The following is a 230,686-nucleotide window of genomic DNA, read 5'->3' as shown; positions in this document are numbered from 1 at the left end:
ATGTATCTGTAACTGTTGTTTTGTTTAGGGCAACTTTATCCATATAAACTTTTACGTTTTTAATGGAATGTCTGGATCTAGCGCCTCCTGTAGAAGCGGAAAATCCAAAATATCCTACCGTCATTGCTGCCGCTGCACCAGAGGGCGCAAAAGATTGATTACAGATTACTGTTCCGTCAAGTACGATCTTCACAATCCAGTTTGCGGGATTTGCGGGATCTACCTGGCTGCTAACTTCCACATGCTTATACGTTGTTCCTTGAAACGGTTGAGTTGCATTAAGATCTGCCGAATGAAAAGAACTTCCCGGAGTGTTAAAAAATTCTACGTTATTGGTATCGGTAGTATTTTGTACCAATCCATAGGCGACATGAACTTTGCTCATACCCGAACTTCCTGTAGAGTTGTTAAACGTATCAAAACCAACAATGAAACCAACCGCATTTTGAGAAACTCCGATTCCGGAACCTAATACACTTGCTATAGGCGGGTTTGCCAGATACCAAAATGCAATACCATCCCCATTATAGGTTTGGTCAGAATCCATTCTGAAGTCAAATTCTACCCTCCATTTGTCACAATATTTTAAGTTGATGGGGTCATTTAGCCGGATAGAACCAGATTGGTTATTAGTGTCAGGAGTCAGTTGTACAAAATCAGTATTTACAACAGCGGGAGAGACGAGTGTCCAACCAGTAGTATTTACCGGATTTCCTGCTAGCTGATAGGTCTGGGAGAGGAGGTTTCCGGAAATACAAAATAAGATTATCGTTAAATAAGATAATAAAATTTTATTCATGTAAGAGGAGATTTAGTTAAACGTGTAAATATATTAAATCTTGCTGATATAATGTATATTTTCTGTTAATCTTCTCGTAAATGCTATTTATTTATCAATAAATCATAAAAATGAAAAGGAAAAATGAACTCGTTTTTATTTGTAATTGTTTTAATTAAAAACTAAAAAAGACTGTTATTATCAAGATTTTCAAAGTAAGTGTCGATTTCAAGGGAGCTTGAGTTGGCAGCGGCCACAGCGAGTTTGTCACATAGTTCATTTTCAAAATGGCCTGCATGACCTTTTATCCAATGCATTTTGGGCTGGTGAAGGTTATAGAGTTCAACAAATTTCTTCCAAAGATCCGGATTTTTCACGTTTTTCCAGCCTCTTTTTATCCATCCCGATATCCAGTTTTGGTTCACTGCATCGGCTACATATTTGCTGTCGGTATATATATGGATATCATTTTCCGGAGATTTTAATTTTTCGAGAGCGGTAATGACAGCCAAAAGTTCCATTCTGTTATTGGTTGTTTTTCTAAAGCCTTTAGAGAATGTTTTCTGATACTTTTTTTCCGGTACACGCATAAGAATTCCATATCCTCCTTTTCCGGGATTTCCGCTACAAGCTCCGTCGGTATATATTTCGATTCTCAAATCTTATAATCTAAATCTTAAAAAGGAAAATCATCATCATCGTCAAAATCATTCATGGAAGATCCTGAAACCTGAGAATTATTCGGCAGATCAAACGCTGCACCTGGCTGAATTGTTGTCTTAATTTTATCAAAACCGCTTGGTTCATTTTGTCCAAAACCGGAAGGATACCCTCCGCTTCCGCCATCAAAAGCAGCTTCGATGTCTCCGAATTTAGCAAAATGCTTCAGGAAAGATAGTCTTACATCTGCAGTTGCCCCGTTTCTGTGCTTTGCAATGATAAGCTCTGCCTGGTTTTCTGTTGAGGTTTCCTGTCCTTCTTCATCGTTATCCCAAACCGTAATTTTATAATATTCCGGTCTGAAGATGAAAGATACAATATCTGCATCCTGTTCAATCGCTCCGGATTCCCTCAAATCCGAAAGCTGGGGTCTTTTGCCAGGACGGGTTTCCACACTTCGCGATAGCTGTGAAAGTGCAATTACCGGAACATTTAATTCTTTTGCAATAGCTTTTAATGAACGAGAAATCATGGAAATTTCCTGTTCACGGTTTCCTGTTCCTTTTCCGCCGCCTCCTGCTGTCATCAGCTGAAGGTAGTCGACCATGATCAATCTTACCCCGTGCTGCATTACCAGTCTTCGGCATTTTGCACGGAAGTCAAAGATAGAAAGGGAAGGTGTTTCATCAATATACAGAGGGGCGTTTTCAAGCTCAGATACATTGGAGAACAGTCTTTGCCATTCTTCATCATCTAAGGTTCCTTTTCTTAGTTTTTCTGAAGAAATTCTTGTTTCAGAGGCGATCATTCTGGTGATAAGCTGTACTGAAGCCATCTCCAGAGAGAACAGTGCCATAGGAATTTTATGTCCCACTGCAATATTTCTTGCCATTGAAAGAAGGAAGGCGGTTTTCCCCATTGCGGGACGTGCTGCAATAATAATAAGGTCGGAATTTTGCCATCCTCCGGTTTCCTTATCTACATCACGAAATCCTGAAGGAACACCTGAAAGACCCTGCTTGTCTTTTAGTGACTTAATGGTGTCGATTGCCTGCTTTACCAATGAGTTGGCTGTATCGAATCCTTTTTTGATGGTCCCGTTTGTAATTTCAAAAAAAGATTGCTCTGCTTTGTCCAGAAGTTCAAAAACATCTGTTGACTCTCTGTATGAAGATTCAATAACGTTCGCTGAAACGTTAATTAAACTTCTTAAAATATATTTTTCAAGAATAACCCGGACATGATATTCAATATGGGCGGAAGAGCTTACTCCCATCGTAAGATCAATAATGTAATGGTCTCCTCCTGCCTGATTCAGTTTTTCCTCTTTTTTGAGATCCTGAATAATGGTCATTAAGTCAACCGGCTGGTTGCCTTCATAAAGTTTTAAAATGGTAGAAAAAATTACCTGATGTCTCGGATCATAAAATACTTCTGGAGTAAGCAGGTCAATCGAGTGGTCAAGCCCTTTTTTATCAATCAAAAAAGTACCTATAACCAATTTTTCAAAATCTACTGCATTAGGAGGCATTTTTCCATCTGCAATTGACAGCTCTTTCGCAAAGTTTCCGTGGGTAAGAGATGATAATGTTTCTTTCTGCGCCATAATATGCAAAGATAGTTTTTTTGAAAAGTAATAAAAAAATAGTAATTAAGATTTTAATGTTGATAAGTTTAAATTATTAGTACTGAAAGGCTTTTTTTTGGTGCATAAAAAAATCACTCCCGGTAGAAGTGATTTTTTTATTAAAAATTTAATTATTTATTCTCTGTTTTTTACCAATACCCATCCGCTGTATTTGGTCTGTGTATTGTTTTTGTCATTTTCATTCCAAGAGATAGAATACCAGTAAGTTCCTGTAAGGATTTTCTTTCCTGATGCTGTTCCGTCCCATTTGTAATCTCTGATTTTGCCTGCTTCGTACAGCTTGTTTCCATATCTGTCATAAACAATGAATACTAAGTTTTTCTTATATGCCAATGCGCTGTAGTCGATATAATCATTCACGTTATCTCCGTTTGGCGTAATGGCATTCAGAAGATTCGGAACAGTTACCTGAACTTCTATTGGATCACAATTATAAGAATCTTTAACATATACTTTATTTTCTCCCCTTGGGAGTCCTGTGAATACGTTAGTATCCTGCCATTTAATACCATCTAATGAATATTTATAAGGAGGGGTACCCCCATTCACATTTACTGTAATTGTATTGTTCTTAATATCCAGACTAGTGATAACAGGTTGCTCTGCAGAATATACATTTACTTTTTGAAGTGTAAAACATGTTCCTGTTTGCAATTTTACCCAATATTCACCTACAGGTACTCCTTGTATAGATTGAGTTGTCGCTCCGGTGCTCCATTCATAGCTTGTAAATCCGGGACCAGCGTCTAATGTAGTTCTGTCATCAATACAGATTGTTTTATCTGCTAATACGGAGGATTTTACAGGAGGTAATACTTTAAGAGTTATTTTCGCAATAGAATAACAGTTGTTAGAGTTAAATACTTTTGCGTATACTTCGCCATTTGTAGAAACATATGCTGAAGAATTTAATATTTCATTCGTTCCTGCTGTTGCATTAGCTAAAGTGGTGTAGTACTTTATAGTTGTGCCAGGTTGGGAATTTACATTTGCTGATTTTAAGTTGAAGGATCCTGTAGAAATATTTGTTTCTATATAGCAGGTTTCAATAGTTGCAGGGTTTACAATAACAGTCGGGTAAAATTGTAGAGTTATCTGTCCATTACCAGTACATCCTTTATCTGTCATTACTTTTACGAAAATTGTTTTCGGAACAGTAGAGGTATAAGCTGCAGGATTTGGAATTGCATTAGTGCCCGCATTCAGATCAGCAAGAGTCGTGTAATATGTTTTTGTAATATTAGTTCCAGAGTAGACATTGGCTGATGTTAAATCGAAAATGCCGGAACCTGTAACGTTGTTGTTACACGTCATTACTGTAGCGTTATTTACAGGTAAAGGTGGTAAAAACTGTAATGTGATTTCAGCAGTAGCGCTACAGCCGTCAGAAGTAATTACTTTTACATATACTTTTTTTTCATTCGAAGAATAGCTGGCTGGATTTGTAATTTCGTTTGTTCCTGCATTTAAATTCGCAAGAGTCGGATAATATTTTTTAGTTGCAGTACCAGAGTATACAGCCGCAGATGTAAGATCAAATGTTCCGATTCCCGTGTTGTTATAATTACATGCAGTTACCGTTGCATTGCTTGCCGTAATATTCCCTTGTCGGAACTTGAATTTTCCTGTTTGGAAACATCCGTTAATAGGATTGGTAGGGTTTGCCGGATCGGTATATTTTATTCTGTAATAATAAATGCTTACCGCATCAACCATTATAGGTGTTGTGATTGGGTTTTGTCCGGTTATTGCATCATTTCCTGTATAATGATAAGTAACTGTAAAATTTGGATTACCATTTATAATACCTGCACTAAGCGTACTAAAGTCGAAAGTTGTTGGTAGAACGCATTTTAAAATTTCATTGGGAGCAGTTGGATCTGTTGCATTTGGAATTCCAGGTGTTATAAAAGGATGAGGCGTTAATGTAGGATCATTGAATGCAGAAGTTAATGTTGCAGTTCCGCCCCAGGTTAATGAAAATCCTAATGAGTTGTGGCTGTAGTTATCTACCAGTAAAACGTAAGTTTCACCAGCTACTACATTTATAGGAGGGTTATAACCTGTATTCGGTGCATTCGGTGGATTGCTTGAAAGACCTGTCGGATAAGGCCAGGTTCCTGTTTTCCCGGCATAATTACAAGTGACAGGTGTGCCTAAATTTCCACAGGTATAACCACTGCCTCCTCCCCATACGGCCCAGTCATAATCTGCCTGGTTAGCTGGGTCGGTTGTTGGTAAGTTAGGATTTGTGTTTGGGGTGATTTCAAATGTTAGTGTTCCCGATGTTGCTATGGTAAAAGAATACCAAACGGAATAATGTTCTCCGGATTTAAGGCAAAGATCAGCCGGAGCTGGATTGGGAATATCTGAAACATTTCCCGGCCCTGAAGGGTCATAGGAAAGATTGGAGTTTCCACAAACCGGTATTGCCGAAACACAATCTGACTGTGAATAATATATTTGGTAAAGGAATAAAATGGAAAAGAGTAGTAGTTTTTTCATTTTAAATTTTTTTTGATAATAAAATTAAAAAAGTAATGACAAATGTAAAAATATTTTATCAAATAAGAGAGAGTTTTGTTAAAAATACTTAAAATACTAAATTTTAGGTCGGTTTAAATAAACTGTCCTTAAAATGATAATTAATATTGCATCTTTCTTAGTTTGGAATTTGTACTTCCTACCAGCAGTGCAATCAGAATGGTCATGCTTCCTCCAAAAACTACAGACTTTACTACACCAAGAAGCTTTGCCATAAGACCACTCTCAAACTGTCCCATTTCATTGCTGGACATGATGAAAATAGAATTTACACTAAGCACTCTTCCCCGAATATGATCAGGTGTTTTTAACTGTACTATGGTCCCTCTGATTACTACAGAAATTCCATCAAGCATTCCGCTTGCTACTAGGAACAGGAATGATAGCCAGTAAAGTTTGGATAACCCAAATCCTATGATACATAATCCAAATCCAGCAACAACTGCTAACAGAATTTTTCCTTGGTTTTTTCTCAGCGGAACAATGGATAAAATGGTGATAATGCACATTGATCCTATGTCGGAAGCTGCATTTAAAAGTCCAAATCCTTCAGCACCTACCTTAAGGATGTCTGTAGCAAACACAGGGATCATAGCAACAGCACCTCCAAAAAGAACAGCAAACATATCAAGGCATAAAGCACCTAAAATTTCTCTGGTTTTAAAAATATAAGAAATACCCTCCCTCATGCTTTCTATGACATTTACAGATTCTTTTTTGTATTCAGAATATTGTTTTTTAAGCTGCCAGAAAAATAAAGAAGCCAGGATAATAAGTCCAATAATAACGAATAGGGTCCACTTTATACCAAAAAAGCCGATCAAAAATCCTCCGCATGCATGTCCGCATACCGAAGAGATAAGAAAGGTAGCCTGGTTTAAGGTGATCGCATGTGGAAGGCTTTCCTTTTGAACGATCTTAGGAATCATGGAAGGAACAATAGGACCAATAAAAGCTCTTGCAATTCCTGTGAAAAAAATAACGGTATAAATAAAATAAGTAATCTGATGGCCGTTGAAATGCATTCTTACATTGAGAAAAGCGGGAATTAATAAAAGCCCAATTAAAAAAACATAAGCATAATTACAGATCAGCAGGAGTTTTTTCTTTTCATTCATATCGATTACATGTCCTGCATACAGGGCGCAACTTACTGCCGGAATTACTTCTGAAAGACCGATTAGCCCTATAGAAAAAGGATCTTTTGTAAGCTGGTACACCCACCAGCCTAATAAAGTAGCAAGCATCCTGAACGCTAAAACAATAAAAAATCTTCCGGCAAGAAGATTTCTGAATTCGGTATTTTGTAAAGTTTTTAGGGGTGTAAAAGAAACCATGCACAAAAATAGGCCTAAATATTCATTCAGGCCTATTTCTTTATTATAAATCCAAATGATAAATCAAATACCACTTGAAAGATAAAATCTATTTAGTTATCTGCTCTTGAAGCACTGATTACCAAAGCAGCAACTCCTGCAGCTCCGATTACTACTGCTCCGGCTGCTGTTCTTGCTTTTCTGATATCTCTTACAGCGGCAACATTAGCCTTAGGAATGATCACTTCTGTACTGTCTTTTTTTCCTGCCGTACCAATAAGGTTGTTGCCATCTACATTACGAAAAAGTATTTTTTGATTTTTTGATCCGTCTTTCATCATTACGGTATACATTCTTCCTGCTTCAAGGTTAGAATAATTGTTTTTGGCAATATCATCTGTGTACTTTGTAGTCGCACAAGATGAAATTACAAATAAAGACGTCAATAAAGATGATTTTAAAAGTACAGATGCTTTCATTATATTTTTTAGTTTTTCAAATTTATAATTTTTTTCGAATATACGTTTTCGGAATTGAAAAAATGTGTTTAAAGTTTATAAATTTCCAATAAATCTGCAATTTTTCTGTCATTGGCAAGTCTTGGAATTTTATTTTGTCCGCCAAGTTTACCTTGTGACTTTGCATATTCAGTAAACGCATTTTTGGTAAGTTTTGATATATGCAGCTTCTGAAGAATATTTCCGGAAACTAAATCATTATAATAGGTATTTCGCTTTCTGAGCTGATCATCCAGTTCGTTTTTAAATGCTTCAAGATTTTCAGGCTCTTTTTCAAATTCAATAAACCATTCGTGATAGGGAAGTCCTTCTGTAGGGTTTACCTGTGGCGCAAGGTGAAATTCGGTAATCTGCGCCGAGAATTTTTCTAAAGTTGCCTTTATAGCTTCTTCTACCTCAAATGCAATGACGTGTTCTCCAAAAGCTGAGGTGAAATGTTTGGTTCTTCCACTTACCAGAATTCTGTGAGGATTTTTATTAATAAATCTTACTACATCGCCAATCGAATATGCCCACAAACCTGAATTTGTTGTTAAAATCAATGCGTAATCTTTATTAAGTTCAATCTCTTTTAAAGTCAATCTTTTAGCATTGGGTTTTCCATATTCTTCCAGTGGAATAAATTCATAGAAAATTCCGTGATTAGTTAAGAGAAGCAATCCTTCTGTAGTATAATCATCCTGAAATGCGAAAAAACCTTCCGAGGCCGGAAATGTCTGGACAATATCGACTTTTCCTCCAAGTAATTCTTCCATTTTATCACGGTAAGGTTCATAATTTACACCTCCCGTTACAATAAGCTGAAGATGGGGAAAAATTTGTTTGATTTTTTTACCATGCTTTTCAGTCAATTTTTCAAAATACATAATCAGCCAGGGTGGAATTCCGGAGATCAGCGTCATGTTTTCTTTTTCCGTTTCCTCAACAATCTTATCCACTTTCGCCTCCCAGTCTTCCATAACGTTGGTTTCCCAGCTTGGAAGTCTGTTTTTCTGCAAGTAATTTGGAATATGATGGGCAACAATTCCTGAAAGCCGGCCGGTTTTTATTCCGAAGTTTTCCTCCAATTCTGGGCTTCCCTGTAAAAAGATCATTTTTCCTTTTACAAAATCGGCATTGTTTTTTTTAGCGATATAATGAAAAAGGGCACTTTGAGCTCCTTTAATTTGGAATGGCATTCCGTCTTTCGAAATAGGGATATATTTTGAGCCGGACGTTGTTCCCGAAGTTTTTGCAAAATATTCGGGGGTGTCTGTCCATAAGATATTGGCCTGTCCTTTCTTTACTCTCTCGATATAGGGTTTAAGATCTTCATAATCAGCGACAGGAACTTTTTCCTGAAAGTCTTTTACAGAGGTGATGTTTTCAAAATCATGCTCTCTTCCAAAAAGAGTTTTTTTGGCTGTATTCACGAGAGATAAAAGCAGATCTTCTTGGTCTTTCTCTGCATTTTTCTTGAATTCTTCAGCTTTTTGAACGTGCTTTTTAGCCCAAATCAATGCCGCATTTTTCTTTAGGAAATTTAACATGGTTCAAATTTATAAATAACTAAAGAATTTGCAGACATTTTGAAAAAATAAGCAATAAAAAAACCGATGAATGAGTGTACATCGGTTCTTCGAAATTTGATTATGAAAATAACAACTATATGTTGAGTTTATTTGTTTTCTTTATACCTTTTGTCTGGAGTTCCGTCCGCTTTAAGGTGTTTGTTTTCCTTATATCTTTTATCCGGAGTGCCGTCTTTTTTCATTTTTACGGCTGCAGGTGCAGTAGCAGGTTTTGCTGCTTTTACTTCTTTAGTCGCCGTTTTGGTTGTAGTTTTAGCTACATGGTGAGTTGTGGTAGATGTTGCTGGAGCGGTTTGTTGAGCAGTTGCAAGTCCAAGTCCTAAAGCTAATGACATTGCGGTAAAAAATTTTTTCATAATGATGATTTTGTTTGTTTTTCTTATCCAAAGTTATGCAAAAAGCGGGCTGAAAAAATAGATTTTATAAACTTAACTAAAGTTTATTACAGATTAAAAAAATCTTAATCCAGTAAACGTGCAGTTGGAGTAATTTTGAAATTGCTGAAAAATAAAACCCGTGTCGCCTATACAGGCGACACGGGTCAAACATATGAATAGTTGGTTTATCGTGTACAATTTGCGGTCCAGGTTTTACCATCTTTCATAAATAGAATCTTCAATTCGTTATTGTCAATTCTAATATATGATGTTGCACTGGATCCGATCATAACAAGGGTATGGTCACCTTTCTGCTCAAACTCAATACCATTGAGATCGGGGATGCTGTCTGAAAAAGCGAAATTATATTTTGTTCCGCTTGCAATTTTTGTTACAAAAACACTTCCGTTATTGGTACTGATATTGGTAGATCCTCCGTCATTATAAGAAATACTACCTTTGTAAGTACCCGCGAAGAAGTCATTATTTACAGGATCATCATCATCACTGCATGATGAAATTGCCGTGACAGCAAAAAACAATAGCATAAAAGCTCCTAGGATTTTGATTAAATTTTTCATAATACTATTTCTTTAAGGTTTGGTAAGTGTAAAACCCCAAATCGTGTGCCGTGTAAGAATAATTTAATATTTTTTAACATCATTTAAAATTTTTAATAAAACGTTATGATTTGCGTATCTTTTATTGAAAAGGATTGTTTTTTAGATAATATCCAACTCTTTTGTGAAAAATATTTATCCTTATCTTTGTGAAGATCAAACGGTTTCGGAAAACTCCCGAAATCGCTTTTGTCGTTTATACCATATTATTTTATGCAGTTAAAAACCATCAGCGAAAAATTTCTTCCCGATTTGCTTAAAAATGAATTTGGAAAGGAGATTTTTATTCAGTTAGAAAATAACCAACATATTTCTGTAAAAGGAAACGCGGGATCTTCGGTTTCAATTTTTGTAGCTGAACTTTTCCTTACTCATAAAAAACATATTTTGTATTTAGTAGATGATAAGGAAGACGCTTTGTATGCCAATACAGAAATGGAAGATCTGTTGGGAAAAGATAAGGTTTTGTACTTTCCTGCAACACTTCTTGAACCGTATCAGATTGAAAAGACGCAAAATGCCAATTTGGTATTGAGAACGGAAGTAATCAATAAAATTACTTCCAGTAAAGCTCCGAAAGTGATTGTAGCTTATTCGGGAGCTTTGTCTGAAAAGGTCTTAAAGAAGGAAGATTTTAAGGCAATTTCACATCATATTAAAGTAGGTGACCAGCTTGATTTTGATTTTGTAGATGAACTGTTGAACCACTATAACTTCCAGCAGGCAGATTTTGTTTCTGAGCCTGGAGAATTTTCCGTGAGAGGAGGAATTGTTGATGTGTTTTCGTTCTCGAATGAAAAGCCGTATCGTATCACTTTCTTTGGAAATGAGGTGGAAAGCATAAAAACGTTTGATATAGAAACCCAGCTTTCAGTAGAAAAGGTGAATGATTTTCAATTGGTTTCCAACATGAATTTTACGGTGACAGGAAGCAGGGTTTCACTACTTCAGTTATTGCCAAAAGAAAGCTTCGTGATTTCTAAAAACGGGGTTATCGGAATGCAGAAGCTGAAAACATTCTACGAAAAATCGTTGGTAAAATATGATACTTTAAATAAAGATATTGCTCACAGAACACCTCAGGAATTATTCATTTCTGATCAGGAATTTTTATTTGATTATAAAAAGTTTAAAACAGTTGATTTCGGAAGTGCTTCTATTGAAGGACTGATCGAATTAACGGAAATGAAAATCGACCAGACCGCACAGCCAACTTTCCATAAAAATTTCGAATTATTAATTGAAGATCTTGAAGAAAAGCAGAATGCAGGTTTTGATACCTGGATTTCTTTTTCAACAGAAAAGCAGAAAGAAAGATTAGAATCTATTTTTGAGGAACTGGAGCATCAGCTTCCTTTTAAAAGTTTTAAATCTGAACTTCATGAAGGTTTTGTAGATAATGATCATAAAATTTTAGTCTATACGGATCACCAGATTTTCGATCGATACCAAAGATATAAGGCAAAAAATACATTCGCTAAATCGGAGCAGTTGACACTGAAAGATCTGATGTCGTTGAAAATAGGAGATTATATTGCACATATTGATCACGGAATTGGAAAATTCATGGGATTGGTAAAAGTCAATAATGATGGCAAAATTCAGGAATGCTTTAAGCTGACCTATAAAAACGGAGATTTATTGTACGTAAGTATTCATTCACTTCATAAAATTTCAAAATATAACGGACCCGACGGAAAAGAAATTGTTTTAAGTAAATTAGGTTCTCCTACCTGGAAGTCTTTAAAACAAAAAACAAAGGCACGGGTAAAACAACTTGCATTTGACCTGATAAAATTATATGCCCAAAGAAAATCCGCGAAGGGTTTTGCCTATACTCCTGATTCTTATCTGCAAAATGAACTGGAGGCGAGTTTCCTTTATGAAGATACGCCAGACCAGGAAAAGGCTACCATTGATGTGAAGAAAGATATGGAAGCCGATACGGTGATGGATCGTCTTGTATGTGGAGATGTTGGTTTCGGTAAAACGGAAGTGGCAATTCGTGCAGCGTTCAAAGCAGCAACAGACGGAAAACAGGTTGCGGTATTGGTGCCGACAACTATTTTGGCTTTCCAGCATTACAGAAGTTTTAAAGAAAGGTTAAAAGATTTTCCGGTGAATGTGGCCTATATCAATCGTTTCAGAACGGCAAAACAAAAATCTGAAACGCTGGAAGCTTTAAAAGAAGGAAAAGTTGATATTATTATAGGGACGCATCAATTGGCAAGCAGCTCAGTGAAATTTAAAGATTTAGGGCTGTTAATCATTGATGAGGAACATAAATTCGGGGTTTCCGTAAAAGACAAACTGAAAACGCTGAAAGCTGATGTTGATACTTTAACACTTACAGCAACGCCGATTCCGAGAACATTGCAGTTTTCTTTAATGGCTGCAAGAGATTTATCTGTTATTAAAACGCCACCACCAAACAGACAGCCTGTAGACACCCAGTTGATAGGATTTAATGAAGAAATTCTTCGCGATGCCGTTTCGTATGAATTACAGCGCGACGGTCAGGTTTATTTTATCAATAACAGAATAGAAAACCTTAAAGATATTGCAGGATTGATTCAAAGACTGGTTCCGGATGCGAGAGTAATTACCGGTCACGGACAAATGGAAGGGAAACAATTGGAAAAGAACGTGCTGGATTTTATGGATGGGAAATATGACGTTCTGGTTTCTACAACCATTGTGGAAAGTGGGGTAGATGTGCCAAATGCGAACACGATTTTCATTAATGATGCTCAACGTTTCGGAATGGCAGATCTTCACCAGATGAGAGGTCGTGTAGGGCGTAGCAACAGAAAAGCTTTCTGTTATTTGATTACGCCTCCTTATGATATGATGACTTCGGATGCGAGAAAACGTCTTGAAGCAATTGAACAGTTTTCTGATTTGGGAAGTGGTTTTCAGATCGCCATGAAAGATTTGGAAATCCGTGGAGCCGGAGATTTATTAGGTGCAGAACAAAGTGGGTTTATTAATGAAATGGGATTTGAAACCTATCAGAAATTAATGCAGGAAGCTTTAGAGGAGTTAAAAGACGATCAGGAATTTGAAAATCTTTTTGAAAACGAAGAAGACAGAAATAAGCTATTTAAATCTACAAAGGATGTAAATATTGATACGGATCTGGAATTGATGCTGCCGGATTGGTATATCTCAAATACAGAAGAGAGATTATTGCTTTATCAGAAGCTTGCCGAAATAGACAGTGAAGAAAATCTATTAAAGTTTGAGTCTGAATTGATAGACCGTTTCGGAAACCTGCCAAAAGAAGCTGTCAATTTATTGAAAAGTGTGAGTTTAAAATGGTTGGCTGCGGAAATCGGCTTTGAAAAAATTGTTATGAAGAATGGAGTGTTCCTAGGGTATTTCCCTAGCAATCCGCAGGATAAATTTTACCAGACGGATAAATTCAGACATATCATTACTTATCTTACTCAAAATCCTGCAGAGGCGCAGTTGAAAGAGAAAACAGGGAAAGAAGGAAACAATCTTATGATGAGGAAGGATAAAGTGAGAAATGTGGATGAGGTTAATCTTTTATTAAAAGCCATTTTGAAAGTATAGAAAAATACTAATTACCTTGTTTTAAGGTTTTTATTGTTGTCGTTTTTGTGAGAAAATAAATAAAAATGTAATTTTTATGCAAAAAAAAATTATATTTGTGGAAAAATAAATAATCCTTTTAAGAAATGAAGCGACTTTTCTACTTTATTTTACTTGTAGCAGGTATTTCCTCTATCCATTCATGTAAAGATTTAGCTGATGAAAATGGAGATCCTCTTGTAGACCTTAATACAAATACTGGCCTAAATGGAGCCAGAGCATTACATCAGGAGATCACGGATTTTGCTACCGTTGCTGATTATCATTATACGGGACTACTTTTAACTAAAGTGAATAATGGCGCATCCATTACTGATATTGCATATAGTGGTGACAGAATAAGTAAAATCACTTTTGACGGGTTCTTAGATTTGGATAACAACGGGACTCTTGATCCGGGTAAAGTTACTTATACGCAGTTGTTCACTTATGGCGCTTCCGGTAGATTAGAATCAATTACGGAAAACAGAAATATTTATAAATTGACAGGAACTCCTCCAGCTCAGGTTTTAGATAAGCAAACGAAATCAGTATATACTCTGAAATATAATGCATCTACAGCAAAACTTGAAACGATTACAATGAAAACAGGTTTAGAGGTATCAGGAACTCCTTTTGAATATACTGCATATTCTGAAGCTAAGTATACTTATTTAGGTGACAACATATCTAAAGTTGAAAAGGGGTTTGGAACGATTACAGCAGGTGTGAATGATCCTATAATGGTTAAATATGAATTCGGATTCTTGAACTATGATGATAGAATAAGTCCGTATACTTTATTGCCTACTGCATATAAAATTTCATATATATTATCTACATCGCTTAATGATAGCAGATGCCTTATGTTGTCTCCAAACAACCCGTCCAGAGTATCTTTTACAGATCTGAATGTACCGGTTCCTGCTCCAGTAGTTACCTCTACAAACTTCACATATGATCAGCAGACTTATTTGACGAAAGGGTATGGTAGATATTATATTTATAAGCCTTTGTAAAATAAAAAAATAACGATATTTAAAAAGCTCAATTCTCTTCAGGATTGAGTTTTTTATTTTATATCTCTTAATTTTGTAAAAATTTTTAAATGAAATATTTAATTGTCGGACTTGGAAACAAAGGGTCTGAATATGAAAATACACGTCATAATATAGGATTTAAGGTTGTTGAAAAAATTGCGGAAACTCTTGAAGTTCCATTCAATACGAGTAATTTTGGATGGCTGGCTGACGGGAAATATAAAGGAAGGAGAGTTCTGCTTTTAAAACCTGATACCTATATGAATCTTTCAGGAAATGCCGTGAGGTACTGGATGCAGAAAGAAAACATTCCTTTGGAGAACGTTCTCATTGTAACGGATGATCTGGCTCTTCCTTTTGGAACTTTAAGGTTGAAAGGTAAAGGATCTGATGCGGGACATAATGGATTAAAGAACATCATCGAAGTACTGCAGACACAAAATTATGCCAGACTTCGTTTTGGAATTTCAGCAGAATTTTCTGAAGGAAAGCAAGTAGATTATGTATTAGGAACCTGGAACGAATCTGAAGCTGAAAAACTTCCGGAGAGGATTGAAAAGTTCGCTAAAGCCTGTCTTTCATTTGTTTTTGCGGGAATCAACAATACAATGTCAGCTTTTAATGGAAAATAAAATTTCGGCGGGGAGCAAAGCTCCCCGCCGAAATTTTTTAAAGTATTTTTATAAATTATAACCAGGTTACGGCGCCGGTTTCTACATCGTAATTTGCCCCTACGATTTTAATCTTACCTTCTTTTTCAAGGTTTTTCAACGGAGAGCTTTGTTTACGAATATCCTCAATAGCACTTCTTACATTTTGTTGATTTAATCTTTCCAGAAGCGAACTGTTTTTTGAAGATCTTTCTTCTCCCTCTTCAATTACTTCTTTAATGATCGGGTCAAAATGATTGATCAGGTGGTTAAGATTATCCATTCCTAATCCTTCGATCTGTGCAGCGTCTAATCCTCCTTTTAAGGCGCCACATTTAGTGTGTCCCAAAACAACAATAAGCTTAGAACCAGCTACATTGCAGCCAAACTCCATGGAACCTAAAATATCCTGATTAACGAAATTACCGGCAATTCTGATACTGAAAATATCTCCCAATCCCTGGTCAAAGATAAGCTCTGCAGAAGTACGGCTATCGATACAGCTTAAAACAACAGCGAAAGGCCATTGTCCTTCACGGGTTGCATTTACTTGCTCCAAAAGGTCTCTGTTGGCTTTTAAATTATTGACGAATCTTTGATTTCCTTCCTTTAAAAATTCTAATGCTTTTTCAGGAGTAATTGTTGACTGGGTTTCGTATGTATGTGCTTTCATATGATAGAATGTAATATTTAAAATTTAAAAATAATAATTTGTGAGCTACATTGCTCTTGTGTGTGTAATTAAAACATGAGAATCCTCGCTGCTCTCATAATCTTTATATGATGTTTTAAAGCCTAAAAGCTCAACATTGATGTCTTCTTCCTTGGCTCGGATATTCGCAAAATCCTGGATCATTTCCAGAACATCAGTGGCGATATATGAAGTTCCTCGTGCATCAATAATCACATTAGACTTAGGTTTAATATTTTTTAATGTCTTCTTAATAGCTGCTTTGTTTAAAAAAGATACTTCCTCTGCTAATTTAATATTGATTCCGTCTGCATCATTCAGCTTTTCCCGGCTCAAATAGTATGCTCTTTTCATGTTTCCCTGAAGAATATAGAAAATTGAAATGGCCAAACCTATTCCTACCCCCTTCAAAAGATCTGTGGCAACTACGGCAATTACGGTTGCAACAAAAGGAATGAACTGGAATTTTCCTAAATGCCAGAAATGCTTAAATGTAGCAGGCTTTGCAAGTTTATATCCTACTAAAATTAACACCGCTGCTAATGTCGCTAATGGAATTAAATTCAGAATCATAGGAATTGAAAGTACACAAATTAACAATAAAACTCCATGAATAATTGCTGAAATTTTTGAAGTTGCACCTGCGTTGGCATTGGCAGAACTTCTTACCACAACAGAAGTCATTGGAAGTCCTCCGATAAGCGAACTGACTAAATTTCCAATACCCTGAGCTTTCAATTCAAGGTTGGTATCCGTAATTCTTCTTTGTTTATCCAATCGGTCTGATGCTTCAATACAAAGTAGGGTTTCGATAGAAGCAACGATAGCAATGGTAGCCCCTACAATCCATACCTTAGGATTTGAAAATCCTCCGAAATCGGGCATTGTGACAAGGTTTTTAATATCCTCAAATGATTGCGGAACAGGCAGTACAACCAGATGCTTAGGGCTGATTGCCAGTGAACTTCCTGTCATTTTGAAAGCTTCGTTCAACAAAATACCTGTAACAACGGCAACTAAAGCTCCGGGAAGCATTTTCATTCTCTTTAAAACAGGTATTTTATCCCAGGCCAAAAGAATGGCAATTGAAACCAGCGTCACAATAATGGCGCCGGGATGAATAGCTCCAAATAATTCAGTGAAATAATTCAGATTTAAACCATTGTCAAAAATAGATTCATGTCCTTCATAATCCTTATCAAATCCCAATGCATGTGGAATTTGTTTTAAGATAATGATGATTCCTATGGCAGCAAGCATTCCTTCGATCACGTTATTGGGAAAGTAATTGGAGATACTTCCTGCTCTCACAAACCCTAAAACCAACTGAATGAGACCTGCAATGATTCCTGCGCAAAGAAATAATTCAAATGCACCTAGATCAGTAATTGCAGTTAAAACAATTGCCGTTAAACCTGCTGCAGGACCGGATACGGAAATATTGGAATTACTCAGGGATCCAACCACTAATCCGCCCACAATTCCGGCAATAATTCCTGATAAGGGTGGAGCACCGGATGCTAAGGCAATTCCTAAACATAAAGGAAGTGCCACTAAAAATACAACGAGTCCTGAAGGGAAATTCTCCTTTATTCCTCCTATTAAAGATGTGTTTTTCATGATATGAAAATGTATAGCTATAGCTGATTAGCTGTGATTAATCAGTTATAAAAGTTTGGAAATTTAATTTTTGAAGTACATATCGATTCAATACCCAAAACAGGTATGAAGACAATAAAAAACGTATTAGATAAAAATTAGGCTTCCGGAGGCGGAGAAAATATAGTAAGAAGTGGTGAAAGATGAAAATCATCATCAATCAGTACGAATGATTTACCTTTTAAATCAGGTTCAAAAAATCTTAGATAATCAAAGACGTCCAAAGGTTTTGGAAGTGCTTTTTCGTAAACTACAAAGGAAGATGAGGAAGAATGAGGCTCTTCTTCATTCACTATGACGTTGGTTTGGAGCAGGTCCCAATTAAAAACTGCAGCAATACTCGGTAGTGCTGTAAAGTTTAAAAAGACCATTAATGTAATAATACTCCAAAGTTTCATTTCATTGTTTTTTAGAAAAATATTACTTTTTCTTTCGGCTCATCACCCAGTCCGAATCCGTAAGATTATAGATTTTTTGAATGTCTTTTAAGATTTTTTCAAAATCAATCTCCAAATCAATAATTTTTCCGGTTCTAAGGTCAAAAACCCAGCCGTGAACAATAGGATATTCTTCCAAGATATATCTTTCCTGTACACAGGCCATCTTAATCACGTTGATGCACTGTTCCTGAACATTAAGTTCTACAAGCCTGTCATAACGTTTCTTTTCATCTTCAATAGAATCCAGCTCTGCTTGGTGCAATCTGTACACATCACGTATGGTTCTCAGCCAAGGATTCATTAGTCCTAAATCCTGAGGTGACATTGCTGCTTTTACACCTCCGCAGTTATAATGTCCGCACACAATAATATGATTCACTTTAAGATGCTCTACTGCGTATTGAATAACCGCTGTAGAACTCATATCCAACGTATTGACAACATTGGCAATATTTCTGGTCACAAATACTTCCCCCGGTTTCATTCCCATTACTTCCTCTGCAGTCACTCTACTGTCCGAACATCCAATATAAAGGAACTCCGGATTCTGAGTTTTTGCAAGCTCATGAAAGAACTCAGGGTTTTCTGCAACTTTAGATTCTACCCATTTTCTGTTGTTTTCGAAAATAACGTCGTAGGATTGTGACATAAAATAAAATTTAAAAGTGAATAATTATTTATTTCGTTTAAATTATTTTCAAATTCAATAGATTGAATCAATAATCATGCAAAAATATAATTTTTGTAGATAAAGCAAGTGGTTTTAACAAAGTTTAATATTAAAATATGCTTAAAATCATATTAAATTCAGGATAAACCATGTGTTTTACAATACCTTTTATGTTTAAAATAATCAGAAACGTAGGATAAAATTACGATAAAAATTTAAAAACTAATTAAAATGGGATGAGATAAGTTATGCGTTTAAGTAAAATATAATAAGAAATTCTGCTATATTGTATAATTGATATAGCCCTCTGTAGCTCTTTCATTAGGATAAATCTGGGCCGGATTTCCGCTTACAACAGAATCGGAAGGAACATTAAAATTTACATACGAATTGGGAGCTATCAGAACATTATTTCCAATTTTTATATTCCCGACAATTACGGCATTTGGGCCAATCCAGACTTCATTGCCTATTTCAGGGGAGCCTTCATTTTTGCCTCTGTTTTGCTGTCCGATAGTGACACCTTGTGCAATATTGCAGTTTCTGCCAATTATGGTTTTAGGATTAATCACCAGACTTCCCCAATGTCCCAAATAAAAACCTTCTCCGATCTGAGTTTCCGGATAAATCTGAAACCCATACTTGATTTGGAAATGCCTTAAAACCAGTCTCCAGAAAAATCCTATAACAGGAACTTTCCCCAATTGCTGATTTTTTCTCAAAATGTAGATGAAATGCAGGTTAGGATTGATGCATTTTGCCCATATTTTAAAAGTGGAAAGCCATTTTCCGCTCTCACGATAAAAATCTTTCTGTATGGTTGAATAGTTTGACATGAGATCAAAGATAAAAGAAAAATGATTTATAAACTGTCGATAATATTCATTATGGAATCTACAGAGTTCTGTAAGCCGAAAGGCATTACATATTCTTTCAAATTTTCCGAATAGGTAGTAAAGTATTCAGGACTTTCTAATGCCTTTTTCATTCCGTTATAGATGCCTTCTTCTGAATTTTCAACAATTAATCCAATTTCTCCGTCATTCAGCATTTCGGCTGCTCCGGAAACTTCTGTGGCAATTATTTTCTTTTTCAGGGTAATCGCTTCAAAAAGAACTGTAGGAAAACCTTCATATCTCGAACTTAAAATGTAAAAATCCGAATGTTTAAAATAGGGATACGGATTATCTGTAAACCCAAGCATTGTAGCGGTATTATCAACATCTAATTCTGACTTTAATTTTTTGATATTTTCAAAATCATAACCGTCACCCACAATGAGAATTTTATGTTGGAAACCTTCATCAAGAAGTCTTTTGTGTACTTTCAGTAATCTGTCAAAACCTTTTTGCGGGAAAACGGTTCCTACTGAAATAAACGTAGGACAAGTTATGTCAAAGTTGTAATTAAGAACAGGTTTCTCAGCTTTGGCTAAAATTTCTTCAGTATCTAAAGGATTATATATTTTTTCTACTTTCTGTCTTTCTGCTTCACTTTGTGCCAGATTGAGAAATGTTGCTTTAATTTTTTCTGAAATCACCATGATTTTATCAAAGCCAAAAAACTTTCTGATTTCATCATTCGTGTAGCCTTTTACCTCCGAAAGATCATTGTGTATCCAAACTATTTTTTTAGAATTTTTTAATGGTGAATTTAAAATCTCATCGCGCATTCCGTGAATGGCGGCAAATTCAATATCATATTTTTTATTCTTCAGTATTCCCTGATAGAGCAGTCCAGGAAAAGTTTTTAAAAGTTTTTGATACACCACCCGATAGATTTTCTGAGGCATATCCTGAATTCGGTTCGTGGTGATCATCTCGCCTTTGTTTAGGTATAAGATATTAACCCAAGAAGGAACTTCGCTGAGATATTTTCCGGAATATAAATTAAGAAGAAGATCTATTTCGTATTTGGCTTCCGGAAGATTTTTAAGAAAAGTAATCAATACTTTTTCAGCTCCACCATGTCGCAGAGAGCCGATCCGGATCAGTATTTTTTTCTTTTCTGTCATTTATTTTACCGGTTTGTAAGTGTGAGGAAGGTGCTTCTTTATGTAAGCTTCCAATTGAGGACGTACAAGTTCAAGCTCTCTTGGGTACATCACGTTATTGGCTAATAATTTATCGCCATATTCTTCTATGGTACAGATAAACTTTGCCGGAACGCCCGCAAAAACACTTCCTTTAGGCATTGATGAGGTTAGAATGGAACCTGCTCCCAAAACACAATTGTCCTGCATTTCTACTCCCGGCATAATAATCGTGTCAGCTCCAATCAGGCATTGCTTACCAATTTTTATTCTTCCGAAGGTTCTTACATCTTTATATTTTTCAAAAAAGTGAAGGGCATTTTGTCCACCATCATGATTCACAAATCTTACATTGTTGGAGAAAGTAGTTTCATCACCGATTTCAATCAGAAAAGGTTCGGTTCCGAATTCGGGGACCTCTACAAAGCGTACGTTTTTTCCTACTTTTAACCCTTTAGCAATGCAGACCTTCAGATAAACGTTTTGTATCATCCGATGATAAGAGGTGTGAATTTTAAGAATCAGGCGGTAAATAAAAAGCATTTTTTATTTTTTTACTAAGTTAGTAATGATATTTTCAACCGCATCAAAAATCTTTTGATTGTCAAATTGTTTTTCGATATTCTTCAGATTTTCTTTAATTGTTGAAACATATTCCGGTTCTGTAAGAAATCTCTTCATGGCTTCATACATTTCTTCCGTTTCATAATTGATGAGGTGCCCGGTTTTTTCGTGAGTTATCATTTCAGGAATTCCTCCTACATTGGTTGAAATGATGGGCTTTTGAAGAATTAATGAATCGGCGATAATTAATGGCCAGCTTTCAGATTCGGAAGGGAGAATGAAAAAATCAGCATTTTTTACATAAGGATACGGATTGAGCAATGAACCTAATAATTGAAAACTTTCGGTAACGCCTAATTCCTGTGCCTGCTTTTTCAGATTTTCTTTTTCTTCACCATCACCAATGACGATAATATGATGATCAAATCCATCTTTCAGTAGTTTTGCATGAGCTTCCATGAGTTTATGAAATCCTTTTCTGCTGTGTAACCTTGCCACGGAAACAAAAACGGGTTTTTCAGGGAATTCGGGATGAAAGGCTTTTGCTTTTTCTTTCAGCTCTTCAATCGGGATCGCGTTTAGGATCACCTGGTTTTCCGGAAGTTTAAGGTCAGGATAGGTTTCCACTAATATATCCCGGGTTTGCTGAGAACCAAAAATAAAATAATCAAACTGTGGAATCTGTTTTAAAATATCAGGAACTAAAGGCTGAAGCTTTGACAGCGTAATATCGGAATGAAACCAGCCAATCTTTTTTGAGTTTTTATTGACAGAATTTAAAACCGATGAAAAAGCCGCATAGGTTGGAGCAATTTCAACATCAAATTTCTCATTCAGAAGCTGATCTGCTATTTTAGGATTATTCTGAGCTCTTTGAAGTCTGTATTTTCTTTTCGCAAGCTGAATTTTTTGTATCAATGGATTTTTAGAAAGGTCTTCTTTTCCATTTTCTAGATATACTTTTCGTACATGACTCGGAAACTCATCACGTAATTCTCCCTGGTTGATATTCAAACAAACGGTCATCTCAAATTTTTCCTGATCGAGATTGTTCAACATACTCAGGATCACTTTTTCTACCCCTCCCATTTCCATTGAACGGTGTCTGAAAAGCACTTTTATTTTTTCTTTTTTCATCTTAGCTGAATAATTGTTGAACGAATATTCTGAGTTTTTTTTGTAGGCGGTAAGAAATTGAATTCTGGTATTCCAGAAGATCAAAAATTTCTTTTGCATTATGATATTCTGCCGGAATTGTTTTACCGTGAAGAGATTGTAAGCCTCTTCTTTTCATCGTATTGAAAATTACTTTGGCAAATGATTCTTTTGCTTTTTCTTTTGAGGAGGACTGAGAAATTCCCTGAGAATGTTGGCGGTATTTATACATTCGGACGGGCAAATATTTGGCGTTTCCATGCTCCAGAAGCTTTAAATATAAATCCTGATCCACCGCACTTTTTAATGAAGGATCAATACCTTCTGTTTTTAGATACGCTTCTCTTTTGAATGCAAAAAAATGATGGACCTGTATCGGAGAATTGAAAAAGTCCTTCCTATTATCTATTTGCCTTATCTTAGCATAATCTTCTGTAATATTTAAATTTTCATCACAAAATGTTAATTTGGAATAGGTGGCTATGTATTTACTTTTTTCCAGATAGGTTACTGAATCCTTGAGAGCATTAGAAAATAAGGCGTCATCAGGATCTAAGAAACCACAATATTTCCCTGCAGCATATTCCATGCATTTTCTTTTCGTAAAGCCGCAGCCTTCGTTTTGTGAGTTAATAAATAGCTTAAACCTTGAGTCACCATCTATTAAATTCTTAATCAGCTCTAATGAGTTATCCGTGGAAGCGTCATCCACAATGATGACCTCCCAGTCTTTAAAACTTTGAGCAATAATGGAATCATAACAGCTTTTGAAATATTTCCCGTTATTGTAATTGGCTATAAGGATTGAGAATTTCATTCGGAGACTAATAGTTTGATGAAAAGATTAATTCAAAAATATAATTATTCTTTAAAATAGGCAATTGAATGAAAATCTTTATTTTTGTTCTCTTAAAGCAGACACAGTGAGCGAAATAACAAGGGTTCTAAAAACGTTTATAGGCTATTTAAAAAGACCTGATCTTTATCCGGAACTTGGGAGGAAGATTCTGAAAAATACGATCAACAGGAATAATGCTTTCAAAGGAAAGGAAAAAACAAATTCCTGGGCTGCTTCAAAAGCTGTTTCTCAGAAAGAGGCAATTCATAAGCTTTTCGAAGTAAATTCCGAATCATTCAACCATGAATTTCAAGATGTTTTGAAACAGGCAGGAGAAAAAGAAAAGGAATGTCCTATCAAAATGGGTGGAGCAGGAGCTTTGGAACTGATCTATTATGCCTGCGAGTTTTCAAATGCTCAGCATGTGGTGGAAACAGGTGTTGCTTACGGCTGGTCTTCATTGGCTGCTTTACTTTCTTTAAGAAAAAGAAACGGAACACTTTACAGTTCAGATATGCCTTACCTTGGTCAGAATGGCGATCAGTATGTAGGCTACGTAGTTCCTGAAAACCTTAAATCTAACTGGAAACTTTTCCGTTTTGCCGATAAAGAATCTCTGCCTAAAATCTTTGCCGAAACTTCTGGTTTTGACGTGGTTCACTATGATTCTGATAAAAGCTATGACGGAAGAATATGGGCTTATCAGGAGCTTTACCGTAATTTAAGAAAAGGGGGTGTTTTCATGAGTGATGATATTGGTGACAACTCTGCTTATCAGGATTTCTGTGAAAAGAATGAGATAAATACTACCGTGGTGGAGTTTGAAGGAAAATATGTGGGTGTTTTTATAAAATAAGATCAGGTTTTTGAAAATTACTCAGATTACTTTTACGCGATTTGTTGCCGCATTGGCAATTGTAATTTCGCATTTCAATAAAGATGTATTTCTCTATAAGATACCCTATCTCTCTGAAGTCTTTCTGAGAGCGAATGTGGGCGTAAGTTATTTTTTCATCCTTTCCGGTTTTATTATGATCGTTGCATATCATAAAAAAGAAAAAATTGGTTACGGAGATTATTACCGGAACAGATTTGCAAGAATTTATCCTTTGTATGTAGTGGGTTTACTGCTTCTTTGGTTTACGCGTGAAGAAAAATTTCTGTTTACGGATATTCTTCTATATCTTTTAGGGTTACAGAGCTGGATTCCGGGTAAAGCAATGGTTCTGAACTTTCCGGGCTGGTCGATCTCTGTTGAATTTTTGTTTTATCTGCTGTTTCCTTTTCTTTATAATTATTTATATTCAAAAAAGAATAAAAGCATCTGGGTGATTACTATTCTTATCTGGATTGTCACACAGATTTTTTCGAATTTATATATGAAATCGGGCTTTTACAAAGGTCCACATACGGAAAGCCATGATTTTATTACCTATTTCCCGTTACTTCATATCAATGAGTTTCTGATAGGAAATCTTGCAGGATTATTTTTCATTAAAAATCATAAACAAAAAGATTTCGATTTTTCAATAAGTCTCATTTTTATAGGGATTTTATTATGTTTAATATTTGTTACTTTATATTTCCATAACGGATTAATGGGGGTGTTGTTTATTCCTCTCATTCTTTTGATTTCGAGAAATAATGGACTTTTAACAAAGGTATTTTCTTTAAAGCCTTTAGAATATCTAGGAGAGATAAGCTATGCGATTTATATTACGCATATTCCTGTTCTGTATATTCTGAGGCAATTGGTTTGGAAAAAGTACATTTTTGATATTGATGTCCTGTTTGGAATTTACATGGTTGCTCTGCTTTTAAGCTCAGCGTTGTTTTATAAGTTGATAGAAAGTCCGGCGAGAGAATTTTTACGGAAGTTCGAAAAGGCTTCCTGAACTTCATAGAATTTATGATCAGATTAAAGATTTTATATTGATAAAATTCTAAATTTCTGCCAGGCTTTTTCTTTTTATTGTATTTTTATACTGCGATATTTTATATTTTTAGACAGATTCTAAATCTTTTTTATGAAAAAAGTTTACATCATTATTTCAACTTACAATGAAGAGGGCAATGTAGGAATATTGGCCCAGTCTCTGGAAGAAAATTTGAAGGTTATTCAAAATTGTTCTTATGAGTTGGTTTTCGTAAATGATGGATCAAAAGATCAGACTCTTGTAAAATTATTGGATCTTCAAAAAATATATCAAAATATTACGATTATTAATCAGTCCAAAAATTTTGGACATGAACTGGCAATGACAGCCGGAATGAACTATGCTGCTGAACAGAATTTGCAAGAGGATTATGCTGTTCTTTTTATGGATGCAGATATGCAGCACCCTCCGGAAGTAGCAGCAGAACTGATACAGCTTTGGCTAGCAGGAGACTCTTTAATCCTTACCAGACGTACAGATAATCTGGATAAAGGATTTCGGTATAAAATGATGGGAAATCTGTATTACTGGATTCTGAATGGCATTTCAGATGTTAAAATACCCAGAAATATGCCCGATTTCAGATTGTTGGATAAGAAGTATGTTCTTTGGATGAGCAGCCTGAATGAACACGACCGAATGTTTAGGGGAATGCTTTCTCTTATAGGATTGACGAATGCAAAGATTATAGATTTTGAAGCCCCGAAAAGATTTGCCGGGAAATCGAATTATAATTTTTTCAACCTTTATAAATTGGCCATAGACAGTGTTATCCAGTTTTCTGTGAAGCCGTTGAGAATTGCTTCGTTTATAGGGTTTCTGGGATGTGTGTTTTCATTTATATTTTTAACGATTTCAGTGTATATCAATTTTACCAATAACGAGCCCAGAACGGGTTTTCTTACACTCCTTTGCATTACTGTTTTTTTTAGTTCTTTAACTATCTTATTTTTGGGAGTAATAGGGGAATATATAGGAAGAATTCATATTCAGGTAAAAAACAGGCCATTGTATTTTAATGATGTAATTAAAAAGAAATGACAAAGAATATTTTACCACAGATAGTTTATATTTTCATCAATATAGCCTGTTTATTCTGTCTTTTTTATTACCCGAGAACCAGGGATGAGTTTTATTATCTGTTTGATATGGCAATTCCACAGCGATTTGAGGAATGTTTTAATTCTTACCTGCATATCAACCCAAGAATTGGTCAGTGGATTACCAATTTCATTTCGAGAAGCATTTTCCTGAAATTGATGTATGGGTTGGTAACGTTCAACAGTTTTTTCTACATGCTGTATCTTTTAATATTCAGAAAACCTCCGAGCTTTAAAGATTCCGACAGTATGAGAAGAGTATTGCTCATCGTTTTTATCTTTGTAGTTCTCATCAAGTTCTTTGGAGAAATGTTTTTTTATACTCCTTTTGGAGGTAACTACACTTTCATCATGCCATTTTATTTATGGTATATCTATGTGATGATGGAGTATTTTGTGTATGGCAATAATATTTTAAAAGGTAAAAAATCCTTTTTATTTCTGATATTGACTTTTCTTTTAGGAATTTTTACCGGAATGGGGAATGAACACATTCCACCGGTCTTGATTAGCTTTACTTTTTTAGGATTTTTATATAAAGTTTTAAAGAAAAAAGAATGGCCTTCAATAGAAATTACTGTTTATTACGTGTCTTTAATTATTGGATATATGCTGTTGTATTTTGCACCGGCCAATGCAGAAAGATATTCTAAATTAGAGAGCGGGAGTTCTATATTCCACCTTACGCAATATATACAACAGTTTAAGGCTGTACTGATGATGTACAGATATTATCTTCCGGAACTTTCGGTGGCAACTCTGATAAGTATTTTCTTTTTTCTTTTTTATAAAAAACTAAATATAGTAAGAAAGGAGAAAATCAGACTTCTGTTATTTTTTGCGATGGGAATTATTACACTTCCGATTGTAGCCTATTCTCCTATGATCGGTTTAAGGCTGATATTCTTTACTAATACACTGTGGATCATTTGTATTGGCTATCTTTTATTTTCTTTATTGGAAAGAGTTAAAAATAAAAAAACAGAAAGCATACTTTCATCTTTTTCGTCTCTCTGTCTTGTTTTATTCTTTTCTGCAGGTTGTTTTATTTGTTATAATGCCCATGAAAATGCTGAAACTTTATTTAATGAAATTGATTTGAAAAGCAAAAAAACGGATACGGTTGTTTTGGAGCAAGGATTTGACTATTTCTCCGACACATTTAATCATTTTAACATGAATAGACGGTTTCTCCTGGAAAACGGATCTGATTATATCGATAATGACCCACTAAAGGACACCAGACCTGAAATGATTATAAAAACGAAGTTCCACCTAAAAGAATTGTCGAAGAAAAATGAAAAGTAAGCTCATTATTAATGCAGATGATTTGGGTTTCACAAAAGGAGTTAACGAAGCCATAAAAAAAGCCCATTTGGAAGGATTTCTAAGTCACGCCAGCTTAATGGCCAATGAAGCCTATTTTGAGGATGCCATAGAAAATGTTATCCAGAAATGTCCGAATCTAAAGATTGGTGTTCATGTGAATCTCACTTGCGGAAAAGCTTTGCACAAGGATAATATCTTAGCAAAAAATGGCGGTTTTAAAAATAGTTTTGTGAATTTGTTATTCCGGTTTAAGTCCAAAAAAGTCTTAATCCACATTGAAAAAGAAATTGAACATCAGATTTTAGCTATTCGGAATAAGGGCATTACAATTTCTCATATTGACGGCCACGAACATATTCATATCATTCCATCCATTAATAAAATTGTTCGGAAACTGGCAGGAAAATATCATATTCCGAGAATCAGGGAAATCAATGAAGATTTTGGAGAAAGTTTTAAGTATAATGGCAAAACGGCAAGTAAAGCCAACTATATTAAGCTTTTTTTACTTAGGTTTTTAAGTTGGTTTAATTCTGATACTAAAAAAGTGAAGTTTTACAGCATCTTGAATACCTGCGAAATAAATGCTGAGAATCTATTTTCCTACCTGGAGAATTCTCATGACGAAGAAGTGGAAATAATGCTTCATCCAAGCCTTATAGAGCTTGACAGAAATGAAAAAGACCTGGATTCCCGTTTTATCGATTTTCTAAATTCTCCCTACAGAACACAGGAGTTTAAACTTTGTTTTAATCCAAAATTTAAAGAATATTTATAGAAGTGAAAGCTGATTTTAATCTCTATTGCTCAGAACAACCGTAAAACGGGTTTTAGGGATTGATAAATTCAGTATAGAGATGTTAAGATTATTCTTTTTAGCATAATTGATAAAAAAATCTTTGTCAAATTGCAAGAGTGGTGCTTTATCCTTTTTCAGGTAATCGGAAAATAATGTTTTCAAAATAAAAGAAACATAACTGATGATAAAGCCGTTTTTAAGAGCTCCCATAAAAACATAAAAAGTATCTTTGATAATGCTGCTGTTTTTCGGAATTACATCACCAAATGTAGCATGGATCTTTCCCGAACTGAAGATCATGTCCAGGAAATTTTCTACCGCTTTTTCATCGGAAAAATATTGCAGAACACTTAAGCATACTATTTTGTTCACTTTTTTTTCAGAAATAACATGTTGAATCGTTGAAAAATTATTGGAATCCTCTATAAGATAAAAGCTGAAGTTGGGGTATGTATTAAACTTTTCTTTACAAAACCGGATATAGTTTTTCGAAATGTCTATTCCTGCAAAGTTGTTCTTATAAGAAGTACATTTTTCTAAAAAATAACCGGGACCGCATCCGTAATCCAGCAGAACATCATTTTGCTCAAGAGGGAAAATCCTGATATAGTTTTTTTGAAAATAAGCAGTAGTATGCTGCATAATATTGTCAAAGCCGTCTTGTTTTTTGTTCCAGAATTCTGCCCAGTTATTTTCCATATATTTTAAAATAAATTATTTCTAAAATTAATATTATAAAGACCTGATCTGATGCTTTTGTAGTCGGTAATTAGATATTTTAAGATCATTCCCCATTTTTTTCCGACAGAAGAATTGGCTATTTCCCAACTTCTATGCGTTCTTTTAATGTGTATTTTAATGTCTTTAGGAATTGCTGGCTCACTTTCTGCCCATTTATTGACTTCTTTCCAAAGCATGACCCTGGTTATCGAAGGCTTTTTTTTGTTGGAATCAACCTGCGTGATTCTGTTACTTTCATGCACGCCTCTTATGGCAATAGCTTTATCCAAAATTCCGGGATGAAATCTAAGATAATAGGAGCTTCTTAATAAGAATTCTGTGTCTTGGTGTAGTCTTAGATGAGTTTTAAAAACAGGCTGTATTTTTTCAAGCAGCGGCTTTCTTCTAATGGTAAGACCGTCAATACTGAAAAGCCCAAAGCTTCCCTTCATATTAAGCAGTCCCGGAAATACATCTTCAGGATCATGTTTTTTATAAACCGTCGTTAAACGATCGCCAAAAAGCGGTTCATACTGCTCTTTTGCTTTTTCGGAATAATAATGTACTCCCAAAGCACCGTAAACCGCATCGACTTCCTGATTCTCAAACAGCTTTTTTTCAGCATCGAATCTATTGGGAAGATAATAATCATCTGCATCAAGAAAAGCTATAAAATCTCCGGTCGCTTTTTCAATACCCAGGTTTCTGCTTGCTCCGGCTCCGTGATTTTCTTTGTCAGGATGCTGGAAGAGCTTTACTCTTTCATATTTGTTTTCCAGATTTCGGCAAACTTCAATAGCATTATCCGGAGATTTATCCTCAACAAGAATCACTTCAAAAACCTCATCAAACTGTAAAGTAGACTCTACAGCTTGTGTAACATAGTTTTCGGCATTATAAACAGGAATGATTACGGAGATTTTCATTTTATTCTATATCTGTAAATATGTAGTTTATTTATGTTGTTGAGTTCATTAATGCATGAAAGCGGTATCTTGTTTTTAATAATTCAGGATACTTCATACAGTTGATAAAATAGGAAAAGTATTTATTAAAGCCCTTTTTATTGGCAATTGTAAAGCTGAGGTAATTTAAATGTATTCTTTTCGAATATTCAGGCTTAAGCTTTACAATAGTACTCCATTCATACAGTGACTGTTGGAGAAGGAGATTGTTTTGATAAAACTTTTTCGAATAAGGTTTTATTTTGGTAATCCTGTTGTCGTCATGCACTCCCCGTATTGCTATGGCTTTATCAATAATTCCAGATTTTAAATGACATAAGTAAGCCAGCTTTATAATAAAATCCGAATCCTGGTGTACACGAAGTTTTTCGTTGAACTTCAAATCATGTTTTTGAAGAGCTGATTTTCTTATGGTTAATGTGTTCAAATGGAAAAATGTTCCGAAAGTTTTAGCTGTTAAACCTAAAAGACCTTTAAAAACTTCTTCTCCTTCAGCATGATAATTAACGGTAGTAAGCGTTGTATTTTTAAATTTATCCTGAAATTCTTCTTTTCCTTTTTCACTTAAATATTCTACATCAATTGCGCCGAAAACTCCTTCAATATCGGAATCATTAAATAGGATTTTCTCAGCATCAAATCTATTGGGAAGATAATAATCATCAGCATCCAAAAAGGAAATAAACTCACTTTGGGCTTTTTGAAGGCCTAGATTTCTGGTGGCACCGGCTCCATGGTTTCCTTTGTCATGATGCTGATACAGTTTTATACGGGAATCTTCGGTGATAAGTTTTTTGCAGATCGAAAGAGACTCATCTGTAGATGCATCTTCTATTAACAGGATTTCTCTTACTTCCTCGAACTGTAGGGCAGATTGTACAGATTTTTCTAAAAACTGTGCTGCATTGTAAACAGGAATAATGACTGATACGTTAAGCGCCATCTTATAAGAATTTAGAATGATGATTTGCCCATAAAGCCAATTGCAGCAGATTCCAGTGTTTTTGGCCTTTGTCCAGAAACTTTTGTGCCGCCTTAAAATCGATATAATCAAAAATCTTTTGATTTTTGTCTTTTAATAATTCATCAGAGAATTTGAGTAAGCTTTCTTCTTTAAACCAGTTTCCTATTCCAAGTCCAAAACCTTGTTTGTTCCTGTTTCTGATGGTTTCCGTCCAGTAAGATTTCATCGATTCTCTTAAAATGATTTTATCGTTCTCAGAATTTATTTTAAGCTGATCCGGAAGTTGAATACAGAATTCTGCAAAGTCAATATCTAAAAACGGAGTTCTGACTTCCAAAGAATTGGCCATTGCCATACGATCCGATTTTACCAACATATTTCCCGGGACAAACTTTTCTAAATCGGTACGCATAATGTCATTCAGAGAATTTTTATCCGCTTTAAAGCTGTAAGGCTGCTGATAATCCTGAGTGATTCCTAAAGAAGCTCTTTCATTGTTGTCAAAGAAATTTCTGACTTCATTCTGATGAAAATCCAAAATGGAACTATATTGAATATTTTTTTGTGAAATGTAAGAGATTTGCCGGATGTTCTGATACAATTTTAACCCAAACCGAGCTAAAAGGCTTTGATAGCCGAAATGTTTTTTCATTTCATACTCCACCTTGTAAAAACTATAGCCGCCAAACAATTCATCACCTACATCTCCGGAAAGGACCACTTTCAGGTTTTTTCTTGCACTTTTACAGATCTCAAAATGCGGAACACTAGAACGGTCAGCAAAAGGCTCATCTAAGAAAGGAATGATTTTCTGAATTCCTGAAACCAGATCTTCTTTCTTTTCGTGAATTTCGATATGTTTTGTATGGTATTTTTCTGCAATTTCTTTGGCATATTTAAGCTCACTGTCTTCATGATCATACCCGAAGCTGATGGTGGTTTGATGAGGTAAAAACTCATTTACCATAGCCACAACAGAGGAAGAATCCAGACCTCCGCTCAGAAAGCTTCCGACTTCAACATCAGCAATAAGCTGCTTTTCAATAGCGGATTTCAATAGGTAAGTAAATTCTTCTTTAGCTTCTGAAAGACTTAAAACACGGTCTTTTTTCGGAAGACTGTAGTATCTTGAAACATTGATTTCTCCTTCTTTCCAAATTAACTGATGGGCAGGAGGGAGTGAAAATATATTGCTGTAAATACTCTGATATGTACTTACATAACCATATTGAAGATAGTGGGAGAGTGCTTCCTGATTGAGTTTAGGCTCTACAAGCCCACTTGCAAGAATGGCTTTGATTTCGGAGGCAAAAATAAATTCTCCATTTCTTCCATGAGCATAATAAAATGGTTTTTCGCCAAATCGGTCTCGAGCACAGAAAAGTTGTTGCCTTTCATCGTCCCAAATAGCAAAAGCAAACATTCCAGGAAGGTCATGAATCAGATGCTCCTTTTTTCTTTGATACATGGCGAGAATCACTTCCGTATCGGATCCTCCTTGGTAAGAATATTCACCATATTGTTTTTTGATGGACTGATAACCGTAAATTTCACCATTTAAAACAATACATTCATTTTTTGAATTAGAAAACATCGGCTGTTTACCATTTTCCGAAAGGTCAATGATGGATAACCTTCGATGGCCTAAAGCAATATTTTCAAAATATTCATGATGGGCAGAATCCGGACCGCGATGCGCAATAGCATCCGTCATTTTCTGAATGGCTTCAGAGTAGTTTTTTGCATTTTGGGTAACGATTCCGGCTATTCCACACATATTTTTATTTCTTCTTTAAACAATCTGTTTTCTCACAATAAAACAGATTATCATTCTTTTATAGGTTATAAATGATCATTCTTTGGTTTGTTGTATATCAAATTTAAGTATTTAGAAAAGTCAAACCAATTTGTTGTACCTGATTTCTGATTTCTGAGAGTTTTTTCTCTTCTTTTGAAATTTTCCGGTATTTCTCTAATAATATTCTATATTCGGATGTATTTCCTGTTAATAGGTTTTTGAGAATGCTTTTCCGTAAAGATTTTTTTTCAAAAACGATAGCATTGGGAAGATTAGGATTGATCATTTTAGTCTCAATACTAAGGTTCTCATACTTTTTAGGATCTACTTTTTTCAGATCCTGTTTCCCATCATGTACCACTTTACTTTCGGGGATAAGAAGGATTTTCTTTTGATGAAAATGAACTCTGTTTACATATTCTGTATCTTCCCCATAATGGAAAAAGTAAGGGTTGAATCCTCCCACTGTTTCAATTGTACTTCTGGGAATAAGCCAATGAGCGGCATTCACGAAATTCATTTCGTAAAAGGGCTTTAACTTTTGAAAATACAGATCAGAAATTAATCGGTTTTTTTCAAAGTTATGGGCAATATATTTATCTAAAAAAATATCGAGAAGTTGTTCGCTCCCATCCAGATGCATAGGACTTAAAATACCTATTTCTTTCTGATTGGGGTGAGTTTCATAGGCTTTCAGTAATTTCTCAATGCTATCGGGATAAATCCAGGCGTCCTGATTCATCAGGTAGAAAAAGTCCGCTCCGTTTTTATACGCCTTTTCTATTCCGATATTATTAGCCTTTCCGAATCCCAAATTTTTTTCGGATTGGATGAAATCTATCTCAGGAAAATGAGTCTGAATGAAATGTTGAGTTCCGTCTGTTGAGCCATTATCAATAACGATACATTTAACCGGTACAGAAGATGATTTAAGACTGCTAAAACATTTTTCTGCCCATTTCATGGCATTATAGGTGGCGATGATAACGAAGACTTTAGACATAGTTTATAAATATTTTTTTACTAATTCTGTCAAATACTCGTTAGGTTCTTTTCCTTTAAAATAATCTGTTGCTTCTTCACAAAATTCAACCATATAGAAATCGCCGTCATTGATTTCTTTATAGGAAGATTTTTTGCCGATCTCTCCTTCTAATGCAGAAACAATTTCTTCGGGCTTGTAATAATAAGGATAAGAAAAGTTTAAGATTTTATTATACTTTTTACTATGTAGGCCTGAAATAAAGGTGTTGAGATCCTCAATTCCTAAAATCAACCGTCTTGCTTCCGTATGAATTTCAAAACTGTCGTTCTGAAGAATTTTATTTTTAAAAAAATTAAACAGCGTATTAGGATTTCCACCTTTGCCTATTAAATTTCCTATTCTTATGATTAAATAATCATTGGAATGATCAGCAATATATTTCTCCATCGCTTTTTTGTGAAGTACATATTGGCTTTTCTGTTTCGACTGATCCGAAATACTTAAAGTTGAAAAGTAGAAAAAGCGAAGGTGAGGATATGACGTTAAAGCATTTTGAAGTAAGGTAAATTCTCTTTGAAATTCGGAATCTTTTGTTTCCAATGAATTTGAGACACCTGAAGCAAAAAACAGAACTTCATCCGAGTCTATATTTTGTAAAGATTTTGCTATGAGACCATTTCCTATAATCATTGTGTTTTTTTATTAATGTCAGATGAAAATCTGATGTAATTGAAATATTTCTTTAAAATTAAAACCTTATCTTGAAATGTAAGATATTTAAAGGGAAAAAATTTGAAAGAAAAAAGAATGTTTTCTGAATTTATGGGATAATGAGTAAAATATTGATGCAGAAAAGAAAGAAAAGTTTTTTTTTCTGTTTCTGAATTTTTTGGATGCGGGAATTTGCTTTCTATTTTTTCTTTAATTTTAATATTAGCATCCAACCATTTTTTATCACGGTTGCCTTTTGAAAAATGTTGAACAAGAATATCATTCACTACATAATTCTGAAATTTTTTTGCTGCTCTCAGGCTGAAATCAAGATCATAGCCGTGAAATCCTTTTATATTTTCATTGAACTTAATTGTATTGAAGTTTTTTTTAGTAATCGCCATAAAAACTCCGTCAATAGCATATACTTTTGTTTTTTGCTGATGAACAGATTGTAAGTGTTCTATTATTGTTTTTTCTTTATCACTTTGTAAGATATTTACAGCATTATATTCTTTTGAAACTGTCCAACTCGAAGGAGCAACAGGAACATATGATGATCCTGCAACGCCAATAATGCCAACTTCTGGATTGTTTAAATGATGTATTAGCTTTTCTCCCCAATTTTCGGTATGAAAAATAATGTCTTCATGAATGAACAATAGAATTTCATATTTCGATTTTTCGGCTCCTGAATTATAAGCTTCTGTAATGCTCATCAAATTAGGATTCCAGATCCTGATAATTTCAAAATCTTCAATACCAATAGTTTCGTGCACGCTTTTTGAAAACCTGCTGAAATCATTTTCCTGATACGACGAAACTATTATTGAAATCATAGAATTTATAGCTTTTCTATTAATTTGTATAGGAATCTGGTGAAGATATTTTTTGAAATTTCACCTTCCAGTCTTTGTAGTTTTGTAATTTTCTTTTGTTGTATAGTAAAGTTTGTAATAGGATTTTTATCAAATAATAAATATTTGTCTAGGTGTTTTGTGTATATATTTTTTTCTGTTACCAATTGATTGTCCGCAGATTTTAAAAACTCGGTATCTCTCGATATTTTTTTTCTTCGATAATAGAAACCGGTATAATCTAATTGCAAAACTTTTGAGTCAGGTTGTAAAATGGAAAGCCAAAAATCCCAATCCTCCATTCCAAGGACAAAAGAGGTATCATATCCTCCAACATCAAGCCAAGATTGCTTTCTAAAGAATGCTGAGCAGAAAATATGGTTTATCCATAGCATTTCTGAGTAAGAATATTTCCGGAGATTCCAGGGTCCGTTTTCTGTTCCAAATAAATTAGCTTTACAATAAATAATGGTAAAATTATTTTCAAAATATTTTGCTGCTCGTGAAAGATATTCTGTTCCGATTTTATCATCACCATCAAGAGGCAGAATCCATTCACCTTGAGCTCTTTCAATTCCAAAATTTCTGGCGGATGAGACACCTTCGTTTTCTTTCTTTAAGTATTTAAAACGGGCATCTTTTTCAATCCATTTTTTTGCAGTTTCTTCTGTATTGTCTGGAGAACCATCATCTATAATAATGCATTCCCAATCCTGATAAGATTGCTCCAGAATAGAACGCAGACATTCATCCAGATATTGCGCTTGGTTGTAGCATGGAACAATAATAGAAACTCTAATAGTGAACATACAATAAGCTTGTTTTAACGTTTAAAAAAATTAAACATTCTATTAATAAATAAGTATCTTTTACTATTTAATATTCTTTTATAATGATCGATCTGAGACTGAAGCTTTCTGTTATTTATTAAAAGATTTAAAAAGTCTTTTTAAAGAAATGAAGCTTAACCAAAAATCCCAATCTTCATATCCAAGATGCATGGTTTCGTCAAATCCGCCAATCAATTTCCAGTCATTTTTTTTGAAAAAAGTCGTGCAGAAAATTTGATTTTCAAAAAGAATAAGGAAGGGATTGAATTCGGGAAGATTCATGTTTTCAGTACTGCTTCCAAAGAACTGGCCATCACAATAAATAAGATCTGCATTGTGGAAGTTGTTGGACGCCAATTCTAGATACTGATTTCCAATTTTATCATCCCCGTCAAGAGGTAAGATCCATTCTCCGTTTGCATTTTCAATTCCAAAGTTTCTTGCTGACGAAACGCCTCCATTTTCTTTTTTTAAGTATTTAAAACGGGAATCTTTCTCAATCCATTTTTGAGCAGTTTCTTCGGTGTTATCTGGAGAACCATCATCTACAACAATGCATTCCCAATCCGTATAAGATTGCTCCAGAACAGAGAGAAGGCATTCATCCAGATACTGCGCCTGGTTGTAACATGGAACTATGATGGAAATTTTAGGCATTCTTTTTATAAATATAATAGGTTTTTTTTAGAGCTTTCAAAAAAGCAGTAAATTTCAAATGTTTAAGATAATAAAAAATTACAGGATAATAAAAACTGAACCCTTTCTGATAACTTTGATATATGTACTGATTAATTATTTTATTGATGAAGTCAAACGAAAAGAAATTAGAATATTTTGTGATAATAATGCTTTTCATTTGATGTAATGCTTTTTCTTTTAATTCATCATAATTATTAGATCCCGAAATAGATTTAGTACTTATTCTTACTTTAACTTTTGTGTCTTTTATGTAAATAATATTGTGCTTATTGGCAAATGCTAAAATAGCGAGATCGTCGCTTCCCCATGCAAGTGGCAGCTTCTCAAATTTATGTTTTTTGTAAATAGCCATTTTAAAAATATTTTCAGAAAGACTGCTTTTTATTTCATCGTGATATTTTTGTAAAAAAAAATCTTGTGGGGTAATTTCTGAAAAAGGATACTCAAAGTCTTTAATAAGCTGATTATCTTCATCAATCCACTGGTGAGAAAATTTTACGACCGAAGCACTCTTTTCTTCAATATAGGGGAGTTTTTTGTAAAATTCTTCAACAAAGTTATCTGCAATTACATCATCATCTCCCAAAATCTGAAACCATTCTTCTTGTACATTGTCTAAAATTCTCTCCCATTGCAATGCTAAATTTTTTCCACCCAGATTTTCTGTATAGTCAAAATAATGATAAGAGAAATCTGAGGCATATTTTTCTATAATGGGCAAGGGATTATCGGGACTAGCATCGTTTCCAATATATAAAACAAAATTTCTGTTGTTTTGAACAGCAACAGACTTTATAGTTTCTTCAAAGAAATCTATTTTGTAGTAGGGAATTATGATGGCGAGCTTTTTCATTAAAGAATATTTTTATATTTCAGCATTCTTTCTTCAATGATATGCCATGAGCAATAAGCAAGAATGTAAGTGATGAGTAAACTTATAACCATTAAACTGGAGGAATTCAGATGGAAAAAAAACATCAATATTTGCTGGACTATAAATCCGTAAATATAAACTCCATAGGAAATATCCCCTAGTTTTTCAGTGATTGAGTGGGTATGTAATGTACCAATGAACAAAACGATTATAGGTAATATGAACGGAGATACAATGGGGTAAAAATTAAAGATAAGTGAAACTATTAATGCTAAACATAAAAGAATTCTTATGTAAAGTGTATTGTACTTTTTTAAATTAATACAAGTTAAAATACTTCCTGAAAGAAAGAACATTGCTAAACGATAGAGTTGCTGAGCGTCTAAATAAATATGTGAGGCCAAAAACGCCTTTAAAAAATAAGGTTTAAATTGAAATAATAGATAGGAAACAATAAATGTTAAAATTATAATTGTGAGTGCCTTATTCGATTTTCTTAAGGGATACAACAAAAGCAAAAAAAGATACATGGTAAATTCGTAGCTCAATGACCACAAACTGCCATTAATTGCTTTGGGATATATATTTTTTTCAAATACTCCGGGAATATCATATTGAACTTTGTATAACGAAAGGCAATTAGGAGCATAAGTCCAATAGAGTTTTTCATGGAATATATTTTTACCGGTATAAACGAAAGGTACAACAAGCAATGTGAAAAGCATTAATATAAATAGGGCTGGATAAAGCCTTAGTAATCTCTTCCATAAATAATTTAACCAGCTATTGCTTCTTTTTAAACTTATAAAAATGAGGTAGCCACTCATAATAAAAAAAGAATCTACTGAAAGTGCTCCGAAAGTTAGTTGTCCTTTAGTTAAGTCTGAAAGAATTTCCTTTTCTCCTGTTAATGGAAATGAGTGTGATACGATGACCAGACTGGCAAAAATCAGTCTGAGAATATCAAAATTATTCTTACGGTGTAAAGTAGTAAGCAATGAATAATAGGCTTTTGATGTTTTTTAAATAATTTCCGAACTTGTTTTTTTCCTCAGTACCAGAGTTTGATATCCTTCATGACATTGATTCATATCATATTGACCAGCAAATTTTTCGAAACTCTTTCCTTTTGTTATTTTTAAATTTTCTTTGGAAATTCTATTTAGAATTCTATTTTTTATATTGTATTCTTTTCGCTTACTCTCTTCTTGGATTATGACTTCCTGAATCATTATTTCTACAATATCAAATCTGTCTTTAAATAAATTTTGAAAATCATAAAAGTTCCATTCAATTACATGAAAAGGATTTTTAGGAGCAGAAGTGGTTGTTTTAGTAATTGGAGTTGAGATAAGTAGTGTTCCGTTATCAGATAAGTTTCGGTATAGATTTTCAATAAAATCTAAATAATTGGGAATATGTTCTACAGTTTCAAAACTTACGATAACATCAAACAGGTGGTCATGGATGAATTTTGTTGCATCAGCAACAAACCTTTTTAAGTTTTGGCGGGCATATCTGTGGTTTCCATATCGTATAGCATCTTCACTTAAATCAACCCCTATAACAGATTCCGCTCCCTTTTCTGCCATTAAAAATGTACCATATCCACAACCACAAGCTATATCCAAAACTTTTTTTTGGGAAGTATATTGCAGGGCATACAAATAACGGTTTAGATGTTCGTCTTCATACCTTTTAAGCATAAAGCCATATACCCATCTTTCAGCTTTGCCATAAACCAATAAGTCAGAAAGGTTTCTGAGCTCGAAATTTGTACAAAATAATTCTTCTTCTAGATTATTTTCTTTCATTTGTCCAATTTTGATTCACTATAAAATACCCCTGAGAATAATCAGGCTTTTCTATAGTGTAATTATCTTTTACATTCACTTGTAAGCCTTTATCATAATAATCGAATACCTGAGAACGGTCACCAATATAAATTTCGCAAGTATATTTTCCGGATTTTAAAGGGAAATTTTCAATTTCACAATAAATTATATTTTCGCCTGTTTCTAAATCGAAATTCTTCTGAAAGTGTGCAGAAAACGGAGTGAATAAACGGTTGCCTAAATCATCATTAAAACCAATTCCAATATTTATATTCTTTATATTTTTATGCGAATGAATGTGGAATTCTAAAATTCCATTTTGAGTAGTTTGTAAATTACTTTCTCTGTCATTTTTAGCATAACTTTTAAAGCCCTTCAAATAAATTTCCTTATTTGAATTCGGAATTATTTCTTCACTTTCAGCATTGTGAGTATAAATGCTTATAACATCATTAATTTCTGCCGAATGCTTTAATAAACCCTTTTCTAAAAGAATACCTTTGTTGCATAATTTTTTTATTGCCAGCATATTATGACTTACAAATAAAATAGTTCTTCCTTCACCTTTACTTACGTCACCCATCTTTCCAAGACATTTTTTCTGAAATTCGGCATCACCAACCGCCAACACCTCGTCTACAATAAGAATTTCAGATTCTAAATGAGCCGCAACCGCAAATGCTAAGCGGACATACATTCCCGATGAATATCTTTTTACAGGTGTATCAATATATCTTTCTACTCCGGAAAAGTCTACAATTTCATCAAATTTTCGGGTAATTTCTTTGCGGGTCATTCCTAGGATCGCTCCGTTCAAAAAAACATTTTCCCGGCCTGTCATTTCAGGATGAAAGCCAGTTCCGACTTCCAAAAGAGACGCAATTCTTCCGTTGGTATATATCTTTCCAGTAGTAGGCTTAGTTACTTTACTTAATAATTTTAGGAGTGTTGATTTTCCGGCGCCGTTTCTTCCGATAATTCCTACCGCATCTCCCTGCTCAATCTCGAAATTAATATCCCGTAAGGACCAAACATAATCTGAGCTGCCCTTTACAGATCTGTCATTGGTTTCGCCTATCTTTAGGTAAGGGTCTTCTTTGCCCCTTATTGTATGCCAAAACCGATTAAGGTCATGAGAAAGAGTCCCGGTTCCTACCTGGCCAAGACGATATTGCTTTGATATGTTTTCTGCTTTTAAAGCTAGCATTTATATTTACTTCTATAGTGTTAAAAACTTCAAATTGTCTTCATTAAACAGTGTCCATGAATGTTTTTTCAACTTTATTAAAGATGACAAGACCTATCATAAAGATAACAAAAATTATAATGGTGCTGAGTCCCAACATCAACGGAGAGAAATCTCCAACCCCGATCCAAGAATATTTAAAACATTCGAAAATACCTGTAAGAGGATTATAATATGATATTTTTTTGAATATTCCTGTCAGTGATGAAGCTGGGTAAATGACTGGGGTTGCATACATGTACAGGCTTACACCAAATCCTAAAATCATATTGAGGTCTTTATATTTCGTGGTAAGAGATGAAAATATCATTCCTGTTCCTAAAGCAAATACAGCCATTAAAAAAATAAGGAAAGGAGTAATTAAAATCCACCACCAATGAGGATGTATTTCTTCCTTCGATAAATAATAACCCCATACAATTACAAATAAAAACATTTGTACTCCGAAGCGCATAAGATTGGATATGACGATAGAAATAGGAGTAACGAGTCTTGGAAAATACACTTTACCAAAAATTCCTGCATTTCCTGCAAAAGTGTATGAAGTTCCCGTTAAAGCAGAGGAAAAATAATTCCAAAGAGTTACCCCTGCCAGATAGAATAAAAGAGGAGGAGAGCCATCTGTAGGAAGTTTTGCGATTCTTCCAAAGACAATTAAATAAACAATAGTGGTTAAAATAGGGTTAATAAAAAACCAGATAGGTCCTAAGATTGTTTGCTTGAAACTTGAGACAAAATCTCTTTTCACAAACATATATACAAGATCTTTATATTTCCAGACTTCCTTTAATTTTAAATCAAATAAAGAATGTTTATCTTCTATTGTTTCCGTCCACTTTTGTGGTTGATCCATCTGTGTGTTTTTTAATGATTCAATACTTTGTTACAACAAATAAAAAAGCAAGAACTAAGGTATTAATATTTGTTGGGATAACAATAAAACTACCGATCTATAGTCGATAGTTTAACAATATTTTAAATTGTAAGTTACTTTTTTATTAAGTTTTTAAGATATTCTCCATATCCGCTTTTGCCATATTTAGTAGCGGTTTCAAGGAGCTTTTCATCGTTGATGAATTTGTTTCTCCATGCAATTTCTTCAATGCATCCAATCTTAAAGCCTTGTCTTTTCTCAATGACACTTACAAATTCTGAAGCATCATGAAGTGAGTCAAAAGTCCCTGTATCCAGCCAGGCTGTTCCTCTGTCCAGAACTCCTACTTCAAGTTTTCCTTTTTGAAGATAGACATTGTTGATATCTGTAATCTCCAGCTCTCCTCTGGCAGATGGTTTAATATTTTTTGCAATTTCAACTACGTCATTATCGTAAAAATATAATCCCGGAACAGCGTAATTGGATTTTGGCTGTAATGGTTTTTCTTCAATGGAAACTGCTTTAAAATCTTCATCAAATTCAACAACACCGTATCTTTCAGGGTCTGAAACGTGGTAGGCAAAAACAACACCACCATCGGGATTCGTTTTATTTTTTAACAAAGTTCCCATTTCTGATCCGTAGAAAATATTATCACCTAAAACCAGTGCAGCTGGATCATTCCCAATGAATTGATCTCCTAGGATGAAGGCTTGAGCAAGACCATCCGGACTGGGCTGAACGACATATTCTATATTGCATCCGATTTGTGAACCGTCTCCTAAAAGCTTGATAAATCCTGCCTGATCATGTGGCGTTGTGATGATCAAAATATCTTTAATTCCTGCCAAAAGCAATGTAGAGAGCGGATAATAAATCATGGGCTTATCATAAACCGGCATCAGTTGCTTGCTTACGGCGATGGTAAGAGGATATAATCTCGTTCCTGAGCCACCTGCTAAAATAATTCCTTTCATCTGATCTTTTGTGATTTTGAATTAGTTATATTGTTTTTCGTAATAATTTTGATAATCTCCGCTCGTTACATTTTCCAGCCATTCCTGATTTTCTAAGAACCAGTCGATTGTTTTTCCTAATCCTTCTTCGAAGGTCACGGACGGTTTCCATCCCAGATCTTTATTCAGTTTGGTAGCATCGATGGCATAGCGTTTATCGTGTCCAGGTCTGTCTTTTACATAAGTAATTAACTTTTCAGAATAACCAGCCGGTTTGCCTAGTTTTTCATCCATCTGTTTGATGAGTTCTTTCACCAAGTCAATGTTTTGCCATTCGTTGAATCCTCCGATATTGTAAGTTTCCCCGGTTTTCGCCTCATTAAAAATCTGATGGATTGCTTTGGCGTGATCGATGACAAATAACCAGTCTCTTGTATATTTTCCGTCTCCGTATATTGGAAGCGGTTTTTCATTAATGATATTTGAAATACAGAGAGGAATCAGTTTTTCAGGGAAATGATTCGGGCCGTAATTATTGGAACAGTTAGAAATGATAAACGGCATTCCATATGTGTTTCCATAGGCTCTTACCAAATGATCTGAAGCAGCCTTGGATGCAGAATAAGGAGATTGTGGATCGTAAGGTGTAGTTTCTAAGAAAAAGCCTGTTTCTCCCAGACTTCCATATACTTCATCTGTTGAAACGTGATAGAAAAGGTTTGTTCTTTTTTCATCAGGAAATCTTCCGTGAGTGTGCTCGGGATTCAATGTCCAAAATTCTTTACAAAGATTCAGTAGATTTGCTGTTCCGTTTACATTGGTATTAATAAATGCCATCGGATCTGTGATGCTTCTGTCTACATGACTTTCGGCAGCTAAGTGAACCACTGCATCAGGATTGTATTTTTCGAAGATCGCTCTTAATTCTTCTGGTTTGGTGATATCTGCTTTTTCGAAAACATAGTTGGGCTCGTTCTCGATATCTTTCAGATTTTCAAGGTTTCCGGCATAGGTAAGTGCATCAAGATTAATAATCGTTGTTTCAGGATTATTCTTTACAAATTCTCTTACTACGTGAGAGCCAATGAATCCGGCTCCGCCGGTAATAATGATATTTTTCATTTTGATATTTTCAAAAAGGAATTTAAGGTCAAAGATATTAAAAGTATTACCAAAATAAGAAAAGGGCAATACCAAATAAAAAAATCTATATGTTTATGAATGTGTGCATGTTGTTGAAATAAAATAAACCAACTGAAGGGTGCTAAAATAGAAAACCATGTCGTAAAAACCAGTTTTCTGTCAATTCTTTTCAGGGATAAATAAACTGAACATATAATTCCTGTCAATAGAATCACAGCAAAAGGTATTTTTATAAATGTAAGATCTTCGTTAACGAAAGAGTTGCCTAAATAGCGTGTAATAATATCTAAGTGAAACTTCTTGAGCATAATTAAATGATGCTGGTTGGGTTCATAGAAATATTCACTGCTTGATCTTCTTGTAAAAGCATCTTTAAGATGGTAAATTCCGTTTTGAACACTTCCGGTAAGAAGATAAAACTGGTAGAGTAAAAAGCTTATGTTAAGTAATAATGGAATCGTTAAAATGATAAAATGTCTCCAAATGAAATTCCAGTAAAATGAAATTTTGTTTTCAAAATGGTAATAAATATATGGGATTGAAGAGCTGATCAAGAAAACGGTAATAAATTCAAACCCGGTAAACCAAAATTTTAAAAAGAAAAGGAATGAAAGAGTGAAAATATATTTTTTAAAGCTCGGATTTTTCTTCTTTTCGAAAAACAGTAGGCTATATACAAAAGGAAGAAAATATACCCAGTTGCACCACCAGCTGCTTTTTCCATATAAAAACAGCCAGTAATTAGGCAAAAGAAGTAAAAATGTAATAACTGAGACTCTAAAATTAAATCTTTGGCTAATCCAATAAAGAAATAAAGAGAGTAAAATACTTAGTGAAAGAGAATTAAATATTCTGAAAAGATCAAGATTTATGGCATTGTCAAGTCCGAAAGCTCTATCAAATAAGCTGTACAGAATTGCCTGGCCTCCAATTTGTGTTTTGTACGGATCATAAGCTGTTTTCTCAGGAATTTCGTTTCTGATATACTTTTCATAAACCTGTTTTCCAACGACTGATCTTCCGCTTCCGCTTCCTTTGAAATAATAGGTTCCGGTAAATCCTCCGTCATCCATGATCTTTCCGTGTTCGGAATTCATGATTTTTCCAATCACAAGAGTCTCTGATTCTTCAAGTTTACTATACTCAAATTTTTCTTCAGGAATCAGGTGAAATGTATTGAACTGAGTGTTCAAAAAGAAAAGTATTGTAAAAAATGAAAACCAGAACGCCTTTTTCATGTTAGTTGGTGTTATTATACCGCACTTTGAAATTCTTTTTATCAATAATACTGATGTTATCCAAAATCAGCCCGGTGGCAAGAGAAAGTATGGAAACGATAATAAGCATGATTGAAAAAATTAACGTAGGGACCTTATAAACATATTGATATTCAAAATATTCCCTGATCGGAATAATCATAAATAGAATTCCTAAAACAAAAAGAATAATAGAAACCATTCCAAAAAATAAAAGAGGTTTATAAAGTCTTACAAGATTGAAAAAAAGCTTGATAACTTTAAATCCGTCTGTAAAAGTATTCAGCTTTGAAACGCTTCCTTCCGGCCTGTCGCGGTAATTAATAGAATACTCTTCAATGGTAAGTCCATAATGCAGTGCATAGATGGAAAGATCGGTTTCCAGCTCAAACCCTTTAATAGAGCTTGCGTAATTTTTGACAAATTTTCTTGAAAAAATTCTGTAGCCGGAAAGAATATCTTTTAATTCCGAGCCAAAGAAAATATTGATGAGGTTTCGAACCAGATTATTTCCGAAATTGTGAAAAGCTCTTTTGTTTTCTTTTTTATAACTCTTGTTGGAAAGCCGGTCTCCGACAAGCATGTCGCATTTGTTTTCAATAAACTGATTGACCATATCACGAATGCATTCCACAGGATAAGTATCATCGCCGTCTATCATAATATAAAGATCGGCATCAATTTCCCTGAACATTCTGAAAACAACATTGGCTTTTCCCTGTTTTTTTTCATTTCCAACAATAGCGCCTGCTTTTGTAGCGATTTCTACAGTGGTGTCCTTTGAATTGTTGTCGTAAACAAATATTTCGGCTTCCGGAATATAATGCTGAAAGTCCTTAACCACTTTTTCAATGGTTAAAGCTTCATTGTAGCAGGGAACAAGAACTGCTATTTTAGGATTCATTTGTGTTGGTAATTTATTGGTTTAAAGTTGCTGTGAGATCAACGACTAAGATTTTATCGTTTTTCTTCCTATACTTTTATAATAAAATCCATTCTGTGCAGGAACCTCCAATGGATACATATTTCTTCCGTCGAAAATAACCTTATTTTTCATTTTCTCACCCATCAGTTTAAAATTGGGGTTTTTAAACTCCGGCCATTCTGTCGCAATGAATAATGCATCTGCATTTTCAAGAGCTTCGTACATGGTTTTTGCATATTCAATTTTATTGCCTAATACTTTCTGTACATTTTTTTCAGCAATAGAATCGTAGGCAACAATTTTTGCCCCCTTTTTTAGCAATAATTCAATATTGTCTAACGAAGAAGCTTCTCTGATGTCATCTGTATTCGCTTTAAAAGCAAGACCCCATAAAGCAATGGTTTTACCCTCAATATTTCCGCCAAAATATTTTTCGATTTCGGAAACTAAAATTACTTTCTGTGAAATGTTAACATTTTCTGTCGCTTCAAGAATCTGAAAACTAAAATCCTCTTCTTTTCCGGATTTAATTAATGCTTTTACATCTTTTGGAAAACAGCTGCCTCCATAACCTATTCCAGGGAATAGGAATCTGTGTCCAATTCTGTCATCGCTTCCCATTCCGAGACGAACTTTATCAACATCGGCACCTACTTTTTCACAATAATTGGCAATTTCATTCATAAAAGTAATTTTTACTGCTAAAAATGAATTCGCTGCGTATTTTGTAAGCTCCGATGATTTTTCATCCATGAATATAATTGGAATTCCGGTGTTGGTAAAGGGCTGGTAAATTTTTGCCATGATTTCTTTGGCCTTTTCTGAGCTGGATCCCACGACTACTCTGGCAGGATTCATCGAATCTTCAACAGCAAAGCCTTCGCGTAAAAATTCAGGATTAGAAACAACATCAAAAGGAAGATTGGTTTTTGAGGCAATAACATTTCTTACTCTATCTGCAGTTCCTACAGGAACCGTACTTTTATTTACGATTACTTTGTATTCGGTCATCATCTCGCCAATAGAATTGGCAACCTGTAATACGTAAGACAGATCTGCAGAGCCATCTCCGCCGGGAGGAGTAGGTAAAGCAAGATAAATGACTTCACTTTTATCTAAAGCCTCTTTTAAATCGGTCGTGAAAAACAGACGTTCTGCCTGTATATTTCTCAGGAACATTTCCTCAAGGTTCGGTTCATAGATGGGAACGATACCATTTTTCATTCCCTCCACTTTTTTTTCATCAATATCAACACAGTAAACCGAATTTCCCAATTCTGCAAGTGTAGTCCCTGTTACCAGACCTACATATCCTGTTCCTACTATTGTAATATTCAAAGTATATGTTTTTAATAATTCATGACAAAAATACTAAAAATACTTTCACAGTTTCCGATAATTACGATATGCTTTTTGGTTCGTTAGTGAGAAAACTTATCCATCTGATTACTAGACTAATTTGTATTTTTAGTAAAAATGTCTTATATTTGCAGAAGATTTACGGAAAAAACAATGGGAAGGCTTCTAACGAAAGCCTTTTTTCGTACAGTAAATCATAAAAATATTATGGAGTTTAGAAAAAGAATTGAAGAATTATTGAACGATTTCCTTGAGACCAGAAAGGATTTGTTTCTGATAGATTTAAAAATTTCTGCAGGAGATGATATTACGGTGATTTTGGATGGAGATAATGGAGTTTCTCTTCAGGATTGTCTGGATGCAAGTCGCGCCATAGAATTCAATATGGATCGGGAGGAGCATGATTTTAGCTTGCAGGTAATGTCTGCCGGTTTGAGCGAACCGTTGGTGACACCACGACAGTTTACAAAAAATATCGGAAGAGAGATTGAAGTGCTATTAAATGACTCTTCTAAAATTGAAGGTGAACTGGCAAAAGTGGACGAAGAAAAAATCACTTTGGTATTGCGTTATCGTAAACCAAAAGATATTGGTAAAGGAAAGGTAGATGTAGAGGAGGAAAAAGAAATTCCTTACTCTGAGATTAAGAAAGCTTTAGTAGTAATTAAATTTTAATAAGAAAAAAAGATAAATGGATAATATAGCGTTGATTGAATCCTTTGGTGATTTTAAAGACGAAAAAGGGATCAGTAAGATCGATCTGATGGCAATTATTGAAGATTCTCTTAAGACTCTTTTGAGAAAAAGATATGATTCTGATGATCATTTTGATGTGATTGTAAACCCTGATAAAGGAGATTTTCAGATATTTTTGAACAAAACGATTGTTGAAGATGAAATGTCTGAAGATGATGATCTTGAAATCGAGATCTCTGAGGCAAAGAAAATTGACCCGACTTTTGAAGTAGGTGAAGATTTTACAATGGAAATTCCTGTAGCGCAGTTGGGAAGAAGAAATATTCTTACTCTAAAGCAGATTTTAGCGACAAAACTTCAGGAGCATAACAATGCAATGCTTTATGAGCAATTCAGAGATAAGATTGGGGAGATTGTGGTAGGAGAAATTCACCATATCCGTCACAAGCACGTAATTCTTTTGGATGATGAAGGAAATGAATTTATCCTTCCTAAAGAAAATCAAATCCCTTCTGATTTCTTTAAAAAAGGTGAAAACATCAGAGCTATTGTAGAAACAGTAGATTTTAAAGGGTCAAAACCGCAGATTATTATTTCCAGAACTGCACCAAAATTCCTGGAGAAATTATTGGAGCTGGAAATTCCTGAAATCCAGGACGGAACAATCATGCTGAAAAAAGTAGTGAGAATTCCTGGAGAAAAGGCAAAAATTGCAGTGGATGCTTATGATGACAGAATCGATCCGGTAGGAGCATGTGTGGGTGTGAAAGGATCAAGAATTCATGGGGTTGTAAGAGAGTTGAAAAATGAGAACATCGATGTAATCCAGTGGTCTAAAAACCCTGAGATTTTGGTGAAAAGAGCTTTAGGAAATGTTACCATCAATAAAATTGACATCAATGAGGAGGCAAATTATGCGTTAGTTTATACTCCTGTTGAAGAGATTTCTAAAGTAATTGGAAAACAAGGTCAGAATATCAGACTGGCTTCTTGGTTGTCAGGATACGAAATCGATGTATACAGAGAGTCTAGTGAAGATGACGATGTTGAATTGAAAGAATTTAATGACGATATCGAGCAGTGGATTTTGGATGAATTTAAGAAAGTGGGTCTTACAACTGCTAAATCGGTGTTGGATAAAGATACTGAGAGTCTTCTGAATATGGTAGATCTTGAAGAAGAAACAATTGAAGATGTGAAGCGTATTCTTAGAGAAGAATTCGAAGATTAAGATTTTATAATAAATTTTAATAAACAGTAAAAAAGAAATACTTTAATTTTAAGAATTAAAAAACAGTAAAAATAATAAATGCCAAAAATTAGATTAAATAAAGCGGTTAAGGAATTCAACATTTCGATGTCCAGATTAGTAGAGTTTTTACAATCGAAGGGTATTGAGGTTGAAAGCAATCCTAACGCTCAATTGGAAGAAGCGGCATATTCTGCATTGGAGGCTGAGTTTGCCAAAGACGGTGAACAGCGTAAGGCTTCCCATGAGGTGGTGATCACTAAAGTTCCGGAAGAGAAGCTGGAAATTGAAGAGAAGAAAACCCCTGAAGTAATAAGAGCTAAAGCTAACAAACCAGAAACTAAAATTTTAGGTAAAATAGATCTAGAGCCTACGAAACCTGAAGTGGAAGAAGCTCCGGTTGCTCCTGTAGCACCAGTGGAAGAAAAGAAACAAGAAGCTGTTGTTGAAGAGCCGGAAGTGAAAGCTGCTCCTGAAAAACAAGAGTTTAAAGTTTTAGATAAAATCGATTTATCACAAATTGAATCTAGAAACAGACCGGTAAAAAAAGATAAGCCAAAAGTGGAGGAGAAAAAAGTAGAAGAAAAAGCTATTGAAGAAAAACCGGTTGCTGAGGTAAAGGAAACTCCTAAGCCTGTTGTAAAAGAAGCTCCGAAAAAAGTTGTTGAGGTGAAAGAAGAACCGAAAGCAGCTGAAGAAGAAAATCAGGAGCCTCAAAAAATTGAAACGGTTTACCAAAAACTGGATGGACCTAAAATTGTTGGTGAAAAAATCGACTTAACTCAATTTGCACCAAAAACTGGTCCTGGAGCTAAGAAGAAAAGAAAAAGAATTGAAAAACCTGGTGGGAACAATAACCAGCAAGGTGGTAACAATCAGCAAGGCGGTAATAATAACAACCAGGGAGGAGGTCAAGGAAACCGTCCTCATGGGAATAATAATCAAGGAAACCGTCCTCAAGGGCAAGGTGGTCAGGGAAATCGTCCACAAGGTCAGGGAGGTCAAGGTGGAAACCGTTTTGGAAACAATAATCAAGGAAACCGTCCGCAAGGTCAAGGAGGACAGGGTGGAAACAGAGGAGGATTTAACAGAGGAGGACAAAACAACAGACCTGGTCAAAGAACTATGCCTGTTGAATTGACAGATGAACAAGTTAAAAACCAAATCAAGGAAACTCTTGAAAAACTAACCAATAAAGGAGGAAAATCTAAATCTGCTAAACACAGAAAAGATAAAAGAAACTTCCGTAGAGAACAGGATGAGCGTCAGCAAGAGCTTGATGCACAAGACAGAACATTGAAAGTTACGGAATTCATCACGGTTGGTGAATTGGCGAGCTTAATGAATGTTTCTCCGACAGAAGTAATTTCTGCTTGTTTCTCTTTAGGAGTTATGGTTACCATGAACCAGAGACTTGAAGCGGATACTTTATTATTAGTAGCAGATGAATTTGGATATAAAATTGAATTCTCAGATGCAGATCTTGAAGATACAGACTCAGAGGAAGATATTGATACTGAAGAAAGCTTATTACCTAGAGCACCTATCGTTACGGTAATGGGACACGTTGACCACGGTAAGACTTCATTACTTGACTACATCAGAAAAACCAACGTAATTGCAGGTGAATCCGGAGGTATTACCCAGCACATCGGAGCGTACAATGTGAAACTGGAGAACGGACAAAGAATTACATTCTTAGATACACCAGGTCACGAAGCCTTTACGGCGATGAGAGCGAGAGGAGCACAGGTTACCGATATTGCAATTATCGTAATTGCTGCCGATGATGATGTGATGCCTCAAACTAAAGAAGCTATTTCTCACGCACAGGCTGCAGGTGTTCCGATGATTATTGCTATTAACAAAGTAGATAAGCCAAATGCAAATCCGGATAATATCCGTCAGCAGCTTTCAGGGATGAATATCTTAGTGGAAGAATGGGGAGGGAATGTTCAGGCTCAGGAAATTTCTGCTAAATTCGGTAACAATGTAGATATATTACTGGAAAAAGTTTTACTTCAGGCTGAAATGCTAGAATTGAAAGCTAATCCGGATCGTGCTGCCAACGGAGTTGTTATTGAAGCTTCATTGGATAAAGGAAGAGGGTATGTTGCAACAATGTTGGTTCAAACCGGAACGTTAAGAGTAGGAGATTATGTTGTGGCTGGAAAAAATCACGGTAAAGTAAAAGCCTTGCTTGATGAAAGAGGGAAAAATCTTGCGGAAGCAGGTCCTTCTATTCCGGCAACCATTTTAGGATTGGACGGAGCTCCAACTGCTGGGGATAAATTCCGTGTTTACGCTGATGAAAGTGAAGGTAAAGCAATCGCAAATAAGAGAGAACAGCTTCAGAGAGAACTTTCGATCAGAACGAAGAAGCATACTACGCTTGAAGAATTAGGTAGACGTATTGCTTTAGGTGAATTTAAAGAATTGAATATTATCCTTAAAGGAGACGTGGACGGTTCTGTAGAAGCCCTTTCTGATCAGTTGCAAAGACTTTCAACAGAAGAAATCAGCGTGAATATTCTACACTCAGGTGTTGGACAGATTACGGAATCTGATATCAACCTTGCTGCAGCGTCAGATGCGATCATCATCGGATTTAACGTAAGAGCAGGAGCGAATGCTAAAGAACTTGCAGATCGTGAAGAAATTGAAATCAGAACATATTCTGTAATCTATAAAGCTATCGATGAAGTAAAAGAAGCGATGGAAGGAATGCTTTCTCCTGAAATTCAGGAGCAGGTAATCGGTAATGTTGAAATCCGTGAGGTATTCAAGATTTCTAAAGTGGGAACTATTGCAGGATGTATGGTTCTTACAGGAAAAGTTACCAGAAATTCTAAAGTTCGTTTATTGAGAGACGGTATTGTGAAGTTTGACGGAGAGCTGGAAAGTTTGAAACGTTTCAAAGATGACGTAAAAGAAGTGACCAAAGGATACGAATGTGGATTGAACCTGAAAGGATATAATGATATCGAACAAGGGGATATTCTTGAGGTGTATGAAGAGGTTGCAGTGAAGAAAAAACTGAAATAATTCACTATAAATAAATGGAAACCACTTTCTTAGAAAGTGGTTTTTTTATTTATAGTGTTTAATTTATATTGATTCTAAATAATAATTTAATTTTTAAAAATTTTATGTTAAAAGTTTTTTCAGGTAGTTATATTTTACATTTTATAGAATGATTAAACGTAATTATTATTGATTTTCGTTTTTTTATGTGTAAATACGGTCTAATGTGTAAAAGAATCTCTAAAATATCTCTTCTGAAAACTTGTGAATGTTAATATTTATTAACATATTTGCCCATTAAAATATATTAAAATTTGTTAATATGAATGTTAAACTACGTGTATTAAGTGCAGGAGCTCTGTTTTTCTTAGGACAAGCTGCTTTTGCGCAAACAACTAAGAAGGATACAGCTACTAAAGAAACTCAGATTGAGGAAGTAGTCATGATGGGACTTGGGCAGAAAAAAGCTGTTAAAGAAGTTACAGGATCTATCGGTACTGTAAAGGCTGACAAAATTAATGACTTACCTGTGTCCTCACCTGAAAAGGCTTTGATGGGTAGAGTTGCTGGGGTTCAGGCAGGAACTGCATCTGGACAGCCAGGAGGTTTTGTCACCTTGAGAATTCGAGGATATACTTCTATTAATGGTAATAACAGTCCAATATTTATCGTTGACGGTGTTAGAGTTGCTTCTGGAGATTTGACTACTCAAAACACTACAGGGAATATCTTAGCAAACTTAAATTCTGATGATATTGAGTCAATGACAGTATTAAAGGATGCGGTTTCTACGGCAATCTATGGTGCTGATGCTGGTGCTGGGGTTGTAATTATTACAACAAAATCAGGTAAAGCTGGAAAGCCTAGATTTAGTTTTTCAAGTAACATGGGTACTAACAAAATGGCTGTTAAGATGCCGGATGCAATCAGTAAGGAAAATTGGTTGAAACTGGCTTCTCAGACCATGTATAATTATACTCCTTTCGGGTTTTCATCCGTTGATGAAGCTTATAACTCAATTGTAGATCCAAACGAAGATTTCTTAGGTATTGCTCCTTATATGGGATATAATACTGATTGGGCAAAAGAATTACAAAGATCAGCAACACAGACTGAAACAAACTTCAATATGTCTGGGGGTACTGACAAATTTAAATATTATAACTCACTAGGTTACTTTAACCAGGAGAGTATGTATAAAGGAAGTGATTTCAGAAGAGCTAATATCGGTTTGAAATTTGAATATAAACCAACTGATCGTTTGACAATCAATACTGACTTTCAGTTTTCCAATAGTATAATGCATACATTACCAGATTCTGGCGCATTTGCTAACCCATTAATTGCTCAGTACTTTAACCTTCCAACAGATCCTATTAGAAATCCTGACGGATCATGGTACTATGGTATTGAAGGTAGCCTACCATCCGGTAACTTCAACTCTGCTGCATTGCAGGAAATCAATTTTAACAAAGCAAACACAACTCGTTTCTTTGGGAACTTTAATGTTGGATATAAAATACTTAAGAACTTAAACTATAAGTTTACATTTGCTCCTGAATATATCAATATTGAAGAAGATGTATATTGGTCTCCACTTCACGGAGATGGATATAGCGTTGAAGGTCAGCTAACGTCAAGTGCGAGCAGATATTTCAACTACAATATTATTAATATGTTGGAATACAGTTTCCAGTTAGGAGAAAAGAACAGGTTTAATGTTGCTGCTTTCCAGGAAGCTTATAAGTCTAATACAAGATATTTAGCTGGGACTTCAAACGTAGTTGCAGGTCTTGGATCTTCATTTGAAATGCTAGATAGTTTTGTTAAACCTATTGGTAATAACGGTTCTTATGGGCAGAGTACAAGATCAGGATATGGAGCTAACGTAAGTTATCGTTATGATGGGTTCTTAAATGTTGACGGGATGTTCAGAAGAGATGCGTTATCTCAATTCTATCCAGGGTATAAAGGTGCAAACTTTTACTCTGTAGGGGTAGGTGTTGATTTAGCAGAACTATTCTTGTCTGGTAACAAGTATATCAACACATTTAGATTAAAAGGATCTTATGGTGAGGTTGGTAACAGAATTACAGCAAGTCCATATGCCGTTTATTCTTATGGGTTAAATTATAACAACCACGCAGGTGCTTCTATGGGAGGCTTCTTTAATCCTGATTTAAAATGGGAGGTTGTAAATCCTCTTAACGTAGGATTAGACTTGGGATTCTTTAACAATGATTTGACGCTTACGGCTGAATACTTCAACAAGACGACTAAGGATATGATTCTTACTGTACCACTTTCATTATCTCAAGGTTTATCAGGATATTCTGAAAACGTAGGGGAAATGAAGAATAAAGGATTTGAATTCAGTGCTAATGCAAATATCTTGAAGCCTGAAAATCCAAAAGGATTTGCTTTAAGCATGGATGCGAATTTCTCTATTCTAGACAATAAAGTTAGTAAACTTTACGGTGGAAAAGAAATCCTGAGTGGTTCTACACTTGTTCGTGAGGGAGAAACAATGAACAGCTGGTTTATGAGAAAATGGGCTGGAGTTGATCCAACCAATGGAGATCCGCTATGGTATCTAAACGGGGTAGACGGAGAAACAACAAATGACTATAATAAAGCGCAAAGAGCTATTCAAGGAAATAGAATTGCTAAATATTATGGTGGAGTTGGGCTTAGAATGTCTTACCAAAACTTTGAATTAACTGCACAGGGAACATATAGTTTCGGAGGTAAGCTTTACGATAACTGGGCTATTTATACTCAAAGTGATGGTCAGTATAACTTGTTCTATTCTGGTTATGGTTCACAGATGGATTATTGGACTCCTGACAATCCGAATGCAGCAAATCCAAAACCTATCTACCAAGGTAACAAATTATCTAACAGGACTTCAACAAGATTCTTATACAAAGCTGATTATTTAAGATTAAGTAATATTAGATTAGCTTATACATTTGATAAAAATTTCTTGGAAGGTTCTAGAATAAACAAAGTGACTGTATATGTGATGGGTAATAATATCTGGACTCATAAGTATGATAAAAACTTAAGATATGACCCGGATATGTCGCTGGTTGGAACTACGGATTTAAATCTTCCTCCTATGAAAACATACCTAGTTGGATTTAATGTTGAATTTTAAAATATAAAAATTTAAAAAATGAAAAAATATATAACACGAGCGGCGTTAGTTTTACTTGGAACTTTTTCTTTGGTTTCTTGTGGAGATGAATTCCTAGAAACAAATTTTAGTAACACTGAAGAGCAGGCTCCAATTACTACGATAGAAAAGCTACAGGCTTTTGTCTATGGTGATTATGCTACGATGAGAGATGTAAATTACTATGGTAATTATTTCGTTACAACTTCCGAAGTAAGAAGTGATGAGATGTATTCTAATAATAGAAGTGGTTACCATACGACTACAATGAACTATACAATGGTATCTTCTGATACTCAGGCATCAGGAGCGTGGTCTGCAATGTATACAGTTGTTGCAAAAGCAAATACTATTATTAATACAACGGATAATCTTTCTTGGGGACAATCTCAAGATCCAACCGAAATTAGTGAAAAAGTAAAGCATCTTAAAGGTCAGGCATATGCATTAAGAGCACAGGCTTTCTTTGATTTGTTAAGATTATTCGGTCAGAAATATACACAAAATCCAGCTCAGTTAGGTGTTGTATTGCCATTGGAATATAATCCAAGTGCTAATATGCCTAGAGCTAGTATAGCTCAAACTGAAGCTCAAATTGAAGCAGATTTTGATAAGGCTTATCAGTATTTAAATGGTAATTCATATAACCAATATGGCGATAAAACTGTTTTGAATGACTATTCAGTACAGGCTTTAATGTCCAGATATTATCTTTACAAAGGAAATTATGCTAAAGTAAGATCTTTGGTAGCTAATATTGTTAATTCAGCAAAATGGTCTCCGGTAAATGCGGATTCTTTTATTTCTAGTTTTGCACTTAATAATGCTTCTCCTAACTCTATGTTTGAATTAGCTGTTGGTACCTCTGTTACAATTGCTCCTTCAATGAATGATTTGCTTAGTCCTTCAGGTGCTTATAAGAATATGCCTGTTAAAACTGCAATTTATAACAGTTATTCTATTCTTCCTACCGATGTGAGAAGAGCTGCTATTACAACATCTACTGCTGTTGCAGGAAGATTTATTGCTGCAAAATATCCATCTGCTGCAGGGGATACTAACATCAGAATGGTAAGATATGAAGAGGTTTTACTTAATGGAATTGAAGCTGAATTAAATGGCGGTAGTCAAACAACAGCTCAGGGGTACTTCACAACACTTTTGACAAACAGATTAAAAGATGTTAAAGATCCTAATGGTAATATAACGCAATCTATTGCTGCCCAGATTACAGCTTATGGACCTGTTGATATGAACAAACTTAAAGCTGAAAGAGCTAAAGAATTAATTGGTGAAGGATTTAGATATTGGGATTTACTAAGATGGGGTACTACTATCACTAAAAACACTACAACAGGTGGAGCTGGTGCTCCAGCTACACTGAACTTGTTAGCTTTCCCTATTCCTCAGGCAGAAACTAACGTTGCTGGTTCATTAATTGTATCTAACCCTGGTTACGATAACTAATTATAAGACTTTATAATATTATAATTAAACCCCACATTATTGTGGGGTTTTTTATTCCCCATTATTTCTTATTTTTGCTTCACAAAAGCAATAAATGAAATACATATTTCTTATCATACTCTTTCTGGGGGTTACAGCTCAGGCCCAAATAGTCAATACTAAAGATAAAAGCTCAACTCTTAAAAAAGAAGGGGACTCTGTGATTGTAGATTCGGGGAAAAAAGATTCGTTGAAGATATTCAAGCCTACCATTAATGATTATCTATATCAAAAGCAATATGGTGAAAAGAAGATTTTTGATACGGTATTGACCGTTGATAAAACAAATATTTTTTCACAGTACAATAACAGGGATAACTTTGGAAAGGCTCAGCTTGCAAATATAGGATCTGGATTCAATCCGTTGTCATATGAGGTAAATGCTGAACAAAATCTTGCCTTACTTCCCACAAATAAATCCTATGGAATTTTAGGAGTTGAAGATATTCACTATTATGACGTGAAAACACCGACTGCAACATTTGTTTATCATAATGCAATGAAAAATGGAGCAGCTTTAAAATCTACTTATACTCAAAATATAGGCAAGAGATTTAATTTTGCATTAGAATATATGGGGCTTCGTTCTCAAGGGCTTTATAGAAATTCTTTGGCGGCAAATAACAATACGTTGTTTTCAGGGCATTATGTTTCTAAAAAAGGAAACTATGAATTGTTTGCTCACTATCTGCACCAGAATGTGAACAATCAGGAAAACGGTGGAATTGCGATTGACAGTGTTTTTCAAAACGGAGACAGCAATTCAAGCAACAGACAGAATGTTCAGGTTAATCTGGGAACCTCAAGCTCTCAATTCTCCTATAGAAGATATTACTTGACTCATCAGTTAACACCTTTCAATTCGGAAAAATTTCCGTTTAAAATAAGGCATACTCTTTCTCATGAAGGGAATAAATATTACTACGGACAGACAAGCTTAGAATCTTATTGGTATAGCCTTCCTGCAGAAATTGTGACCGGAGCGCCGTATGTTTCAAAAAAATATTCGGATAACTTTAGTAATACGTTCAGTTTGGTTTTTGATAATGAAAAATTCAAGCTTGATGCGGGAGTCCGGTATCAGATGTTAAAGTTTGGAGCTTCAGAAATTTCGCTGACAGACTTGGTGATTCCCAATGAACTTAAAGAGAACAGGATTGGAGCCGTTGGAAATTTACAGATTAAATTGTTAGATAAAATCCAGTTGAATTCATTCCTTGAATTTTCTAACGGAAGCCAGTTCGGAACTTATCTTAAAACAACAAATAATTTGAAATTTGAACCGGTAAAAGATTACTTTGTCAATGCTAAAGTAAATTTTCAGAGTGTATATCCTTCTTTCAATTATCTGATGAATACTTCTGTGTATAAAAAATTCAATTATTATCTCCAGGATGCTAAAAATCAAACCGTGACGGAGATTGGAGGGAATATTAATTTGAAATGGTTTAAAACAGAATTATTTGTTAATTATTTCAGAATAGATAATTACACCTATTTTGACAGCAGCGCAAAGCCGCAGCAAAGCAATAGCTCATTGAATATTTCTCAGATCGGAGGGGATGCTACTTTTAGCTATGGTAAATTTCATTTGAATACAAGATTGCAGTTCCAAAATGCATTGACTAATAAAGACCTTTTACCTATGCCAAGTTTTATTGGAAGAGCTAATTTGTTTTATCAGGCAAAAGCATTTAAGAATGCTGCGGAAGTTCAGATGGGGATAAAAGCCTATTATTTTTCAAAATTCGCATCAAGAGAATATTTTCCGATACTTAATGAATATATCTTACCTACGGCAAATTCTTTTTCAATCGGTGGACAACCTATGATTGATGCCTACTTTAATATGAAGGTTAAAAAAATGTTCTTTTTCATAGAAGGACAGCAGGTAGGGACACTCCTTTCACACAACAAAGCATATGCATTTCCGCACTATCCGACCTATGATTTTAGGTTAAATATTGGAATCGTGTGGTACTTGTTCAACTAAAATTTATATCCAAGTTGAAAACTATTAATAAAATATCATTTCAAGATATACAAAGCATTCCTCAGTTAGTAAAAGACTTTTTGAATCAAAAAATTGAGGGATTTGAAGAAAATACATTTTCTATAGATCATTTTAGAAATCAGATTCATGTAAAGCAGGATGCGTTTTCTTCAGAACAAAGAATTATTTTATTTAATGCTTTAGAAAATCAGCTTTCAGATGTTGTGCTTTCCTCAAAACAGAAAAAACATTTGGAAAGCTTAAAGCAGCCCAATACATTTACGATTACGACGGGGCATCAATTGAACCTTTTTTCAGGACCTGCGTTTTTTGTATATAAAATTTTACAAACGGTTAAAACCTGTACATACTTAAAAGAAAATTTTCCTGATTTTAATTTCGTTCCTATATATTGGATGGCTTCGGAAGATCACGATTTTGCAGAGATCAACCATTTTAAGACTGAAGCCAATTATTATGAAACCAACGAAAAATCTGGAGGTGCTGTAGGAAGAATTCATATTCACGATACCCATTTTATTTCCGAATTTGAAAAAGAATTCAAAGATTCTATTTTTGGGACAGAGTTGATTTTAATGCTGAAAGAATCTTATAAATCAGGAAATACATTAACGGAGGCTATCAGAATCTTGGTAAACAGATTGTTCTCTGAATTCGGATTATTAATTATAGATGGAGATTCAAAAGAGCTTAAAAACCAGATTAAAGGTATTTTTAAAGATGAGCTGCTAAATTTTAGTTTGCATAAAATATCCAAGGAAAAAGTTGACTTTCTTACCGGGAAATATGGAAAAGTGCAGGTAAACCCTCGTGAGATCAATCTCTTCTATCTTTCAGAAACAAGAGATAGAATTGATTTTGACGGAAGTAACTATTTCATTGTAGATAAAAATATCTCGTTTACAGAAGAAGAAATCTTAAATGAATTGGAAAATTCACCTGAAAAATTCAGCCCGAATGCTTTGATGCGTCCGGTGTATCAGGAATGTGTTTTACCCAATCTGGCTTATATTGGAGGAAATGCAGAAATCATGTATTGGCTCGAACTGAAAGATTATTTCAAAAAAATCAATATACCTTTCCCTATTCTGATTCCGAGAAATTCAATGTTGTTTTTAAAGGAAAAAACTTTAGGGAAAATTCAGAAGCTGAATCTTAGAATAGAAGATTTTTTTGAGAATTTTACCACCATTATCAATCATAAAATAGTTGAGGATAATAGCATCTTAAAACTTTTAGACGAAAAAGAAAGTCTATTAATGAGCAATTTTTCTGAACTGAAAGCTGTGGCTGAAACCACCGAAAAATCTTTTGGAAATATGGTGAAAGCCGAAGAAGTAAGACAGCTGAAATCATTTGCCCGAATGAAGAAGCGCCTACTTCACGCAGAAAAAATTAAACAAAGCGAATTGCTGGAAAGATTGGAAAATCTGTTTCTGGATGTGCATCCTTCCAAGAATTGGCAGGAAAGAGTGTATAACTTTAGTGTATTTTTTGCTGACTTCGGGTATTCATGGCTTGAAACTTGTTTAGAAGAAATGGTGGTTCAGGAATCCAAATTGATTATTGTTGCCATTTAATTTTAAAGAAGTATTTTTGTAAATATAACGATCTATTATGATAAAGAGGTTTTTTATTTTATCCAGTATATGTATGGTTTTGGGAGCATCTGCTCAGAAATCACACACCGTTGTAAAAGGTGATACTCCTTACAATATTGCTAAAAAATACGGGCTCACTGTTGATGAATTACTTAAACTGAATCCTAAATTTAAAGAAGGGAAACTGGCAATTGGTGATGTTTTAACGGTAAAATCCGGAACAACTTCAGCTTCTAAAACAACTGTTGCTGAAAAGCCAAAAACAAATACTTCTTCTCAATCCGGGAAAATTATTTTACAGCCTAAACAAACGATTTACGGAATCACAAAACAATATCATATTTCCGAAACTGATCTTAGAGCACTTAATCCCGATCTTGATTCCCATATGAAGATTGGGGATGAAATCACTTTACCTCTTGCAAACATCAAAAAATACGGAGGAAGTGAGTCGCAAGTTGCAGTGGCTGCTCCTAAAGCTGTTGAAAAATCTGACGATTCCAATACCATTGCAGACGGGGAATATGTTATACAAGCAAAAGATAATTATTACAGAGTTTCAAAACAATTCAATATTTCTCAAAAAGAATTATTTGCTTTAAACCCTGGATTAGAAGAAAGAGGACTGAAACCTGGAGAAAAAATTATTGTTAAAAAAACAAATACAGCTATAACTTCTGAACCTGTTAGCTCAAAAGAAAAAATGGATTCAGAAAGTGCAACTGTTGCAACTTCAGAAGCTGTTGCGGGCGATGATTTTGTTACTTATACTGTTCAGCAGGGCGATACTGTCTTTTCTATTGTCAATAAGTTTGGAATTTCTATTGACGAATTGATCGCTTTGAATCCCGATTTATCACATGGATTAAAAGCAGGAATGGTTTTAAAAATTAAAAAACAGGATCCTGCTTATGTAAAGAAAAACGGCGATGCTTTAAGCGTTGTTTTGATGCTTCCTTTCGGATATAGTACAAATGAAACCCAGTACAGATCTATGGCAATGGACTTCCTTACAGGAGCGAAATTGGCTATTGAAAGAAATGCAAGAAACGGTCAGAAGCTGGAAATTAAAATTGTAGATTCCGGTAACGAAGGAACTTTTAAAAATTCTCTAACACAGATAAATCCTGATAATACAGATTTGATTATTGGCCCATTCTTCAAATCAAATGTTGTAGACGTTTTAGACTTTACAAAAAATCAGAAAATTCCGATTGTTGCTCCTTTTGCCAACTCTCCGGAATTATATAACTATAGCAACCTGATTATTGTAGAAACAAATGATCAAACCTATGCCGATAAAATTGTGGATGAAGTAAGAGCTTCTTACTCTGACCAAAAAATTTACATCGTGGCAGACAGTAAAAAAACGAATGCAAACTATATCAAGAGCGGTTTAGAAAAAGCGCTTAAGAAACCAAATGTAATTATCGTTAATTCTGCTTCCGAAATTCAGTTAGATCAGAATATGATGACGGGGCAGTCTGCTCCTGTGATTGCTGTTTTGGCTAATGATAGCAATGATGTGGGAGAAGCTTTTGCCAATAAAGTGATTTCTCTTTCCAAAGATGTACAGGGAATAAAAGCGTTCAGTATGTATTATGCTCCTGTTTTTGAGAAAAAAGTAGATGAGCTTAGTCAGGCAAACTTAGTTTACCTTATGGATAGAAAAATCAATGCAGAAGGTAGTTTTGAAAAAGAAATTTTAGCAGCATACAAAAGCAAATATTGTAAGACACCTCCAAAATATGCAGTAATAGGATTTGATGTGGTGAACGATATGTTGACAAGAGAAAATAGAAAAGGAGAGATCTTCAGACAAATGAATAAAGTACAAACCCAGCTGGCTACCAAATTTGAGTTTGTAAAATCAAAAGCCAATGGAGCTTATGTAAATACTGGGTACAGAGTTATTAGGTTAGTTCCTTAAATGATTTAATTCACTTAAAGGTTATTCTTAATTATACTTATATTTGCAAAATATTTTAAATCAATACATGAAAGCACTTGTATTTCCTGGGCAGGGTTCTCAGTTCGTAGGAATGGGAAAAGAATTGTATGATTCTCGAAAAGACATTAAGGACTTGATGGAATCTGCCAATGAAATTTTAGGGTTCGACATTCTTTCTATTATGTTTAATGGAACAGATGAAGACCTTAAAAAAACTGAGGTTACTCAACCTTCAATTTTTATACACTCAGTAGCTGCACTTAAAGCAGTAAATGGTCTTGGAGCTGAAATGGTTGCAGGGCATTCTTTAGGGGAATTTTCAGCATTGGTTGCCAATGGAGTTTTATCTTTTGACGATGGTCTGAAATTGGTTTCTGAAAGAGCAAAAGCGATGCAGGCAGCTTGTGATGCGAATCCAAGTTCTATGGCTGCCATTTTAGGGTTGGAAGATGCTAAAGTTGAAGAAATCTGCGCACAGATCAGCGGGATTGTAGTTCCTGCCAATTACAACTGTCCCGGACAATTGGTAATTTCCGGTGAAACAACAGCTGTTGAAGAAGCTTGCGTAAAATTAAAAGAAGCAGGAGCAAAAAGAGCATTGTTGTTACCTGTAAACGGAGCATTCCATTCTCCATTGATGCAACCCGCACAAGAAAGATTGGCTGCTGCTATTGAACAGACAAAATTCAGAAAAGCTACTATTCCTGTGTATCAGAATATTACGACTACTTCAGTTTCTGATCCGGATGAAATTAAGAAAAATCTGATTGCTCAATTAACGGGTCCTGTAAAATGGACGCAGTCAGTTCAGAATATGATTAAAGACGGTGCAACTAATTTCGTAGAAGTTGGACCGGGGAAAACGTTACAAGGGTTGATCAAGAAGATTGATGGTTCTGTGGACGTAGCTTCTGCAATCTAATCTAATAAAAAAATCATGGGCGAGATATTTTCACCAGGGAAGCTAATGCTGACTTCAGAATATTTCGCGATGGACGGAGCTCTTGTCTTAGCGGTACCTACCAAGCTGGGACAAGAGTTTTCTTTTGAAGAAAAAAATGATGAAAACTCCCTTATATTCTGGGAAGCTTATCATCAAAATAAACTTTGGTTAAAAGCTGTCATAGATTACCAAAACTGGCAGATCCTGGAAACCAATATTCCTTCAAGTGCTGAATTTATTTTAAAAACATTAAAAAATGTTCAGTCGCTTTCTACTATTAAATTCAAAAATAACTTTACCTACCATTTAAAGACCAACCTTCAGTTCCCTGCAGATTACGGTTTGGGTAGCAGCTCTACTTTAATGACTAATCTTGCGGAATGGGCACAGATTGATCCTTTCTATTTAAATAAGATAAGCTTGGGAGGTAGCGGTTATGATATTGCGGTAGCAAAAGAGAAATCTGCCGTTATTTTTCAGAGTGTTCCTGAGGTTAAATATGAAAAGGTGAACTTTGATCCCCCTTTCAAAAATGAACTAATTTTTATCCACTTAAATCAGAAGCAGGATAGCCGTGAAGGAATCAATCTTTACAAGTCAAAAACAAAGTCCCAAAAATTGGTCGATGAATTTTCGGATCTTACAAGAAATATTTTACTATGTAGCGAATTGGAAAATTTTTCAGAACTAATGTTGATTCATGAGCAAAGAATTTCCAATTTTCTTGAAATTCCGACAGTTAAAGAGAGGTTGTTCGTTGATTGTCCGATATTTATAAAAAGTTTAGGCGCTTGGGGTGGAGATTTTGTAATGAGCTCAAAATTTGAGGGCTTTAAGGACTATTTTTGGGGAAAAGGTTTTCACACAATTTTTGAGTATTCCGATTTAATCGATTGATAAACAGTTTTTTATAAACTTGTTTTTTTATTTGCCATTCTGACTTATATCATTATATTTAGACCACTTTTAACAATTAATTAATATTAATTTTGTTAAACCAAAAAAAAAATAGAAAAATATAAGTAAAATGAAAAACGCTAAAATCATCCAAGATTTAGAAAAATTAGGGATTAAAGGAGACTATCAAGTACTATATAATCCTTCGTATGAAGAATTATATCAGGCTGAAGTTTCTCCTGAAAATCAAGGGTTTGAAAAAGCAGAGCTTACGGAATCTGGTGCGGTATCGGTAAAAACAGGAATTTTCACGGGTCGTTCACCTAAAGATAGATATATAGTTCAGGATGATGTTACAAGAGAAACAATTTTCTGGGATGGTAAAGTTAACTTACCAACCACGCCGGAAATCTTTAAATCTTGTAAAGATTTAGTACTGAACCAACTTTCAGATGCAAAAAAGATCTATGTAGTAGATGCTTTCTGTGGAACAAACGCAGATACGAGATTAAAAGTAAGGTTCATTGTTGAAGTAGCGTGGCAGGCACATTTTGTTACTAACATGTTTATCCGTCCTTCTCATTACGAACTGGAAAACTTTGGAGAGCCGGATTTCACTGTAATCAACGGTTCTAAAACTACCAATCCAAACTGGGAAGCTCAGGGATTGAATTCCGAAAACTTTGTGATGTTCAACCTTACTGAAAAACTTCAGATCATTGGAGGGACTTGGTACGGCGGAGAAATGAAGAAAGGAATGTTTGCGATGATGAACTATTATCTTCCGTTAAAAGGTATGGCCTCTATGCACTGTTCTGCGAACGTAGGAGAAGAAGGAGATGTTGCTCTTTTCTTCGGACTTTCAGGAACAGGAAAAACTACTTTATCCGCAGATCCGAAAAGATACTTAATCGGTGATGATGAGCATGGTTGGGATAACAATGGAGTATTCAACTATGAAGGAGGCTGCTATGCAAAAGTAATCGATCTTTCTGCCGAAAAAGAGCCGGATATTTTCGCTGCCATCAAGAGAGATGCTCTATTGGAAAACGTTGTGGTAAATAATGGGGTCGCTGATTATACAGACGGATCTATTACTGAAAATACAAGGGTTTCTTATCCGATTTATCATATCAATAAAATTGTGTTGCCTTCAAAAGCAGGGCATGCAAAAAAGATTGTTTATCTTTCTGCAGACGCATTTGGGGTATTGCCTCCGGTTTCTGTTTTAAATGAAGATCAGGCTCAATATCACTTCCTTTGCGGATATACCTCAAAATTAGCAGGAACAGAAAGAGGAATTACTGAACCGGAACCATCTTTCTCTCCGGCATTTGGTGAAGCATTTTTAACATTACATCCGACAATGTATTCAAAAACGTTGATCGGAAAAATGAAAGAGCATGGCGCAAAAGCTTATCTGGTAAATACAGGATGGAATGGTACTGGAAAGAGAATTTCTTTAAAAGATACAAGGGCGATTATTGATTCAATTATTGATGGTTCTATAGAAAATGCTCCTAAAGCAATGGTTCCTATTATGAATCTTGAAATTCCTACAACATTACCAAACGTTTCTGAAGGTATCTTGGATCCGAGAGATACTTATAGCAATGTTTCTGAATGGGAAGAAAAAGCAAAAGACCTGGCTGCAAGATATATCAAGAACTTTGAGCAGTACTGTAATACGGAAGAAGGTAAAAAACTGATTCCTTCAGGACCTCAGCTACAAGAACAAACAACAAACTAAAAATAGAAATCCTCATCATTTGATGAGGATTTTTTATTTTATACTCCCGCAGATTTCACAGATTTTCGCAGATGATTGTGCATAATCTTTTAGTTTTAAAATAAATATGCATAGAGATCTGTGAAAATCTGTGAAATCCGTGGGGATTATTTCAAACTCAAAATAGCTTATATAAACTTCCATTTTCTACTCCCTTCTTCAGATTAAAATATAATTATTTTCAAACATCTGCGTCATCTGTGAGATCAGCGGGAGAACATTATTTATTTCAAGCTCAAAACAGCCAGCCTGTAACCATTCATTCCGAATCCCGACAAAACAGCATCCGTATTCGCTGCTGTCACTGACTTCTGACGAAACTCTTCTCTTTTGTAAATATTGCTAATGTGAACTTCCACTTTCTGCTTCTGAATATTCTTTAGACAATCCGCAATTGCATAAGAATAATGGGTAAAAGCTCCTGGATTGATCACCAATGCATCAAAATCATCCACTTGAAGTCTATTGATAATTTCTCCTTCAATATTCGACTGGTAATACGATATTTCATGAAAAGGAAATTCGGGTTTCAAATTTTCTAAATAATCCTCCATTGAAGTTGTTCCGTAGATTTCCGGTTCCCTTGTGCCTAATAGATTGAGATTAGGTCCATTGACAATTAAAACTTTCATCTTATAAAATTAAAAAGTTTTTTGAATTAATCGTATGTCAGTACGAGTGTTTTTCGAAATGAAATGAAGAAAAATGTATCGGGAACTATCTTAAAATTCAAAAGTCTGGTCAAAATGGATAGAAAATCTTATTCAAAATCCTAATTGAAGTATAATTTTATTCATTGCATTATTTTTAATGATATTTCTCATATTTATAAATTTAACATTTATTATAACTCTCTATTTTTGTTGGTTTTAAAATAAAATTAAGTTAATTTTTATAAAATTTATATTTAAATTTTTAAAGTCTACTTGTTTTGTAGACTTTTTGTTTTTAGATTTGCAACGGCTTATAAAGAAAGATGGAGGGAACTGACCCTGTGAAATCTTAACAACCTGCATCGTGCAAGGTGTTACATTCAGCCTTGAAAAAGGAAAGATGAGCAAAGTGTTAATCATGATTATTGATGCTGTTTGCTATCTTTTTTATAAAAGGCTAATATTTAATAAACAGCAAATAAAGTTAATTATGATTAATAAAAATTTAATGATTCCTAAGGTTTGGATTCCGCCAGTTGCTGCATTCTTTTTGGGAGTGGTCAATGTGAATGGGCAAGAAGCAAAAAAAGATACACTTCATGAGAAAGAGATTGATGAAGTAGTGGTAGTGGCTTATGGAAAAGCCAAGAAAACCAGTTATACAGGTTCGGTAGCAACGATTTCTAGTGAAAAAATTAATAACAGACCTGTTACCAACATCACAAAAGCATTGGAAGGGCAGGTTCCGGGACTTCAGGCGGTAAGCGCTTCAGGACAGCCGGGTTCTACAGCTTCTATCAGGATTCGTGGAATTGGTTCTATCAGCGCATCGAGTAATCCATTATTTGTGGTGGATGGAATTCCTTTTGACGGGAATATCAACTCGATCAGTCCCAATGACATCGAATCCATCAGTGTGCTGAAAGATGCCACGGCAAGTTCATTGTATGGTTCCAGAGGAGCAAACGGGGTGATTATCGTTACCACAAAATCCGGAAAAAGAGGTGAAGCGAGAGTAAACTTTAATATAAGCCAGGGTTTCTCAAGCAGAGCAGTGAAGGATTATGAGCAGGTAACCACCGACCAATACTTTCAGTTGTATTGGGAAGCCCTGAGAAACGGATACACATCAAGCCAGGTTTCTTCTCAACAGGCTGCACAAATGGCAACAGATAATTTGGTAAATGCTTTAGGAATCAATCCTTACGGAGCAAATTATGTAAAACCAGTAGGAACTGACGGGAAACTTTTGCCGGGTGCAACAGCTTTATGGAATGACAACTGGAAAGATATTTTGCAAAGAACGGCTTCCAGAAATCAGGTTGATCTGGATTTCAGCGGAGGAAATGAGAAGAGCAATTATTTTTTCTCTTTAGGATATTTGGATGATAAAGGAATTGCCATTGAGTCTGGTTTCAGAAAATACAGTACAAGATTAAAGATCAATTCTGAAGTCAAAAAATGGCTGAATGTAGGAGCAAATTTAGCGTACACAAACAGTCTTCAGGAAGCTCCACCTTCATCAGATTCGAGAACGGATAATGTGATCAATGCGGCGAGAGTTATACCATCTTTTTATCCTTACTACGAAAGAAATGCAGATGGTAGCTATAAATTGGACTCCAGCGGAAATTATATTTATGATTTCGGAAAATACAGGCCTACAAGTGCATTACAAAATGAAAATGCTGCAGCAACATTACCTTTGGATAAAAATGAGAACAGAGAAGATAACTTCTCAGGGAAAGGTTTTGCAGAATTCACTTTCCTGCCTGAATTGAAATTTAAATCCAGCTTTTCGGTTGATCTGGTTAATTATAATGGCCATTATTATACCAATCCGTTATTAGGAGAGGGAACTGAAATCGGGGGGTCTGTTACAAAAACCAATTCGAGAACGCTGTCTTACACAACAAGTAATATTTTAACCTACGATAAAAAATTCGGACAGCATCACATCAATATTTTGGGTGGTCAGGAATTTTACCATTACGAATATCAGACGATTTCAGGAAGCCGAAGCCAGTTTTCATTGCCGTATTATTATGAACCTGATGCTGCAGCTTTGCTGGGAAGCTTCTCAGGAAATAGTGACAAATTAGGACTGTTAAGTTTCTTAGGGAAAGCCGAATATGATTTTAAAAATAAATATTTTGTTTCGGGATCGGTAAGAGCAGACGGCTCTTCAAGATTCTCTCCGGAAAACAGATGGGGGACATTCTGGTCTGTAGGAGGATCATGGAAGGCGTCGAATGAAGATTTTATTAAAAATTTAAATGTCTTTAATCAACTGACACTTCGTGCAAGCTACGGAGGGCAGGGAAATGATAAGCTGAGTACTTATTATGCTTACCAGAGTTTATATGCTTTTTACAATAATTTAGGAGAGGGCGGAACGGTAGCAAGCAAGCTGCCAACTCCGGATCTGAAATGGGAAACCAACCTGAATTTGAATGCAGGTATTGAATTTTCTGTTCTGAATAACAGAATTAAAGGTAATGTAGAATATTTCCAGAGAAAAAGTAAAGATCTTCTGTTTGGAATGCCTTTGGCGCCGTCATTAGGTTTTAGTGAGTATCAGGCGAATATTGGAGAGCTGAAAAATACAGGTTTTGAATTTTCATTATTCACAACACCCATTAAAACAAAGGATTTTGAGTGGAATGTGGATGTGAATTTAAGCACTCTTAAAAATGAAATCACAAAACTTCCTAAAGGTTCTATTGTAAGCGGGACAAAACTATTGCAGGTAGGTGGCTCTGTTTATGATTTCTTCATTCCTGAATGGGCAGGAGTAGATCCGAATAATGGAAAGCCGCTTTGGAAAACCATTACAACAGATGCCAGCGGAAATACGGTAGAAGGAACCACTTCAGAATATGCAAAAGCTACAAAAACGCTGCAGGGTTCGTCTCTTCCGAAAATAATGGGAGGGATTACCACGAGTCTGGGGTACAAAAACTTTGATTTTTCAACCTTAGTATCATTTGCTATCGGAGGAAAAATTTTAGACACGGATTATACGATGCTGATGCATAATGGAAGTTCGGCAGGTAGAGCCTGGAGTGCAGAAATACTGAATAGATGGACGCCCGAAAACCGTTACACCGATGTCCCGGCTTTAAGTACAACAACGAATAACTGGACTTCAACATCTTCAAGATTCTTATACTCGGGGACGTATGCTAGAGTGAAAAATGTGAGCTTAGGCTATACACTTCCATCGGATTATTTTGAAAAAATAGGTTTGAAGAAATTCAGAGTTTATGTTCAGGCAGAAAACCTTTTAACATTCTATAAACATAAAGGAATGGATCCTGAACAGACCTTAGACGGAACAACCTATTACAGATATCCAGCAATGAGGACGATCACTTTTGGTGTACAGGCGACTCTTTAACATTTAAAATGAAAAACAATGAAAAAATTAAAATATATATCTTTTGCATTAATCTCAGCATGGTCTTTAATCAGTTGTGAAAGTGATCTCGAAACCGCTCCGACCAATCAGGCTAATGAAGAGGAAGTTTTCAAAACAGCAGAAAGTGCGGAAACGGTAATCAATGGAACCTGGGCGAAATTTAATGACGATGGGACAACTTACGCGAATATCGGGTACTCCACAGTGTTGAGAACAAGTGATGCTATGGGAAGTGATGTGGCGGTTTTAACCAATAAATATGGATTTCCCGGAGCGTATGCTTTTACAGATTTGGTGAATAACACGGGAAGCAGGCCACTTTTTATCTGGAGTCTGCTGTATTCTACCATCAATAATATGAACAATGTTCTTGCAAGAATCGATGGAGTAGAGGGGAGCCAGGAGAAAAAAAATCAGGTGAAAGGTCAGGCTAAAGCATTGCGAGCATTTTGTTATTTAAATCTGGCGAGTTTTTATCAATTCAGTTATTTGAAAGATAAAACGGCGTTAACGGTTCCAATTTACACAGAACCGACAACAACAGGTTCAGTAGGAAAGAAAAAAGCGAGCCTTGAAGAGATCTATACTTTAATTAAAAGTGATTTGACGGATGCCGATCAGTTGCTTCAAAATTATTCAAGAAACAACAAGGATAAAATTGATAGATCAGTTGTCAATGGCTTATTGGCAAGAGCTTATTTGAATACCGGAGACTGGACGAAAGCTGCAGCTTCTGCAAAAATAGCGAGAAATGGATATGCTTTGATGACGGCGGAAAAATATAAAGATGGGTTCAATGATATCAGTAATGGAGAATGGATCTGGGGACACGGTCAGACACAGGAACAGTCAGGTGAAAGCTATGCTTTTCACTTTTTAGATGTGTCGTCTTCGGGAAGTTATTATTATAGCTTTATGGCGGATCCTTATTTTAAAGATCTGTTTGATACCAATGATATCCGTTATTCACTGTTTTCATGGGATGGAAATCCAGGAAGAGAAGGATTGCTGCGATATGCGAAGTTTAAATTTAAAGCCAATTTAATTGCGGATATCGTTTACATGAGAGCTGCTGAAATGTATTTAATTGAGGCCGAAGCTGAAGCGAGAAACGGAAATGTTACAAATGCTGTAACCGTTTTAAATCAATTGAAATCAGCAAGAAACGCCAATCAATATTCTGGTTCTTTAGCACAAAACGAGGTGATCAAAGAAGTATTGATTGAAAGACGAAAAGAGTTGTTTGGTGAAGGATTCTCATTATCAGACATTATAAGAACGCAGGGAACTGTAGTGAGAAAACCGTTTACCAATTCTAGCGGACAGGCGATTCAGGTACAGATCACGACTCCGGCTGGTGTTGTAAAAACCGTTAACGGAAGAGGACATACGATTTTTGCATTCCCTGATCAGTCTCCGTTTGTAGCCGACAGCAAATATTATTTATTCTCTATTCCGCAGAAAGAGATTGAGAATAATCCGAATTTATAGTTTTAGTTTTTTAAATTTTTAAAAGAAAGTCACTGCTTTATGGAGTGGCTTTTTTATTGTATGTCTAAATATTGAGAATGAGATTGTAGAATGTAGGCTTAGTTTGTATTTGCAATAGTATTGCAACAATCTTAGAAATATTTTTGTAGACTTGAATGATTTTTGATAGATGCAAACAGAAGCAGCCAATGATGAAAACATTGAAAAAACAGCTAACTTTGAGAAGAACCTTAAATCCTGAAGAATGAAAACACACATCGAAGATAAATTGATTAACAAAAATACCAAACCTACAAGTATGAGGATTTTGGTATACGATTTTCTAAGTTCTCAGGAAGCTGCCTTATCATTGTCTGAAATCGAAAGCCACTTCGATCATGCGGACCGGACTACCATTTACAGGACATTAAAAACTTTTGAAGAAAAAGGAATTGTTCATAGTATTCAGGAGAATACAACAACAAAATATAAGCTTTGCCATGACGGATGTGACGAAACTACACATAAAGATTGGCATCTGCATTTCTACTGCAAAATCTGTAAACAGATCACCTGTAAAGAAGATATCTCGTTTCCGGAAAATATTCAGACGAATTTCAGAATAGATGAAATAAGACTTTTTGCGAAAGGAATTTGTGAAACTTGTCTCGAAAGTTTGCAATAGCATTGCATTCAGTTTGCTCCTAATTTTGATTAAAATTTTTAAGTTATGGAAGAATGCTGTAGCACAAAACCAAAAAAAGAACATAATCACAATCATGAAGGTCATGATCATGGTCATTCTCATGATACGGGAGACCAATCAGTATTTCAGATGTTTCTGCCGGCGATAATCTCCTTTGTTTTATTATTAGTAGGTATTGCTTTAGACAATTATATAAAACAGGATTGGTTTGTTGGCTGGATTCGTTTAGTATGGTATTTAGTTGCTTACATTCCTGTTGGATTGCCTGTTTTAAAAGAAGCCTATGAAAGCATCACAAAAGGCGATGTTTTTTCTGAATTTTTCTTAATGGGAATCGCAACAGTAGGAGCTTTTGCCATTGGTGAATATCCCGAAGGTGTTGCAGTAATGCTCTTCTATTCGGTAGGTGAAGTTTTCCAGGCAATGGCAGTAACGAGAGCAAAAAGCAATATCAAATCCTTGCTCGATCAGCGCCCTGATGAAGTAACCGTTTTAAAAGATGGTAAACCTGAAACTGTAAAAGCCGAAAACGTAAATATTGGTGAAATAATTCAGTTAAAATCGGGGGAGAAACTGGGATTGGATGGAGAGCTGTTATCTGAAACAGCTTCATTTAATACGGCTTCATTAACGGGTGAAAGTAAACCGGATACCAAAACCAAAGGAGAAACTGTTCTAGCGGGAATGATTAATTTAAATACAGTCAGCCTGGTGAAAGTTACCACGGCTTACAAAGACAGTAAGTTGAGCAAGATTTTGGAATTGGTTCAGAATGCAACGGCTCAGAAAGCTCCAACAGAATTATTCATCAGAAAATTTGCGAAAATTTATACACCGATTGTTGTTTTTCTCGCTATCGGGATTACGCTATTGCCGTACTTTTTTGTTGAAGACTATCAATTCAAAACCTGGCTATACAGAGCATTGATATTCCTGGTGATTTCCTGTCCCTGTGCATTGGTGATTTCCATTCCATTAGGGTATTTCGGAGGAATAGGAGCGGGAAGTCGTAATGGAATCTTATTCAAAGGAAGTAACTTCTTGGACGTTCTGGCGAATGTTCAGAATGTAGTGATGGACAAAACCGGTACGATGACGGAAGGCGTTTTCAAAGTCCAGGAAGTTGATTTTAATAATGAATTTAATAAAGATGAAATTTTAAAATTCGTCAATGCTTTAGAAAGTAAAAGTTCGCATCCCGTTGCCACCGCAATCCATGAGTATGTCGGAGAAATTGATCACTCCATTTCATTGGAAAATGTGGAAGAAATTGCAGGACATGGATTAAAAGCAATCATAAGCGGAAAGGAATTACTTGTAGGTAATTTCAAGTTGATGGATAAGTTCGGAATCAGTTACCATGTCAAACCTGAAAATATTGTCTATACTTTAATTGCTGTAGCCTATGATAAAAAGTTTGTCGGTTATTTAACAATTGCAGATACTATTAAAGTTGACGCACAATTAACCATCGATAAATTAAAATCATTAAACGTAACAACGACAATGCTGAGCGGAGATAAACCGTCTGTTGTGAAGTATGTTGCCGATACTTTAGGAATTCAGAATGCTTACGGAGACCTGCTTCCTGAAGACAAGGTGAATAAAGTAAAAGAAATCAAAGCAAAAAATCAGACCGTAGCCTTTGTAGGAGATGGAGTAAATGATGCACCTGTTGTTGCTTTAAGCGATGTAGGAATTGCCATGGGCGGATTGGGAAGCGATGCGACGATTGAAACCGCAGATGTCGTAATTCAGGATGACAGACCCAGTAAAATTCCAATGGCAATCAATATAGGAAAGCAAACTAAAAAAATAGTTTGGCAGAATATTATCTTGGCGTTTGCAGTTAAAGCAATTGTTCTTGCGTTGGGAGCAGGAGGATTGGCAACGATGTGGGAAGCGGTTTTTGCAGATGTTGGAGTTGCATTGTTGGCTATTTTAAATGCGGTAAGAATTCAGCGGATGAAATTTTAAATTAATCAATCTTCAGTAAATTAAAAATAATTTAAAGACTTGTGTAATCTGTGGGAAAAGGATCCTAAAATTTATCCCCCGCAGATCACACAGATGTCACAGATGATTGCACATGTTTTTTTATTAGGATTAGAATATAAGAATCTGCGTAATCAGCCCAATTTACGGGGAGATAAAATTTAAATACATTTTTAGCATCCATTTAAATCAATCTCCTGCAGACTCCATGAATTTCACAGATGAAAATAAATAGGTCTATGTAATCTGAGCGATCTGTGGGAAAAGCATCCTAAAATTTATCTGCCACAGATCACACAGATGTCACAGATGATTGCACTTGCTTTTTATTACAATTAGAATATAAAAATCTGCGTAATCAGCCCAATTTGCGGGAGATAAAATTTAAATACATTTAGCATCCGTTTAAATCAATCTCCTGCAGACTCCATGAATTTCACAGATGAAAATAAATAGGTCTATGTAATCTGAGCGATCTGTGGGAAAAGGATCCTAAAATTTATCCCTCGCAGATCACACAGATGTCACAGATGATTGCACATGTTTTTTTATTAGGATTAGAATATAAGAATCTGCGTAATCAGCCCAATTTACGGGGAGATAAAATTTAAATACATTTTTAGCATCCGTTTAAATCAATCTCCCGCAGACTCCGTGAATTTCACAGATGAAAATAAATAGGTCTGTGTAATCTGAGCGATCTGTGGGAAATGAAATAAGAATGACTTTCATCATAAATCAACCGTAAAAACAAATTTCAGTAGTATATTTGTAGAAGAGAATTGATTGTTGAAGTTTTTCATTTCCATATTTATTATTTTCACGATTGCGATACGTCCTGTGTTGCCTTTGGTTAATTATGCGGTTAATTATGATTACATCGTGAAAAACCTTTGTGAAAAAAGAAATATTCCCCAGTCTACCTGTAAAGGAAAATGTTATGTTGAAAAAGAATTGGCAAAGACAGAAAAACAGTCTAATAATAACCAGAATATAAAAATTACCGGCTTAGATGTTTTTCTTTCTCAAGACATTCTTTCCTTTTCAGGTAAAAATCAATTTGATATTCCTATAAAAAATCCATCTTCGGATTATAACAAATCTCACACTTCAGAATATTTCGCAAGCATATTCCATCCTCCCTTGTCTTAGATTTTTTTAAACTAAATTTTTAGTTAGCTTAAATCATTGATCTTATCAAGTTTCAAGAAGTTAAGAATGTCTTTACGTAAAATAGAATGCTTAAAGAATCATGTACTTGTCTTCTTCAAAATTCATTCAGCTCATATTAATTTTAGTTTAAAAGTCAATTATTTTATTCAATACCACTATTAATTTCAATTTAATTTAAAATGAAATCAAAAATTATTTTGACGGCATTATTGTCCGTTTCATTAATGGCATGTGCTCAGGAAACCCCTAAAGTAAAGCATAAAAAAGCCAATACCGCTGCGAAATCAAATGTAAAAAAGATCAAATTTGCCAACGCAGTAGATCCTATTTGTCATATGCCGACGGAGCCTGATATGAAAGATACGGCAGTATATAAAAATAAAACGTACGGTTTTTGCAGTTCACTATGCAAAGACGAATTCAAAAAAAATCCTGAAAAGTATGCCCAAAAATAAAAACCCAAACAATACAAAAAGCAAAGTGATCATTCCGATTGCGGTTTTTGCGTTGCTTTTTCTGGGAATCGGTGTAGGAATGGGCTACTTTAAAAAGAACCTTTATACGGTAATGAAGGTTCCTGATTTCCAATTAACGGACCAGGATAATAAAAAAATAACCAACAAAGATATGCTTGGAAAAGTGTATTTGGTAGAATTTTTTTTCAGCAGATGTACTACAATCTGTCCGGTAATGAATACTAACATGAGAGCAATTGAGGACGAGATCAACAACCCAGATTTCGGAATTATTTCAATAAGCATTGATCCCGAAAATGATACCCCTCAATCACTGAAAGAACATGCTCAAAGAATTGGCGTAAAGTCTCCGAACTGGCATTTTTTAACGGGTAATAGAGATTATATAGGAAAATTGGCAGATCAGTTCAATATTTACGTTGGGGACAAAGAAGATGAAAGCGAAAGTCTCAATCACAGCGGAATGATTGCTCTTGTAGATAAAGAAGGGAATATCCGCTGCAGGTACAATAAAGACAATATGCCGATCCTTTATTATTCTGGGCTAAACTATGAAGATCCGGAAGGAAAAACGGCAAAACTGATGGGGAAATATCATCCTGACCGGGAGATATTAATTGAAGACATTAAGAAATTATTAAAATAATTATTGTTTAACCACTAAAAAACAAAACATTATGAAAATTTTAAAAATTGCTGCCTTAAGCGCAGTTTTCGCGGCGCAGTTTGCATTAGCCCAGTTCAAACAGACGCCTTTGCCGTATGCTTACAATGCACTGGAGGGTAATATTGATGCACAGACTATGGAAATTCATTATTCAAAACATGCAGCAGCCTATGTTGCGAATCTGAATAAAGCCATTGCAGGAACGCCACAGGAGAAACAAACCTTATTTCAGATTTTATCGAATGTATCAAAATTGCCAGCTGCAGTGAGAAATAATGCAGGAGGTCATTACAACCACGAATTGTTCTGGACGGTTTTAACGCCTGAAAAAAATACACAGCCATCTTCAAAACTGGCAAAAGCGATTAATGATGCTTTCGGAAGTATGGATGCCTTCAAGGAAAAGATGAGTAAAGCGGGAGCAGACCGTTTCGGTTCAGGATGGGCTTGGTTATCGGTGGATAAAAACGGGAAATTATTCGTGTCCTCGACACCTAATCAGGACAATCCCCTAATGGATGTTGTGGAAGAAAAAGGAACTCCTATTTTCGGTATTGATGTTTGGGAGCATGCTTATTATCTGAAATATCAGAATAAGAGAGCTGATTATTTAGCTGCGATCTGGAACGTAACCAACTGGAAGGAAATCAGCAGAAGATACGAAGAAGCGATCAGCAAAAAATAATGATTGAATGAACTTAGTTTGCAGCATATTTCTCACTTTGTTTGTGGTATTCAGGCCTCTGGTTCCACTGGTGGAATATGCTGTGAATTTTGAGTATATCTCCGAAGTGTTGTGTATCAATAAGAGCAATCCGGAGCTTCATTGTAACGGAAAATGTTACCTGAGCAAGGAAATAGCCAAAACAAATGATACCGATTCTTCCCCTTTAAATAAAACAAAGAATTCAGGCCAAAAACTACTGGATATCTACGTTCTCCCTGAAATTACTGAAATTACAGCAGCAGAAAAAAAAATCTTTTCAAATTCTAATTTCCTTTATAAAACAGCGTACTCTTTCCTGTTTTTAAAACATATTTTCAGACCACCCGTTTTTTAAGTTATTTTTCAAATCTTGTTTTACTGCAAGAGTTTCCATATTTATTTTTTTTAAAATTAAACGTGTAGTTGTCATTCCATAGAATCTCGGCAAATATTTCATGTTGTAATTTTAAATAACTCCCCTTAGATTTCTACGAAATGACAAAGAGGTGCTTATTCTGTGTCAACTTTTGCAGTTTAAAAAATGAATGTTCTACCGTTCAATCAATAATCAATTAAAAATTTCAACTTAAAAAATCAACAATGAAAATTTATAAATTTTTGTCATTATCTTTTATTGCCTTTACTTTTTTTACTTTTATCTCCTGTCGTAGCAACGATGAAGATGATTCATCAGCAGAAGCAAAGGGAAACCTTCAGCTCAAATTTGAGAACGGTTTTACGAATCTGGGCGATATTGTTTTGAATCAGACCACACAAACATCTTCACAGGGACAGAAGCATCAGTTCTCCAACATAAAATATGTGATCAGTAACATCAGTCTGATTGATGAAAACGGAAATGAATTTAAATATCACGAGAATAATCCTGATAAAGGTGCTTTCATCATCGACCAGGCCGATGCAATTGCAGGCATTGTCTATGTTAATCTCAATGAAATCCCGAAGAACAATTATAAAAAAATAAAATTAGGTTTGGGAATCAGTCAGAATGCCTATCTGTTGGGACAGGACGGGCAAGCGGAATTCTGGAATAAGGCCAAACAAAAAGGAATGTCTTGGTCCTGGGCGGCAGGTTATGTTTTTGTAAAGCTCGAGGGGAAATACGGGATCAATTCTCCCGACACAGAGTTCATGAATCATACCGGAAATATGGGGAATGTAACGGCCAATGGTACTCCGGATCTTTACCGGGAGATTACTTTGAATCTTCCGACAACAGCAAGAGTGACAAATCAAATTACACCTTCTATTCATATTCTGGCAGATTTTAATCAGTATTTAAGTGGAGAAACGCCGTTGTTTTTAAATTCTACCAATGATATGATGATGGGCTCAAGCCAACATTTGGTAAATGTAACGGATAACCTGACGAAAATGTTTAAAGTAGACCATGTTCACAATGATTAAGATATTTCAAACCGGGTTATTATCCTTATTTTTTTTAAGTTTTGTATCATGTTCTGATGAGGTGATAGAACCGTTGGAAAAAGATGAGGTTTACAGTCTTTCATTCCCGTCATACTTTCCGGAAATGACTTTTGATACCTCCGGAAATCCGGTCACAAAAAACGGCATGAAGTTGGGACGAAAATTATTTTATGAAGGAAGACTTTCGCGCAACAATACCATTTCATGCGGGTTCTGTCATATCCAGGAAAATGCGTTTACCCATCACGGTCATACTGTAAGTCATGGAGTGGACGACAGAATCGGAATCCGGAATGCACCACCCATTCAGAATATGGCTTTTCTAAAGCGATATATGTGGGACGGAGTGGTCCATAATCTGGATGAACAGCCGATTATTCCCATTGCCAATGAAGACGAAATGGATAGCTCGATGCCTGAAGTAGTTTCGAAGTTAAGTTCAGATGCTAAGTACAAGAAACTGTTCAAAGCAGCTTATGGAGATGAGAATATTACAGGAGAAAGAGTACTGAAAGCATTATCCCAGTTTATGGTAACCTTGATTTCCGCGGATTCTAAATATGACAGGGTAAAGCAAGGAAAAGAAAATTTTTCTTCAGAAGAAACACAAGGCATGAGCTTATTTCAGCAAAAATGCGCGTCTTGTCATAGCGGAGCATTATTTACGGATGAAAGTTTCAGGAATACAGGAATGTATTACAATGTGCAGTTTAAAGATGCAGGAAGATATCGGGTGACACTTGATCAAAACGACTGGATGAAATTTCGGGTGCCAAGTTTGCGAAATGTAGAATATACAGCGCCTTATATGCACGATGGAAGATTTTACACATTGGAAGCGGTACTTAATTTCTATTCAGATAACGTAGAAAACAGTCCGAATCTTGATCCGCAACTGAAGCAAAACGGACATCTAGGAATTGCGATGAAACCTCAGGAAAAACAACTGATTATTGCTTTTCTGAAAACACTTTCCGATAAAAATTTTATCACGAATCCAAAATTTGCAGAATAAAATGAAGAAGATTTTTTTAATCATAGGTCTGATTTTGTTGAATGGATTTCAGGCTAAAACAATCCATGATAGCCTTTTTATTCCCAAGTATTTTAATTCGGTTGTTTTAGATGATTGTGATGCTTGCGGATGTGCCGCAGGAAACGGCTCTTCCGGTTTTGAATCTTTACTGAATCCTCAGTTTATCGGGATTAAATATTTTGCCCAGCATTATAAAGCGAGGGAAAACCTATTTGTAAAGGACTTAATTCAGGATCAGTATTTTAATACTATACAGCTTTGGGGTAAAATTCCTTTGACGAAAAAACTAAGTGTGTATGCAAGTTTACCATTTCATTTCCATGAAAAGAAAACTATGCAGGGAGATATCAATATCAATGGAATCGGAGATTTGAACCTGATGGGAATTTATCAGTTTTTGAATTCAAAAGATAATATCCATCAGCTGAATGGAGGATTTGGATTGAAACTTCCGCTGGGGAAATTTGATGAAAAGGGTATTACAGGTGTCAATCCAAGCTTTCAGTTAGGAACAGGAAGCTGGGATTATCAGATGGTGCTGAACTATAAATTTCAGAAAAATAAAGTCGCTGTTTTGTTGAATACGGATTACACGGTAAAAACTGAAAATAAAAAATATTACCGCTTCGGAAGCCAGTGGAATTATGCGGCAACAGGCTTTTATCAGCTTTTAGGGAACGATACAATGATCTTCTCCGGAAAAGTAGGTCTACAGGGTGAAGTGTATGGCTGTAATAAGCAGTTTGATGAGGTTTTGCCCAATACAGCGGGAAGTGCCCTGTATGGGAAATTGGGGTTTGAGGCATCCTATAAAAAATTCAGTCTGGGAAGTGAGCTGATGCTTCCTGCCTATTCACATTTGGCGGGAGGTGATATTGAAGCTAAATCCCGTTTCAGTATTTTCCTGAATTTCGGGATTTAACTGAAATATTTTAAAAGAAACACTTGTTGTTAACCTCCACCGAAAAAGGTGGAGGTTTTTTTATTTTTTTAGATTAGGCAGAAATGCGGTGATGATTCCCATTAATGGTAAAAATGCGCAGATTTTAAATACATATTCAATACTGGTATCGTCTGCAACTGCTCCCAATACAGCCGAACCGATTCCGCCCATTCCAAACATAAATCCAAAGAACAATCCTGCAACCAGTCCTATTTTATTAGGCAAAAGATCCGTCGCAAATACCAAGATTGCAGAAAATGCAGAAGCAATAATTAATCCGATGATAACGGCAAAAGCGATGGTCCAGAATAAGGAAAGATAAGGCAGGCAAAGCGTAAACGGAGCCGCTCCCAAAATTGATATCCAAATAATTTTCTTTCTTCCGTATTTATCTCCTAATTTTCCTCCTAAAATAGTGCCTACAGCAACTGCTGCGAGAAACATGAATAAATACAACTGAGAGTCCTTTACAGAAATATGAAATTTATCAATCAGGAAGAATGTAAAATAATTGGTCATCGACGCCAGATAAATGTATTTAGAAAATACCAGCGCTAATAAGATGGTAATTGAAAAAATAATTTTTTTACGGGAAAGATTGATATGGATAATATCGTTTGGATGCTTGGATGACTTTTTAAAACTCAATCTTTCTGCATACCAGTTTCCGATTCTCCATAGAACAATGATTCCGATAAACGCTGCAATAGCAAAAAGACCTACATAGCCTTTACCTAACGGAAGGATAATCAATGCAACCAATAGAGGCCCAATAGCACTCCCCGAATTTCCGCCAACCTGAAAGATAGATTGTGCCAAACCTTTCTGTCCTCCGGAAGCTAATTGAGCTACTCTTGAAGCTTCAGGGTGAAAAACGGATGATCCCATTCCGATTAACCCGACCGCGATCAGGATCACATAATACTGATGAGCTGCTGCCAACAATAATAAACCTGCCATTGATAATCCCATTCCGATAGCCAGAGATCTTGGATTAGGCTTTTTATCGGTATAAATTCCGACGAACGGTTGTAAAATGGAAGCTGTAAGTTGAAATACCAGTGTGATGATTCCAATCTGGGCAAAAGATAAATTAAATTCACCTTTCACGATGGGATAGAGTGAAGGAATGGTAGATTGGATCAGATCATTTAAAAAATGAGAGAAACTGATCATAAATAAAATCGGATAGACAATTTTGTTGGGGTCGATGTTTTTTGTTGTGATATTTTCCATAATAATTTTAATTCATCTGGTCATCTGATGAATTTTGTTAAAAGTTTAATTTTTAATAAATCCGATCAACGATTTGTTGAGCAATAAATGCTGCTTCCTCTGCATTTTGAGTTTCTATAGCTAAATAAAGACGTTCATGAATAGCTTGGGAAATAATAAAAGAGGATGTGTCATTATGCCTAATTTCAAAAGATCTTAAAATATGGGAACTTGTTATTTTATAAATTTCCTTTAAAAGACTGTTTCCACAGGCTTCAGCAATTGCAATGTGGAAATTGGTATCTGCCTGATAACATTCCAGTGCTTTTTTTTCTTCTGCCAATGCATTTCTTTGATTCAGATAGAATTTGATTTTTTCCAACTGTTCTTCATCACGATATAATGCTGCCTTGGCTGCAATTTTAGCATCCAGTAAAGAGCGTACCTCCTGTACATCTTCAATCTGCGCCTTATCCATCTGAGATTCCAAGGATTCATGAATGGTATTGGAAATGACAAAAGTTCCCACTCCCTGCTGTACATCCAATACTCCTTTAATCGAAAGTATTTTGATGGCTTCTCGAATGCTTGATCTTCCCACTCCGTAGATTTTCATAAGTTCAGGCTCGGTAGGCAGTTTCTCACCAACAGCATACTCATTGCTGACGATTCCTTCAATCAATCGGTCTGCTACTTCCTGGGCTAATGTTTTTCTTTGGATCTGCATATTTTACACATCATATCATCTGATGAATTACAAAGATATACATTTAAATTTACTTTATCAGAAATAAAATGATATTATTTTCAATAATTAAAAAGATAAAATTGGTAAATAAAAAAGAGATTCAAAAATGAATCTCTTTTAAGTAGCCCGTAGGGGAATCGAACCCCTCTTACCAGAATGAAAATCTGAGGTCCTAACCGATAGACGAACGGGCCATCTAGTTTCTGCAAATGCAGGGTTAGCTTTTTGTTTTTATAAGTTGCAACTCTTATTTAATTACCAGGTTAGAGTAGTAATTAAATTTTGTAGCCCGTAGGGGAATCGAACCCCTCTTACCAGAATGAAAATCTGAGGTCCTAACCGATAGACGAACGGGCCAACTATACTTATTAAGCTAGTTTATTAACGTGCTTAGTTAATTTGCTTTTCAAGTTAGCTGCTTTGTTTTTGTGGATAATGTTTTTCTTAGCTAATTTATCCAACAAAGAGATAACCTTTGGCAATTGTTCTGCAGCAGCAGCTTTGTCCTCTTCATTTCTCAATACTTTCATTGCTGTTCTAGCAGTCTTGTGGTAGTATCTGTTACGAAGTTTTCTTGCTTCGTTCTGTCTAATTCTCTTTAATGCTGATTTATGATTTGCCATATCGTTCAAATGTGAGTGCAAAAGTATAAACTTTTTTTTTATCTACCAAATTTATTTTTTAAAAATTTTAAAAATTTTGGTTTTTTTAATTTATCCTCTCGCGAGTTAATATTATCTTTTATTTGTAGCCTATAGGGGAATCGAACCCCTGTTGCAAGAATGAAAATCTTGAGTCCTAACCACTAGACGAATAGGCCAAATTTTGAGGTTGCAAAAGTATAAATAAACTTTTAAACTTCAAAATTATTTTTTGACCTATTTGTAAACTTTCTGAATAACAGTATTTTTAATTCCCTTCTTCTCAAGATCTTTTTGGAGGTCTATTGCTCCTTCTAAAGAATCTGCCTTTCCATAGGTGTAGTAGAAGGTTCCATTCGTTTTGGTTCTGTCTACATCTTTAAGGGACTGAAGAATGAAAGAGTTGCTGCTCAGTTTATCCGGACCTGCATATAATTCAATTGTATAATACCCGGTACTCAATTTCTGGTTAGGCATAAACCCGACTGCATATGCGTTTTTAAATCCTGCATCTTTTGCGGTTCTAAGATTGATATCTCTTGTTGAGGCCATATTCGTAACACTGTAGTAATATTTGTAGACTCCTCCTTCTTTTATGGTCAGAATATAATTAAGTCCTTTTAAAGCAGGGTCTCCGTCATTATATTTTACAGATGAGGTGATTAGAAGTATTCTGAAATCGTTTTTCAAAGCAACTTCGGCAGGTTTTTCCGGCTCAGGTTTTTTCACAATGGTACCTGAAGAAGTTTTTCGGTCTACCGCCTTTTTATAATCAATAATAGCTTTATAAATATTTTCAGCAGTCTCTTGTCGTCCTTGTTCGGAATTTAGAAAGGCTGCATCATCATAATTGTTGACAAAACCGGTTTCAATTAAAATAGAAGGCATGGCGCTTCTTCTTAAGATGTGGAGGTTTTCCTGTTTTACTCCACGGGAAAATCTTCCCGTTTTAGCAAAATTATCTTCCACAAAGGTTCCTAAAATAAGACTGTTTTCAAGATATTTGCTCTGCTGTAATTTTAAGGCAATCAATGATTCTGGTGAAGAGGGATCATAAGAGGAGAATGTTTCTTTATCTTTTTCATCAAGGTAAATCACATTATTTTCCTGTTTTGCTACCTCCAGGTTTTCTCTGTTTTGGGCAGGTCCCTGTACAAAGGTTTCGGTCCCTCTTGCGGTAGCTGTTTTACTCGGAGAAGAGTTGACGTGTACGGAAATAAATAAATCCGCTTTACTTCTGTTGGCGATATTGGTTCTGTCCGTTAAAGAAGGATATTCGTCAATCTTACGGGTGTATATGACTTTAAAGTCTTTATTTTTTTCGAGCATGGCTCCCAGTTTAAGAACGATGCCGAGTGTAACGTCTTTTTCTTGTACAAGCCCTATATCAGAGTAGTTTCTGTTGGCTCCTATATCTCCTCCGCCATGACCTGCGTCTAAGACTACGGTGAATTTTTTTTGAGCAAAGGAAAAGTTGAAAAGGAGTATCGCAAGAAATGATAAAATTATTTTAAAATTTTGTTTGTACATCTTACAGTTTTAAAAATTATATTAATTTTGGACCTTAATTATATAACATAAAATTGGCCAAAACCGTCTCCAAAAATATATTACAAATTTTAATTATCCTAATTTTTAACAATTTTTTAGCACAGAAAACGCCTGAAAAATTGCCTAAAAGTGCGGTTAATGATACTATTATCCAAAAGGATACCATTGCTGTAAAAAAAGAATCTTTAGAAGATGTTCTGAGAACAAAAGCTGATGAAGAGCGAAATGATGTTCAGAAGAAAATGACGTATCTGTTGAAAAATGCCCAGGTGAAATACCAGGATATGCAGATAGATGCTGATTATATCTCGATAGATCACGACAGAAGCTTGATTTATGCAAGAGGAAAACAGGATGCTTCCGGAAAGATTATAGAAAATGTAATCACCAATCAGGGGGGTAAAAAGTATGAGACAACAGAATTCAGCTATAATACCAAAACCAGGCAGGCTATTGCGTATAATGCACGAACGGAAGAAAGTGAAGGGGTTATCATAGCACAGAAAACAAAGAAATACAGTGATACTGTATTTGCAATGAAGAACGGTGATTACACTACGGATACTTATTTTATTCAAAAGAAAGATACTTTGCCCGATTATAAAATGAGGGCTTCCAATATTAAATTAATTAAGACAAAAAACAATTCCCAGATTGTAACAGGCCCCATCAGGATGTATATTGAGGAGATTCCGACTCCACTCATCATGCCTTTTGCAATCCTTCCTTTTTCCTCTAAAAGAGCTGCCGGAATTCTAATTCCAAGTTTTGGAGAGCGACAGGATGTAGGATTCTTTTTAAATGGGATCGGGTATTATCAGCCTATTGGTGAACATTTTGACCTCAAAGTTCTAGCAGATATTTATACAAAAGGAAGCTGGAACTTACGTCCCGAAATGCATTATTTAAAAAAATACAGATATTCTGGTAGCTTTTCGGCGGACATAGGAAAGACTATTAGAGGAATAAAAGGACTTGAAAATTATACCGAAACAGGAACTTATAGGATTGCATGGACTCATACACAGGATACAAAAGCTAATCCGTTTTTAACATTCTCTGCTTCTGTTAATGCAACCAGCCAGACATTCTATAATAATACGGTAAACAATAGTTATATTTTGGATCAGAGTGTGTTGCAGACACAACAGAACTCTACATTAACGCTTACCAAAAGGTTCCTAACATTGCCTATTACAATTACAGGAACTGCCTCTTACTCACAGAACTTCGCAACCGGGCTTTCAGATTTGAGACTTCCTCAGATGAATGTGGCAGTAAACCAATTTTATCTGTTCAAGTCAAAAACAGGAACAAGAAGCGGACTTCTTGAAAATATTACCGTGAATACAAGTTTGAATCTTAATAATTATGTTCAGACCAATAGCGGAGAATTGTTTAAAAAAGCAATGTGGGATAAAATGCAGACCGGAATAAAGAATAATATTACACTGGGAACAAATACTACAGTTGCAAAATATTTTACTTTTAGTTTAGGGGCGAATATTGACAATGCTTTAACCACTAAAACATTAACGAAGTATTATGATCCTGTTGAAATGGAAGTGGTAAATAAAATGAATAATAAAATTGCAGGATATTCCACTTTTTCTACCACTGCAAGTATTCAGACCACATTGTACGGTCAGGCAAACTTTAAAAAAGGATCGACTATTGAAGCCATCAGACACGTGGTGACACCAAGCATTGGGTTTACTTATTCCCCTGATTTTGGAGATACAAAATTCGGGTACTATAAAAATTATTATACGGCAAATGGGGCGCTTACACCTTATTCTATTTTTGAAAATAACGGAATTATAGGATCTCCAACTACAGGAATGGTAGGAGCGCTTAATTTTAATATTGGAAACAATATTGAAATGAAAGTAAAATCAAAAAGTGATTCCACCGGATTGAAAAAAGTAAAAATCTTTGAATCACTAAGCCTTGCCGGGAATTATAATTTTGCGGCAAAAGATCATCCTTGGTCTATAATGACAATCAACGGGCAATCGTCTTTTTTCAATAACAAGCTTACTGTAAATACAAGTTTATCATTAGACCCCTATAGAATTATATTTGAACCGGGAGCAGAAACCGGGATAAGAACCGAAGACTTTGGTCATTTTAGTTTACAGGGCTTTAATGTGCAGATGTCTTATCCTTTAAGCAGTGAAATTTTTGGTGAAAAAGTAGACTATCCTAAAAAATATCCTGCAAAAGGAGATATCCGAAATGAAGTTTATTATTTTGATGACGATAATTATGCTCATTTTGATCAGGCCTGGACACTGAATATCAGTACAAACTACCAATATTCAAAAGGTTTGTCCAGAACTCCTAACAGAATGGCTTCTCTGGGGCTGGATGGAAGCATTAAATTAACACCGTATTGGAATATTACCGGAAGTACGCATTATGATTTGGTGACGAAAGATTTGGCTTTAACGCGTATTGGTTTTTCAAGGGATCAGAGAAGTTTTACCATCAATTTTAACTGGGTTCCTTTTGGACGCTATAAGGTATACGACTTCTTTATCGGGATAAAAGCGAACATTTTAAGTGACGCATTGAAGTATAAAGACAGAAGCTTTACGCAGCCAAATGCACCTTTCTAAGATAGAAGTGATATTGGAGGAAAGAAATGGAATATAAATTTTATATTTGCATCCAAAATAAATTCTAATGAAAAAAATAATCAACACAGTTAATGCACCTGCAGCTATCGGACCTTATTCACAAGCTAATTTGGCAAACGGAGTTTTGTATATTTCCGGACAGATTCCTGTAGATCCTGCAACTGGTAAATTGGTGGAAGGAATTGAAAAAGAAACGCACCAGGTAATGAAAAACCTTGAAGCTATTCTTACAGAGGCTGGAATGACATTTAAAAACGTTGTAAAGGCAACAATCTTCCTTAAAAATATGGATGATTTTGCAGTAATGAATGATATTTATGCTTCTTATTTAGATGCTGATAGCTATCCTGCCCGTGAGACGGTTCAGGTTTCTTGTCTGCCAAAGAATGTTGATATCGAAATTTCTATGATTGCACATCAGGATTAAGCAGTAATTCATGAACTTTTTAAGAAATACATTGGCGGTTATTGTAGGGCTCGGTATTGCGGGGCTTATTATTACTCTTGGGATAAGAGTGTTTCCACAATGGGTTACTTTTGAAGCTTTTGCTCCGTTTGAGCATTGGCAAAGATTTCTTCAGAGCATGCAGAATGATAAAGCTTTCTTCGGATTCCTTTTGTTTATTTCCGGCTTAGGAACTACAGTAGGAGGAGTGGCAACGGCAATTATCGTTAAATATGCTAAAGTGGCTTATGCTATTCTTATTGGTTTCATCATGCTGTTTATAGCAATGTTGGATGTTATCATTTTTCCATATCATCCTACATTTTATAAGATCTCTATTTTCCTTACCTTTTTTCCATTTTCCTGGATCGGAGGAAAAATTGTTGAAGTGCTGTATGAACGTAGTAAGAAAAAAAGAATCGCTGAGAAAATGAATAAATCATAAATAATAAAAAACGCTGCAATCTGCAGCGTTTTTTGTATGAAGTTTAAGTTTAGCTTTTAATTAAGGCATTTTGAAACCTCTTGTGTAGATCTGCCCGTAAGCATCCACAAATTTCACCTGTACATTTCCTGAATATTTATCAAGGATTTTCTCAACATCTTTCTGTGAATTTACCGGTTTTCCGTTCACTTCGATTACAATATAATTGTCTACAATTCCGATTTTGGCAATTTCGCCTCCTTCTGTTACATTGGTCGCGATAACTCCGCTGTTTAATCCGTAATCAGTTTTAAATCTCTCATCCAAAGGCTTGAATTCTGCTCCGATTCTTTCTGTAACACTAAGATCGGCCTTGGTTCTTGTAGAAGTTCCTCCTTTTTGATCTCTAAGGGTAGCTGTTGTTACATTTTCTTTGCCATTTCTTAGATAAGTAACCTGTACTTTATCTCCAGGTCTTTTGCTTCCGATGGCAGCAGAAAGATCGGCAAAGTCTGTAATAGCATAAGAGTCTATTTTAGTGATAATATCTCCTTTTTTGATACCTGCATCTTCGGCACCGCTATTTTCACCGAAACCGGTAACATACATTCCAGATCCGGCTTTTATATTAGTCTTTTGATCTTTATTGTAAGCCGCAACTAATTGATCATTTGAAAGGTCTATCGTTGTTACTCCAAGGAATCCTCTTTGTACAATACCGAATTTTTTAATGTCTTCAACGATTTTTCTGGCCAGGTTTGAAGGAACAGCAAATCCGTATCCCTGATAATAACCTGTTGTAGACTGAATCGCTGAGTTAATACCGATCAGGTCTCCATTCGTATTTACCAAAGCTCCTCCGGAGTTTCCTGGATTAATTGCCGCATCCGTCTGAATAAAGCTTTCAATAGGGTTGGCTGCTTTTCCTTGTGAACTTAAGATCCCGATCCCTCTTCCCTTAGCAGAAACAATACCTGCGGTAACTGTAGAATTTAATCCAAGCGGGTTTCCTACAGCGAGTACCCATTGCCCAACATCAATATTGTCCGAATTTGCAAAATTTAAATAAGGTAATCCCTTTTCTTCAATTTTTAATAGAGAAATGTCCGTATTCGGATCGGTTCCTACCAAGGTTGCTATATAAGATTTTTTATTGCTCAAAACCACTTCAAGCTTATTCGCTCCGGCTACAACGTGGTTGTTTGAAATAATATAACCATCCGGCGAAATGATTACTCCTGATCCCATTCCCGATGGCATATTGTCAGGAGCCTGTTGTTGCTGTCTTTGCTGACCTCTTCCGTTTTGTGGACCAAAGAAAAAATCAAAAAGATCTTGTTCTGAAGCTCTGCTCGTTGATCTTGATTGATAGTTTTTAATGGTAACTACTGCAGGAACTGTTGTTTTCGCTGCTTTCACAAAATCTTCACCTACGGCTGCAGAATTCATTCCTGCAAAAGAAACATTTGACGCTGATTTTGTAAAATATGATTGGTCTCCGTTGTTGGAATCATGATTAAAATATTGCAATGCTCCAACGGTAGTAGCTCCGGACATAACGCCTACTACTGCAAATGGTAATAGTTTTTTTAAAGTACTCTTCATTGTATATCTTTCTTAATTATTTATGTTATTTATCTTTTCGTTTTATTGTAAACAAATTTAATGCTAAATAGGTATGCAATCGGTATTAAATGTTTCACTTTTAACTAAAATTTAACTACAATAACATTATTTTAGATGTTATGTGGTAATTATTTGTCACTATTAACTAATCTTAAAATTTTATTAAATGACAATATGACATAGTGTAAGATTAACAGACAGCTATAAAAGTTAAATTCTGTATTTTAAACTATAAATTTCATTCCAAAAGGGTAATAAGCAGCCTACTTATACTATTGATATTAATCACTTGTCAATCAGGATTCAGTTAAAATTAAATGATTACCTTTGCAAAAATTTTTCTCACTTAAAACGTTTATAGCATGCAACTGTACAACACCTTAAGCGCAGAAGAAAGAGCTCAACTAATTGATGAAGCTGGTAAGGAACGTCTTACATTGTCTTTCTATGCGTATGCCAAAATTGAAGATCCAAAAAAATTTCGCGACGATTTATTTATAGCCTGGAATGCGCTTGATGCATTGGGACGTATTTATGTTGCTCATGAAGGAATTAATGCTCAGATGAGCGTTCCTGCGGACAATTTTGAAGCATTTCGTGATACGCTGGAAGCATATGACTTTATGAAAGGCATTCGATTGAATGTAGCAGTGGAGCAGGATAATCATTCCTTTTTAAAACTAACCATCAAAGTTAGAAACAAGATCGTTGCAGATGGTCTGAATGATGAAACTTTCGATGTTACCAATAAGGGAGTTCACTTAAAAGCCCGTGAATTTAACGAGATGCTGGAAGACCCGAACACGATTGTAGTGGATTTCAGAAATCACTATGAAAGTGAAGTGGGGCATTTCGAAGGGGCTATCACTCCGGATGTAGAGAACTTCAGAGAAAGTTTACCGATTATTAATGATCAGCTACAGGATTTTAAGGAAGATAAAAACCTGTTGATGTATTGTACCGGGGGAATCCGTTGTGAAAAAGCGAGTGCTTATTTCAAACATCAGGGCTTTAAAAATGTTTTCCAGTTGGAAGGCGGAATTATTGAATACACCCGTCAGATAAAAGAAGAGGGAATTGAAAGTAAGTTTATTGGTAAAAACTTTGTATTCGACCACCGTTTGGGAGAAAGAATTACAGATGATATTATCGCTCAGTGTCATCAATGCGGAAAGCCTTGTGATAACCATACCAATTGTGCCAACGACGCCTGTCATTTATTATTTATTCAATGTGATGAGTGTAAAGCGGCGATGGAAAATACTTGTTCTACCGAATGTCTTGAGACGATTCACTTACCTTGGGAAGAACAGGTCAAATTAAGAAAAGGATTACAGGTTGGTAACAAAGTGTTCAGAAAAGGAAAATCTGAAGCTTTGAAATTTAAAAATTCAGGAGATTTATCAACCCAAACCTTAGCAAAAGCAAAACCTGAAACAAAAGATATCCGTCAGAAAATAAAAGTTAAAAAGACTTTAATCGGAAAAGCTGAACATTATTATTCAAAATCAAAAATTGCACAGTTTTTAATTGAGAATAAAGAACTTTCTGTAGGAGATAAAGTTTTAATTTCCGGACCAACAACGGGTGATCAGGAAATTACCATTACTCAGATTTTTGTAAACGGTGACTTTAGTGATTCTGCAAAAGCAGGAGATCAGATTACTTTTGAGCTTCCTTTCAGAGTTCGTTTGTCTGATAAATTATATAAAATTACGCAGCCGTCTGAAAATGCATAACCATTATGTTAAAAGCTGAGCTTAGAAAAAAATATATGCAAAAAAGAAAAGCCTTGTCAACTGATGAGGCTTTCTTGTTATCTAAAAAGATTTTTGAAAATTTCATTGGTTATTTTAAGCCTGAAAAAGGAGAAAAAGTGCATCTCTTTATTCCTATTTTAGAAAAAAAAGAAATTAATACGCAAATATTCATTGATTACTTTTTAAAACAGAATATTCGTGTCTTTGTACCTAAGGTTGTTGCTGATCAATTAATTCATATTGAAATTTTTGAAGATACCATCTTTGAAAACAGCCATTGGGGAATTCCTGAACCTGTTTCCAATGAAGATTCGGGGGAGGCTTTCTTTCATTATGTAATTACTCCGCTTTTATATTGTGATACAAAAGGAAATAGAGTGGGGTATGGAAAAGGTTTTTATGATAACTTTTTTGAAAATATTTCCGAAGACGTAAAAAAAATCGGAGTTAATTACTTTAACCCCGATGAAAATATCGATGATGTCTGGGAAAATGATATTCCGCTCGACTACTTGGTAACTCCGACTGATGTACTGTCTTTTGGTAAAGGTTTAGAATAGAAATTTAAGAAATAAAACTTAAATTCTTTTTTAAACTTTACGGGTGCAGACTGTAAGATATATTGTGCGTTTTTCTCAAAAACCCCGATAGATTTATTTTTGTTATCAAAATATTCAACACTGAATTTTGCGAAATCTAAGGTGTCTTTTTTATGAACATCTTTATATACTTCCAGATTGTTTACTTTTACTGTTTTGACTTTTAAGCTGTCAAGTTCACGGAATAATCTTTTGAACGTAAGACTGTCCGGTTTATTGAAGTAGCTTTGCATTTGAGAATAGATAACAGTATCAATTTCCGTGTCTTTGTTTCCTGAGAGATAAAGTGTCGAAAGATCCAGTAATTCCTGGACTTTTTGTTTGGTAATGAAGTTAATCGCCTGTGCGCTGTCCATTTGTACAGCAGGATAAGTTTTTTTGTTGTTGCTGTTTCTTAATTTATCTAAATCGCTTACTTCAGCGCTTTTTTTGTTACATGATGCTAAACCGAAAAGCATTACTGCCAAGACTAAAAGATTATTTATTATTTTCATCTGTATTAGCAATTTTAAATTTAATAGATACTATTTTTCCTTTTTCTCTTTTCATCTCAATAACGCTTAGGTTTTTAAGAGAAGTCGTAGGGGTGGTTACCAGAGTAATATATTTTTGTTTGTCTAAAGTTTCGATACCATAGGTGGCGTTGTCGTAAACCTGATAGATGATAGCGTTGTCACTGATCAGATTATCCAGTTGTTTACGTTTCTGTTTCAGTAGTTCAGGATTCCCGTTGGCGTCTTTTATTGAGAAATAATTGACAGCCATTTTATAATCATCAGGTTTTAATTCAATCATTTCCTCTTCAGGTGCATTTTCAAGACTCCTGTTTATTTCAAGATCTTCATAAAAAGGTGCACTTATCTGGAGCTTTAGGTTCTTATCTTTAGTAGAATAACGAAAACATTCACCGGGTTTAATTTTATAAAGAATAGGAGATTCATTTTCTTTGATAACCTTTATCTCAATCGTATTCATCACCGAAACGGCGCGGTCTGCATCCGTAAAACAATAGGTGTAAGTTTTTTGAAAAATGACATCCTTGAATCCAAGTAATCCTGTAATAAGAATCAAAATTGAAGTAATGATGGCCCAAGCATTCTTTTTGAAGAAGTTTTTCTTAGGTTTCTGAGTCTCAGAATCAGCAATATTAGATTTCTGAGTGTTTTTATTAATTGTTTGATTTTCAGTATTGTTTTTTTGTAAAATGGTGTTTTCCTGAGGGGTAAACTCTGTTTTCTCCGTCAGGTTTTCGGTTTTCGGTAAATTTATGGACGCGGATACTGTTTTTTCTAATTCTTTAGCTTCCTCTTCGGTTAATTTCTCATCATCTGTAAGTAATTCTCCGGCAAAAAGGTGTTGCTTTTTAAAATCATACCAGGATTCGTAACCCGTATAAACACTCAGTAAATTGAGCATATCAATTCGTGGAAGTTTGGTGACCGGTGAAGTTTTGAAGTAGGTATAAAAAGACTTTTCGCTGATGTTGCCTTTTGCTTTTTTACGAAGATCTTCCTGGAAATAGATGATATCAATACCCTTCCATTTTGAAATATCCTCAAAAGAAGGGGTGTGTTGTTCCAAATATTGAGCCTGTACGTCCTTTTTTAGCTGCTCAAAATGCAATAGATCTAAATCTGTCAATTTTAGTTTAAATGATTAAGTTGTTGAAATTCAGTTGTGTTTATTTGTAAAATTGTTTTACAAAAGTATTACAATTATTTTTCATACACAAATTTTCTAACTGCTCTACCTTTGTCTCGTTCAAATAACAGAACAGAAAAGAGTTTTATAAAACAATATTAACAAAATTAAATTTAATTTATTATGAAAAAGTCATTATTCGTAGCTGCTATCGCTGCTATTTCTTTGGTTGCTTGTAAAAAAGGTGAAGCTACAACTACTACTACAGATTCTACAGCTGTAACTACAGATTCTACTGCAGTTGCTCCTACTACAGATTCTACAGCAGTTGCTCCTACTACTGATTCTACAGCTGCTAAAGCTGATACTACAGCAGTTAAGACTACTACAACTACTGAAGTTAAAAAAGAAGAAGTTAAGAAATAATTCTAACTTATCTTACAATAAAAGAACCGCCTCATTTTTGAAGCGGTTTTTTTATGTCTTAAATTAAAAAGATAATCTTTAGATCATCTTTTGTCTCAATGCTTCATAACAGGTAATTGCTACGGCATTGCTCAGATTTAAAGAGTCAATACTTCCGCTCATTGGAATAAGGGTATTTTGCCCTTTATTCAGCCAGAAATCACTTAACCCTGAATGTTCAGTTCCGAAAACAATAGCAGACTTCTGTGTGAAATCTCTTTGAGGTAAATTTTCGGCGGTTTCGTCCATAATGGTTGTATAAATGTTGAATTGATTTTTTTTCAGGAAATCCAGTGTTTCCTGATTTTCCGACTGAAATACATTCATGCCGAACAAACAGCCTACACTTGAACGAATAACGTTAGGATTATAAAAATCGGTTTTCCCATCAGAAACAATAAGAGCGTCTATTCCAAATGCTTCACAGCTTCTTAATATGGCTCCTAAATTTCCGGGTTTTTCTATTCCTTCTACGATAATTATGGTTGAATTTTCTTTGGGTTTAAATGCTTGCAGATTCTCATTTTTGGTTTTATAAATACCTATAATTCCTTCAGAGCTTCCCCTGTATGCTATTTTTTCATAGACTTTTTCACTTACCAAATGAATTTTTCCCAGGGGAGTTTTGCCTTTGAAGATACTTTCACAGATATAGAACTCTACAGGCTCGAAATCATACTTCTGAGCTCTTTCGTTTTCCTGATCACCTTCTACGACAAAAACATTCGATTTCTTTCTGTGACGATTGTCAGTGATAAGTTTTGTAAGATTTTTTATTTTTTCGTTTTGAAAGCTTTCTATCATATTGTTAAGATTCTAATGGGGGTTGGGAATTGTCAATCAGGCTTTGAGGAAGTTCTTTTTTATTTTTAATTCCCAATGATTTTAATTTTTGAGTCTGGATAATCAGGTTGTCATTTCCAGTATATAGCTGCTTAAATGCATCATTATAGACATTTTTTGCCTGGTCTATATTTTTACCGACTTTTTCAAGATTTTCTACAAAACTGGAGAATTTATCATAAAGTTTAGCACCGCGTTCTGCAATCTCAATAGAGTTTCTGTTTTGGTATTCCCTTTTCCAGAGATCTGCAATAAGTTTCAGAGAGGTGATAAGATTGCTTGGATTGAGAAGTAAAATTCTTCTTTCGTAAGCAAAATTCCATAAGTTTTGATCTGCCTGCATGGCTGCAATATAAGCGGGCTCACTGGGAATGAACATCATCACAAAATCTAAAGACTTTCCATAATCATCATATGCTTTCTGGCTTAGCTGTGTGATGTGGTTTTTAATGGAACTGAGATGCTGATTGATTTTTATCTGGTAGATTTCTGCATCGGTCTCATCTACCAATTCCGTAAAGGCAGTTAAAGAAACTTTTGAATCAATAATGACATTTCTTTCGTCCGGATATTTTACGACTGCATCGGGGCGCATTTTTTTACCTGAAAATTCAGAAAAAAGAGCTTTGTTATCTTCATCGCGAAGCTCATGTTCAAGAAAATATTCGCGGCCTTTTACCAGTCCTGATTTTTCTAAAATACTTTCCAATATCATTTCGCCCCAGTTTCCCTGAGTTTTGCTTTCTCCTTTTAATGCTTTTGTCAGTCTTTTTGCATCTTCAGAAATTTGCTGGTTCAGTAAGGCTAATTCTTTTACTTTTTCAGCCAGTGAGAAACGTTCTTTATTCTCTTTTTCATAGGCTTCATTTACCTTATTCTTGAGATCATTAATTTTTTCCTGAAACGGTTCAAGGATAGTTTTTAGATTGGTTTGATTCAAAGAAGTAAACTTTTCACTTTTTTCTTCTAGAATTTTATTCGCTAAATTTTCAAACTGAAGTTTTCCTTCTTCCTGAATTTTTGAAATTTCTTCTTTCTGAGTTTCCAGAGAAGTTTTGAGGTTTTGGTTTACTGCGGAAAGCTCTGCGTTTTTAGCAATAAGATCCTGCTTTTCATCCAAAAGTTTTTCAATCTGATGAGTCTGATTGAAAAGCGTTAATTTTTGGTCTTCGAATTGAGATTGAATGGAAGTGTATTCTGCAGATATTTTTGCAAATTCATTTTTGAGATCGTCTAAAAGATCGCTCTGAACTAAGTAAGAATCTTTTTCTTTTGATAGCTGAGTTTGAAGATCCTGAACTTTTTCATTTACATTTTCCAGATCAGAGATCATTTTAATGTTTTGACGGGAAAGTTCATCATAAGAAGTTCTGGAAACTCTGGATGATTTCACCATGAAATAAAGGATGAGACCTCCTGAAATTCCTCCAACAATAAATCCGATGATCAAATAACTCATTTCCATTTGTCAAAATTACAAAAACGAAAGTGGATTTCTTTTATGGAAAACCGTAAAATTTACCAAAACTTCCACCGCTTTTTCTTCGGTTTATTTTCAATAATTCCTACTGGATATTGCTGATTGTTTATCATCATTAGTTTAAATATCAGATCATCATTTTTATTGAGACTGAAATTTTGATGCGGCTGAACAATGAGAGTGGAAATTCCTGTTTTGCTCTCATTGTTGTAGCTTTCTACTCTTGCCCAAATGAGTTCCGGGCTGTTATTGTTATCAATTAAAAGGATCTGGATGTCATCGGGAAAACCGGGAGTCCTGAATTTATCGTAAGCTTTTTCTGTTCTGAAAAGCTCAAGATCTTTTCTTTGGTAATCTTTAAGATAACCGGGAATTTCAGTTTCTAATGATTTTATATATTCCGTATTTGCAATTTCAAAATTCATCTGTGAAAATTGTTCGAATCTTAAAATAGCTCTTGATCGGTCGGCAACAAAATCCTTTGTTGCAATAAAATCTTCATTATTTTCTGTGAATAGTTTTAATATTTCCAGAGTAATTCCCTGCTCGTGATCGATATAGGTGTAGCCTATAAGATTTTCACCTTCGTAGCCTTGTAATAAAGCAGAAAGCAAAGGATTTTGTTTAAACTTTTTAATGATTAGGAATTGATCCCAGATTGAGTTTGGAGTTTCAGGCATTTGTTTTTTTATTGAACATTTTTAATTAAACATTTTTCGTAGAAGCTAGGATTTCGATGTTTTTTACCACATCGCTGCTTTCGCACTTTTTTAATTCTTTAAGTAAAGCAGGCGTAAGAATTTTTGGATTTAAAATTTGTGTGGCTACTTTTGCTGCGGCATAATCTACAATTCCAATAACCGAATCTCTTAGAAAATTAGGAGTATTTGATGCAATGACTGCTGTTGCCCAGGAAGTTTCTCTGGCTCTGGATATGGCAAAGTCTAAAACGGTATTGTCTTTTCCGCTTGAAATTTTGTCGATCAGTTCTATGGGATAACATATTCTATTTAATGAATCCTGAACTTTTTGGTTGATGGAAGCGATAACGTTATTGATATTTTCAAAGTCCGTTTTTAAAGGATTTATTTTTCTGTAAGGCATAATAGAAGCTGCGGATATTCCCAGATCTAAATTGATGTGTGCATTCATTCCTAAGAAAATATGCTGTAAAATAAGAAGCTCTTTATTTTTTGCAGCTTCAAAAGCTAAATACCAGGCGTTAGTACATTTTTTACCTTTCTGATAATTCTCCCACGCTTCAAGATATCTTTGAGCAAAAGCAATGTCCAGCAAGGTCATTCTTGGGTTATCTTCAAATTTTTTCTGTTGAATTCCTTTTAAAACCTGAGCGGTCATAATTCTATAAGTGCACGCAAAATATCCGGCCGGGCTTTTGTTTTCTTTACACCAGATAATGATTTCGTCTAATTTTTTCAGAACTTCTTCGATGGTTTTCATGGTATTTAGTTTTGTAATGAAGTGAATCAGAATCCGCTTTTTTCATAGATTTCACGGGGAGATTTTGTAAAAACATCCTTCCATGAGTCTTTTCCGTTTTTTAAAACATACTGTTCAATAATCTTATAGCCTATATAATATCCTATAGCTCCGGGTAGTTTTTCGTTTAGTTTTGTTTCTCTGCTTCGGAGAACATCAATAATATCTTTGTCTTCGGAGAATTTATTTTTTTCAAAGAAATCTTTTATGTTTTGAAAGTTTTGTTCGCATGCTTTCAATTCTGAATCTGTATATCCAAGATGTTGTGCAAGAGAGTATTTTTTCTTCCAGTATTTTTGATTCATCCAAACAGCAAAGCCTTCTCCTATTATAGGCTCAAGCGCAGTTTTGTCAATATGTTTGTTTGTTGTCATCATAATCTGATGAGTGATTTCATGTGGTAAAATCAATTCTACTTTTTCTATTGAGGTGTTGTTTTCGTGAGACAGATCAATAACCATGGCATATTTCCCTAAACCACCTAAATCTGTCCATGCCGGACCGAATAATATATACCATGTTCCTTTGGCGTCATATCCGGTTAGTTTCTTCATTTCTTTAGAAAACTTCTGCAATGAACTGGAGATTTGTTTTCCATTTATCTTTTCACTTTTCTGTTGCCATGCCTTGATTTGAGATTCATTTTCATTGTGCCATTTAACCACTTTGTCAGAATTTCCCAGATATCCGTTCCATAGTTCCTGATAGGGAGAATAGATGGAGTCGGAATAAATTTTTTTCTTTTGAATGGAGTCTGAATTCCTGTATTTCTGTATAATTCGCAACTGTACGGATGAAACATCTACAGCATTGATTTTATTTTGAGCAAAAAAAACTCCGAATACGAGAAGTGAAAGAATGGAAATTAGTTTTTTCATTTTAAAGTTTTACGGATTCTCCTTTGAAATTTCCTTATGATGTTCCAAATACATTGGAAGTGCAGCAGAACCGTACCATGGAAAAATTTCATAACTGAAAACTCCTGCCTGAACTGCGGGATCGGTTTTTACCCATTGCTCAGCTTCTTCCTTTGATTTGGTGTTGAAGATGAACATTCCGCGAAAGTTCTGCATATTCTGTTCTAAAAATGGTCCTGCAACAATTATTTTTCCTTCATCTGCTAATTTTCCAATATTAGCTAAATGTCCTTTCATCAATTCTCCCATCTTATTTTTGTCATCTATTTTGGTTGTTCCGGTTGTTAACATTACAATGGTATAAGCTTTCATTCCGTATTTGTCGGCACCAAGTTCTGAGGCAAGTTTTTCATTAAACGCAGGCTTTGAATTGTTAATGGGTGCTGAATTTCCAGGTTTGCCAGGCTCTCCATCTTTGCCTTTTGTTATTATGCAAGATGAAAGTATGTTAAAAACAAGTATTGATAATAAAATTTTTTTCATCATTAATTTTTTATTCTTAAAAATTCTTTTGCCAATTCGATCATTTTTGGATCTCCGGTATATTTTCCGTGTTCGTCAGAAAGTTTTACGGTTGGAATCCAGTCGTGATTAGGAGCCTGAACTCCTATAAGTTTCATAACAATATTCATGGGTTTTAAACCGACATCATTGGTCAGATTTGTGCCGATTCCGAATGAAATTCCAATTTTTCCTCTGCAGTAATTGGTGATTTCCTCTACCTTTTCCAGATTTAAAGCATCAGAAAAAATAATATACTTGAATAATGGATTGATTCCGTGTTTTTGATAATGGGCAATGGTTTTGTCGGCAAATTCCAATGGATCTCCACTGTCATGACGAACACCGTCGAAAAGTTTAGCAAATTTTTTATCAAATTGCTGGAAAAAAACATCTGTTGTATAAGTGTCTGAAAGCGCAACTCCCAAATCGCCTCTGTAGACATCTACCCAATGTTCCAGAGCTAATTCGTTGGCCATTTTAAAACCGTATTCTGCAGCATGGAACATGAACCATTCGTGAGCGTGTGTTCCGATTGGTTTTACTCCATATTTCATTGCGAAATGAACATTTGAACTTCCGATAAAAGTTGAATCCTTCTTTTGTGTTAAAGCTTCCATTACCAGGTTCTGTACTTTATAAGAATGTCTTCTTCTTGTTCCGAATTCTGCGAAATTCACACCTAATTTTCCTAACCCATCAGCTTTTTCCAGGGTTTTGCTCATTACAACTTCATTGGAGTCTCTTTCCATATGATTCATTTCGTAATGGAGCTCACTGATCAAAGCTAACAATGGAACTTCCCACAGTATGGTTCTGTACCAAAGGCCTTCTACGGTTACGGAAAGATCACTTCCTGTCTGGATTATTTTTACCTCGGAAGGGTCGTAATGATATCCTTCAAGAAAATCCAGGTATGGGAGATCAATATAAGGGCAGGTTCTTGCCATAAATCTTTTTTCATCTTTTGTAAGCTTAAGTTCGGCCATTTTATTTACTGCTTCCCTTAATGCAATATCAAAACCTTCTGGAAACTGATGTTTTCCTCTGTTGATGAATTCATATTTTACGATGGAACTTGGGAATAATTTTACCACAGCGTTTTGCATGGTTATTTTGTAGAAATCGTTATCCAATATGGAATTGAGTCGTACGTCGTGCATTATTGTGTATTTTATACGCAAATTTAGTCATTAAAAATAAAATCACCTAAATGTAAGGTGATTTTTTTAATCTATAAGGATAAATTTATGCTTATTTGCCAAGATAAGAGTTGTACATCCAAACTTCTTTTTCCTGCTCTGTGATATAGTCGCTCATTTGAGAGTTAGTACCTTCATCTCCTGCTTTTTCAGTAATGTCTAAAAGCTCTCTTTGAAGATCGATAACCACTTTGAAAGAATTTAAGATGATCTCCACGCTTTTAGTTCCGTCGCTTACTTCCTGGCTTTCCTTAATGGTTGCAACTTTTAAATACTCAGAATAGTTGTGTGCGGGTGTTGCTCCTAATGTCAGGATTCTTTCGGCGATTTCATCTATTTTAAGAACCAGGCTATTATAAAGTTCTTCGAATTTTGGATGAAGGGTGAAGAACTGTTCACCTTTAATGTTCCAGTGAGAACCTCTTGTGTTTTGGTAAAAAACAGAATAGTTTGCTAAAAGGACATTTAGTTTTTCAGCAATTTTCTTGCAATCGGCTTCTTTTAATCCAATAATACTTGCGTTTTTCATAGGTTTATTATTTATATATCGCAAAGGTAGAAAATACCGTGCCGAACTGCTGTTAAATATAATAGATGCTCGCTATTGCTGATTTTCTTAAAATAGTTTGGATAAGTTTCCTTATTATTGCCCAAAATGACGTATCAGGTATGCTTAAATATAAAATTTTAGCGGTTTTTATTGTTGTTATTTATTTTTTTCAGCCATTTTTTATTGCAAATGGAGGAATTGGAGCGGATAGTCTGTCTTATTTTGGGATTGCGGCAGATTTGCCTTTTCCGGAAACTAATTTGTTTCCGTTGGGTTACCCGGTTTTATTAAGAGTGGTTTATGGATTCTGTAATGATTATTTCCTGTCTTCAAGAATTTTGAGCCTCTTTTTTATAGGGGGTATTTTAGGTTTTTCTTATTGGAAGGAATTTTACTTCCGGGAGACGGTTTTATTATTTACTGGTAAAACGCTCTTTTTTGTTTTTATTCAGACCATGTCAGAAGGTCCTTTTATTTTCTTTATGTATTTCCTGTTTTATTTTTTACATGAAATCTTTATGAAAGAGGAGCGTAAATATATGAATGCATTGTATGCTTCGTTAATGCTGATCTGTATGTTTGTAACGAGATACTCAGGGATATATATATTATTAGGGTTTATTGTTTCATTTGGGATAATATTTAACAGGATCAAAAACGCAAACTACTTTAAACCTTTATTATTTTGTATTTCGATGTCTGGCTTTGGCGTAGTAGTGTATTTACTTTTTAATTATTTGTATTTCGGAAGTATGGTGGGGGAGAATGAAAGAGGTTTACCTTCAAGTGGTTTTTCTATATATACTATAAGGAATATTTTAGGATTGTTCAATTTGGTGAATCCTTTTGTGGGACTGAAGCCGGCTTCTATTAGTTTGCCAAGCATGATTTTCCAGTTTATGATTTTAATATTGGATATTGCCGTAGCTGTTTATTTTTTTAAATATTATAAAAAAGCAAAAGAGGGAAAGTTGAATTTTTTCCATATTATATTATGGACTACTGCTTTGGTGTATGGGGTATCTTTGTGGATGTCTGGCTGGTTTCAGCAGATTGAGGAAATGAATGTGAGAATGATGGCAGCCTCAAATATTTGTCTGTTCTTTTCTTTTCTGATCTTATATTTTAAAAATTCGGATTCGGATAAATGGCTTTGGCGGATAGCTTGTCTATTTTTTGTATTTCATACGTTGTATAATTTAAAAGATCCGGGGAATTTTTTAAGAAATAGAAATATTATAAAACCGCAGATGTCCAAATTTATAGGTAAAAAGTATTTATATAATGATGAAGAGAATTTGGTTACCATTACCACTTATGATTTTCCTGTTATCCATCAATCATTTAAATATAAGCATACAAATAGTCAGAAAGGAAGTCTAAAAGAAAATATAGCAGGTTCTCTGAATCCTAAAATAAAATGGTTGCTGAACGATACGGTTCAGGATAAATCAAAAGTTTTGTATACGTCGCAATTGAAGCTTAAATGATTGTTTTGAAATTACTTTCTTACCAAACACTCTGCCCGTGGCTGTATTTTAATTAAAAATTAATATTGGCTATAATTTCTGCATAACTGCTTGTTAATTAAAAAAATATTACTATTTTTGCACCCTAAAATAAAAAGCAATTAAATGCCTACTATTCAACAATTAGTAAGAAAAGGAAGAGCCACGCTTGCCAAGAAGAGCAAATCGGCTGCCCTTGATTCTTGTCCACAAAGACGTGGTGTATGTACGAGAGTATATACTACTACACCGAAGAAACCTAACTCTGCACTTAGAAAAGTTGCAAGGGTAAGACTTTCTAACGGTAAAGAAGTTAACGCCTACATCCCGGGCGAAGGACATAATCTTCAAGAGCACTCGATAGTATTGGTAAGAGGCGGAAGGGTGAAAGACCTACCGGGAGTACGTTACCACATCGTAAGAGGTGCATTAGACACTGCAGGTGTAAATGGAAGAACACAGAGAAGATCTAAGTATGGAGCTAAGAGACCTAAACCAGGTCAAGCTGCAGCTGCACCAGCAAAAGGAAAGAAAAAATAATCATTAAATAAGGAATAAGACAATGAGAAAGACGAAAGCGAAAAAAAGACCGTTGTTACCAGATCCGAAATTTAATGATCAATTGGTAACTAGATTCGTAAATAACCTAATGCTTGACGGTAAAAAGTCAATCGCATTCAAAATTTTCTATGATGCATTGGATATCGTAGAAACTAAAAAAGGAGATAACGAAAAAACTGCACTAGAAATCTGGAAAGATGCATTGACTAATGTAATGCCTCACGTAGAAGTACGTTCTAGAAGAGTAGGTGGAGCTAACTTCCAAATCCCTATGCCAATCAGAGCTGATAGAAAAATTTCTATGGCAATGAAATGGTTAATCAAATATTCTAAAGCTAGAAATGATAAGTCTATGGCTTTGAAATTAGCTAACGAGGTTGTAGCTGCTTCAAGAGAAGAAGGTGCAGCTTTCAAAAAGAAAACTGATACTCACAAAATGGCGGAAGCTAACAAGGCTTTCTCGCACTTCAAATTCTAATCTGAAATGGGAAGAGATCTTAAATTTACAAGAAATATTGGTATTGCTGCTCACATCGATGCAGGTAAGACTACCACTACAGAAAGGATTTTATTCTATACAGGTGTAAACCACAAAATTGGAGAAGTTCACGATGGTGCTTCTACAATGGACTGGATGGAACAGGAAGCAGAAAGAGGTATTACCATTACTTCTGCTGCAACTACTTGTAACTGGAATTTCCCAACAGATCAAGGTAAGAAATTACCTGAAACAAAACCTTACCACTTCAACATCATCGATACACCGGGACACGTTGACTTCACAGTAGAAGTAAACAGATCTTTGAGAGTATTGGATGGATTGGTATTCCTTTTCTCTGCAGTAGACGGAGTAGAGCCTCAGTCTGAAACAAACTGGAGACTTGCTGACAACTACAAAGTGGCTAGAATGGGATTCGTAAACAAAATGGACAGACAAGGCGCTGACTTCTTGAACGTTGTAAAACAAGTAAAAGAAATGTTAGGATCTAATGCAGTTCCAATCGTTTTACCAATCGGTGCTGAAGAAGATTTCAAAGGAGTTGTAGACTTAATTAAAAACAGAGCGATCATCTGGGATGAAGCTGGACAAGGTGCTACTTATGAAGTAGTTCCAATTCCTGAAGACATGAAAGATGAAGTTCTTGAATATAGAGAGAAATTAGTAGAAGCTGTAGCTGATTATGATGAGACTTTGATGGAGAAATTCTTCGAAGATCCGGATTCAATTTCTGAAGAAGAAATCAACGAAGCACTTAGAAAAGCTACTATTGATCTTTCTATCATCCCAATGACTTGTGGTTCTTCTTTCAAAAACAAAGGAGTACAGTTTATGCTTGATGCTGTTTGTAAATATCTTCCTTCTCCACTAGATAAGGATAATATCAAAGGAACAGACCCAAGAACTGATGCTGATATCGAAAGAAAACCATCTGTTGAAGAGCCTTTCTCTGCATTAGCTTTCAAAATTGCTACTGACCCATTCGTAGGTAGATTAGCATTCTTCAGAGCTTATTCAGGAAGATTGGATGCAGGTTCTTATGTTTTGAACACAAGATCTGGTAACAAAGAAAGAATCTCAAGAATCTATCAGATGCACGCTAACAAACAAAATCCGGTTGAATTTATTGAAGCTGGAGATATTGGTGCTGCTGTAGGATTTAAAGATATCAAAACAGGAGATACGTTATCTGATGAAAAGAACCCAATCGTTCTTGAATCTATGATCTTCCCGGATCCGGTAATCGGTATCGCTGTTGAGCCTAAAACTAAAGCTGACCAGGATAAAATGGGTAACGCTCTAGCTAAATTAGCTGAAGAAGATCCAACATTCCAGGTTAAAACTGACGAGGCTTCAGGACAAACTATTATCTCTGGTATGGGTGAGCTTCACTTGGATATCATCGTAGACCGTATGAGAAGAGAGTTCAAAGTAGAAGTTAACCAAGGTCAACCGCAAGTAGAGTACAAAGAAGCTCTTACACAAAAAGCTAACCACAGAGAGGTTTACAAAAAGCAATCTGGAGGTAGAGGTAAGTTCGCGGATATCGTATTCGAAATCGGTCCTGCTGACGAAGGTAAAACAGGTCTTGAATTCATCAACGAAATTAAAGGTGGTAACATTCCTAAAGAATTTATCCCTTCAGTTGAAAAAGGATTCAGAGAAGCTATGAAGAACGGTCCTTTGGCTGGATTTGAGGTTGAATCTATGAAGATTACATTGAAAGATGGATCTTATCACCAGGTTGACTCGGATCAGTTATCTTTCGAACTTGCTGCGAAGTTAGGTTTCAAAGAATCTGGTAGAGCTGCTAAAGCAGTTATTATGGAACCAATCATGAAGCTTGAAGTAGTAACTCCTGAAGAGTATATGGGTGATATCGTAGGTGACCTTAACAGAAGAAGAGGTACTGTAAACGGTATGGACGACAGAAACAACGCTAAAGTTATTAAAGCTTTCGTTCCGCTTTCTGAAATGTTTGGTTATGTAACTTCTCTTAGAACGTTATCTTCAGGTAGAGCAACATCTTCTATGGAATTCGAGAAATACGAAGCTGCTCCTACGAACGTTGCTGAAGAAGTAATCGCTAAGGCTAAAGGTTAATATTAAATTAGATTAAAATGTCACAAAGAATCAGAATAAAACTTAAATCTTACGATTACAACTTGGTAGATAAATCTGCAGAGAAAATCGTAAAAACGGTAAAGGCTACTGGTGCTGTTGTAAACGGACCAATTCCATTGCCAACTAACAAGAGAATCTTCACAGTGTTGAGATCTCCACACGTAAACAAGAAAGCAAGAGAACAGTTCCAATTATCTGCTCACAAGAGATTGATGGATATCTACTCTTCTTCTTCTAAAACTGTGGATGCTCTAATGAAGCTAGAACTTCCTTCAGGTGTAGATGTAGAAATTAAAGTGTGATAATTGCATACTTTGCAATGATTATAAAGAATCCGTTCCTTTTTGGAACGGATTTTTTTGCCTTATAACAGGTATTCTAAATTCAATACTATTATGCATTGCAAGGTTCTTTTTATTTTGTATATTTACTGAAAATATTACTATGAAAAGAATACTTTTATTATTAATAATGATGAGTTTTTGCATCAATGCACAGACCCAGAGATTTATTTATGAATTACAATTTAAGATGGATTCCACCCAGAGCCGGTATGAGAAGATTAACTATGTTTTAGACGTCAACCCCAAAGATGTTAAATTTTATGAATATAATTATTTAAGATCAGACTCAATTAATAAAACAACGGGGAGGTATGACCATCAATATGGTGGCTGGTTTCCTTCTTTGAAGAGAGAAAGAAATTCAAATAAAAACCAAAATTATGAACTGATTGGTCACGATATGTTTTCATTTCCATCTGAGGATAAAATTTCATGGAACCTAACCAATGAAACCAAAAAGTTTGGAGAGAATACACTGCAAAAAGCGACGGCAAATTTTGGAGGAAGAAGCTGGGTGGCGTGGTTTAATAAAGAGGTTAATATTTCGGAAGGTCCATACAAGTTTCGTGGGCTTCCGGGACTGATTTTTCGGCTTGAAGATTCAGGATCTAATTTTATTTTTACATTAATTAAAAACAATAATTTGAAGGAGACTTACGATACCGTTGGGTTTGTGGAAACGTATTACGGAACAAAACCTCTGGAGGTATCTGAAAAAGTAAGAAACCGGAAAAAAATGGACTTTTACAACGACCCTCTTCAAGATATGAGAAAAGATTTTAAAGAAAATATGCAGGGTGAAATGTTTGTAATGGGTACAAAAATTACCAAAGCAGAACAATTCAATGAACTTACGAAGAAACTTCAGGAAATGCTTCGTAAAAGCAATAATCCTATCGAAAGGGATAAAGCAATGAAATACGAATGACGGCCAATTATTAAAACTAAACTCTGCCAATTTCGGCGGAGTTTTTGATGCTGATAATTTGTTAAACTGATGCAAATGGCTAAATTACACAAGAGTATTTTTGAAAAATTTTCAGATTGGGCAACAAAATTTACGGGGAGTCCTTATGCTTTCATAGGAGCCACTGCTCTTGTGATCGGGTGGGCAGTTACAGGTCCCGTTTTTGATTATTCAGAAACATGGCAGCTCGTCATCAATACAGGAACTACTATTATCACTTTTCTGATGGTATTTTTAATTCAAAAATCACAAAATAAGGATTCGAAAGCTATTCAGATAAAGCTCAATGAGCTCATTGCAGCACATGAAAAAGCAAGTAATCGGATTGTAGATATTGAAGACCTTACAGAAAAAGAGCTTGACCAGCTCCACTGTTATTATGAAAAACTGGCGGTCTTTGCTAAAGAAGACGCAGATATTCATACTTCACATTCGATAGATGCAGCACAAAGGAACCAGGATTATAAGCACGAATTCTTCAAAAAGAAACATGAAGAATGGCTGGAAAAGAAAAATAAAAAGGAATCAATTTGATTCCTTTTTATTTTAAATTTATTTCATAAAATAACCGAAGTAAGAACAGCTGCCTATGAGGTTTTTAGCAGTTTCCGTATTGGCATACTGTGTTTTCAGTAAAGCAAAATAGGTTCTGTATTTTTGGTTTTTAATATTGTCCATCTCTTTTTGATGTGCATCTGTTTTTTCAGACCATTTAGGATCTGAATAATCAATATTCGCCTGGTTTTTGGCTTCATACTGGTAATATTTTCCTTGTTCGGCACTTGCCATCTGGAAGAGTATTCTTGCCTTCTCTTCTTTATTAGTCGAAAGGTTTAATGCCTTTTTGTAATAATTAATGGCTAAATCAAAATTATCAGGTTCAATGAACGATTTGTCTAAGAAATTTTTATAATAATACTGATACGGGTTTTCCAGTTCTGTCCGCCAGAAATCATACTTTCCTCCGTTGCTGTTATCAATATCCATGACAAAAATTTGTCTGTAATATCCCAAAATGGATGTGTTGTACAGAAGATTTCCGATCAGCTGATTGGCTTTAGCAGATTTTTCATCTTTTCCATTTCCTATTTTTTTAAGCTGAATTAAAGCATCGGCAAGCTGAAGTTTATTCATCTTAAGCTTGATGAATGGAAATGCGGTATAATTTTCATTTTCCATACTCTGATCATCCGGACTTCCAAAACTCTCCCATACATTGTGCCCGAAAACATAATCAGGAATATTATTAAAGCCATCATAATTTGTCCCGGTATAAACAAGCTTTTCATATTTTCCTGTTGACGGATTATACTTTTCGTAGTCTTCTCTTGGAATTCCGGCGAAATTTTGTGCTTTCTGATAGTAAGATTTCGCTTTCTCAAAATCTGCAGTCCTCATAGCTCTGTCACCGTAAATGATAGCGAAAAATGCTTCAATATTACCTACATTATCCATGTTCTTAGCAATGATCTGTTGTTCAAACTGAGTTTTATTCGGTTTTCTGTAGAAATCTTCTACACTTTTTACCAGACTTGAGTTCGGATTGTACTGAAGATCGGAAAGCTTATTGTTCATCAGGAATGATTTCCCATCTTCACCCTGAAGGAAATACCGGTTAGCTAAAACATCCTTGAGAAAATCTGCAGTTGATGGAACAGAACCATAATAGTCGTAATCATCCGTATTTGTACTATCTTTTTTGATTTCTTTTTCCACAAAATATTCTGCATAATCTTTCATGAGGTGATCTTCATATTCTGCATCTATTTTAGGCTGCGAAACGATATCGTTCAGTACTTTCATTCTTTTGATCTGTTCAAGATATTCCGGATTGCCGGTTTTAATATCTTCTAAAATTTCGGTACTTTCCTTATAGTCCTTTTTCAAAAATTTAAGATAGGCATCTGCAATCTGCCAATATTCATCGTCAGATTTCTCTTTGGTTTTAGCGGTAAATTTTTCAAGGTCATCCAGATAGTCTTTGGTCTTTTCATCATACCAATAGTTGTTTTTAGAAAAGACAGGAATTCTGTTGGGGTTTTCAAGTAACTCATCATCACTTTGGTCAGCCTTGTTTTCATCTTTACTCTTGTCAGATTTTTTTGAGCCTCCGAAAAGATTCTTAAAAAAGCGTACAATTTTTTGCCAGATAGAAAGCTTCTCTTCTTTTTTTACTATGGTTGTTTCAGATGAAGTTTTATCGCTTGTGTTTTTCTGAACGGCAGTATTGTTGTTGTCAGAATAATAGTAAATCGGAAGATAGCTTCTTTCAAGTTCATTGATGCTTCTTACAGCCATCACTTTCAGTATTTCAGAATTCGGATCAATTTCAAACATTTTCTCCATGATCGGAATTGGGTTGTTGAAGTCTTCATATCCTAAAAGAAAGTAAGCCATGTTTTTCTCCTCGTTGGTTCCGGCTCTTTTCATAATATTATTAAATGAAGCCGTGTCCGAAAGTTTCATGGAGACAAAAGCGGATTCTTTACGGCTTTTGCTGTTCATGAACACCTGAAAGAAATTCCAGTTGGCATCAGAATTCATTTCCAATCCTCTTTGTGCACCTGCAAGCTGATCAAGTGCCATAAAGTAAGGAGTGCCTTTCAGTTTAACGGGCTGAACATACTTTTTGAAAGCCTGTGTTGCAGCATCATAATTCCTTGTATAATGATTGAAGCGGACAATCTGATATCCGTATCGTTGTTTGATTTCAGGATTTCTTGCGGCGTTGTATAAAGAAGCTAATGCTGCAATTGTTTTGTTGTAATCAAGATTTGTAGCGTTTTTATCATTGCCGCCTCCACTGTAATAAAACGAATTTTCATTTTCTACAAAGTTGATTCGCATATAAGGCTCCAGATATTTAGCCTCAATCAAATAATCAATTCCTTCTTTATACTTTTGATAAAATCCAACACCCAGTTTTTTTAAGAGAGGATTATTGGGTGCTCCTTTCTTTAAATCATTAAGATCATTTAGGCTGATCTTATGAACAAGATAATCTGTTTCCGAATAGGAAATCTGGTTGTTGAAGAATTTTTTCCAGGATTCAATATTTTCATCAGGGATCATGCCTTGTTTGTATTGGTCATAAAATCGCGTAGAATAGCTAAGTAGAAAAGGCAGATAAGATTTATCCTTGATAATACTCTGTGTGAACAGGTTAAAATACTCATAATCCGGATCAGACCATGCGCAGGCGTTTGTCTTGGTATAAAAAAGAGCCAAAACGGAGAGTGAAAGAATATACTTTTTCATATTAATGTGGTGTTTTTTTTAGTATTGATTTTAAAATTTAAAATCCTTATTAAGTACAAATTTACTATCTAATTGATAATATATAATATTAAAATTATGGATTTTGTTTTCAAGGAACTGAACGACGTCTCTTAGCTGGTCGTCAGAGATTTCTTCAATTTTTATGGTAAAGCCTTTGTTTAAGTAGTGGCCAAAATAAAATCCGTCTTTCAGAACTTCTGCTGTATTTTCAGAAATCCTTCTAAAGTTTGGATTTTCCAGGTCTTTTTTAGATAAAGCATTAATGAGTTTATGTTTCTCCAGGTGATTGGTAACAATTCCCCATGAATAAATTGGCAGGGCAACTTCTATTTTCCTGATAGGGTATTCATCAATTTTTGAAAGATAGCTTTTCAAAATATTGACATCCAGAATTGAATTCTTATCAGAGTTTTCCAATGGTGAAGAAGTGGAGTAACACATAAGGTACACTTTTTCTACGGGAGGAATTCCTGTCTGGGCTTTATCTTTTACCTGATGAAGCCGAAGTGTGCAGGTGATTTCTTTTCCGGATATTTTTTTTAATTCCTTTAAGAATTTAAAATAGTCATTCTGTGTTCCGGCGGTCCAGTCACAATCAATCTGGATCTCACTGTTGGTTTTTAAATGGTATTCAGAGGTTTTCTTTTGAATTAGATTGTTGATGTTTTCCGCAAGAAACTTAATGTCCTGATCCGTAATATTAAGTAAAGTACGGTTCGTTATAAAAACAGTCGGAACAATCTGTTTGTCAGTTTGGAAATTTTGATCTTTTGTAATCACTCCAACAGGTTGAAATTTTCCGTCCACTTTATCAATATCGAAAAATCTCGTATATAAATAAGGAATACTTGCTTTGCTAAGAATATTTTTCTCTGTATGATTTAAAGCTAAATTCGTTTTCCAGTAATAGAAGCTGTAAGGATGAGTTTCTCTCTTTGAGCATGAAACAGCACAAAGAAAAACGAGTAAAAATTTCAGAACCTTCATTATTGATATAAAATCCCTTCGCAATTGCAGTTTGTTTCAGTTATTTCAGAAATAGGACAACAGTCGTCAGATTTTTTTACTTTCCCGTTTTCGTCGGTAAGGTAGATCTTTTCCTTATCAAATCTGACATAAAAAATCTCATTATAGGTTTTGAAATGAACTTTCATAACTTTCGGATCGTACTTTCCCGCATTGATCTCTTCTTTTGTCTCCGTTCCGTCCGCCTGATTGATCTGTACAAAACCAAAATACACGTCACCGTTATTTTTTACATGTAAATAATAAGCCGGAGTTCCCGATCCGCTTGCGCCTTCAATATTAAAATCTCTTTTTCCCGTAAACGGTGCTTTAGACTGGGAAAAAGATAAAAAGCTAATGCATAGCATAAATAAACTGATGACTTTTTTCATGGTTTAAATTTTCTCAAAATTAAGACTATCTCAGCAAAAATTACACCATAAAATTATCGTAATTGCTTTATTGAAGGCTATTTCATATTCATAAAATAAAAACCACCTCCAAAAGGAGATGGCCTGTAATTACTAACAAATTAATTTTTAAAAGACTGTTGCTGCTAATTGGATTTTGGCAAACTTATTCACAGGATTTCACATCACCATCCTTGAATCGGAAAAGTATTTTACATTAAAAATGAATTGTTTTTATACCTTCCAGAAAAATCTTTCTTTATTTTTCCTTTCTGCTCCGAGCCGTAAGTAGAATTTAATAGCTCCTGTATTAAAGCTTGGGGTTTGCCATTGGATTATTGGGCAGTCTTCTTCTTTTGAAAAAGCTCTTATTAATTCCATTATTTGTTTTCCTGTTCCGTTTCCTCTTGCGTTCTCTTTCAGGAATAGGCAGTCAACATACATATAATAGCCAGCATCCCAGGTTGAAAATTGTTTGAAAAACGTTGCATATCCTATTATTTCAGTATCGGATTCAGCAATGAGACATTTTATATTAGAATCCGGATTAAGAATATGTTTAGAAAGCAGTTCTTTCTTATTGTCTTCCTTAAAGTAACTTCTTTCATATTGGGCGTGGGTTTTACATAATTCGATAATAGAGGTGAGGTCTCTTTCTTCGGCAAATCTTATTCTCATATTTCTTATAGGCGATTTAGCAGGCACATACGAATTTGGAGCCGCTGGTAGGGCTGGTTCCTTCTGTAGCATAGCCATCAAACTTCCACCATTCAATGCCACCCATTAATTCCAGGACCTTAAATCCTAATTTTGTCATTTTCAAGGCTCCTTTTGTAGAAGCATTACAGCCGATTCCGTCACAATAGCATACATATATTTTTGATTTGTCAAGATGCTGTGTGCTCTCTTCTGTTATTTCCCGATGAGGAAGATTAATGGCGGATGGAATATGCTCTTTATTATAGCCATTTGGTTTTCGGGTGTCTACTGCTACATGGTCAGTGCTGTTTTGAAATGCCTCATATAAGTCTGAAGGATCCATTTCATATATTAATTTTTTCTGGTAGAATTCAATTTGTTCTTGCATGATTTTAAATTGTTTATGATGCAAAACTATGCTTAAGGTTCTTTTTTTTCTAAGATTGAAATTGAATGCTATGCAGTTTTATATGAAATATTTTCAGACATTATTTTTAGTTATATTATTAACTTTGCACCATGGAAATCAAGTTTTTAAAGCTTATTAAAACAATTGCAGAAGAAGGAAGCATTGCCGGCTCTTCTGAAAAACTATTTTTGACGCAATCTGCATTAAGTCATCAGCTTAAAGATCTTGAGATCCAGCTTGGTTTTAAGGTGTTTTACAGGACACGGAACAAATGGGAATTAACTGAAGAGGGGAATGTTCTTTATAAAACTGCATGTACAGTAATAGATAGTATTGGGAATGGTCTGAATGCAATTCAACAGATAAGGGCCGGAGCGGCGGGTACAATAAAAATCAGTACAGAATGCTACTCATTTTATCAGGGATTGCCGTTATTTATTCAGAAAATGAAAGTACTGTATCCTGAAATTGACGTGGATCTGGTATTGGAAGCAACTCACAAGCCTGTTGAGAAAGTGATATCTAATGAAATTGATATTGCCGTTGTTACTTCAAAACCTTCCGGTAATAAAGAATTAGTAAGCGTTGAGATCTTTGAAGATGAAATTCTTGCCATTATACACCAGGAAAATCTTCTGAATAACTTAGAGTATCTTACTGCTGCTGATTTTCTGGATGTTCATTTAATTATTCATTCTTTTCCATTAAAAACAGTCTCTTTGTATGAGGGTTTTCTGAACCCTAACGGAATAATGCCGGCGAAAATTTCTGCAGTTCCCCTAACGGAAGTTGCTTTGGAAATGGTGCAGGCCAACATAGGAATTACCTGTATGCCGAAGTGGGCGTTAAGGTCTTTCAGATTATCTGATGAACTCAAGTTTAAAAAGATCGGAAGTGATGGTTTGAAAAGAAGGCATTATCTCGTCGTTAGGAAATCGGATATTGGAAAAAAATATGTTAATGATTTTCTTTTGAACTTCAAAGAATATTTTCAAAATTTCGGATAGTTTTTTTCTCCGAAATCGCTAAATGATTAAAAATCAAAATATTTTGCTGTAAATATTTGTGGGTTTCAAAATTATTCATAAATTTGCACACTCATTTTAGGGGCGTAGTATGCCTATATCAAACGTAGAAATTACTTCAGACTTCCTAAAAATGGTGATAAATAAAGGATAAATTTTATTATAACATAAACAATGTCAGGTATTATTGGTAAAAAAATCGGTATGACATCTTTGTTTAACGAAGAAGGAAAAAACATTCCTTGTACAGTTATTCAAGCTGGTCCATGCTCGGTTTTACAGGTCAGAACCTTAGAAGTTGACGGTTATGCAGCTGTTCAATTAGGTTTCGATGACAAGAGTGAGAAGAACGTTGGTAAAGCGTTAGCTGGTCATTTCAAAAAGGCTGGTTCTGCTCCTAAAGCTAAATTAGTTGAATTCCACGATGGATTCACAGATGCTAAAGTAGGAGAGGAAGTGAAAGTTGATCTATTCATCGAAGGTGAATATGTAGACGTAACAGGAACTTCTAAAGGTAAAGGTTTCCAAGGTGTTGTTAAAAGACACGGATTTGGAGGTGTAATGCAGGCAACTCATGGTCAGCACAACAGACTTAGAGCTCCAGGTTCTATCGGTGCTGGATCTGACCCTTCAAGAGTATTCAAAGGGATGAGAATGGCTGGAAGAATGGGAGGTAAGCAGGTAACTGTTCAAAACCTTCAAGTATTAAAAGTGGATCAAGAACAAAATCTTTTAGTAGTAAAAGGTGCTGTTCCGGGAGCTAAAAATTCTTATGTAATTATCAGAAAATGGAACTAGTAGTATTAAATACATCAGGAAAAGAGACCGGAAGAAAAGTAACTCTAGACGAAACAGTATTCGGAATTGAGCCAAATCAGCACGCGGTTTACTTAGAAGTTAAACAGTACCTTGCTGCACAAAGACAAGGGACTCATAAAGCAAAAGAAAGAAGCGAAATCACTGCTTCTACTAAAAAACTTAAGAAGCAAAAAGGATCTGGTTCTGCTAGATATGGTGATATTAAATCTCCAGTTTTCAGAGGTGGAGGTAGAGTATTCGGACCAAAACCAAGAGACTACAGATTCAAATTGAACAAAGCTCTTAAGAGATTAGCTAAAAAATCTGTTTTATCTCAGAAAATGAGAGATAACAGCATTAAAGTTTTAGAAGATATGAGCTTTGAAGCTCCTAAGACTAAAGATTTCATCAATGTATTGAACGCATTGGAACTTAACGGTAAAAAATCTTTATTCGTTCTTCCTGAAGCTAACAAGAATGTATATTTATCTTCAAGAAACTTACCTAAAGCTAAAGTAATGAACTTCAACGAAATCAGTTCTTACGATTTAGTAAACGCTGGTGAGATCATTTTCTTCGAAGGCGCAGTTGAAAAATTCCAGGAAAATTTAAAGAAATAAATCATGTCAGTTATTATTAAACCAGTTATTTCAGAAAAGGCTAATTACCTTACAGATTTAAGAGGTTCTTATTCTTTCTTAGTAAACACTAAGGCGAATAAAATCGAGATCAAAAAGGCTGTTGAAGCAGCTTACGGTGTAAAAGTAGCAGACGTTAACACAATGATTTATGCTCCGAAGGTTTCTTCAAAATACACTAAAAAAGGTCTTCAAGTAGGAAAGACAAACAAATTGAAAAAAGCGGTAATCAAACTTGCTGAAGGTGAGGTTATCGATATTTTTGCTGTAAATTAATTATTAATTATAAATAATAGTAATGTCTGTTAGAAAATTAAAACCTATCACCCCGGGACAGAGATTCAGAATTGTAAACAATTTTGAGGAAATTACTACTAACAAACCAGAGAAATCTCTAACAGTTGGTATTAAAAAGTCAGGTGGACGTAACCAAACAGGTAAAATGACCATGCGTTACACCGGAGGTGGACACAAAAAGAAATACAGAATTATTGACTTCAAAAGAAACAAAGCAAACGTTGAAGCAACTGTAAAATCTGTAGAATACGATCCAAACAGAACTGCATTTATCGCTTTATTAGAGTACGCAGACGGAGAAAAGAGATATATCATCGCTCCAAACGGTATTAAAGTAGACCAAAAAGTAGTTTCAGGTGAAAGCGTTGAGCCAAATGTAGGAAACGCAATGAAATTGAAAAATATTCCATTGGGTACTGTAATTTCTTGTGTTGAAATGAAGCCTGGTCAAGGTGCTATTTTAGCAAGAAGTGCTGGTTCTTCAGCTCAATTAACTTCAAGAGACGGAAAATATGCAATCATCAAATTGCCTTCAGGAGAATCTAGAATGATCCTTACTGAATGTATGGCAATGATTGGTTCAGTTTCTAACTCTGATCACCAATTAACTGTATCAGGTAAAGCTGGTAGAAGCAGATGGTTAGGTAGAAGACCAAGAACAAGAGCGGTAGTAATGAACCCAGTAGATCACCCAATGGGTGGTGGTGAAGGACGTTCTTCTGGAGGTCACCCAAGATCTAGAAACGGTAAACCATCTAAAGGTTACAAAACTAGAAAGAAAAACAAAGTGTCTAACCGTTACATCGTATCTAAAAGAAAATAATTATGGCAAGATCACTTAAAAAAGGACCGTTCATTCATCATACTTTAGATAAGAAGGTTCAGGCAAATATAGAGTCTGGTAAGAAGACAGTTATCAAAACTTGGTCTAGAGCATCTATGATCTCTCCGGACTTCGTAGGACAAACTATTGCTGTACACAACGGGAAATCTTTTATCCCTGTTTACGTTACAGAAAACATGGTTGGTCACAAGTTAGGCGAATTTTCTCCAACAAGATCTTTCAGAGGTCATGGTGGTAACAAAAACAAAGGAAGCAGATAATCATGGGATCAAGAAAACAAGATAGCGCAATCGCAAGAAAAGAAGCAAACAAGGACGTTGTTAAAGCTTCATTAAATAACTGCCCATCTTCTCCAAGAAAAATGAGATTAGTTGCTGATATCATTAGAGGAGAGCAGGTAGATAAAGCTCTTTATATCCTTAAATATTCTAAAAAAGAAGCATCTAACAAGTTAGAGAAATTGCTTCTTTCTGCTATGGCAAACTGGCAGACTAAAAACGAAGGTGCTGACATCGAGGAAGCAAACCTTATCGTTAAAGAAATATTCGTGGATAGTGCACGACAATTGAAGAGACTGAGACCAGCTCCACAAGGTAGAGGGTACAGAATCAGAAAAAGATCTAACCACGTTACATTAATCTTAGGTAATAAAGAAAATTAATCAAGGTATGGGACAGAAGACAAATCCAATTGGTAACAGATTAGGTATCATCAGAGGATGGGATTCTAACTGGTTTGGTGGAAACGATTATGGAGACAGAATCGCTGAAGACTACAAAATCAGAAGATACCTTGAAGCTAGATTATCTAAAGGTGGTATTTCAAAAATTTATATTGAAAGAACACTTAAATTAGTAACAGTTACAATCACAACTGCAAGACCGGGACTTATCATCGGTAAAGGAGGTCAGGAAGTTGATAAATTGAAAGAAGAATTGAAGAAACTTACTGGTAAGGATATTCAAATCAACATTTTCGAAATCAAAAGACCTGAACTAGATGCAGTATTAGTTGCTGATAGTATCGCTAAGCAAATTGAAAACAGAATCTCTTACAGAAGAGCTGTTAAAATGGCAATGGCTGGTACAATGAGAATGGGTGCAGAAGGGATCAAAGTTCAAATCTCTGGTAGATTGAATGGTGCTGAAATGGCAAGATCAGAATCTTTCAAAGAAGGAAGAATTCCATTGTCAACTTTCAGAGCAGATATCGATTATCATATCGGTGAAGCATTAACTCAGTACGGTAAGTTAGGAGTTAAAGTTTGGATCATGAAAGGAGAAGTTTACGGTAAAAGAGAACTTTCTCCACTAGTGGGACAACAGAAGAAAGGTCCAGCAGGAGGAGGAAACAGAGAGAGAGGAGACAGAGAGAACAGAAAACCAAGAAGAAACAATAATAATTAAAAATTTTAGATTGCAAATTTTGAATTTTAAATTGCCGTTACTTTTTTAAAATCTAAAATCTAAAATCTAAAATCTAAAATTTAGAAAATTATGTTACAACCAAAAAGAACCAAATTCCGTAGAGTTCATAAGATGAAGATGAAGGGGATTGCTCAAAGAGGTAATCAACTAGCTTATGGAACTTTCGGAATCAAAGCAACAGAAGGTGCTTGGATCACTGCAAGACAAATTGAAGCTGCGCGTATCGCTGCTACAAGATATATGAAGAGAGAAGGTCAGCTATGGATCAAAATCTTCCCGGATAAACCAATTACTAAAAAACCAGCTGAAGTAAGGATGGGTAAAGGTAAAGGTGCTGTGGAATATTGGGTAGCTGTAGTAAAACCAGGTAAAATTATGTTCGAAATCGGAGGTGTTCCTTACGAAGTAGCGAAAGAAGCACTTAGACTTGCCGCACAGAAATTACCAGTAGTTACTAAATTCGTAGTTGCTAACGATTTTGTTAAACCTCTATAATCTTTGAATACAATGAAAAAAGCTGATATTAAAAATTTAAGCGCGGGTGATATTCAAACTCAATTGACTGAAGCAAAAGTTCAATATCAAAAATTGAAATTGGCTCACAAAATCAGCCCAATTGAAAACCCGATTCAAATCAGAGATTTGAGAAAGACAATCGCAAGATTAAACACAGAGTTAACTAACAAACAATAATTTCATTTTACAATGGATAGAAATTTAAGAAAAGAAAGAATCGGAGTGGTTTCCAGCAATAAAATGGAAAAGACCATTGTTGTTAGTGAAACGATGAGAATCAAGCACCCGATGTACGGTAAATTCGTATTGAAAACGAAAAAATATACTGCACACGACGAGAACAACGAATGTAACGAAGGAGATACAGTTTTAATCCAAGAAACTAGACCTTTGAGCAAGAATAAGAGATGGAGATTAGTAAGAATCATTGAAAAAGCTAAGTAATAATGTTACAAACAGAATCAAGATTAAAAGTTGCTGATAACACAGGTGCTAAAGAAGTATTGGTTATCAGAGTTCTGGGAGGAACCAGAAGAAGATATGCTTCAGTTGGTGATAAAATCGTTGTTACTATCAAAGATTCTACACCATCAGGAAACGCTAAAAAAGGTCAGGTATCTAAAGCTGTAGTAGTAAGAACTAAAAAAGCGGTTAGAAGAAAAGATGGTTCATACATCAAATTCGAAGACAATGCTTGTGTATTACTAAACGCAGCGGGAGAAATGAGAGGAACTCGTGTTTTCGGACCAGTTGCTCGTGAGTTGAGAGACAAAGAATATATGAAAATCATTTCATTAGCTCCTGAAGTACTTTAATATTTAAAATTGTAAAAAAATGTCAAAGTTAAAAATAAAAAGAGGAGATAACGTAATCGTAACTACAGGTAAGAAAGGTCTTAAAGGTAGTACAGGTGAAGTTATTGAAGTGATCAAAAAAGAAGGAAGAGACCCTAGAGTAGTTGTTGCAGGACTTAACATCATCAAAAAGCACGTTAAGCCTTCAGCTTCAAATCCTCAAGGAGGAATCGTTGAAAGAGAAGCTTCTATTCATATCTCAAACGTAGCTTTAGTTGGAAAAGACGGAAAAGCTATCAAAGTAGGTTACAAAATCGAAGGAGATAAGAAAGTAAGAATCAACAAAAAAACGGGTGAAACTTTATAATTTTAAATAACACATGGAATATATAGCAAGACCCAAAAAAGCATATAAAGAAACGATTGTTCCAGCAATGATGGAAGAATTCGGATACAAATCAGTAATGCAGGTACCAAGACTTGAGAAAATCATTTTATCTCAAGGTTTAGGAGACGCTACTGCTGATAAAAAGATCATCGATTATGCTGTTGAAGAATTAACGAACATCACTGGTCAAAAGGCTGTTGGTACTATCTCTAAGAAAGACGAAGCTGCTTTCAAATTGAGAAAAGGGATGCCTGTAGGTGCTAAAGTTACGCTTAGAGCTGATAAAATGTATGAGTTCTTAGATAGATTAACTTCTTCTGCATTGCCTCGTATTAGAGATTTCTCTGGTATTAAAGCTGACGGATTTGATGGTAGAGGTAACTATAACTTAGGTATCACTGAGCAAATCATCTTCCCTGAGATCGTAATCGACAAAGTGAAAAAAATCCAAGGGATGGACATCACTTTCGTTACTACTGCGAAAACAGATAAAGAAGCTAAAGCATTATTAACTCACTTCGGTTTACCATTTAAAAAGAACTAAGAAATGGCTAAAGAATCAATGAAAGCGCGTGAGCGCAAAAGAGAAGCACTAGTTGCTAAATACGCTGCTAAAAGACAAGCTCTTAAAGAAGCTGGTGATTACGAAGGACTTCAAAAATTGCCTAAAAATGCTTCTCCTGTAAGATTGCACAACAGATGTAAACTAACAGGTAGACCAAGAGGATACATGAGAACGTTCGGTATTTCCAGAGTAACTTTCAGAGAAATGGCAAACAACGGTCTTATCCCGGGAGTTAAAAAAGCTAGTTGGTAATAATTACTAATTAAAAAATCGGGACAATTAAGTTGTCTAGATACTAAAGATACAAAATATCAGACCGAAGATTTCTGAAGTCTGATATTTTACTCTTCAAGTCTTTACAATACTGATTGTTCTTTAACCAATAATTTAAAAGAAAAATGGTAACAGATCCAATTTCAGATTTCCTAACAAGAGTAAGGAACGCACAAAGCGCAGGCCACAAAGTGGTGGAAATTCCTGCATCGAAAATCAAAAAGGAGATTACTAAGATCTTATTTGATCAAGGGTATATCTTAAACTACAAGTTTGAAGATAACGCTGTTCAAGGAACGATCAAAATCGCTTTGAAGTACGATAAGCAAACTAACAAACCAGCTATCAAGTCTATCCAAAGAGCTTCTAGACCTGGTTTGAGACAGTACAAAGGTTCAGCTGAACTTCCAAGAGTACTAAACGGTTTGGGTATTTCTATCATCTCTACTTCTAAAGGAGTAATGACTGACAAGAAAGCTAGAGAAGAAAAAGTAGGTGGTGAAGTAATCTGCTATGTTTATTAATTTTTAATCAAAGGAAAATGTCAAGAATTGGTAAAGCAATTATAACAATTCCAGCAGGAGTTACAATCACTGAAAACAACGGTGTAGTAACTGTAAAAGGTCCTAAAGGAGAACTTTCTCAGGAGCTTACAGCAGGAATTACTATAGAACAAAAAGATGGCGAACTTAACGTTAACAGACCATCTGATGCTAAACAACACAAAGCGCTTCACGGTTTATACAGAGCGTTAATCAACAACATGATTGTTGGTGTTTCTCAAGGTTTCGAAAAGAAACTGGAATTAGTAGGGGTAGGATACAGAGCTTCACACGCAGGTCAAAAACTTGAGTTAGCTTTAGGATTCTCTCACGGTATCGTACTAGAGCTTCCAACCGAAGTAAAAGTAGATACATTGACTGAAAAAGGTAAAAACCCAATTATTACTTTAACGTCTCACGACAACCAACTTCTAGGGATGGTAGCTGCAAAGATCCGTTCTTTCAGAAAGCCTGAACCATACAAAGGTAAAGGGGTAAGATTCGTAGGAGAAATTGTTAGACGTAAAGCTGGTAAATCTGCTTAATAAATTATAAGTATTATGGCATTAAGTAAATTAGAAAAAAGAATAAGAATCAAAAGAAGAGTAAGAGGAAAAATCTCTGGATCTTCTGAATTGCCAAGATTATCTGTATACAAAAGTAATAAGGAAATTTACGCTCAGTTAATCGACGACAACAGTGGAAAAACTTTAGCTTCTGCTTCTTCTAGAGAGAAAGGTGTTGACGCTAACGGAACTAAGACTGAAGTTTCTGCTGCTGTAGGTAAAGCTATTGCTGCTAAAGCTATCGCTGCAGGAATCGAAAATATTGTATTTGATAGAAACGGATTCGTATATCACGGAAGAGTTAAGGCTCTAGCTGATGGTGCGAGAGAAGGTGGACTTAAATTCTAATCATTAAAATTTCGGAAATATGTTAGGACTAGATAATATAGAAAGAGTAAAACCGGGAGGATTAGAACTTAAAGATCGTCTCGTAGCTGTTAACAGAGTAACAAAAGTAACTAAAGGAGGTAGAGCTTTCGGATTCTCTGCTATCGTAGTTGTAGGTAACGAAGATGGAGTTATCGGTTACGGATTAGGAAAATCTAAAGAGGTTGCTTCTGCAATTGCTAAAGCAGTTGAAGACGCTAAGAAAAACCTTGTGAAAGTTCCTGTAATGAACCACACCATTCCTCACCAAACTACTGCTAGATACGGAGGTGCAGATATCTTCTTAAGACCTGCTTCTCACGGTACAGGGCTTATCGCCGGTGGTGCGGTAAGAGCGGTATTGGAGTCTGCTGGTATTCACGATATCCTTTCAAAATCTAAAGGATCTTCTAACCCTCACAACGTGGTGAAAGCTACTTTCAAAGCGTTATTGGACATCAGAAGACCTGAAGAAATCGCTAGAATGAGAGGAGTTTCTCTAACTAAAGTGTTTAACGGTTAATATATAAAACAATGGCAACAATTAAAGTAAAGCAAGTAAGAAGCGCTATTGGAAGAACAAAAACCCAAAAGAGAACGCTTGAAGCATTAGGATTTAAGAAACTTCACCAAGTTGTAGAACACGAAGCTACTCCTTCTATCTTAGGAATGATAGCTGCAGTTAGTCACTTACTTGAGGTTCAGAAATAATTAAAAAATTCAAAGATTAAAAGATTAAAATTTTCTTCCTATTTTAGTCGGAATTTTTTAATCTTTAAATTATTTAATCTTTAAATCAATAAAAAAATGAATTTAAACAATATAAAGCCAGCTGCAGGATCTACTTTCAATTCAAAAAGAATTGGTAGAGGTCAGGGTACTGGAAAAGGAGGTACTTCTACAAAAGGTCACAAAGGACAGAAATCAAGAGCTGGTTATTCTCAGAAGATCGGTTTTGAAGGAGGTCAGATGCCTTTACAAAGAAGATTACCGAAATTCGGATTCAAAAACGTAAACAGAAAAGAGTTTAGAGGAATTAACCTTGATACAATCCAGACTTTAATCGAGAATAAATCTATCACTGGAGATATTACAAGAGAAGTTATGATTGAGAACGGTCTAATTACTAAAAACGAATTAGTGAAAATTATGGGTAGAGGAGAGTTGAAATCTGCGGTTTCTATCTCTGCTGACAAGTTCACTAAATCTGCTGAAGAGCTTATCGCTAAAGCAGGTGGAAAAGCAATTACCTTATAATAATTACTAATGAAAGAATTTATACAAACATTAAAAAATATTTGGAGCTTAAAGGAACTTAGAGATAAAATTATCTTCACTTTAGGTATTATCCTTGTGTATAGATTCGCATCTTATATCTCTTTACCTGCAATTAACCTTGCAGAAGTAGGAGATCTCTTAGAGCATTATAAAAGTCAGGGCGGTAACAAGCAAGGAGCAGGTCTCCTTGGCTTGCTTTCGTCGTTTACGGGGGGAGCTTTTAGCCACGCTTCCGTAATGGCGTTAGGGATCATGCCTTATATTTCTGCTTCTATTATTGTTCAGTTGATGGGGATGGCTATTCCTTATCTTCAGAAGCTTCAGAAAGATGGAGAGTCAGGTAGAAATACATTGAATCAGATTACCAGATGGTTAACTATTGGTGTTTGTCTTGTACAGGCGCCTTCCTATTTAACTTCTATCACTCAATTATTTTTACCATATGCTCAGTTCTCTTCTGCATATTATGTAGAGCCAAATTCTATCATGTTCTGGTTACCAAGTATTGTTATTTTGGTAGCTGGTTCAGTATTCGCAATGTGGTTGGGTGAGAAAATCACCGACAAAGGTATCGGAAACGGTATTTCTATCCTTATTATGGTAGGGATCCTTTCAAGATTACCAGAAGCATTCGTACAGGAAATGGCCGTGCAGAACGGAAAAGGAGGAATGGGATCTATCATGATCCTTATTGAAGTAATTTTCTGGATGTTGGTTGTTCTTTTAGCAGTGGTATTATCCGTTGCTGTTAGAAAAATCCCTATCCAGTATGTAAGCAGAGCTCAAGCAAGAGGAGGTGTAAACAGAAATCTTATGCAAGGAGCAAGACAGTGGATTCCATTGAAAGTTAATGCTGCCGGTGTAATGCCGATTATCTTTGCTCAGGCATTGATGTTCGTACCTGGTTTATTAACGAAAGTAGATGAGTCTAATACTTTTCTTGCAGGTTTCAAGAATGTTTTTAGCTGGCAGTACAATGTATTGTTCGCGCTATTAATTATTATCTTCTCATTCTTCTATACTGCGATTACAATTCCGGTAAACCAGATGGCTGATGATTTGAAGAGAAATGGAGGTTTAGTACCGAAAGTAAGACCCGGGAAAGAGACCGCTGATTATTTAGATGATATTTTATCAAAAATTACCTTGCCTGGTGCAATATTTTTATCTATCTTTGCAGTCCTTCCGGCAATTGTACACGGAAGCTTTGTTCAGACAGATGCGTTCGCCCTATTTTTCGGGGGAACATCACTATTGATTATGGTTGGAGTAATTTTAGATACTGTTCAACAGATTAATACATATCTGCTGAACCATCATTATGATGGCTTAATGCAGTCTAAATTATCAAGAACGACTGGATATTAATTTATGGCAAAACAAAAACATATTGAACAAGACGGCGTTATAACGGAAGCACTTTCGAACGCTCAGTTCCGTGTAGAGCTAGAGAATGGGCATGTGCTTATTGCTCATATTTCTGGTAAAATGCGTATGCATTATATTAAACTTCTGCCTGGTGATAAGGTGAAATTAGAAATGTCTCCCTATGATTTAACAAAAGGGAGAATCACATTTAGATATTAAAACAATCTGCCAAATGGAGCGTGCGTTCCATTTGGCTGTTGTTAAAAAATAAATACTATCAAAATGAAAGTAAGAGCATCAATTAAAAAAAGAAGCGCTGATTGCAAAATCGTACGCAGAAAAGGTGTACTGTTTGTAATCAACAAGAAAAACCCAAAATTTAAACAAAGACAAGGCTAAAATTAAATTATGGCGAGAATTTCAGGTATTGATTTACCAAAAAACAAAAGAGGCGTTATCGGTTTAACTTACATCTATGGAATCGGAAGAAGTACTTCTTCAGAAATCCTTAAAGCTGCCGGTATCAGCGAAGACAAGAAAGTCAACGAATGGAATGACGATGAATTGGCTGCAATCAGAACATACATCTCTGAAAACGTAAAAGTAGAAGGAGAATTGAGATCTGAAGTGCAATTGAACATCAAGAGATTGATGGACATAGGATGCCAACGAGGAATACGTCACAGACTTGGATTACCTTTAAGAGGCCAGAGAACGAAAAACAACTCTAGAACCCGTAAAGGAAAGAGAAAAACTGTTGCTAACAAGAAAAAAGCTAGTAAATAATCGTTAGGAATTATGGCAAAACAAACTAAAGTAGTTAAAAAAAGAAAAGTAAAAGTTGAAGCTATTGGTGAAGCGCACATTCAGGCTTCTTTCAATAACATCATCATTTCTTTAACAAATAAAAACGGAGAGGTTATCTCTTGGGCTTCTGCCGGTAAAATGGGATTCAGAGGTTCTAAAAAGAATACTCCATTTGCTGCTCAAATGGCAGCTGAAAATTGCTCTGCTGTAGCTCACGAAGCTGGTTTAAGAAGAGTAAAGGTGTTTGTGAAAGGTCCAGGTGCAGGTAGAGAATCTGCAATCAGAACTATTCACAATTCAGGAATTGAAGTTAGCGAAATCATTGATGTGACTCCTATGCCACACAACGGATGTAGACCACCAAAAAGAAGAAGAGTTTAATTTTTAGAATTTACCCATTATGGCAAGATATATTGGACCTAAAACTAAGATTGCTAGAAAGTTTGGTGCTGCAATCTACGGAGATGACAAAAACTTCGAGAAAAGAAAAAACCAACCGCCAGGACAACACGGTCCTAACAAAAGAAGAGGTGCTAAAAAATCAGAATATGCAGTTCAGTTAGCTGAAAAACAAAAAGCTAAATATACTTACGGTATTTTAGAAAGACAGTTTGCTAACCTATTTGACAAAGCACACAGAAGTAAAGGTGTAACAGGTGAAGTTCTATTACAACTTTGCGAATCAAGATTGGATAACGTAGTATACAGATTAGGTTTTGCTAAAACCAGATCTGCTGCTAGACAATTAGTTTCTCACAGACACATTACTGTAAACGGAGAGCTAGTTAACATCCCTTCTTATTTGCTAAAAGCTGGTGATGTAATCGCTGTAAGAGAAAAATCTAAATCTCTTGAAGTGGTTTCTAATGCATTAGCTTCTAAAGCAAATTATGAGTGGTTACAATTCAACGATGAGAAAAAAGAAGGTACTTTCGTATCTGCTCCTGAAAGAATCCAGATTCCGGAAGACATCAAGGAACAGCTTATCGTCGAACTTTACTCTAAATAATTTTTTAATCAAATTTTTGCTCAACCCAATAATATGGCAATTTTACAATTCATAAAACCCGATAAAGTAATTTTACTTAACTCTGATGAATTTAAAGGTCAATTCGAATTCAGACCTCTAGAACCAGGTTTCGGGCTTACAATCGGTAATGCTTTGAGAAGAGTGTTGCTTTCTTCTCTGGAAGGATATGCTATTTCATCTATCAAAATAGAAGGTGTAGAGCACGAATTTTCAACTATTCCGGGAGTAATCGAAGATGTTACCGAAATTATTCTTAACCTTAAGCAGGTAAGATTAAAAGCTGCGGCAGAAAACCAAGCTAACGAGCAGGTAGTTGCTAAAGTTTCGGGGCAAACGGTGATCACTGCTGGAGATTTAGGTAAAGCGATGAGCGGATTTGAGGTGCTAAACCCAGATCTAGTTATTTGCAACCTAAATTCTGATGTTACTTTCGAAATTACTTTCAATATTGAAAAAGGTAGAGGATATGTTCCTTCAGAACAAAATAAGTCAAACAATGCACCTGTAGGTACTATTGCTATCGACTCTATTTTCACGCCAATTAAGAAAGTACAATACAGCATTGAAAATTATCGTGTAGAGCAAAAAACAGACTACGAAAAACTTGTATTAGATATAGAAACTGACGGATCTATCAGTCCTCAGAATGCTTTAACAGAAGCTTCTAAGATATTAATTTATCACTTCATGTTATTCTCTGATGAGAGAATCACTTTGGAGACTGAAGCGGTGAAAGCATCTATCCAATATGACGAGGAAACTCTTCATACAAGACAACTACTTAAGTCTAAATTAGCAGATATGGATCTTTCCGTAAGAGCCCTAAACTGTCTGAAAGCAGCTGAAGTAGAAACTCTTGGGGAATTGGTTTCTTACAGTAAGTCTGATTTGATGAAATTCAGAAATTTTGGTAAAAAATCTTTGACAGAACTAGAAGAATTAGTGCATTCAAAAGGTCTTAACTTCGGTTTCGACGTTGCAAAATATAAATTAGACGCTGATAATTAATTAATAATGAGACACGGTAAAAAATTCAATCACTTAGGAAGAACAGCTTCTCACAGAAGCGCTTTACTTTCTAATATGGCTTGTTCTCTAATTGAGCATAAAAGAATCAACACTACTGTAGCTAAAGCTAAAGCTTTAAGAGTATATGTTGAGCCTCTATTAACAAAAGCAAAAGAAGATACTACACACAACAGAAGAATTGTTTTTTCATATCTTCAAAATAAAGAAGCAGTTGCTGAATTGTTCAGAACTGTAGCTCCTAAAATCGCTGAGAGAAACGGTGGTTATACAAGAATCATCAAAACAGGATTCAGACCAGGTGATGCTGCTGATACTGCTCTTATCGAATTAGTAGACTTCAATGAGCTTTACAACCCTAATGCTGAAGAGAAAAAGACTACAAGAAGAAGCAGAAGATCTACAACAGCTAAAAAAGAAGCTGTAGTTGCTGAAGCTCCTGTAGTAGAAGAAAAAGCTGCTGAACCAACGGCTGAAGCTGGTGATTCTACAGAGGAAAAAACTGAAGAATAATATTTCATTCAGATATAAATAAAAACCGTTCAGATTTCTGAACGGTTTTTTTATACTTTAGATTTTGGTTTTTACCAGCTCAATGATATTATTGCCCTGATCCAAAATAAGACTGTCTTTCTTTACGGTTGCCTTCATATCCATTTTCTCGTAAATAGTTTCAGTTCCTTTAGATTCAACCTGATTCAGAATGAAAGTTTTATTGTTGTTTCGGATGCTCATCGTTTTTTCCTTGTAATTAAAAACAACTTTTACCAAAGTTCCGTCAGTAGCCTTATAAACATAATCCGTTTTTATACTTTTCTTTCCGTTGATGTCTGTATTGTAAGTAATGGTTGAATCAACTTTTCCATTGTCGGCCAAAATAGTTGAATCTCCGGCTTTTAGTACATTTTTATTTCCACTTTCACTCTTTTTACAGCTTATTACTGATAAGGTAATAGCCGAAATCGCTATGAGTAACCCTTTTTTCATGATATTTATTTTTAATGTATTGATAATTAATTTACTTTTTATAAGAAGATAATTTTGTTAAATGTAAGAAAAACAAAAAACAAACCAATGGCCTTCATTCAAACTTTAAAATTACCAAACATGTAAATGTTTTGATCATAAAAACCTTTTTTAAAGTTCATAAAAGTTTTTTTTAGAAGTAAAAACGAAGAATTATTACAATCTTAAAATTAACTAAAATTTAACTCGGAATAAACATATAAATTACCTCTCTATTGCTTTAAAAAGTTAAAAATTGATTAAATTTGTCTGAACTATAAAATAAACAAAAATGAGTTACATTTCTTACATAGAAGCGAGACAAATTTTGGATTCAAGAGGTAATCCTACAGTTGAAGTAGATGTATTTACAGAAAGTGGTGCGATGGGTCGTGCTGCGGTACCTTCTGGAGCATCTACCGGAGAACATGAAGCAGTTGAATTGCGTGATGGTGGTTCAGAATGGATGGGGAAAGGTGTCTCTAAAGCTGTAGAGAATGTAAGAGAAGTAATTGCTCCTGAATTGGTAGGTCTTCCTGTTTTTGATCAGAACCTTATCGATCAGATCATGATTGACCTTGACGGAACTAAGAACAAAGGAAACCTTGGGGCAAACGCTATTTTAGGAGTTTCTTTGGCTGCTGCAAAAGCTGCTGCGACAGAACTAAGATTACCATTATACAAATACGTAGGAGGAGTAAATGCCAACACGCTTCCGGTTCCGATGATGAACGTAATCAACGGAGGTTCTCATTCAGATGCTCCGATTGCTTTCCAGGAATTTATGGTAATGCCGGTAAAAGCAGATTCTTTCTCTCATGCTTTGAGAAAAGGAACTGAAATTTTCCATAATCTTAAATCTATTCTTCATTCAAGAGGTTTGTCTACTGCGGTAGGTGACGAGGGAGGATTCGCTCCTACATTCACAGGAACTGAAGATGCTTTGGATACTTTGCTTCAGGCAATTGAAAAAGCGGGCTATAAGCCGGGTGATGATGTGATGATCGCTTTAGATTGTGCGGCTTCGGAATTTTACAAAGACGGAGTTTACGATTATAGAAAATTCCAGACTCCGGATGCGGCTCAGTTTTCAAGCAGTGAGCAGGTTTCTTATCTGACAGAACTGGTAAATAAATATCCGATCATTTCTATCGAAGATGGGATGCAGGAAAATGACTGGGACGGATGGAAAATGCTAACAGATAAAATCGGTGACAGAGTACAGTTGGTTGGTGATGATTTATTTGTAACCAATGTAGAGAGATTATCAAGAGGAGTAAAAGAAGGAATTGCCAACTCAATCCTTGTAAAAGTAAACCAGATCGGTTCTCTTTCTGAAACGATGGCTGCAGTCCAGATGGCCCAACACAACAAATTTACATCAGTAATGTCTCACAGATCTGGTGAAACTGAAGATTCTACAATTGCTGATCTGGCAGTGGCAATGAACTGCGGACAAATCAAAACCGGTTCTGCTTCAAGATCAGATAGAATGGCAAAATATAACCAGCTATTAAGAATCGAAGAAGCTTTAGGTGAAACTGCGATTTTCCCAGGATTAGAAGCATTTAAAGTAAAAAGATAATTGAATTTATAAATAACGGCGAGCGAAATTTTTTGTTTGCCGTATTTTATAATAAGTAGTATATTTAAAAAAAAAATAAATAATGTCAGACAACAAAGTAATATTGAATTACGACGGTAATTCATATGAATATCCAATCGTAGATAGTACGATCGGAGACAGAGGAATAGATATTTCAAAATTAAGAGACCAGACGGGTCTTATCACTTTAGACTTAGGGTACAAAAATACAGGAGCAACAATTAGTGATATCACTTACCTTGACGGAGATAAAGGTGAATTGTTCTACAGAGGATATCCTATTGAGCAGGTTGCTGAGAAGTCAAACTTCACGGAAGTAATGTATTTGTTATTACACGGTGAATTACCAACTCAGAACCAATTCAGCGCATTCGAAAACAATATCAAAAAATATAACTTCGTAGCAGAGGAGATGAAAAAAATCATCGATGCTTTCCCTCGTTCTGCTCACCCTATGGGAGTTTTATCTTCTTTAACGTCTGCTTTGACGGCTTTCAATCCTAAAGCTGTGAATGTAAATTCAAAAGAAGAGATGGATCATGCTGCGGAATTGATGATTGCTAAATTCTCCCACCTTTGTGCTTGGACTTACAGAAAAACTTTAGGCCTTCCAATTAACCACGGAGATAACAGCTTAAACTACGTAGAAAACTTCTACAAAATGGCATTCAGAATGCCAAACCAGGAATTCGAAATCGATCCGGTAGTAGTGGGAGCTTTAGATAAATTATTGATCCTTCACGCAGATCACGAACAAAACTGTTCTACATCTACAGTAAGAATGGTAGGTTCTGCTCATACAGGTCTTTTCGCTTCTATTTCTGCAGGGGTTTCTGCGCTTTGGGGACCACTTCACGGTGGAGCAAACCAAGCAGTTATCGAAATGCTTGAATTGATCGAAAAAGATGGCGGAGATGTTAACAAATGGGTAGCGAAAGCTAAAGATAAAAATGATAGCTTCCGTTTGATGGGATTCGGACATAGAGTATACAAGAACTTCGACCCAAGAGCAAAAATTATCAAAAAAGCTGCTGATGATATCCTTAATGCATTAGGAATCCAGGATAAAGCTCTTGATATTGCAATGCAGTTAGAAAAAGTAGCGCTGGAAGATGAGTACTTCGTAGAAAGAAAACTATATCCAAACGTAGATTTCTATTCTGGAATTATTTACAGAGCATTAGGAATTCCTACAGAAATGTTTACTGTAATGTTTGCATTAGGAAGACTTCCGGGATGGATTTCTCAGTGGAAAGAAATGAGATTGAAAGGAGACCCGATCGGAAGACCAAGACAGGTTTACCAAGGCGCTCAACAAAGAAACTACATCGATATTGCAAACAGATAATTATTGTTTATATCATAAAAAATCTCAAAGCTTGCTTTGGGATTTTTTTATTTAATGATCTGCAAATATTTCTTAGAAAAATATATATGTTACTGAAATTGAATTCAATAATTTATTAATTTTACTTTTATGAAATTATTGGCGTGATCAAAGCCGAATGATTGAATAACAGATATGATAAAAAACTGTGGCATCATTTGATTCACCATAAAAAATAAATTATTATGACTTTCGGACAACAGATGTTATTTTTCTTCAGCGCAGTAGGAGCATTCAACGGACTGTTGCTGGGCATTTATCTGCTGTTTGTTAAGAAACTGAAATACCTCCCGGATTTTTTCCTTGGACTTCTTTTGCTGATGCTGAGCACCAGAGTTGGCATTGCTGTATGCATTTACTTTTACCCTGATCTGCCAAGGATTATTCCGCATTTGGGACTCTCTGCCTTATTTTTCACAGGTCCGGCACTCTATTATTATGTGAAATCTTCCTTTCAACAGGAGCAGTTTGATTGGAAGAACTGTCAGAAATGGTTTGGAATACTGATCATCATTTTAGGAGCAGTCGGTTTATTATATCTGCTTTTTCCTGTTACATGGGAACATTATTTCGGAACCTTTATTTATACTGTCTGGTCCATATTTGTATTCCTTACGGTATATCAGTACTACAACTTTTCCAGGCAGAATCTTAAAAATCCAAACCAATTTGTTCTTCCGGTTCTGATCAGTAATATCATCATCTTTCTGACCTATCAGCTGATCTCAACAGGTTGGGTGCAGATCTACTGCGCGGGAGGAAGTCTTGTATTTTCATTTGTGCTGTATGCCAACTTTTTAATTTTATTTAATAAAAAATATCAGCAGCTTCCGGCAAAAGAAACTGAAAGATACCCCAATAAAAAGATTTCTGAAGAAAAGGCAGACAGCTTTTCGTCCAGATTAGAGCGTCTTATGAATACTGAAGAGCTTTATAAAAATCCCAATCTGAAATTAAGTGATGTGGCATCCAGAATGAATATCTCTGCCCATCAGCTTTCCCAGCTGCTGAATGATAATCTTGGTAAAAGTTTTTCTACCTATATCAATGAATACCGTATTAATGAAGCCTGTGAAAAGATAGAAAATGGCTCCTATTTAAAAATTGAAGAGATAGGATATGAAGTAGGTTTTAATTCCAAATCGACTTTCTTTTCTACGTTCAAGAAAATTAAAAATACAACGCCTCTTTTGTATAAACAGTCTCAAACCCTTACTGAATCGAGGTTTCAGAGTTCAAATTTATAATTCAGTACTGCGGAATTTTAATTTTAAAACCGTTATTCTGCCCCAAGCCGATACATTTGATGTCATAAAATTTAAAATCTATGATCTTCAAATTATGGTTCTTGCTGCTTCTGCTGTTCCTGTCAATTTTTGGAAAAGCTCAGGAAGCTGTCAAAGGAAAAACCGCGGATTCTCTGGCTGAGGCAAAAACTTCAACAACGAATATTTCAGAAGTCATTATTCAGTCAGCTCCACGAAAAATGAAACTGAATGAAGGCAATCTTGTACTGTCTGTTGCCGGAAATAAAGACTTTAAAACTTCCACGCATCTCCTTGATGTTTTAAGAAAAACACCTGGGGTTACAGTAGATCAGGAAGATGGAATTTTTATTGGAGGCAGAATCACTCCCGCTGTTTTTATTGATGGGAAACCCGTTGTTATGAGCAATCAGGAGCTGCAGGTCTATTTGCGGTCTTTATCTCCCGAAATGGTAGAATCTGTTGAAGTGAATACCAATCCATCTTCTAAATATGATGCAGAATTTAAAGGAATTATTGATATCAAACTAAAAAAGAATGTCAGCCTGGGCTTGAAAGCAAGCTATAATGGTAATATTTATGTTAATAAATTCAACTATAGAGAAAATGCTCTCAATATATCTTATCATACAGGGAAAGTGACATACAATCTGCAGACGGGTTATAATGAAGGGATTTCGACCTATCGTTATCATGCTTTGCAACGATTGGCCAATACCAATATCATGCGTACCCAAACCTATCAGGAAGATGCCGGAAAAGTTTACAATTTTCAGGTGGGCGCAGATTTTAAGCTGAATGATAAAAACCAGCTTGGTATTAATCTGAGAGGTAATTTCCGGAATAATGACAGAATACGCAACGGATCACTTTATACAACTGATAAAACCGAAACCCAGTTGGTACTGAATACTGCCAGTGAAAATCCCACAGATTATTCTCAGGATAACTATGGGATGACAGTGGATTATTCTTTTCAGAATAAGGGTTTTAAGCTTGCTTTTTTAGGGAATTATCTTTCAGTCAAAAATAAACAGAATGATGATTTTGTCAATAGAGACCGGACTGATACTGAGGTTTTATCATACTGGAAATCTGATCTGGTGAACAAAATCGGCATTTATACGGCACAGATCGATGCATCTCAGAAGATAAAAGAGATCGATATTGAAGCAGGACTTAAATACAGCCATTCAGATACGAATAACAATATCAGGTATGATACATTATCTGTTGGTAATCAGTTCGTTTTTGATCCTTCGAGAAGCAATATATTCTCATACAAAGAAAAGATCTGGGCAGGTTATCTTGCATACAGGCAAAAGATAGGAGACTTTCAGATCAATGCAGGATTGAGATTTGAAAACACAAACAGTATTTCCAACGCCATTACTGTGGATTCTGTGGTTTCCAGAAACTATCTGAAGTGGCTGCCGTCTTTAAGCGCTAGCTATACTTTTAATAAATCCAGTGAATTTTCTCTTTCCTATAGTAAAAAAATAACGAGACCAGCATTTTCGCAGCTTAATCCGTTCAGATTTTATTTCAGTCCGTTAAATTACTGGATAGGGAATCCATACCTGTTGCCTTCCTTTACCAGTCAGATTAAAGCAACGTATCGGTATAAAAATTGGGTCACAAGCTTTACAGTCGGAAAAGAAAAAGATGTTATGACACGGTATCCCCTGTACAATCCGAAAACAAATGTATTGGAATATTTGGGAACGAATCTTCCCTACAGGAACTTTGCTATGCTGGAAACAAGCTTTCCGGTACGAATTACAAAATGGTGGAATATCACCAGTCAGATTGCAGGATATTATAATTACGAATTTAGACCTTATCTGAACGAGGTTTTTGCATTGAGCATTTATAATTACGAAATGAGGATCAATCAGGTATTTTCGCTTCCAAAAGGATTTACTGTAAATGTATTTGGTGCTTATGAATCCAAAACAGGAAACAGTCTTTATATTATTAAACCACGATACACTGTAGATGTATCATTGCAAAAGGCATGGTTTGATAATAAACTGAACACAAAAATCGGTTTTAATAATCTTTTCGACTCTTATGATCAGCGATTGGAATTCCGCCATAAACAGATTATGGATAACCGTTTTACACACTGGTGGGACAGCAGCAGGCTGGTATTTTCACTCAGTTATAACATAGGAAGTTCAAAATATCAGGTCAAAGAAACCCAGAAGACGGAAGAAGAAAACAGAGCAAGATAAGCAAACCCGCTTTTCAAGTCGGTTTTCGTTTTTATTATGGACATACACATCTTTCACATGCCCAGATATAACAGTTTCCTGCATCACCCATTCACAGTATTTCTACTTAATTTTTGTGCGTTTTTCAGTACGGATTTTTTTGTCTTCATGATTGGGGTTATTCAACTGTTAATCGTTTATGTTACTAATATGTGATTGCCATTAATTAAATTTTGATGTTAAATAATTAACAAACAATATATTGTTAATAAAATTATCTAAAGAAACGAGGTATTCAAGCAAATAAATGATTTAGTCTGCGGATGAACTTAAGTAAAAATCTGCAATAAGAAGATTTTGCAGAATAATACTTAATTACCAGCCTAAAAACCGTACAAAAGTTTCCCAGATAGAGACCTTTACTTATATTTGTAGCATTGCATAAATCTTTATGAGACTAAATATAAAAAATGAAACGGGGAGGCTGAAATCTGTGGTTTTAGGGCAACCCAATTCAATGGGAGCTGTTCCTACGCTGGAAGAAAGCTATGATGCTAAATCTTATTACACGATAGAACATAATATGTATCCGAAGGAAGCTGACATTATTAATGAAATGAATGCTTTTGAAGCGGTGCTGAAAAAATATGATGTAGAAGTTCTGCGCCCGGAAATTATAAAAGATTATAATCAGGTTTTTGCCAGAGATGTGGCGTTTGTGATTGATGATAAAATGATCATTTCAAATGTAATCGCAGACAGAGCAGATGAGCAGGAAGCTTATAAAAAAGTTTTTGAAAAAGTAGCCTGGAGAAAAATTATCAATCTTCCGGAAACTGCTCATATCGAAGGAGGCGATGTTATTGTCTGGGATGACTTCCTTTTTATAGGAACGTGCTTCAGTGAAGATTACAGAAGCTATAAAACAGCCAGAACCAACGAATATGCTATTGAAATTCTTAAGGAATATTTTCCTAAGAAAAGAATTATCGATCTTGAACTAAAAAAGAATGATAAAGTCCCGTATGAGGGGATTTTACATCTGGATTGTACTTTCAATCCTGTTGGGAAAGATAAATGTATTATTTATAAAGACGGTTTTGTGGACGAAAGTGATTATAATTTAATCATCGACATTTTTGGGGAAGAAAACTGTTTCCATGTTACGGCGGAAGAAATGTTTGAAATGTTTCCGAATATTTTTTCCATCTCACCGGAGATTGTTGTTTCGGACAAAGCATTCACAAGAATGAATAATCATCTCAGAGACGAATGGGGAATGACAGTTGAAGAGATTCCTTACCGAGAAATTTCTAAAATGGGAGGTTTGTTGAGGTGTTCCACAATGCCGCTTGTCAGAGAGTGATCTGAATCTTAAAATTTTATTGTGGGATAGTTTGAAAATTTTTTAATTTTTCAATCTTTAAATTAAACAAAATGCAGACAACAGATACAGTATTAATGATAGAACCGATTGCATTCGGTTATAATGCAGAAACGGCAAAAAATAATTATTTTCAGGTTGAGCAAACGGGTTCTGATATTCAGTCCAAAGCATTAGCTGAATTTAATACTTTTGTCGGAAAACTAAGATCTAAAGGAATTAATGTTATTACCATAAAAGACACATTAGATCCTCATACTCCGGATTCTATTTTCCCTAATAACTGGGTGAGTTTCCATAAAGACGGGAAAGTGGTTTTATATCCGATGTTCGCTTCAAACAGAAGAGTTGAGAGAAGAGAGGATATTATTGAGAGTATTCAGGAGGGATTTGAAGTGACTGAAATTGACGACTGGTCATTTCCGGAAACCCAAGGACACTTTCTGGAAGGAACCGGAAGTATGATTTTCGATCACGATAATAAAATTGCATACGGGTCGGTTTCTTTACGGTTAGATGAAAATCTATTCAGAGAATTTTGTGAAAAATATGGTTTTACACCGGTCGTTTTCCATTCATATCAAACGGTTGGAGAAGAAAGACTTCCTATTTATCATACCAATGTCATGATGTGTGTAGCGGATCAATTTGTTGTCATTTGTTTAGATTGTATTGATAATAAGGTAGAAAGAGAAAAAGTAGTCGAAACGATTAAAAATTCAGGGAAAGAAATCATTGAGATTTCGGAAGCACAAATGCAGCAATTTGCAGGAAATATGCTTCAGGTTCAAAATAAAGACGGCAAAAAGTTTTTGGTAATGAGCCAGACTGCCTACCAATCATTAAATCCAGGTCAGATTTCTGCAATAGAAAAATATTGCGAAATTATCTACTCAGACCTGAATACAATAGAAGTAAACGGAGGAGGCAGTGCGCGATGTATGCTTGCTGAAGTTTTCTTACCGAAAAAATAATTTATTTTAAGGATGTAGACTAAACTTCCGGTTGCTAATTCAGCCGGAAGTTTTTTTATTAATATGAGCTCTGAAAATGCTTCAAAAAATTAGGCTAAATTTGCAATAATGAAATAGGCTATTATGATAAAAAAATTAATGATAAGTTTAGGAGTCTTCATTGCGATATGCTCTTATTCCCAACAAAAAACATTCTGTAATCCTATCAATATAGATTACGGATATACTCCTTTCGAAGTTTTTTCAAAACAGGGAAAACACCGTGCTACCGCAGACCCGGTCATTATAAATTTTAAAAATAAGCTGTTTCTTTTCTCAACCAATCAGGAAGGGTATTGGTACAGTGATGATATGCTTGACTGGAAGTTTGTGAAAAGAAAATTTCTTAGAGATAATAAATATATCCATGATTTGAACGCTCCTGCAGTTTGGGCAATGAAAGATACCTTATATGTTTTTGGTTCTACCTGGGAACAGGATTTTCCTATCTGGAAAAGTACAAATCCAACAAAAGATGATTGGAAAATAGCCGTAGATACTTTGAAAGTCGGAGCTTGGGATCCTGCTTTTCATTATGATGAAGATAAAAATAAGTTATACTTATATTGGGGTTCAAGTAATGAGTGGCCATTATTAGGGACTGAAGTTAAAACCAAGACCTTGCAGTCGGAAGGTTTTGTAAAACCTATTTTAAGATTAAAACCGGAAGATCACGGTTGGGAAAGGTTCGGAGAATATAATGACAATGTTTTCTTACAGCCTTTTGTAGAGGGAGCCTGGATGACAAAGCATAATGGTAAATATTATATGCAGTATGGTGCTCCTGCAACAGAGTTCAGCGGATATTCGGATGGAGTTTACGTCAGCAACAAACCTTTGGAAGGATTTGAATATCAACAGCACAATCCATTTTCGTATAAGCCCGGAGGTTTTGCAAGAGGAGCGGGACATGGTGCAACGTTTGAGGATAACTACAAGAATTGGTGGCACGTTTCAACAATTTTTATTTCCACTAAAAATAATTTTGAAAGACGTTTGGGAATCTGGCCTGCAGGATTTGATAAAGATGATGTCATGTATTGCAATACCGCTTACGGGGATTATCCGACCTATCTTCCGCAATATGCGCAAGGAAAGGACTTTTCAAAAGGTTTATTTGCAGGCTGGATGTTGCTGAATTATAATAAACCGGTTCAGGTTTCATCAACACTGGGAGGATATCATTCTAATTATGCGGTGGATGAAGATATTAAAACATACTGGAGTGCAAAAACAGGAAATGCCGGTGAATGGTTCCAAACTGATCTAGGTGAGGTTTCTACCATTAATGCTATTCAGATCAATTATGCAGATCAGGATGTTGAATTTTTAGGGAAAACCTTAGGTAAAATGCATCAGTATAAAATCTATGGTTCGAATGATGGTAAAAAATGGAATGTTATTGTAGATAAAAGTAAAAATACTAAAGATGTTCCTCACGATTATGTAGAACTGGAAAAACCTGCAAAAGCAAGATTCCTGAAAATGGAAAATCTGAAAATGCCAACAGGAAAATTTGCATTGAGCGGTTTCAGAGTATTCGGAAAAGGAGCGGGAACTGTTCCTCCAAAAGTTCAAAATTTTGTTCCTCTGAGAGCTGATCCTAAAAAATATGGTGAGAGAAGAAGTATCTGGATGAAATGGCAGCAGAATTCCGATGCGGACGGATATGTAATTTATTGGGGAAAATCTCCAGGTAAGTTATACGGAAGTATCATGGTGTATGGGAAAAACGAATATTTCTTTACCGGAGCAGACAGAACGGATGCTTATTATTTCCAGATCGAAGCTTTTAACGCGAATGGCGTTTCAGAAAGAACGGAAGTTTTTAAATCGGAATAAATTAAAAATACAAGCGCTTTGAAATAATCAAAGCGTTTTTGTTTTATTGACTTGTTTTAGAAATTGATAAATTGAGTTGATTACAAAAGGAGAATTGCTCTCATTACTCCAATCCAAATGACCACCGGAAAACTCATAAGAACGGTTATAAACGTTATTTGTATTCAGAACGGAATCTAAAATTTTCTTTTGAGAAAGAGGGATAACCTGATCTCGATTCCCATAAAAAGAAATAGTAGGAGGTGAGGTTTCATTGATCCAAAAAACAGGATTGGGAATATCCAGATTAGTAATATCTGTCGGGGTAGGCTTTGTTAAATCGATCATATGCTTTTGAACAAAAGAATAATCGGTGTAATTGGCAAAATTAGGATCACGTAAATCTGCCGGTCCTACAATATTTATGATAGCTTTTACTTTCGTTCTGTATTTACTGTCGAAAAGCCTGTTATAACCATATAGTAACGATAAATGTGCACCCGCGCTATTTCCAAGCAAAATAAACTGTGGACTAAATTTTTTTACTGATGTTTTTTTAACCAAAAAATCTAAAACGCTGTCAATATCATTGGTTTGATTGGGAAGAATAAAGCTCGTATTATCTGCCAATCTGTAATTAATATTAGCGAAAGCATAATCAGGAAATTTTTCCATCATGGAAAGAGCAAAATAATTAAGATTTGATTTGTCCCCTGCTTTCCAGCCACCTCCATGAATAAGAACAAAAATACCTTTTATTGGACCTCTGTTTTTGGGAAGATAGAAGTCTAGCTTTTGCTCAGAATTATTTCCATATGAAAGATTCTTTTCTACAGTAAAAGAAACATTCTTTCCGAGCTTGATGGTTTCTTCTTTTTTGCAGTTAAGGAAAATTAACAAGAGAAATAAGAACAACAGGTAGTTTTTCATAATTATAAATATAACAAAACCCACTGAGAGATCAGCGGGCCATTGTACAAAATAAATATATATGAAGATGATTGTGTATTAACGTGTTCTGCTTTTGATATCATCCGAAGCTCCTTCAATAGTTCTTACCTTCTTCACTTTCTGGTTTCCGAAGTTGTATACAATACTGAAAGTCATTCCGAAATTATATCTGTTCTGATGAATATAATTATAGTTTCCGTTGCTTTGGTAGTCTTCGATTTCAACAACATTTGTTTTTAGAATATCATTTACATTTAAAGCGAAGGTCCATTCGTTCCAGATTTTTTTTAGGCTCATATCAAGACTCATCAGGTTCTTCAACACCCCAAGTTCTATCTGTTGTTTGTCCACGAAGAAATAATTGACTCCTAAAAACCATGTTTTGTTTTTGTCTAAACGTATGGTGTTATTGGTTTGAATAACAATACTTGTGGAATTTCTCTTATTAGTATAAACCAGTTGGTTCCCGTCTTTATCCCAAAAAGAATCACCAGTTGTAGGATCTATTGCTAAAGTTCCGTCGTTAATATTATGCTGAACTCCAATATTAAAATTGGTAGTCAAATATTGTTTAAAGAATGACTTCTGAACACCTAACATTGCAGACATCTCTTGTTTATCACCAAAATTGGTTCTGATATATCGAAGTACACTTTTTTTACTAACAGTACCGTCCTGAGATTTTGCAAAGCCTTGAAGTGGAACCTGTGTAATAACATCCTTAAATAATGAGTGGTTTAAAATCAGGAAATATGAATTTTTATACATATAGGTCAATTCCTGGTTATAGGTAGAAGAGGCTTTTACAAAAGGGTCGTTTTGTGTATAATTGGTTTCTGTAAGAATATTTCTGACAGGATTAAGTTCCCAAAAGCTAGGTCTTCTCATTCTGCTTGAAAATGCATAAGAAATATTGTTCTTATCATTAATAGCATAGTTCAGACTAAGATAAGGTAGAAGATTATTATAATTTCGCTCAATTCTTCTAAGGTCTACGCTGGGAGCATTATCTGAAGTTCCCAAACTATTGGTGATCTCATATCTTGTTCCTATTTTCCCGGAGAACTTATCAGAAAATTTCTTTTCTAAAGTAAGGTATAAACCATAAATGCTTTCATCATAAATAAAGTGATTTGGAGTTGGCGTTACACCATTATCATCATAGGTAAAGTTCTTGGTGTCATTATCGGTTTTTGTTTTGTTATAGTTTCCTCCCAATGAAACTGTAAAATCATTTTTAAATTTTTTGATATAATCTACAGTTCCGGAAAAGTTGTTAATGACCTGTGGTAAATCCTGTATTACCCTTTGATCCAGAACAGTATAGTTTCCGAAAGGATCTTGTGACCAGGTTCCATTATCTGTAAACTGAAATCTTTTATAATTAAGATAGGCCGCATTCAAATTTAACTTACTTCCCAAAGAATCGGTCTTAAGCTCATAATTTAAATTCAATGAATTATTATAAGACCTTGCATTTTCTTTGTTTCTTGAATTGGTATAGTTGGTTTCAAATTTTTGTGTATCCGGATTATAAGCCCGAACAGTATTGAAAAGATCAACCGTAGAATTATAACTTCTGTTTGCCCAAGAATTCCATGTCAGAGCTATATTGCTTTTATCTGTCAGTTGATAATCGATATTCAAATAACCTCCTAAGTTTTTATTTGGGTCATTAATATCACCTACTGACTCGTTAGAATATTCACTGTTTCCATTTCTTAAAGTGTAGGTTTGAGCCTCAATATTTTCTCCACCATTTAAATTGGCGCTGATTCCTAACTTATCTTTTCTATAATTTACAGAGAAGCTCGCAGAACTTGCATTGTATTTGTTTTGAGAATTCGCCATTCTCATATTTCCGCTGGTTCCGTCACTCATTTTCTTTTTCAGGATAATGTTAATGATACCATCAGAAGACTCTACTTGATATTCACTTCCGGGAACAGTAATTACTTCAATTTTCTGGATATTTTCTGCAGGAGTATTCTTTAAAAACTGTGTTAAAGACTCTGCGTCCATATTGGTTTTTCTGCCATTGATGTAGACCAGCGCATTGTTTTTTCCCGCAATCTTTAATGTTTTATCATCTGTTGTAGATAGAAGTGGAGTTTGTTTTAAAAGATCAAAAGTTGTATTTCCTTTGGCTACAGGAGATGCGGCAACATCGTAAACAAAACGGTCGCTTTGTTTTTTAAATACCTGCTTTTTTAAAGTAACGGCTTCAATATTTTGTGTTTTTGCAGTATCCTGCTTTTTTTGTTGAGCGAAGGCTAATCCGCTGAAGAATATGGCTGCGATGAGAATTGGCGTTTTCATAATTTTATTTTTAAGAGTGTTTTATGTTTAATAGCTTGTATTTGTTATTATTTAACATTGCAAAGATATATAATAAATTAAGTATTATGCAATACAAAGTACTAAAAATATTTTTGAAATAATTTTAACTACTTGATTTACAGTTGTTAAAATTTAAATGTTAATTTTTAAACTTTTTGATTATCTACATAATAAGACAACTGTAGCCTAGATTTTGTTACAGCAGATTAGAAAATATTTAAATAATAAAAATGAATATGAAAATAATATAAAGTTTCACTTAAAAATCAATATTTTAGACTGAATTTTTTAATTAATAACATATGAGGAAATTTTATTTTTTATTTTTAATGTTATCGTTGGTATTTTCATGTAAAGATGAGTCTTTCGTGGAAACGGGTAACGAAAATTTAAATCCCCAATCAAACTATAATTTTGGAAGTACAACACAAAAAGACTTTCAAGGTGTCATTTTAGATACAAATGGAACTCCTATTTATGGAGCAACAGTGCAAATTGGGACAACTTCGGTTGCGACTAATTACAAAGGTTTTTTTATCTTAAAAAATGCTTCTGTCCAAGAAAATTTTGCCCACATTAAAGTAACGAAAGCAGGTTTTATAAATGCTTCACGAGTTTTAGTTCCTTCTAATGGGATGAATCGTGTAAACATTATGATGATTCCGGAAACGCTTACTTCTACGGTTTCTTCTGGAGCGACATCAACGGTTTCTCTTGCTGACGGCACAAAAGTAAAATTTGATGGTAGCTTTAAAGACGCCAACGGTAATGCTTATTCAGGAAGTGTAAGTGTTTCTCTTTATCATTTAGCGCCTTCTAATCCCTATTTAAATGAATTAATGCCGGGTTCGTTTTTGGCAACGAGTTCAAACGGAAGTGCAAGAATAATGGAAACTTTTGGAATGTTGCACGTACAATTAACGGGAAGTGCAGGTCAAAATCTTCAAATTGCGACTGGACACACTGCTGAAATTACCATGCCGATAGATGCGTCACAGTCATCAACATCGCCTAGTACAATTCCTTTATGGTCTTACAACGAAAACACTGGAATGTGGAATGAAGAAGGTTCTGTAACAAAAGTTGGAAACACTTATGTAGGAACAGTAAGCCATTTTTCTTGGTGGAATTGCGATATACAGCTTCCTCAAGCAACATTAAAAGTTACAGTAAAAAACAATACAGGGCAACCTTTGGCTAATGCTAAAGTTACTCTTAAAAGAAATTCGCAAACTTACGAGGTTGCAGGTATTACAGACAATAATGGAGTAGTGACAGGTATTATCCCAGCTGGTGAAAGTTTAGTTTTAAAAGTGTATGATAACTGTAATTCGATTGTTTATACCTCTACTGTTGCACCAGTTACGGCGGCTAATCTTTATGTCTTACCAGATATTGTGGTAACACCTTCGGGAACAAATTATATTATCCAGGGAAATCTTAAAACCTGTACAAATGCAGATGTAACAGATGGATTTGTAACACTAAAAGCTGTGAATGGAACATATTTTCAGTATGTTTCAGTGCCAGTGAGTAGTACCGGTACCTTCAGCGCCAATATTTATTCATGTAATTCAGGACAACAGTTTGTTTTAGAAGCTTTTGATACGGCAAACATGCGATCTACGGGAGAAATAAATGTTACACCAACAGCAGCGACAACTAATTTGGGAAATATAACTGTTTGTACTGGGATAAGTGAATTTATTATATATAAAGTAGATAATCAGTCATCTAAAAATCTGCTACCTCCAATAGGTGCAGAATATTCTTCAAGTACAAATACTATGGTGGTTACCTGTTATCCTCCAAATTCAGCATTAGGAGGCTTTCAAATGGTAGTTCCAAATATATTGGGTATGGGAACTTATAATACATTCAATTATCTAGATGTGATAGGAAGTGGCTCGTCACCAAATGGAATCCCATCTTTAGGAAGTACTTTAACATTACAAATAAGTAATCTTGGAGCAATAGGACAATATATTGATTTTACAATCAATGGAACCTACACCAATTCTACAGGAAATCATACGCTTTCTGTAACAGGACACGTTATCAGAGATAATTAAAAGTTATCAGAACATTTATAAAAAAGGACCGAAAGAGTCCTTTTTTTATTTATTCTCTGTCGAAGCGAGCTAATTTTTTATCAATCCAAATCGTGGCAAAAGGGAAAAAAGCAGAGATCAATGAAAACACAAAATCTTCATCATCCCAAGCAAATATTTTTCTCATAGATGGCAAAAAGATAAGATATATTGTGAAAAACAATCCATGAATACTGCCAATCGTACTGATATAAACAATGGGAATGATGCCATGGGGATCAACACGAATCCAGATCATGGCCGTAAAAAGAAAGAACCATGATAATGCTTCGGCTAAACAAATTCGTCTAAACCATTTAATAACTTGTTCTTGGCTATATTTTGCGAAAATTTTTTCGAGAAAATCCATTACAATTTGTCTAACTTCTATTTATAAAAACTACTGCCATCCAGATATTCAAAAACTTCAGGCGGAAGCATCGGTCTTACATTTTTGTTTTCTTTGATCATATTTCGGATTTCGGTAGCAGAAAGCTCTATAATAGGGGCTTTGATCAAAGATATATTTTCATGGTTTTGATATTCTGAGGCTTTTGCTTCACCTTCAGAAACTCTTGGATATACGATGATATGGTAGTTTTTGATCAGATAATCTGCATTCTTCCATTTGTGAAGACTCTTTAAATTATCTTCTCCCATAATCAGGCTGAAGGAATACTTAGGATATTTTTCATTAAGATAGGCCAAAGTATCGATCGTATAGCTTGGTTTTGGAAGAGAAAACTCAACATTCGAAGCTTTAATATTGGGATAGTTTTTAAGCGCCAGTTCTACCATATCAAGTCTGTTATGATCATTCAACAGCGTCTTTTTGTCTTTAAACGGATTTTGAGGACTTACCACAAACCAGACTTCATTCATATCTGAATTCTCTAAAATATAATTGGCAAGAATCAGATGACCGATGTGAATAGGATTAAAAGAGCCAAAGAAAAGACCAATTTTTTTCATAGTGAGCACAATGAATGATTAATTATCTCTGAACTTTACGTCTTTAATATTTAAATAATGAGTCACATTTCCTTTCCAGTGGTTTTCTTCTAATGTAAAGGCAATATCAAAGCTTTTATTCTTAAATTCCTCAGCAAATTGCCCTAGTTTAAAACCTACGCACTCTATATTTCTGTTAGTAGATTCCTGTCTGATATAAAACTTAAGATGATTATTATCTTTTCCCATTGTTTTTACATAACCGGAGAGTTTCTGGTTAGTCATGGAAAATATAGGTTTCATATTATGAGGACCAAAAGGAGCCAGTTTCCTATGAAAATTGATGAATTCACGGTTGATATCTTCAATCTGAATTTCCGTATCAATACTGATAGAAGGTTCTTTCTGATGCTCCTTGATTTTTTCTGAAACTACTTTTTCAAATTTTTCCTTGAAAGCTTCAAATTTGTCTTTTTCCATCGAAAGGCCTGCTGCAGCATGATGTCCTCCGAATTTTAAAAAATATTCTGAGCACATATCCAGCGCTTCATGTACGTCAAAATCTGAAACGGATCTTGCGGAGGCTACCATTTCCCCATTATTACCGTCAGTAAAAACCAGAGTTGGCTTATAATATGTTTCGATCAGTCGGGAAGCTACAATTCCGATTACCCCTTTGTTCCATTCAGGATGATAAACAATAGTGCTGTGTTTTGTCTGCTGTTGGGATTCTATGATCTGATTAAGCGCAGAAAGAGTAGAGTTCATATCAAGTTCCCTTCTTTCATCATTGAGGTTCATAATATCACTTACTATCTGATGAGCATGTTTTAAATTATCTGATACCATAAGCTCTACAGCAGCCTTACCATGAGAAATTCTTCCGGCAGCATTTATTTTAGGAGCAATTTCAAAAACAATATTTGAAATTTCAAAGTGAGATAATTTATCTTCAGGAATTAATAATCTTAAACCTAAATTTCTAGTTTTTCGCAAAACTTTAAGTCCCATTTTGGCTAAAACCCGGTTTTCACCTGTCATAGAAACAATATCTGCAGCGATAGAAATTGCTAACAAATCGGTTAATTCAAACAGTTCTGTTTCAGGAATTTTATAGATAGTATTCAAACCTTGGCAAAGTTTGAAACCAACTCCACAACCTGAAAGTTCTTTGAAAGGATAACGACAGTCGCTTCTTTTTGGATCTAGAACAGCAACGGCATTCGGAATTTCTTCTCCCGGTAAATGGTGATCACAAATGATAAAATCAATATCCAGGTTCTGAGCATAGCTTATCATATCCAAGGCTTTGATTCCACAATCAAGAGCAATGATTAAAGAAAAACCATTTTCTTTAGCAAAGTCAATACCTTCAGTTGAAATTCCATATCCTTCAGAATTTCTGTCGGGAATATAATAGTCTAAATATTTTTTCTCAACAATTTTGCTGAGGTAAAGATACATCAGTGCTACAGCCGTAGTTCCGTCTACGTCGTAATCACCATATACTAATATTTTTTCACCATTTTCAATAGCGGTAGCAATACGCTCAACTGCTTTTTGCATATCGGCCATTAAAAATGGATTGTGAATGTCGTTAAGATTCGGTTTGAAGAATTCTCGGGCCTTTTGATAATTGTCAATACCTCTCAAAACGAGAAGCTTAGATTCAAAAGTTCCAAAACCAAGTGACGAACTTAATCTGTCTACAATATCTTCATCCGGTTCAGGCTTGTAAATCCATTTTTGACTCATCTTACAAAAATAGGGAAAAAAGTTTTAAAAGCCTAAGATAAAAAAATACATTCAAATCGTAGTTTTAAAATTTTAACATTCAAATTATCTTAAAAATAACTACCTTCGCGGTCCAAATTTAAAAACAATTATGAAAAAAACTGTACTCTGCCTGATGTTCATTGGGGCAATGCACTCGGTTAATGCGCAAAAAATCAATTTAGGAAAAGCTGCAGGGGTTATTTCTAACGGAGCAAAAGCTCTTACTTTTACAAACGAAGATGCTATTAAATTATCCAAAGAATCTGTTGAATGGATGGATAAAAATAATAAGGTAGCAGGTCCAAAAGATCCTTATACAATCAGGCTAAATAAGCTTTTCGGAAAGCATAAAAGTCAGGATGGGCTTAATCTGAATTATAAAGTTTATTTGGTGAAAGATATTAATGCTTTTGCGTGTGCAGACGGAAGTGTACGTGTATTTTCATCGTTAATGGATATTATGACGGATGAAGAGTTATTAGCTGTAATCGGTCATGAAATCGGTCATGTGAAAAATCAGGATACAAAAGATGCTATGAAATCTGCCTACTTAAAAGCGGCAGCTTTAGATGCTGCTTCTTCAGCTTCAAACACTGTGGCAACCCTGAATGACGGGCAGATCGGAAAAATGGCTAATGCTTTCCTTGATGCTTCTCACAGCAAAAAACAAGAATCCGAAGCAGATACATATTCCTACAATTTCATGAAAACGAATAAATATAATGTAGTAGGAGCTTACACGGCGTTTAAAAAATTGGCTTTGCTTTCTGAAGGTGGAGAGGCGCAAACAGGATTTGAGAAAATGTTTAACTCTCACCCCGATAGCAATAAAAGAGCTGAAGCGGTAAAAAAGCGTGCTGAAAAAGATGGGCTTTGGAAAGATCCAGGAACAGTTTCTTTACCTAAAACTAAACTGACGAAATAGTCTTATATCAATAATTGAAAAATAAAAATCTCCAAATTAATTTGGAGATTTTTATTTTTCAATTAATTTCTAGGAATCTGGCAAAGCTTAATTTTTGAAAAATTCATATTTATTCAAAAAAGAAGCTTCGGAATCAATTTTTCCATTGGTGTCATGAGTCATCTTTGTCGGAATATTATATTCATCAAGATCATATTTTTCCAATGTTTTTTCATTGTTGTTTTCGGTAAAACTATCGTCAGAAATTAAGGTTTTTCCAAAATATTTTCTTTTTTGTTTAAAGTGAAATTCAGTGTTAATAGTTTCAATAATTGTGAATAGGTTTTCTTTAAATTCATTTGTTGTTTGAGTTGTATTTTTCTCATCATCATATTCTTTAGTTACTTTTTTATTACCATTATATTCAATGAAATAAGAATTGGAGTAATTAACTGAATTTCGATCAAAAGCTGTTTTGGAAATCAGTTGGTTTAAAGAATTAAAATTATAAACAATATAAAAATTTTGATCTGGTTCCTGATTTTTAAAGTAGGTAGTTACTTGTTTTTTATTAAAGTCATATTTATAAATTAATGAGTTATAATTTATGTTTTTGTCAACCTTAATTACATTTTTATCTGCATCAAAATCATTAATTGCAATTAAATTTTCGATATACCTCCAAGGATTATTGTTGTTGCCACATGCTGGTAACCCTCTTGTTTTTACTAGAATCAAGTTTCCTTCAGAATCGTAATCGTATTCATTTTCGCTTGATCCTGTATTAGAATTTAAAACAATTGTTTTTGTTAATTGGTTTTTATTATTGTAGAAATTACGCTCAATAATTGTTAGAAATTTTCCGTTCCAGGTTTCGCTTACAAATTGTCTATAATATTTGAAGATGAGATTTCCCTGATGGTCGTATTCTAAAATATTTAAAAGTTCATTATTTTGTTTCTGTTCAAACCTTTTCAGCCCTTTCGGTAAAGTCTCCTGAGTAAAATTTACATTAAAGGGAAGATTATAGGAATTTGAAGTCATCATTACATCATCATATTCGGGCATATTGAACTTAATTTTTTCCTGACAAGAAAACAAGGAAAATATAAATATAAAATAGAAGGCTTTCATTTTTTTTCTTTAAAAATAAAAATTCCTCAAATTAATTTGAGGAATTTTTATTTAATATGACTTAAGATATTAAGAATACACCTTTTCTCTCAGTTCTTTTACTTTTTTATCAGCAAGATATTCGTCGTAAGTCATTTCTCTGTCGATAATTCCGTTTGGTGTCAATTCGATGATTCTGTTACAGACCGTTGAAAGCATTTCGTGGTCATGAGAAGCCAGTAAAATGTTTCCTTTGAAATTAGACAATGAGTTGTTCAATGTTGTGATACTTTCAAGGTCTAAGTGGTTCGTAGGCTCATCCAATAAAAGAACGTTCGCTTTCTGAAGCATCATTCTGCTGAACATACATCTCATTTTTTCACCCCCGGAAAGTACTTTACAAGATTTTAGCGCTTCATCGCCAGAGAAAAGCATTCTTCCTAAGAATCCTCGTACAAATTCTTCGTGACGCTCTTCATCATTTTTCGTGAATTGTCTCAACCAGTCAACCAGGCTTAAATCTTCCTGGAAGAAGTTGGTGTTGTCTAAAGGCATGTGAGATTGAGTAGTGGTAACTCCCCAAGCAACACTTCCTTTGTCTGCTTCAACGTTTCCTGCTAAAATTTCAAAGAATTCTGTAATGGCCAATGAATTTTTAGACAAAACAGCTACTTTATCACCTTTTCTAAGGTTTAGATCAATATTTGAGAACAATAATTCTCCGTCTTTTGTTTTTTCAAGACCTTTAACATCCAAAATCTGATCTCCAGCTTCTCTTTCCATTTCGAAAATAATTGCCGGATATCTTCTTGAAGATGGTTTAATGTCATCGATGTTCAATTTATCAATCATTTTCTTTCTTGCAGTTGCCTGTTTAGCTTTTGCAACGTTCGAACTAAATCTTGCGATGAAGTCTTGAAGCTCTTTTTTCTTTTCTTCTGCTTTTTTGTTAGCCTGAGCTCTTTGTCTTGTCGCTAACTGAGAAGCCTGATACCAGAAAGAGTAGTTACCTGTGTAGAGATTAAGTTTAGCATAATCCAAGTCACCGATGTGCGTACAAACTGTGTCTAAGAAGTGACGGTCGTGAGATACAACGATTACTGTGTTTTCGTAGTCTGCCAGGAAATCTTCTAACCAGGAAATCGTATCGATGTCAAGGTCGTTTGTAGGTTCGTCCAAAATAAGTACATCTGGATTTCCGAAAAGTGCCTGAGCTAATAGGACTTTTACTTTATCCTTGTTTTCAAGCTCACTCATCATCTGCCAGTGCATATCTTCAGTAATTCCTACGTTTGAAAGCATGGTCTGTGCGTCAGATTCTGCAGTCCAGCCACCCATTTCATCATAGATTACTCCTAGTTCTCCGGCTTTAATTCCGTCTTCGTCAGAGAAGTCCTCTTTCGCATAAAGCGCGTCCATCTCTTCTTTTATCTCGAATAATTTCTTGTTACCTCTCAAAACAGCCTCAAGTACCGTGTATTGGTCATAAGCAAAGTGATCCTGCTCAAGAACAGACATCCTTTTTCCAGGTTCCAAAGATACGTGTCCTGTTGTTGGGTCCTGCTTTCCTGTTAATATTTTAAGGAATGTGGACTTTCCTGCACCATTTGCTCCGATAATCCCGTAGCAATTTCCTTTCGTAAACATAATGTTTACCTCGTCAAAAAGAACTCTTTTCCCGAATTGTAAAGATAAGTTAGATACTGTTAACATATAGTTTTGTAAATTTGGCGCAAAAATACGAAAAGAATTTGGGTATTTTGTAATAATGTAATAGTCAAGTTTTTAAATATACGGTATTTTTTATATATTTCATCAATTAAATTTAATATATATGCTGAGTTTAGAGTATGGCCTGATGATTGATTGGTGTAGCGATATTAAATTTTATAATTTCTTATAAGAATTTTTAAAAATGAAGATTGAAAAAACAGTCAATATAGTAAATAGAAGAGCTAGATTCGAGTATGAAATTCTTGAAGAATATGAAGCGGGAATGGTTTTAACAGGTACAGAAATAAAATCTTTACGCTCATCCAAAGCTTCCATCGCAGAATCATTCTGTCAGTTTATTGACAGGGAATTGTACATTATTAATATGATGATCGATGAGTATAAATTGGGAACTTTTTATAATCATAAAACAAAAAGGGAACGGAAATTGCTCTTGCACAAAAAAGAATTGCAAAAGCTTGAGAAAAAATTAAAGGATGCAGGAAATACAATAATTCCTTTAAAGTTATATATCAACGACAAGGGAAAAGCAAAGATCTTAATTGCTTTAGGCAGAGGGAAAAAACTGTTTGATAAAAGGGAAAGCATAAAAGATAGAGAAAATAAACGAAACCTGGATAGAATATTAAAGAAAAGTTAAAAATCATCTAAAAAACTTTGTATATAAAGAAAAATTATATTTATTTTGCATTATCAATTATTTAATCATTTAATTCTATGAAAAATCTAAAATTAGGAATTTCAGCATTGGCGCTTACTGTTGCTTCTACTGTGTTCGCTCAGACGACCAACAATCCTTGGTTGATCGGAGTTGGTGCTCACGCGGAGAACCATTTGGCACAAAGAGGTAACTTCAGTAATACGTTCTCTGCTAATAATTTGACGAAGACAATGTTCAATATGAACAACTTCTCTATTACTCCACCATTGTCTAAGCTTACTGTAGCTAGAAACATTGGTAAAGGTTTAGTTATCGACTGGCAGACTTCTGTAGGAAATGTTGAGAACAAGAGATTTAACATGGGTAAAGAATTCATGTTGATGACAGGTCTTGGTTTCCAGGCTAAAGCAGCAGGTCTTTTATGGAATGAAGAATCTTGGTTCGATCCATATTTAAGAGTAGGTGCTAACTATTTGAGACACGACTATACTTCTCTTACTTTCCCAAGAACAGATGCTAACGGAGAAGTTATTTCAAACGGAGATAATGGTAACGAGAATGGTAAAGCTAATCACTTTACAGTTTCTACAGGTGCAGGTGTTAATTTCTGGGTAACTAAAAACTTCGGTTTAGGGGTACAAGGAGATTACGTTTCAACTCCTGGAGATAAAGCAAATTATGCTAACTTCTGGCAAGCTTCAGCATCTTTGAACTTTAGATTTGGTAACAGAGATAGAGATAAAGATGGTATCTTAGATAAAGATGATCTTTGTCCAGATACACCAGGTTTACCAGAATTCCAAGGATGTCCTGATACAGATGGTGATGGTATTCCAGATAAAGACGATCAGTGTCCAGATGTTGCTGGTCCGGTAGAAAATAACGGTTGTCCTTGGCCAGATACAGATGGTGATGGTATTATCGACAAAGATGATGCTTGTCCTACAGTAGCAGGTCCTGCTGAAAACAACGGTTGTCCTTGGCCAGATACAGATGGTGACGGTATCTTAGATAAAGATGATGCTTGTCCTACAGTTCCTGGATTACCAGAATACAATGGTTGTCCTAAACCAGCTGAACCACCAGTAGTTAAAATCAACGAGACATTGAAAGATATCTTATTTGATTTCAACAAAGCTACAATCAGACCAGAATCAAGCGGTAAGTTAGATACAGCTGCTAGAATTATTAAAGAAGCTGATGAGGCTAATTTCCTAGTAGTGGGTATGACAGATGCTAAAGGTTCCGCTGCTTATAACTTGAACTTATCTAGACAAAGAGCTGCTGCTGTAGTTTCTGCTTTAGAAGCTAGAGGTATCAATCCTAACACTCTTAAGTCTATCGGTATCGGTTCTCAAGAGGCTACAGTTCCTGCAACTGCTTCAGATGCGGAAAGACAAGCTGATAGAAAAGTTATTGTAAGAGCAATCTCTGGTGCAGATTGGGAAACTTATAAGAAAAATGATATCGTTGTAGCTACTAAGCCGGCTAAAAAAGCTGTTAAAAAAGCTCCAGCTAAGAAAAAGAAAAAATAATTTATTTTTCTGAATAATAAATACCTCCAATTTTTTGGGGGTATTTTTTTTTCGTTGACTTTTAATTAATTTTGTGGAAAATTTAAAATAAAAATGGGAAGAGCGTTTGAATATAGAAAAGCTTCTAAAATGGCCAGATGGGATAAAATGGCTAAAACATTTTCTAAAATAGGTAAAGATATTGCTTTGGCAGTTAAAGCTGGTGGAGCTGATCCTGAATCGAATCCTGCACTGAGAAGATGCATTCAGAATGCGAAAGGAGCTAATATGCCAAAAGATAATGTGGAAAGAGCTATTAAGAAAGCAAGTGGTGCAGATGCGGAAAACTATGAAGAAATTACTTATGAAGGATACGGACAGGGTGGTGTCGCTTTTTTCGTAGAATGTACTACAAACAATACGACGAGAACAGTTGCGAATGTAAGAGCTATTTTCAATAAGTTTGACGGAAACCTTGGGAAAAATGGAGAACTAGCATTTATTTTTGACAGAAAAGGAATTTTCACAATCGATTTGTCTCAAATTAAAATGGATTGGGACGATTTTGAAATGGAAATGATTGACGGTGGAGCAGAAGATGTGGAGAAAGATGAAGAAGAAGTAATGATTACTACGGCATTCGAAGATTTCGGATCTTTATCTCATAAATTGGATGAACTGGGGATAGAAGCAAAAAGCGCAGAACTGCAAAGAATTCCAAATAATACGAAAGAAGTAAACGAAGAGCAGTTCAAGGCAAATATGAAAATGCTTGAGCGTTTCGAAGATGATGATGACGTACAAAACGTATATCACAACATGGAAATTACAGAAGAGTTAATGAACTCTCTATAAAAAATAATATAGCATTCATATACAGTTAATTTTCAATTAGTTTCTTTGCATAAAATCATCTATGAAGAGAAACATTGAATTGGTTGTCATTTCGGATGTTCATTTGGGGACTTATGGATGTAAGGCTAAAGAATTATTAAAATATCTGAATTCTATTCAGCCTAAAACTTTAGTTTTGAATGGAGATATCATTGATATTTGGCAGTTCAAAAAGTCTTACTTTCCTAAACCTCATTTAAAGGTCATCAAGAAAATCCTTTCTTTGGCTACAAAAAATACTGAAGTATTCTATATTACCGGAAATCACGACGAAATGTTCCGGAAATTTACAGATTTCGAATTGGGAAAATTAAAAGTCTGTAATAAAATCTGCTTAGATATCAATAACAAAAAAACCTGGATCTTTCACGGAGATGTCTTTGATGCATCGGTGCAGCATTCCAAATGGATTGCAAAACTGGGCGGAAAAGGGTACGATTTGCTGATTGTAATCAATAATATCGTAAATTGGTTTTTAGAGAAAATGGGTAAAGAAAAATATTCGTTTTCCAAAAAAATTAAAAATAACGTAAAAAAAGCAGTTAAATACATTGGAGATTTTGAATTAACGGCTTCTGAACTGGCTATAGACAACCATTATGATTATGTAGTTTGTGGTCATATTCATCAGCCTCAGATTCGTGAAGTAGTCACTAAAAAAGGCTCATGTACTTATCTTAATTCCGGAGACTGGATAGAAAATCTTTCTGCTTTGGAGTATAACGATAATGAATGGAAGATCTTTTACTACGAAGAGCACAAGCATTTGCTTGCAGATGACGAAACAGAAGAAATTCAGGATATTCCTAATGAAGAGCTTTTGAAACTTGTAACCAATTTTTCTCAATGAAAATATTATATGCCTTTCAGGGAACCGGAAACGGACATGTAGCAAGAGCACAGGAGATTGTTCCTATCTTAAAAAAATATGCGCAGGTTGATACTTTGATCAGTGGACATCAGTCACAATTAAAGGCCGATTTTGATGTTAATTTCCAACATAAAGGTATTTCGTTGCTATATGATAAAACGGGCGGTTTATCCTATAAAAAAACGTTTTTTGATAATGACTTTTTTAAAGCGATAAAAACGATCAGAGAAATTGAACTGTCACAATATGATTTAATCATCAATGACTATGAACCTTTAACAGGTTGGGCTTGTAAACTGAGAAAACTTCCTATGATTGAACTTAGTCATCAGGCTTCTATGTTGTTCAAAGAAACCCCTAAACCTGAAAAGAAGGATTTTCTTGGAGAAATGGTGTTGAAATATTATGTTCCAAGCGACCGAAGAATAGGATTTCATTTTGAAAACTATCATCCACAAATTAAAAAGCCGGTTATCAGAAGGAAAATAAGAAATCTTAATCCGGATAAGAAAGGGTTCTATTTAGTCTATCTTCCCAGCTTTTCAGACGAAAATATTATTAAAGTTTTAAAACAGATTCCTGTAGAATGGAAGGTTTTTTCCAAATATACTCAGCTTCAGTTTAGAGAAAATAATGTTGAGGTTTTCCCGATTGATGAAATTCAGTATTTACAATCTTTTGAAAACTGTGACGGAATTCTTTGCAATGCAGGTTTTGAAAGTCCAGCTGAAGCTCTTTTTATGGACAAGAAATTATTCGTTATCCCTATTCATAATCAATATGAACAGGAATGTAATGCTTGTGCACTGGACAAAATGGGAATTCCTAATTCAAAAGTTTTACAGCTTGGAGAAATAGAAAAATGGGTGAATGACGATCAACACCTGAAAGTAAATTATCTTGATAATATCGAAGAGATTTTAGTGAACGAGGTTTTAGTTCTTTAAAAAAATATCTTCAACATCGTTCATTCTCATCATTACGGATCTTGCATAAGAGCAATGGGGATACACTTTCCAGTTATTTTCTCTTGCAAATTTAATCGCTTCCTCTACTAGAAACTTTCCCATTCCACGACCTTCAAATTCAGGATGAACCAGAACAAAAGAAATGATAAATCTGCTTTCTTCCGGGAAAATAGTGTAGGTTAATCTTCCGATTTCTTTAATCTCATTATTTAAAGTAATGACTCCGCCGTTTCCTGATTTATTGTTTTCGAATCTCATAATCTAAGTTTTAATGATAGGTAAAAGTACAAAAACCACACCGACGATGTTTTGATGTAGATCAAGAAAGAAGATGAATAGTGAATTGTTAATCGATTTTGCTTGCCAATTTTAAAATTGGATTAAATTTTCACAGTTCACTTGCGAAGCAAAGTTCACAATTGACTAACTATCTTTTCCGGTATAATAATTATAATCCTTAATAATAATTCCGATAAACTGTCTTTCGGTCATCTTTGGATCTGTTTCCAGTTTGAGAATGCTTTTGATTTTTTCAGAAAGTTTATTAATAATGTGTCTGTCGTCTATTCTTAACGCTTTTTGATAGTTGTCTTTAATGATTCTCATATCATTGTCACTTAAAGCAATCACCTGTGGAAAAGAAGGAATATAATCTTCCTGGATATTTTCCAGAATGGTGTGGGAAATATTGATGCTGTTTTTAAGCGAAATAACTGCCGTTCCTGAGGCAATATCCCCTAAACGCTGATTGTTTTTGGAAATAACCATAGAAATAATGCCAATTACTCCGACAAATAAAGTATCAACAATTCTGAATACCCAACGTATCATATAATCTCCAAAACTTGCCTGGTAACCATCAATTTTTACGACTCTTATTTTTAAGGCTCTTTTTCCGGGAGTCTGTCCTTCCATAAGGCTTTCCAATACCAACGGGTAAATATATACAGGAAAAGTAATGGCGATATAAATTGCCATTTGAGACCATTGATCAAGACCATCCAATAAGTAGCCTAAATCCAAAACGTTGAAAAATAAATAAAAGATAACGATCACATAAGCAATTTTTATTAACAGGTCGATGATAAATGCAAGCATCCTTTCGCCCACGCTCGCAACATTAAAATTAATATTGACATTTTGTGAGGTATTAATCGCAATTTGAGACATATTTTTTATTATTTTAGCCTTACAATTATGAGAGAAGTTTATTTCATTAAACAAAATAAAGAAAAATGGTTGGGAATTGAGCAGGTTATTCAGGGGAAAATTAAAAAAAATCCTGACGACCTTTCTTCGCTGTATATTAATCTCATCAATGATCTTTCTTTTGCACAGACTTATTATCCTAAAAGTAATACTACAGTTTACTTAAATCATCTTTCTTCTCAGATTTACCAGAAAATTTATAAAACGAAAAGAGTAGAAGAAAACCGTATTATGTATTTCTTCAAAACAGAAGTTCCTCTTTTGGTCTTTCAATACAGAAGATATCTTTTGTATGCTTTTCTCTTTTTTATTCTTTTTACTGCGATGGGAGTGGTTTCAGCTATTTATGATAAAGACTTTGCCAATATTATTTTGGGAGAAGATTATGTCAATATGACTATCGAGAATATAAAGAAAGGAAATGCGGTAGGAGTTTATCAGAGTGGCTCTACATGGGGAAGCACTATCGGAATTATCTTCAATAATATCGGAGTAGGAGCAAAGCTTTATTTGTACGGAATTTTTGGAGGAGTAGGGACTTTGTTTGCTTTGTTATCGAACAGTATCATGTTGGGTTCTTTTCAGTATTTCTTTTCAGAATACGGAGCTTTACAGGATAGTGCGAGAGGGATCTGGCTTCATGGAGTCTTTGAGATTTTCTCTATGGTGGTTGAAGCGATGTGTGGCCTGATTTTAGGAGCCTCCATTCTGTTCCCGAAAACGCTTTCAAGATTTAATTCCTGTAAAATAGGGTTCAGAGATTCTTTTAAAATATTTCTAAGCACAGTTCCTTTCACGATATGTGCCGGAATTATTGAGGGATATGTAACCAGACATGCTTTAAAGATGCCCTTGATTTTAAATATCATCATCATTTTCGGATCATTGGCAATTATAGGAGGGTATTATTTCGTTTACCCGTATATTGTAAATAAAAAAATTAATAAACACATACATGATGCAGTTTTATAAAAAAAGAGATTTCGGAACATTTATAAGTGACAGTTTTTCTTTCTTTAAGCTTTATGGTAAAAATTATTTTAAAAATTACATTTTACTGAACGGTCTGCTTCTTATCTTAATGGTAGTTGTTTTTATTTTCGGTTTTAAAGAGCTTTTTGGCCAGGCTTTAGGGTCTAATATCAGCGGACAGAGTTATTATTTCGAAAATTATTTTCAGAATAATTTCGGGATGTTTTTTGTGACCGGAATTATTACGTTTATACTGTTTATGATCCTTATGATTATCAATTATCTTTATCCTGTCTTTTATCTGAAAAGATTGGCGGCTGGTGAACATAAGATCAGAACCGATGATATTTTGGGGGATTTTAAAAATAATTTCAAGAAAATAATCATCTTGTGTTTAGGGATGACTTTTATTGTTACTCCTTTATCCTTTATCGTTATGGGAATTTCCTATGTGTTGGTTTTTCTTATTATAGGTATTTTTATCATGCTTTTTGTAGGACCTACCTTGTTTAATGTAGTTACATTTTTAATGTATGATTATTTTAATTCATCGAGAGGTTTCTTTGAAAGTCTAAGCTATTCGATAAGAGCGCAGTTTTCATATCCTAATGCAAGAGAAGGCTCTCCTTATTGGAAATATTGGGGAAGCACCATTATTATCTCGCTTATTTTGTACATCATTTCTATGATCTTTACAGCGATTCCGATGGTTATATTTTTTGCTACCTTATCTACTACAGCTCCGGATGGAAACTTTGAGCAGGATCCTTTTAGTGGCGGATTTGGAGTGGTATTTTTTATAGTTTACGGCATATCGTTACTGGTTTCATTTTTTACTTCAAATATGCTGTATGTGAATGCAGGATTGATGTATTATGACAGCAGAACAGATCTTCATCAGAAAGTAGAATTGGCAGAAATTGATACGATCGGAATTAATGAATAAACTCATTCTTTTTTTTCTTTTTATTACGACAGGCTTTTCTTTTGCACAGGAAAGCAAACCGCCGACTGCAGTTGATGTAGTGGTGGATTCTTTAAGTGAAGAACATTATAAAGGAATGAATCGTGCAGATTCCGTACTGTTGAAGAAACCGATTACGGAAAATACAGTATATCCAAAGAAAATTAAAGAAAATATCCGTTCGAGATATAAAGGAAATGAATTTGATTATTCTGTATCAAAACCAAGAGAGTCTTTCTGGGAAAAGTTTCAGAGGAAGATCATCAGATTGATAGAAAGTATTTTTGGAAAAACGAGCTTAAGCAGTTCTGCAAAATTTACAGATATTTTAATTCGTTTGTTTGCCATTGTTTTGGTGGGTTTTCTATTGTATTTTATTATTAAATATTTATTGGGGAAAGACGGCAGTTTTATTTTCGGCAGAAAAAATAAGAAGCTGGATATTGCTGAGAAAGAACTTCATGAAAACATTCATGAGATCAATTTTCCGGAAAGTATTGCCCAATTTGAAAACAATGGAGAATACCGTTCTGCCATTCGATATCAGTTTCTATATATTTTAAAAAAGTTAAGTGACAGAAAAATTATCGTCTGGAACCCTGAAAAGACCAATAAAGATTACGTAACAGAACTAAAAGAGCCCAATCTGAAAAATGAGTTTTCAAAACTGTCTTATATCTTCGATTATGTATGGTATGGCGAATTCGGGATTGATAAGGAAGATTATTTGAGATTTAAGCAGCAATATCAATCTTTCAAACTGTAATAATTTTAGAAAAAAATGAACAAGACTTTCAAAATATATGCTTTGGTATTCATCATTATTATGGTGATATTGGCATTGCTTGAAGTAAACAAAAAAGAAGTTACAGATTGGCGTAAGAATTTTGATGTAGAGGAAAAATCTCCTTTCGGATTATTCGTCTTCAGCCATGAAAGTAAAGACCTCTTTAAAGGAAAACTGAAGAAGGTTGATGTTTCGGCTTATGAATACTATAATGAGAATAAAAATAAACCCGCTCACAATATTCTCATCATTGAAAGCGAAATCGATATGGAATCCTGGAAAAAGATTATGGATCAGGTTTCCAGAGGTTCAGATGCTATGATCATTGTAAGTCAGCTTCCGAAACAGATTTCAGACAGTATAGGTTATTATGACTCTCAGATTTCTTTTGAAGAAGAAAATTATTTAAAACTTACCGATAAAAAATATCAGGGAGATTTTGTCCATTTAGACAAATTCCCTTCAGGAAGAGGATTTTCCTATATAAAACCTGGAGTTGAGGTTCTGGGTAAGACGGTAGAGAAAAATAACTCTGATCAGGCAAATTTCATTAAAGCAAAATTCGGGAAAGGTACTTTTTATGTGCATTGTGAACCATTATTCCTTACCAATTATTATCTGTTGAAAAAAGGAAATGTAAAATATTTCCAGGATGTATTTTCTTATCTTCAGGATAGAGATACGCTTTGGTTTGTAGAAAGCAATACAAAAGAGTCTCGGTTCTTCATGAGATTTATTCTGTCCAAACCTGCTCTGAAATATGCTTGGTGGGTATTCTTAGGAGGCTTGGTATTATTTATATTTTTTAATGCGAAAAGAAAACAAAGAGTAGTCCCCATCATAGAGCCTTTGAAAAATACATCTGCAGAATTTGTAAAAAGCATCGGTAATTTATATCTTCAGGAAGGGGATTTTCATGATATGATGGCGAAAAAAGCCCAGTATTTTTTAAATAAAGTGAGGCTTGACCTTTTAATTGATACCCAGAACCTGGATGAAGACTTTGCGAAAAAGCTCCATTTAAAAACCGGGAAATCGACAGAAATGATTGAAGAAGCAATAAAGCTTATCAAAAAAGGACAGGATCCTTATTCCAGTGTGATGAAGGAGGATCTTGTGAGAATGAATAAGCTGTTGGATGAAATCATTAAAATATAACAATCTAATTATTTGATCATGTAGTTGTCATTCAAGGCGAAGAATCTTATTGCTAAACGGCTATATTATCAGATTGAAAAAACATAATAGTATGGATAATTTTGAAAACCCAAATTTAGACAATCAGGCTGCTGTAGATCTTGAAAAAAAAGAAGGGGATTTTCAGTCTCGTATAGACATGATCGAACTTCGTACAAGTTTAGAGAAAGTAAAAACCGAAATCGCTAAAGTGATTGTCGGTCAGGAAGACATGATAGAGCATCTTTTGGCTGCTCTTTTGTCGAACGGACATGTTCTTATAGAAGGTGTTCCGGGAGTGGCAAAAACCATCACGGCAAAACTACTGGCAAAAACCATTGACGTAGATTTCAGCCGAATTCAGTTTACTCCCGATCTGATGCCTTCAGATATTTTGGGAACCTCTGTTTTCAGTATGAAAAATTCAGAATTTGAATTTAAAAAAGGCCCAATTTTCTCCAACTTTGTTCTGATTGATGAGATCAACAGATCACCGGCGAAAACGCAGTCGGCTCTTTTTGAAGTAATGGAAGAAAGGCAGATCACCATGGACGGAACCCGTTATACGATGGATGAACCTTTTTTAGTTGTTGCTACTCAAAACCCTATTGAACATGAAGGGACATACAGACTTCCTGAAGCTCAGCTGGACCGTTTTCTTTTTAAGATCAATGTAAGATATCCGAATCTTGAACAGGAAATTGCGATCATAAAAAATCAGCATGAAAGTAAAAAAGAAGATAAGACAGATGTTGTAGAACGCGTCATTACGGCTCAACAGCTTAAAAATTATCAACAGTTGGTCAAAGAAATCATCGTAGAATCTCAGTTGATAGAATATATTGCTAAAATCATCATCAATACCAGAGAAAACCAGTTTTTATATCTGGGAGCTTCTCCAAGAGCGAGTTTAGCATTGCTGACGGCTTCAAAGGCTTTTGCTGCATTGAGAGGAAGAGATTTCGTAACTCCGGAAGATATCAAAGAAGCGAGTTATGCAGTATTAAGACACAGAGTCATTGTCTCTCCGGAAAGAGAAATGGAAGGTTTAACCGCTGATGAAATCATCCGACAAATTTTAGAAGGAATAGAGATTCCTAGATAGGTAGCAGGTAAAAGGGTGTAGATTATAGTTCTGCAATTCGACGTTTAAAAATTTCATGTATGGCTAATTTTAAAGAGCTTTTAGTTTGGCAAAAATCTATTGATTTTGTAACTGAAATTTATAGGACAACTGAAACTTTTCCAAAAGATGAAACGTTTGGCTTAAAATCTCAAATTAGAAGAGCTTCTGTTTCGATTCCGTCGAATATTGCGGAAGGAAATTCTAGGAGAAGTAAACTAGATTATTTACAGTTTTTGAGAATTTCAAGAGGAAGCTGTGCTGAAGTTGAAACTCAATTAATTATTTCAAGAAATCTTCATTTTTTAAATGAAACAAACTATTTAAAACTAAACGAAGGTATAATTGAAATTTCAAAAATGCTAAACGGATTAATTAATTCTTTAAAATAACCAAAAGCTTTAACAGTCACAAGCCTGCAACCTAAAAATCTAAAATCTGCAACCTTCAAAAGAATGAAAAACCTATACATCAATACACGCTTTTTCTTTGCACTCATCGGAGTGGGGATTATCTATGTTTTTGCATTTTTCTTTCCTTTTCTGATGATTGTTGCGCATGCTTTATTGTTGATCAGTTTTCTGGCGGTGATGGTAGATTATTTGCTTGTTTTTAACAGAAAGGAAGGAGTTTTATCACAGAGAATATTACCAGAGAAACTATCCAACGGCGATGAAAATCCGGTGAAAGTTGATATTAAAAACAATTACAGATTTAAGATTCATGTAAAAGTAATTGATGAGATTCCTTTTCAGTTTCAGAAAAGAGATTTCATGATCGAAAAAAGTATTGAAGAAGGCAGAAATTCATTTTTTCAATATGTTTTAGAACCTAAAGAAAGAGGAGAATACAGCTTTGGTGCCTTAAATATTTTTGTTTCTTCCCCTTTAGGGTTGGTTGCTAAGAGATTTACCTTTCAGAAAGATGCCATGTTGCCTTCTTATCCTTCATTTATTCACTTAAGAAAATATGAATTGATGGCGCTTCAAAACGAATTTTTATTGGGAGGAATCAAAAAAATACGAAAACTGGGACACACCATGGAATTTGAACAGATCAAGGAATATGTTCCCGGAGATGATGTAAGAACCATCAACTGGAAAGCAACCTCTAAAGCCAATCGATTGATGGTGAATCAGTTCCAGGATGAAAAAGCACAACGTATTTTTATGTTGATCGATAAAGGAAGAACGATGAAAATGCCATTTAACGGATTAAGCCTTTTGGATTATTCTATCAATGCAACGATGGCCTTATCTCATATCATTCTGAAAAAAGGAGACCGGGCAGGAATGATGACTTTTTCTAAAAAAACCGAAAACAGAGTAGCTGCAGATAATAAATCCGGACAATTAAAGAAAATTTCTGAAGCTTTATACAATGTTAAGACAGATTTCTTTGAAAGTGATTTCAACAGATTGTATCAGGATGTAAAATTTTCTCTCAATCAAAGAAGTTTAGTTTTGCTATTTACCAATTTTGAAACATTAGACGGACTGAACAGGCAGTTAAAATATCTTCGTGGAATTGCTAAAAACCATTTGCTGGTTGTCGTTTTCTTTAAAAATTCTGAGATACAGACGTTGATGCATAAGAATCCTGAAAATATGCAGGAGATCTATGATGAAATTGTAGCAGAGAAATTTGAGTTTGAGAAGAAATTAATCATTCAGGAGCTTCGAAAATATGGGATTTATTCAGTGTATACACTTCCTGAAAACTTAAATATCGATGTGATCAATAAGTATCTTGAGATAAAAGCGAGAGGGATTTTATAACTTTGAAGATTCGGGTTCTTTAAACTACTCACATTTTGATTTTTACTAAAATGCATTGAGATGAGAATTTCATTAATGATATTGTGTTTTTATTCAATGCTTTGCTGTAATGGTAAATTGAAAAATGAAGATGATTTTGTGATATTTAAAGTAAATCCGAAACTTGAAAATGTCTCACTGTATTGGAAAGATGATGACGGAACCATTCTTAAAAGTATTAAGAATTTAAAAAATAAAGTAGAACAGGATAACAAGAGATTAATGTTTGCCATGAATGGCGGAATGTTTGAAATGAACAATTCTCCAAAAGGACTTTATATTGAAAATTTTAAAATTCTAAATAAACTCGACACATTATCAGGAAAGGGTAATTTCTACCTCAATCCTAATGGAGTATTTTATCTCACAAAAAATAACGATGCTGAATTAATTGAGACGAAAGCTTTCAAGTATCATTCAAATATTAAATACGCGACTCAATCTGGACCGATGCTGCTGTTTAACGGAGAAATAAATCCGATTTTTCAGGAAAACTCCCAAAATGTTAATGTAAGAAATGGAGTAGGGATCTTAAAGGATGGAAATATAGTTTTTATTATGTCTAAAAAAGAAGTTAATTTTTATAATTTTGCTTCTATATTTAAAGAACTAGGCTGTATAAAAGCTTTGTATCTTGATGGTTTTGTATCAAGAATTTATTATCCAGACAAAAAATGGATTCAAAAAGACGGTGATTTTGGAGTCATGATTGGAGTAACTGAACTGAAAAAATAAATTTAAAATGAAAATAACACTTAACAGAATCAACGACGATTTTTTATTTGAATGCACCAACTCACAAGGGAATTCAATTTTACTGGATAATACTTCTCAGCCTGGAGCAAAAGGAGTTTCTCCTATGGAAAGTGTTTTGATGGCCGTTGCAGGATGTAGCGGAATTGACGTAGTTTCTATCCTGAAAAAACAGAGACAGGAAATTACCGGTTTTAAAGCTGAGGTAGAAGGAGAACGTATTCCTGTTGAAGACGCAAAACCATTCAAAGCGATTAAGGTGAAATTTCTATTAGAAGGAAATATCGATCCTAAAAAAGCACAGAAAGCAGCTCAGTTATCTTTTGAAAAATACTGTTCTGTTTCTAAAACACTAGAGCCTACTGTAGAAATAGGGTACGAAGTTTTTGTAAACGGAGAGCAAGTTACTCACTAGAATACTATTACGAATATTTTAGGGTATGAGAATTTGAACGTTGTTTTCGATTCTAATACCCTAATTTTTTAAATTTATTTACATTAATCTCGGTTTCATTAGTTTTGCAACCGTTGCAGTCCATCCTGTCTGATGCGATGCACCGACTCCGCGACCATTGTCACCATGAAAATATTCAAAAAAGGTGATATAATCTCTAAAGTTTTCGTCAAAATTAAACTTAGCATTTCCACCATTGAAAGGACGTTGCCCGCTACCATCCTTTAAGAAAATAGAACATAATCTGTGGCTTATATTCTGGGCAACTTCATCAAGATTCCGTTTATCACCACTTCCGGTCGGAAGTTCTACTTTCAGACTGTTTCCGTAATAATAATGAAAACGCTGTAGACTTTCCACAATCAGGAAATTGATAGGAAACCAAATCGGACCTCTCCAATTGCTGTTTCCACCAAACATTCGGCTGTCACTTTCTGCGGGCGTATAATACACGACATTTTCAACGCCATGAACTGAGAAAACAAAGGGATTTTCTTCATACACTTTTGACATGGCACGAATTCCATAGGGACTTAAAAATTCCTTTTCATCAAGCATCCTTGTTAAAACCTTTGTTAATCTGTTTTTACGGAGGATACTCATGAGGTGTTTTCTTCCTTGCCCTTCTTCATCCCAGTGAGAAACAAGTTTGGTTAGTTCAGGTTTATTTTTTAGGATCCAATCCATTCTTGCAGTGAAGTTGGGCATATTTTCCAATAATTTATGATCAACAATTTCTACCGCAAACAAAGGAATCAATCCCACAATACTTCTTAATCTTAAGGAAACACTGTCGCCGTTACCAAGCTGAAGAACATCATAGAAAAATCCGTCTTCTTCATTCCAGAGACCTTTTGTTCCTTCACCCAGATTTTCCATCGCTTCTGCAATATAAAGATAATGCTCAAAGAACTTAATAGCCATATCTTCATACACCTGATAATACTGAGCCAGCTCCATAGCAATTCGCATCATGTTTAAGGCATACATTGCCATCCAGCTTGTTCCGTCGGCTTGCTCCAAATGTTGGCCATCCTTTAAAACCATATTACGGTCAAAAGCACCGATATTATCCAGGCCAAGGAATCCGCCTCCGAAAATGTTTTTACCGTTTTTATCTTTTCGGTTGACCCACCATGTGAAATTTAGAAGCAACTTTTGGAAAACCTTTTCTAAAAATAAAAGATCTGGTTTTCCATTTTGCTTTTCATCAATTTTAAAAACGCGGAAACAAGACCACGCGTGAACGGGAGGATTTACATCACTTAAATTCCATTCATAAGCAGGAAGCTGTCCGTTCGGATGCATGTACCATTCCTTCGTCAACAAAAGAAGCTGCCCCTTTGCAAATTCAGCATCAATAATGGAAAAAGGAACACAGTGAAATGCCAGATCCCAAGTTGCATACCATGGATATTCCCACTTATCGGGCATAGAAATAATGTCCTTATTATGCATATGATTCCATTCCGTATTTCTTACATAATTGCTGAAATCTCTTGGTGCATCAAAATTAGGATCGCCTTTCAGCCATTTCCCGACATTGTAGTGATAAAACTGTTTATTCCAAAGCAAGCCTGCAAAAGCCTGTCTCTGTACATTTCTTTCATCATCATTGGCGACATCGCTCTGAATTTCATCATAAAATTCATTGGCTTCATCCATTCTCTGATCGAAGATTTGATCGAACTGGTCAAACGGTTCATCCAGATTATGTGGTGAAAGTCTGAAATCAAAAGTTCTAGAAGCTCCCGCCTCAATTGTTTCATCGAGTAAGAATGAAGCTTTTGTCCCTGTTTTTTCGGGATTTATAGTATTGCTTCCGTAAATGATATAATCATTGATCCCGTCTTTGAAATAAGTATTTCCGGGGTAAGGTGTTCCGTATAGTTTCGGATTGTTGGTTTCGTTTTCACAAAAAACGCTTTGCGCATTATCATTTCTTGAATAAAACTTTTTGATGGAAATGCTGTCATGATTGATACTGATACTTCCGTCATTCGCTGCATTTAATTGAGCTTTATAGGTGTTATATCCCCATTTCCAGTTATTTCTGAACCATACTGTTGGTGCAATCACGATAGGCGCGCTGATCTCACTTCTGTTACAAACCGTGATTCTGATTAAAATGTCGTTATGATCCGCCTTGGCATATTCAATAAAGATGTCGAAGTATTCATCCTTATCGAAAATTCCGGTATCAATAATTTCGTATTCAGGTTCCTTTTTACTTCTCTTAGCATTCTCTGAACGGATTTTATCATACGGAAAGGCATTCATAGGATATTTATACACCATCTTCATATAGCTGTGTGTAGGTGTATTATCCAGGTAATAAAAAATTTCTTTGATATCTTCCCCGTGATTTCCTTCAGGATTGCTCAATCCGAAGAGACGTTCTTTTACGATTCGGTCTTTCTTATTCCAGAAAGAAAAGGCAAAACATAAAAGCTGCTTTACATCGGAGATTCCCGCGATCCCTTCCTCTCCCCAACGGTACGCATAGCTTTCTGCAGCGTCATGATTGGCGAAATTCCATGCATCACCGTTGGAGCTGTAGTCTTCACGTACATTTCCCCATTGTCGGTTGCTTACATATGGACCCCAGTTTTTCCAGTTGGTATCTTTTAATCTTTGTTTTTCAGCAATCATACTCAGCATTTTTCAATACGAAGGTAGTTTTTTTGAGAAAAAATTCCAACATCCTGAATCTGAATAAAATTTAATATTCACAGCTAAGCCTTTATTTAATAAGGTTTCCAAGCTTTAAAATAATTTATTTTAATATATAAAAGAAATGTTATACCTTTGCACCATTCGTTCATTCAAATATTGAAAATGTTATCAAGAAAGGTTGAGGGATTAGACCCTGTGAAACCTTAGCAACCCTTTGTGAAAGCAAAGAAGGTGCTACGTTCTACCAAATTTATTTTTGGACAGATAACTTACTGAAGTTCTTTCAGCCATTTCCTGTGGCATTTTCAATTGTATTAAAATATAATAGAATTGAAAGCAGAACTTAAACATATTAATTTTTCGTATCGTACAGATTCCCAAAAGGAATATAATATCCCGTTGAGCTATCAGCTTTTCGGGAAAGACTTGTTTTCAGCATCGATCATTTTAGTTAACCATGCCTTAACCGGAAATTCCAATGTTTCAGGTGAGAACGGATGGTGGAAACAATTGATTGGAGAGGATCAGGTCATTGATACGAATGCCTATACAGTTCTGTGTTTCAATATTCCCGGAAACGGTTATGATGATTTTTTTATTGATGAATATGAAGATTTCACACCCTCAGATATTGCCAATATCTTTTTACAGGGTCTTGAAATATTAAATATTAAAAGTGTACACGCCATTATTGGAGGTTCTTTAGGGGGAGGAATCGGTTGGGAAATGTTAGTGAAAAAACCACATTTGGCCGAAATCTTTATTCCTATTGCCTGCGATTTTAAAACTCACGACTGGCTTCATGCGCAATGTCTGGTTCAGAAATTCTTATTAAATCAGAATGATGAACCTTTACAGAAAGCCAGAATCCATGCGATGCTTTGTTACAGAACGCCAGAATCTTTAAATGACAGATTTCAAAACAAATATAATCAGGAAAAACAGCGATTAGAGTCAGAAGACTGGCTCATTTATCATGGAAATTCATTAAACGAAAGGTTTAGTTTAAAGTCATACAAGCTGATGAACCATTTACTGATGAATATCAATGCTGATGAAAAAAAACTGGAAAAAATAGAGGCACGAATGCACCTGATCTCAGTAGATACGGACCTGTTTTTTCCGGCATCAGAGATTCGAATGTGCTTTGAAAAGCTGAAATCAAAAAAAGGAAATGTTTTCTATCACGAGATACAATCAATTCATGGGCATGATGCCTTTTTAATGGAGTACAAACAACTAAATAATATAATAAAACCTATTCTGAAAATATGACAACATCAGATATTATAAACATCTATCAAAACAAAGCATTGGTAAATTTTGAAGGAAAGGACTTTCTTGGACAGATTGGAGTGGATTCCAGAATTTTCCGAGTGCTGAATGATGCGGGGATAAGTGTAGGAGTGATTTCTCAACAGGCGATTGAGAACGGAATTTCTGTTTTGGTAGATGAAAATGATGCGGAAGATGCAGTACGTGTTCTTACTGAAGAATTTAAAAATGAAAAGGCAAAAGGAGCTGTAAGTAATATCTACAATATTAATAATGTAGCAGTGATCGGATTTGTATCTGAAAATTACAATAAAATCCTTTCCGAGCTTCAAAGAAACAAAATCTTCCCATTGCTGTTGAACCAAATTGCATCTGCAGGAAGAGTAAATATAGTGGTGACCGATAACCAGACTGAGATTGCCAAAAATATCGTGGAGACTGAAATCTATGGAAAACCGAAAGTGGTACATCTAGCTTTGATCGGACACGGAAATGTAGGTGGGACTTTGGTAGAACAGATCCTGGATTCTTCACATGATATTTTAACGAGAAAAAGATTACAGTTGAAAATCATTGCGATTGCCAATTCTAAAAAAATGGCTTTAAACAAAGGCGGTTTTGGAAGTGACTGGAGACAGAAAGTGAATTACTCTCAAACTGAATCTAGTGTAGAAGGTTTGATCAACTATGCAAAAGAACATCATCTTGAAAATTTAGTGATGGTAGATAACACGGCGAGTAAAGATTTTGTAAAGCATTATGATGTTTTTGTGGATAATGGTTTCGACATTGTTTCATCCAATAAAATCTATAATACACTTCCGATTGCAAATTATAGAAGTTTAAGAAAAGCATTAGAGAAAAATAAAAAACAGTATCTGTACGAAACCAATGTTGGAGCTGGTTTACCATTGATTGATACGATAAAATTACTACATCTTTCAGGTGAAAATATTACAAGAATTAAAGGAGTTTTCTCCGGAACATTGAGCTATGTTTTCAATAACTTTTCTTTGAGAAACGATAAATTTTCAACCATTATCAACGAAGCTTTGGAAAAAGGATATACAGAGCCGGACCCAAGAGAAGACTTATCAGGAAATGATGTAGCGAGAAAATTATTGATTCTGGCAAGAGAGCTGGATCTTATCAATGAATTTGAAGATATCAATATTCAGAATTTAGTGCCTGAAAGTCTGCTTTCAGTTTCAAAATCGGAATTCCTTTCCAGATTGGAAGAACTGGATGAAGAATATAAGAAAATTAAAGACAATCAGGAGCCGGGACACGTGTTAAGATTTGTTGGAGACTTACATGGAGACTTACAAAAAGAAAAAGGAGAACTTGATGTGAAATTAGTTTCCGTTCCTGCAACTTCCGCATTAGGACAATTAAAAGGTTCGGATTCAATCTTCGAAATTTATACGGAAAGCTATGGCGAAAACCCAATTGTCATCATGGGAGCCGGAGCCGGAGCAAAAGTTACGGCAAGAGGAGTTTTCGGAGATATTTTAAGACTAAGTGAAAAAAAATAAATTAATATAACAATTTAATAATGTAGAGGTTGGGTAGTATTGATTATTATTGTCATGCTGAGCTTGTCGAAGCATCTCATTATTATATTGCTAAACTCATACATTACTACAATTTAAAACTTTATGGAAAATTTTGAAACCTTCGCGATAAGAACGCAAACTGAAAGAACTCAGTTTGATGAACATTCAACGCCTCTATATTTGACATCCAGCTTTATTTTTCAGGACGCAGAAGATATGAGAGCGAGTTTTGCAGAAGAAAAACAGAAGAATCTTTACAGCCGGTTTTCAAACCCGAATGTAACGGAATTCACAGATAAAATTGCCAAAATGGAAGGAGCCGAATCCGGTTATGCTTTTGCAACAGGAATGGCTGCGATTTATTCAACTTTCGCTACTTTGTTAAATGCAGGAGATCATATCGTAAGCTGTCAGTCGGTTTTCGGTTCTACCCATACGTTGTTCACCAAATATTTCCCGAAATGGAATATTGAAACCACTTATTTTAAAGCAGAAGATTCCGAAAATGTAGAAAAATATATTCAACCGAATACTAAAATTTTATATCTGGAAACACCTACTAATCCTGCAATTGAGGTGTTGGATTTAGAATTTTTCGGACAAATTGCAAAGAAGCATAATTTAATTTTCATAGTAGATAACTGTTTTGCAACACCGTATTTGCAACAGCCGATCAAATACGGAGCAGACATCGTAGTGCATTCCGCAACAAAGTTGATTGACGGTCAGGGCCGTGTTTTGGGTGGAGTAGCAGTGGGCAGAGAAGATCTGATTCGTGAAATTTATCTTTTTGCAAGAAATACTGGACCGGCAATGTCGCCTTTCAATGCCTGGGTGTTATCTAAAAGTTTGGAAACTTTAGCCATCCGTGTTGAAAAACATTGTGAAAATGCTTTAAAAGTGGCTGAATTTTTAGAAAACCATCCGAATGTAGAACTGGTAAAATATCCTTTCCTGCCTTCTCATCCAAGTTATGAAATTGCTAAAAAGCAAATGAAATTAGGTGGAAATATTGTAGCATTCGAAATCAAAGGAGGAATTGAAGGTGGAAGAAACTTTTTAGATAAGATTAAAATGTGTTCACTTTCTGCAAATCTTGGCGATACAAGAACAATTGTTACGCATCCGGCTTCTACAACCCATTCAAAATTATCTGATGACGAAAGAAATGAAGTTGGAATTACAGCCGGATTGGTTCGTTGCTCAGTAGGTCTGGAAAATGTAGATGATGTTATAGCAGACTTAAAACAAGCACTGGACTAATTCGATAGGAACGGGCTTTAGCCCGTTCAAAATAAGAAAATACAAAATTGGCTTTAGCCGAAACATACAATGAAAAATTCAGAACAATTATACAAAGCATTATCCGAAAGAATTTTAATTCTCGACGGAGCGATGGGAACGATGCTTCAGCGATATAAATTCGAAGAAGAAGACTATCGTGGCGAACGTTTCAAAGATTGGGCACATCCGGTAAAAGGAAACAATGATTTGTTGTCATTAACGCAGCCTCAGGCGATTGAAGAAGTTCACAGAAAATACTTGGAAGCAGGAGCAGATATTCTGGAAACCAATACCTTTTCAGGAACAACGATTGCAATGGCAGATTACCACATGGAAGATTTAGTGTATGAATTGAACTATGAATCTGCAAAAATTGCAAGAAAAGTTTGTGATGAATTCACAGCCCAAAATCCTGATAAACCAAGATTTGTGGCGGGTTCTATTGGTCCGACTAACAGAACGGCAAGCTTAAGTCCGGATGTAAATGATCCTGGTTACAGAGCAATCACGTTTGAAGAACTGAGAGTGGCTTACAAACAGCAGTGTGAAGCTTTATTAGACGGCGGTTCAGATATTCTTTTGGTTGAAACCATTTTTGACACCTTAAATGCAAAGGCAGCGTTGTTTGCTATCGATGAAATTCAGGATGAGAGAGGAATAAAAATTCCGATCATGGTTTCAGGAACGATTACTGATGCTTCAGGGAGAACGTTGAGCGGGCAAACCGCAGAAGCATTTTTAATATCCGTTTCACATTTGAATTTATTAAGCGTAGGCTTTAACTGTGCTTTGGGAGCTAATCAATTGACACCTTACCTGGAAACATTGGCTCACAATTCAGAATTTCATGTTTCGGCATATCCGAATGCAGGTCTTCCAAACGCTTTTGGAAAATATGATGAAACACCTGAAGATATGGCAAGTCAGGTAAAGGAATATGTGGAGAAAGGATTGATCAATATTATCGGAGGTTGTTGTGGAACAACACCGGATCACATCAAAGCGATTGCAGATCTGGTAGCACAATATCCGCCAAGAAAATTGAAAGAATTTGTATGATTTAATAGAATTTTTTCATTGAATTGATAGAAAAAGGAACGGTTTTTAATATTATCTTTAATTACATCACAAAATTTACGATAATGGAAAAGCCGATTTACCTTAAAGATTCAGAGGATGCAAAACTGTTTAATGAATTAAGAAAAAAAGTGAACCAGCGAGTAGAAGCCATTCCCGGAAACAGGGATCTTTATATTCAGATCAAAGCCATTATTTTGCCTTTGGTCTATTTTGGCTTATATGTGTTTGCCCTTTTTAATGTCGATAGACCTTGGATCTATGTTTTGAGTTTTGTGTTGATGGGGATTTCTTTGGTGTTGATTTATTTGAATTTAATTCACGAAGCTGCTCACAATAATATTTACAAAAGCAAAAGATTGAACAATCTTGTTTTGCAGATTTTTGATTTTGTGGGGGCAAATTCCTACATCTGGAAAAAAAGACATATTGCAAGTCATCATGCTTATCCGAATGTTGATGGTTGGGACACTGACATCGAACAAAGCGGACTTTTGTTAATTGTTCCATGGATCAAAGCAAAAGGAGTTCAGAAATACCAGCATTTCTTTTTCTTTTTAGTCTATCCTTTATATCTGTTCAATTGGATGTTTATTCGGGATTTCAGAGACTTTTTTGATAATGAAAGAGTCATTCTGAAAACTCAGGGAGCCATTCCAGTAAAAGAAAAAATTAAAATGGTCGCTTATAAACTGTTTTACTTTTTCTATCAGATTGCAGTCCCGGTTTTATTTTTTAAAGTATCCATCGGTTTGGCTTTGGGAGCCTGGTTTTTACAGGTGATTTCGGCAAGTATTTTTGCCCTTTTTGTACTGTTGCCTTTACATCCGCTTCCAGATAATGCTTTTCCGAAATTGGATGAAAAAAACGGACTGCCTTTCAGCTGGCTTCATCATCAGTTTGAAGTTACCAATGATTTAAAAGAAAACAACTGGTTCGTAAGAAATGTGCTGGGGAATTTCAACTTTCACGTTGCCCATCACCTTTTCCCGAATTACAGCTATTTATATTATAATGAAATTACAGAGGAGATCGAAGAATTTGCTAGAGAACATAACTTGTCTTATAAGCGATTTCCGATTATGACCGCTTTGGGCAAACATGTGGATTTGCTAAAGCAGAATGCGAATAACGCATATTTTATTTTAGAAGAATAATTTGATGAAATATTTAAGATTATCGGGGCTTGAGCCTTTGATTATTACACCGGAAAGTAATTTTATCAATGTTGGGGAAAGAACCAATGTTGCCGGTTCAAAGAAATTTTTAAGATTAATAAAAGAAGAAAAATTCGGGGAAGCGCTGGATATTGCACGTCATCAGGTTGAAGGCGGTGCGCAGATTCTTGATGTCAATTTCGATGATGGGTTGATCGATGGAAAAGCTTCCATGATTAAATTTTTAAATTTAATTGCCTCCGAGCCGGATATTGCAAGAATCCCAATTATGGTAGATTCTTCGAAATGGGAAATTTTAGAAGCCGGATTACAGGTTGCCCAAGGTAAATGTGTTGTAAATTCTATCAGCTTAAAGGGCGGTGAAGAAGAATTTATCAAACAGGCTAAAGCGATCAAAAGATATGGTGCCGCAGTAATTGTTATGGCATTTGATGAGGTTGGACAAGCGGACACATACGAGCGTAGAATAGAGATTTCAAAACGTTCTTACGATATTTTAGTCAATCAGCTGAATTTCCCAGCAGAAGACATCATTTTTGATTTAAATATTTTTCCGGTTGCAACGGGAATGGATGAGCACAGAAGAAATGCAATCGATTTTATTGAGGCGACAAGATGGGTTCGCCAAAATTTGCCTTATGCGTCTGTAAGTGGAGGAGTTTCCAATGTTTCGTTTTCATTTCGTGGAAATGATACGGTGAGAGAAGCGATGCATTCAGTTTTCCTGTATCACGCAATTCAGGCGGGAATGAATATGGGAATCGTAAACCCTGCAATGCTAGAGGTCTATGATGAAATTAATAAAGAACTTCTCGAGCTTGTCGAAGATGTAATACTTGATAAAAGAGAAGATGCTACAGAACGACTTTTGGATTATTCCGAAAAGCATAAATCGGTTAAAAAAGAAAAAGTTGAGGATTTAGAATGGAGAAATCATCCTTTGCAGGAGAGAATTACACATGCTTTGGTAAAAGGAATCGATCGTTTTATTGAAGAAGACGTTGAGGAAGCGCGACAACAGGCAGAAAAACCATTACATGTTATAGAAATTAACTTAATGACGGGAATGGGTGTTGTCGGAGATCTGTTTGGAAACGGGAAAATGTTCTTGCCACAGGTTGTAAAATCAGCAAGGGTAATGAAAAAAGCAGTGGCTTATTTACAGCCGTTCATTGAAGCGGAAAAAGATGGTTCAAAACCAGCCAACGGAAAAATTCTGATGGCAACGGTAAAAGGAGACGTTCATGATATCGGAAAAAATATTGTGAGCGTTGTTTTGGGTTGTAACAACTACGAAATTGTTGACCTTGGAGTAATGGTTCCTGCCGAAAAAATTATCCAGACGGCAATTGAGGAAAAAGTGGATGTTATCGGACTCAGCGGATTGATTACGCCAAGTTTGGACGAAATGGTCTATATCGCTTCAGAATTGGAAAGACAAAATTTAGATTTTCCTTTATTAATCGGTGGTGCAACAACTTCAAAAGCACATACTGCGGTGAAAATCGATTTAAAATATAAAAATGCAGTTGTTCACGTGAATGATGCTTCAAGAGCGGTAAACGTGGTAAGTTCATTGTTGGGGGATAGAAATAAGGAATATGTTGAGGATTTGAAAAATGACTATTCGGAATTCAGGAAAAAGTTTCTTAACAGACAAGTGGAAAAAGACTATGTTTCTATTGAAGAAGCCAGACAGAATAAGTTTAAAATCGATTGGGAAAATGAAGAAATTTTCACTCCAAATCAATTGGGAATTACGGTTATCGAAAATCAGGATTTAAGAGAATTGTTACCTTTCATCGACTGGTCGCCGTTTTTCAGAAGTTGGGATCTGCACGGAAAGTATCCGGATATCCTGGAAGATGAGGTTGTCGGAGTTCAGGCAAAAGAATTGTTCAAAGATGCGAAGGTTATTTTAAAGAGGATTTTAGATGAAAAATTATTAACTGCGAAAGCTATTTTCGGAATCTTTAAAGCCAATTCTACCGAAAACGATGATATTCTGATCTTCGATGAAAATAATGAACAGAAAGTAAAATTCATCACATTAAGACAGCAGGCTCAACGTTCGAAAGGCAAAGATTACCTGGCTTTAAGCGACTTCATTGCACCTCAAAGTTCAGGAAAGACTGATTATATGGGAGCTTTTTGTGTAACGACGGGTTTCGGAACCGATGAATTGGCAGAAGAATATGAAAAAGCGCATGACGATTATAACGCGATCATGGTAAAAGCTTTAGCAGACCGTTTTGCAGAAGCCTATGCCGAATTTTTACATAAAAAAGTAAGAACTGAATATTGGGGATATGCCAATCAGGAAAATTTAACCAATGAAGAATTAATCGCTGAAAAATATAAAGGAATCCGTCCTGCTCCGGGATATCCTGCGTGTCCGGATCATTTGGAAAAACATGCGATCTGGGATTTGTTAAAAGTTGAAGAAAATATCGGAGTGTATTTGACGGAAAGCCTAGCGATGTTTCCGACCGCTTCGGTTTCCGGTTATTATTTCGGAAGTCCGCATGCGAAGTATTTCGGTTTGGGAAAAATAGCGGAAGACCAGTTAAAAGATTATTCTGAGAGAAAAGGAATTTCTTTGCGGGAAGCGAAGAAATGGCTGTCACCCAACTTAGCAGACGGAATTTAGTTTTAGTTTCGGCGGCGGCTTTGCCGCCGCCGAAACCTAACTACAAAATATTCAAAAACAGACTATAATTAAATAATGAAGATTACAGAACACATAAAAAACGCAAACGGAAAAACTTTATTCTCCCTTGAAGTGGTTCCTCCACAGAAAGGAATAGGAATCGAAGATTTATATACCAATATCGATCCTTTAATGGAATTTCAACCTCCATTTATTGATGTGACAACTTCCAGAGAAGAATATATTTACATTGACAAAGGAAATGGTTTAATGGAGCGCCGTATTACAAGAATGCGTCCCGGAACATTGGGGATTTGTGCTGCAATTCAACATAAATATAATGTAGATACAGTTCCGCACCTGCTTTGCGGAGGTTTTACCAAAGAGGAAACAGAATATCTTCTGGTAGACTGTATGTATTTGGGAATTGATAATGTAATGGCTTTACGTGGTGATGCAATGAAAGGGCATCAATATTTTGAACCCACCCAGGGCGGTCATGCAAGCGCAATGGACCTGGTTCATCAGATCAATGATTTGGGGAGAGGAAAATATCTTCATAACCAAGATGAAGTTTGTGATGAACACAATAAATTCTGCATTGGAGTTGCGGGCTATCCTGAAAAACATATGGAAGCGCCTTCTATGAATTATGATTTAAAATGGCTAAAACAAAAAGTAGATGCAGGTGCAGATTATATTGTCACCCAAATGTTTTTTGATAATAAAAAATACATCGAGTTTGTAACAAAAGCTCGTGAAATGGGAATTACAGTTCCTATTATCCCTGGAATCAAGCCGATTGCGACAAAAAAACATTTAAAGGTTTTACCTCAAATCTTTAAAATTGATTTACCTGAAGAATTGATTAATGAAGTGGAGAAAGCAAAGAATAATGAAGCCGTGAAGCAAATCGGAATTGAGTGGGCAATTAATCAGTGTAGAGAATTATTAGACTTCGGTGTCCCTGTTTTACATTTTTACTCAATGGGCAAAAGTGATAATATTAAAAAAGTGGCGGGAGAATTGTTTTAAAACTCCCGGACTTAATAATTTTAATCTTGTTTATAGTTTCGGCGGCACCTTTGGTGCCGCCGAAACTATAACTTACAATATTGGATGTCTCTCAAATTCCTTATCCCGATCAAACAAATAACGATAAGTCGCCAATTTTCTTGTTACAGTTGTATCTAAATTCTCCGCAATCTTTATCATCTTAGGGTTGAAATCACCAATCCACTGCATCTCTGTGACCTTAAAATCAGTATACCTTCTCAGATGTTGTGTTCCTTCCCAGATCATATATCCTTCAATTCCTTTCTTTTGCCATTCAGGAACAACACCAAAAACAATACCTACCATTTTTTCATTTTTCTTAAATCTTTTAATCCAAAGAAACTTAAGTTTTTCCCAGATTCCGAATTTTCCATTTAAATACTTCAGCCATTGATTGGTATCCGGAAGGTTCATCCACATAGCAATCGGTTTTTCTTTTTCGTATACAAACCAGGAAATATGTTCATTAATGATAGGCCTCATCATGTTGAACATTTTCAATGTTTTTGTTACATCTAAACATTTTCCTTCACCATGTGCTGCCCAGGCTTTATTATAAATTTCAGTAAAATCTTTGGAAAACTTTTCCAGATTATTTTTCGTCATTGGTCTTGCAGAAATATCGGGATTCTTGCTGTGTTTTGCATGCATTACGGTGAAGACTCTTGAAACTTCGGCGAAAATAGGTCTTGAAAAACATAACTGCTCAAAGTAGGTTTTAAAACCGTAGTTTTCAAAAAGATCTTTATAATAAGGAAAGTTATAATTCATGCAGAACAACGGCTCACTATATCCTTCAATAACAAGTCCCCAAAATTTATCACGTTCTCCAAAATTGATGGGACCGTCCATAGCTTCCATTCCTCTTTGCTGAAGCCAATTTTTACAATGGTCAAAAATAAAATTTGCAGTTTCCTGATCATTAATGCAGTCAAAAAATCCCAATCCGCCGGTGGGTTGCTTCTGCAGATAAGTGTCATTAATGAAAACTGCAACTTTTCCTACGGTCTCATTGTGTTGATTCTTAAAGAGAAACCTTGCACATTCACCATTGTTAAAGAATTTGTTTTTTTCAGGATTGAAAATGTCTTCGATATCGATGTTTCTGGGTCTGATGTAGTTTTGGTCGTGTTGATAAAGTCTTGCCGGGAATTCTAAAAATTCCTTCTTTTGAGCTTTAGTTTGTACTTCTTCAACAATAATCATAGTATAAAATGCGAGTGTTGGTGAAAGATAATGTTTTTCGGGCAAAATAAATATGACCAACAGATTTTATCCGTATTTTTGTGCAAATTAAATAAAAATGGTTGATTTTACTGATAACGACGATGATATTTTCACTGGAAAAGAACATACGCCTATAAGGAAAGATGCTTTTGATAAATCACCAGAAGAAAAAGTAGAAAAAATTACAGAGCTTTTTGGAGAAATCATGGAAACATTAGGTCTGGATATGACCGATGATTCATTGAAAGATTCTCCGAAAAGGGTTGCGAAGATGTATGTAAATGAGATTTTTGGGGGACTTCTTCCTGAAAACAAACCAGGAATTTCTACATTTTCAAACAAATACAAATACCGCCAGATGTTGGTGGAGAAAGACATTACGGTATATTCATTCTGCGAACATCATTTTTTGCCAATTATCGGAAGGGCGCATGTAGCTTATATTTCAAACGGAGAAGTGATCGGGCTTTCAAAAATCAACAGAATTGTTGATTATTATGCAAAAAGACCACAGGTTCAGGAAAGGTTGACGATGCAGATTGTAGATGCTCTAAAGGAAGCTTTAGGAACAAAAGATGTTGCATGTATTATTGATGCAAAACATCTTTGTGTAAATTGCAGAGGGATTAAAGATACAGCGAGTTCTACCATTACAGCAGAATTGAGTGGTATTTTCAGAACCAACCCGATTACAAGACAAGAGTTCTTACATTATGTAGGAAGCCATGCGAAATTGGATTATTAATTAAGGGCATTATGAACTATCAGATTCTTAAGAGTATCGTAAATGAAGAGCTTCAGAGATTCGTAAATATTTCAGAAGAAGAATGGACGGCTAAAATTTCTCCTGACAAATGGTCTAAAAAAGAAATTTTAGGTCATCTTTGTGATAGTGCTTTATCAAATATCAGAAGATTTGTAATTACTCAGTATAAAGAAAATGAGAATATTGTCTATGATCAGAATTTTTGGGTGAAAGCACAGAATTATCAGAATGTTAAGACTTTAGATATTATTAATCTTTGGAAATTTTTAAATCCACAGATTGTAAACGTTGTTGAAAATATTCCTAATGAAGATCTGCAAAGAACTTGTGATATGACCAAGACGGAAACTAAAATATTCACATTGGAGTTTGTTATTAATGATTATATTGATCACTTACAACATCATTTAAAAGCAATTTAATAATGATAAAATTTAAAAAAGTTTCAGATAAGATTTTTGTAACAACGATTATTTGTTGTTGCTGGAAATGCTGTAGGTAAAAGACTTGGATCTTTTAATTATTAAAACTTTAAACTAAATTTATAAATCATTAAATCTTTTAATTTAAATCAATGCAACTAAAAATATACAACTCGCTTACAGGCGAAAAAGAAATATTTAAACCCATTTTAGAAGGAAATGTCGGAATGTATGTTTGTGGACCTACCGTTTACAGTAACGTTCATTTGGGAAATGTAAGAACTTTCCTTTCCTTCGACTTTATTTACAGGAGCTTAATGCACCTTGGGTATAAAGTGAGATATGTAAGAAATATCACCGATGCAGGTCACCTTACCGATGATGGAGACGTAAATAACGACAGATTCGTTAAACAGACCCGTCTTGAAAAACTGGAACCTATGGAAATCGTACAAAAATATACCGTAGATTTTCATAAAGTTTTGGATCTGTTCAATTTATTACCACCGAATATCGAACCTACAGCAACAGGACATATTGTTGAGCAAATTGAATTAACGCAAAAATTAATTGAAAGAGGATTCGCTTACGAAAGCAATGGTTCTGTGTATTTCGACGTATTAGAATATAACAGAAGAGGTTTGAATTACGGTGAACTTTCAAAAAGAAATATTGAAGAGCTTTTTGCCAATACCCGTGACTTGGACGGACAGGGTGAAAAGAAAAATCCACAGGATTTTGCATTATGGAAAAAAGCTTCTCCGGCACATATCATGAGATGGAATTCGCCTTGGGGAGAGGGTTTTCCGGGATGGCATCTTGAATGTACTGCAATGAGTACAAAATATTTAGGGGAAACTTTCGATATTCACGGAGGAGGAATGGATTTGAAATTCCCCCATCACGAATGTGAAATTGCCCAGGGAAAAGCTTGCAATGATACAGCACCGGTAAATTACTGGATGCATGCGAATATGTTGACAATGAATTCTCAACGTATGAGTAAATCCACAGGAAATTATATTTTACCGATGCAGTTGGTTACCGGTGAAAATGATTTCTTTGAAAAGCCTTTCCATCCTTCGATTGTGCGTTTTTGCTTCCTGCAGGCTCATTACAGAAGTGTTTTGGATATTTCTAACGATGCGATGTTAGCAAGCGAAAAAGGATTTATCAGATTAATGGAAGCCATTAAAGTATTGAATTCAATCACTCCAAATGATGAGAAACAGTCGGGTTTCAGTTTTGAAGAATGGAAAAATAAAGCATATGATGCTTTAACAGATGATTTTAACTCTCCTGTTCTGATTGCTCACCTATTTGAAGCAGTAAAATATATTTTTGCTCTAAATGATGGTAAGGAAACTATTTCAACTAAAGATTTAAAGGAGCTGAAATCTACTTTGAATGCTCTTGTGTTTGATGTCTTAGGATTGCAGGCGATCGAAGAAAATAATAATGAGAAACTTGATCAGACATTGCAGGTTTTAATTGAATTAAGAAATCAGGCAAGAAAATCAAAGAATTTTGAACTTTCGGACCAGATCAGAGATAGATTGCTTGCTGAGGGAATTGAACTCAAGGACGGAAGAGACGGAACTTCTTATGTTCTGAATTAAAGTTTAAAAATTTTAACTATATCTCTCGCAGATTTTACAGATTACGCAGATCATGATCATCTGCCAAATCCGCAAAATCTGCGAGAGTTTTTTTTGGGCTATTGTTTATTCTGAACGGAGCGTAGTGAATAATCTGTAAGTTTAAATATGTCAGAATAGGGGTTAAATAAATTGTTTTAAACCTTAAATTTTTTTCAAAACCAATCTATAAATTATGTAACTTAGTCATACTAAAATGATTAAAGATAAAATTTATATACTATGAAAAAACATTTATTCCCTTTATTTTTATTACTGATAGGTGCTAATGCTTATGCCCAACAGGACTTTTTTGCACTTGTCGGAAAAGATTCGCCAAACATTGTTTTTAACGATTTTCGTGCAATTGATGCTACAAACGGAATTTCAGGAGAACAAATTTTTACAGAAACTTCTACTGCCAAAGTCTTTTCACAAGGAAGAAACGGAGTAGTGACTGAAGACAAAAGTACATATAACAGTTCCCAGACAGCTTCAATTGCGACATTAGCATACGATGCTTTCAATAATAATCTGGTATATATGCCAATGTTTTCTTCTAATATTTATGTTTTAAATACCAAAACTAAGGAAATTACATTAGTGGAAAATAATATTGCTAGAGTTACTTCGTGTGATATCAATTCCCATATTACGAGAATGGCAACTGGCTATGACGGAAATATTTATGCAATCAATAATTCGGGAACCCAGTTTTTGCAAATCAGCAGAAAAGGAAATCAATATGCAGTTAATGACCTGGGAATCATTAAAGACGATGTTTCTAATGGTAAGAATTCTTTCACTATGTTGGAAACCGGATTTGGAGGAGATATGATTGCGGATGCGGAGAACAATTTTTATGTTTTTTCGGCTTCAGGGAATGTATTCAAAGTTTCTACTAAAGAGTTAAAAGCAACATTTGTAGGTAAAATTTCAGGAATTCCTGAGAATTATTCAGTGAATGGTGCTGCTGTCAACTCACAGGGAAAGGTGGTTATTGCAAGTGCAAAAGGAGCTGCTTTATATGAAGTTGATTTGAAAAGTTTACAGGCAAAACAGATTGCGGGAGAACAAAATCTGCATGTTTATGATCTGGCAAGTAAATACTTTGCAAATGACAGAATAGCTGCAGGTAATATACTGGCAAATCTTGATATTTACCCGACCCGTGTAGATGAGCAGTACATCACTGTGAATGTTAATGATAAATCAGTAAGAGGAACTCTTACAATGACCGTTTTTGATTTGTCAGGAAAAGCTGTGATGAAGCAGAATTTACCGGTAAAAGAAGGTTCTTTGAATCAGCAGGTTTATCTTAAAAACCTGGTGAGTGGAGCATATTTGGTCAATATTATCAATGAATCAGGAAAAGTATTATTAAATAAGAAAATTTTAGTTGCAGAATAATCTTTAACTTTGTTAAAACTTAAAAACCTTTTCAAGCATTTTGAGAAGGTTTTTTTAATGAATATTTGATATTCAAGAAGTTTTATTTTTAGAGATTATAATGTACTTTTATAAAAAAATGTAAATGAAGCTATACTTTAATGTAGGTTACAGCGTAAAAGGTGGAGAAAAACTCCAGATTACAATTAATGAAGGCGGAGCTGTATCTAAGACTCATACTATGTTTTATACAGAAAACGATTTGTGGAAATGTGAAGTTGATTATTTTTCCAAGTCGGTTTCTTATCAATATCAGCTTGTGGATGAACGGGGGAATCTTCTGAGAACAGAATTTGTTCAGCATCATCTTAATTTTCCCCATAACTATAAAGAATTTATAATTTTTGATGAGTGGAATAATAAAAACTTTCCAGAAAACTATCTGAATAATAAAATTCTTTACAATAAACTCAATCAGTTTTCGCCGGAGAAAATTTCGGTTTTAAAAAAGCATACTCATCTATTTAGAATAGAAGCACCTATTTACAATCCGGATTGGAAAATCGTATTGTTCGGAAGCACGGCTTCTTTAGGAAACTGGGATTATGATAAAGTGATTCATCTGTCCCAAACAGACTTTGGAATTTGGGAAGCTTCGGTTGAAATTCCTGAGAACGAGTACATACAGTTTAAATATTGTATTTATGATATAAAAGAGGGGAGAGTGATTGATGTAGAAACAGGAGAAAACAGATTCACTGTTCCTAATCAGTCCAGGGAAATTCTGCAGATCGTTTCGAATCACTACTTTAAATTCAAGGCTTATCAAATGTACCATGATGCAGGCGTTGCGGTTCCTGTTTTTTCATTGAGAACCGAAGATGGTTTTGGAGTAGGAGAGTTTCACGATATCAAAAAGTTGGCGGACTGGACTAAAGAAACACATTTGGGAATCATCCAGATTTTACCTATCAACGATACAACCGCCAATTATTCTTGGACGGATTCTTATCCTTATGCAGCCGTTTCTGTATATGCCCTACATCCGCAATATATCTCTTTAGAAAATCTTGATTTTGAATTGCCTAAAGATTTAGTTGAAGAGTATATGGCAGAGAAAGAATCTTTAAATTCATTAGAATTAATTGATTACGAGAAAATGATTTCTGCAAAATGGAAATATTTGAAGGCGGTTTTTAATGAAGATAAAGAGAAAATTTATAAGGATAAAGGCTTTAAAAAGTTCATTAAGGACAATGAAAGCTGGCTTCTTCCATACTCGGCATTTTGTGTATTGAGAGATAAATATAAAACACCGAATTTTAATGAATGGAAGACACATAAAAAATATATTGCCGGAAAAATAACGCCATTTTTTAGTCCAAAAAGTAAAGATTACGACACATCGATGCTTCATGCGTGGGTGCAATATCAGCTTCATAAACAGCTAAAAGATGCAATCGATTATACCCATAGTTTAGGAATTTCGGTAAAAGGAGATCTACCGATCGGGATTTATCGATACTCTGTAGAAGCATGGACGGAGCCGGAACTTTTTGGAATGGATTTCCAGGCCGGAGCACCACCTGATCAGTTTACGGCACTGGGACAAAACTGGGAGTTCCCTACGTATAACTGGGAAGCGATGAAAGCAGATAATTATACCTGGTGGAAAAACAGATTCAAAGCATTGGAACAATATTTTGATGCAATGAGAATTGATCATATCCTTGGCTTTTTCAGGATATGGAGAATGCCGGTTTCTGCTACGCAGGGGATTTTAGGATATTTTTATCCTGCTGTTCCGGTTACAATAGAAGAATTTAAAGCACGAGGGATTCCTTTTAGTTTCGATCGTTATTGTAAGCCATTTATTAATAACCAGATTCTTTGGGATTATTTCGGTGAAAACAGCAGTAAAGCACTTGAGTTTATCAATAATAATCATGACGGAACGTATTCATTTAAAGAAGAATTTGATACGCAGAGAAAATTAACTGATTTCTTTAAGAAAAATCCTCAAGGTATAATTGAAGATCAATTAATTGCTCTTTGTGCGAATGTATTGTTCTTAGAAGAAGAAAGAGATGGGCAAAAAGTATATCATCCTAGATTTAATGTATATGGCACAGATTCTTATAAATACTTAAGTGATGGGGAAAAGCAATCTATTTATGATTTATACCACGATTATTTTTTCAGAAGACAGGATCATCTTTGGTATGAAAAAGCAATGGAAAAGCTTCCGATGATACTGAACGCCACTAAAATGCTGATTTGCGGAGAAGATTTAGGATTGGTTCCTGCCTGCGTACCTGTGGTGATGGATGAGCTGGGCATTATTGCACTGAAAATTCAACGGATGCCTGCAGAGAATATTCCTTTTTATAATCCTCAATATGCTAATTATCTGAATGTGGTTACTGCTTCTTCACATGATAGCTCTACATTAAGACAGTGGTGGAAAGAAGACCCTGCCTTGGTTCAGAAATATTTTAACCAGCAATTAGTTCAATACGGAAAAGCGCCTGAAGAATTGGATGCGTCTTTGGCGGAGATCATTATGAAACAACATTTATATAATGATGCTATACTGGCTATTTTCCCTATTCAGGAATTTTTGGCAACAGATCCTGAGCTTACCCATCCGAAAATAGACAATGAAAGAATCAATAATCCTGCGGTATTTCCTCATTACTGGCGCTATAGAATGCATTTAAACCTTGAAGATTTAAAGCAAAAAAAATCTTTTAATGAGAAAATCGCAAATTGGGTAAAAGATAGTGGGAGGTCGTAAATTTAACATTTGATTATCAATAAGTTAATGATAAATTAAAAGAAGTTTTATCGAAAGATTTAACTTCTTTTTTGTATTCATATCCAAAAGATAGAATAAAGATATTCTGTTATATTAACCAATTAACAACTATTTGAAATGAAAAAAATATTAATAGGTTTTGCCATGAGTTTTGCGACACTGTCGTTTGCTCAGCAATATCCAAATAATGGATGGGGAGATGATGACGGATACTATCAGGATGATGGATACTATAGTGATCAGGATGATCAAAATTATTTCCCTGATGATTATTATTACAACTATCCACAAGATTATTATCCACAGGATTATTACCAAAGCAATTATAATGATTACAGGAACAGTATCGTAAGTATCAACTGGAATGTCTTTTTTGCTCAGAACAGATTATCCCGTTGGCAAATTGATCAGGTGTTGAGACTGAATAATTTATATATAAGTTTTTCTGCCTGGAATAATTTTTACAGATATAATCCAGACAGATGGTATTATGACAGATTCTATGCATTAGAAAGAATTTTAGGTCCTAGAGTTTTTGTGGTTTTCCGAAATGATTATTACAGAGGATACAGTCCAGTAGTGTATTTCCAAAATTACAGAAGAACACATTATGCTTCGATCTGCAGACCAATGCCGCGCTATAGAAATGTAAATATTAATATTTACAGAGTGGATAGAGCTAAATTCAGAAGAATGGATAATCCAACCATTAATATTGTAAGAAGTCAAAGACCGAATAACGGATTCAGAGGTCCCGTGAGAGATGGGAACAATGGAGGGGGATTCCGAAATCAGGCAGAAATCAGAAATAATAATCCGGGTTTCAGAAATGAAAATAACGGAATAAGAAATAACGGCGGTTTCAGAGGCAATAATGATAATGGAGGAATAAGAAATAATGATGGTTTCCGCGGTGAAAGAGCCGATAATAATGGAAATGGGGGAGGCTTCAGAGGAGGCGAAATGAGAAGAGAAAACGCTCCAAGAAGAGAAAATAATGGTGGTGGTTTCAGAAATGAAGGCGGATTCAAAAGAAATGAAAATGCAGCACCGAGAGAACAAAACCGAGGTCATGAAAATCGAGGAAACGGAGGTTTCCGAAATGGATTTGCGAAAAATTAAATTTTCATATATTTATATTTAAGTGGTGTGAGGGCAGATTTTAGGATCTGCTCTTTTTTTTATTTTTATAATTTGTTATTTAATAGTAAAAATTAACATTATTTATGAATGTTTCAATTTAACTTTGATTTTAACTAATAATCAAACAGATATAAAAAGAATAATTAAATATTTTAAAAGATGAAAAAATTAGTTTTAGCAGTAGCATTTATTGGAATGGGAAGTTTTGCAATGGCACAACAGACCACTACAACCCCACAAGACAGAGAAGCAAAAAGAGCAGAATTTCAGCAAAAAAGAGCACAAATGAAAAAAGAACATTTAGATCAAATGCAAAAGGATTTGAATTTAAATGCGTCTCAGGTAGCTCAAATTAAAACTTTGCATGAAAAAAGAAAAGCGGAAATGAAAGCTGAATTTGATAAAAACAAAGAAGCAAGACAGGCTAAAATGGACGAAATGAAAGCCAAAAGAGCACAAATGGATTCAGATATGAAGAAAATCTTAACTCCGGACCAGTATGACAAATGGCAGGCTGACAGAAAAGCTAAAATGGAGCAAAGAAAAGTAGCGATGAAGGAAAGAGGAATGAAAGATAGAAAAATGATGAAAAAGCCGATGACTACGGCCGCTCCCGAAGCGAATTAATAGTTTATAATTTTGATTTTTTAATGTTAGAAGGGCGGATGTATTTCCGTCCTTTTTCTATTAATTTTAATTAAAATTTTTGATTTCGGGCTTTTATTCCCTAATTTTGAATATAAATTTATTACTTATGGTTAGCGAGAAAATTGCAAAATTAATTAACGAACAAATAGCTCACGAACAATACGCTGCACAATATTATCTTTCCATGTCTGCATGGTTTTCAGGTAAGGATCTGGATGGTATTGCAAACTATTTCAGAGTTCAGAGCAAAGAAGAATTAATGCATGCCGATAAAATGTTTGATTATTTAAATGATGTAGGCGGAGAGATTATTATCGGGGAAATTGCGAAACCACCTCATGAGTTTGAAAACGCTACAGATATTTTTGAAAAAGCATTGGCTCATGAGAAAACGGTAACAAAAAGTATTTTTAATATTGTGAAAAATGCTAATAAAGAAGGCGATTTTGCTACCACTTCATTCTTACAGTGGTTCATCAACGAGCAGGTAGAAGAGGAAGCAAGTGCATCACAATTGGTGACTAAAATCAAAATGGTATGCGATAATCCTTCCGCATTATATCTTTTTGATCAGGAATTGGCACAGAGAGTATTTACTCCGGATGCAACAGCTTAATTTGATTTCTTTTAAGGATAAAGGTTTCGGCGGCATCGAAGATGCCGCCGAAACCTTTTATATTTGAATTATGATGTTACGAAAGTTTATTTATTTCTCCCAGATTTTGTCTCTATGTGTATTGTCTCTTATATTTGGAATTCTATTTTTTACTCTTAGAACTAATTTAACAATAAATTTTGTATCAATAATTTCGGTTATCTGTAATGCATTTTCAGTTGGAGTTTTAATTAAATTCAAATTGTTTGATACAAAGACTGTAAATCTCCTTTTTTTAACTACCAGTATTTTCTTTATGCTATTTATAGCCTATTTTACATGTATAAATAATATGCTTATTGATAACTAAATATCTTATAAATAAATCAACTGTGTCTTCAAAACCCTTCTTCCCAAGCTTTCCAGAATTCGTTTATAGTTCTCAATCTGTTTCTCATTCTTCTCGGTTTCTTCTCCTGTTTTAAAATCCACAATAATATAACCTTCCTCGCTTTTCAGTATTCGGTCGGGACGATACATTCTGCTTTCTCCATTTTCAGAAATCATAATATCCTTTTCGTTGATAACTTCCCATTTTTCATCAAAAAACTCGGAATAAGTTCTAACGATTTGTTGTAAGGTATTCTGAATCTCATCTTTTTCTTCATTTGTAATTTGACCTTCCAGTACATAGCTTTCCAATACTTTGTTGATGTCTTTTTCTGTATTGATTTTCGATAATAATTCATGCACAAAAAGACCGATTCTCACCTTCTCATTTCTTACCTGATAATTTTTTGAAGGGGTTGCAATTTTAATTGACGTATTTTTTTCGTTGATGTTTTTTAAGTTACTGATGTTTTTAGTCTCAAATTTTGATGTTTTATCCTTCGTGTGTTTTTTCAGCATTTCAGGACAAGTTTCATATAGATCAAATTCATCAAGATTTTCAACGTTTTTGGATTGCAAAAACTCTAAAAGTTCAAGGTTATTAGATGTTTTATTGGCTTTTTGAATATAAAAAAACAGCTGTTCTACAGGTCGGGTTGTTGCAACATACTGTAAACACAATCGGTCAACGAAATTTTTGTAAGCATTCTGTTTGTTGAATTTTTCGATTTCTTCATCATAAACTTCAAGATTCTTACTGAATTGGTTGATGTTTACGGATTTCAACGCGGAGCTGTCACTGGTTTCAAACCAGTTGGAAAACTCAGCATCACGATTTTTATTCATCATCGGAATAAAAACAATCGGGAACTCCAAACCTTTTGCTTTATGGATCGTCATAATCTGAATGGCATCAATATTTTCCGAAGCCTGAATGGTATAGGTTGAAGCTTCTTCATCCCAATATTTTAAAAATTCTTTTGTACTTGCCCCTGCATTTTGGGTGAAATTAAAAAGCATTTCCAGAAAATTTAACAAGAAATCAGTTTCTTTATTTTCAACCGAAAATTCGTTGATGTAATATTCTACAAAATTGTATAGATTAAATCTTGGAAAATTGTCCTGTCTTAGCTGCAAAGAATATTTATTCTGGATAAACTGTAAAATTTCTTCGTGGGTTTCCATCTCCAGAATTTCTTTCATTTCCAGTGTAAAATCAGGCATATGAATCCTTCCCAGTTTATTCAGATGATACATCATCATGATCAAATTGGGTTTATTCTTAGGATTGGTTTCCCATTTCAGAAACTCAATGACTGCTTTTAGAGTATTGGATAATTCCAGAGTAAGACCTTTATCGGAAATTGTTTTAATATTGGTTTCTTCACCTTTATAATTGACTTTGAGATTTCCTAATTTTTGAGAATAACTGAAAATATCAAAATTTCCCCGACAAAGAATCGTAATGTCGGAGAATTTAAAACCATTATTCAGACTTTCCTGGATATCTTTCTGCATTTTTGCAGAAGTATCGTTGTAGAAATCTTCGTTGGTGAGGTTTTCTATTAAATTCACTTTTACACGACCGTCAATTCCTGATTTTGGATTTTGCTTTCCGTCTGTCCCGAAAATATTTTTATGCTCTTCATTCAGTTCTCTGGAGTGGAATTCGTACAATTCATTATTGAACTGAACAATGTTTTTTGCACTTCGCCAGTTATCTTTCAGGACTAAGAGCTCGGCTTCTTTAGGAGCGATTTCCTTTTTGTTGATAATATCCAGCATCAATTTACTTTCCCCACCACGAAAACGGTAAATACTCTGTTTAGGATCGCCAACTAAAGTAAATGAGGTGTTTTCCGTAGAAACAGAATGATCCCTTAACGGAATAAAGTTCTGCCACTGAAGCTCAGATGTATCCTGAAACTCATCAAAAAAATAATGTTGAAACTGTGAACCTACTTTTTCATAAATAAATGCTGATGGCTCATTTCTCAGATTCTCATTAATCAGAATATTGAATTTTGAAAGCAAAACCAGATCATTTTCTTCCTCAATCTTTTTCAACTCATCCTGGATGTCTTTGTTGACCTTTAAAGGAAGAAGAGCCGATAAAATTTTCTCTTTTTTCTGGGTTTCAATATATAAAAGAATCAATTGCATTCTGTTTTCAAGCAATTGCTCCAGAATTTCAAAAATTTCAGCTTCTTTATGTTTTGATTTTGCCGAAGCACCTTTTCTGTAATTGTTCACTACAGATTCTTCCGCAGTTGTGGGGAATGGGAAACCCGTTCTTTTCTGACTATAAAAATCTAAAACTTTAGTAAAAAATCCACCGATTCCGTTCTTTCCCTGTGCGAAATCTTCGATCTCAATATTTCTTGATTTAAAAAGATCTATGGATTGGGTAGCAAGTTCTGCAGCCTGCTTTTTATTTAAGATAATTTCTTTTCGGAGGGTATTCTTAATGTTTTCATAATTCGTATTGTCAAAATCTTTGTTGTTTTTAAGATGTTCATAATGAATGTCTTTTACAAATTCTTTGGCCGAATCATAAAGGTTTTTATTCAGATTGATTCTTTCGTTGTTTTCCAGACTGTAATCTACATAATCCATAAACGAACTAGAAATTGCGTCATTTTCTCCGATCTGATCAAGCATTTTATCAACTGCTTCTATCAAAAACGGCTCAGCTTCAATTTCAAGATTGAAATTTTTTGCCAGCCCTAATTCGTAGGAAAAGCTTCTTACCAGACGGGAATTAAAACGGTCAATCGTTCCGATATTTAAAGTGGAGTAATTGTGAAGGATATAATCCAGTAATTTTTTTGCTCTGAGATGCAATTCATCAATGGTAATTTTCAGACCTTCCTCCTCAAACGCTTTCTGAATATTTTTTAAGTCGCCATTTTCAGCAAAATTATCTGCAGAGAAATTTCCCAGCCACGACAAAATTCTTTCCTTCATTTCATTGGCTGCCTTATTGGTAAAGGTCAACGCCAAAATATTCCTGATCGACTGCTGCTGATTAGGATATCGAAGACAGATCATCAGAAGCCGCTGAACAAGGGCATATGTTTTCCCTGAACCTGCTGAAGCGTTGATAACTGTATAAGAATTTTGCATTTTCTGAGTAAAATTGAATCTGCAATTTAGTTAAATATGACTTAAATTTTAACAATTTTCCCGGGCTATTTTAACAGTTTCCAATTTAAAAACTCTAAAATAACTCTAAAACAAGTTAACTGAGGTTAAACTTCTAATTTGCATTAAAATTAACTTTAGCTTTGCTTTATAAAAAACTTTCCGTGAAAATAAAGCTACTTTTTACTTTTTTCATCTTATTTTTCCTCAACATCAATGCCCAAAACTATATTTTCGGTAAGATAAGTACTGAGGATGGGGTAGAATTAACAGATGCAACTGTAATTAATATAAGAACTAATGAACGCGTAGTTTCTAATAGCGACGGCCATTTTATGATTTCCGGAAGAGTTGGTGATGAGCTCCGTTTTGTAAAGGCGGGTTACGAAAGGGTGAATAAGAAAATGGATGAAAATAGTATAAGTTCTTCCTTACAGATTACTTTGATAAAAGCTGCTACGTTAATTGATGAGGTAGAGGTTAAAAAGGGTATAACAGGGGACCTTGCTATTGATTCAAAAAACTTAAATCAGCAAAAGAAAGTTCAGAAGCTTAAAAGTGAACTTGCTGCTTATTTGTCTCAGAAATCAGATCCTAGAGTTCTGGCTGCAAGACCCGGGCAATTTGTTCAGCCAAAAGGTGAGGGTTTCTCTATTGGGAAAGTCAAAAATAGATGGGATGATGTAGATTTGATGAAGTATCTGATTTCTGCGTTGGGAGAACAATATTTTATCGATTTAAAAATTGAAAAACCGCAGATTCAGCATTTTATCTATTATGTTTTTGCCGGTGGTTATGAAAGGAAAAATATTTTAAAATATGGGTTTTGCAGTGATGCGGATCTGATGAGATTCCAACGTGCTGTATTTACAAGAATATCTTCATATCGTGCTCCCCAAACCCAAAAGTAAATGATGAAAGCTTGTTTAAGTGTACTTTTTTGCTGTTTAGGAGCGTTTATTTTTGCTCAACAAAAGGTTTCAGGATTTATTTTGGATGAACAGAACATACCTCTAAGCAAGGTTTTAGTTATTAATATGTCGAGTAATGGAAATGTATATAGTGACATATCCGGAAGGTTTACCATTGAAGCTAATCTGGGTGATGAAATCAGATTTGTGAGAGAAGGATTCTATCGCTCACAGATTCATGTTTCCGAAGAAAATTTTAAAACGTCCATCAATATTCTTCTTAAGCGTTCGGAAATATTGATTCCCGAAGTTAAAATTGAATATCAACTGACGGGAGATATTAAGAAAGACAGTAAACATCTGGATGGTTCCAGAAAAGTTGCTTCCTTAAAATCCTCAATGGAAAGCTATATGAAGTCTCCCATGACTGAAGTGGTGCCAAAAAATACAATTCCCAAAAGTTTCGGAGGACATGATTTCAATGCGGGGCAAGTAAATGTTTTAGGAGTAATTGCCGGAGCAATAGGACTGGCAAAAAAAGCAACCAAACCCAAAATTACAAAGCCTAATTTCTATGAAACGCAAAATTTTCTCCAAAGAATAAAAAATGAAGTCGATTTAAGTTTTCTGGAAAAATATGGGATGGATGAAGAGCAGGTTGATAAATTTCTCGTATATGCGGAAAAAATAAAAATGCTTTCGAAAAGATACCGGAAAGATTTTAAACAGGGTGCTATCTATTATGAATTACGGGCTGCCTTTGCAGAATATCAGAAAATAAATAAGTTAAGTGATTAATCAGCTTTTTATTGCATTTCGGAATAATAATTGATGATTGAGTATCAAATCACAGATACAAATGAATAAAACAATTATTGCGATCGCAGTTGCTGCATTGGGTTTTGTTATCGGTTTAGGACTTTTAGGAAATGCTATCAAAAACAGGAATAAATCTGAAAATACCATTTCTGTAACCGGTTTGGGAACCAAACAATTTACCTCGGACCTTATTACCTGGTCGGGAAGCTTTTCGAAAAACAATTTTGATCTCAAATCGGCTTATGATGAATTGGCTTTAGATCGAAAAACGATTAATGATTATCTTTTGTCAAAAGGAGTAAAGCAAAACGAGATTGTTTTTTCTTCGGTTGATATTCAGAAGCAGTTTAAAAATCTTACGGATTCAAACGGAAATACTGTTCAGAATGAATTTTCAGGATATAATTTAACGCAAACGGTTTCTATTGAAAGTAAGGAAGTCGCTAAGATTGAAAACCTTTCCAGAAATATCACCGAAATCATCAACCGAGGCATTGAATTTACTTCTTCTTCACCGTCTTATTTCTACACAAAGCTTTCCACGGTAAAACAGGAAATGATTGCTTCGGCAACGAAAGATGCTAAAGAGCGTGCAGAAAAAATTGCGGAAAACTCAGGAAGCAGTTTGGGGAATCTTAAAAAAGCGACAATGGGAGTAATACAGATTACTGCGCCGAATTCAAATGAAGACTATTCTTATGGCGGAACTTTTAATACGTCTTCCAAAGAAAAAGAGGCGAGCATTACTATAAAATTAGAATATGAAGTAAATTAAAAAATCCGGAAGTAATTTCCGGATTTTCTTATTTAGTGATAAACGATATCGTAAATTTCTTCCTTGATTTCTTTTACATTCTCAGGAGAATAGTTGGCCAGAAGCCAAAGTTTAAGACTGTTCTTTCCTTCACCATAACTTGGCTGTACATACATTTCATCAATTAATCTGAAATTGTTTTTCTGATAAAATGTATAGCGTCTTTTGGCATCATCCCCCAAATGTTCAGGTTCTATTTCTAAAATAATTCTGGGATAATTTTCAAATAAATAACCGGTAATGTAAGAACCTAATTTCTGACTTCTGAATTCTTCAAATACCTCGAAATGTTCTACAAAAACAAAATGACTGAGCTCCCAGATAATCAGATAGCCTATATTCTTTGCTTCGTGCATTACAGAAATCACTTTTACATTCGGATGACTGAAAAGCCGAGTAAAAGGAATCCAGTCTCTTCTTTCATCTTCCGGAAATGTTGTTGAATAAGACTTATAAATTTCCTGAACTCTGTAGTCTTCAGGAGAAGTAATTTGCAGAAATTCCATAGTTATAAATCAAAAACATTAGGTCTTCTGGTGATAAAAATGTCTTTAATCCAAAGTGTAAATGCTAAACCTAAATAAATTAAAAAGAAAAAACCGGCGGTAGCAAAAGTGGAATAAATGAAAAATACCCTCAATTTTGAAACGGGAATTCCCAGTTTGGTTCCTGTTCTTGTAAGAACTCCGAACCATTCTCTTTCCATTTTATGTCGGATATTGTCCAGCATTTTATATCTCTTTTAAAATTTTAAAACCAATACCGCAATTTAAGCAATTTTTCGCTTCGCAATTGCTTTTGAAGTGATAAATCAGACTTTGGCTTTCTAGAGCAGTTGAAGCCTTTATTTTTAGTTTTTCCCAGTTTGAGATGACTGTATTTTTTTCCGGAGGTAAGCTTTTGTAAAAATGTATGATTTCATCAGAAATTTCTTCATTATGATATTTGTGATAAGCATACTTTATTGGTAATATAGTGTTAAGAATTATAAGGCTGATAAAATCTTTACTCAGCATTTTAGGTTGGTTATTATTTGATTCTTTTCCGAAATTGAATTTGTTGTCCCAATATTCTGAAGCTTTAATGTCTTTAAAAACTTCGTACAGTCCGTCAACACTTTTTGCCGAAATCATTTTTGAAAAAAGATTCTGATGCTGAAAATAAAGATCTGCCAATTGAGAAAGGCGAATGGTAGGAAAATTCGGAGGTCTTAATCTTAAAAATTTGGGATGGATCTTAATTGCAGGAAGTTGAAATTTTGTGGTGAGAAAATCAAACTCACGTTTCCATACACGCATTTGATTATCAGTCGGTTTTTCAAGCCAGCCGGAAATTCCAAAAAATAACGCTTCAAGCTGAGTCCTATTCTGTCTGATTTTATTGATAATGGAGAAATCTACGCTTTCTGCAATCTGTTTAAAAATGAATGCATTTACTTTTAGTCCGAAAGAGTAGGCAAGATGATGGAAGAGGACGGCTTCAAAATTATTTTTTGATTTCTGAAGATCTTCTTCAATAGAAACGGATTTTTCCTGAAGCTTTTTTAAAACATTTTCTTCATGAAAGAAAACGGGAATTTTGTCAGGAGTAAAAAGAGATTCACAGGAGATAAACTGGTTTCCGCTGGCAAATTTTTCATACTTATTACTGCTATTTTCATCAATGTAGTTTCTGAGCTCTAAAGTGGGAATATCTTGAGCATTAAATTCATCAATTTCCATGTCGTGCAGATAAACAACATGAAGAATGATGTTTTTATAATTAGGATCGGCGGAATGCTGATGGAAAATCCAATCGGAGGATTTGACATGGAGCTCAATATTTCCGACAAGAATTAGGTTTTTCGTTTTAATGGTTGCCATTAGAAAATCAGGTCCGGAATCAGTATTCCATTTTCCGAAATTCAGGATTTCAATAGAATTTCCATCGGTATCTTTAAAATCAAAATTGTTGAAAATCTTGAAATTCCAAAGATATTGGAGAAGCTTTTCATTCATAATTTGTGTTTGTGTACCACTAATTTATGAATTTTATAATTGTTTAGAAATAAAAAAACTGCTCAGAATTACCCTGAACAGTTTTGATTTCTACAATTGACCGAATTTACTGTGGAACTGATTCTTCAGTAGTCAGCTTAAAATTTTCAATTGTTGTTCTGTACATGTCTTCATAGATAGGAAGGATGTTTTTCAGATCAAATTTTACCGCCTGTTCTTTTGCATTGAGTTTCATTTTTGCCAGAAGTTCCTCGTTGCTTAGTAATTTGATACAGTAATTGCTCATCGCTTCTACATTCCCGATTTCAGCTAAGAACCCGGTTTCTCCCTGGATATTTACTTCAGGAATCCCTCCTGCGTTGGAGCTGATTACCGGAGTATAAGCTGCCATGGCTTCCAATGCAGCTAAACCGAAACTTTCCTGTTCAGAAGGCAATAAAAAGACATCGGAAAGCTGAAGGATTCTGTAAAGATCATTTACTTTTCCTAAAAGGCGGATTTTTGAAATCAGTTCGGGGTTTTCTTCCAGGAACTGATTGATCTTTTCCATATCCGGACCTTCTCCAATGATGATTAATTTAGATTTTACTTTTTTCTCAACATTTTTAAAGATCTGTAAAACTTCTTCCACACGTTTTACCGGTCTTAAGTTGGAAACGTGAATTAAAATCTTTTCATCAGGGTTTGCAAATTGTGTTCTCTGACATTCATTGCATTCATCAAATTCTGAATTATCAATGAAGTTGGTAATCACCTGAATTTCTTTTTTAATATTGAAGAACTGTAAGGTGTCTTTTTTCAAGCTTTCTGACACCGAAGTAATCGCGTCAGATTTATTGATGGAAAATTCTACCGCATGTTTATAACTCGGATGCTGCCCTACTAAAGTAATATCGGTTCCGTGAAGTGTAGTCACCAACGGAATATCATTGTTGTCTTCGCGGAGCATCTGCTTTGCCGTAAAAGCTGCATATGCATAAGGAATTGCATAATGAGCATGAAGCAGATCGAGTTTATACAAATTCACAACACGATAGATCATTGAGCTTAGTGCAATATCATAAGGCTGATATTGGAAAAGCGGATAGGTCTGAACATTTACTTTATGAAAGAAAATATTCGGATTGGTAATATCTAATCTTGCAGGCAGCGCTGAACTGATAAAGTGTACTTCGTAGCCTTTATTGGCAAGTGACATTCCGAGTTCTGTTGCTACAATTCCGCTTCCTCCATAGGTTGGATAGCAAAGTATGCCTATTTTCATTTTATGGTTTGTTTGATATGGTCTAATTATTTGATTGTGCTTTCAGGTCGATTCCCATTCCCGGTTTTAGCTTGTCATTTACCAAAACAGGAAGTCTGCCTGAAATTTTTGTTTTTCCGTTAAGAGCATTTGCTGTTGCCGTCATAGAGTCATCATTGTTTTCATAAGAAACCAATACCGTGGAAATTTTTGAGATATCAATGTCTTTTAACGCATAAGCACTTCCGAAAACATTCAGAACTAAATTTTGTTTTTTAGCTAAGTCTTCAATAATCTTTTTGGATTCTACTGAAATTTTATAAGGTTTGTAAGCTGTAGAATTGTCTTTGTGAAGTCCTATAATTACTGTTGAATTAGCTGGAATTGTATTGATTTCGTTTGATTTTTTAAGGATTACATTTGATCCTAATTGAGTTGCGAAAGTCTGATAAGGAGCTTCCTCCAATGGAATGTAATATATTTGCTTTCCGTTTAATGGAAGTAGTTTTTTATCATCCTTTAATAAAGTCAACGCATTTGAATACAGATTCTGAACTAAAGTTTTATGGGTATCATTATTTAAGTCGAAGTTGATATTTTCAGGGTCTTTAGGAGAATATTTGTCCAGTCCTAAGAAATATTTTGTCAAAAGAATTTTCTTTACACTTTCTTCTACTCTTGATTGTGGTATTTCTCCGTTGTCAATGGCTTTCTGAATTAGTTTTTTTCCCTCTGCTACGCCTTGAGAAAAAAGCATGATGTCATTTCCTGCTTTAAAAGCCAATGCGTCCAATTCTCCCGGATTATATTTATTGGCTACAGCTCCCATATTCAGGGCATCTGTAATAATTAATCCTTTATAACCCAACTTCTCTTTAAGTAATCCGGTAATGATATTCTTTGATACCGAAGCCGGGATTCCTTTCCCAGATTCCAGGTTTGGAACATATAAGTGAGCAACCATTACGCCGCCAATTCCTTTATTCATTAAAGCTTTGAATGGAGCAAGCTCAATGGTATTAAGTCTCTCTAAATTATGTGAAACAACCGGAAGATCAAGATGCGAATCTGTACTGGTATCTCCATGTCCGGGAAAATGTTTGATGGCAGCAAGAATATTATGATCCTGAAGACCGTTTGCATACGCTGAAGCGGAGTTAATTACATTTTGAACTTCAGACCCAAAGCTTCGGTTACCGATGATGGGGTTGTTCGGATTGGTGTTTACATCCACAACCGGTGCAAAGTCCCAGTTGATGCCCATTCTTTTACAATCTTCCGCAATTTTTGAAGCCATCTGATAAATCAGGTTTTTGTCCTGAATGGCTCCTAATGTCATTGCCCAAGGGAATTTGTGAGCTGCGGCAATTCTTTGATATAGGCCCCATTCCGCATCCATTCCGATCATTAATGGCACTTTAGACTTTTGCTGAAATTCATTCACCAGATTGATTTCTTTTGCAGCATCATCCTGCATCAGAATTAAACCTCCGATTTTATCATTTACGACAATATTTCTTACCTGATTGATATGGTTGTCATCTTTATTGGTATATAATGCAACAATAAAAAGTTGTCCCAGCTTTTCGTCTTGTGAAAGACTGTTGTAAGTTTTGTTTACCCACTGCTGTGCTTTATCCAAATCGGCCTTTGAAGTGTTTTTAGGCTGGTATTGAGCATTTGTAGCACAACTGATAAGAATAAATATGAAGAGTAAATTCAATACGGATTTGTTCATAATTTTTGAATAAGAACAAAAATACGATTAAAAAAATCACAGTAAAGAATGTTTTTGAGTTTTTTGGTATATGTTTTGAATACGCTTTATAAATAATAACTAAACTTTTTATACAATGAAAAAATTCTTCCCACTTTTACTATTAGCTTTTGTAAGCTTATTCATATTTAGCTGTGATGATAATGACAATAATAATGCTCCATATCAGGATAATGATACCTATTCGCAAATGAGGGATGTTACGGGATCTTTCAATAGTGGTAATAACTATGCATTCACGCAAGGAATTAATATCCAGAGTACAGATGTTGTGTTGGTATATAGAAAAGCAAATAATGCATGGCAACAGCTTCCATATACATGGTATTTAGATCCTTCAACTTCTGCTGCACCTAGAAAATTTGATTATAATTTTGTTTTTGATTCTCAAAATGTTCAGATCAGAATTGATAATCCTAACTTCAGCCTTTCTACAATGTCTTCTACAGAAGTAGGTAACTATTTAAATAATCAGACGTTTAGAATTGTACTTGTTCCGGCAAGCCCTGCAAAAGGAGCAGCAGCAACAGTAGATTATAGTGATTATAACGCTGTTGTAAAATATTATAATCTTGATGAATCTAAAGTGATTAAAACAAAAGTTAATTAATCATTTCAATTAAAAGAAGAAATATCTTTTCAGTTTTTTATAAATAATTAAAAAAGAAAGCTCCGGGAGAAATCCTGGAGCTTTTGATTTTATCAGTTATCATTATCATCAAGCAGATGGCCAAAATAATCTTTCTTTGTTTTCAGATACCCTTTGCTGATTTCATTAGCTGGAATTTGTAAGGGAATTCTTGAGTTGAGATGTATATTACTCTCCGTAACATATTTTACTTTCTCTGGATTATTGGTAAGAAGATTAATATCTTTTATATCCAAAAGGTTTAATATCTCTATGGCAACACCAAAGTTTCTATCGTCTGCAGGAAGTCCCAGTTTCAGATTGGCTTCCACGGTATCAAATCCTTTTTCCTGGAGGGAATACGCTTTTAATTTATTGATAATACCTATATTTCGACCTTCTTGTCTAAGGTAAATGATAACCCCGCCATTTTCGTGGATATATTTCATGGCAGCGTCTAATTGCTGCCCACATTCACATTTTTTTGAATGGAAAACTTCTCCGGTAATACACTCTGAGTGAAAACGCACATTAACTGGTTTAGAGAAGTCTGTATTCTCAGCTAAAATAGCCATGTGTGGCATCCAGTCATTTTCGTTTTCGGAGAACGCGATCATTCGGAAAGTGCCGTGTTCTGTAGGAACGTTAGCTTCCGCCTGAATTTTAATCATGGATAATTCTCATTTTAATTTCCTTTTAAAGAGTCTTCTATTACAGAGATATTAGTTTTAAGTCTTACCAAATATCTGTTCAGAACTTCATCATCATCTTTACCCAAACCAGTTCTTAGTTTCTGAATTTTTTTATAGGATTTTTCAAAACTTTTAATTGATCTGTTTCTTCCGGCTATATTATTAGATTCGATAGCGTATAAATAATTTTGAAGACTGTATTTTAAATTGGTCACCTCTTCATTTATACTGTTACTCTTGAATGTAGGAAAGGTTGAAATTAAATTTGATATTTCTGAGGCATTTACATTTTTTTTAATATTGATCTCAAACGACTTCCCAGATCCTGTACGATTGTCAGAACCTTTGGACTCACTGTAGAAATTGCTGGTCAACGGGGAAAGATTAAGCTTTTCCGTTGCACAAGACGAAATCGTTGTAATTAATATTCCAAAAAAAAGTAATTTTTTCATTTTTGCTGCCCCTTTTGATACAGGATTGGGTTAAGACTTTCATCGTTGTACATTTTCATCTGTTTGTACACTTTCATCTTAACGCTACCGTTCTCAATATCAGCAAGCAACTGATTGATAGAAGCCGATAAATCTTCTTTTTGCATAAGAAGGACGTTTAATTTTTCCTGACAATTTAAACGATGCTCCTCAGAGGCAGATTCTCTGTTGGCTTCTAACGACATATGATAAATCTTTAATGCAAGTATTGATAATCTGTCCACTGCCCAAGCGGGAGTTTCTGTATTGATTTTCGCATCAGATTTAGGAATTATATTTTCGTATTTTTTTAGGAACCAACTGTCTATAAACTCCACTAAATCGGTTCTTTTTTGATTTGATTGGTCTATAGCTCTCTTCAGGTGAAGAGCTTCAGTCGGATCAATATTTTCATCTCTAATTATATCTTCCAAATGCCATTGAACGGTATCAATCCAGTTCTTTGCATACAAAATCCGTTCCAAACTGTCTTTTTCGTATGGATTGTTAATTAGAGTGTTGACGTTATCAAGCACGTGATAATCTTCAATAGACTGATTGAAGATATTCCATGCAATTTCTGTAAAATTCATTTAAGAATAAGTTAGAATTTTAGTTGCTAGAATTCGTATTGTTGTTTGAAGAAGAGTTTTTGTTTTCAGAACCAGGCTTGTCTTCTTCTTTTACAGCGTCTTTAAATTCTTTGATACCAGAACCAACTCCTCTCATTAATTCAGGGATTTTCTTACCTCCGAAAAGTAATACAAGCAGTATTGCTACAATCAGGATGTGTTGCCAAGATAAGGCTAATATTGTTAGTGTATTCATTTCTAAAAATTTTTACAAAGTTAAACTTTTTTAATAAGAAACCCAACCTAATGGATCAACTGGTGTGCTGCCATTCCATACCTGAAAATCAAGAGTATACGTTCCGTCAAAATCCTGAGCTACAGTACCCACCGGAGTCCCTGCTGAAACCTGTTGATTTTTAGATACAGAGTTACCGCTCAGATTAGAATAGATAGTAAAATAGTCACCATGCTTAATTACCACAGTTTTGGTTCCATCTGAAGCAGGCAGTACTGAGGAAACGGTTCCTGGGAATACGCATCTTGCTACGGCCCCTTTTGATACGGATATTTTAATCCCGTTATTCTCTTCCATAATATTTTTAAACACCGGGTGAGGCTGTCTTCCAAATCGGTGAGTAATGGTTCCTGAGATTGGCATGCCTAATTTACCTTTATTGGCGGCAAAGTTATTTCCGGCAGATGTAGAAACGCCGAAATTAGTCATTGCTTTTGATTCTGCAGCTTTTTTATCTGCTTCTTTTTTTCTGGCTAAAGCATCTTCGGCTGCTCTGGCTGCATTCAATTTATCGGTTGCTTCTTTAGCTTTTAAGGCTGCTTCATCAGATGTTTTTTTAGCGGCTACTTTTCTGGCTTCGTCTCTTGCGCTGGCTTCTGCTTTTGCTGCTTCTTCAGTACGCTTTCTTTCTTCTTCAGCACGTTTAGCAGCTAATTCAGATGCTTTTTTGGCTTCTGCTTCCGCTAATTTCCTTTCTCTTTCCAATGCTTCCGCTTTAGCCTTAGCTTCCGCTTCTATTCTTGCTTTTTCTCTTTCAGCTGCTATCTTTGCCAAACGGATTTTTTCTGCTTCCGCTTTTTTTCTGGCTTCTTCTTCTGCTTTTGCTATTCGTATTTCTTCAGCAATAATAGCTCTGATTTGTCCTTCCAGAGCTTTAGATTGAGTTTGTTTTTGTTTGAGCTCAGCAGTGAGTTTGGATTCGTTCTTTTTAAATTCCGCAACTAGCTGTTCCTTTTGTGCACGTTCTACATTAATGGTAGTCAAATCTTTTTTCTGTGTGATCAGTAGATTTTCCTTTTCATCTGCAGATTTCTTTTTCTGAGCAATAGATTTTTGTATTTGTGCGGCAGCAGTAGTTATTTCAGCAGCTTTTTTATCTTGATAGTCAGAGTATTGCTTTAAATATTGTACCCTTCTAAGCGCTTCACCTAAATTTTTTGATGAAAGAATGAAGGTTACTTTATTCTGTACCCCTTTATTTTTATAGGCGTTTACTAAAACTTCCGCGTAATTCTTTCTTAAGATGGCAAGTTCTCTATTTTGACGATTGATTTCTAATTGACGTAAATAAATCTCATCTTCAATAAATCTCTTTTCTTTTTGAGTATTGTTGTAAACTTTTTCTCTTAATACTAATTTTTTATTGACATTCGTAAGATAGGCAATAGAGAGCTTTGATTCACTTCTTGTTTTAGCTAAATCATTGTTTATCTGTGCAATTTGTTTTTTTAGTTCGGCATTTTGTTTTTGGAGCTGTTCCTTCTTTTGTTTGTCTTGCCCGAAGTACAATCCAAACAATAAAATACCTATTAAAAAGCTAAATTTTTTAATCATTTAATCTCAATTTTCTTATAATTAGATGGGACATTATAGCGTGTATCCATCCTCGAAAAATCAAATTTCGTATTTTCCAGCAGAATTTGACTGTTTTTTGATCCTTTTATAATTATTTTAACATTTTTTGGAAGGCGGATTTCATCCTGATAAGTTTCCCAACCATCATACAGAATTTCTAAAGAGTCTTCGGAATTTGCATCCTGAAGTTTGGCTTGCATAAGATCATATTCAGGGGAATATTGAAGGACTATTTTATACTCTCTTGTTGTTTCTCCTGTTTCTATTTTTATATTGGAAATAGATGAAAGCTGATATCCCTGCATGTTTTGAGTAATTCGGGAGTTTCTACCTTTAATTGTAAAAAAAGTTCTTCCTATCAGAAGTTTTTCTAAATTCTTATAATCTATGAAATTTACATTTAATAAATTATTGAGATAATCAAAATCGGAATCAATATAGTTTTTATTGTATTTATCCATGGCTTTTATTCCTTCCGGAGTAATAAGCGCACGAGCGGCATTGATAAATAAAAAGTTGATGGAGGCAAATATTTTTTTATCCGTTTCTATATAAATAGTAGCATCTAAAGGGCTTACCTTGATGTTGTCAGCAGTAATTTTACTGTTGATTTTAAGATACTCAAATTGAGGGTGAATATAAACCTTTTCATAAAAAGTCAGAGGATCATGTAAATTTTCACCTGTATCTATTGGCTCATTGTCTTTAGGTTTCTCTACTTGAATACTGTCTTTTCCTTCCGTGCTTTGTTCAACGGTTTTTCTGGTCTTACAAGAAAATAAAACCAGAATAAAAAGTATTGAGGCGATCCATTTGTTCATATTCAAATTTAAATAAATGCTTTGCAATATTAACGCCAAACCACACAAAACATTTTGTGTGGCTTAGTTATGCTATTAAATCAGGCTGGTTATTTAGACAAAAAATCCAGGACTGAATAGTCTCCTAAAGAAATTTCTCTTGCTACACCAAAATACTGAGCCGAGTTTCCGATCATTGAGTTGGATAAATTCCCATGATTGATTCTGGTATTTTCCTGAATCAATGAATTTTCAATATTGGAATTGACCACTACTGTATTATTACCCAAAGAAACACCGGGACCAATTTTAGAGTTTGAAATCTTTACATTTTCACCAATAAAGCATGGCTGAATAATCAACGAGTTTTCTATTTGAGCAGAAGCCGGAAAATGAGACATTTCCTCTTTTTCGTATTCTAGAATTTTGCTGTTGGTTTCTACGGTAGCATTTTTATTTCCACAATCCATCCAGTCGTTTACTTTTCCAAGAGTAAATTTTGCTCCTTTTGCTCTCAGATTTTCCAACGCTGTTGTTAATTGGTATTCACCACCGTTTTTAATATCATTATCCATGATATAATTGATTTCGTCCATCAGTTTTTCAGCACTGTTAAAATAATAAATTCCAATGATTGCCAGATCTGAAACGAAAGTTGTCGGTTTTTCTACGAAATCTGTAATGAAACCGTAGTTATCTAATTTTACCACTCCAAAAGCAGACGGGTCTTCTACACTTTTTACCCAAATAACACCATCCGAATTTTTATCTAAAACAAAGTCTGCGCGGAATAAAGTATCTGCAAACGCAATGACAACATCCCCGCTCATAGATTGTTCTGCACATTTGATAGCATGAGCTGTTCCAAGAGGATCATTCTGATAGTAAATACTTCCTTTTGCACCTAATTTTTCAGCGATCTGAATAAGAGATTTCTCAATCTCCGGCCCAAAGTCTCCAATGATAAAAGCTACTTCCTCGATTTTCTCTCCTGCAACTTTAGCAATATCTTCCACTAATCTTTGTACAATCGGTTTTCCAGCAATAGGAATTAGAGGTTTTGGAACCGTTAATGTATGTGGGCGCAATCTGGAACCACGTCCAGCCATCGGAACAATAATTTTCATAAATTATATAAGTATGTTTTTTTGAGTTAAGTTTAATTTTTGATAAAGATAGCAATAAAACTATTTGTGTAGTATTATTGCTTTCAGTTTTAAATATTGTTTAAAATAAGAAAACAGATTTTCTGATCAGCAAATAAAAGACCAAAGCTTATCTCTTGATTCTTGAGAGCAGCATGTCTTTTTCGGAGTAGATTAAAATACCGGAATAAACCAGGAATAATAAATTTCCGATCCAAAAATTGTAATCGAAGAACTCTACGATTATATAACTGAAAGCTGCTAAAAGTAAAATGAAAAAAGAAATCTTCTTCATTCTGTAAGGAATGGGATAATATTTCTGGCCAAGCCAATATGAAAGGAGCATCATTGATAAATAGGCAGCTAAAGTTACCCATGCAGATACCATAAAACCATATGTTTTTAGAAAAGCTAAATTTAAAATAATGGTGATAATTGCACCAGCCCAGGAAATATAAGTTCCGACTCTTGTTCTGTCGGTCACTTTATACCAGGTCGAAAGATTGTAGTAAATTCCAAAAAATAAATTAGCGATGACGATAATCGGAATGATATTAATAGCAGTCCAATAAGAACTGTTTGGAACTAATAAAAGTTTTATCCATGAAACGTTTGCTATAATCCCCAAAGCTACTATTGAAGCAAAGAATGAAAAATATTCCGTGACTTTTGCATAGGTGTTTTTAGCATTTTCATTATTCATTTGTTTAAAGAAAAACGGCTCGATTCCCATTCTGTATGCTGTTACGAAAAGTGTCATCAATACGGCCATTTTGTAACATCCACCATAAGCTCCTGCATCAGAATCTTCAATTAAAAACCTTTGAATAAATTTATCGAAATTTTCATTAACCATAAATGCCAAACCGGCAATCATAATTGGCCATGAATATTTGATCATCTGAAGAAAAAGATCTTTAGAAAACTGGAATTTTACTTTTAAAATAACAGGAATAACCAATAAGACACCAACAAAACTTGCCGCCAAATTGCTGTAGAAAGGGTACGAAACTTTTTCTTTTAAGCCCACTTTCAAAGAAAATTCCTGAGGAATATAAAGGAATAAAGCAATGGCAAAAGCACTTTGGAAAACAGCCTGTATAACTCTAATCGCGGTATATTTTATAGGTCTGTTGTGGAATCTGAACCAAGCCAAAGGAATAACGAGAATATTATCGAAGAAAGCAATCCAGGCAAACCAGCGGATAAATTCCGGAGTATTTGAATAGTCAAAAAGATCAGCAATGGGTTGATTAAATAATAAAACCAAAATTAAAAAAACAGTGGATAAGCCTGTCAAAAACCAAAAAGATGTATTAAAAACTTTTTGTTCATTGTCTTTATCTGAAGAAAATCTGAAATAGGCAGTTTCAAAACCGAAAGAAAGAACAATATTAACGAATGATATCAGTGCATAAAGATTGGTAAAGATTGCAAAAGCACTATTGTCGATATTTTTAATAAATAAATAATTAAGCAAAACGACAATTATCCTCGGCATTATTGCCCCAATTCCATATATAATAGTCTCGTTGAGAAGTTTTTTCAAGATGTGAAATTTTATGCAAATGTAAATATTTAGAAATTGATTTTTTATCAGCAACATTAAAATTCATTCATAAACCTTAATTTTGCTTGAAATGAAAATCCGCCGGAAGCTCGGAATTAGAATCTGGCATCAAAATCTAAAAAAGTAAAATGAAGACCTTAATCAAAAATGTAAAAATCGTCAACGAAGGCAAAATTGTTGAAGGTGATATTTTAATCGAAAATGATTTAATTTCCCGAATAGGTTCCCAAATTTCTGAAGAAGCAGATCAGGTTATAGATGCTTCAGGAAAATATCTTTTGCCAGGAGTTATTGATGATCAGGTACATTTTCGTGAACCGGGCTTGACGCATAAAGGAGATATTGAAAGTGAATCCAGAGCGGCGATTGCGGGAGGAACGACAAGCTTTATTGAACAGCCGAATACTGTTCCGAATGCGGTAACTCAGGAATTGCTGGCTGATAAATATGAAATTGCTTCTCAAAAATCGTTTGCTAATTACGGTTTTATGATGGGGGGAACCAATGATAATCTTGAAGAAGTTTTAAAAACCAATCCCAGAAATGTTCCCGGAATCAAATTGTTTTTAGGCTCATCTACAGGAAATATGCTGGTTGACAATCCGGAAACTCTGGAGAATATTTTCAGCAATACCAAAATGCTGATTGCTGTTCATTGTGAAGATGAAGCTACGATCAGAGCCAATACCCAAAAATATCTGGATGAATACGGTGAAGACATTCCTGTGAAGTTTCATCATCTGATCAGAAGTGAGGAAGCCTGCTATAAATCTTCCTCAAAAGCCATTGAATTGGCAAAGAAAACCGGGGCCAGACTTCACGTTTTCCATTTGTCAACAGCAATTGAAACGGAGCTTTTCGGAAATGATATTCCTTTAAAAGATAAAAAAATAACAGCGGAAGTCTGTGTTCATCATTTGACTTTTACGAATGAAGATTATGAAACCAGAGGAGGATTAATCAAATGGAATCCGGCGGTAAAAACTCAGAAGGACAAAGACGGGCTTTGGGAAGCATTGCTGGATGACAGAATTGATGTAATCGCAACAGATCACGCACCTCACACCTGGGAAGAGAAACAGAATGTGTATACAAAATGTCCTTCGGGAGCACCTTTGGTACAGCATTCTTTAGTAGTGATGCTGGAAAATTACAGAAACGGAAAAATTTCTTTGGAAAGAATCGTTGAAAAAATGGCTCACAATCCTGCAATTCTGTTCCGAATTGAAAAAAGAGGTTTCATCAGAGAAGGTTATAAAGCTGATTTGGTTCTCGTAGATTTAAATGAAAACTGGACAGTTGAAAAAGATAATATTCTTTATAAATGTGGATGGAGTCCTCTGGAAGGAATGAATTTCCATTCTAAAGTAGCCCACACTTTTGTTAATGGAAATCTGGTTTACGAAAACGGGAAAATAAACGAACAAAAATTCGGAGAGCGCTTGCTTTTTGAAGTTCGGGACTAAAATAAAAAAGCCTTTTCAAATTTTTGAAAAGGCTTTTTTTCTAACATCTTTCAAAAAAAATTAATCAATTGTAATATTGTCAATTGCTTTTTCTAAAGAAGTTTCCATAATTCCGGGAATTGCCAAACCTTCTGCACGGAAAACACTGACATCGGTCACTCCATAGAACCCAAAGACGTTTTTGATATAAGGCACGTTGGAGTCATATATCTGATAAGGACCTTCGGAATAAATATTTCCGGATGTGAAAGCAATGTATAATTTCTTATCATTCAACAACCCTTTTGGTCCGGTTTCATCATATTTAAAGGTGTATCCTGCTCTTGAAGTGAAGTCAAAATATGCTTTAAGTGTTGTAGGAACCGAAAAATTGTACATTGGAGACTCAATAACGATAATATCTGCTTCCTGTAATTCTGAAATTAATCCTGTCGAATATTCATTGATTTCTGCCTGTTCAGGAGAATGACTTTCAGCAGGGGAGAAAAAAGTATTGATATGTTTTTCCTCTAAAACCGGGACTAAATGTTTTGTCAGATCGCGTTCTTTTACAACAGCATCCGGATATTTTTCCTGGATTCTTTTTACGACCGCATTTCCTAATTTTCTGCTTGCAGATATTTCAACTCTTGGACTTGAAATAATGTGAAGTATGTTTTTCATTGTTTTTAATTAAATTTCTAAAGCAAAATTATGTACATTTACTTATCAAAAGTAAGTAGTGAACAAAAGGTTAGTAGTAACCTTTATGTAAGTTAAAAATCATTATGGAAAATAATTTTGAATTGGAAGAACCGATAACGAAAGCCAGATGTACCGAAAGTCTCTCATCTGTTGAAGACGCAATTTACGTGATCGGTGGAAAGTGGAAACTGAAAATCATCATTGCGCTGCAGGAACACGGAAGTATTCGTTTCAATGAACTGCAAAGAATTGTTACGGGGATTTCGGCAAGGGTACTTTCTAATGAATTGAAAGATCTTGAGTTGAATGGTTTTGTAAAAAGAGTTGTACATGCCGAGCAAACACCGGTGGTTGTAGAATATATTTCCACAGATTACAGCAGAACGCTGAAGCCGGTGATTATGGCGCTTTCAGATTGGGGAAGAAAACATAAAAAAAATATAAGGGAAGATGTTTTCGAAAAATAAATAGTTTTTTAATTAAACGACTGCCTGAATTCTAAAGGTGACATATTCGTTTTCTTTTTAAAGAGTGTACTGAACGATTGTGAGTGCTCAAATCCCAGTTCGTAGGCAATTTCACTTACCGATAACTCTGTTGTCGAAAGCTTTTCTTTTGCTTTACTGATCAGCTTTTCATGAATATGCTGCTGTGTATTTTGTCCGGTATGGATCCGCAAAAGATCGCTCAGATAATTCGGCGAAAGATTCATAGCTTCTGCAAGATGATGAACTGTTAAAAGTCCCTTTTCGGGAGATTCTTTATTAAAATAATTATTCAAGTACATTTCAAATTTCGTCAGGAGTTGATGATTCCCGCTTTTGCGGGTGATGAACTGTCTTTCATAAAATCTCTTTGAATAGTTTAATAGCAGTTCGATTTGTGATAGAATAATTTCCTGGGTGTGATGATCGATATGTCGGCATTCTTTGTCGATTTTATACATGATCTCAAGTAAATCATTCTCTTCATCTTCGGATAAATGCAATGCTTCATTTACTGCGTATGAAAAAAAACCGTAGGAAGAAATGGTCTTTGCCAAAGAATGTTTCAACAGAAAATCTTCATGAAAAATCAACAGGTATCCCGTATTTTCACAATCCATGGTTTGTAAGTCCAGATATTGAACCTGGCTTGGAGCTGTAAAACTCAATACTCCTTTATCGTAATCGTAATGTTGTTGCCCGTATTTTATTTTTCCTGTTGCATTCCGTTTCAGGGCTACACAGTAATACCGGCTCGTAAAACCTTTCCATACCTCATCTTCAATAAAAACACTTTCAGAAAGATTGATGACACTTACCATCGGGTGCTTTGGCTCGGGAAGAGAAAGCAGTTTGTGAAATGCTGAAATAGATTGTATAGTGTTCATAATTGAATTTCTAAATAGTAAAGGTAATAATTTGGGCAGCTTAATCCGTCTTGCATTTATAAAAATAGGCTGTCATTCTGAACGGAATGAAATGGAGTGAAGAATCTTTAATAATAAAAATCGAGATTCTTCCTTCGTCAGAATGACAAACTATAGACATTTAGATGAAAAATTAATAATCCAATAATCCCATACTGAATTCATCATAAGGCGCACCTGTATCTGTTCCCAAAGGGACGATGCTTTCCAATTTCTGAAGTTCAGCTTCGGTTAATTCAATTTTTGAAGCCTCAATATTCTGCTCCAGATATTTTCTGCGTTTTGTTCCCGGAATAGGTAGGATTCCTTTGCTGATGATCCAAGCTAGTGCCAGTTGTGATGAGGTGATATTTTTTTTCTCAGCCATCTTTTCAATCGCTTCCACCAATTCAATATTTTTTTGGAAATGTTCACCTTGAAAACGCGGAATTCCTCTTCGGAAATCATTTTCCGGCAGATCATCAATAGTTTTGATATTTCCGGATAAAAATCCTCTTCCTAGTGGAGAATAGGCGACAAATCCAATTCCTAATTCGTTTAGTGTTTTAATAACTCCTTTCTCTTCAACGGTTCTTTCAAATAGAGAATATTCACTTTGAACCGCAGAAACCGGATGAACAGCGTGCGCTCTCTTTACAGTTTCAGAAGATACTTCTGATAAACCAATATATCCCACTTTCCCTTCTTTTACCAGATCGCTCATTGCTTCCACAGTTTCTTCGATTGGGGTGTTTTTATCAAGACGGTGCATATAGTAAAGATCAATGTAATCTGTCTTCAGATTTTTAAGTGAGCGTTCGACCGATTTTTTTACGTAATCTTTAGTTCCTTTGATCTTCCAGGTTATCTGGTCGTTGTCATCAATCTCCCATCCGAATTTTGTGGCAATAATATATTGGTCACGATTTCCTTTAATCGCTTTTGCAATTAACTGTTCATTTTTGAAAGGACCATACAAGTCTGCGGTGTCCAGAAAATTTCCTCCCAGTTCCAAAGAACGGTGAATAGTGGCAATGGCTTCCTGCTCATCACTTTTACCATACATATCTGCATCGCCAAAACCTGTCATTCCCATACATCCCAAACCAATATTCGGAACGATTAGCCCCTGACTTCCTAATTTTACCTGATTTAATTTCATATCGTTACATTTTATTGATACAAAATTCAGCAGAAATTAAAAACCGGATGTATGCAAAATGATGATTGTCGTATGCAAATTACGGATTGTGAATTTTCTCTTAACTATAACATGATTATCTGTATAACAGGCCAAATCTGCGAGAGATAAAATTATAAATGAAGATTTTTTGAACTACGTCTGCATCCCTTCAGGCTGTATCAGAATAATAAAGTGTAACACAAGCATATGTGAAAATCTGTGAAATCCGTGGGAGACTAAAATAGATTCTTCATTCCGCTTTGCTTCATTCAGAATGACAGTTTCAATACTATTTTTTTGGTTTTGGACTCATATAAAAGCTCAACTTCCCACCGTTCATAATATCAGAATGTTTTAAGGTGAAATTCCTGATCTCTTTTCCGTTCAAAAGAATTTTCTGAACATATACATTCTTCGGACTCTGATCAATGGCTTCAATTTCAAAAGTTTTTCCATTTTCAAGATTTAAAACTGCGTAATCCACAGCAGGACTTCCGATGGAATAATCTTCAGAACCGGGAGCTACAGGATAAAAGCCCAACGAACTCAAAATGTACCAAGCGCTCATTTGTCCCGTATCATCATTTCCTCCCAATCCATCGGGAGTTGCTTTATACTGCATTTCCAGGATATGACGAACCTGTGCCTGGGTTTTCCAGGGTTGTCCTGCCCAGTTGTAAAGATAGGCAACATGATGTGCCGGTTCATTTCCGTGAACATATCCACCGATAATCCCTTCTCTTGTAATGTCTTCCGTATCAGCGAAAAACTCGTCAGGTAAATGCATGGTGAACAATTCGTCTAATTTTGAAGCGAATTTTTTCTTTCCGCCCATTAAAGCAACAAGCTCACCCGGATTTTGAGGAACGAAGAAGCTGTAGTTCCATGAATTTCCTTCAATGAAACCTTGTCCGTGAGTACTTAATGCATTAAAGTCTTTCTTAAAGCTTCCATCTGCTAAACGCGGACGCATAAATCCGATTGTTGTATCAAAATTGTTTTTCCAGTTTTCAGAACGCTTAATGAATTGATTGTAAATTTCTGTTTCGCCCAAATGTTTTGCTAGTTGAGCAATTGCCCAATCGTCATAAGCATATTCCAGTGTGTTGGAAACCGAAGTGCCATTTTTCTCTGCAGGAATATATCCCAGATCAATGTATTGCCCGATTCCTTCATAGTCTCGTTTGTTTGCAGTTGCAACACAGGCTTTCAGTGCTTCTTTGGCATCACCGTCGTAATTTCCTTTAACAATAGCATCTGCAACCACACTTACACTATGATAGCCGCTCATACACCAGTTGTCATTTGCATAATGTGACCAGATTGGAAGCATTTTCATAGAAAACTGATCATAATGAGCCATCATCGATTTCACCATATCACCGTTTCTTTTGGGTTGAATGATGTTAAAAAATGGATGAAGCGCACGATACGTATCCCAAAGAGAGAAGGTTGTATAATTTGTGAAGTTTTCTGCTTTATGAATATTTTGATCTAAACCTTTGTACTCACCGTTTACATCATTATAAATCGTCGGATTGATAAAAGTATGGTACATTGCAGTATAAAAGTTCGTTTTCTCAGCTTCAGAACCTTTAATGACGATTTTATTTAGTTCCTTATTCCAGTTTTCCTGAGTTTGGGTTTTTATCTGGTCAAAAGATAGGCTTCCAACTTCTTTTTCTAAGTTTTCAAGTGCATTGGCTTGACTCACAGGGGAAATTGCCAGCTTTACTTCGATTGCTTCATTTTCATTCGTATCAAAATCAAAATACATTTTCAGGTTTTTTCCTGCGATTTCCGGAAAGTTTTTCGTCTGATCGAATTTTCTCCAGAAACCATTATATACTTGTTTTCCGTCATAATTTTTCTGTCCGTATGACTTGAACGGCTTTGAGAATTTCATCGCAAAGTAAACGGTTCTTGTTCTCGCCCAACCATTGGTTTGTCGGTAGCCGGTAATGGTATTCCCGTTTTCTACACGAACATAAGTCCAGACGTTTTTGCCATCATAATTGTAAATTCCGGCCATTAAATCCAGAATAATATGCGCCTGATCAGATTTCGGAAAAGTATAGCGATGCACTCCGACTCTTGTTGTTGCTGTTAATTCCGCTAAAATATTGTGATCATCCAGCTTTACTTTATAATATCCAGCTTCTGCGGTTTCATTTTGATGTGAAAATCTGCTTCTGTAACTGTTTTCAGGATTTGTAGCTGTTCCCGGGTTTAATTGTAATTTTCCAACTGTAGGCATTATCAAAAAATCTCCAAGATCAGAATGTCCAGTTCCGCTAAAGTGTGTGGAACTAAAACCTACAATCGTTTTGTCTTCATAACGATAACCTGCACAATATTTATAAACTTCACCATTATATTTTCCGTTTAACTCGTAAGAAATCGTATCTGTTTCCGGGCTTAGCTGAACGGCTCCAAAAGGCGCTGTTGCTCCGGGATAAGTATGACCCATTTTTTCTGTTCCTATCAATGGATTAACATATTGATAGAGTTTTTCAAATTTTTGAGCTTTAATGCTTGAACTAAAAAATAAAAGAAGTAGAAACAAAGTAATTCCCGGTCTTTTCATATATGGAGATTTTTGAAAAGTAAATGTATATAAAACTTGTTGATTATTTTTCGGAAAAGCGGAAACCTATCCCGTGGATATTTTCAATTATAATATTATTTTCCTGAGTGAAAATCTTCCTTAATCTTGAAATAAAAACATCAAGGCTTCGTCCCATAAAATAATCGTCATCACCCCAAATGGCTTTCAATATATCCTGTCTTTTCAGGACTGTGTTTTTATTACGAATAAAATATAACAGGAGCTCGGCCTCTCTTTGGGTAAGAGTTATCGTATTTTCCTGATTTTGCAGCGTGTAGTTTTTAGGATCAAAGTTAAATTTTCCGACTTTATATTTCTGTGAAGCGGATTCCGTTTTTTTAGAACGTTTAAGGAACACTTCAATCTTCAGGATCAGTTCTTCAATACTGAAAGGTTTTACCAAATAATCATCCGCACCTATTTTTAATCCTTTAATTCTGTCTTCCTTTAAAGCTTTGGCGGAAATAAAAATGATTGGAATTTCAGAATTTTCTTCACGGATATATTGTGCCAGTTCAAAGCCGTTCATTTCAGGCATCATGATGTCTAAAAGGCAAATATCGAAACTTTCATTATTAAATGCTTCCAGCGCAGATTTTCCATCCGGATACCAGCAAATATCATAATAACTTTCCAGGCTGTCCTGAACAAGAAAAGCTATGGTGTTGTCGTCTTCAGCATATAGTATTTTAGATTTCTCCATGAATTGCACTTTAATATTTTAAAAGGGTAAAAACAGGGTGATGGTAATTCCTTTATCACTATTATTTTCAACTGAAATTTTCCAGTTATGTTGCTGAACAACTTTTTTTACATAAAATAATCCTAGTCCAAAGCCATTCACCTCATCACTTTTACTGGTATTTACTCTGTAAAACTTATCAAAAATATGAGGAATATTTTTAGCGGGAATTCCTATTCCATTGTCTTTAAACTTTAAATATAAGCCTTTTGAATCTTTAAATGAAGAAATGGTAATAATTGGTGTGGTTTCGCAATATTTAATAGAATTGTCTAAAATATTGTAAATGATATTGCTAAAATGAAATTCATCGGCAATAACTGAAATTTCACTGTCAATATTGATTTCAATGGAAATATTTTCATTCTTTTGTTTTACGGTATTTACAATTTCCTGAATAAAAGGCAACAAAATGATTCTTTGAGGTTTTAACGACAATCCTGAAGCATCATTTTTGGCAATATTCAGTATTTTTTCAATATGACTGTTAAGCTTATGGCTTTGATCGGTGATAATGGAAGTGTAAGTCTGCAGCTTTGGATTTTCTTTTACCTGATCTTGTTTTGTCAAGGCTTCAGAAGCCAAAAGGATAGATGAAAGAGGGGTCTTAAATTCATGCGTCATATTATTGATGAAATCCCTCTGTAATTCTGAGAACTTTTTCTGCTGAATAATCGTGTAAATTGAATATACATACACTAAAAGAATAATAATCAAGGCAAATGTAAGCAGATACCAAAATCGCAATGAACTGATCAGGTATGTTGTTTTGTCCGGAAAACGGATAGAAAAATAATAGACCAGGTTTTTATGTTTCGGAAACTGGATCACCTTGTAGTTTGGGCTTTCCTGGTGTGAGGAAACAAATTTTCCATAAATCATCTTATCGCTATGACAATTGTATAGAGCATATACGTAATTGGTATTGATCTGAAAACGGGTAAATTCTGTTTTTAAATAATGTTCCAAAACTGCCGGATGAAATTCATTATTAATATTAACTACATAATAATCATTAGAAATATTCTGAACAGGGTTTTCTGCAAAAGAAGTTTTTCCTCCGGACAGTTTTTCTACAACTTCCAGTAAGGCAATATTTACTTTTTGGTTGAATTTCTGATCTTCTAAATTATAAGCTTGGCGGGTCCACAGGAGCTGGGCTATCAAAATTCCGATAATAGCTACGAACCCGAGAGTTATAATAATATTAAGTCTTTTTATCTCCATTTACAGAAACAATATTATCCAAAAATATCTATTAATTTTTTATCGTTAACAACTTATTAACAAATGTTTGATATCGATTAACAACTTGTATTCAATTTCATCTTACATTTGCTTTATCGAAAGAGATAATCATCAGCTTTTATAATTATTAAAATTTATACTCATGAAAAATTTAAAAATTACAGCACTTTTAGCTGTTTTAGCATGCTCTCCTTTTTATGCAAACGTACTTCCGGCTGACCATTCACCAGTAGTAAGAGTGCTTGCAGATGCCATTAAATGGAAATCAGAATCTATCGACGTTGGAAATATTCCTCAGGGAAAACCAAAAGTAATCAGATTTGAATTTACGAACACGTCTAACAAGCCTATCATTATTGAAAATGTAGCGCCTTCTTGCGGATGTACAACTGCTGATTACACGAAAACTCCAATCCTTCCAGGGAAAAAAGGTTTTGTTGAGGCAAGCTACAATGCAGCGAACGTTGGTGCATTTATAAAAACGGTAAACGTTACAACAAGTGACAGCAAAACTCCAAAAACACTTTCTTTCAAAGGAACTGTAGTGGCTTCTTAATTAATTTAATCTTGTTCAATATAAAACAGACTGATATTATTTATCAGTCTGTTTTTATTTTTATCCGTATTGATTCAAAAACAATTATTTGCTGCATTATTTCTTGATACATTTTAAAGGTTGGCGTTTCAATATTTATTATTTTTAAGAAAAAATAAAACGTATGAATCTTTATACACAACCAATGCTGCGTGAAGACGCGCTGAAAGATAAAGTAGCCATCGTCACGGGAGGCGGAAGCGGTCTTGGAAAAGCGATGACTAAATATTTTCTTCAACTGGGTGCAAAAGTAGTGATCACTTCAAGAAATTTAGAAAAGCTACAAGGAACAGCAAAAGAGCTGGAAGAAGAAACCGGAGGAAAAGTTCTTTGTGTTGCCTGCGACGTGAGAAACTGGGATGAGGTAGAAGCGATGAAAGAAGCTACTCTGAAAGAGTTCGGAAAAATTGACATTTTACTGAATAATGCAGCGGGAAATTTTATCTCTCCAACTGAAAGGCTAACCCACTCTGCGTTCGATTCTATTTTAGATATTGTTTTAAAAGGAACAAAAAACTGTACCCTTTCTATTGGGAAACATTGGATAGATTCAAAATCTCCGGGTACAGTTCTGAATATTGTGACGACTTATTCCTGGACGGGTTCCGCATACGTAGTTCCTTCTGCCTGTGCAAAAGCCGGAGTATTGGCAATGACAAGATCTCTTGCCGTAGAATGGGCAAAATATGGAATCCGTTTCAATGCGATTGCTCCTGGACCTTTCCCTACGAAAGGTGCGTGGGACAGGTTGCTTCCGGGAGATCTGCAGGAAAAATTTGATATGAAGAAAAAAGTTCCGTTGAGAAGAGTAGGAGAACATCAGGAATTGGCCAATCTGGCTGCTTATCTGGTTTCAGATTATTCTGCTTATATGAATGGGGAAGTGGTAACGATTGATGGAGGAGAATGGTTACAGGGAGCAGGAGAATTCAATATGCTTGAAGATATTCCCCAGGAAATGTGGGATGCTTTGGAAGCGATGATTAAAGCTAAAAAATCAAATTGATTTAAAAGTGATATTAATTCCCCGGGTCTGTAACGATTCCGGGATTTTTTTTACCTATTATAAAAAAGAATCTCAATGAACTTTAAACTTCCAACACTTATTTCAGCCATTGCCGTTGCTCTTTTTGCGCAACCAACGTATGCTCAGGAATCACCAAAATATGATTATGTAGAAGTATTTAAGCCATTTTTCTACCCACAAACCGGAACTGCAACGAGGTCGGCAAGCGGACAGCCGGGACATGCATATTGGCAAAACTCTGCAGATTATCATTTGAATGTAAGCCTTAACGAGGCTAAAAATGAAATCTCCGGAACCGCGGAGATTACGTATACGAACAACAGTCCGGACAGGATGGGATTTCTATGGCTGCAGCTGGATCAGAATTTATTTGAAAAAAACTCAAGAGGAAATGCTGTAGTTCCTATGTCGGGAAGCAGAAATGGCGCTCATGGTGAGGAATTTGACGGAGGTTACAAAATAAAATCGGTAAAATATAATGGGAAAGATGTAAAATATACCATTACGGATACCAGAATGCAGATTGATCTTCCTGAAGAGCTTAAATCTAACGGCGGAGTTGCAAAACTTAAAATTGAATATTCTTTCCTTTCACCAAAATACGGATCCGACAGAATGGGAATACAGGATACCAAGAATGGAAAAATCTACACGATGGCACAGTGGTATCCGAGAATGTGTGTGTATGATGATGTTTTGGGATGGAATACGCTGCCTTATCTGGGAGCTTCCGAATTCTATCTGGAATATGGAAATATAACAGCCAATATCACCGTTCCGGCCAATCAATATGTGGTTGCTTCAGGAGAACTGCTTAATGCAAAAGAAGTCTATACAAAAGAAGAAAATAAACGATGGGAAGAAGCCAAAAACAGTGATAAAACAATAATGATCCGTCCGGAATCTGAATTGGGTAAAAATCAGGCGACCGGAACAAAAACATGGAAGTTTAGAATTAATCAGGCAAGAGATTTTGCATGGGCGTCTTCTTCAGCGTTTATTTTAGATGCAGCGAGAATTAATCTTCCGAGCGGTAAAAAATCTGTAGCAATTTCAGCATACCCTGTAGAAAGTGCCGGAGAAAAAGCATGGGGAAGATCTACGGAATATACAAAGGCGGCAATCGAGCATTATTCATCAAAATGGTACGAATATACGTATCCGGCTGCGACCAATGTTGCAGGAAACGAAGGAGGAATGGAGTATCCGGGAATTGTCTTTTGCCATATGGACTCTAAAGGAGGTGATCTTTGGGGTGTTACAGATCACGAGTTCGGGCACAACTGGTTCCCGATGGTCGTAGGTTCTAATGAAAGACTATTTGCTTGGATGGATGAAGGTTTTAATACTTTTATCAACGAACTTTCAACGGAAGCTTTTAATAAAGGTGAGTATTATGAGAAGAAAAATATTGCTCAGATGGGAGGTTTCCTGATGAATGATAATTTCGAGCCGATCATGGTAGGACCGGATAATATGAAAGAAAGAAGCATCGGGATTTTAGCGTATTATAAACCGGGTCTTGGATTGGAAGTTTTAAGAAATTCGATTCTAGGCCCTGAGAAATTCGATAAAGCATTCAGAACATATATCAATCGTTGGGCTTTCAAGCATCCTACCCCTTGGGATTTCTTCCACACGATGGAAAATGTTTCCGGAGAAGAGCTTAGTTGGTTCTGGAGAGGCTGGTTTATCAATAAATGGAAAATAGACCAGTCTGTAAAAAATGTGAAGTATGTAAACGGAGATTTTAAAAACGGAGCGCAGATCACCGTTGAAAATCTGGGGCAATTACCAATGCCGACAACTGTTCAGGTGAAATTTAAAGACGGAACAGAGCAAATTGTAAAATTACCGGTAGAAGTTTGGAAACGAAATACAGAATGGACCTTTAAAATCGATTCGACAAAAGAAATCGCTCAAGTAAAACTGGATCCTAATTCTCAGATTCCAGATGTGAATCCTAACAATAATAGCTGGAGTTTTGACAACCAGTCTGGTAAGTAAAAAGTTATTAAAAAAAGGTTCAAAGAAATTTAATTGACTAAAGAGAAATAATTCAGATATTTAGGCTCCGGAATATATTCCGGAGTTTTTTGTTTTCAATAATAAATCGGCATTCATTGCTTCTTTATGAGGCAATTGTTTTATTTTTGTTTAACTTTTTAATTAAGAATAATGAAATTTAAATTTTCAGGACTATTGGTATTACTTTTTATCCTCAATTTTTCTCAGGATCTGAAAGTAATGAGTTTCAACATCAGACTTCAGGTAGAATCGGATAAAGATAATGCCTGGACACAGAGGAAACAGGATGCGATCGACTTATTAAGCTATTATCGTCCGGATTATTTCGGAGTTCAGGAAGCGCTTCCGGAACAAATGAAAGATATTAAGAACGGATTAAAAAACTATGATTATGTGGGAGTGGGAAGAGATGACGGAAAAGAAAAAGGAGAGTTTTCTGCTATTTTCTATGATACCGGCAGACTTCAGGTTTTAAATTCAGGAACATTCTGGTTGTCTGAAACTCCTGAAAAGCCTTCAAAGGGTTGGGATGCTGCTTACAACAGGGTTTGCACGTATGCTGTTTTCAAAGATAAAAAGTCTAAAAAAGAATTTATGGCGCTTAATCTTCACTTCGATCATATCGGAAATGTGGCAAGAGTGAAATCTGCGGATTTAATTTTAAAGAAGATCAAAGAAATTAATCCTAAAAATTTACCGGTAACCTTAAGTGGTGATTTCAACTTAACTGATGATACGGAACCGATTAAAATACTTTCTCAGAATTTAACAGACTCTTTCTATCGTTCTGAAACCAAGCATTATGGCCCTGTTGGAACATTTACCGGATTTAATGTAAATGAAGTTCCAAAGGAAAGAATCGACTATATCTTTGTAAAAGGATTCAAAATAAAATCCCACAGACATATCAATGACAGAAGAGAAAACCTGCTGTATCCGTCGGATCATTTCCCGGTGTTGGTAGATCTTTCTTTTTAAATAAAGATCAGTTTGTCGGAAAATCTATTTCAAATCCAATTCCTCTCAGGGATTGGATTTTGATTTCAGGATCGTTGATAAAATATTTTCTTAATCTGCTGATAAAAACATCAAGGCTTCTTCCTGTAAAATAATCATTGGTTTCCCACAGATTGTTCAAAATATCATCCCTCTTTATCGTTTTTCGATTGTGTTTCAACAAATAAAGCAAAAGCTGCTGTTCGCGGATCGTTAAACGGATATTTCCATCTGGATGGGAAAGCAGAAGTTTTTCCGTATCTAAAAAATAGTTTCCAATCTTTACCTGCGTTTCTGTGGATGTGGGCAAAGTTCTTTTAAGAATATTCTTAATCCTCAAAATAAGCTCTTCAGGATCGCAGGGTTTGGAAATATAGTCGTCGGCTCCGATTTTTAAACCAGTTAATCGATCAATTTTTTGATTTTTTGCCGTTAAAAACAGGATGGGAAAGTCAGGTTTCTCCTTTAAAATCATTTTAGCCAATGAAAAGCCGTCAATATGGGGCATCATAATATCCAAAATTCCAATATGAAAAGAAAAATCAGATTTTAAAATCTCTGTAATATCTTGAGGGTTCTGAAACCAAACGACTTCAAAATCCTCCAGTTCCAGATACTGCTTCAGGATCATTCCGAAATCGGAATCGTCTTCTGCTAAAAGGATCTTAATTTTCATAGGGTAAATTTATTTTAAAAAGAGTTTCTTCTTTGGGCTGAGAAATTACTTCAATCTTTCCTTTGTACTGATCGATAATTTTTTTCACAAAGTACAGCCCCAATCCCAATCCTTTCGTATTATGAATATTATTCGACTGAATTCTGTAGAACTTTTCGAAGATATTTTTCAGCTCTTTCTTTTCTATACCTTCTCCATTATCAGAAATTTCTATCATAAGATTCTCATGAAGATCCGCAATATTGACCTTTACTAAAAAAGCTCCGTATTTTACACTGTTTTCGCAAAGATTTTTAATGATGGTTTCCAGAAGGCTTTTATCAAATGGAAGCTCTTTGGTAACGTTGATTTCAGAAGCAAAGGTAATCTCAGGATAAGTAAAGGCTAAATCCTGAATAAAAAAGGCCCAGTCTTCAGGTTTAATAAAAAGGATTTCTCCGTATTCATCTTTGTGGAGCTGCTTCATAAGACTTTCCAGACGGCTGATCTGCCGGTCAATAAGGGGAAGAGTCTCAGGATTCCAGTCTTTTTTTAAAGCTTTTGATGCAATTTTCAACGTAGCGATAGGTGTTTTAAATTCATGGGAAATATTGTCGACTACCGTATGAAGAACTTCTACCTGCTTCTGTTGTTTGATTAAATTCCTGACCGTAAAAATAAAGAGAGCTAAAACACTTGCAAGCAGTAAGAAGCAGCATAAAAATAGCAAAATAAGCTCTTTAAATATGATAGTTTTAATATTTAAAATTTCAAATTCGGTAATGCTTTCAACAAGAAAAGAATCTCTTTTGTTCAATTCGCCATCTGTCGTAGATGTGGAAGAGGTCTCCCATTTTCCCGAACTTGAAATCCCTGTTTTTTTCAATTTGTTCTTTGTTTCATACAAAACAACAGGCTTATCGATCAGAGGAGTTTTGTCAGGAAGAGAAAGGATAGAAGTATATTGAATTTTGGCAGCAATTTTATACCCTTCCTTTTTAAAATGATTGTCTATATAATTGCTTATTTTGGCTTCTGTATTTCTTTTATTTTGCTCAAAATATCCCAGAAATTCTTCTTTGCTGATTTTTTTGTTGCGGTATTTAATGAAAATTTTCTGCAGATTGTCTTCTAGGGAAACATTTTTTGCGTTGCTTATTTCTTCCAGTTTATCGGTATAGTTGGTTAAACCCTGATGAACAGTTCTGTAAATATCCCGTTCTTTTACCAGATAGGTTTTATACATGAAATAGACCTGAATCCCCAACAACAGGAGAAAAAGGAATGCAAAGAGCGAAATAAGATATTTACTTTTAGAAATCATCAAAACAAAGATAAAAATTTAGTCTTTCCCTAATGGACATTAACCCGCCATTAACCTTCTGTTAACCGAAATTGTTGAAGACAATATGGAATTTTGCTGCATAATAATTCCGAAAAAATTAAATTATGTATAAATTAATTGTATTGCTGTGTTTCCCGATATTACTGTTTTCCCAGCAACAAAGAATTGAAGGAACAGTTTCAAATGCCGAACAGAAAAAGCTTTCCTTCGTAACTGTAGAAGTGTATGATTCTCAAAATAAATTGGTAAAAACGCTGAATACCGATACTCATGGAATTTTTATATTGGAAGGAATTTCCGCAAATCCAATAAAAATAAGAGTTAAAAACTCTGAATATGAATATTTCGAAAAGAGTTTTGATACAGAAAAAAAACAAATTATTGATATTGTTTTAAAAAGCAACCAGAAAGATATTGAAGAGGTTACAGTAACGAAAAAGAAACCTGTAGTGAAGAGAAAGGTAGACAGGTTGGAATTCAATGTGGAAAACAGCAATATTTCTTCGCTCAATGCCTGGGAAATCCTGAAGAAAACACCGAATGTAACCGTGAACAATGATGTTTTGACCGTTAAAGGAAGTACTGGAATTTTAGTTACGATCAATGATAAAAAAATAATGCTGACTGGAGATGAATTGAAAAACCTGCTTGAAAACACTCAGGGAGATGAGGTGAAATCTGTTGAAGTCATTACGAATCCGCCTGCAAAGTACGAAGCACAGGGAAGCGCTGTTCTGAATATTGTAATGAAGAAAAATAAGATTGAAGGATACCGTGGTGTAATCTCTTCAAAATATGTTCAGACTCAATATGCAAAAGGAAATATGGGAATTTCCCAGTTTTATAAGAAAGATAAACTTTCTGTGATGGGAAGCTATTACAGAGGAGCAGGAACGTATATCAGGGAAGGAACAGATTATGTGAATTATCAGGAAGATCAGACGAGATGGATCAGTACGATGAACAGGAAGGATAAAAATAACAATCAGAATACAGTTAATTTTAATATTGAATATGAGGCAGACAGTTTGACGAATATAAGCCTCAATTATTCAGGATATTTCAGTCCGAAATCTTTCGGAACGTATTATGTTCCTACTCTGATTTATAATAATCAGGATATAGCGGAATCCAATTATCTCACAATTAATGATCATCATTCCCGAAGCATCAACAATTCATTAAGCTTTCAGGTCGACAGAAAATTAAACAAAAACAGCAGTCTTAGCTGGATTAATTATTTTACCGGAAATAACTCCCGGAAATATCAGAATGTCCTGACGTATCTTGATTTTGTTAATCAGACACCGGAAGAAAGAAATTTTTTGACGAATAATAAAAGTAATATTCAGCTTTATTCCACGCAGTTTGATTATCAGTGGAAAAAGGATAAATTCGAGTTGGAATCTGGAGTGAAGTACAGTTTTGTAAAAACAAACAGCCAATTGGATTTTTCAGACAATGAAAACGGGCAATTTGAATACAGACCGGAAAAAAGCAATATTTTTGACTATAAGGAACAGAACTTTGCCCTTTATTCTTCTCTGGCCTACAACCTTGATAAATGGAGTTTCAAAGGGGGACTTCGTGCGGAAATGACAGACTTGGAAGGCGTTGTATCGGAGCCCCATGAAATCAATAAAAATAATTACTGGAGTTTGTTTCCGACAGCTTATGTACAGTATACGACTGAAAATAAACAGGAATTCGGATTTTCGTATGGAAAAAGAATTAGCAGACCCTCCTATTCCTGGCTGAACCCTGCTAAATCTTATTACAACCTGTTTTCTTATTTTCAGGGAGATCCTAAACTGAAAGCGACAATTATTCATAATCTCAACCTCACCTATTCATGGAAAGAATGGAATGTAGATCTTTATTATAGAAAAGAGCTGTATCCGTCTATGGAAATTTCTTTTCAGGAGCCAAGTTCAAACAATCTGATTTACTATTTTACCAATATTGAAAAAGGTCAGGCTTATGGATTGAGTGTATATAAAAATTTTCAGATCAAGCCTTGGTGGAATCTGGTTCTTTCAGAGAATCTGGAGCATAATGAGAATTATTTTAAAGGAGTGGATGATATTCTTTATAAGAATAAAGTCTGGAACTGGGTTTCTAACATTTCTACTTCTTTCACCTTAGATAAAAACAGTGACTGGAAAATGGAAGTGGGGCACAATTACTATTCTCCGGGCATACAGGGAACATTCAGGATCTCAAGCTCTTGGTCTGCCTATTTTGTGATGAGCCGGAAGTTCTTCAATAAAAGATTGGAGGCAAGTTTTGTATTTAATGATATTTTCAGAACAATGGAGCAGAAAATAAGCACTAAATATGCGAATCAGGATAATTACTTTTTGGATTATCAGGATACGCAGGGTTTTACACTTTCTTTAAAATTCAATTTCGGAAACCAGTCTGTGAAAAATGTTAAGACCATCAAGAAAACGGATGAACAGGACCGATTATAAAATTTAAAAATACAATTATTTTTTCGTTAAATATTTTCTATGCTTGAACGAATACGCTTTCTGTTCCACATTTTCCTTAATTTTGCCACGAATAAATAAAAAATTGAAATAATGAAACAGTTTCTTTCGGGGCTATTGATGATCGTTACCTTGCAGCAGGTTTCTGCTCAGGAGCTTTATATGCCGAGAAATATAAAGAAGGCGTATGAAAATGGTACAAGAAGTATGTCGGGAGCACCGGGAAAAAACTATTGGCAAAATAAAGGAGTTTACAATGTTGAGGTAAAAGTGGATGGCGCAACGAAAATAGTTTCCGGAAAAGAAACTATTGTTTATAGCAATAACAGTCCGAATGACCTGAATGAATTGGCAATAAGATTTGTAAATAACTTACACAAGCCCCAGTCGCCGAGATCGGGATTTGTTTCTAAAGATTTTTTATCATCGGGATTAGACATTAAATCATTTACTGTAAATGGTGAAAAATACAACATCAATAGTGATGATTGGGGAACGGTAGAAAAAGTAAAGCTGAATTCTGTTTTAAAGTCAAAGTCAAAAGCTGAGATCAAAATAGAGTGGGAATATCCTCTTTCTGTTCAGAGCGGAAGAGAAGGGCAAATAGATCCTGAAACATTTTATGTGGCTTATTCTTTCCCTAGAGTTTCTGTGTATGATGATTACAACGGATGGGATATGCTTCCGCATTCAGACAGACAGGAATTTTATAACGATTTTAATGACTATTCGTTTGCGATTACCGCTCCCAAAAATTATGTGGTTTGGGCAACAGGAGATTTTCTTAATCCCGAATCCGTTCTTCAGCCAGAATACCTGAAAAGATATAAAACATCTTTAAGAAGTGATAAGGTAATAAATATTGCGACCGAACAGGAAATGAAGTCTGGTAAAGTTACCAAACAGAATAAGTGGAATGTATGGAAATTTAAAGCCAGCCATATCACTGACTTTTGTTTTGCCCTGAGTAAACACTATACCTGGGATGCAGCAAGTGTACAGCTGAAAACAAAAAGAGTGAGCGTCCAGGCTGGGTATAAAAGCGGAGCTAAAGATTTTGAGCATTATGTAGACTGGATGAGATATAATCTGGATTGGTTCTCAAAAAACTGGCCGGGTGTGGAATATCCTTATAATGCAATGACTGCCATTCAGGGATATGCGGATATGGAATATCCTATGATGATTAATGATACAAGTATTCCGGATGATTTTCCGGATGCAAGATTGACGGCAGATCACGAAATTGCACATACCTATTTCCCTTTTTATATGGGAATCAACGAAACGCGCTATGCATTTATGGATGAAGGTTGGGCAACTACTTTGGAATACCTAATCGGGATTGACGAAAACGGTGAAGCAGCGGCGCAGGAATTTTATAAAAACTTCCGTGTTAAAAGATGGATCAACGATCCTTCTTCAGAACAGGATCAGCCTATTATTACGATGAGTACACAAGTAAGCGGAGCAGGTTACGGAAATAATTCTTATGTCAAAGCTTCATTATCTTACCTGGCTTTGAAAGATTACTTGGGAGATGATTTATTTAAAAAAGCACTTCATCATTATATGAACAACTGGAACGGAAAGCATCCGATTCCATGGGATTATTTTAACTCTATGAATACCGGTTCCGGAAAGAATCTGAACTGGTTTTTTAATAACTGGTTCTACACCAATAATTATATTGATTTGAAAATAGGAGCTACGGCTCAGCAAAATAATCTGCTTTCTATCAGTGTAGATAACGTAGGTGGCTTTGCCATTCCTTTTGATGCAAAAATTAAATATGAAGACGGTGATGTCGAAACCCTTCACTTTTCTCCTTCCGTATGGGAAAAAGATCAGACGAAAACGGTTCTTACGATTCCTATCAAGAAAAAAGTAAAGTCAATCAATTTAGATGGTGGACTTTTCATGGATTATACACCGGAAAATAACTCAAAGAATCTATAAATAAAAAAGCCTGAGAATTTTCTCAGGCTTTTTTATGAAGGTTAATTTTTAATAAACTCTTAATCCGGCTCTTGCACCTGATGAAGCAACTACAGATTGTATTCTTGTTTTTTGTCCGGCAGAGAACATAAACATGGCAGCATCATCTACATAATCCATATAGTTCATGAACATAACGGATCTTTGTACTCCTGTACAAGTGTTGTAAAGAGGATAAGTTGGCTTTCCGTAATTAGCTGTTGTTTGTGTAGGAGTATCGTCTACCAAATCATTTCCACAATTAGCATCTCCCCAAATATGTCTTAAGTTCAGATAATGACCTACTTCATGAGTTGCAGTTCGTCCTAAGTTAAAAGGAGAAGAAGCTCCTGTTTTACCAAAGAAAGGAGCGGCAATTACCACACCGTCATTCCATAAACCTGCAGATTCAGGGAATGTAGCATAGCCTAAAATAGTTTGCCCTTGACTTGTCATTTTGCCTACAACCCACATATTAAGATAATTGGTAGGGCTTGTTGCATCAATTCCTCCGGAAGAAGCTTTTTTCATAGCATCATTAGTTCTCCAGCTCTTTGTAGTGGTTTTTTTTCTTATTGTATTTACTAATCTGAATTTAACTTTTATATCTCCGGAACTTACTCCCTGAAATTCGCCAGGAATTTTACTGATATCAGTGTTTGTAGCACTATAATCCTGATTCAGTATAGCAATTTGTTCTGCGATTCTTGCATCAGAAACATTTTCTGCTGTAGTATTGTAAACAACATTTACCACTACTGGGATTTCTACACTGCCGTCAGCAAGTACTTTTCCTAATTTTAGGTCGTTGGCAAATCTTTCGGTATTAGCTTCCAATGTTGCAAATCTTTGTCTTAATTCAGAGCTGTTTTTTAAAGCTTCCTGTCGTATTTCTTCCGAGGGACAACCTCTTCTGACTATATTGGAAGATTCTGAAGTGTTGGATAAATCTTCAGATTGATTGGTGATGTTATCACTATTACAAGATGATAAAGATCCTAGCACTAGGACGCCTAATAATAATTTTTTCATATCATATATCTTTAAATTTCTATAAGTGAATTTAGAACATTTGAAATTAATAGACAATAATGATTTTAAAATTTTTATATTAATGTGTTAATGTTTTTGTTTTAAATTTGTGATATATTTATATTATTTGAATTTTTGATGATTTGTGTGTTGTTGGTTGCTTTGGAAATAAAAAACCTTTCTCTAAAATAAGAGAAAGGCTTTCTTGAGTTAAATATATAATTAAATGTGTTTGTGTATAATTTAAGATTCTGCAAAACCGTTTTTGATAGCATAAATAGCTAGCCCTACTCTGGTTTTCAGATCCAGTTTTTCGCAGAGCTGATCGCGGTAGCTTTCTACTGTTCTTGGGCTGCAGCACATTTTTTCTGCAATTTCTTTGTAGCTAAGTTCGGTTACAGTATATTTTAAAAATTCTTTTTCCCTATCAGAGATTTTGATGTTTGTATCAGAGTCATGGTGACTGTTGAGATTAGAAAGAATAATCTTTGATGCCCATTCCGGATAAAAATATCCATCCTTATCAAGTCTGGTCAATGCTTCTTCCAGATCTTTTGGGTGAGTGTTTTTCAGCAGATAGCCTTTTGCTCCGTTCTTCACCATTTTTATTACACTCTTGTCATCACCCTGCATACTTAGAGCCATTACTTTGATTTCTGGATGATTTTCCTGAAGCCATGATACCGTTTCAAATCCATCCATTAAGGGCATGCTGATATCTAACAGGATGATGTCGGGAACAGGATTTTTTTCTTCGAACTTTTGAATAAGATCTTTCCCGTTTTCTGCCACATAAATAACTTCAAAGTCATTAAAATTATCAATAATTCCTTCCAAAGCTTTTGCAATAAGCACGTGGTCGTCTACAATTACTATCGTCTTTTTCATGAATGTTTTTTTAAAGTTATTTTAACCTGTGTTCCTTTATTTTTTTCGCTTTCTATGGTAAAATCGGCATTAATAATTTTAGCTCTGTTTTTCATATTCGTAAGACCAATTCCATTGTTGAGGGTCTTTGAAGTATCAAAACCGATTCCATCGTCGGTAATTTCCAGTTCCCAAAGAAGGTCTTCGGAAGTATCTA

Annotated in this window: 218 protein-coding genes, 3 tRNA genes and 2 riboswitches (2 of these 223 running past the window's edge); of the genes, 123 read left to right on the top strand and 98 right to left on the bottom strand. The window is 35.0% G+C overall.

Annotated features, from left to right (window positions below; translation table 11 throughout):
• The 9 genes from MKS83_RS12890 to MKS83_RS12850 all read right to left on the bottom strand — a co-directional run.
• Positions 1–799: the beginning of a lectin-like domain-containing protein gene (locus MKS83_RS12890; RefSeq protein ID WP_240580024.1), read on the bottom strand. 1,454 nt of this gene lie to the left of the window's left edge; the window shows 799 of its 2,253 coding nt (coding positions 1–799); the start codon lies at positions 797–799; its stop codon lies off the left edge, out of view.
• 161 nt (positions 800–960) lie between these two features.
• Positions 961–1,437, bottom strand: a complete 477-nt coding sequence (gene rnhA / locus MKS83_RS12885) for a ribonuclease HI (protein WP_100377307.1) — start codon at positions 1,435–1,437, stop codon at positions 961–963.
• Positions 1,438–1,454: 17 nt separating this feature from the next.
• On the bottom strand, positions 1,455–3,044 hold the full coding sequence (gene dnaB / locus MKS83_RS12880) for a replicative DNA helicase (RefSeq protein ID WP_240580023.1): 1,590 nt from the start codon (positions 3,042–3,044) through the stop codon (positions 1,455–1,457).
• Positions 3,045–3,200: 156 nt separating this feature from the next.
• A complete protein-coding gene (locus tag MKS83_RS12875) occupies positions 3,201–5,591 on the bottom strand; it encodes a T9SS type B sorting domain-containing protein (protein ID WP_240580022.1) in 2,391 nt (796 codons plus the stop codon).
• A gap of 140 nt (positions 5,592–5,731) precedes the next feature.
• A complete protein-coding gene (locus MKS83_RS12870; RefSeq protein WP_240580021.1) occupies positions 5,732–6,967 on the bottom strand; it encodes an MFS transporter in 1,236 nt (411 codons plus the stop codon).
• Positions 6,968–7,059: 92 nt separating this feature from the next.
• Complete coding sequence (locus MKS83_RS12865) at positions 7,060–7,425, bottom strand: hypothetical protein (protein WP_100377303.1); 366 nt, start codon at positions 7,423–7,425, stop codon at positions 7,060–7,062.
• A 68-nt stretch (positions 7,426–7,493) separates the two neighbouring features.
• Positions 7,494–8,993, bottom strand: a complete 1,500-nt coding sequence (locus tag MKS83_RS12860; RefSeq protein ID WP_240580020.1) for a GH3 auxin-responsive promoter family protein — start codon at positions 8,991–8,993, stop codon at positions 7,494–7,496.
• Positions 8,994–9,121: 128 nt separating this feature from the next.
• Positions 9,122–9,391 carry a hypothetical protein gene (locus MKS83_RS12855; RefSeq protein ID WP_240580019.1) on the bottom strand — a complete coding sequence of 90 codons (270 nt, stop codon included), beginning with the start codon at positions 9,389–9,391 and terminating at the stop codon, positions 9,122–9,124.
• 206 nt (positions 9,392–9,597) lie between these two features.
• Complete coding sequence (locus MKS83_RS12850; RefSeq protein WP_240580018.1) at positions 9,598–9,993, bottom strand: hypothetical protein; 396 nt, start codon at positions 9,991–9,993, stop codon at positions 9,598–9,600.
• Positions 9,994–10,245: 252 nt separating this feature from the next.
• On the opposite strand from MKS83_RS12850, the gene mfd reads away from it, so the two are divergent.
• From mfd to pth, 3 genes are all read left to right on the top strand, one after another.
• Positions 10,246–13,611, top strand: coding sequence for a transcription-repair coupling factor (gene mfd, locus MKS83_RS12845; protein WP_240580017.1), 3,366 nt, complete (start codon positions 10,246–10,248; stop codon positions 13,609–13,611).
• A gap of 125 nt (positions 13,612–13,736) precedes the next feature.
• Positions 13,737–14,648 carry a hypothetical protein gene (locus MKS83_RS12840; protein WP_240580016.1) on the top strand — a complete coding sequence of 304 codons (912 nt, stop codon included), beginning with the start codon at positions 13,737–13,739 and terminating at the stop codon, positions 14,646–14,648.
• An 89-nt stretch (positions 14,649–14,737) separates the two neighbouring features.
• Entirely contained in the window at positions 14,738–15,301 is a 564-nt protein-coding gene (gene pth, locus MKS83_RS12835; RefSeq protein ID WP_240580015.1) for an aminoacyl-tRNA hydrolase, read from the top strand.
• Between the two features lie 55 nt (positions 15,302–15,356).
• Here pth and MKS83_RS12830 read toward each other — a convergent pair whose 3' ends face one another.
• From MKS83_RS12830 to MKS83_RS12790, 9 genes are all read right to left on the bottom strand, one after another.
• Positions 15,357–15,992 carry a carbonic anhydrase gene (locus MKS83_RS12830; RefSeq protein WP_240580014.1) on the bottom strand — a complete coding sequence of 212 codons (636 nt, stop codon included), beginning with the start codon at positions 15,990–15,992 and terminating at the stop codon, positions 15,357–15,359.
• Between the two features lie 45 nt (positions 15,993–16,037).
• Complete coding sequence (locus MKS83_RS12825; RefSeq protein WP_240580013.1) at positions 16,038–17,630, bottom strand: SulP family inorganic anion transporter; 1,593 nt, start codon at positions 17,628–17,630, stop codon at positions 16,038–16,040.
• Positions 17,631–17,767: 137 nt separating this feature from the next.
• Positions 17,768–18,067: a hypothetical protein gene (locus tag MKS83_RS12820; protein ID WP_240580012.1), complete on the bottom strand. Its 300-nt coding sequence runs from the start codon at positions 18,065–18,067 to the stop codon at positions 17,768–17,770.
• 22 nt (positions 18,068–18,089) lie between these two features.
• The gene (locus MKS83_RS12815) at positions 18,090–18,758 is read right to left on the bottom strand and encodes a carbonic anhydrase (protein ID WP_100377293.1); all 669 of its coding nucleotides are present in this window, start codon (positions 18,756–18,758) and stop codon (positions 18,090–18,092) included.
• Between the two features lie 302 nt (positions 18,759–19,060).
• Positions 19,061–19,615, bottom strand: coding sequence for a serine acetyltransferase (locus MKS83_RS12810; protein ID WP_240580011.1), 555 nt, complete (start codon positions 19,613–19,615; stop codon positions 19,061–19,063).
• A gap of 26 nt (positions 19,616–19,641) precedes the next feature.
• Positions 19,642–20,793, bottom strand: a complete 1,152-nt coding sequence (locus MKS83_RS12805; protein WP_240580010.1) for a glycosyltransferase — start codon at positions 20,791–20,793, stop codon at positions 19,642–19,644.
• The gene (locus tag MKS83_RS12800; RefSeq protein WP_100377290.1) at positions 20,794–21,354 is read right to left on the bottom strand and encodes an acyltransferase; all 561 of its coding nucleotides are present in this window, start codon (positions 21,352–21,354) and stop codon (positions 20,794–20,796) included.
• Between the two features lie 3 nt (positions 21,355–21,357).
• Positions 21,358–22,512, bottom strand: a complete 1,155-nt coding sequence (locus tag MKS83_RS12795) for a glycosyltransferase (protein ID WP_240580009.1) — start codon at positions 22,510–22,512, stop codon at positions 21,358–21,360.
• 1 nt (position 22,513) lies between these two features.
• Positions 22,514–23,347 carry a glycosyltransferase family 2 protein gene (locus MKS83_RS12790; protein WP_240580008.1) on the bottom strand — a complete coding sequence of 278 codons (834 nt, stop codon included), beginning with the start codon at positions 23,345–23,347 and terminating at the stop codon, positions 22,514–22,516.
• Positions 23,348–23,453: 106 nt separating this feature from the next.
• On the opposite strand from MKS83_RS12790, the gene MKS83_RS12785 reads away from it, so the two are divergent.
• The 5 genes from MKS83_RS12785 (at position 23,454) to MKS83_RS12765 (ending at position 28,512) form a co-directional block, all read left to right on the top strand.
• Entirely contained in the window at positions 23,454–24,224 is a 771-nt protein-coding gene (locus MKS83_RS12785; RefSeq protein WP_240580007.1) for a class I SAM-dependent methyltransferase, read from the top strand.
• 10 nt (positions 24,225–24,234) lie between these two features.
• A complete protein-coding gene (locus tag MKS83_RS12780) occupies positions 24,235–25,263 on the top strand; it encodes an acyltransferase family protein (RefSeq protein WP_240580006.1) in 1,029 nt (342 codons plus the stop codon).
• A gap of 132 nt (positions 25,264–25,395) precedes the next feature.
• Positions 25,396–26,346, top strand: a complete 951-nt coding sequence (locus MKS83_RS12775; protein WP_240580005.1) for a glycosyltransferase family 2 protein — start codon at positions 25,396–25,398, stop codon at positions 26,344–26,346.
• On the top strand, positions 26,343–27,713 hold the full coding sequence (locus MKS83_RS12770; protein ID WP_240580004.1) for a DUF6056 family protein: 1,371 nt from the start codon (positions 26,343–26,345) through the stop codon (positions 27,711–27,713). The genes MKS83_RS12775 and MKS83_RS12770 overlap by 4 nt, the downstream gene beginning before the upstream one ends.
• The gene (locus tag MKS83_RS12765; RefSeq protein WP_240580003.1) at positions 27,703–28,512 is read left to right on the top strand and encodes a carbohydrate deacetylase; all 810 of its coding nucleotides are present in this window, start codon (positions 27,703–27,705) and stop codon (positions 28,510–28,512) included. Before MKS83_RS12770 ends, MKS83_RS12765 begins: the two co-directional genes overlap by 11 nt.
• Positions 28,513–28,527: 15 nt before the next feature.
• On the opposite strand, the gene MKS83_RS12760 is transcribed toward MKS83_RS12765, so the two are convergent.
• The 19 genes from MKS83_RS12760 to MKS83_RS12670 form a co-directional block, all read right to left on the bottom strand.
• Entirely contained in the window at positions 28,528–29,232 is a 705-nt protein-coding gene (locus tag MKS83_RS12760; RefSeq protein WP_240580002.1) for a methyltransferase domain-containing protein, read from the bottom strand.
• Positions 29,233–29,237: 5 nt separating this feature from the next.
• Complete coding sequence (locus MKS83_RS12755; protein ID WP_240580001.1) at positions 29,238–30,179, bottom strand: glycosyltransferase family 2 protein; 942 nt, start codon at positions 30,177–30,179, stop codon at positions 29,238–29,240.
• Positions 30,180–30,210: 31 nt separating this feature from the next.
• The gene (locus tag MKS83_RS12750) at positions 30,211–31,161 is read right to left on the bottom strand and encodes a glycosyltransferase family 2 protein (protein WP_240580000.1); all 951 of its coding nucleotides are present in this window, start codon (positions 31,159–31,161) and stop codon (positions 30,211–30,213) included.
• 1 nt (position 31,162) lies between these two features.
• Positions 31,163–32,959: an asparagine synthase (glutamine-hydrolyzing) gene (gene asnB / locus MKS83_RS12745; RefSeq protein WP_240579999.1), complete on the bottom strand. Its 1,797-nt coding sequence runs from the start codon at positions 32,957–32,959 to the stop codon at positions 31,163–31,165.
• 103 nt (positions 32,960–33,062) lie between these two features.
• The gene (locus MKS83_RS12740) at positions 33,063–33,983 is read right to left on the bottom strand and encodes a glycosyltransferase family 2 protein (RefSeq protein ID WP_240579998.1); all 921 of its coding nucleotides are present in this window, start codon (positions 33,981–33,983) and stop codon (positions 33,063–33,065) included.
• Positions 33,984–33,986: 3 nt separating this feature from the next.
• Positions 33,987–34,655 carry a hypothetical protein gene (locus tag MKS83_RS12735; protein ID WP_240579997.1) on the bottom strand — a complete coding sequence of 223 codons (669 nt, stop codon included), beginning with the start codon at positions 34,653–34,655 and terminating at the stop codon, positions 33,987–33,989.
• Complete coding sequence (locus tag MKS83_RS12730; protein ID WP_240579996.1) at positions 34,652–35,515, bottom strand: glycosyltransferase; 864 nt, start codon at positions 35,513–35,515, stop codon at positions 34,652–34,654. The genes MKS83_RS12735 and MKS83_RS12730 overlap by 4 nt, the downstream gene beginning before the upstream one ends.
• 5 nt (positions 35,516–35,520) lie before the next feature.
• The gene (locus MKS83_RS12725; RefSeq protein WP_240579995.1) at positions 35,521–36,342 is read right to left on the bottom strand and encodes a glycosyltransferase family 2 protein; all 822 of its coding nucleotides are present in this window, start codon (positions 36,340–36,342) and stop codon (positions 35,521–35,523) included.
• 111 nt (positions 36,343–36,453) lie between these two features.
• Positions 36,454–37,020, bottom strand: a complete 567-nt coding sequence (locus MKS83_RS12720) for a glycosyltransferase family 2 protein (protein ID WP_240579994.1) — start codon at positions 37,018–37,020, stop codon at positions 36,454–36,456.
• Entirely contained in the window at positions 37,013–37,915 is a 903-nt protein-coding gene (locus tag MKS83_RS12715; RefSeq protein ID WP_240579993.1) for a glycosyltransferase family 2 protein, read from the bottom strand. The genes MKS83_RS12720 and MKS83_RS12715 overlap by 8 nt, the downstream gene beginning before the upstream one ends.
• Positions 37,915–38,934 carry an acyltransferase family protein gene (locus MKS83_RS12710; RefSeq protein WP_240579992.1) on the bottom strand — a complete coding sequence of 340 codons (1,020 nt, stop codon included), beginning with the start codon at positions 38,932–38,934 and terminating at the stop codon, positions 37,915–37,917. The genes MKS83_RS12715 and MKS83_RS12710 overlap by 1 nt, the downstream gene beginning before the upstream one ends.
• Positions 38,935–38,958: 24 nt before the next feature.
• The gene (locus MKS83_RS12705; RefSeq protein WP_240579991.1) at positions 38,959–39,750 is read right to left on the bottom strand and encodes a class I SAM-dependent methyltransferase; all 792 of its coding nucleotides are present in this window, start codon (positions 39,748–39,750) and stop codon (positions 38,959–38,961) included.
• Complete coding sequence (locus MKS83_RS12700; protein WP_240579990.1) at positions 39,737–40,978, bottom strand: ABC transporter ATP-binding protein; 1,242 nt, start codon at positions 40,976–40,978, stop codon at positions 39,737–39,739. Before MKS83_RS12700 ends, MKS83_RS12705 begins: the two co-directional genes overlap by 14 nt.
• Before the next feature lie 43 nt (positions 40,979–41,021).
• Positions 41,022–41,870: an ABC transporter permease gene (locus MKS83_RS12695; RefSeq protein ID WP_240579989.1), complete on the bottom strand. Its 849-nt coding sequence runs from the start codon at positions 41,868–41,870 to the stop codon at positions 41,022–41,024.
• Between the two features lie 134 nt (positions 41,871–42,004).
• On the bottom strand, positions 42,005–42,868 hold the full coding sequence (gene rfbA / locus MKS83_RS12690) for a glucose-1-phosphate thymidylyltransferase RfbA (RefSeq protein ID WP_100377270.1): 864 nt from the start codon (positions 42,866–42,868) through the stop codon (positions 42,005–42,007).
• A gap of 21 nt (positions 42,869–42,889) precedes the next feature.
• Positions 42,890–43,969: a dTDP-glucose 4,6-dehydratase gene (rfbB, locus tag MKS83_RS12685; protein WP_240579988.1), complete on the bottom strand. Its 1,080-nt coding sequence runs from the start codon at positions 43,967–43,969 to the stop codon at positions 42,890–42,892.
• Positions 43,966–45,228 (bottom strand): hypothetical protein, encoded by a 1,263-nt coding sequence (locus tag MKS83_RS12680; RefSeq protein ID WP_240579987.1) that lies wholly within the window; start codon positions 45,226–45,228, stop codon positions 43,966–43,968. Before MKS83_RS12680 ends, rfbB begins: the two co-directional genes overlap by 4 nt.
• Position 45,229: 1 nt before the next feature.
• Positions 45,230–46,150 carry a glycosyltransferase family 2 protein gene (locus MKS83_RS12675; RefSeq protein ID WP_240579986.1) on the bottom strand — a complete coding sequence of 307 codons (921 nt, stop codon included), beginning with the start codon at positions 46,148–46,150 and terminating at the stop codon, positions 45,230–45,232.
• Positions 46,151–46,195: 45 nt separating this feature from the next.
• Positions 46,196–47,509, bottom strand: coding sequence for a UDP-glucose dehydrogenase family protein (locus MKS83_RS12670; RefSeq protein WP_240579985.1), 1,314 nt, complete (start codon positions 47,507–47,509; stop codon positions 46,196–46,198).
• Positions 47,510–47,737: 228 nt separating this feature from the next.
• On the opposite strand from MKS83_RS12670, the gene rimP reads away from it, so the two are divergent.
• From rimP to pckA, 11 genes are all read left to right on the top strand, one after another.
• On the top strand, positions 47,738–48,205 hold the full coding sequence (gene rimP / locus MKS83_RS12665; protein ID WP_240579984.1) for a ribosome assembly cofactor RimP: 468 nt from the start codon (positions 47,738–47,740) through the stop codon (positions 48,203–48,205).
• A gap of 16 nt (positions 48,206–48,221) precedes the next feature.
• Positions 48,222–49,457, top strand: a complete 1,236-nt coding sequence (gene nusA, locus MKS83_RS12660) for a transcription termination factor NusA (protein ID WP_100377265.1) — start codon at positions 48,222–48,224, stop codon at positions 49,455–49,457.
• Positions 49,458–49,535: 78 nt separating this feature from the next.
• Complete coding sequence (gene infB, locus MKS83_RS12655) at positions 49,536–52,520, top strand: translation initiation factor IF-2 (protein ID WP_240579983.1); 2,985 nt, start codon at positions 49,536–49,538, stop codon at positions 52,518–52,520.
• Positions 52,521–52,821: 301 nt separating this feature from the next.
• Positions 52,822–55,659 carry a SusC/RagA family TonB-linked outer membrane protein gene (locus MKS83_RS12650; RefSeq protein WP_240579982.1) on the top strand — a complete coding sequence of 946 codons (2,838 nt, stop codon included), beginning with the start codon at positions 52,822–52,824 and terminating at the stop codon, positions 55,657–55,659.
• A gap of 18 nt (positions 55,660–55,677) precedes the next feature.
• Positions 55,678–57,144, top strand: coding sequence for a RagB/SusD family nutrient uptake outer membrane protein (locus MKS83_RS12645; RefSeq protein WP_240579981.1), 1,467 nt, complete (start codon positions 55,678–55,680; stop codon positions 57,142–57,144).
• Positions 57,145–57,238: 94 nt separating this feature from the next.
• Positions 57,239–59,176 (top strand): putative porin, encoded by a 1,938-nt coding sequence (locus MKS83_RS12640; RefSeq protein WP_240579980.1) that lies wholly within the window; start codon positions 57,239–57,241, stop codon positions 59,174–59,176.
• 14 nt (positions 59,177–59,190) lie between these two features.
• Positions 59,191–60,777 (top strand): bacillithiol biosynthesis cysteine-adding enzyme BshC, encoded by a 1,587-nt coding sequence (gene bshC / locus MKS83_RS12635; protein ID WP_240579979.1) that lies wholly within the window; start codon positions 59,191–59,193, stop codon positions 60,775–60,777.
• A 37-nt stretch (positions 60,778–60,814) separates the two neighbouring features.
• Positions 60,815–62,728, top strand: a complete 1,914-nt coding sequence (locus MKS83_RS12630; RefSeq protein WP_240579978.1) for a LysM peptidoglycan-binding domain-containing protein — start codon at positions 60,815–60,817, stop codon at positions 62,726–62,728.
• A 67-nt stretch (positions 62,729–62,795) separates the two neighbouring features.
• Positions 62,796–63,671, top strand: coding sequence for an ACP S-malonyltransferase (gene fabD, locus MKS83_RS12625; protein WP_240579977.1), 876 nt, complete (start codon positions 62,796–62,798; stop codon positions 63,669–63,671).
• Between the two features lie 15 nt (positions 63,672–63,686).
• On the top strand, positions 63,687–64,589 hold the full coding sequence (locus MKS83_RS12620) for a GYDIA family GHMP kinase (protein WP_240579976.1): 903 nt from the start codon (positions 63,687–63,689) through the stop codon (positions 64,587–64,589).
• Between the two features lie 130 nt (positions 64,590–64,719).
• Positions 64,720–66,339 (top strand): phosphoenolpyruvate carboxykinase (ATP), encoded by a 1,620-nt coding sequence (gene pckA, locus MKS83_RS12615; RefSeq protein WP_240579975.1) that lies wholly within the window; start codon positions 64,720–64,722, stop codon positions 66,337–66,339.
• Positions 66,340–66,602: 263 nt separating this feature from the next.
• On the opposite strand, the gene MKS83_RS12610 is transcribed toward pckA, so the two are convergent.
• A complete protein-coding gene (locus MKS83_RS12610) occupies positions 66,603–67,010 on the bottom strand; it encodes a type II 3-dehydroquinate dehydratase (protein WP_240579974.1) in 408 nt (135 codons plus the stop codon).
• A gap of 329 nt (positions 67,011–67,339) precedes the next feature.
• A riboswitch (SAM riboswitch) is annotated at positions 67,340–67,438 on the top strand.
• Between the two features lie 83 nt (positions 67,439–67,521).
• Here MKS83_RS12610 and MKS83_RS12605 point away from each other — a divergent pair.
• The 12 genes from MKS83_RS12605 to MKS83_RS12550 all read left to right on the top strand — a co-directional run bounded on the left by MKS83_RS12605 (position 67,522) and on the right by MKS83_RS12550 (position 81,052).
• Positions 67,522–70,431, top strand: coding sequence for a SusC/RagA family TonB-linked outer membrane protein (locus MKS83_RS12605; RefSeq protein WP_240579973.1), 2,910 nt, complete (start codon positions 67,522–67,524; stop codon positions 70,429–70,431).
• Positions 70,432–70,449: 18 nt separating this feature from the next.
• On the top strand, positions 70,450–71,943 hold the full coding sequence (locus tag MKS83_RS12600; RefSeq protein WP_240579972.1) for a RagB/SusD family nutrient uptake outer membrane protein: 1,494 nt from the start codon (positions 70,450–70,452) through the stop codon (positions 71,941–71,943).
• A gap of 244 nt (positions 71,944–72,187) precedes the next feature.
• The gene (locus MKS83_RS12595) at positions 72,188–72,607 is read left to right on the top strand and encodes a Fur family transcriptional regulator (protein ID WP_240579971.1); all 420 of its coding nucleotides are present in this window, start codon (positions 72,188–72,190) and stop codon (positions 72,605–72,607) included.
• Positions 72,608–72,652: 45 nt separating this feature from the next.
• Complete coding sequence (locus MKS83_RS12590; RefSeq protein ID WP_240579970.1) at positions 72,653–74,605, top strand: heavy metal translocating P-type ATPase; 1,953 nt, start codon at positions 72,653–72,655, stop codon at positions 74,603–74,605.
• Positions 74,606–75,409: 804 nt separating this feature from the next.
• Positions 75,410–75,775: a hypothetical protein gene (locus tag MKS83_RS12585; RefSeq protein WP_240579969.1), complete on the top strand. Its 366-nt coding sequence runs from the start codon at positions 75,410–75,412 to the stop codon at positions 75,773–75,775.
• Between the two features lie 200 nt (positions 75,776–75,975).
• A complete protein-coding gene (locus MKS83_RS12580) occupies positions 75,976–76,251 on the top strand; it encodes a YHS domain-containing protein (RefSeq protein ID WP_240579968.1) in 276 nt (91 codons plus the stop codon).
• Positions 76,238–76,918: an SCO family protein gene (locus MKS83_RS12575; RefSeq protein ID WP_240579967.1), complete on the top strand. Its 681-nt coding sequence runs from the start codon at positions 76,238–76,240 to the stop codon at positions 76,916–76,918. The genes MKS83_RS12580 and MKS83_RS12575 overlap by 14 nt, the downstream gene beginning before the upstream one ends.
• Before the next feature lie 31 nt (positions 76,919–76,949).
• Positions 76,950–77,624, top strand: coding sequence for a superoxide dismutase (locus MKS83_RS12570; RefSeq protein WP_240579966.1), 675 nt, complete (start codon positions 76,950–76,952; stop codon positions 77,622–77,624).
• 7 nt (positions 77,625–77,631) lie between these two features.
• The gene (locus tag MKS83_RS12565) at positions 77,632–78,000 is read left to right on the top strand and encodes a hypothetical protein (RefSeq protein ID WP_240579965.1); all 369 of its coding nucleotides are present in this window, start codon (positions 77,632–77,634) and stop codon (positions 77,998–78,000) included.
• Positions 78,001–78,245: 245 nt separating this feature from the next.
• A complete protein-coding gene (locus MKS83_RS12560) occupies positions 78,246–79,073 on the top strand; it encodes an MbnP family protein (RefSeq protein WP_240579964.1) in 828 nt (275 codons plus the stop codon).
• Positions 79,057–80,109, top strand: coding sequence for a cytochrome-c peroxidase (locus MKS83_RS12555; RefSeq protein ID WP_410678545.1), 1,053 nt, complete (start codon positions 79,057–79,059; stop codon positions 80,107–80,109). The genes MKS83_RS12560 and MKS83_RS12555 overlap by 17 nt, the downstream gene beginning before the upstream one ends.
• Position 80,110: 1 nt before the next feature.
• Entirely contained in the window at positions 80,111–81,052 is a 942-nt protein-coding gene (locus MKS83_RS12550; RefSeq protein WP_240579962.1) for a transporter, read from the top strand.
• Positions 81,053–81,112: 60 nt separating this feature from the next.
• On the opposite strand, the gene MKS83_RS12545 is transcribed toward MKS83_RS12550, so the two are convergent.
• From MKS83_RS12545 to MKS83_RS12515, 7 genes are all read right to left on the bottom strand, one after another.
• Complete coding sequence (locus MKS83_RS12545) at positions 81,113–82,309, bottom strand: MFS transporter (protein ID WP_240579961.1); 1,197 nt, start codon at positions 82,307–82,309, stop codon at positions 81,113–81,115.
• A 52-nt stretch (positions 82,310–82,361) separates the two neighbouring features.
• Positions 82,362–83,015: a FadR/GntR family transcriptional regulator gene (locus tag MKS83_RS12540; protein ID WP_240579960.1), complete on the bottom strand. Its 654-nt coding sequence runs from the start codon at positions 83,013–83,015 to the stop codon at positions 82,362–82,364.
• Positions 83,016–83,158: 143 nt separating this feature from the next.
• A tRNA-Glu gene (locus MKS83_RS12535) sits at positions 83,159–83,230 on the bottom strand.
• Between the two features lie 91 nt (positions 83,231–83,321).
• Positions 83,322–83,393: transfer RNA gene (locus MKS83_RS12530), tRNA-Glu, on the bottom strand.
• Between the two features lie 11 nt (positions 83,394–83,404).
• On the bottom strand, positions 83,405–83,659 hold the full coding sequence (gene rpsT, locus MKS83_RS12525) for a 30S ribosomal protein S20 (RefSeq protein WP_100377227.1): 255 nt from the start codon (positions 83,657–83,659) through the stop codon (positions 83,405–83,407).
• Between the two features lie 125 nt (positions 83,660–83,784).
• A tRNA-Glu gene (locus MKS83_RS12520) sits at positions 83,785–83,856 on the bottom strand.
• Positions 83,857–83,914: 58 nt separating this feature from the next.
• The gene (locus tag MKS83_RS12515) at positions 83,915–85,207 is read right to left on the bottom strand and encodes an N-acetylmuramoyl-L-alanine amidase (protein ID WP_240579959.1); all 1,293 of its coding nucleotides are present in this window, start codon (positions 85,205–85,207) and stop codon (positions 83,915–83,917) included.
• A gap of 53 nt (positions 85,208–85,260) precedes the next feature.
• Here MKS83_RS12515 and MKS83_RS12510 point away from each other — a divergent pair, with 53 nt between their 5' ends.
• The 3 genes from MKS83_RS12510 (at position 85,261) to MKS83_RS12500 (ending at position 88,760) form a co-directional block, all read left to right on the top strand.
• Positions 85,261–87,849, top strand: a complete 2,589-nt coding sequence (locus MKS83_RS12510; protein ID WP_240579958.1) for a putative LPS assembly protein LptD — start codon at positions 85,261–85,263, stop codon at positions 87,847–87,849.
• 67 nt (positions 87,850–87,916) lie between these two features.
• Complete coding sequence (locus MKS83_RS12505) at positions 87,917–88,297, top strand: RidA family protein (protein WP_240579957.1); 381 nt, start codon at positions 87,917–87,919, stop codon at positions 88,295–88,297.
• Positions 88,298–88,307: 10 nt separating this feature from the next.
• Positions 88,308–88,760 carry a hypothetical protein gene (locus MKS83_RS12500; protein ID WP_100377223.1) on the top strand — a complete coding sequence of 151 codons (453 nt, stop codon included), beginning with the start codon at positions 88,308–88,310 and terminating at the stop codon, positions 88,758–88,760.
• Positions 88,761–88,820: 60 nt separating this feature from the next.
• Here the strand turns inward: MKS83_RS12500 and MKS83_RS12495 are convergent, their stop codons facing one another.
• Entirely contained in the window at positions 88,821–90,344 is a 1,524-nt protein-coding gene (locus MKS83_RS12495) for a trypsin-like peptidase domain-containing protein (RefSeq protein WP_240579956.1), read from the bottom strand.
• 383 nt (positions 90,345–90,727) lie between these two features.
• Between MKS83_RS12495 and MKS83_RS12490 the strand changes: the two genes are divergently transcribed.
• Both MKS83_RS12490 and MKS83_RS12485 read left to right on the top strand, forming a co-directional pair.
• Complete coding sequence (locus MKS83_RS12490; protein ID WP_240579955.1) at positions 90,728–92,104, top strand: rhodanese-related sulfurtransferase; 1,377 nt, start codon at positions 90,728–90,730, stop codon at positions 92,102–92,104.
• Between the two features lie 35 nt (positions 92,105–92,139).
• The gene (locus tag MKS83_RS12485) at positions 92,140–92,685 is read left to right on the top strand and encodes a 5-formyltetrahydrofolate cyclo-ligase (protein ID WP_240579954.1); all 546 of its coding nucleotides are present in this window, start codon (positions 92,140–92,142) and stop codon (positions 92,683–92,685) included.
• Here the strand turns inward: MKS83_RS12485 and MKS83_RS12480 are convergent.
• Positions 92,634–93,218 (bottom strand): hypothetical protein, encoded by a 585-nt coding sequence (locus tag MKS83_RS12480; RefSeq protein WP_100377219.1) that lies wholly within the window; start codon positions 93,216–93,218, stop codon positions 92,634–92,636. The genes MKS83_RS12485 and MKS83_RS12480 overlap by 52 nt on opposite strands.
• Complete coding sequence (locus MKS83_RS12475; RefSeq protein ID WP_240579953.1) at positions 93,202–94,365, bottom strand: hypothetical protein; 1,164 nt, start codon at positions 94,363–94,365, stop codon at positions 93,202–93,204. The genes MKS83_RS12480 and MKS83_RS12475 overlap by 17 nt, the downstream gene beginning before the upstream one ends.
• 183 nt (positions 94,366–94,548) lie before the next feature.
• Between MKS83_RS12475 and MKS83_RS12470 the strand changes: the two genes are divergently transcribed.
• Positions 94,549–94,791 carry a hypothetical protein gene (locus MKS83_RS12470; protein WP_240579952.1) on the top strand — a complete coding sequence of 81 codons (243 nt, stop codon included), beginning with the start codon at positions 94,549–94,551 and terminating at the stop codon, positions 94,789–94,791.
• A gap of 78 nt (positions 94,792–94,869) precedes the next feature.
• Here the strand turns inward: MKS83_RS12470 and MKS83_RS12465 are convergent, their stop codons facing one another.
• From MKS83_RS12465 to MKS83_RS12430, 8 genes are all read right to left on the bottom strand, one after another.
• Complete coding sequence (locus MKS83_RS12465) at positions 94,870–95,634, bottom strand: TrmH family RNA methyltransferase (RefSeq protein ID WP_100377216.1); 765 nt, start codon at positions 95,632–95,634, stop codon at positions 94,870–94,872.
• A gap of 4 nt (positions 95,635–95,638) precedes the next feature.
• Complete coding sequence (rmuC, locus tag MKS83_RS12460; protein ID WP_240579951.1) at positions 95,639–97,138, bottom strand: DNA recombination protein RmuC; 1,500 nt, start codon at positions 97,136–97,138, stop codon at positions 95,639–95,641.
• A gap of 53 nt (positions 97,139–97,191) precedes the next feature.
• Positions 97,192–97,833: a hypothetical protein gene (locus MKS83_RS12455; protein WP_240579950.1), complete on the bottom strand. Its 642-nt coding sequence runs from the start codon at positions 97,831–97,833 to the stop codon at positions 97,192–97,194.
• Positions 97,834–97,858: 25 nt separating this feature from the next.
• Entirely contained in the window at positions 97,859–98,614 is a 756-nt protein-coding gene (locus MKS83_RS12450) for a DUF5995 family protein (RefSeq protein ID WP_240579949.1), read from the bottom strand.
• Between the two features lie 26 nt (positions 98,615–98,640).
• Entirely contained in the window at positions 98,641–99,531 is an 891-nt protein-coding gene (locus MKS83_RS12445; protein WP_240579948.1) for a DUF2268 domain-containing putative Zn-dependent protease, read from the bottom strand.
• A gap of 9 nt (positions 99,532–99,540) precedes the next feature.
• The gene (locus tag MKS83_RS12440) at positions 99,541–100,056 is read right to left on the bottom strand and encodes a YciI family protein (RefSeq protein ID WP_240579947.1); all 516 of its coding nucleotides are present in this window, start codon (positions 100,054–100,056) and stop codon (positions 99,541–99,543) included.
• The gene (gene pncB / locus MKS83_RS12435; protein ID WP_240579946.1) at positions 100,056–101,234 is read right to left on the bottom strand and encodes a nicotinate phosphoribosyltransferase; all 1,179 of its coding nucleotides are present in this window, start codon (positions 101,232–101,234) and stop codon (positions 100,056–100,058) included. The genes MKS83_RS12440 and pncB overlap by 1 nt, the downstream gene beginning before the upstream one ends.
• Positions 101,235–101,325: 91 nt before the next feature.
• On the bottom strand, positions 101,326–101,802 hold the full coding sequence (locus MKS83_RS12430) for a Dps family protein (RefSeq protein WP_100377210.1): 477 nt from the start codon (positions 101,800–101,802) through the stop codon (positions 101,326–101,328).
• 140 nt (positions 101,803–101,942) lie between these two features.
• On the opposite strand from MKS83_RS12430, the gene MKS83_RS12425 reads away from it, so the two are divergent.
• The 7 genes from MKS83_RS12425 to MKS83_RS12395 all read left to right on the top strand — a co-directional run bounded on the left by MKS83_RS12425 (position 101,943) and on the right by MKS83_RS12395 (position 108,360).
• A complete protein-coding gene (locus tag MKS83_RS12425) occupies positions 101,943–103,313 on the top strand; it encodes a hypothetical protein (RefSeq protein ID WP_240579945.1) in 1,371 nt (456 codons plus the stop codon).
• A 144-nt stretch (positions 103,314–103,457) separates the two neighbouring features.
• Positions 103,458–103,871: a 30S ribosomal protein S12 gene (gene rpsL / locus MKS83_RS12420; RefSeq protein WP_002983146.1), complete on the top strand. Its 414-nt coding sequence runs from the start codon at positions 103,458–103,460 to the stop codon at positions 103,869–103,871.
• Between the two features lie 22 nt (positions 103,872–103,893).
• On the top strand, positions 103,894–104,370 hold the full coding sequence (gene rpsG / locus MKS83_RS12415; RefSeq protein WP_002983149.1) for a 30S ribosomal protein S7: 477 nt from the start codon (positions 103,894–103,896) through the stop codon (positions 104,368–104,370).
• Positions 104,371–104,376: 6 nt separating this feature from the next.
• Positions 104,377–106,494, top strand: coding sequence for an elongation factor G (fusA, locus tag MKS83_RS12410; protein ID WP_240579944.1), 2,118 nt, complete (start codon positions 104,377–104,379; stop codon positions 106,492–106,494).
• A gap of 17 nt (positions 106,495–106,511) precedes the next feature.
• The gene (rpsJ, locus tag MKS83_RS12405) at positions 106,512–106,817 is read left to right on the top strand and encodes a 30S ribosomal protein S10 (protein ID WP_002661363.1); all 306 of its coding nucleotides are present in this window, start codon (positions 106,512–106,514) and stop codon (positions 106,815–106,817) included.
• Between the two features lie 142 nt (positions 106,818–106,959).
• A complete protein-coding gene (locus tag MKS83_RS12400) occupies positions 106,960–107,787 on the top strand; it encodes a GLPGLI family protein (RefSeq protein ID WP_240579943.1) in 828 nt (275 codons plus the stop codon).
• Positions 107,788–107,862: 75 nt separating this feature from the next.
• Positions 107,863–108,360: a low affinity iron permease family protein gene (locus MKS83_RS12395; protein ID WP_240579942.1), complete on the top strand. Its 498-nt coding sequence runs from the start codon at positions 107,863–107,865 to the stop codon at positions 108,358–108,360.
• Between the two features lie 18 nt (positions 108,361–108,378).
• Here MKS83_RS12395 and MKS83_RS12390 read toward each other — a convergent pair whose 3' ends face one another.
• The 5 genes from MKS83_RS12390 to MKS83_RS12370 all read right to left on the bottom strand — a co-directional run bounded on the left by MKS83_RS12390 (position 108,379) and on the right by MKS83_RS12370 (position 113,607).
• On the bottom strand, positions 108,379–111,084 hold the full coding sequence (locus MKS83_RS12390; protein WP_240579941.1) for a hypothetical protein: 2,706 nt from the start codon (positions 111,082–111,084) through the stop codon (positions 108,379–108,381).
• Between the two features lie 30 nt (positions 111,085–111,114).
• Complete coding sequence (locus MKS83_RS12385) at positions 111,115–112,092, bottom strand: hypothetical protein (RefSeq protein ID WP_240579940.1); 978 nt, start codon at positions 112,090–112,092, stop codon at positions 111,115–111,117.
• Complete coding sequence (locus tag MKS83_RS12380; RefSeq protein WP_240579939.1) at positions 112,092–112,502, bottom strand: hypothetical protein; 411 nt, start codon at positions 112,500–112,502, stop codon at positions 112,092–112,094. Before MKS83_RS12380 ends, MKS83_RS12385 begins: the two co-directional genes overlap by 1 nt.
• A gap of 252 nt (positions 112,503–112,754) precedes the next feature.
• Complete coding sequence (locus MKS83_RS12375) at positions 112,755–113,198, bottom strand: GNAT family N-acetyltransferase (RefSeq protein WP_240579938.1); 444 nt, start codon at positions 113,196–113,198, stop codon at positions 112,755–112,757.
• A 16-nt stretch (positions 113,199–113,214) separates the two neighbouring features.
• Positions 113,215–113,607 carry a rhodanese-like domain-containing protein gene (locus tag MKS83_RS12370; RefSeq protein WP_240579937.1) on the bottom strand — a complete coding sequence of 131 codons (393 nt, stop codon included), beginning with the start codon at positions 113,605–113,607 and terminating at the stop codon, positions 113,215–113,217.
• A 131-nt stretch (positions 113,608–113,738) separates the two neighbouring features.
• Here MKS83_RS12370 and MKS83_RS12365 point away from each other — a divergent pair, with 131 nt between their 5' ends.
• The 29 genes from MKS83_RS12365 (at position 113,739) to rplQ (ending at position 128,689) form a co-directional block, all read left to right on the top strand.
• Positions 113,739–114,635, top strand: coding sequence for a LysR family transcriptional regulator (locus MKS83_RS12365; RefSeq protein WP_240579936.1), 897 nt, complete (start codon positions 113,739–113,741; stop codon positions 114,633–114,635).
• A 192-nt stretch (positions 114,636–114,827) separates the two neighbouring features.
• Positions 114,828–115,451 (top strand): 50S ribosomal protein L3, encoded by a 624-nt coding sequence (gene rplC, locus MKS83_RS12360; RefSeq protein WP_240579935.1) that lies wholly within the window; start codon positions 114,828–114,830, stop codon positions 115,449–115,451.
• Positions 115,442–116,071: a 50S ribosomal protein L4 gene (rplD, locus tag MKS83_RS12355; protein WP_100377201.1), complete on the top strand. Its 630-nt coding sequence runs from the start codon at positions 115,442–115,444 to the stop codon at positions 116,069–116,071. The genes rplC and rplD overlap by 10 nt, the downstream gene beginning before the upstream one ends.
• Positions 116,072–116,074: 3 nt before the next feature.
• Positions 116,075–116,365, top strand: a complete 291-nt coding sequence (gene rplW, locus MKS83_RS12350; RefSeq protein ID WP_039364049.1) for a 50S ribosomal protein L23 — start codon at positions 116,075–116,077, stop codon at positions 116,363–116,365.
• A gap of 22 nt (positions 116,366–116,387) precedes the next feature.
• Positions 116,388–117,209, top strand: coding sequence for a 50S ribosomal protein L2 (gene rplB, locus MKS83_RS12345; RefSeq protein ID WP_072953574.1), 822 nt, complete (start codon positions 116,388–116,390; stop codon positions 117,207–117,209).
• A 2-nt stretch (positions 117,210–117,211) separates the two neighbouring features.
• On the top strand, positions 117,212–117,490 hold the full coding sequence (gene rpsS / locus MKS83_RS12340; protein ID WP_002983209.1) for a 30S ribosomal protein S19: 279 nt from the start codon (positions 117,212–117,214) through the stop codon (positions 117,488–117,490).
• 2 nt (positions 117,491–117,492) lie between these two features.
• Positions 117,493–117,891: a 50S ribosomal protein L22 gene (gene rplV / locus MKS83_RS12335; protein ID WP_039364058.1), complete on the top strand. Its 399-nt coding sequence runs from the start codon at positions 117,493–117,495 to the stop codon at positions 117,889–117,891.
• A 7-nt stretch (positions 117,892–117,898) separates the two neighbouring features.
• Complete coding sequence (rpsC, locus tag MKS83_RS12330) at positions 117,899–118,636, top strand: 30S ribosomal protein S3 (RefSeq protein ID WP_100377200.1); 738 nt, start codon at positions 117,899–117,901, stop codon at positions 118,634–118,636.
• A gap of 90 nt (positions 118,637–118,726) precedes the next feature.
• Positions 118,727–119,152, top strand: coding sequence for a 50S ribosomal protein L16 (gene rplP / locus MKS83_RS12325; protein ID WP_039364064.1), 426 nt, complete (start codon positions 118,727–118,729; stop codon positions 119,150–119,152).
• Between the two features lie 12 nt (positions 119,153–119,164).
• A complete protein-coding gene (gene rpmC, locus MKS83_RS12320) occupies positions 119,165–119,350 on the top strand; it encodes a 50S ribosomal protein L29 (protein WP_100377199.1) in 186 nt (61 codons plus the stop codon).
• 12 nt (positions 119,351–119,362) lie between these two features.
• Positions 119,363–119,617, top strand: a complete 255-nt coding sequence (rpsQ, locus tag MKS83_RS12315; protein WP_100377198.1) for a 30S ribosomal protein S17 — start codon at positions 119,363–119,365, stop codon at positions 119,615–119,617.
• Positions 119,618–119,619: 2 nt separating this feature from the next.
• The gene (gene rplN / locus MKS83_RS12310; RefSeq protein WP_007839504.1) at positions 119,620–119,988 is read left to right on the top strand and encodes a 50S ribosomal protein L14; all 369 of its coding nucleotides are present in this window, start codon (positions 119,620–119,622) and stop codon (positions 119,986–119,988) included.
• A gap of 19 nt (positions 119,989–120,007) precedes the next feature.
• Positions 120,008–120,334 carry a 50S ribosomal protein L24 gene (gene rplX, locus MKS83_RS12305; protein WP_100377197.1) on the top strand — a complete coding sequence of 109 codons (327 nt, stop codon included), beginning with the start codon at positions 120,008–120,010 and terminating at the stop codon, positions 120,332–120,334.
• Positions 120,335–120,347: 13 nt separating this feature from the next.
• Positions 120,348–120,899: a 50S ribosomal protein L5 gene (gene rplE / locus MKS83_RS12300; RefSeq protein ID WP_100377196.1), complete on the top strand. Its 552-nt coding sequence runs from the start codon at positions 120,348–120,350 to the stop codon at positions 120,897–120,899.
• 3 nt (positions 120,900–120,902) lie between these two features.
• Positions 120,903–121,172 (top strand): 30S ribosomal protein S14, encoded by a 270-nt coding sequence (rpsN, locus tag MKS83_RS12295; protein ID WP_029297771.1) that lies wholly within the window; start codon positions 120,903–120,905, stop codon positions 121,170–121,172.
• A 146-nt stretch (positions 121,173–121,318) separates the two neighbouring features.
• Positions 121,319–121,717, top strand: a complete 399-nt coding sequence (gene rpsH, locus MKS83_RS12290) for a 30S ribosomal protein S8 (protein ID WP_089745113.1) — start codon at positions 121,319–121,321, stop codon at positions 121,715–121,717.
• Positions 121,718–121,734: 17 nt separating this feature from the next.
• Positions 121,735–122,280, top strand: a complete 546-nt coding sequence (gene rplF, locus MKS83_RS12285) for a 50S ribosomal protein L6 (RefSeq protein WP_240579934.1) — start codon at positions 121,735–121,737, stop codon at positions 122,278–122,280.
• A gap of 15 nt (positions 122,281–122,295) precedes the next feature.
• Positions 122,296–122,649 (top strand): 50S ribosomal protein L18, encoded by a 354-nt coding sequence (rplR, locus tag MKS83_RS12280; RefSeq protein ID WP_100377194.1) that lies wholly within the window; start codon positions 122,296–122,298, stop codon positions 122,647–122,649.
• 19 nt (positions 122,650–122,668) lie between these two features.
• Positions 122,669–123,190 carry a 30S ribosomal protein S5 gene (gene rpsE / locus MKS83_RS12275; RefSeq protein WP_062162717.1) on the top strand — a complete coding sequence of 174 codons (522 nt, stop codon included), beginning with the start codon at positions 122,669–122,671 and terminating at the stop codon, positions 123,188–123,190.
• Positions 123,191–123,201: 11 nt separating this feature from the next.
• Entirely contained in the window at positions 123,202–123,378 is a 177-nt protein-coding gene (gene rpmD, locus MKS83_RS12270) for a 50S ribosomal protein L30 (protein ID WP_007839493.1), read from the top strand.
• A gap of 96 nt (positions 123,379–123,474) precedes the next feature.
• The gene (gene rplO / locus MKS83_RS12265; protein ID WP_089856253.1) at positions 123,475–123,924 is read left to right on the top strand and encodes a 50S ribosomal protein L15; all 450 of its coding nucleotides are present in this window, start codon (positions 123,475–123,477) and stop codon (positions 123,922–123,924) included.
• A gap of 9 nt (positions 123,925–123,933) precedes the next feature.
• Entirely contained in the window at positions 123,934–125,313 is a 1,380-nt protein-coding gene (secY, locus tag MKS83_RS12260) for a preprotein translocase subunit SecY (RefSeq protein ID WP_100377193.1), read from the top strand.
• 3 nt (positions 125,314–125,316) lie between these two features.
• The gene (gene infA / locus MKS83_RS12255; RefSeq protein ID WP_055861802.1) at positions 125,317–125,532 is read left to right on the top strand and encodes a translation initiation factor IF-1; all 216 of its coding nucleotides are present in this window, start codon (positions 125,317–125,319) and stop codon (positions 125,530–125,532) included.
• A 63-nt stretch (positions 125,533–125,595) separates the two neighbouring features.
• Complete coding sequence (gene rpmJ / locus MKS83_RS12250; protein ID WP_007839480.1) at positions 125,596–125,712, top strand: 50S ribosomal protein L36; 117 nt, start codon at positions 125,596–125,598, stop codon at positions 125,710–125,712.
• A 9-nt stretch (positions 125,713–125,721) separates the two neighbouring features.
• Positions 125,722–126,099: a 30S ribosomal protein S13 gene (gene rpsM, locus MKS83_RS12245; RefSeq protein WP_100377192.1), complete on the top strand. Its 378-nt coding sequence runs from the start codon at positions 125,722–125,724 to the stop codon at positions 126,097–126,099.
• A gap of 12 nt (positions 126,100–126,111) precedes the next feature.
• Positions 126,112–126,501 (top strand): 30S ribosomal protein S11, encoded by a 390-nt coding sequence (gene rpsK / locus MKS83_RS12240; protein ID WP_100377191.1) that lies wholly within the window; start codon positions 126,112–126,114, stop codon positions 126,499–126,501.
• Positions 126,502–126,520: 19 nt separating this feature from the next.
• Complete coding sequence (gene rpsD, locus MKS83_RS12235; protein WP_100377190.1) at positions 126,521–127,129, top strand: 30S ribosomal protein S4; 609 nt, start codon at positions 126,521–126,523, stop codon at positions 127,127–127,129.
• A gap of 33 nt (positions 127,130–127,162) precedes the next feature.
• Positions 127,163–128,158, top strand: a complete 996-nt coding sequence (locus MKS83_RS12230) for a DNA-directed RNA polymerase subunit alpha (RefSeq protein ID WP_240579933.1) — start codon at positions 127,163–127,165, stop codon at positions 128,156–128,158.
• 6 nt (positions 128,159–128,164) lie between these two features.
• Positions 128,165–128,689 carry a 50S ribosomal protein L17 gene (rplQ, locus tag MKS83_RS12225; RefSeq protein WP_240579932.1) on the top strand — a complete coding sequence of 175 codons (525 nt, stop codon included), beginning with the start codon at positions 128,165–128,167 and terminating at the stop codon, positions 128,687–128,689.
• Positions 128,690–128,746: 57 nt separating this feature from the next.
• Here the strand turns inward: rplQ and MKS83_RS12220 are convergent, their stop codons facing one another.
• Positions 128,747–129,163: a hypothetical protein gene (locus MKS83_RS12220; RefSeq protein ID WP_240579931.1), complete on the bottom strand. Its 417-nt coding sequence runs from the start codon at positions 129,161–129,163 to the stop codon at positions 128,747–128,749.
• 310 nt (positions 129,164–129,473) lie between these two features.
• Here MKS83_RS12220 and eno point away from each other — a divergent pair, with 310 nt between their 5' ends.
• From eno to MKS83_RS12185, 7 genes are all read left to right on the top strand, one after another.
• Positions 129,474–130,766: a phosphopyruvate hydratase gene (gene eno / locus MKS83_RS12215; protein WP_240579930.1), complete on the top strand. Its 1,293-nt coding sequence runs from the start codon at positions 129,474–129,476 to the stop codon at positions 130,764–130,766.
• An 82-nt stretch (positions 130,767–130,848) separates the two neighbouring features.
• Positions 130,849–132,135 carry a citrate synthase gene (locus tag MKS83_RS12210; protein WP_100377185.1) on the top strand — a complete coding sequence of 429 codons (1,287 nt, stop codon included), beginning with the start codon at positions 130,849–130,851 and terminating at the stop codon, positions 132,133–132,135.
• A gap of 224 nt (positions 132,136–132,359) precedes the next feature.
• Positions 132,360–133,421 (top strand): helix-turn-helix domain-containing protein, encoded by a 1,062-nt coding sequence (locus MKS83_RS12205; RefSeq protein WP_240579929.1) that lies wholly within the window; start codon positions 132,360–132,362, stop codon positions 133,419–133,421.
• A gap of 80 nt (positions 133,422–133,501) precedes the next feature.
• Complete coding sequence (locus tag MKS83_RS12200) at positions 133,502–135,676, top strand: TonB-dependent receptor domain-containing protein (protein ID WP_240579928.1); 2,175 nt, start codon at positions 133,502–133,504, stop codon at positions 135,674–135,676.
• Between the two features lie 430 nt (positions 135,677–136,106).
• Positions 136,107–137,021 carry a dimethylarginine dimethylaminohydrolase family protein gene (locus tag MKS83_RS12195; RefSeq protein ID WP_240579927.1) on the top strand — a complete coding sequence of 305 codons (915 nt, stop codon included), beginning with the start codon at positions 136,107–136,109 and terminating at the stop codon, positions 137,019–137,021.
• A 71-nt stretch (positions 137,022–137,092) separates the two neighbouring features.
• The gene (gene ctlX, locus MKS83_RS12190) at positions 137,093–138,013 is read left to right on the top strand and encodes a citrulline utilization hydrolase CtlX (RefSeq protein WP_240579926.1); all 921 of its coding nucleotides are present in this window, start codon (positions 137,093–137,095) and stop codon (positions 138,011–138,013) included.
• A gap of 123 nt (positions 138,014–138,136) precedes the next feature.
• On the top strand, positions 138,137–139,894 hold the full coding sequence (locus MKS83_RS12185; RefSeq protein WP_240579925.1) for a discoidin domain-containing protein: 1,758 nt from the start codon (positions 138,137–138,139) through the stop codon (positions 139,892–139,894).
• A 27-nt stretch (positions 139,895–139,921) separates the two neighbouring features.
• Here MKS83_RS12185 and MKS83_RS12180 read toward each other — a convergent pair whose 3' ends face one another.
• Together MKS83_RS12180 and MKS83_RS12175 are read right to left on the bottom strand one after the other, a co-directional pair.
• Positions 139,922–140,803, bottom strand: coding sequence for an alpha/beta hydrolase (locus MKS83_RS12180; protein WP_240579924.1), 882 nt, complete (start codon positions 140,801–140,803; stop codon positions 139,922–139,924).
• 78 nt (positions 140,804–140,881) lie between these two features.
• A complete protein-coding gene (locus MKS83_RS12175) occupies positions 140,882–143,143 on the bottom strand; it encodes a TonB-dependent receptor domain-containing protein (protein WP_240579923.1) in 2,262 nt (753 codons plus the stop codon).
• A gap of 323 nt (positions 143,144–143,466) precedes the next feature.
• On the opposite strand from MKS83_RS12175, the gene MKS83_RS12170 reads away from it, so the two are divergent.
• Positions 143,467–145,236: an Ig-like domain-containing protein gene (locus MKS83_RS12170; RefSeq protein WP_240579922.1), complete on the top strand. Its 1,770-nt coding sequence runs from the start codon at positions 143,467–143,469 to the stop codon at positions 145,234–145,236.
• A gap of 49 nt (positions 145,237–145,285) precedes the next feature.
• On the opposite strand, the gene MKS83_RS12165 is transcribed toward MKS83_RS12170, so the two are convergent.
• The 3 genes from MKS83_RS12165 to recJ are packed head-to-tail and all read right to left on the bottom strand — an operon-like array spanning position 145,286 to position 147,960.
• Complete coding sequence (locus tag MKS83_RS12165) at positions 145,286–145,624, bottom strand: DUF3817 domain-containing protein (protein ID WP_240579921.1); 339 nt, start codon at positions 145,622–145,624, stop codon at positions 145,286–145,288.
• Positions 145,625–145,641: 17 nt separating this feature from the next.
• On the bottom strand, positions 145,642–146,226 hold the full coding sequence (gene nadD / locus MKS83_RS12160; protein WP_240579920.1) for a nicotinate (nicotinamide) nucleotide adenylyltransferase: 585 nt from the start codon (positions 146,224–146,226) through the stop codon (positions 145,642–145,644).
• An 18-nt stretch (positions 146,227–146,244) separates the two neighbouring features.
• Entirely contained in the window at positions 146,245–147,960 is a 1,716-nt protein-coding gene (gene recJ / locus MKS83_RS12155) for a single-stranded-DNA-specific exonuclease RecJ (RefSeq protein WP_240579919.1), read from the bottom strand.
• 130 nt (positions 147,961–148,090) lie between these two features.
• On the opposite strand from recJ, the gene MKS83_RS12150 reads away from it, so the two are divergent.
• Positions 148,091–148,906: a M48 family metallopeptidase gene (locus MKS83_RS12150; protein WP_240579918.1), complete on the top strand. Its 816-nt coding sequence runs from the start codon at positions 148,091–148,093 to the stop codon at positions 148,904–148,906.
• An 87-nt stretch (positions 148,907–148,993) separates the two neighbouring features.
• Here MKS83_RS12150 and MKS83_RS12145 read toward each other — a convergent pair whose 3' ends face one another.
• Positions 148,994–149,953 carry a hypothetical protein gene (locus tag MKS83_RS12145; protein ID WP_240579917.1) on the bottom strand — a complete coding sequence of 320 codons (960 nt, stop codon included), beginning with the start codon at positions 149,951–149,953 and terminating at the stop codon, positions 148,994–148,996.
• 135 nt (positions 149,954–150,088) lie between these two features.
• Positions 150,089–151,711 (bottom strand): ABC-F family ATP-binding cassette domain-containing protein, encoded by a 1,623-nt coding sequence (locus tag MKS83_RS12140; protein WP_240579916.1) that lies wholly within the window; start codon positions 151,709–151,711, stop codon positions 150,089–150,091.
• Positions 151,712–151,913: 202 nt separating this feature from the next.
• Here MKS83_RS12140 and smpB point away from each other — a divergent pair, with 202 nt between their 5' ends.
• From smpB to MKS83_RS12115, 5 genes are all read left to right on the top strand, one after another.
• A complete protein-coding gene (gene smpB / locus MKS83_RS12135; protein ID WP_240579915.1) occupies positions 151,914–152,372 on the top strand; it encodes an SsrA-binding protein SmpB in 459 nt (152 codons plus the stop codon).
• 77 nt (positions 152,373–152,449) lie between these two features.
• Positions 152,450–153,928, top strand: coding sequence for an OmpA family protein (locus MKS83_RS12130; RefSeq protein ID WP_240579914.1), 1,479 nt, complete (start codon positions 152,450–152,452; stop codon positions 153,926–153,928).
• 93 nt (positions 153,929–154,021) lie between these two features.
• Positions 154,022–154,762: a YebC/PmpR family DNA-binding transcriptional regulator gene (locus tag MKS83_RS12125; protein ID WP_240579913.1), complete on the top strand. Its 741-nt coding sequence runs from the start codon at positions 154,022–154,024 to the stop codon at positions 154,760–154,762.
• Between the two features lie 61 nt (positions 154,763–154,823).
• Positions 154,824–155,651, top strand: coding sequence for a UDP-2,3-diacylglucosamine diphosphatase (locus MKS83_RS12120; RefSeq protein ID WP_240579912.1), 828 nt, complete (start codon positions 154,824–154,826; stop codon positions 155,649–155,651).
• A complete protein-coding gene (locus tag MKS83_RS12115; RefSeq protein ID WP_240579911.1) occupies positions 155,648–156,619 on the top strand; it encodes a glycosyltransferase family protein in 972 nt (323 codons plus the stop codon). The genes MKS83_RS12120 and MKS83_RS12115 overlap by 4 nt, the downstream gene beginning before the upstream one ends.
• On the opposite strand, the gene MKS83_RS12110 is transcribed toward MKS83_RS12115, so the two are convergent.
• Both MKS83_RS12110 and MKS83_RS12105 read right to left on the bottom strand, forming a co-directional pair.
• Positions 156,608–156,898 carry a GNAT family N-acetyltransferase gene (locus MKS83_RS12110; protein ID WP_100377164.1) on the bottom strand — a complete coding sequence of 97 codons (291 nt, stop codon included), beginning with the start codon at positions 156,896–156,898 and terminating at the stop codon, positions 156,608–156,610. The two genes, MKS83_RS12115 and MKS83_RS12110, sit on opposite strands and share 12 nt — an antisense overlap.
• Positions 156,899–157,063: 165 nt before the next feature.
• A complete protein-coding gene (locus tag MKS83_RS12105; protein ID WP_240579910.1) occupies positions 157,064–157,810 on the bottom strand; it encodes an RDD family protein in 747 nt (248 codons plus the stop codon).
• Positions 157,811–157,837: 27 nt separating this feature from the next.
• Between MKS83_RS12105 and MKS83_RS12100 the strand changes: the two genes are divergently transcribed.
• The 9 genes from MKS83_RS12100 to MKS83_RS12060 all read left to right on the top strand — a co-directional run bounded on the left by MKS83_RS12100 (position 157,838) and on the right by MKS83_RS12060 (position 165,856).
• A complete protein-coding gene (locus MKS83_RS12100) occupies positions 157,838–158,821 on the top strand; it encodes a stage II sporulation protein M (protein WP_240579909.1) in 984 nt (327 codons plus the stop codon).
• The gene (locus tag MKS83_RS12095) at positions 158,805–159,767 is read left to right on the top strand and encodes a DUF4013 domain-containing protein (RefSeq protein WP_240579908.1); all 963 of its coding nucleotides are present in this window, start codon (positions 158,805–158,807) and stop codon (positions 159,765–159,767) included. The genes MKS83_RS12100 and MKS83_RS12095 overlap by 17 nt, the downstream gene beginning before the upstream one ends.
• Positions 159,760–160,551: a DUF4129 domain-containing protein gene (locus MKS83_RS12090; RefSeq protein ID WP_240579907.1), complete on the top strand. Its 792-nt coding sequence runs from the start codon at positions 159,760–159,762 to the stop codon at positions 160,549–160,551. The genes MKS83_RS12095 and MKS83_RS12090 overlap by 8 nt, the downstream gene beginning before the upstream one ends.
• A gap of 15 nt (positions 160,552–160,566) precedes the next feature.
• Positions 160,567–161,730, top strand: coding sequence for a hypothetical protein (locus MKS83_RS12085; protein ID WP_240579906.1), 1,164 nt, complete (start codon positions 160,567–160,569; stop codon positions 161,728–161,730).
• A 91-nt stretch (positions 161,731–161,821) separates the two neighbouring features.
• Positions 161,822–162,853 (top strand): AAA family ATPase, encoded by a 1,032-nt coding sequence (locus tag MKS83_RS12080; RefSeq protein WP_410678510.1) that lies wholly within the window; start codon positions 161,822–161,824, stop codon positions 162,851–162,853.
• 59 nt (positions 162,854–162,912) lie between these two features.
• Entirely contained in the window at positions 162,913–163,263 is a 351-nt protein-coding gene (locus MKS83_RS12075) for a four helix bundle protein (protein WP_240579905.1), read from the top strand.
• A gap of 63 nt (positions 163,264–163,326) precedes the next feature.
• Positions 163,327–164,649, top strand: a complete 1,323-nt coding sequence (locus MKS83_RS12070) for a DUF58 domain-containing protein (protein WP_240579904.1) — start codon at positions 163,327–163,329, stop codon at positions 164,647–164,649.
• A gap of 60 nt (positions 164,650–164,709) precedes the next feature.
• Complete coding sequence (locus tag MKS83_RS12065) at positions 164,710–165,423, top strand: phosphodiester glycosidase family protein (RefSeq protein ID WP_240579903.1); 714 nt, start codon at positions 164,710–164,712, stop codon at positions 165,421–165,423.
• Between the two features lie 7 nt (positions 165,424–165,430).
• Positions 165,431–165,856 carry an OsmC family protein gene (locus MKS83_RS12060; RefSeq protein WP_100377155.1) on the top strand — a complete coding sequence of 142 codons (426 nt, stop codon included), beginning with the start codon at positions 165,431–165,433 and terminating at the stop codon, positions 165,854–165,856.
• 78 nt (positions 165,857–165,934) lie between these two features.
• Here MKS83_RS12060 and MKS83_RS12055 read toward each other — a convergent pair whose 3' ends face one another.
• A complete protein-coding gene (locus MKS83_RS12055; protein ID WP_240579902.1) occupies positions 165,935–168,547 on the bottom strand; it encodes an MGH1-like glycoside hydrolase domain-containing protein in 2,613 nt (870 codons plus the stop codon).
• Positions 168,548–168,733: 186 nt separating this feature from the next.
• A riboswitch (SAM riboswitch) is annotated at positions 168,734–168,842 on the top strand.
• A 59-nt stretch (positions 168,843–168,901) separates the two neighbouring features.
• Between MKS83_RS12055 and MKS83_RS22335 the strand changes: the two genes are divergently transcribed.
• The 7 genes from MKS83_RS22335 (at position 168,902) to metF (ending at position 178,626) form a co-directional block, all read left to right on the top strand.
• The gene (locus MKS83_RS22335; protein ID WP_410678505.1) at positions 168,902–169,846 is read left to right on the top strand and encodes an alpha/beta fold hydrolase; all 945 of its coding nucleotides are present in this window, start codon (positions 168,902–168,904) and stop codon (positions 169,844–169,846) included.
• Positions 169,843–171,381 (top strand): ACT domain-containing protein, encoded by a 1,539-nt coding sequence (locus tag MKS83_RS22330; RefSeq protein WP_410678501.1) that lies wholly within the window; start codon positions 169,843–169,845, stop codon positions 171,379–171,381. The genes MKS83_RS22335 and MKS83_RS22330 overlap by 4 nt, the downstream gene beginning before the upstream one ends.
• Before the next feature lie 123 nt (positions 171,382–171,504).
• Entirely contained in the window at positions 171,505–172,665 is a 1,161-nt protein-coding gene (locus MKS83_RS12045; protein ID WP_240579901.1) for an O-succinylhomoserine sulfhydrylase, read from the top strand.
• 69 nt (positions 172,666–172,734) lie between these two features.
• Entirely contained in the window at positions 172,735–173,745 is a 1,011-nt protein-coding gene (locus MKS83_RS12040; RefSeq protein ID WP_240579900.1) for a homocysteine S-methyltransferase family protein, read from the top strand.
• 83 nt (positions 173,746–173,828) lie between these two features.
• Positions 173,829–174,920 (top strand): fatty acid desaturase family protein, encoded by a 1,092-nt coding sequence (locus MKS83_RS12035; protein ID WP_240579899.1) that lies wholly within the window; start codon positions 173,829–173,831, stop codon positions 174,918–174,920.
• Positions 174,921–174,924: 4 nt separating this feature from the next.
• Positions 174,925–177,591 (top strand): methionine synthase, encoded by a 2,667-nt coding sequence (metH, locus tag MKS83_RS12030; RefSeq protein WP_240579898.1) that lies wholly within the window; start codon positions 174,925–174,927, stop codon positions 177,589–177,591.
• Between the two features lie 75 nt (positions 177,592–177,666).
• Positions 177,667–178,626 (top strand): methylenetetrahydrofolate reductase [NAD(P)H], encoded by a 960-nt coding sequence (metF, locus tag MKS83_RS12025; RefSeq protein ID WP_240579897.1) that lies wholly within the window; start codon positions 177,667–177,669, stop codon positions 178,624–178,626.
• 72 nt (positions 178,627–178,698) lie between these two features.
• On the opposite strand, the gene MKS83_RS12020 is transcribed toward metF, so the two are convergent.
• On the bottom strand, positions 178,699–179,853 hold the full coding sequence (locus MKS83_RS12020; RefSeq protein ID WP_240579896.1) for a hypothetical protein: 1,155 nt from the start codon (positions 179,851–179,853) through the stop codon (positions 178,699–178,701).
• Between the two features lie 97 nt (positions 179,854–179,950).
• Between MKS83_RS12020 and folE the strand changes: the two genes are divergently transcribed.
• The 8 genes from folE (at position 179,951) to MKS83_RS11980 (ending at position 189,313) form a co-directional block, all read left to right on the top strand.
• On the top strand, positions 179,951–180,619 hold the full coding sequence (gene folE / locus MKS83_RS12015; protein WP_100377146.1) for a GTP cyclohydrolase I FolE: 669 nt from the start codon (positions 179,951–179,953) through the stop codon (positions 180,617–180,619).
• 11 nt (positions 180,620–180,630) lie between these two features.
• Positions 180,631–181,062 carry a DinB family protein gene (locus MKS83_RS12010; protein ID WP_240579895.1) on the top strand — a complete coding sequence of 144 codons (432 nt, stop codon included), beginning with the start codon at positions 180,631–180,633 and terminating at the stop codon, positions 181,060–181,062.
• 152 nt (positions 181,063–181,214) lie between these two features.
• Positions 181,215–182,681 carry a cysteine--tRNA ligase gene (cysS, locus tag MKS83_RS12005; RefSeq protein WP_240579894.1) on the top strand — a complete coding sequence of 489 codons (1,467 nt, stop codon included), beginning with the start codon at positions 181,215–181,217 and terminating at the stop codon, positions 182,679–182,681.
• A gap of 261 nt (positions 182,682–182,942) precedes the next feature.
• Entirely contained in the window at positions 182,943–184,109 is a 1,167-nt protein-coding gene (locus tag MKS83_RS12000) for a T9SS type A sorting domain-containing protein (protein ID WP_240579893.1), read from the top strand.
• 124 nt (positions 184,110–184,233) lie between these two features.
• Entirely contained in the window at positions 184,234–186,885 is a 2,652-nt protein-coding gene (locus MKS83_RS11995) for a 4-alpha-glucanotransferase (protein WP_240579892.1), read from the top strand.
• A 138-nt stretch (positions 186,886–187,023) separates the two neighbouring features.
• Positions 187,024–188,028 carry a hypothetical protein gene (locus MKS83_RS11990; protein ID WP_240579891.1) on the top strand — a complete coding sequence of 335 codons (1,005 nt, stop codon included), beginning with the start codon at positions 187,024–187,026 and terminating at the stop codon, positions 188,026–188,028.
• A gap of 180 nt (positions 188,029–188,208) precedes the next feature.
• The gene (locus MKS83_RS11985) at positions 188,209–188,676 is read left to right on the top strand and encodes a hypothetical protein (RefSeq protein ID WP_240579890.1); all 468 of its coding nucleotides are present in this window, start codon (positions 188,209–188,211) and stop codon (positions 188,674–188,676) included.
• 127 nt (positions 188,677–188,803) lie between these two features.
• Positions 188,804–189,313, top strand: a complete 510-nt coding sequence (locus MKS83_RS11980; RefSeq protein ID WP_240579889.1) for a ferritin — start codon at positions 188,804–188,806, stop codon at positions 189,311–189,313.
• Positions 189,314–189,667: 354 nt separating this feature from the next.
• Here the strand turns inward: MKS83_RS11980 and MKS83_RS11975 are convergent, their stop codons facing one another.
• Positions 189,668–192,808, bottom strand: coding sequence for a UvrD-helicase domain-containing protein (locus MKS83_RS11975; protein ID WP_240579888.1), 3,141 nt, complete (start codon positions 192,806–192,808; stop codon positions 189,668–189,670).
• A gap of 182 nt (positions 192,809–192,990) precedes the next feature.
• Here MKS83_RS11975 and MKS83_RS11970 point away from each other — a divergent pair, with 182 nt between their 5' ends.
• The 3 genes from MKS83_RS11970 to MKS83_RS11960 all read left to right on the top strand — a co-directional run bounded on the left by MKS83_RS11970 (position 192,991) and on the right by MKS83_RS11960 (position 195,331).
• Positions 192,991–193,737 carry a hypothetical protein gene (locus MKS83_RS11970; protein ID WP_240579887.1) on the top strand — a complete coding sequence of 249 codons (747 nt, stop codon included), beginning with the start codon at positions 192,991–192,993 and terminating at the stop codon, positions 193,735–193,737.
• The gene (locus MKS83_RS11965) at positions 193,738–194,535 is read left to right on the top strand and encodes a hypothetical protein (RefSeq protein ID WP_240579886.1); all 798 of its coding nucleotides are present in this window, start codon (positions 193,738–193,740) and stop codon (positions 194,533–194,535) included. It begins immediately after the preceding gene.
• 61 nt (positions 194,536–194,596) lie between these two features.
• A complete protein-coding gene (locus MKS83_RS11960) occupies positions 194,597–195,331 on the top strand; it encodes an SIMPL domain-containing protein (RefSeq protein WP_240579885.1) in 735 nt (244 codons plus the stop codon).
• Positions 195,332–195,363: 32 nt separating this feature from the next.
• On the opposite strand, the gene MKS83_RS11955 is transcribed toward MKS83_RS11960, so the two are convergent.
• The 5 genes from MKS83_RS11955 to MKS83_RS11935 form a co-directional block, all read right to left on the bottom strand.
• Positions 195,364–195,876 carry an N-acetyltransferase gene (locus tag MKS83_RS11955; RefSeq protein WP_240579884.1) on the bottom strand — a complete coding sequence of 171 codons (513 nt, stop codon included), beginning with the start codon at positions 195,874–195,876 and terminating at the stop codon, positions 195,364–195,366.
• A gap of 2 nt (positions 195,877–195,878) precedes the next feature.
• Positions 195,879–196,100 (bottom strand): PspC family transcriptional regulator, encoded by a 222-nt coding sequence (locus MKS83_RS11950; RefSeq protein ID WP_100377133.1) that lies wholly within the window; start codon positions 196,098–196,100, stop codon positions 195,879–195,881.
• A gap of 1 nt (position 196,101) precedes the next feature.
• Entirely contained in the window at positions 196,102–197,367 is a 1,266-nt protein-coding gene (locus tag MKS83_RS11945) for a DUF2851 family protein (protein WP_240579883.1), read from the bottom strand.
• A gap of 106 nt (positions 197,368–197,473) precedes the next feature.
• On the bottom strand, positions 197,474–198,631 hold the full coding sequence (gene bshA / locus MKS83_RS11940) for an N-acetyl-alpha-D-glucosaminyl L-malate synthase BshA (protein ID WP_100377131.1): 1,158 nt from the start codon (positions 198,629–198,631) through the stop codon (positions 197,474–197,476).
• Between the two features lie 22 nt (positions 198,632–198,653).
• Complete coding sequence (locus MKS83_RS11935; protein ID WP_240579882.1) at positions 198,654–200,348, bottom strand: glycoside hydrolase family 3 protein; 1,695 nt, start codon at positions 200,346–200,348, stop codon at positions 198,654–198,656.
• Between the two features lie 115 nt (positions 200,349–200,463).
• Between MKS83_RS11935 and MKS83_RS11930 the strand changes: the two genes are divergently transcribed.
• The gene (locus tag MKS83_RS11930) at positions 200,464–200,997 is read left to right on the top strand and encodes a hypothetical protein (protein ID WP_100377129.1); all 534 of its coding nucleotides are present in this window, start codon (positions 200,464–200,466) and stop codon (positions 200,995–200,997) included.
• 92 nt (positions 200,998–201,089) lie between these two features.
• Here the strand turns inward: MKS83_RS11930 and ribA are convergent, their stop codons facing one another.
• The 8 genes from ribA to MKS83_RS11890 all read right to left on the bottom strand — a co-directional run bounded on the left by ribA (position 201,090) and on the right by MKS83_RS11890 (position 208,113).
• Positions 201,090–201,686 carry a GTP cyclohydrolase II gene (gene ribA / locus MKS83_RS11925; RefSeq protein WP_240579881.1) on the bottom strand — a complete coding sequence of 199 codons (597 nt, stop codon included), beginning with the start codon at positions 201,684–201,686 and terminating at the stop codon, positions 201,090–201,092.
• A gap of 14 nt (positions 201,687–201,700) precedes the next feature.
• On the bottom strand, positions 201,701–202,159 hold the full coding sequence (locus MKS83_RS11920; RefSeq protein WP_240579880.1) for a hypothetical protein: 459 nt from the start codon (positions 202,157–202,159) through the stop codon (positions 201,701–201,703).
• Positions 202,156–202,770, bottom strand: a complete 615-nt coding sequence (locus MKS83_RS11915) for a DUF4254 domain-containing protein (RefSeq protein ID WP_240579879.1) — start codon at positions 202,768–202,770, stop codon at positions 202,156–202,158. Before MKS83_RS11915 ends, MKS83_RS11920 begins: the two co-directional genes overlap by 4 nt.
• A gap of 19 nt (positions 202,771–202,789) precedes the next feature.
• Positions 202,790–203,005, bottom strand: a complete 216-nt coding sequence (locus MKS83_RS11910; protein WP_100377125.1) for a twin-arginine translocase TatA/TatE family subunit — start codon at positions 203,003–203,005, stop codon at positions 202,790–202,792.
• Positions 203,006–203,035: 30 nt separating this feature from the next.
• Positions 203,036–204,598 carry a murein hydrolase activator EnvC family protein gene (locus MKS83_RS11905; protein WP_240579878.1) on the bottom strand — a complete coding sequence of 521 codons (1,563 nt, stop codon included), beginning with the start codon at positions 204,596–204,598 and terminating at the stop codon, positions 203,036–203,038.
• Positions 204,595–205,440 (bottom strand): DUF4292 domain-containing protein, encoded by an 846-nt coding sequence (locus MKS83_RS11900; protein WP_100377123.1) that lies wholly within the window; start codon positions 205,438–205,440, stop codon positions 204,595–204,597. Before MKS83_RS11900 ends, MKS83_RS11905 begins: the two co-directional genes overlap by 4 nt.
• Positions 205,441–205,529: 89 nt before the next feature.
• Positions 205,530–206,546, bottom strand: a complete 1,017-nt coding sequence (locus tag MKS83_RS11895; RefSeq protein ID WP_240579877.1) for a sugar phosphate nucleotidyltransferase — start codon at positions 206,544–206,546, stop codon at positions 205,530–205,532.
• A 148-nt stretch (positions 206,547–206,694) separates the two neighbouring features.
• Complete coding sequence (locus MKS83_RS11890) at positions 206,695–208,113, bottom strand: lipopolysaccharide biosynthesis protein (RefSeq protein WP_240579876.1); 1,419 nt, start codon at positions 208,111–208,113, stop codon at positions 206,695–206,697.
• A 149-nt stretch (positions 208,114–208,262) separates the two neighbouring features.
• Here MKS83_RS11890 and MKS83_RS11885 point away from each other — a divergent pair, with 149 nt between their 5' ends.
• Positions 208,263–209,600, top strand: a complete 1,338-nt coding sequence (locus tag MKS83_RS11885) for a dihydroorotase (RefSeq protein ID WP_240579875.1) — start codon at positions 208,263–208,265, stop codon at positions 209,598–209,600.
• A 60-nt stretch (positions 209,601–209,660) separates the two neighbouring features.
• Here the strand turns inward: MKS83_RS11885 and MKS83_RS11880 are convergent, their stop codons facing one another.
• The gene (locus tag MKS83_RS11880; protein ID WP_240579874.1) at positions 209,661–210,263 is read right to left on the bottom strand and encodes an FMN-dependent NADH-azoreductase; all 603 of its coding nucleotides are present in this window, start codon (positions 210,261–210,263) and stop codon (positions 209,661–209,663) included.
• A gap of 104 nt (positions 210,264–210,367) precedes the next feature.
• On the opposite strand from MKS83_RS11880, the gene MKS83_RS11875 reads away from it, so the two are divergent.
• Complete coding sequence (locus tag MKS83_RS11875) at positions 210,368–210,751, top strand: winged helix-turn-helix transcriptional regulator (RefSeq protein WP_240579873.1); 384 nt, start codon at positions 210,368–210,370, stop codon at positions 210,749–210,751.
• Positions 210,752–210,759: 8 nt separating this feature from the next.
• On the opposite strand, the gene MKS83_RS11870 is transcribed toward MKS83_RS11875, so the two are convergent.
• From MKS83_RS11870 to MKS83_RS11850, 5 genes are all read right to left on the bottom strand, one after another.
• Positions 210,760–211,656, bottom strand: coding sequence for a helix-turn-helix domain-containing protein (locus MKS83_RS11870; protein ID WP_240579872.1), 897 nt, complete (start codon positions 211,654–211,656; stop codon positions 210,760–210,762).
• 172 nt (positions 211,657–211,828) lie between these two features.
• Positions 211,829–212,836: an aldo/keto reductase gene (locus tag MKS83_RS11865; RefSeq protein ID WP_240579871.1), complete on the bottom strand. Its 1,008-nt coding sequence runs from the start codon at positions 212,834–212,836 to the stop codon at positions 211,829–211,831.
• 310 nt (positions 212,837–213,146) lie between these two features.
• Entirely contained in the window at positions 213,147–215,444 is a 2,298-nt protein-coding gene (locus MKS83_RS11860) for a GH92 family glycosyl hydrolase (protein WP_240579870.1), read from the bottom strand.
• Positions 215,445–215,487: 43 nt separating this feature from the next.
• On the bottom strand, positions 215,488–216,168 hold the full coding sequence (locus MKS83_RS11855) for a response regulator transcription factor (protein WP_240579869.1): 681 nt from the start codon (positions 216,166–216,168) through the stop codon (positions 215,488–215,490).
• An 18-nt stretch (positions 216,169–216,186) separates the two neighbouring features.
• Positions 216,187–217,434 carry a sensor histidine kinase gene (locus tag MKS83_RS11850; protein WP_240579868.1) on the bottom strand — a complete coding sequence of 416 codons (1,248 nt, stop codon included), beginning with the start codon at positions 217,432–217,434 and terminating at the stop codon, positions 216,187–216,189.
• A gap of 163 nt (positions 217,435–217,597) precedes the next feature.
• On the opposite strand from MKS83_RS11850, the gene MKS83_RS11845 reads away from it, so the two are divergent.
• The 4 genes from MKS83_RS11845 to MKS83_RS11830 all read left to right on the top strand — a co-directional run bounded on the left by MKS83_RS11845 (position 217,598) and on the right by MKS83_RS11830 (position 222,083).
• The gene (locus tag MKS83_RS11845) at positions 217,598–218,011 is read left to right on the top strand and encodes a DUF1573 domain-containing protein (RefSeq protein ID WP_240579867.1); all 414 of its coding nucleotides are present in this window, start codon (positions 217,598–217,600) and stop codon (positions 218,009–218,011) included.
• A 163-nt stretch (positions 218,012–218,174) separates the two neighbouring features.
• Positions 218,175–219,056 carry an SDR family oxidoreductase gene (locus MKS83_RS11840; protein ID WP_240579866.1) on the top strand — a complete coding sequence of 294 codons (882 nt, stop codon included), beginning with the start codon at positions 218,175–218,177 and terminating at the stop codon, positions 219,054–219,056.
• Positions 219,057–219,131: 75 nt separating this feature from the next.
• Positions 219,132–221,084 carry a M1 family metallopeptidase gene (locus MKS83_RS11835; protein ID WP_240579865.1) on the top strand — a complete coding sequence of 651 codons (1,953 nt, stop codon included), beginning with the start codon at positions 219,132–219,134 and terminating at the stop codon, positions 221,082–221,084.
• 171 nt (positions 221,085–221,255) lie between these two features.
• On the top strand, positions 221,256–222,083 hold the full coding sequence (locus MKS83_RS11830) for an endonuclease/exonuclease/phosphatase family protein (protein ID WP_240579864.1): 828 nt from the start codon (positions 221,256–221,258) through the stop codon (positions 222,081–222,083).
• Between the two features lie 7 nt (positions 222,084–222,090).
• Here MKS83_RS11830 and MKS83_RS11825 read toward each other — a convergent pair whose 3' ends face one another.
• Entirely contained in the window at positions 222,091–222,777 is a 687-nt protein-coding gene (locus MKS83_RS11825; protein WP_240579863.1) for a response regulator transcription factor, read from the bottom strand.
• Entirely contained in the window at positions 222,767–224,080 is a 1,314-nt protein-coding gene (locus MKS83_RS11820) for a sensor histidine kinase (protein ID WP_240579862.1), read from the bottom strand. The genes MKS83_RS11825 and MKS83_RS11820 overlap by 11 nt, the downstream gene beginning before the upstream one ends.
• A 125-nt stretch (positions 224,081–224,205) precedes the next feature.
• On the opposite strand from MKS83_RS11820, the gene MKS83_RS11815 reads away from it, so the two are divergent.
• Together MKS83_RS11815 and MKS83_RS11810 are read left to right on the top strand one after the other, a co-directional pair.
• Positions 224,206–226,575, top strand: a complete 2,370-nt coding sequence (locus MKS83_RS11815; protein ID WP_240579861.1) for an outer membrane beta-barrel family protein — start codon at positions 224,206–224,208, stop codon at positions 226,573–226,575.
• A gap of 111 nt (positions 226,576–226,686) precedes the next feature.
• On the top strand, positions 226,687–228,552 hold the full coding sequence (locus MKS83_RS11810) for a M1 family metallopeptidase (protein ID WP_240579860.1): 1,866 nt from the start codon (positions 226,687–226,689) through the stop codon (positions 228,550–228,552).
• Between the two features lie 48 nt (positions 228,553–228,600).
• On the opposite strand, the gene MKS83_RS11805 is transcribed toward MKS83_RS11810, so the two are convergent.
• The 3 genes from MKS83_RS11805 to MKS83_RS11795 form a co-directional block, all read right to left on the bottom strand.
• Positions 228,601–229,602, bottom strand: coding sequence for a zinc metalloprotease (locus MKS83_RS11805; protein ID WP_100377106.1), 1,002 nt, complete (start codon positions 229,600–229,602; stop codon positions 228,601–228,603).
• A gap of 243 nt (positions 229,603–229,845) precedes the next feature.
• Positions 229,846–230,490 (bottom strand): response regulator transcription factor, encoded by a 645-nt coding sequence (locus tag MKS83_RS11800; protein ID WP_240579859.1) that lies wholly within the window; start codon positions 230,488–230,490, stop codon positions 229,846–229,848.
• Positions 230,487–230,686, bottom strand: the end of a protein-coding gene (locus MKS83_RS11795) for a sensor histidine kinase (RefSeq protein WP_240579858.1). Its footprint extends 586 nt past the window's final position; the window shows 200 of its 786 coding nt (coding positions 587–786); the start codon falls outside the window, past its right edge; its stop codon occupies positions 230,487–230,489. The genes MKS83_RS11800 and MKS83_RS11795 overlap by 4 nt, the downstream gene beginning before the upstream one ends.

Origin of the sequence: Chryseobacterium sp. Y16C, from assembly GCF_022488405.1 — a bacterium.
GTDB lineage: Bacteria > Bacteroidota > Bacteroidia > Flavobacteriales > Weeksellaceae > Chryseobacterium > Chryseobacterium geocarposphaerae.
The sequence above is the reverse complement of the archived record's forward strand: the minus strand, read 5'-3'. Positions and strand labels throughout refer to the sequence as shown.

Excerpts from the sequence above, each read along its gene's own strand:
- MKS83_RS11975 (WP_240579888.1), bottom strand. The coding sequence starts at position 192,808 with ATGCAAAATTCTTATACAGTTATCAACGCTTCAGCAGGTTCAGGGAAA.
- rmuC (WP_240579951.1), bottom strand. The coding sequence starts at position 97,138 with ATGGAAATGAGTTATTTGATCATCGGATTTATTGTTGGAGGAATTTCA.
- rpsS (WP_002983209.1), top strand. The coding sequence starts at position 117,212 with ATGGCAAGATCACTTAAAAAAGGACCGTTCATTCATCATACTTTAGAT.
- MKS83_RS12695 (WP_240579989.1), bottom strand. The coding sequence starts at position 41,870 with ATGGATCAACCACAAAAGTGGACGGAAACAATAGAAGATAAACATTCT.
- MKS83_RS12075 (WP_240579905.1), top strand. The coding sequence starts at position 162,913 with ATGGCTAATTTTAAAGAGCTTTTAGTTTGGCAAAAATCTATTGATTTT.
- MKS83_RS12555 (WP_410678545.1), top strand. The coding sequence starts at position 79,057 with ATGTTCACAATGATTAAGATATTTCAAACCGGGTTATTATCCTTATTT.
- MKS83_RS12445 (WP_240579948.1), bottom strand. The coding sequence starts at position 99,531 with ATGAAAAAACTAATTTCCATTCTTTCACTTCTCGTATTCGGAGTTTTT.
- rpmJ (WP_007839480.1), top strand. The coding sequence starts at position 125,596 with ATGAAAGTAAGAGCATCAATTAAAAAAAGAAGCGCTGATTGCAAAATC.
- MKS83_RS12575 (WP_240579967.1), top strand. The coding sequence starts at position 76,238 with ATGCCCAAAAATAAAAACCCAAACAATACAAAAAGCAAAGTGATCATT.
- MKS83_RS12550 (WP_240579962.1), top strand. The coding sequence starts at position 80,111 with ATGAAGAAGATTTTTTTAATCATAGGTCTGATTTTGTTGAATGGATTT.
- MKS83_RS12395 (WP_240579942.1), top strand. The coding sequence starts at position 107,863 with ATGGCTAAATTACACAAGAGTATTTTTGAAAAATTTTCAGATTGGGCA.
- MKS83_RS11825 (WP_240579863.1), bottom strand. The coding sequence starts at position 222,777 with ATGAAAATTAAGATCCTTTTAGCAGAAGACGATTCCGATTTCGGAATG.
- dnaB (WP_240580023.1), bottom strand. The coding sequence starts at position 3,044 with ATGGCGCAGAAAGAAACATTATCATCTCTTACCCACGGAAACTTTGCG.
- rpsM (WP_100377192.1), top strand. The coding sequence starts at position 125,722 with ATGGCGAGAATTTCAGGTATTGATTTACCAAAAAACAAAAGAGGCGTT.
- rpsT (WP_100377227.1), bottom strand. The coding sequence starts at position 83,659 with ATGGCAAATCATAAATCAGCATTAAAGAGAATTAGACAGAACGAAGCA.
- MKS83_RS12715 (WP_240579993.1), bottom strand. The coding sequence starts at position 37,915 with ATGAAAAAGCTCGCCATCATAATTCCCTACTACAAAATAGATTTCTTT.
- MKS83_RS12210 (WP_100377185.1), top strand. The coding sequence starts at position 130,849 with ATGTCAGACAACAAAGTAATATTGAATTACGACGGTAATTCATATGAA.
- MKS83_RS12450 (WP_240579949.1), bottom strand. The coding sequence starts at position 98,614 with ATGAAAACCATCGAAGAAGTTCTGAAAAAATTAGACGAAATCATTATC.
- asnB (WP_240579999.1), bottom strand. The coding sequence starts at position 32,959 with ATGTGTGGAATAGCCGGAATCGTTACCCAAAATGCAAAAAACTACTCT.
- rpsC (WP_100377200.1), top strand. The coding sequence starts at position 117,899 with ATGGGACAGAAGACAAATCCAATTGGTAACAGATTAGGTATCATCAGA.
- MKS83_RS12220 (WP_240579931.1), bottom strand. The coding sequence starts at position 129,163 with ATGAAAAAAGGGTTACTCATAGCGATTTCGGCTATTACCTTATCAGTA.
- MKS83_RS12070 (WP_240579904.1), top strand. The coding sequence starts at position 163,327 with ATGAAAAACCTATACATCAATACACGCTTTTTCTTTGCACTCATCGGA.
- MKS83_RS12495 (WP_240579956.1), bottom strand. The coding sequence starts at position 90,344 with ATGAAGAGTACTTTAAAAAAACTATTACCATTTGCAGTAGTAGGCGTT.
- rplR (WP_100377194.1), top strand. The coding sequence starts at position 122,296 with ATGGCATTAAGTAAATTAGAAAAAAGAATAAGAATCAAAAGAAGAGTA.
- MKS83_RS12010 (WP_240579895.1), top strand. The coding sequence starts at position 180,631 with ATGAACTATCAGATTCTTAAGAGTATCGTAAATGAAGAGCTTCAGAGA.
- MKS83_RS12145 (WP_240579917.1), bottom strand. The coding sequence starts at position 149,953 with ATGCCCGAATATGATGATGTAATGATGACTTCAAATTCCTATAATCTT.
- rfbB (WP_240579988.1), bottom strand. The coding sequence starts at position 43,969 with ATGAAAAATATCATTATTACCGGCGGAGCCGGATTCATTGGCTCTCAC.
- MKS83_RS12790 (WP_240580008.1), bottom strand. The coding sequence starts at position 23,347 with ATGAAATTCTCAATCCTTATAGCCAATTACAATAACGGGAAATATTTC.
- MKS83_RS12470 (WP_240579952.1), top strand. The coding sequence starts at position 94,549 with ATGAAAAAGTCATTATTCGTAGCTGCTATCGCTGCTATTTCTTTGGTT.
- MKS83_RS11805 (WP_100377106.1), bottom strand. The coding sequence starts at position 229,602 with ATGAAAAAATTATTATTAGGCGTCCTAGTGCTAGGATCTTTATCATCT.
- MKS83_RS12490 (WP_240579955.1), top strand. The coding sequence starts at position 90,728 with ATGCAACTGTACAACACCTTAAGCGCAGAAGAAAGAGCTCAACTAATT.
- MKS83_RS11875 (WP_240579873.1), top strand. The coding sequence starts at position 210,368 with ATGGAAAATAATTTTGAATTGGAAGAACCGATAACGAAAGCCAGATGT.
- MKS83_RS12750 (WP_240580000.1), bottom strand. The coding sequence starts at position 31,161 with ATGGCGCTTAACGTATCAGTCATTATTCCTGTTTACAATGCAGCACAG.
- MKS83_RS12080 (WP_410678510.1), top strand. The coding sequence starts at position 161,822 with ATGGATAATTTTGAAAACCCAAATTTAGACAATCAGGCTGCTGTAGAT.
- MKS83_RS12600 (WP_240579972.1), top strand. The coding sequence starts at position 70,450 with ATGAAAAAATTAAAATATATATCTTTTGCATTAATCTCAGCATGGTCT.
- rpsK (WP_100377191.1), top strand. The coding sequence starts at position 126,112 with ATGGCAAAACAAACTAAAGTAGTTAAAAAAAGAAAAGTAAAAGTTGAA.
- fabD (WP_240579977.1), top strand. The coding sequence starts at position 62,796 with ATGAAAGCACTTGTATTTCCTGGGCAGGGTTCTCAGTTCGTAGGAATG.
- metF (WP_240579897.1), top strand. The coding sequence starts at position 177,667 with ATGAAGATTACAGAACACATAAAAAACGCAAACGGAAAAACTTTATTC.
- MKS83_RS12630 (WP_240579978.1), top strand. The coding sequence starts at position 60,815 with ATGATAAAGAGGTTTTTTATTTTATCCAGTATATGTATGGTTTTGGGA.
- MKS83_RS11910 (WP_100377125.1), bottom strand. The coding sequence starts at position 203,005 with ATGAATACACTAACAATATTAGCCTTATCTTGGCAACACATCCTGATT.
- MKS83_RS12230 (WP_240579933.1), top strand. The coding sequence starts at position 127,163 with ATGGCAATTTTACAATTCATAAAACCCGATAAAGTAATTTTACTTAAC.
- ctlX (WP_240579926.1), top strand. The coding sequence starts at position 137,093 with ATGCAGACAACAGATACAGTATTAATGATAGAACCGATTGCATTCGGT.
- MKS83_RS12595 (WP_240579971.1), top strand. The coding sequence starts at position 72,188 with ATGAAAACACACATCGAAGATAAATTGATTAACAAAAATACCAAACCT.
- MKS83_RS12185 (WP_240579925.1), top strand. The coding sequence starts at position 138,137 with ATGATAAAAAAATTAATGATAAGTTTAGGAGTCTTCATTGCGATATGC.
- MKS83_RS12865 (WP_100377303.1), bottom strand. The coding sequence starts at position 7,425 with ATGAAAGCATCTGTACTTTTAAAATCATCTTTATTGACGTCTTTATTT.
- MKS83_RS12720 (WP_240579994.1), bottom strand. The coding sequence starts at position 37,020 with ATGCCTAAAATTTCCATCATAGTTCCATGTTACAACCAGGCGCAGTAT.
- MKS83_RS12390 (WP_240579941.1), bottom strand. The coding sequence starts at position 111,084 with ATGAAAAAGTATATTCTTTCACTCTCCGTTTTGGCTCTTTTTTATACC.
- MKS83_RS11870 (WP_240579872.1), bottom strand. The coding sequence starts at position 211,656 with ATGAACACTATACAATCTATTTCAGCATTTCACAAACTGCTTTCTCTT.
- folE (WP_100377146.1), top strand. The coding sequence starts at position 179,951 with ATGGTTGATTTTACTGATAACGACGATGATATTTTCACTGGAAAAGAA.
- MKS83_RS12640 (WP_240579980.1), top strand. The coding sequence starts at position 57,239 with ATGAAATACATATTTCTTATCATACTCTTTCTGGGGGTTACAGCTCAG.
- MKS83_RS12875 (WP_240580022.1), bottom strand. The coding sequence starts at position 5,591 with ATGAAAAAACTACTACTCTTTTCCATTTTATTCCTTTACCAAATATAT.
- MKS83_RS11985 (WP_240579890.1), top strand. The coding sequence starts at position 188,209 with ATGAAAAAATTAGTTTTAGCAGTAGCATTTATTGGAATGGGAAGTTTT.
- MKS83_RS12700 (WP_240579990.1), bottom strand. The coding sequence starts at position 40,978 with ATGCTAGCTTTAAAAGCAGAAAACATATCAAAGCAATATCGTCTTGGC.
- rplC (WP_240579935.1), top strand. The coding sequence starts at position 114,828 with ATGTCAGGTATTATTGGTAAAAAAATCGGTATGACATCTTTGTTTAAC.
- secY (WP_100377193.1), top strand. The coding sequence starts at position 123,934 with ATGAAAGAATTTATACAAACATTAAAAAATATTTGGAGCTTAAAGGAA.
- pth (WP_240580015.1), top strand. The coding sequence starts at position 14,738 with ATGAAATATTTAATTGTCGGACTTGGAAACAAAGGGTCTGAATATGAA.
- MKS83_RS12675 (WP_240579986.1), bottom strand. The coding sequence starts at position 46,150 with ATGAATCCTAAAATAGCAGTTCTTGTTCCCTGCTACAATGAAGCTTTA.
- rimP (WP_240579984.1), top strand. The coding sequence starts at position 47,738 with ATGGAGTTTAGAAAAAGAATTGAAGAATTATTGAACGATTTCCTTGAG.
- MKS83_RS12175 (WP_240579923.1), bottom strand. The coding sequence starts at position 143,143 with ATGAAAACGCCAATTCTCATCGCAGCCATATTCTTCAGCGGATTAGCC.
- MKS83_RS12105 (WP_240579910.1), bottom strand. The coding sequence starts at position 157,810 with ATGTCTCAAATTGCGATTAATACCTCACAAAATGTCAATATTAATTTT.
- MKS83_RS12485 (WP_240579954.1), top strand. The coding sequence starts at position 92,140 with ATGCAAAAAAGAAAAGCCTTGTCAACTGATGAGGCTTTCTTGTTATCT.
- MKS83_RS12680 (WP_240579987.1), bottom strand. The coding sequence starts at position 45,228 with ATGAAAAAGGCGTTCTGGTTTTCATTTTTTACAATACTTTTCTTTTTG.
- MKS83_RS12425 (WP_240579945.1), top strand. The coding sequence starts at position 101,943 with ATGCTTAAATATAAAATTTTAGCGGTTTTTATTGTTGTTATTTATTTT.
- ribA (WP_240579881.1), bottom strand. The coding sequence starts at position 201,686 with ATGATTAAAATTCAGGCGGAAGCTAACGTTCCTACAGAACACGGCACT.
- MKS83_RS12650 (WP_240579982.1), top strand. The coding sequence starts at position 52,822 with ATGAATGTTAAACTACGTGTATTAAGTGCAGGAGCTCTGTTTTTCTTA.
- MKS83_RS11815 (WP_240579861.1), top strand. The coding sequence starts at position 224,206 with ATGTATAAATTAATTGTATTGCTGTGTTTCCCGATATTACTGTTTTCC.
- rplO (WP_089856253.1), top strand. The coding sequence starts at position 123,475 with ATGAATTTAAACAATATAAAGCCAGCTGCAGGATCTACTTTCAATTCA.
- MKS83_RS12590 (WP_240579970.1), top strand. The coding sequence starts at position 72,653 with ATGGAAGAATGCTGTAGCACAAAACCAAAAAAAGAACATAATCACAAT.
- MKS83_RS12740 (WP_240579998.1), bottom strand. The coding sequence starts at position 33,983 with ATGTCTAAAGTCTTCGTTATCATCGCCACCTATAATGCCATGAAATGG.
- MKS83_RS11955 (WP_240579884.1), bottom strand. The coding sequence starts at position 195,876 with ATGGAATTTCTGCAAATTACTTCTCCTGAAGACTACAGAGTTCAGGAA.
- smpB (WP_240579915.1), top strand. The coding sequence starts at position 151,914 with ATGAAGATTGAAAAAACAGTCAATATAGTAAATAGAAGAGCTAGATTC.
- MKS83_RS11980 (WP_240579889.1), top strand. The coding sequence starts at position 188,804 with ATGGTTAGCGAGAAAATTGCAAAATTAATTAACGAACAAATAGCTCAC.
- MKS83_RS11935 (WP_240579882.1), bottom strand. The coding sequence starts at position 200,348 with ATGAACAAATCCGTATTGAATTTACTCTTCATATTTATTCTTATCAGT.
- MKS83_RS12610 (WP_240579974.1), bottom strand. The coding sequence starts at position 67,010 with ATGAAAGTTTTAATTGTCAATGGACCTAATCTCAATCTATTAGGCACA.
- MKS83_RS11830 (WP_240579864.1), top strand. The coding sequence starts at position 221,256 with ATGAAATTTAAATTTTCAGGACTATTGGTATTACTTTTTATCCTCAAT.
- rpsJ (WP_002661363.1), top strand. The coding sequence starts at position 106,512 with ATGTCACAAAGAATCAGAATAAAACTTAAATCTTACGATTACAACTTG.
- MKS83_RS12380 (WP_240579939.1), bottom strand. The coding sequence starts at position 112,502 with ATGAAAAAAGTCATCAGTTTATTTATGCTATGCATTAGCTTTTTATCT.
- MKS83_RS12515 (WP_240579959.1), bottom strand. The coding sequence starts at position 85,207 with ATGTACAAACAAAATTTTAAAATAATTTTATCATTTCTTGCGATACTC.
- MKS83_RS11865 (WP_240579871.1), bottom strand. The coding sequence starts at position 212,836 with ATGAAATTAAATCAGGTAAAATTAGGAAGTCAGGGGCTAATCGTTCCG.
- rpsG (WP_002983149.1), top strand. The coding sequence starts at position 103,894 with ATGAGAAAGACGAAAGCGAAAAAAAGACCGTTGTTACCAGATCCGAAA.
- MKS83_RS12810 (WP_240580011.1), bottom strand. The coding sequence starts at position 19,615 with ATGTCAAACTATTCAACCATACAGAAAGATTTTTATCGTGAGAGCGGA.
- rplW (WP_039364049.1), top strand. The coding sequence starts at position 116,075 with ATGTCAGTTATTATTAAACCAGTTATTTCAGAAAAGGCTAATTACCTT.
- MKS83_RS12055 (WP_240579902.1), bottom strand. The coding sequence starts at position 168,547 with ATGATTGCTGAAAAACAAAGATTAAAAGATACCAACTGGAAAAACTGG.
- MKS83_RS12165 (WP_240579921.1), bottom strand. The coding sequence starts at position 145,624 with ATGGATTTTCTCGAAAAAATTTTCGCAAAATATAGCCAAGAACAAGTT.
- MKS83_RS12770 (WP_240580004.1), top strand. The coding sequence starts at position 26,343 with ATGACAAAGAATATTTTACCACAGATAGTTTATATTTTCATCAATATA.
- MKS83_RS12110 (WP_100377164.1), bottom strand. The coding sequence starts at position 156,898 with ATGAGATTCGAAAACAATAAATCAGGAAACGGCGGAGTCATTACTTTA.
- MKS83_RS12840 (WP_240580016.1), top strand. The coding sequence starts at position 13,737 with ATGAAGCGACTTTTCTACTTTATTTTACTTGTAGCAGGTATTTCCTCT.
- MKS83_RS12815 (WP_100377293.1), bottom strand. The coding sequence starts at position 18,758 with ATGTCACAATCCTACGACGTTATTTTCGAAAACAACAGAAAATGGGTA.
- rpsL (WP_002983146.1), top strand. The coding sequence starts at position 103,458 with ATGCCTACTATTCAACAATTAGTAAGAAAAGGAAGAGCCACGCTTGCC.
- MKS83_RS12755 (WP_240580001.1), bottom strand. The coding sequence starts at position 30,179 with ATGAAAATCTCCGTAATCATTCCTGTTTATAATGCCGAAAACTATGTT.
- rfbA (WP_100377270.1), bottom strand. The coding sequence starts at position 42,868 with ATGAAAGGAATTATTTTAGCAGGTGGCTCAGGAACGAGATTATATCCT.
- MKS83_RS12860 (WP_240580020.1), bottom strand. The coding sequence starts at position 8,993 with ATGTTAAATTTCCTAAAGAAAAATGCGGCATTGATTTGGGCTAAAAAG.
- rplP (WP_039364064.1), top strand. The coding sequence starts at position 118,727 with ATGTTACAACCAAAAAGAACCAAATTCCGTAGAGTTCATAAGATGAAG.
- MKS83_RS12775 (WP_240580005.1), top strand. The coding sequence starts at position 25,396 with ATGAAAAAAGTTTACATCATTATTTCAACTTACAATGAAGAGGGCAAT.
- MKS83_RS12120 (WP_240579912.1), top strand. The coding sequence starts at position 154,824 with ATGAAGAGAAACATTGAATTGGTTGTCATTTCGGATGTTCATTTGGGG.
- eno (WP_240579930.1), top strand. The coding sequence starts at position 129,474 with ATGAGTTACATTTCTTACATAGAAGCGAGACAAATTTTGGATTCAAGA.
- rpmC (WP_100377199.1), top strand. The coding sequence starts at position 119,165 with ATGAAAAAAGCTGATATTAAAAATTTAAGCGCGGGTGATATTCAAACT.
- rpsD (WP_100377190.1), top strand. The coding sequence starts at position 126,521 with ATGGCAAGATATATTGGACCTAAAACTAAGATTGCTAGAAAGTTTGGT.
- nadD (WP_240579920.1), bottom strand. The coding sequence starts at position 146,226 with ATGAAAAAAATTGGTCTTTTCTTTGGCTCTTTTAATCCTATTCACATC.
- MKS83_RS11810 (WP_240579860.1), top strand. The coding sequence starts at position 226,687 with ATGAAACAGTTTCTTTCGGGGCTATTGATGATCGTTACCTTGCAGCAG.
- MKS83_RS12760 (WP_240580002.1), bottom strand. The coding sequence starts at position 29,232 with ATGGAAAATAACTGGGCAGAATTCTGGAACAAAAAACAAGACGGCTTT.
- MKS83_RS12455 (WP_240579950.1), bottom strand. The coding sequence starts at position 97,833 with ATGCCTGAAACTCCAAACTCAATCTGGGATCAATTCCTAATCATTAAA.
- MKS83_RS12855 (WP_240580019.1), bottom strand. The coding sequence starts at position 9,391 with ATGAAAAAATTTTTTACCGCAATGTCATTAGCTTTAGGACTTGGACTT.
- MKS83_RS12765 (WP_240580003.1), top strand. The coding sequence starts at position 27,703 with ATGAAAAGTAAGCTCATTATTAATGCAGATGATTTGGGTTTCACAAAA.
- MKS83_RS11850 (WP_240579868.1), bottom strand. The coding sequence starts at position 217,434 with ATGGAGATAAAAAGACTTAATATTATTATAACTCTCGGGTTCGTAGCT.
- rpmD (WP_007839493.1), top strand. The coding sequence starts at position 123,202 with ATGGCAACAATTAAAGTAAAGCAAGTAAGAAGCGCTATTGGAAGAACA.
- cysS (WP_240579894.1), top strand. The coding sequence starts at position 181,215 with ATGCAACTAAAAATATACAACTCGCTTACAGGCGAAAAAGAAATATTT.
- MKS83_RS11820 (WP_240579862.1), bottom strand. The coding sequence starts at position 224,080 with ATGATTTCTAAAAGTAAATATCTTATTTCGCTCTTTGCATTCCTTTTT.
- rpsH (WP_089745113.1), top strand. The coding sequence starts at position 121,319 with ATGGTAACAGATCCAATTTCAGATTTCCTAACAAGAGTAAGGAACGCA.
- MKS83_RS12825 (WP_240580013.1), bottom strand. The coding sequence starts at position 17,630 with ATGAAAAACACATCTTTAATAGGAGGAATAAAGGAGAATTTCCCTTCA.
- MKS83_RS11845 (WP_240579867.1), top strand. The coding sequence starts at position 217,598 with ATGAAAAATTTAAAAATTACAGCACTTTTAGCTGTTTTAGCATGCTCT.
- MKS83_RS12095 (WP_240579908.1), top strand. The coding sequence starts at position 158,805 with ATGATGCAGTTTTATAAAAAAAGAGATTTCGGAACATTTATAAGTGAC.
- MKS83_RS12580 (WP_240579968.1), top strand. The coding sequence starts at position 75,976 with ATGAAATCAAAAATTATTTTGACGGCATTATTGTCCGTTTCATTAATG.
- rplV (WP_039364058.1), top strand. The coding sequence starts at position 117,493 with ATGGGATCAAGAAAACAAGATAGCGCAATCGCAAGAAAAGAAGCAAAC.
- MKS83_RS12205 (WP_240579929.1), top strand. The coding sequence starts at position 132,360 with ATGACTTTCGGACAACAGATGTTATTTTTCTTCAGCGCAGTAGGAGCA.
- MKS83_RS12000 (WP_240579893.1), top strand. The coding sequence starts at position 182,943 with ATGAAAAAACATTTATTCCCTTTATTTTTATTACTGATAGGTGCTAAT.
- pckA (WP_240579975.1), top strand. The coding sequence starts at position 64,720 with ATGAAAAACGCTAAAATCATCCAAGATTTAGAAAAATTAGGGATTAAA.
- rplD (WP_100377201.1), top strand. The coding sequence starts at position 115,442 with ATGGAACTAGTAGTATTAAATACATCAGGAAAAGAGACCGGAAGAAAA.
- MKS83_RS12725 (WP_240579995.1), bottom strand. The coding sequence starts at position 36,342 with ATGTTCACTATTAGAGTTTCTATTATTGTTCCATGCTACAACCAAGCG.
- MKS83_RS11965 (WP_240579886.1), top strand. The coding sequence starts at position 193,738 with ATGATGAAAGCTTGTTTAAGTGTACTTTTTTGCTGTTTAGGAGCGTTT.
- MKS83_RS12430 (WP_100377210.1), bottom strand. The coding sequence starts at position 101,802 with ATGAAAAACGCAAGTATTATTGGATTAAAAGAAGCCGATTGCAAGAAA.
- MKS83_RS12805 (WP_240580010.1), bottom strand. The coding sequence starts at position 20,793 with ATGACAGAAAAGAAAAAAATACTGATCCGGATCGGCTCTCTGCGACAT.
- MKS83_RS11990 (WP_240579891.1), top strand. The coding sequence starts at position 187,024 with ATGAAAAAAATATTAATAGGTTTTGCCATGAGTTTTGCGACACTGTCG.
- MKS83_RS12565 (WP_240579965.1), top strand. The coding sequence starts at position 77,632 with ATGAACTTAGTTTGCAGCATATTTCTCACTTTGTTTGTGGTATTCAGG.
- MKS83_RS12085 (WP_240579906.1), top strand. The coding sequence starts at position 160,567 with ATGAACAAGACTTTCAAAATATATGCTTTGGTATTCATCATTATTATG.
- MKS83_RS12545 (WP_240579961.1), bottom strand. The coding sequence starts at position 82,309 with ATGGAAAATATCACAACAAAAAACATCGACCCCAACAAAATTGTCTAT.
- MKS83_RS12385 (WP_240579940.1), bottom strand. The coding sequence starts at position 112,092 with ATGAAGGTTCTGAAATTTTTACTCGTTTTTCTTTGTGCTGTTTCATGC.
- MKS83_RS12705 (WP_240579991.1), bottom strand. The coding sequence starts at position 39,750 with ATGAAAGAAAATAATCTAGAAGAAGAATTATTTTGTACAAATTTCGAG.
- MKS83_RS11835 (WP_240579865.1), top strand. The coding sequence starts at position 219,132 with ATGAACTTTAAACTTCCAACACTTATTTCAGCCATTGCCGTTGCTCTT.
- MKS83_RS11840 (WP_240579866.1), top strand. The coding sequence starts at position 218,175 with ATGAATCTTTATACACAACCAATGCTGCGTGAAGACGCGCTGAAAGAT.
- MKS83_RS11915 (WP_240579879.1), bottom strand. The coding sequence starts at position 202,770 with ATGAATTTTACAGAAATTGCATGGAATATCTTCAATCAGTCTATTGAA.
- MKS83_RS11945 (WP_240579883.1), bottom strand. The coding sequence starts at position 197,367 with ATGAATGAAAAGCTTCTCCAATATCTTTGGAATTTCAAGATTTTCAAC.
- MKS83_RS12830 (WP_240580014.1), bottom strand. The coding sequence starts at position 15,992 with ATGAAAGCACATACATACGAAACCCAGTCAACAATTACTCCTGAAAAA.
- MKS83_RS12090 (WP_240579907.1), top strand. The coding sequence starts at position 159,760 with ATGAATAAACTCATTCTTTTTTTTCTTTTTATTACGACAGGCTTTTCT.
- rpsN (WP_029297771.1), top strand. The coding sequence starts at position 120,903 with ATGGCTAAAGAATCAATGAAAGCGCGTGAGCGCAAAAGAGAAGCACTA.
- MKS83_RS12620 (WP_240579976.1), top strand. The coding sequence starts at position 63,687 with ATGGGCGAGATATTTTCACCAGGGAAGCTAATGCTGACTTCAGAATAT.
- fusA (WP_240579944.1), top strand. The coding sequence starts at position 104,377 with ATGGGAAGAGATCTTAAATTTACAAGAAATATTGGTATTGCTGCTCAC.
- pncB (WP_240579946.1), bottom strand. The coding sequence starts at position 101,234 with ATGCACGACGTACGACTCAATTCCATATTGGATAACGATTTCTACAAA.
- MKS83_RS11900 (WP_100377123.1), bottom strand. The coding sequence starts at position 205,440 with ATGAACAAATGGATCGCCTCAATACTTTTTATTCTGGTTTTATTTTCT.
- MKS83_RS12400 (WP_240579943.1), top strand. The coding sequence starts at position 106,960 with ATGAAAAGAATACTTTTATTATTAATAATGATGAGTTTTTGCATCAAT.
- MKS83_RS12560 (WP_240579964.1), top strand. The coding sequence starts at position 78,246 with ATGAAAATTTATAAATTTTTGTCATTATCTTTTATTGCCTTTACTTTT.
- MKS83_RS11885 (WP_240579875.1), top strand. The coding sequence starts at position 208,263 with ATGAAGACCTTAATCAAAAATGTAAAAATCGTCAACGAAGGCAAAATT.
- rplX (WP_100377197.1), top strand. The coding sequence starts at position 120,008 with ATGTCAAAGTTAAAAATAAAAAGAGGAGATAACGTAATCGTAACTACA.
- MKS83_RS12795 (WP_240580009.1), bottom strand. The coding sequence starts at position 22,512 with ATGAAAAAAGAAAAAATAAAAGTGCTTTTCAGACACCGTTCAATGGAA.
- MKS83_RS12100 (WP_240579909.1), top strand. The coding sequence starts at position 157,838 with ATGAGAGAAGTTTATTTCATTAAACAAAATAAAGAAAAATGGTTGGGA.
- MKS83_RS12605 (WP_240579973.1), top strand. The coding sequence starts at position 67,522 with ATGATTAATAAAAATTTAATGATTCCTAAGGTTTGGATTCCGCCAGTT.
- MKS83_RS12440 (WP_240579947.1), bottom strand. The coding sequence starts at position 100,056 with ATGATGAAAAAAATTTTATTATCAATACTTGTTTTTAACATACTTTCA.
- MKS83_RS12180 (WP_240579924.1), bottom strand. The coding sequence starts at position 140,803 with ATGAAAAACTACCTGTTGTTCTTATTTCTCTTGTTAATTTTCCTTAAC.
- MKS83_RS11855 (WP_240579869.1), bottom strand. The coding sequence starts at position 216,168 with ATGGAGAAATCTAAAATACTATATGCTGAAGACGACAACACCATAGCT.
- MKS83_RS12645 (WP_240579981.1), top strand. The coding sequence starts at position 55,678 with ATGAAAAAATATATAACACGAGCGGCGTTAGTTTTACTTGGAACTTTT.
- MKS83_RS12035 (WP_240579899.1), top strand. The coding sequence starts at position 173,829 with ATGGAAAAGCCGATTTACCTTAAAGATTCAGAGGATGCAAAACTGTTT.
- rplF (WP_240579934.1), top strand. The coding sequence starts at position 121,735 with ATGTCAAGAATTGGTAAAGCAATTATAACAATTCCAGCAGGAGTTACA.
- metH (WP_240579898.1), top strand. The coding sequence starts at position 174,925 with ATGAAATATTTAAGATTATCGGGGCTTGAGCCTTTGATTATTACACCG.
- MKS83_RS12870 (WP_240580021.1), bottom strand. The coding sequence starts at position 6,967 with ATGGTTTCTTTTACACCCCTAAAAACTTTACAAAATACCGAATTCAGA.
- MKS83_RS12730 (WP_240579996.1), bottom strand. The coding sequence starts at position 35,515 with ATGATTTCAATAATAGTTTCGTCGTATCAGGAAAATGATTTCAGCAGG.
- rplB (WP_072953574.1), top strand. The coding sequence starts at position 116,388 with ATGTCTGTTAGAAAATTAAAACCTATCACCCCGGGACAGAGATTCAGA.
- MKS83_RS12500 (WP_100377223.1), top strand. The coding sequence starts at position 88,308 with ATGAACTTTTTAAGAAATACATTGGCGGTTATTGTAGGGCTCGGTATT.
- MKS83_RS12820 (WP_240580012.1), bottom strand. The coding sequence starts at position 18,067 with ATGAAACTTTGGAGTATTATTACATTAATGGTCTTTTTAAACTTTACA.
- MKS83_RS12375 (WP_240579938.1), bottom strand. The coding sequence starts at position 113,198 with ATGAGAATAAGATTTGCCGAAGAAAGAGACCTCACCTCTATTATCGAA.
- rplQ (WP_240579932.1), top strand. The coding sequence starts at position 128,165 with ATGAGACACGGTAAAAAATTCAATCACTTAGGAAGAACAGCTTCTCAC.
- mfd (WP_240580017.1), top strand. The coding sequence starts at position 10,246 with ATGCAGTTAAAAACCATCAGCGAAAAATTTCTTCCCGATTTGCTTAAA.
- MKS83_RS12570 (WP_240579966.1), top strand. The coding sequence starts at position 76,950 with ATGAAAATTTTAAAAATTGCTGCCTTAAGCGCAGTTTTCGCGGCGCAG.
- rpsQ (WP_100377198.1), top strand. The coding sequence starts at position 119,363 with ATGGATAGAAATTTAAGAAAAGAAAGAATCGGAGTGGTTTCCAGCAAT.
- MKS83_RS11895 (WP_240579877.1), bottom strand. The coding sequence starts at position 206,546 with ATGAAAATTATTGTTCCGATGGCTGGACGTGGTTCCAGATTGCGCCCA.
- infA (WP_055861802.1), top strand. The coding sequence starts at position 125,317 with ATGGCAAAACAAAAACATATTGAACAAGACGGCGTTATAACGGAAGCA.
- MKS83_RS12150 (WP_240579918.1), top strand. The coding sequence starts at position 148,091 with ATGAAAAAAACTGTACTCTGCCTGATGTTCATTGGGGCAATGCACTCG.
- MKS83_RS12020 (WP_240579896.1), bottom strand. The coding sequence starts at position 179,853 with ATGATTATTGTTGAAGAAGTACAAACTAAAGCTCAAAAGAAGGAATTT.
- MKS83_RS22330 (WP_410678501.1), top strand. The coding sequence starts at position 169,843 with ATGACAACATCAGATATTATAAACATCTATCAAAACAAAGCATTGGTA.
- MKS83_RS12200 (WP_240579928.1), top strand. The coding sequence starts at position 133,502 with ATGATCTTCAAATTATGGTTCTTGCTGCTTCTGCTGTTCCTGTCAATT.
- MKS83_RS12465 (WP_100377216.1), bottom strand. The coding sequence starts at position 95,634 with ATGATAGAAAGCTTTCAAAACGAAAAAATAAAAAATCTTACAAAACTT.
- rpsE (WP_062162717.1), top strand. The coding sequence starts at position 122,669 with ATGTTAGGACTAGATAATATAGAAAGAGTAAAACCGGGAGGATTAGAA.
- recJ (WP_240579919.1), bottom strand. The coding sequence starts at position 147,960 with ATGAGTCAAAAATGGATTTACAAGCCTGAACCGGATGAAGATATTGTA.
- MKS83_RS12140 (WP_240579916.1), bottom strand. The coding sequence starts at position 151,711 with ATGTTAACAGTATCTAACTTATCTTTACAATTCGGGAAAAGAGTTCTT.
- MKS83_RS12040 (WP_240579900.1), top strand. The coding sequence starts at position 172,735 with ATGAAAAATTCAGAACAATTATACAAAGCATTATCCGAAAGAATTTTA.
- MKS83_RS11880 (WP_240579874.1), bottom strand. The coding sequence starts at position 210,263 with ATGAAAAACATACTTCACATTATTTCAAGTCCAAGAGTTGAAATATCT.
- MKS83_RS12130 (WP_240579914.1), top strand. The coding sequence starts at position 152,450 with ATGAAAAATCTAAAATTAGGAATTTCAGCATTGGCGCTTACTGTTGCT.
- MKS83_RS11995 (WP_240579892.1), top strand. The coding sequence starts at position 184,234 with ATGAAGCTATACTTTAATGTAGGTTACAGCGTAAAAGGTGGAGAAAAA.
- MKS83_RS11860 (WP_240579870.1), bottom strand. The coding sequence starts at position 215,444 with ATGAAAAGACCGGGAATTACTTTGTTTCTACTTCTTTTATTTTTTAGT.
- MKS83_RS12480 (WP_100377219.1), bottom strand. The coding sequence starts at position 93,218 with ATGAAAATAATAAATAATCTTTTAGTCTTGGCAGTAATGCTTTTCGGT.
- MKS83_RS12365 (WP_240579936.1), top strand. The coding sequence starts at position 113,739 with ATGGAAATCAAGTTTTTAAAGCTTATTAAAACAATTGCAGAAGAAGGA.
- MKS83_RS12800 (WP_100377290.1), bottom strand. The coding sequence starts at position 21,354 with ATGCTTTTTATTTACCGCCTGATTCTTAAAATTCACACCTCTTATCAT.
- rplE (WP_100377196.1), top strand. The coding sequence starts at position 120,348 with ATGGAATATATAGCAAGACCCAAAAAAGCATATAAAGAAACGATTGTT.
- MKS83_RS11950 (WP_100377133.1), bottom strand. The coding sequence starts at position 196,100 with ATGCTGGACAATATCCGACATAAAATGGAAAGAGAATGGTTCGGAGTT.
- MKS83_RS11920 (WP_240579880.1), bottom strand. The coding sequence starts at position 202,159 with ATGAAAAAATTACTTTTTTTTGGAATATTAATTACAACGATTTCGTCT.
- infB (WP_240579983.1), top strand. The coding sequence starts at position 49,536 with ATGCCAAAAATTAGATTAAATAAAGCGGTTAAGGAATTCAACATTTCG.
- MKS83_RS12065 (WP_240579903.1), top strand. The coding sequence starts at position 164,710 with ATGAGAATTTCATTAATGATATTGTGTTTTTATTCAATGCTTTGCTGT.
- MKS83_RS12505 (WP_240579957.1), top strand. The coding sequence starts at position 87,917 with ATGAAAAAAATAATCAACACAGTTAATGCACCTGCAGCTATCGGACCT.
- MKS83_RS11905 (WP_240579878.1), bottom strand. The coding sequence starts at position 204,598 with ATGATTAAAAAATTTAGCTTTTTAATAGGTATTTTATTGTTTGGATTG.
- MKS83_RS12850 (WP_240580018.1), bottom strand. The coding sequence starts at position 9,993 with ATGAAAAATTTAATCAAAATCCTAGGAGCTTTTATGCTATTGTTTTTT.
- MKS83_RS12060 (WP_100377155.1), top strand. The coding sequence starts at position 165,431 with ATGAAAATAACACTTAACAGAATCAACGACGATTTTTTATTTGAATGC.
- MKS83_RS11800 (WP_240579859.1), bottom strand. The coding sequence starts at position 230,490 with ATGAAAAAGACGATAGTAATTGTAGACGACCACGTGCTTATTGCAAAA.
- MKS83_RS12195 (WP_240579927.1), top strand. The coding sequence starts at position 136,107 with ATGAGACTAAATATAAAAAATGAAACGGGGAGGCTGAAATCTGTGGTT.
- rplN (WP_007839504.1), top strand. The coding sequence starts at position 119,620 with ATGTTACAAACAGAATCAAGATTAAAAGTTGCTGATAACACAGGTGCT.
- MKS83_RS12115 (WP_240579911.1), top strand. The coding sequence starts at position 155,648 with ATGAAAATATTATATGCCTTTCAGGGAACCGGAAACGGACATGTAGCA.
- MKS83_RS11930 (WP_100377129.1), top strand. The coding sequence starts at position 200,464 with ATGAAAAAATTCTTCCCACTTTTACTATTAGCTTTTGTAAGCTTATTC.
- bshA (WP_100377131.1), bottom strand. The coding sequence starts at position 198,631 with ATGAAAATAGGCATACTTTGCTATCCAACCTATGGAGGAAGCGGAATT.
- nusA (WP_100377265.1), top strand. The coding sequence starts at position 48,222 with ATGGATAATATAGCGTTGATTGAATCCTTTGGTGATTTTAAAGACGAA.
- MKS83_RS11960 (WP_240579885.1), top strand. The coding sequence starts at position 194,597 with ATGAATAAAACAATTATTGCGATCGCAGTTGCTGCATTGGGTTTTGTT.
- MKS83_RS12125 (WP_240579913.1), top strand. The coding sequence starts at position 154,022 with ATGGGAAGAGCGTTTGAATATAGAAAAGCTTCTAAAATGGCCAGATGG.
- MKS83_RS12045 (WP_240579901.1), top strand. The coding sequence starts at position 171,505 with ATGGAAAATTTTGAAACCTTCGCGATAAGAACGCAAACTGAAAGAACT.
- MKS83_RS12540 (WP_240579960.1), bottom strand. The coding sequence starts at position 83,015 with ATGCAGATCCAAAGAAAAACATTAGCCCAGGAAGTAGCAGACCGATTG.
- MKS83_RS12370 (WP_240579937.1), bottom strand. The coding sequence starts at position 113,607 with ATGCAAGAACAAATTGAATTCTACCAGAAAAAATTAATATATGAAATG.
- MKS83_RS12170 (WP_240579922.1), top strand. The coding sequence starts at position 143,467 with ATGAGGAAATTTTATTTTTTATTTTTAATGTTATCGTTGGTATTTTCA.
- MKS83_RS12735 (WP_240579997.1), bottom strand. The coding sequence starts at position 34,655 with ATGATTATAGGAAATGGTCTCATAGCAAAATCTTTACAAAATATAGAC.